The following is a 210,310-nucleotide window of genomic DNA, read 5'->3' as shown; positions in this document are numbered from 1 at the left end:
GGCGGGATGTACGAGACTCGAACTCGCGACCTCCGACGTGACAGGCCGGCGCTCTAACCAACTGAGCTAACACCCCGAATGGTGTGCCCTTGAGAAAAATGGCGGGATGTACGAGACTCGAACTCGCGACCTCCGACGTGACAGGCCGGCGCTCTAACCAACTGAGCTAACACCCCGTCTCAAGCAGCCCGTATAGTATACGCACAACGCCACGGACGCGCAAGCCCCATTTCCGAAAAACTTTGGGCAAATGGCAGAAGGGCCGCTCCTTAGGCCTCGCGCAGGCTGCCCTCGAAGGTGAAACGGCCCATCTTGGTGCCGCCGAGCACGTGGATGTGCAGGTGCCCCACCGTGGCGGCGGAATCGGGGCCGGTGTTCACCACGGTGCGGTAGCCGCTCTCGCCGACGCCCTTCAAGCGCGCCACCTCGGGCACGACGCTCATCATGTGGCCGATGACCTCGGCCGGCACCCTGTCGGCCAAGTTGTCGTAGTGCGCCTTCGGCACGATGAGAGTGTGCACCGGCGCCTCGGGCTCGATGTCGTCGAATGCGTAGCAGATATCGTCCTCGTACACCTTGGCCGACGGGATGTCGCCGGCCACGATCTTGCAGAACAGGCAATCGTCCATGGGAGTTCCTTTCTCTCTGACGGGCCTATGATACCCCTATTCGGCCCGCTGCTCCACGCGCAGGAAGCTCGTCGGGCGCAGACCCTCGGCCCCGTGACCCACGGCCACGGTGGCGGCCACAAGTTCGCGGACGAAGGCGTCGGCCCGCAGGCTGCCCGTGGGCTTCGACACCAGGGTGAAGGTCACGCGGGCGCCCTCCTGAGTCACCGAACCGGCCAGGTAATCGGCCACCATGAGGGTCTTCTCCTTCTTCTTGCGCACCACGGTCACCGTCTCGGGCACCACCAGCGCCCGCGGTGCCTCGGAGAGCTCCACTTCGTAGGTGCTCACGGGGCAGGCTACGGAGGCCGCCGGATCCCTGGGTTCGATATAGCGGGCCGCCGTGGGGTACAGATCGGCGGGGCTCGCTTTCTGAAGGGCCGCCAGGGCCTTGTCGGGGGCCACGTAGTCGGTCAGAAACAGGTCGAAGAACTCGGATGTGCCCCCCACTCCCACGGGCAGCGCCGCGCCGAAGGCGATGCGCATGTGGGGGGAGAAGCCCTGGCTCACGGCGTAGGGCAGCCCCGCGCGACGCACGGACCGCTCCAGGGCCCGGGCCACTTCCAGATGGGACAGCAGGGCGAGACGGCCCGTCTCGCGGAAGGTCACGCGCAGGCGGAACAAACGGGGATCAGCCATTACGCCATCGCCTCCTCTTCAGAAGATCCTTCGCCTTCGCCCCGCGGGCCGCGCTCGGAGTCGCGCGGGGCCCCGACGCCCTCGGCCGCCGCTTCCGAGGCGGAACGCACCTCTGTCGTCACCGAGCCCGCGGCCCTCACGGTTCGGTACGGATTCGCCCCGGCCGGCTCCACGGCCCCCGCGCCCGTCTTTCCCACGCGCTCTTCCATCAGCTCGATATCGGCGCCGAGCGTGGGACAGGCGCCGCAGGCGGAGCAGTTCTCGAAGGTGCAGTCCGGCGTGGTGACGCCCTCCTGGGCCCGCGCCCGCTCGCGAGCAAGGAACTTCGGGCTCACCGCAGCGGTGATATGCGCCCAGGGCAGCACATAGTCGGTGCGGAAATCGGCCTGGGCGATGCGGGCCGGGTCGATTCCCAGCGCCTCAGCAGCACCGGTCCAGGCCTCCTCGTCGAAATGCTCGGTCCAGGCGTCGAAGCGAGCGCCGCGGCGCCACGCCTCCTCTACCCAGGCCGCCGCCTCGCGGCCCCCGCGGCTCATGACCGCCTCCACGAACGAAGTCGCGGGATCGTGGTAGTGCACGTCCACCGCCTTGTACTTCACCGAGCGCTTCAAGAGCCCCACGCGGCGCAGCGTCTCCTCGGGAGAGATCTGCCCGTCCCACTGAAAGGGGGTCTGGGCCTTGGGCACGAACACGGCGCACGACACGCTCATGCGCACGCTGCCCCGCTGCTCGGGGGGCACGGCGGCCTTGGCGCGGTCGTAGGCCCGCTGGGCCAAACTCGCGATGCCCTTGATGTCTTCGTCGGTCTCGGTGGGCAGGCCCACCATGAAGTACAGCTTGCAGCGGCGCCAACCGGCGGCAAAGGCCGCGTCGATGGCGCTGAACAGGTCGTCCTCAGTCACGTTCTTGTTGATGACGTCGCGCAGCCGCTGGGTACCGGCCTCGGGCGCGAAGGTGAGGCCGCCCTTCTTCTGGCCCGCCACCAGCTCGGCCATCTCCACCCCGAAGGCGTCGAGGCGCTGGGAGGGCACGCTCACGCGCACGCCGGTGCCGGCGCAGGCCCCGTTCACCCGGGTGAGGATCTCGGCGATCTGGGAGTGGTCCGTGGAGGACAGCGAGGTGAGGCTCACCTCGTCGTAGCCGGTGTCGGCCAGCCCGCGCACCACGGCGCTCACGATGTTGTCGGCCGACCGCTCGCGCACGGGGCGGTACATCATGCCGGCCTGGCAGAAGCGGCAGCCGCGGGCGCACCCGCGCAGCACCTCCACGTTCAGGCGGTCGTGCACCACCTCGGTGTAGGGCACCACCATGGGCTCGTAGGCGTCAGAGGCGGCGAAGCCCGTAAACACCCGCTTGTCCACCACCGGTGGCACGTCGTCGAACAGGGGCTCCACCCAGCTGCCGGCCGCCTGGGCCTCGGCCTCGCCGCGCCAGCGATACAGGCTCGGTACGTAGGCGCCGCCCACCTCCCGGGCCAGGGCCCGCAAGATGTCAGCCCGCGGGACGCCCTCGCCCCGCAGACGCCGGATGAGGGACAGCGCCTCGGGCAACTGTTCCTCCCCCTCGCCCACCAGAATCACGTCGAAGAAGGGGGCATAGGGCTCGGGGTTGTAGGCGCACGGACCGCCGGCCAGCACGATGGGATCGCCCTCGGCCCGCTCGTCGCTGTGCAGCGGGATGCCAGCCAGATCCAGTGTCTCCAGGATGTTGGTGGCGGCCAGCTCGTGGGGCAGCGTGATGCCCACCGCATCGAACTCGGCCACCGGGGCGCAGCTCTCCAGGGAGAACAGCGGCACGCCCGCATCGCGCATGAGGTCGGCCATGTCCACGGCCGGCAGGAAGGCCCGCTCAGCCCCCATGCCCTCGGTGGCGTTCACCGCGTTCACCAAAATGCGCACGGCCTGGTTCGCCTGGCCCAGCTCGTAGGTGTCCGGATAGATCATGCAGAATTGGAAGGGGGCGTCGCCCTTCACGACGCAGCCCCACTCGTGGTTCAGATAGCGGGCCGGCCGCTCGACGCGAGCGAGCAGCGGCTCCACCCGGGGCCAGAGGTTAGTGCTTGGCATGGACTCCCTTTCCGTTCTTCCCGCGCAGGCCGCGCCACGTAGCGCGCCCCGCCTCTTTGGCGGTATCGACCACCTTGCGACCCGCTGGCGTGGAGGCAGCCTTCCCTGCCGCCTCCACGGCCTCGTCGCGGGCCTTCTGCACTACGTTGGCCACGCCCACGATGTCGCCGCCGGCCTCGAAGTACTCGATGGCGGCCCGGCCCATGGCCTCGGTGCCGGCAAATCCCACGGCCCCCTTGATGGCCCAGCCGAGCACCGGCACCACGCCCACGGCGGTACGCGCGATGTTGCGGAACAGGAAGGCGCCGCCCACCACGGCGGCCAGCTCCTTGATGCGCTCGGCCGACAGGGGCTGGCCGTAGGCCGCGGCGATCTGCAGCAGCATCTTCGCCTGATTCAGGGTCATGATGGGCATGTCGGCCCCGGGGATGAACACCACCACGCCCACACCGGCGTTCTGGATGGCCGTGGCCCGCACCGCATCCAGAGACAACGGCCGGCGCACGAAGGGGAAGGCCAGGGCGAAGGCGAGCTTCTTGTCACGGCAGGCCGCGATGATCCACTCCCCCATGCGACGGTCCAACGTCGCGGCGGCCTCCTCGTCCAGGGCGATGGGCTCCGCGCCCGCCGGGGCTTCCTCCGCGGGCACCGCGTGCTCGAGGGCCTCGAGGGCGGCCGGCGCCTCGGCAGGGCGGCTCTCGGTGCTCCCGGCGGTCAGGCGCCGCGACAGGGTGGCGGCGGCGTCCCCCAAGGGGGTGGGGTCGGTCATATGGGGGGCCACCAGGTCCCCTTCGGGAATGGGGAACCCGGCCGCCTCGGCGGCGCGGGACACCGCGGCCGGGGCCGTGGCCACCACCATGACCGGAATGCCCGCGGAGCGGATATGGGCGGCGGCCGCGCCGATGGAGGGGCTCGCCCCCGCCACGATCACGGCCATGTCGTCGGCTCCGTAGGGCTCGGGGGCGACGCCCTCCTCCAAATAGCCCAGGGTGACCCGGGTGCGGGCGCCGGCGCTCGCGAAGGCGCTGCGCACGTGGCCCACCACATCTCCAGGGGCCGTCTCGTCCAGAAAGACGGACACGGCCAGGGGCGTGTTGCGGGCGGCATCGATGTCGGTGGCGGCGCTGATGAGCGCGGGAATGTCGAGGGGCAGGTTCATTTACGCGGCCTTCCTTCCTTGAATCGAGCGATGGGACCACACCGAGCCGATGAGCCCGATGAGCGCGAAATTGACGACCATGAACGACGAGCCGTAGCTTACGAACGGCAGCGGGATGCCCGTGATGGGCATGAGCCCCACGTCCATGCCGATGTTCTCGAGAATCTGGAACAGCCACATGCCGACCACGCCCATGACGATGAGCATGCCGAAGAGGTCGTCGGCGGCCCGGGCGATGGACAGGCAGATGGCGATGAGGGCGGCGTACAGGGCGATGAGGGCCACCACGCCCACAAAGCCGAGCTCCTCGGCCAGCACGCAGAAGATGAAGTCCGTAGGGGCCTCGGGCAAAAAGCCGTGGGTCGACTGGGTGGCGTTCAAGAGCCCCTTGCCGAACAGCCCCCCGGATCCGATGGCGATCTTGGCCTGGGCCAGGTTGTAGCCGTCTCCGGACAGGTCGGCCTCGGGGTTCAGGAACACGAGCAGGCGCCTGCGCTGGTAGTTCTTCAGCAGGCGGTACTCCCAGGTGCCGTCGGGCAGCTGATACTTCAAAAGCTCGTCCACGGCGAACACAGCCGCGATGGCCGCCACGCCGGCCGCCACGGTGAGGAGCAGATAGCGGGCCTTGGCGCCGCCCATGACGAGTACCACCGCCGAGATGGCCATATACACCAGGCCCGTGCCCAAGTCGGGCTGGGTCATGATGCAGGCGAAGGGCACGAGCAGCAGGCCCAAGACCTTGCAGTACTCGCGCCAATCATCCAGGGTGCCCTGGTAGCGGGCCAGCAGGCTCGCGGCGAACAGCACCACCGTCACCTTGGCGAACTCGCCGGGCTGTACCTGCATGCCGATCTTGATCCAGGAGCGGGCGCCCATGCCGGCCGTGGTGCCGAGGCCCGGCACATGGGGCAGCAGGATGAGCACGATGTTGATGACGAGCAGGGCCGTGGTCATGTTGGCCAGGCGGCGGTAGTCGAAGCGCCACAGCACGGTCATGACGACGAGGCCGGCCCCCACGCCGGCCAGCTGCCGGTTGAAGCTGTAGTCGGCATCGCCCTGCACCGCCGACCAGCACACCAGAAGGCCGTAGCTGACCACAAGGGCGATGACCAGCAGGAAGGGCCAGTTCACGAGCGCGATCAGCGGCGGCCGCTCGGGACGGCCCGGGGAACGGTGGGAGCCGCGGGAGCCCAAGGCCCGCTGGCTCTTGTGCACGGAATGTATCTGGGGAAGCTCTGCCACGAACCCTCCTAGTCCTCGCGGCCGCCGGAGTCCACGGCGATCTCCACGGACTCGCCCGGCGAGCCGGCCACGCGCTCGATGGTCACCGTGGAGGTGCCGGCGGCGTCGGCCATGAGCTCGGCCATGACCTCGGCCACCACCGGGGCGGCCGTGTCCGAGCCGCCGCCGCCCTGCTCCACGACGCAGGCCACCACGTATTTGGGGTCGTCGAAGGGGGCGTAGGCCACGAACCAGGCCGTGTCGTTCTGGTCTTGTTTCTCGCCGGTGCCCGACTTGCCCGCCGCGTCGATGCCCGCCTCCTCGAACAGGGGGGCCACGGAATGGGACTCGCGCACCATGTCGTGGAGGGCGTTGCGCACGTAGGTGAGGTGCGCCTCGGTCACCTCGGGCGTGCGGCTCACTTCCGGCTCGAAGGTGACGACGGTCTCCCCGGCGCTGTTGCGCACCTCCTTCAGCAGGTGCGGGCGCATGATGGTGCCCGTGGCCACACCGGCGTAGGCGCAGGCGATCTGCAGCGGCGTGACGAGCACGTCGCCCTGGCCGATGATCATGTTGGTGTAGTCGCCGCCGCGCCAGACGGCCTCGGAGGGCACGTTGCGCCAGTGCTCGGCCTTCCAGGCCGGCGTCGGGATGAGGCCCACGGCCTCGCCCCCCAGATCGACCCCCGTGCGCTCGCCGAAGCCGAACTGCTCGATGTACTCCTGGAGCGCCGTGTCGGGCAGGTCGCCGGACCCCTCGGGCCCGTGGTCGTAGAAGGCCTTGCCGATCTCATAGAAGACGGTGTCGCAGGAGTTCACAATGCCGCCGTAGAGGTCCAGGGTGCCGTGGCCGGCGTGGTTCCAGCACTTCTGCACCACGCCGGTGTCGAAGCCGTCCCACTCGCCGGTGCAGTTCCAGGAGCTGCTCTCCGAGGCGAACCCGTACTCCAGGCCCGCCAAGGACGTGAAGGCCTTGAAGGTAGAGGCGGCCATGAACTGGCCCGACACCACGTTGTTGTTGAGCGGCGCGTAGGCCTCTTCGCTGTTGTACTTGTCCATGAGGTCCTGGGAGAAGGCCCCGGTGAAGTTCGTGGGATCGAAGGTGGGGAAGCTCGACATCACCACTACCGAGCCGTCGGTCACATCAAGGGCCACCACGGCCCCCTTGCAGCCCTTGCCGGTGCCGATGATGCCCTCGCGCGGGGCGATGAGGTCGGCGAGGGCCCGATCGGCCACGTACTGGGCCCGGGCATCGATGGTGAGGTACACGTCGCTGCCCTTGGAGTCGTCGATGTTGCTCATGACCGAGATGCGCCGGCCGTTGGCGTCCACCATCACCTTGCTCTCGCCGTGCTCTCCGGCCAGATAGGAATCGTAGGTGGCCTCCACGCCGGCCGTGCCCACGGTGTCGATGGAGAGGATCTCGCGGCCCTCGGTCTTGTTCTCCATGATCTCGGGGGTCACGTTGCTCGTGTAGCCGAGCACGTGGGCCGCCAGGGCCCCGTAGGGGTACTCGCGCAGGGAGCGCTCCTCCACGGTGACGCCGGGGAAGGCGTCGGCATGCTCGGCTATGAAGGCCACGTCGCGCAGGCGCACGTCCTGACCGAGCACGCGCAGGCTCTGGGCTCCCCCGCTCGCGTCCTTGATGCGCTGGAACAGCACGTTCACCGGCACCCCGAGCACCGTGGACAGGCGGCGCACCACATCGCGGTTGTCCGCCACCTCCGGATCGGCCAGCACGGCCTGAGCGGGGCGGTTCACGGCCAGGGGCACCCCGTTGGCATCGTAGATGCACCCGCGGGGCGCCGGGGTCTTCACCGTGGTATAGAGGTTCTGCTCGGCGGCGTTGGCGTACTCGGAGTTGCCGAGGATCTGCATGGTCCACAGCTTCGAGGCCAGCACGGCGAAGATGCCCGCCGCCAGGGCCCCTACGGCCGCGAACCGGGTTCCGAGGCCGTCGGAAGGCTTCTTGGCAGCCGTGGGGTCCTCCGAGGAGCCCACGGTCACCTCCCCGTCCCGGGCGGCTCGGGCCGAGGTGCGCCGCTCGAAGGGCGAGGTGCCCACGCCGACGGTGTCCAGCTGGCTGACCCCCTTGGTGGCTCCCACGGAGGGAGTGGAGCGGTTCGCCCTCACGGCGAGGGCGGCGGCGATGACCACAATGGCGATAACGGCCGCGAGCACGGCCACGATAATGGCAAGGAGCACGGACGCCCCCTTTCTAGCGCAGAACCGGCGTCCCCGGTTGACCCAAGGGCTTGCCGACCATCACGCGGATGGCGATCGGGTACAGCAGGAGGCCGATGACGCAATCGTAGAGCATGCAGGGCAGCGTGCGGTACAGGAAGGCCTCGCCGAGGGAGACGCCCCCGCCGCTCGCCACGACGGCGATGCCGTAGAGCACCTCCGCGAGAACCGTGGAGGCCAGAAGAATTGCCACCGGCATGAACAGGGTATCGTTGTCCAGGGCGAGATAGAGCCGGGAAGCGAGAAATGTTACCAGCACGAGCACGAAGGCCATGGCCCCCACCGGGCCGCCGCCCACCAGATCGAAGATGAGGCCGCAGACGAAGGGGATGACGGGGCCCCCGTGGCCGGGAGTGGCCACGGAGCGCACGAGGCAGAAGGCCACGATGAAGTTGGGCACGGCGGCGAACAGGGCGATGGCCGGGGCCACGATGATCTGCAGCAGCACGGCCAGGACGGCGCCGATGAGGGCCGTCACCGTCTCGCGGGTCAGCTCCATCAGGCATCCCCCTCCCCGCCCGCGGCGTCATCGGGGCCGCCGTCGCCGGAGCCGCCCTCGGCGCCGTCGTCGTTGCCGTCGCCGTCGCTCTGGCCGCCCTCGCCCGTGTTGTCGGCACCGGAGGCCGGGGCTTGGTCGCTCGGGGCGGGAATAGAGCGGTCGGAGGCGTCCTCGGCGGCGCTGAACACCACGATGGCCTCCTCCATGAGGGAGACTGAGCCGTTGGGGGCCACGACGATCTTGCGAGTATCCTTGCCGGCGCTGCCCTCCACGCGGGCCACGGTGCCGATGACCAGGCCGCGGGTGTAACTGCCCCCCAAACCGCTCGTCAGCACCACGTCGCCCACCTGGATGTTCACATCGGCACCGATGTTCTCCAGGTACAGCAGGCCGTCCAAAGACCCGCGCACGATGCCCTCGGCACGGCTCGACTGGATCATGGCCGCGGCCCCCGACTGGGGGTCGGTGAGCAGGCGCACGCGGCAGGAGCCCGCCGACACGGAGATGACCTGGCCGACCACGCCGGTCGGCCCCATGACGGTCAGCCCCGTCTCCACGCCCGAGGAGGAGCCCACGTCCAGGGTGATGTCCTGGTTCCAGGCATCGGTGGAACGGCCGATGACGCGCCCGGCCACACCTCGGATGTCGTAGACGTCGCGGAGGTTCAGCAGACCGCGCAAGCGCTCGTTCTCCAGGCGGATCTCCTCGGAGGAGGTCAGCTGGGCCACCAGCTGCTCGTTCTGCTCCCGCAGGGCCGTCAGGGTAGCCTCGGAGGCGGCGTTGTCGCTGCCGGAATCCTCGGCCGCCTCCACCGCCTCGCCCAGGGGCACGCCGGCCATCTGGAGCGGGGCCACGGCCCCCTCCACGAGGGCCTGCACCCGGTGGATCGGGCCGTCCGGGCCCTCGGCGCTGTAGATGCCCACGAGCCCCAAGGCCAGCACGAGGGTGAGAATGAGCGGCACCCGTCCGACGGGCGCGGGACTGTTATTCTGGAAATTGAGAGCCATGAGCGGTGCGCGTCGCCCTTACTTGGAGCGCATAAGCGTCTGCTTGAGGGCCGTCGGCGTCTCGAGCACCTTCAGGCAGCCGGACACCACATTGGTGAGCGCCGTCTCGGACACCCACACGGGAATCTCCAGCTTGTCGGTGAGGTAGCGGTCCAAACCCGACAGAAGGCCGCCGCCGCCCGTGAGCAGGATACCGTTCTGGATGATATCGCTGGCCAGGTCGGGGTTGGTCTTCTTGAAGGTATCCTTGATGTGCAGCACCATCTCCTCGATGGGGGCCTGCAGGGCCGCGCGCACGTCCTCGGACTGAATGGTCACTTCCTTGGGCTGCTCGGTGTAGACGTCCTGGCCGGAGATGATCATATCGCGCTCGCGACCGTCCTCGAAGGGCAGGATGGAGCCGATCTTGATCTTGATGACCTCGGCCGTGCGCTCGCCGATCTTGATACCCAGAAGGTCGCGCAGGTGCATGGCGATGGCCTCGTCGAGGCGATTGCCGGCCAGACGCAGGCTGGAGGAGGTCACGATGCCGCCCAGCGAGATAACAGCCACCTCGGTGGTGCCGCCGCCGATGTCCACCACCATGGAACCGGTGGGCTCGGTCACAGGCAGATCGGCGCCCATTGCAGCGGCCATGGGCTCCTCGATGAGGTAGGCCTGGCGCGCCCCGGCCTGGATGGCGGCCTCGAACACGGCGCGCTTCTCCACGGAGGTGGCGCCGCAGGGAATGCAGATGACGATGCGGGGCTTGGGCTGCCAGGGGTACTTCCGCTCAGAGGCCTTGTTGATGAAGGCCGACAGCATGGCCTCGGTCACGTCGTAGTCGGCGATGACGCCGTCCTTCAGGGGGTGCTCCGCCGAGAAGGCGTCCGGCGTGTGGTTGATCATGTTCTTGGCCTCATGACCGACGGCGAGCACGCGGTGGGTGGACTTCTCTATGGCGACGACGGAGGGCTCGTTGATGACGATGCCCTCCCCGGTAATGGCAACGAGGGTATTGGCAGTCCCCAGGTCGATGGCCATGTCCGCAGACATCTGGCCGGTCAGGCTGGAGAACATATCAAGGAATGACATACAGGCAAACCCTTCGGAAAACGTATAGGTTACAGTCAGCCTCAGATTTTAGCACAGGCCCCCCAGAGGCGCGGAAACTCCACAGGTAGAGGGCAATTTCCGCGCCCCTTAGTGCACGCTGCAGGACAGGCAGGGGTCGTAGGCGCGAACGAGCTTCTCGATCTCCAGGCGAATGAGGGCGCCGTCGTAGCCCTCCCCCACCATCTTCTCGGCCAGCTGGCGCATGTCGGCTTCCAGATTCGCGATGTTCTGGGCCGTGGGGGTGAGGATGGAGGCGCGGCGCACCCGGCCGTCCCCGTCGAGCTCCAGCCGGTGGAAGAGGGCCCCGCGCGGGGCCTCGGTGAAGCCGGTGCCCACGCCGGCCCGCGCCGCGAAGGGCACCGGCGCGCTTGTGCCCGAAAACTCGTCGTCAGCCAGGCGCCGGCAGAGGGCGGCGCAGCGGTCGAGCACGTCCACCAGCTCCACGGCCTGGGCGATGTTGTTGGCGAAGGGGTTGTACTCCGGCGGCCTCAGCCCCGCCTTGGCCGCGACGTAGCGAGCGTCCTTGCAGAGAGCGTCCCAGCTGGCGTTCACCCGGGCCAGCGCCGCGGTCATATAGGGCGCGCCCGTGCGCCGGGCCCGGGCGAGGAAGGCGGCCGAGGAGCCCTGGGGGTATTCCTCGATCTCCTCTTCCACCGCAGCGGCCGCAAACTCATAGCCGGCCCTCACGAAGCGGGCCGTATCGGAGGTGCACACCGGGTAGGCGCCCGGGGCCATCATGGCGAGCATGTCGCCGGCGGTCTCAAGGGCGATGGTATCGAAGTCGCGGAACAGATCGACGCTGGCCAGGGCGAAGGCGCGGGAGGAGTCCATGGCCTCGGCCAGGCGGCGGTACTCGGCCGCCTCGATCTCGTGGGTGAAGCCGCCCACCACCGCCGTGATGGGATGGATGGACCGCCCGCCCACCAGCGTGCAGAGCTCGTTGCCCAGGGCCTTCAGCCCCAGGGCTCGCTCCAGAAGATCCGGGTTCGTGTCGGCCAGGGGAAACACCGACTTGTGGCCCAAAAAGTCTGGGGCGGCGAACACGAACAGGTGCGTGGCGTGGTTCTGAAGATAGGAGCCGTAGACCAACAGCTCCCGCAAGGCCTCGGTGCGGTCGGTCACCGCCACGCCGAAGACGGCCTCGATGGCACGGATATCGGTGACCACGTGGCTCGCCGAGCAGATGCCGCAGACCCGGGAGGCGATGTAGGGCACCTCTTCGAAGGAACGGCCCACCACCATGGACTCGAAGAGCCGGGCCGGCTCCACCACGGCCATCTCGCAAGTGGTCACCTCCCCGTTCTCGATGACAACGCGGATGTCGCCGTGGCCCTCCACGCGGGCCACGTGATCGACGCTGATGCAGGTGGCGGTCATGGCTTACTCCTCCCCTGCCGGGGCCAGGGCCACGGCGTTGAACATCTCCAGGGCCTCGTCGAAGCGCTCGGGCGCGAAGCCGCGGCTAGCCGCGAAGGCGCGGCCCGCGTCCACGTTGGCGTCGGGCGAGAGGCCGGCGCAGCCGTTGCAGGCCCGGCCGAGACCGGGGCACTTCGCCCCGCAGCCGGCGCGGGTCACGAGCCCCAGGCACATCTGGCCGCGCTTATAGAGGCAGCCGCCCTCGCCCTGGGCGCACTGGCCGCAGAGGGTGGCGGTAGCATCCAGCCGGTTGCTGCCGTAGAGGGCTGCGTCCAGTACCCGCACGAACTCGAAGGGGTCGACAGGGCAGCAGTTCACCGTGAAGTCCACATCGATAACGGACGACACGGGCGCCGGGGCCCGCAGAACGCCGCAGGCCGCGGGAAGCCCCTCCCCGTAGACCGCTTCCGCATGGGACGCGAGCGCGCCGGCGGCCATGCCGGGAATGCCGCCGGTGGCCGCGCAGGACCCGATGGCGATGACGCAGGCCGCGCGCTGCCGCAGGGCGCGCACGGTCTCGGCCGCCTCCTCGGTGGTGACGGCGCCCTCGATGACGGCCACGTCGAAGGTCTCGGGCATGGGCTCCGACGTGGTGAGCTGCCAGTAGCCCAGCTCGATCTGGCCGAGCACCGCCAGAAGGTGGCGCTCGATGTTGGTGATGTTGATCTGGCAGCCGAAGCAGCTGGCCAGGCCTACGAGCACGACGCGCGGGGCGCGGGCCTCGCCGGCGGTGGCGGTGTTCTCGCTCATTTACATCGACCCCTGGATGTTCTTGGCTTCCCAATAGTTGAAGACCGGCCCGTCGATACAGCAGTACTGATGCCCCACCTGGCAGTGGCCGCACTTCCCCACGCCGCACTTCATGTGGCGCTCGAAGCTCATGTAGATGCGGTCGTAGGGAATGTTCTTCTTCCGCATCTCGGCCACGACGAAGCGGTACATCACCGGCGGGCCGCACAGGGCCCCGAAAGTGTTGGCCGCGTCGATCTGGAGGTGCTCGAAGGGCTTGGTGACGAGCCCCTCTTCCCCGTCCCAGGTCTCATCAGCGTGGTCGACGGTGAGGTACAGATCGAAGTCCTTGCGGTGGCGCCACATCTCGAACTGGTGGCGGAACATGACTTCTTGCGGGTTGCGCGAGCCGTAGATGATGGTGACCTTCCCGAACTCGCTGCGTTCATCGTGGATGTTGTTGATGAGCGAGCGCAGAGGCGCGATGCCGAGGCCCCCGGCCACCAGCAGCACGTCGTGGCCGCGCATGGCCTCGATGGGAAAGCCGCGGCCGAAGGGGCCGCGGATGCCCACGATCTCGCCGCACTGCATCCGGTGGAGCCGCTCGGTGAAGCGGCCGGCGCGACGCACGGTAAGCTCGATGAAGCCGCGCTTAGTGGGCGACGAGGAGATGGAGATGGGCGCCTCCCCCACCCCGAACAGAGACAGCTCCACGAACTGGCCCGGGGCATGGCAGAACGCCTCGCGGATCTTCTCGTCCACGAGCCGGAACTCGAAGAGCTTCTCGGTGGCCGTGAGCTCGGTGATGGAGGTGATGCGGGCCGGCCAGGGCCGGTAGGGGTTGGCGGCCATGAGCTCGGCGCCGGTCATCTCGGGGCCCTCGTCGCGGTAGGGATGGACGGCCACGGTGGCGCGAGAGGCGCTACTCGCCATCGTCGGCCCCCTTTCTCTCAAAGAACTTCAGCACCTCGATGGGGCTGATGCCCACCTTGCAGGCGGCGGCGCACCGCCCGCAGCCCACGCACAGGCTGCGGTCGTGGGTGGCCAGAAAGCCGTTGAGCTTGTGGTACATGCGATGGCGCACCCGCTCGGCGGCTGTGGGGCGGAAGTTGTGGCCGCCGGCCACCATGGCGAACTGGGGCGAGGTGCACCCGTCCCACACCCGCTCGCGCCGGCCGGTCTCCGCGCCGGGATCAAGCGTGTCGCGGATATCGAAGCAGTAGCAGGTGGGGCACACGCTCGCGCAGGCGTTGCAGGACAGGCAGCGGCCGCCCAACTCGTCCCAGAAACCGTCCTCGTGGAAGGCGTCCATGAGCATGGGGATCTCCTGCACGTCGGGGATGGCCCCGTTGAAGGCCCCCTGGCGGGCGCGGGTGGCGGCGCGGAAGGCGGCGCGGTCGGCATCGGTGGCCTCGCGCACGTCGCAGGCCCCCTCCAGGATGTTCGCCGCCGTGACCGACCCGATGGACACGAGGAACCTCTCGCCGATGGCGTTCAGGAACAAATCGTAGCCGGGCCGGGCCTCTTCGGAATCCATGAGATGGCAGAAGCAGGTGTCGCCCGGCGTGCAGCTGACCCCCACGATGAGGGTGGCGTCCTGGTGGGCCCGGTAGTAGGGATCGGGATAGCGCGGGTCGTTGAACACGCTGTTCAGGTTCATGATGCCGTTGATGTCGCAGGCGTGCACCCCGAACAGCACCCGCGGGCGCACCTCGTCCACGTAATCGGTGACGGCGTTCTCCCGCGCGTCGAACTCGAAGAGGGTCTCGGTCGCCGGCAGGAAGTACTTCTTGGGCGAGGCGATGGTGGTGGGGTAGTCCAGTGCGATCTCGTCGAAGTCGGAAACGGCGGCGAACACGTATTTCTCGCCGCGCCTGACCGGTGCCACCACTTCATAGCGCTCCATGAAGGCCGCCACGAGCGAGGGCACGTCCGCGCGATCGATGACACGGTACAGCATAGGCGATCGAATTCCTTCGGTTCCCTGGGTCTTCTCCTTGGCCCTATGGTAACCGCTCGGGAGCGCTTGTGCGCCGACAGGTCGCCTGGCGGCCGAAAAACCAGATGAAACCTACCGCGCCCAGGATGGGAAGACAGGCCATCCGCGCCCCTCACGCAGAAGAGCCCCCATCGGCAAGGCCGGTCCCGCGTTTTCGTTTCCCAAAGACGAGAATTTGTGCAGCAAGCTCCGCGAAGTAGATGCCCCAGAGCCCACAGACTGCAAAATTCCGCGGTTTTCACGGGAAGAGATCGGTCGGATCGGCCCACCAGTCCCCCTCGCATCTGCTTCGCGGAGTTTGCTGCACAAAAACGGGAAATAAAGAAACAGCGGGAAGCCCGTTCGGGCTTCCCGCTGTCGCACAGGCGCCGGAAGAGTTTCCACTCCGGCGCGAACAGGTCAAAGGACCGCTTTTCCTAGGCGAAGAAAATCGCGATCTCGCGCTCGGCGGACTCGGGAGAGTCGGAGCCGTGGATGACGTTCTCGTCCATGATGAGGCCGAAATCGCCGCGGATGGTGCCCGGGGCCGCCTCGGCCGGATTGGTGGCGCCCATAAGCGAGCGGCACTTGGCCACAGCGCCCTCGCCGGAGATGACCATCTTCACCACGGGGCCGGAGGTGATGTAGGCGATGAGGCCCTCGTAGAAGGGCTTGCCCTCGTGCTCCTTGTAGTTGGCAGCGGCCTGCTCGGGGGTGACCATGCCGAGCTCCATGCGCTCGACGACAAGGCCGGCACGCTCGAAGCGGTTGACAATCTCGCCAATGTGGCCGTTGCGCACGCCGTCGGGCTTGATCATGGAGTAGGTCTTCTGAATAGCCATGGGTATCCTTTCGAAATGGGGTTCAGGTCATGCAAACGGCCCGCACACAGGGCGGCCGATTATGCCATAGGGGGCCAGGGCCTAGCTCTGACTCGGGAAGTACAGCTCGATGTTGGTAACCTTCCAGCCGATGCCGTCGCGGGCGAGCGATACCTGGTAGGTGACCGTTCCGCCCTCGCCGGTGGCAGCGGTGGCATAGACCACCGAGTCGCTCATGGAGCGGTTCATGCCGTCGATGGTCACGTTCGGGTCGGTCACCACCGGATCCAGCATGGCGGCCACCTTGGACTCCTCCACACTGCTGGCGAGCACCGTGCCCGGAGCAGCGGCCGGATCGGCGAACAGCGTCTTCACCACCTCGTCCTGGGTCGGCCAGCCGTAGCCCTGGACGTAGGCGAACACGCCGGCCGCAGCGGCCAGCACGATGACGACCACGAAGAACAGCAGCACCTTCAGGCCGACGTTGCGGCGCTTGCGGTCCTGCTTGGCCAAACCGCGCGACCACTGCTCCAGTTCCGCGTCGGTGGCGGTGAAGAAGCGGTCGTTGTCCACGTTGTCGTAGGCGCCCACGTAGCCGGGGAAGTTGGCCGGATCCACCTCGTAGGGCTCGTCGTAGTAGAAGGGCTCGGCCGCGGCCTCGTCGTAGGCCTCCACATCGTAGACGCTCGAGCCGTCGGCGGCCACGTCGAGGCCGGACATATCGGCCAGCTGGAGCACCTGGGTGGCCTGGTTCTGCTCGGAGGTGCCCTGGGCCACGGCGCCCACGGCCCGCTGGTAGTCCACGCTCGCCGAATCGGACAGGAAGTAGGTCTTGTCGGCGATGGCCTCCTCGAAGGCGTGCACGGCCTTCTCCATCTGGCCGCAGGCCACGTAGGCCTGGCCAAGGGAGGCCTGGAGCTTGTTACGGGTTGCCGGCAGCATGTCGAACTGCATGGCGCTCTCGTAGGAAGCCACGGCATCGGCCGGGCGGTTCAGGGCCATGAAGCACACGCCCAGGTTCAGCAGGGCCTTGGTCGGATCGGGGTTCGCCTCGTCGAGGGCCGCCTCGCGGAAGGCCACGCCGGCCTCGGCGGACTTGCCGAGCTTCATGAGGGCATTGCCCATGCCCATGTAGGACTTGTAGGGCGTGGGGTTGGTGTTGTCGGTGACCGACTTCTCGAAATAGCGGATGGCGTTGTCGTAGTCGCGCAGGGAGGCGTAGGCCATGCCGAGGTTACACTCCACGGTGCCGAGCGCCCCGTAGGCCGGGTCGGCCGTGGCCTGGCTGTAGGCCTGGATGGCCTCCCGCGGGTTCTTCAGCTTCACCAGGCAGTTGCCGATCTGGTGGTAGAGCAGGCCCATCTCGCCGGGGGCCAAGGGGTAGTTCGTGTCCTGCAAGCATTCCGTGAACGTCATCAGCGCACCGCGGAAATCCCGCAGGCGGTAGCGCTCATTCGCTCGATCGAATAACTCGTTGTTCATAGACTTCCTTCGCTCGGTCTTCCTTGCAGGTAGAGGCCCCGGGGCCGCGGGCGGCCGCGCGGGGCCGCCGAGGGAGCGCCCTTAGGCGTTCTCGATGGTGATGGACTCGATGACGTCGCCGGCACGGAGCTGCCCGATGACGTCCTTGCCCTCGATGGTCTGGCCGAACACCGTGTAGCCGGAATCCAGGTTGTGCTGGGGACCCAGGCACAGGTAGAACTGGGAGCCGGCAGAGTTCGGATCCATGGAGCGGGCCATGGCCAGGGCGCCGTCCTCATGGGAGTTGTTGGGATTGGTGGTGTACTCCTCCTTGATGGAGTAGCCGGGGTTGCCGGTGCCGAAGGGGGCGAAACCGGCGGCACGGCCGGCGGCCACCTGCTCGGGCGTGGCCTCGCGGGTGTTGGGGCAGCCGCCCTGGATCACGAAGCCGGGCACGTAGCGGTGGAACTTCAGGCCGTCGTAGAAGCCCTTCTGGGCCAGTTCCACGAAATTGCCCACGTGAATGGGGGCGTCGTTGCCGGCCAGCTGCACGCGCACGGTGCCCTTGGAAGTGCTGATGACGGCGATCTCCTCGCCGGTGGGCTGGTATTCGGGGGTGTACAGAGCCATGGGCCCTCCTTTTCCTCGCTGCGCGCCGCCGCGGGTGGGGGCCGGGGGCGGTGCGGATCGTATCTTTACATACGGGGAATGATTCTAACAGGTTAGCGGTCGGAACGCTCGAAAATGCTAACCACTTCCACATGGTAGGTCTGGGGAAAGAGGTCGACGGGCGTTGCCCGCGCCAAACGGTAGCCCGCGGCCTCGAAGCGGGCGACGTCCCGGGCCCAGGTGGCCGGATCGCAGCTCACATAGGCCACCCGGCGCGGGGCCGCCGCGGCGATGGAGTCCACCACCCCCTCGGCCAGGCCGGCTCGGGGCGGGTCCACCACGAGGGCGTCCAGGTCCCCCAGCTCCGGCAGCTCCCGGGCCGTGTCGCCGCCGATGACCTCGATGTCCACCCCGGCCCGCTCGGCGTTGCGCCGCAGGTCGCGCACTGAGGAGCCGGCCGACTCCACAGCCACCACATCGGCCCCGGCCGCGGCCAGCGGCACCGAGAAGGTGCCCCCGCCGGCGTAGAGATCGGCCACGTAGTCGGCCTCTTCCAGCTCCAGGCCCTCCTGCACGAGGGCCACAAGCCGCTCGGCCTGGGCGGTGTTCACCTGGAAGAACGACGGGGCGCTCGTGAGGAAGCGCGCACCGGCCAGCTCCTCTTCCCAGCAGCCCTTGCCCGCGATGGCCTCCACCTTCTTCACCTTGCGAGCGCGGCCCGGCTCGGCCACCACGCGCACCAGCGAGGTGTTCTTGCAGGCCTGGGCCAATGTCTTGGCCGCCGCGGCCCGGGGGAAGGGGCCCGGCGCTGTCCATAGGGCCACCTCCACGTCCTTGGTGCGCAGGCTGCCGCGCACCCCCACGCGGAAGATGCCCAGGTCCTCGTTGCCCGAGAGGAACCGCAGGGCGCCCCGCAGGGCCTTCGGGGCCTTCTCGATGAGGCGGTTGGCCAAGGGGCACGCCTCGAGGGGAACCACCTCGGCGCTGCCCTCGGGGCGCATGCCGAGCACGAGGCGGCCGGCGCCGTCGGCGCCGCAGGCCAGCTCCAGCTTGTTGCGGTAGCCCCATTCCCGCTTCGAGGGGACGCACGGCGCCACGAGCTCCTCGGCCCGAACCGGGTCCACCCGGCCCGTGCGCACGAGGGCGTCCACGACGTTGGCCCGTTTGGCCGCCAGCTGGGCCGGATAGGCCATGGGGGCCCAGGAACAGCCCCCACAGCCAGCCGCGCAGGGGGGCGCCACGCGGTCGGGAGAGCTCTCCATGAGCCGCGCCACGGTGGCCCGGGCGAAGCGGGGCTTGGCCTCCACCACCTCCACCTCGGCCACATCCCCCGGGACGGCCCCCTCCACGAAGACGGTCTTGCCGTCGGCCAGGCGCCCCACGGCGGCCGATCCGTAGCTCATGCGGTCGATGGAAACGGTCTCGGTCATAGGGGCTCCTTCGGTCGGGCGCCGGGGCGGCGCGGCACAGCGGCGAAAACGAGAAAGGGCGGACCTGCTGGCCCGCCCTGGTCAATCGTGGTGCCCTCGACAGGATTCGAACCTGCGGCACCTTGCTCCGGAGGCAAGTGCTCTATCCCCTGAGCTACGAGGGCGCATAGGGGTGCCCCGCATCGGGGCGCAGGCTATTATAGTGCAAAAGTCGCGCCCGCGCCGCAAAACTCCAAAATCCCCCACGGACGGCCCCGCCCGGCGGCCGCGGCCCCTAGCCGAAGATCACCGTGAGGGCGCCCGGGATGCAATCGATGGCGAAGCGGTCGCCCTCGATCTTCTCGCCGTCGATCTGAGCGGGCGGCTCGCGGTCGAAGGACAGCTCCAGCGCCTCGGCGCGCTCGAAGTGGATGTGGCTGTTCCCAGTGTGGCGCCCGAAGCGGGCGGCCAGCAGCACGGCCAGAGCGCGCCCCGGCGCCAGCTTCGGCACGGCCCAGCACAGGTCGAGCAGGCCGTCATCGAGGGCCGCCTCGGGCGTGATGCGGAAGTGGCCGCCGTAGGTGGGCCCCACCTGCACGGCGAACAGGTAGCAGCTGCCCTTCAGGTGGATGGGGGCGAGCCCCGGCGCCGCCCGCGGGACGTTCAGCGCGAAGTCGTAGGTCTCGAGGTGATGGAACAGCTGGTCCACGGCGCTTTCCAGATACAGCCGCGTGCCGGCCCGGCCCGTGCGCACCCGCCGCTCCATGGTATCCAGGGCAATGGCCGCATCCAGGCCGAAGGAGAGCGTTTCCACGAAGTAGCGGCCGTTCACGCGCCCGATGTCGGCGGGGCCGGTGCGGAAGGCGAGGATCTGGTCGATGGCCCGCGGAATGGAAGAGGCCATGCCGAGGGTGGCCGCGTAGTCGTTGCCGGAGCCGGCCGGGATGACCCCGAGGGCCGGCCGGGCCGCCGCAGGGCGCTCCATGAGCCCGGAGGCCACCTCGTTCACGATGCCGTCGCCGCCCAGGGCGATGACGGCGGCCACCTCCTCCCCCAGCCCCGCCGCCAGGGCCGTGGCGTGGCCGGGCCGCTCGGTGAGCAGAAGGCGGAAGCCGTCGGCGCCCACCCGGGCCCGCAGGTGGCTGGCTGCCTCCACGGCGGCCCAGGAGCCGCGGCCGTTCTGGGCCGCCGGGTTGGCAATGAGCGCGATCTGTCCGATAGCCATCGGCCTCACTCCCCTCGGTTCCGCGCCGGGCTCACAGAAGCTCCAGCGGCTCAATGGCCGCCGTGTCGCCGGCGTCGAGGAATTTCTTGCGCGTGACGAAGTTGTAGACCATCACCACAGCCGTGGCCGCGATCTTGGTGATGAGATAGCTGATGCCCAAAAACGACGTGCCGAGGAACATGAGGGCGTCGTTGATGGCAAGGCCGATGACCGACAGCACGACGAAGATGACGAACTCCCGACGACGGGAGAGCCCCTCTTTGTGGGTAAACACGTAGCGCATGGAGGCCAGGTAGTTGAACACCACTGACGCGGTGAACGAGATGGTGGCCGACAGCAGGTACTCCACGCCGGCAAGCTCGGTGAGGGCCACCATGAGGCCGTAGTCGATGACGAAGGCCGCCGCGCCCACGACGCCGAACTTCATGAACTGCTGGACGAGCTTTCCCATGATCCCTTCCGCTGCGCAGAGCCGTGCCCGATCGCCCGGGCCCCCGGTGCCGACGGCCCCCGCTTGAGGTGCCGGCAATCCGACAAAAAAGGGAGAACCGAAGTTCTCCCTGCTCATTCATGGTGCCCCCAACGGGAATCGAACCCGTGTCTCAGCCTTGAAAGGGCCGCGTCCTGACCTCTAGACTATGGGGACGTGCAAAATAGCTTGAACAGTATGGCAGAGAAGGCCGCCCATTGCAAGGCCCTCGCCGAGAATTTCCCGCAGCGGGCCCTAGCGCCACCGATCGGCCTCCATGACCCGGTAGACGCTCATCTCCCACTGGCGGCGATGGGACTTCGCCACCGTGTCCAGGATGAGACCGGCCGTGAGCGAGAGGGCCGCCGTGAGCATGAAGGCCACGGCCAGCACCGCCGAGGGCAGGCGCGACACGTAGCCGGAGTCCAGGTACTCCCCGATCACCGGCACGCCGGCGGCCAGGCCGCACAGGCCGAGCACCACGGCCAGCCATCCGAAAAAGGCCATGGGCCGGTAGTCGCGGAACAGGCTCGCGATGGCGGCGATGACGAGCATGCCGTCGGTGAAGGTGGACAGCTTGCTCTCGGAGCCCTCGGGACGGTCGCGGTAGACGATGGGCACGTCGGCCACGCGCCAGCGGCGGTCCACGGCCCAGATGGACACCTCGGTCTCGATCTGGAAGCCCTCGCTCATGACGGGCATGGTCTTCACGAAGGCTCGGGAGAAGGCGCGGTAGCCGGTCATGACGTCCTCGAAGGCATAGCCGTAGATGAGGCGGATGAGCCGGCGCACGAGGTTGTTGCCGAAGCCGTGGAAGGGCCGCTCGTTCTCGGCGCCGTAAGAGCCGTTGGAGATGCGATCGCCCACGGTCATATCCGCCTCGTCGGCGGCGATGGGGGCCAGAAGGTCGCCGGCCGCCTCGGCCGGGTAGGTGTCATCGCCGTCCACCATAAGGTAGTAGTCTGCGTCGATGTCGCGGAACATGGAGCGCACTACGTTGCCCTTGCCCTGGCGGCTCTCGCGGCGCACCACCGCGCCGTGGGCCGCGGCGATCTCGGCGGTGCCGTCGGTGGAGTTGTTGTCGTAGACGTACACCGTGGCCCGGGGCAAGACGGCCCGGAAATCGTCCACCACCTTGGCGATGGTGACGGCCTCGTTGTAGCAGGGAACGAGCACGGCCACGCCCTCCCCGCGCCGTACGGCGGCCACGGCCTCGGCCGTGGCCGCGGGATTCGATGTCGTAGCGATGTCGGTCATAAACTCTGGCTCCTCGGGAGTTCGCTGATCGGTCGGATAATCGTATCGCAAATCGCCCGGGAGGGCCACGGGTTCAAAATCTTTGCGGAACCCCCGTTACCTTGGATGGTTGCCCCGGGCGGTCACCGCCCAACCCGTCGCGCAGACACGAGCCCAGCCCCGATTCACATGCCGAGCAGCAGGGTGGCGGTTGCGGAATCGCGGGAAAAGGGATATATTCGGCGTTGGCTTGCCATTAACGAGAGAAGGAGAAGCCATGCCAACGAAGCGAAGGGGTTCGCTTCTGCGTCTCGGTCTGGCCGCGGCACTGGCCTGCGGGATGATGCCCGCGGCAGCGCTCGCCAGCCCGGAGGACCCAAGCACAGAGACCCCCCCCCATCGAGTTTTCTGAACCGGTAGGCGACGCTGCCGCCACGGAGGCGACCCTCGACGACCCCGCTACACCCCACGACGGGAAAGGCGAATCCGCCGAGATGGTGCCACCGTCCTCAGCTGTGGCACTTCTCACCGCCGCAACACGCACCCTCACAGACGTCCCCGCAGGCAAAACGAGCGAGCAGGACTCCCCCTCCACCGACAACCTCACCGACGATCACCCGACGGCACAGTCCGCCGAAGCCGGCGATCTCCGGATAAGCGGCGGCACCGCCGGCACCGACTGGCGCCTCGACGACACGGTGCTCCATATCATGAGCGCAAAGCCGATGACGGTGCAAAACGCCCCCGGTAAAACGGTGTCCACCACCACCATCGAGATTGACGCCGGAGTGCACGCCGACCTCACCTTCAGTGGCGTAAACATCTCCAGTGCCTGGATCCCCCTCAATCTGACTACCAACAAGCAGGCCACCGCCGACGGCAGTGCCGCCACCGAAGGCAATCAGATCCTGCCCGAGAAGCGCACCTCACTCCATCTCACCTTGGCCGACGGCAGCGAGAACCGCCTTGTCACCAGCAGCGGAGAGCACGCGGCCCTCCGCTGCGGCGACGGCTCCGTCCTTACCATCGACGACGGCGTGCGCAATATCGATACTAACGGAAACGAAGTCGTGCCCGAGAAGGGCCTCATCGGACGAGATGTGACCCTCGCCTGCGGGCGCGTCATAGGGAAAGGGGCAGGACTTTCCGCGCTTGACAGCGGCGATCCAGGCTCCCTCACCGTCACCGGCGGCCAACACGGAGCCGGCATAGGCGGCGGCGCGCGCGAAGCGGGTGGCACCATGACCTTCAACGGCGGCGTCATCGTCGTTCAAAACGGAGCATGCTACTCCAGCGCCGGCATCGGTGGCGGCGGCAGGGGAAGCGGCACCGCCACGCTTATAACGTTCAACTCAGGCACCTACAATATCCAAGGCGGAATTCACGGGGCCGGCGTTGGAGCCGGAGGATGGAACGGAGCCTATAGCGGCTCCCCCGCCCTACCAGCCGACCACATCTATGATATGGCGCCCGACACCAACAACCAGACACCCGTTGGCGGCAACATCCTCATCAACGGCGGATACCTCATCTCGAAAGGGGGCAGCGAGCACGGCGCAGGCTTCGGCGGAGGCTGCTCCACCCGCCCCTCAATGAAGGGCTGCACCATTAGAATAACCGGAGGCACCCTCCTTCCCAAGGGTGCCGGCCTTGCTTCGGACGGCATCCTCCTGCCTGATTTGGGCGGCCACGACGGCTACGTGGTGATCGAGGGCGGATCGGTCTACGTATCCGGCCAAAAGAACTTCATCGGCATCGGCGATACCGCCTGGGGAAACACCGATTACAGCGACGATGCCAATAAAGTGTTCATGGTCACCATCGACCTGTCGGAGGAGCTGAGGAAGAACAACGTTGCCGAGGGCATCGACCCCGAGAACCTCGACAGCCTCATCGAGAGCTGGGAGTTCTCGGTCGGCGGCGAGACGTACCCCTATGGCGCCCCAGCCCAGTTCGACAAAGGCAAGCTCTATCTCTGGCTTCCCGAGAGCGCTGCCGAGAAGACCATCTCCGTCACCTTGAAGTACAAGGACGACAACGGCAATATCCGCGAGGTGCTTCCCCTCTTCCGCGAGCCCGATCAGGAGGGAGACCTGCTCAAGCGCTATTTGAACTTCGAGATCGCTGACCCGGCGTATCTGCAATCCCTCACAAAGTACTACGATGGCACGCCACTTCCCGCCTACGACCTCTCCGCGCCGGGCCATGCCATCACAACGCCCCCGCCCGATGACAAGCGGCTCGATAAAGTGACCGATGACGGGGGTCGCCAGTTGATCCAGTACTATTACCAGCCCTACGACAAGACCCCTGACGGCGGAGCCGACCCCACGCCGACGGGGCCGGAAACGAGCGATACGGCTAAGGACGCCGCGGGCAACACCGTCACCGTCATGCCCTCCAACGCCGGCGCCGTGAAGCTCACCATGGTCTCGAAGCAGTACGCCGACGAGAACAGCACCGACCCCGAGATTCAGGAGTTCGCCAAGAGCTACTGGGGGCACCGCGCCTTCATGTGGGGCAAGATCATGCCCATCGCGTCCCGAGTGCGTGACATCGAAGCCGAATGGGAAGATGAGACGGATGCGAGCCAGCGGCCCGGCGACGTTGCCCATCCCTCCGACCAGGTGCTCCGCGTGAGCGCCGTCATCGACAGGGCGGATACCGTGGACGGTGAGCCCGGCAGCGAGAAAACCCGAGACACCTGCCAAGCCGCCCGGGGACGCGTGCAACTCTACGTGGACGGCAAGGCGGTCGGCAGCCCCATCGACCTTATATTCCCCGGAGACATCGACGAGAACGGTAAGGAAATTCCCGCCGACGACCCCCGCGTGAACGCCACCGTGGAGCCCAACGGCAAAGGAGGATCTGCGACGCGCTTCTCCCTAGCCCGGGCCGCGGCCACCTCCGACTTCCTCGTGCCCACCCAGGGCAAGGAGGGGCGTCACGAGATCTCCCTCCAGTTCCTGCCGCCCTCCGAGGCGCAGCGTGAAGCGGGCCAGCCGGCGAACTACCTGGCGAGCCAAGACCCCACGAAAGACCCCTCGGTGCCTCGAGCCGAGGTGGCCATCGAGCCCATCGATCCGAATCCGAAAGTGGAGCTGCCCGCGACTCCCGGCCTCGATCCGGCCGATGCGCCCACCCTGGAGACCGACTACGACCACCCCGCCAGCGACGATCCCGCCAGCAAGTACAGCGACAAGACCTACCAGGGCACCCTGGAGCTGGTCTACCAAAAGCCCGCTGCCGACGGGACGAACCCCGGCCGCATCGAGCTGAAGCTCGACACGCCGTCGTCGGGCGCAATCACCGTGACCACCGCCGACGGTACCGTCGTGAAGGCTGAGGTGGTAACCGACGACGAGGGGAATCCCGTGCGCGACGAGAACGGCAAGATCACCGTGCGCGTGGACCCCGAGGGCGTGGGCAAGACCGAGCTCGTCATCAAGCAGGAGCCCAACGGCGCCTACACGGGCACCACGTTCGATTACGCCGTGACCGTGCGCCCCCAGCCGAAGATAGCCCCCGCTCCCGTCCTGGCCAAGAAGGCCGAGAACCTCACCCATCCAGACGGGCCGACGCAGCCCGGCGACCGCATCCGCTACACCGTGACGGCGTCGAACACGACCGCGGGCTCGCTGTGGACCCAGGTAATCGTGACCGACCCCCTGCCGCTGAGCCTCACGCTCAACGAGAGCACCGTGCGCCTCGACAACCCGCGCGGCGGCATCGCCGCCAAGGAGCTCTCCCGGGCCGATTCCGTGGGGGCGGCCGATGTGGGCTCGTTCGCACTCTCGGCCCCCGACGCGGGCGGGCGCACGACCCTGACCGTTCCCACGGGCGATGTGGCCGGCGGGTCCACGGCCACGGCCACCTTCGAGTGCACCGTGAGGGCCGGCCTCGACTTCTCCGACCCGTTGGTGCTCGACCTGGAGAACATCGCCTCGGCCGAGGGCAAGCGCCCGAATCCCGACAACCCTGACGGCCCCGATACGGGCCCGGTAGCGCCGGCCCCCACCGACCCGGCCGCGCCGTCCGGCGGCGCCACCGTCGCCCCCGCCGATCCGGTCATCGAGATGACCAAGGCCGTCGAGAACCTCACGGCCCCCGACGCTTCCGTCACCCACCTGGGCGACCGACTGCGCTACACCATAGAGCTGAGCAACACGGGCATGGGCGACAGCTGTCTCATGGGCGCCGTCGTCTCCGATCCCCTGCCCGCCGGCATCGAGCCCGCGGCCGGCACCTTCGCCCTGGCAGTGGACGGAGGCGAGGCCATCGCGGTAAACGACGCGGCCTATGATGGGGAAACGCGCACCATCGCCGTCACCTGTGGCGATCTGTGGGGCGGCCACTCCGTCGTGCTCACCTTCGAGGCCGTCGTCGGCGAGGCGGCCCTGGGAACCGACGGGGCCAACATCGCCGAGGCCCACGGCACGGTTCCCTCCAAGGACCCCGACGCGCGGCCCGAAAGCCCCGATGCCGGCCGACCCGCAACGCCCCCGACGGACGCGCCGGCGGCCACGACCCCTCCGGCCGAGCCGCCGACCATCATCCCCAACGACCCGGAGGACGGCGACGTGACCATCGCCAAGAGCGCCGAGAGCCTCGTCCGCGAAGACGGCACCACCCGCGTGGGCGACGTGGTGCGCTACCGCATAACCCTGCGCAACAACGGGCCGGCCACCGGTTGGATGGATGCCGTCATCCGCGACGACGTGCCCGTCGGCATCGAGCCTGTGAGCGAGACCATCCGCCTCACCCTTCCCGACGGGAGCACGGTAGCCGTGGACGACAGGACCTACGACCCGGCAAGCCGCATCCTCGCGGTCGCCTGCGGCCAGCTCTACGGCGGCCAGGAGATCGTCCTCACCTTCGACGGGCTCGTGACCGCGGAGGCCCTGGACGCTGACATCGGCAACGTGGCCATCGGCTACGGCACGTTGCCCTCCGAGTGGGACCCCGCCGACGAGCATCCCGCGCCGGGCGACCCCTTCACCCCGGGCGAGGGCTGGGATGCCTGGGAGAAGAGCCGCCAGAAGGTGGTCACCGATCCCGTCTACCCGCCCGGTGTCTCCGCCGCGGGCGGCGTGCTGCCCGAGGAGACGCCCGGCGATGCCGACCGCAAGGAGGGAGCCACCATCCGCCACAAGCTCGCCCAGACCGGCGACGCCCTGGCCGCAGCCGCGCTGCTGCCCCTGGCCGCCGCCTTGGCCGCCGGCGCGGGACTGCTCTCCAGTCGGCGCCGAATGAGGCGGACCCGATAGGCGCCCGCGCACTCCTGAACCGGCCGCGCGGCGCCCTCGCCCCTGTGCCCGTTCCGTGCTTCATGGCACCACCCTCTGAGGCAAGTGGGGCCGGAAGCTTTTGTTTCCGGCCCCACAATCGGGGGTTCAGCTCACTCGGGCTCCCCGTTTCGCTGCAAGCCCTTCCGCGCCGCCCCCGCCGCCCTCCCCTCGCGGCGAGGGCGGCGGGTTGCCATTTGCGGGTAATGCGTCAAGTCCGGGGCGTGCTCGGGCAAATACGCTATGATGTTCCCATGAACATATCTGATACGAAACCAGCGGGCGCGATCGAGCTGCCCGCATCAATGGAGCCCGGCGCCCTCGCCCCCTCGTCGCCGACGGGGCAGGCCGCCCCCTCCGCCATCGAATCGTCCGAGGCGGCCTGCGGCGAGCTTGCCTCCCCCGATGCCATCACCGCCACCCAGACCACGCTCGCCCGCGCCACCGACGAGGGGGACCCGGTCATCCTCGTCGTCCACGCCTCGGTGGGCAGCGGCCACCGCAGCGCCGCCTACGCCATCGCCGAGGCCATTCAGAACGCCGGCGAGCGCGCCCGCGCCGGCGCGGCTGACCCCGCCCTGCCCGCAGGCCTCGACCCCGCCCTGGCGGCCCGAGCCCGGGTGGAGGTGCTCGACATACTGGACTTCGGCCGCATCGTCTTCGACGGCGATGCCACGGCCTCCATGTTCACGGGATGGACGCGCCCCTTCTACGACATTACCTGGCGCTACGTGCTCACAGGGCGCCTTCTGTGGGGCGGCGGCACCATCTGGGCCCACCTCATGTACCCCCGCTTCGTGGAATTCGCGCGCCAGGTACGCCCGGCGGCCATAGTGGCCACCCATATCACGGCGGCCAACGTGGCCGTGAGCGCCCGCATGCTCACGGGGCAGTCCTTCCCCATTCTGTGCGTGCCCACCGACTACGAGGCCGAGGGGCTGTGGCCCCACCTGCACACCGACCTGTTCTGCGTGGCCAACGAGGCCATGGCCGAGACCCTGCGGCCGCGCCGAGTGCCCGAGGACCGCATCCTCATCACCGGCATCCCCGCCAGCCCCGCCTTCTCCCGCGACTACGACAAAACCGCCGCCCGGGAGAGCTTCGGCCTGCCCGCGGATAAAATCGTGGTGCTGGCTCTGGCCGGAGCGAAGCTGCCGCGGCCCTACGTGCACTTCCGCGAGGCCCTCGACGAGCTGCTCCCCTTCATGCACCGGCTCCCCAATATGGAGCTGGTCATCGTGGCCGGCGCCGACGAGGAGTACGAGCGGCGGGTGCGCCGGGAGGTGGCCGACTTCGGCCTGGACAACGCCCGGGTGCTCGGCTACGTCACCCGCATGGCCGAGCTCATGGAAGCCGCCGACGTGGTCATCTGCAAGCCCGGCGGCCTCACGGTGACCGAGTGCCTGTGCGCCCGGGCCCCCATGATCCTGCTCGGGCGGGCCTACGGCCAGGAGAAGGCGAACGTGCGCATGCTCACCGCCGCCGGCGCCGCCATGGCCGCCACCACGCCCCGCGAGCTTTTGGATACCCTGCGCCACATCAGCGAGCACCCGGCCTCGGCCGACGCCATGCTCATCAACGCGTCGCTTTTGCGCCGGCCCCACGCCGCCGATGCCATCGCGGCGGCCACCTTCGACCTCATCGCGAAGGAGCCGCCCCGGGACGGAAAGCTTCGGAGCCGCCACTTCGCCCACTTCTACTGGGGCCGCAAGCCGGCCCACACCCGCTAGCCCCGCCGTCCCGACCCTCTGAGCGTCTGCGCGGAAGAGCCGCGCTGCCGATACTAAGCCCTTGAAAGGAACCCCATGACCACCTTTGCCGATCTCGGCCTGTCCGATTCCGTCCTGGCCGCTGTGGAGGCGCTCGGCTACACCGAGCCCACCCCCGTGCAGGCCCAATCCATCCCGCTCGCCCTGGAGGGCCGCGATATGATCGCCGCCGCCAAGACCGGCACCGGCAAGACCGCCGCCTTCTCCCTGCCCTCCCTGGACCGTCTCGAGCGCTCCGACCGCAAGAAAGCGCCCACTATGCTCGTCATCACCCCCACCCGCGAGCTGGCCATGCAGATCCAGGAGGTCTGCGGCACCATCGCGAAGGCCCGCGGCCTGCGGGTGGCCAACGTCGTGGGCGGCGTGAAGATCGAGCCCCAGATCAACCGCCTCGCCCGCGGGGTTGACGTGCTCATCGCCACGCCGGGGCGCCTCATCGATCTCATGAACCAGAAGGCCGTGGACCTCTCCCAGGTGCAGATCCTCGTGCTGGACGAGGCCGACCGCATGCTGGACATGGGCTTTCTGCCCTCGGTGCGCCGCATCGTGGAGGCCACGCCGTCCAGCCGCCAGACGCTGTTGTTCTCGGCCACCATCGACAAGGGGGTCCTCTCCCAGGTCGACGCCATGCTGAACGACCCGGCCATCGTGCAGATCGCCGCCAAGGGCGAGACCGCCGATACCGTGGAGCAGTACATCGCCCGCGTGCCCCATACCCTGAAACCCGATCTGCTGGCGGCCCTCTTGCAAGAGCGCGGCGCCGAGCGCGTCATCGTATTCGCCCGCACGCGCCATCGGGCCGATGCGGCCTGCCGCAAGCTGAAGCGGGCCGGCTACCGCGCCGAGGCCATCCACTCGGACCGCTCCCAGAACCAGCGCAAGCGGGCCCTGGACAACTTCGCCTCCGGCGCCACCGACATCCTCGTGGCCACCGACGTGCTGGCCCGCGGCATCGACGTGGACGAGGTGGCCTACGTGGTGAACTACGACGTGCCGGTCCAGGCCGAGGACTACGTGCACCGCATCGGGCGCACGGGCCGCGCCGGAGCCGAGGGCTTCGCCGTCACCTTCGTGGCCCCCGAGAACAAGCCGGAGCTAGCAGCCATCGAGAAGCTCATCAAGCGCCCCATCCCCGAGATCGAGGTTCCGGGCTTCAACCTGGAAGAAGCCGCCGAGGCCGCGGCGGCCCGGGCCACCCGCGCCAACGCCAAGCACGACCCGGAGCTGGCCGCCGCCGCACGGGAGCAGGCCAAGAAGGACAAGCGCAAGGCCCGTGCCCGGGCCCGCGCCGAGGAGGAGGCCGCGACCGCGACGGAGGAGGCGCCTCGCAGCCGCCGCGATCGCAAGCCGGCCGCCAACCGCGGCAACAGCGCCAACCGCCCCCGCAGCGGGAGCGCCCCCAAGAGCGCCAAGGCCAAGGGCGGCGCCTCGGGGAAGGGGGGTGCCCCGGGGAAGAGCGGCGCCGCGGCCCGCAAGGGCGGCTCCGACCTGCGCCCTGGCCGCGCCCAGCGAGCCGCAGCGGCCGCCCGGCGCGGCGGCAAGGCCGGCGGCCGGGCGCGCCGCGGCTAGGGTGCTCGCGCGCCATCGCGCGCCATCGCGCACCACCGCGCACCATCGCGCACCATCGGGGCGGCCTGCGGGCCGCCTTTTTTTCGCGCCCCTTCCCCGCCGCGCCCCGAGAGGGAGCCGTTCCCTCGTCTGGCCAATTCCCTCCGCTTGCCGTACTCCACAGGATGCAGGGCGATCTTCAGGTATCGTAAAGACGTTAAACGGGGAAGGGAATATTGGATGAGAATCGCTGTTGCATGCGATGGTCTGAATGTGGCCGCCCAGGCGAGCGGCTGTGCGAGCTTTACCTGCTACGCGGTGAACCACGGCATCATCTCGGGATGCTGCAATGTGCCCAACATGGGCATCACCATCTTCGAGAGCGTCGAGACGCTCTGCCAGATCGATACCGACGTGCTGATCGCCGGCTCCTTCGATGAGGACATCCGCGCGGCCCTGGCCGCCGCCGGCATCGAGCCCGCCGTCACGGCCCTGGCTGCCCCGAAGGAGGCGGCGGATGCCTACCTGCACGCCACCCTCATGGGCGAGACCGGCCTGGAAGACGCCTGCGCCTCCGCAGAGCCCCTCGACGAGCTGGACGACGCCTTCGCCCGCATCGAGTACAAGCTCGTGGCCCGAAGCGCCTAGGGCGCCTTGGGCCGACAGGGCCCCGCCCCCAACCGATTCAGCCCGCGAAAAAGGGACCCTCTCGGGTCCCTTTTTCGTCACACAATGGAAGGCAACTTAGGCAACGGCCTTCTTGGCAATCTCGGCCAGGGCGGCGAAGGCGGTGGCGTCGTTGACGGCCATGTCGGCGAGCACCTTGCGGTCCAGGGTCACGCCGGCCTTCTTCAAGCCGTTCATGAACACCGAGTAGGACAGGCCGTTGATGCGGGCCGCGGCGTTGATGCGGGTGATCCACAGGCGACGGATCTCGCGCTTCTTGTTGCGGCGGTCGCGGTACATGTACTGCAGCGAATGCTGCACCTGCTCCTTCGCGGCACGGTAGGAACGGGACTTCGCACCATAATAGCCCTTCGCACGGGCGAGGACGGTACGACGCTTCTTGCGGGCATGGACAGAACGCTTTACACGAGGCATATCTTAATCACTCCTAAAGAATCGGAAGAACTAGCGGAGGCCGAGCTGGCGCTTGACGACCTTGGTATCGGCTTCGGCGATCTCCGTCTCGTGACGGAAGTTGCGCTTGCGCTTCTGGCTCTTCTTGGTGAGAATGTGGCTCTTGTAGGCCTTGGCACGCATGAGCTTGCCAGAACCGGTCACGCGGACGCGCTTGGCCATACCGCGATGGGTCTTCATCTTAGGCATTAGTTGTCCTTTCCTTCGTCGTTCTTAGCTTCCTTTTTCTTCTTGGCCGTTGCAGGCAGAGGAGCGATGAGCATGTGCATGTTGCGGCCCTCCATCTTCGGCTGGTTCTCGATGACCGCCACGTCCTTCAGGTCGTCGGCCAGACGCTCCAGAATGGAGAGGCCCTGCTCGGGATGGGCCATCTCGCGGCCGCGGAACATGATGGTGATCTTCACCTTGTTGCCGCCGTCGAGGAAGCGCAGCACGTGCTTCTTCTTGGTGGTGTAGTCCCCCACGTCGATCTTCGGGCGGAACTTCATCTCCTTGATCTCGATCTTGTTCTGGTTCTTACGCGCCTGCTTGGCCTTGATGGCCTGGTCGTACTTGAACTTCCCGTAGTCCATGATGCGACATACGGGCGGATCGGCGTTCGGGGCGATCTCCACCAGATCGAGATTCATGTCGTCAGCGATGCGCTGGGCCTGGGCCGTGGGGTACACGCCCATCTGGTTCCCATCGAAATCGATCAGACGGCATTCGCGCGTGGTGATCTCGTCGTTGAGCCGCGGCTCTTGAGCAGCTATCGCGCTCACCTCCCTTTCGTGTTCTCACACATAAAAACCCGCCGACTCCATCGAGCGCGGCGGGTTCCATTCGCAAAAGTCGTTCTGCGGAAGACCCATCAGCAACCCGAAGGCGCCGAACCAGGTGGAGAGCTTGCGCCCTCGCTTGATTAACAGCTTGTTTATGATAACTCTTATCTTTTGCCAGGGCAAGGACTTTTTTCAGAAGTTCGTCCAAGGAAGCCAGCGAGGGTCCGACAGGTGCCCGCCATTGCCTTGAAGCGCGGCCAAGCGGCCTTCGCGCCGTGAGGGAAAACGCTGAATAGCGAGGGCGGGCGCCTGTCGGAGCCGCAGCGTCGGCCGGCCCGTTCGTCCCGTCAGGGCGAGTGGAACCTAGGCGTTCACGTAAATGAAGATGGTGCGCACGGTGTCGGCGAGATTGCCCGAGGCGTTGGCCATGGAATAGTCGTAGGACAGCACCGCCGACCAGGTGTGGGACGCCCCTTCCACATCGGCCTCGCCGCTGAAGGAGCAGTACTCCTTGGTGACCGTCTTGCCGTCGGAGTCCACGGTGGTGTAGGCGGTGGAATCCTCGGGCAGCTCCACGGCCCCCTCGGGCACCGCCACGCCGGCCTCGGCCAGGGTCTTCTGGATGATGTCCTCATTGCGCACCGCATCGGCGAAGGAAAGCGAGCCGTAGCCGAGGGCCGTGGTTGAGGCGGAGTAGCCGGCCTGGATGATCTTGCCCGCCTCGTCCAGCCCCAGATACACCGTGGGCGTGCCCGTGCGGCTGTCGGCGGGCTCGGCCGTGAGCGCCACGCGGGCCTCGGTCTTGATGGGGTTGCCCTCCTCGTTCACCGCCCGGGTGCTGGACACCTGGGCGCCGTGCTGGAGCACGGTCACGGCCTCCTCCTGGGTAAGCCCCAACAGGCTCACCAGATCGGGCACTGTGGTGACCTTCGCCGTGGAGGTGGAGGCGTCCTGGGCCTCGTCGGGCTTGATCTCGGCAGTCTGCTGCTCGGTGCTGAGGGCCTGCTGGATACCGAGGGAGTTCCCCTCCTTGAACAGCTGCACGCCGAAATAGATGAGCCCCGCCACCACCAGCGCCAGCAAGATGATGGCCACGATGAGGATGCGGCGCATGCGGCGGGACTTGCGCATGTACTCGGGGATATCGTCCTTGGAGGCGGCCGTGTCCAGCTGCTCGCTGGGCCGGGCGTGGCGCCCGACGCCCTTGGCGCCCCGGGAGCGGCCGGACTGCGGGCCGCGGGAGGCGCCCTTGGAGGCTGGGCGCGTGGGAGCGCCAGAGATGACGCCGAGGTTGGCCGGGCGGCCGGCCTCGGCGGGGGGAACGGGGCGCCCGGCGTAGAAGTCCTCGAAGGCGCCCTCGTCGGCGAAGGCCTCGCCCACAGACAGGCCCTCCCCGTCCACCGGCTCGCCGTCGGCCAGATCGATCTCCTCCATCGTAGCGCCCGGACCCACCGTTATCTCCTCGGAAGCGATGGAGGAAGCCGAATCGGCGCCCTTCCCCACCGGCGTCATGGCCGTGGTGAAGCCGTCGGATCCCACGGGATGGAAAGCCTCGGTCAGGCCCATGGCCCCTTCCTCGGCCGGGGCCGGACGGCGGTTGCTCTTGCTGTTCTTCACCATGTTCGCTTCCTTCTTCGTTCGTTGGGGCTGCGTTCAAAGGGGGCGGTTGCGCTAGCGCGCGAAATTGCACCAGAGGACGAAGGCGACGATGGCGAGCACCGCCACGACGATGACCGTCTTCTGGGTCCTCGACATGGACGAGCCCTCGATGTCGGCCAGGGTGGTGGCCCGATAGCCGTCATCGGCCGCCGGCCGGACCGGCTCCGGCGCCGCGGGAGCGGGCTGGGCCCCGTCGGCCGGATCGGAATCGGGCTCGTCGGCCGACTCGGGATCCGTCAAGGCTCCGTCGGTCGGTGCAGGCCCTGTCGCAGGTCCGGCGCTCGTCCCGGGCCGGGGCTTTGGCCCGTCGGTCGGCTCGCACGCCAACCCCGTGGCGTCCTCGACGATGCCGGCCTGGATAACCACGTCGTCATCGTCGTCGGCATTCACCGTGATATGGGAGAAGCCCGCAGGTTCGGCCATGGGTCGCGTCCTTTCTGTGAGAAGGCTCAATTATAACGGATCGCCTCACCGGTTGAGGAGATCGATCACCGTAAGTTCACCGGAGGCGGCCTCGATGATGTCGCGGTTGCCGAAGACGCAGACGCAATCGGCCCCGGCGATGGCGTCCACCGCCGGACCCAAGGCCCGCACCTCCTCGGCCGTGGCCAGGGCCACCTCGCGGCGCACGGCGGCGCGCTCGGCGATGCCGTAGCCGGCGAAGTACATGCCGTCCTGGCGCCGCAGGAGCGCCCGGGCCTTCTCCGGAGCGTCCAGGGAGGCCACGACCGACACCACGTAGCCGTCCATCTCGGCCTCGGTGGGATCGAAGGCGCCGGCGAGCCACGAGCCGGCCTCGGCGAAACGGGCCCGGGTCTCGTCGATGCGCGGGTCGCGGTAGGAGTAGAAGCGGCAGGAGCCGGCGCGATTGCAGCGGAAGCCCACGCCGTAGGCGCCGCCCTTCACGCGCACCTCGCCCCACAGGTAGTCGTAGGTGAGGATGCGCGAGGCCAGAAGCCACGGACCCGTATAGGGCAGCCCCGTCAAGCGGCGATCCCAGCCGCAGGCGGTGTAGGTGACGTCGGTGGGCACGGCGAAGGCCTCGCGGCGGTTGACCGGGGCGGGCACCACGAGGGCCGCCTCGGGCCGGGGCCCGTCCGCGGGAGTGCGGGCCTCCCAGAAGCGATCCAGGTCGGCGTCGCTGCCGGCCAGCGACACCGTGCAGTTGCCGTCCACCACAAGGCGCCTCGCCAGATCGCCCAGCTTCGCGGCCAGATCATCGGCCCGCTCGTCGAAGGAGTCCAGCAGGTCCCTCAAAAAGCGGTAGTAGTCCACCCCGGCCAGCGCCTCGCGCACCACATCCGCCGGCAGGTAGTAGGAGGCGGCCCGGGCCATGGCCGCGGTGTGGCCGTTGGCGGCGAAGGACTGCTCCATGGCAATGCGCCACTGGGCCAGAATGTCACGGATGCGCTCGGTGTCGGAGAAGTCGGTCTCGGTGAGCACCTCGTCCACGAGGGTCGCCATCCAGGCGGCGTTCTCCCCCAAAGCCGAGGCGCCGGCCACGAGCACCGGGCGGATGCGGTCGCGGTCGTCCACGTCCTCGTGGACCTCGCAGGCGAAGCCCATGTTGCCGAGGTGGGCCTGGGAGAGGGTGTCGATCTCGGCGGCGCTGTGGCGGGCAGTGTCCAGCTTGCCGAGCACGCTGGCGAGCACGGCGGCATAGGGCAGCTCCTCGAAGGCGAGGGAGGCCAGATCGTAGTAGCGGTAGGCGTAGGCGAGTCCGTGGGTGGGAACATGGTGGCGCACGAGGTCCACGCCGTCGCGCTGGGCCTCCTCCCACATCTCCTCGGCCGGCGCCGGGCCGATATCGCCGCGGGTGAGCTGCGGAAGCTTCGCCACCGCGGCCGGGTCGTCGGGGGCCTCCTGGGCCGCCCGCAGATCGGCGCAGGCCCGCCGGATGGCCTCGGCCTCCTGGGGGTCGAGGGCCGCGGCGCGGCGCCGGGCGTCGGCCTCGGCGGCCGCCTCCCCGTCGGCGCCCGCGGGCACCACCTCGGCCCGGGCCCAGTGGCCGCTCTCGCAGAACAGCTCGCGCAGCAGCCGCTCGAAGTAGCCTTCCTCCACCCGGGCGGTCAGGGCGGCGAACAGATCGTCGAAGCGCAGGTAGGCCATGGGGTCGTCGTCGGAGTACAGCCAGCCGCCCAGGGCCGCCATGGCCAGCACCACGCCGTCGGCATAGCCGAAGTTGCGCTCCCGCATGACGAACTGCCCGTGGGCCAGGGCCGCCCGCACCAGATCGCGATCGAGGCCGCCGTCGGCCAGGCGCGCCGCCTCGCTGCGCACGATCTCCTCCAAGCGCTCGGCGGCCCCGGGCCGCGCCCCGCGCAGGGACACCACGGCAAAGGGCTGGGCCACGGAGTCCACCACGTAGCCCAGAGCGTCGTCGGCGATGCCGGCATCCAGCAGGGCCCGCTTCAGGGGCGCCTCGTTGGAGCCCATGACAGCGTCGATGAGAATGTCAGCGGCCAGCACGCGCTCCCGCTCGGCGGCGGTGCCGATGACCGAGCCCACGGCGGCGCAGGCGTTCTCCGGCGCCGTGTCCATGGCCACGGCCACGGGCTCGGCCACCACGGGTGCCTGCAACCCAAGGGGGTTCGCCTTCAAGGGCCCGCGCTCCTCGGCGGAAAGCGGCGCCAGGTAGCCCTCGTCGATGAAGGCGAGGAAGCGATCCAGGTCAAGGTTGCCGTACAGGATGATATAGCTGTTGTCGGGACGGTAATGGCGGCGATGGTTCTCCAGGAAGGCCTCGTAGGTCAGCGTGGGGATGGCCGCCGGCGTGCCGCCCGATTCGAAGCGGTAGGTGGTGTCGGGGAACAAGGCCGCCGACAGGCCGTTGAACAGCACCGCGTCCGGCTCGGAGAGGGCCCCGCGCATCTCGTTGTACACCACGCCGTTGTAGACGAGGCGCTCCTCATCCCCCTCCCCTTCCAGCTCCCAGTGCCAGCCCTCCTGCTCGAAGATGGCCGGGCGCTTATATATGTTGGGGCGAAAGACCGCGTCCAGGTACACGTCCATGAGGTTCAACAGGTCGCGCTCGTTGGTGGAGGCCACCGGGTACATGGTCTTGTCCGGGAAGGTCATGGCATTCAGAAAGGTCTGCATGGAGGTCTTCAGCAAGTTGACGAAGGGCTCCTTCACGGGGAACTTCTCCGACCCGCACAGCACCGAGTGCTCCAAGATGTGGAAGACACCCGTGTCATCGGCGGCCGGGGTCTTGAAGCTAATGGAGAAGGCCTTGTTGGCATCGTCGTTGGCCAGGTACATGAGCCGCGCCCCCGAGGCCACGTGGGTCATGAGGTGCGCGGTGCCCTCGATCTCCGGCAGGTCCTCGCTGCGCTCCCAGGCGAACCCGTGGCGCGCCGCGATGGTCTTGGTATCGGTCATAGCCGTGCCCTTTCTCTGCGTTTTCCGCCCGTATTGTACCCAACGGGGCCGCAAGGGACGCCTTCCTTCATGCCGTCGTTATTATTTCTCCGCGAGGAGAAAATATTCGCTATAATCGGCGACAGAAAAACAGCCCGATTCCGAGACGAGAGACGGAGCGATCCATGCTTGAACTGAAGAACCTGGTGTTCGAGGTACCGGCCGACGGCGGCGGCACCAAGCGCATCATCGACGATCTGTCGCTGACCATCCCCGACGGCCGCTTCACGGTCATCACCGGCCCCAACGGCGGCGGCAAGTCCACCCTGGCCAAGCTCATCATGGGCATCGAGGAGCCCACGAGCGGCACCATCCTCTTCGACGGCGCCGATATCACGAAGATGCCCATCACCGACCGTGCCAAGCTGGGCATCGGCTACGGCTTCCAGCAGCCGGCGCGCTTTCGCGGCATGAAGGTGAAGAAGCTCTTGGACATCGCCGCCGGCAAGAAGCTGCCCATGCTCGCCTGCAACGAGTACCTCTCGAAGGTGGGCCTGTGCTCGGCGAGCTATCTCACCCGCGAGGTGGACAAGTCGCTGTCGGGCGGCGAGGTGAAGCGCATCGAGATCGCCACCATTCTGGCCCGCGACCCGAAGCTGGCCATCTACGACGAGCCCGAGGCCGGCATCGATCTGTGGAGCTTCGATCGCCTCACGGAGACCTTCCGCGACATCCACGAGGCCCGCGACGGCCGTTCCATCGTTATCATCTCGCACCAGGAGCGCATCATCTCGCTCGCCGACGAGATCGTGCTTCTGCAGGCCGGCTCCGTGGCCGCCACGGGCACTCCCGCCGAGCTCATGCCGCAGCTGGGATTCGCCGCCCGCAGCCTGGACGACCACGGCTGCCCTCTGTCGGTGCCCACCGAGCTGCACCTCACCGAGATTCCCACCACCTGCTAACCCGCCAGAATCTACCAGCGATCGAGTACCGGCGTAGAGGGAGCGGCGGGTGTTCCGACCGAGCGAGTTCCGCAGCGACTTGAACAGGACTGAACGTCCTGTTCAACCAAGCGAGGACTGTCTGAGCGAATCGGAATACCCGGCGATCCCGACCCCGAGGAGTCGCTGCAACACTAAGGAGAACGAACATGGCCGTTGACCTTTCCCCCATCGACGAGAACCTGCTCGCCGAGATCGCCAACATGCACGGCATGCCGAAGGGCGCCTTCAACGTGCGCAAGGACGGCGAGCTTGTGGAGCGCCATTCTTCCGCCTACATCGACATCGAGACCAAGACCGACAACCCCGGCATCGACATCCGCATCGCGCCGGGCACCAAGGGCGAGACGGTGTACATCCCCGTCATCGTGACGAAGTCGGGCCTGAAGGACGTGGTGTACAACACCTTCTACGTGGGCGACGATTGCGATGTCACCATCATCGCCGGCTGCGGCATCCACAACGACTCCCATGATGCCTCCGAGCACGACGGCATCCACAGCTTCTATATCGGCAAGAACGCCCGCATCCGCTACGTCGAGAAGCACTACGGCGAGGGCGAGGGCTCAGGCGAGCGCATTTTGAACCCCACCACCAACGTGTACATGGAGGAGGGCTCGTCCTGCGAGATGGAGATGGTGCAGCTGCGCGGCGTGACCAGCACCGAGCGCGACACCAACGCCGAGCTGGGTGCGGGCGCGAAGCTGGTGCTCACCGAGAAGCTACTCACCCACGGCAACCAGACCGCCATCTCCAACATGAAAGTGGAATTGAAGGGCGAGGGGTCTTCCGTGCAGGTGATCTCCCGCTCGGTGGCCCAGGACGATTCCGTGCAGGTGTTCAATCCGCTCGTCATCGGCGAGTGCGCCTGCCGCGGGCACGTGCAGTGCGACGCCATCATCATGGGCAACGCCAAGGTGAAGGCCATCCCCGGCATCGAGGCGGCCAGCGAGGACGCCATGCTCGTGCACGAGGCCGCCATCGGCAAGATCGCCGGCGACCAGATCGTGAAGCTCATGACGTTGGGGCTGACCGAGGAAGAGGCCGAGGCCGAGATCTTGGACGACTTCTTGAGCTAAGGCGCACTCCAACCAGCAAAAAGCGGTCCATCAGGACCGCTTTTCGATGTCCTGACGATGGAATAAGGGAAGGGCGGCCGCGCACGATGCGGTCGCCCTTCCCGATACATGTCTTCCCTATGGCTGAGAAGCTTTCGGCTATTCGGTATCCTCGTCACCGGTGTCGCCGCCGGACCCGTCGCCGTCGCCGGACCCGTCGCCGTCGCCGGACGCGCCATCGTCACCGGCACCGTCGCCGTCGCTGCCATCGTCGGCGCCCTCCTCGCCCGAGCCGTCGCTTCCGTCACCGGAACCGTCGTCGGAAGAGGAGACGGGCGTGGTCTCGTCGATGACCGTCAGGTCATCGAGGGCCACCGAGGTGCCGAGCCACTTGCGCTCGATGACGCTGATGGTGCCGTTGCCGGCCAGGTTCGCCAGCACATCGCCGGCGGCGGTCTGCAGATCGGTGTTGGCGCTGGCCACCGCCATGCAGTAGCCGCTCGGTTTCATGAGCATGGCCACGATGGACACATCGAGCCCGTCGTCCACCCCGTGGGCGGCGTACAGGCCGATGATGGCATCGGCGGCCACGTACTGCACCGTACCGGCCTTGAGGGCCTGGAAGGCCTCGCTCAGGCTGTCAGTGGAGGTGAGGGCCCCCTCGCCGAACTCGTTGGTCACGGCCCAGGCGCTCTTCGAGGATACCTGCGCGGCGAAGGTGGCATCGCCGCCGGGCTGGGGAACGCCGGCATCGGGGCTGAGGGAGAACAGGGCAATGCCCGTGGGCAGATAGGACGGGGACATCCAGAAGTCGCCCTCGGCGCTGGCGTTATCGATACCCAGGATGACGTCGGCCTCGTTGTTGGCCAGGGCCGCTGCCGGATCGGAGCCAGTCTCAACGATGGAGAGCTTCAGGCCCAGCTCATCGGCGAGCGCGGCGGCGATATCCACATCGATGCCGATGATCTTGCCGTTGCCCATGCCGGCCAAGGGCGGGTTCTCGGTGTTGACGCCCACGCGCAGGGTGCCCTCCTCGCCGATGACCGGCGTCTGCACCGCAGCCTCCTTCAGCTGGGGGCGATAGTCGTTCGAGCCGTTGCAGCCGGCCAGCATGAAAGTCATGCAGGCAAGCGCCGCCCCGAGGGCGACCATAACGAACTGGCGTCTTCTCACAATGTCCTCCGTCTAGTACGTCGTGTCACAGTGCCTCTTCCGACTGACCTAGTCTTTGACCCCACACTCGCGCACTGGGGCGTTCGCTTGCGCTACTGACCCTCTCGTCCGTCGCAGGATCTTGACTGCGAAACGGGTGCGGACGGTGCGACTTACCTCTAGGATACGCCATGCTCACGCCGGGCGGGCCCAGCCGCTTACGTGGATCCTTTCGACCGCATCTGCCATGGACTTGGGAGCACCCGCAGGCCCTCCCGCAACTACAGACCCGAAAGAAGCACCGATAAGTGTAGCAGAAGCCGACCCCCATGGGGAAAAGCCCAGAGAACCTACGGGTGACAAACGGCAAACGCGGGCCGGCGGACGCGGCAGCGGCCCGACAGCGGGCGGTGCGGGACGCGAGGGCGGCGCGCGGGCGATCAGGGCGGCATGCCGCGAGGGTGCCGAAGGGCCGCCGGGGCGGCGCGCCGGCGATAGGGGCGAGGCGATGCCGGGGCACGAGCGGGTCGGCGAAACGGCGTGGAAACGGCACACCGTAGGTGCGCGGCGGGATCTAGCTGCGGCTCGGCGGCGAACTTTTCGCGATTTGCGCCCGCTACACTGCTCCCATGGAAACCAAGGCCGAACAACTCCCCCTCTTTACTCTTGCCGCCGATCCGCCCGCAGCCCCGGCAATACCGTGCCGCGCTGGGCGCCCCGCACCCCGCGGGCGGCAGGAGCGGACAGGCGCGCTGCAGTCCCCGAGCAAGGAACGCGGGACGCAGCGCCATCGGCGTCGACGGCACGCGGCACCGCAGCGCCAGCGGGAACAGCCGCCATCCGCCACGGCCGGGCACCACCTGCGCCAGCGGGCCTTCGAGGTGTTCGCCGAGACCCTCTTCCCCACCCGCTGCGCCCTCTGCGACGCACCGGGCACCGTCCTGTGCGACCGCTGCGCACGTCGCCTCCCCTACATCGATGCGACCCTCGCCTGCCCCCGTTGCGGCGCCCCCTACGGGCGGGTGCAGTGCACTGAGTGCAACCCCGTGCTCATGGCCCCCTTCGGCTGCAAGGAGCCTCCCTGGGACGGCGCCGTGAGCGCGCTCGTCCTCACCGAGGCGGCCCGGCGCGTCGTCACCGTGTACAAGGATCAGGGGGAACGGGGTCTCGCCCGGCCCATGGCGGCCATCATGGGCCGCTATCTGCCGCCGGCCTGGCTCGCCGACGAGCCGGCCGTGGCCTTCGTGCCCGCCACGCCCGGCGCCCGACGGCGCCGCGGGTTCGACCACGCCGAGCTGCTGGCCCGGGAGCTGTCCTGGATCATCGGAGCCGAGTGGGCGCCGCTTCTGGCCGCCCCGCGCCGCCTCGACCAGCGGCGCCTGTCGCGCACGGCCCGCATCCAGAACATGCGGGCGTCTATGCGGGCGCTCCCCGGAGCCACCATACCCCCGGCGATCATCCTCGTGGACGACGTGTGCACCACCGGCTCCACGCTCATGGCGGCCGTCGAGGCCCTGCGGGAAGGAGGTGCCCACACCGTCTACTGCGCCACCTTCGCCCGGACATAAGAAAAGGCGCGCCCGAGAAGACGCGCCTACGCAAAACGGTTCAGGGGAGCTTGCACCGACCAAGCGACTGCCCTCGGGCCTGCCTTGTGCTACAGCACGGCGAAGGGGGCTGGGAAGGACCCTACTTGGAAGAGAGGCGGACGCCCTCGGCCTCGGAGAACTCGGCCACGTCCACGGAAATGGAGTGCCTGATGGGCTTCCAGGCCGCCTTCTTCACGAGGGCGATAAGCGCGATGGGAATATAGGTGAGCATGAAGATGGGGAACGTGAACATGTAGCGGATCTTCTTCGCCGTCGTGGTGCGAATGGAGTCCCATTCGACGAAGGTGGTCAGCACGCCGAACACGAACATGAACACGAGGTAGTTGCACAGGCAGAAGACGACCGATGTCACCGAGCTGGCGATGGCCACGCCGCCGGACATGACGCCCGTAGCGGCCAGCACGATGATGATGGAGTTGAACAGGATGGAGATGATGGAGAGCAGCATGCCCGGGGCAATGGTCATAAGCATGTCGTAGCAGGCGAAGCGATAGCCGCGGGGGTTGACCACCGCCCCCTTCACCAGACCGCCGGCATAATGGGCGAACACCTGGTAGAAGCCCTTGGCCCAGCGGAAGCGCTGGTTCCAGGAATCGCGGAAGGTGATGGGCTGCTCATCGTAGAGCACCGCCGTGGGGCAGTAGGAGATGCGCACCCCGTCGATGATGGAGGAGGCGGAGAACTCGATGTCCTCGGTGAGCAGGTGCCACTTCCAGCCGCCGGCCTTCTTCAGGATGTCGGCCGCGATGAAGAAACCGGTGCCTGACACCGCGCAGGAGGTGTTCAGCGTGAGCCGCGCCTGGTTGAGGAACTTGGCCTCGCGCAGGAACCACACGCCGTAGCCGGCCGAGATCCAGTTGCTGCCGAAGTTCTTGGAGTTGCGATAGGAGGTGGAGGCCTGGGCGCCCCCGTCGAAGGTGGCGTTCATCTCGCGGAAGTAGTTCACGTCCAGCACGTTGTCGGCGTCGAAGACGAAATAGGCCTCGTAGTCTTTGTCGGCATACTGCTCCCAGATGGCCTTCAGGCCCCAGTCGAGGGCGTAGCCCTTCCCCACCTGCTTGTCGTTGTGGCGCGGAAACACGATGGCGCCGGCCTCGCGGGCCACCTCGGCCGTGCGGTCGGTGCAGTTATCGGCGATGACGAACACATCGATGAGCTCGGCGGGGTAGTTCTGCACCTTGATGGAATGGATGAGATCGGCGATGACCGCCTCCTCGTTGCGGGCAGCCACCATGACAGCGTAGCGGTGGTTGCGCGCAGCCGTGCGCTTGGGGGCACGACGGGTGAGAACGACCAGCACGTAGTAGAGCTGATAGGTGTAGCACAGGGTAAAGGTCAGGAACACGCAGAAGTTGAAGATGTCAACGAAGGACAACGCCGACACTTGCGAAGCTACGGTATCGAACACCAATGTACTCCTTGGACGTGCGCCGTCAGGCGCGTGTGCACAAACGCCTGAATTATAGCCGCCAACACCGCCCTGCGCACGATGTTTGCGTCCGAGAGGGCCATTTGATGCCATTTGCCCACAAAGCGGCCCCGCCTCTCCGCATTTGCCCCACACCCCCTCCATATATGTAAGGGAAGCGTAAGGTTTTTCCGACGACCGGGACACTCCCCCACGCCGCCGCGCCGCTGTGCTACCCTGTTTCGCATGCAATCGCACCCTGGCGATACCGCGTGCCGACGCCCGCGCCGGAACCGCGGCCGCCTTCAGGAAAGGAAGCAATCCGTGAGCAAAGCCTGCGACATCAAGGACATCACCCTGGCCGACGAGGGCCAGGCCCGCATTCTCTGGGCCGACCGCGACATGCCGGTGCTCGCCCGCATCCGCGAGCGCTTCGCCGAAGAGCGCCCGCTTGAGGGCGTGCGCATCGGCGCCTGCATGCACGTGACCACCGAGACGGCGAACCTCATGCGCACGCTGGTGGCCTCCGGCGCCGAGGTGGCGCTGTGCGCCTCGAACCCGCTTTCCACCCAGGACGACACCGCCGCCTCCCTCGTGCGCGACTACGGCGTGTCCGTGTATGCCATCGCCGGCGAGGACGGCGAGACCTACGAGCGCCACATCGCCGAGATCGTGGCCACCAACCCGCAGATCATCATGGACGACGGCGCCGATCTGGATACGGCCCTGCACACCAAGTTCACCGACAAGCTGGCCGACGTCATCGGCGGCACCGAGGAGACCACCACCGGCGTGGTGCGCCTTATGGCCATGGCCGCCGAGGGTGCCCTGCGCTATCCGGTGTTCAACATCAACGACGCCAACACCAAGCACTGCTTCGACAACCACTACGGCACGGGCCAGTCCACCTTGGACGGCATCGTCCGCGCCACGAACCGCCTTCTGTGCGGCCGCACCATGGTGGTATCCGGCTTCGGCTACTGCGGCAGCGGCCTGGCCCAGCGCGCCCGCGGCATGGGCATGGACGTCATCGTCTGCGAGGTGGATCCCCTGAAGGCCCTGGAGGCCCATATGGAGGGCTACCGCGTGATGAAGGCCGCCGAGGCCGCCCGCTTCGCCGACGTGTGGGTCACCGTCACCGGCGACTGCAACGTCATCGACGAGCCGGCTTTCAAGAACATGAAGGACGGCGCCATCATCTGCAACTCGGGACACTTCGACTCCGAGATCAACATGAAGTGGCTGCGCGAGCACGCCGTGAAGGTGGAGGAGCTCAAACCGCTCGTGGAGGAGTACACCCTATCCGACGGCCGTACCGTCACCGTGCTGGCCGAGGGGCGCCTCGTGAACCTGGCCTGCGCCGAGGGGCACCCGGCCAGCGTGATGGACATGAGCTTCGCCAACCAGGCCCTGGCCGCCGAGTACCTGTTCAAGCATGCCGATGAGCTGGAGAACAAGGTGTACGACGTGCCCGCTGCCATCGATGATGACGTGGCCCGCGTGAAGCTGGAGACGTTGGGCATCGAGATCGACACCCTCACCGAGGAGCAGATCGCCTACATGAACAGCTGGAACTTCTAGGCCCGCGGGACAGATCACATGAATCGGGGCGCTCCCTCACGGGGCGCCCTTTATCGTAGGCGCGGGCTGCTAGCGGGGCTTGCGCGCCTCCAGGGCCACGAGGCGGTAGGCCGCGTCATCGCCGGGCACCGTGGGCACCCGATGGTCGAAGACACTTCCCCGATCGGCGGCAACCTCATGCTCTTCGCGCAGCACAGGCGCCATGAAACCCGCTTCGGCGAGCCAGCCCATCAGCTGCGCCCGCGAGGGAGCCGCCTGCACGGCGTTGCCGAGATGCCGGGCCGCCTCGACGACGAGCGCGCGGGCCGCAGCGGACCCCTCGCTGTCGGCTACCGCGCATTCAATGAGGAGCGAGCCGCCCGGCACAAGTACCGCCCGGCATTCCCGCAAAGCCTGAAGAGGATCGGCGAACAGCGCAAACGAGCTGTTCAGATACACGTAATCCGCCGACTCCGGCGCCACTGCGCTCCTGAGCCGCTCGGGGTAGGCCACGGCAAACGTCATGTTGCTGTGCGGCATTCGGCTGCGCTCCAGGGCCGCCGACACCCCGGCGCGGGCCTCGTCGATGAGCGACGGTCGCCAGTCGATGCCTGTGACGCGGCCCGTCGGGCCCACAAGCTCGCTGAGCTTATAGCAGCCCTTGCCGCGGCGACAGCCCACGTTGACAACGCGAGCGCCGGAAAGCGTGCGTCGCGGCAACTCCATATGACAGCGAGCCGGAAAACCCCCTTCCCGGGGAAGCCCGTCGTAATACCGTCGCAGCGTCTCATCCGCCATGCCAGCCTCGCTTTCTCGATTTCGGGTATTATACTCGCACCTGTAAACTTCCAAGAGAGGAGCGCCATGATCGTCACCACCACCCCCACCGTCGAGGGATACCGCATCACCGGCTACTACGGCATCGTGTTCGGCGAGGTCATCACCGGTATCAACTTCCTAAGAGACTTCGGCGCCGGCATTCGCAACCTGGTGGGCGGCCGATCGGCCGGCTATGAGGAGGAGCTCATGCAGGCCCGCAACCAGGCCGTGGCCGAGATGCAGCAGCGGGCGGCGGCCCTAGGCGCCCACGCCATCGTCGGCGTGGATATGGACTACGAGGTCCTGGGCCAGGGTAATATGCTCATGGTGACCGCCTCGGGCACCGCCGTCACCGTGGAAGCGGCGTAGAGGGTCAGCCGCGAGGAGTTCACGTACCCCGCATTCCCCAAAAGGGGTAGGCGCATCGGTATTTCGATTCGCCCGAAAAAGCTCGCTCACTCCAGAGACACGAACTGTGCGGCGAGCGCGGCCGCGATCGGCTCGGACAGGGCGGCCTCCTCGGCGAAGAAGGCCCAGCGGCTCACCGCTTCACTTCTATAAAAGGAACGATGCTGCACACTATGCAGCTTTATAGACTCTATGATGCAAGATAGCTCCAGTTACAGCGTTTAGCCTCTCATGCTTTCCGAGGAAAAGCGGATCAGTGTCGCCCGGCCGGCAAGAAACGGGCGATCAGGATAGCGGCGAAGGCGGCGAGGACGAGCACGCCGTAGGCAGGCAGGTAGGTGTGCGCGCCCACCTGAGCAGCGCCCGCCAAGCCGGGACCGACCATCGAGGCCAACACGAGGTTGGCATTGACGAGGGCGTAGTTCATGGCATAGTGGGCCATGCCGAATCGCTCTCCCGTGAAAGCCGAAGCCGCCGACACCGAGCCGCCATAGGCGGCGCCGAGCAGCATGAATCCCACAACGATGAGGGGGAACAGGGCCAGCTCGACAGCGGCGACGCAGGCCAAGAGCGCACACCCGTAGGTGGCGGAAACGATCGTCATAGTGCGCCGCGCTCCAGCGCGATCCCAGAGCCATCCGGCCCCCAGACGGCCAGCGGCATTGAAGGCCCCGATAGAGCCCATGGCCGCCGAGGCGAGCAAATAGGCCTCCCCTCCTTCGTCTTTAAGCACCTCGAGAGCCGCCGGCACAGCATTGCTGACCAGGGCCATGCCGCCCGTGCTGATGAACACCATCCAGGCGAAGAACATCCAGAAGACAGGGGATGCGACCATAGCTCTCGGCATCATGCCGCCAGACGGCGCCGACGCCCCTTCTGCGCCGACCTCCTGCGGAGCGGCGCGCTCCTCGGAGAGCTCCCCGGGGCGCGGAAGGCGCAGAACCGTAGCGCCGAAACCCAGGAGAACCCCGAAGGCGCCTCCTAGCGCGACAAAGGCGGTTCGCCAACCCCAGGTTGCCAGAACAGCCGCAACGGCCGGGGCGAGCGCGAAGGTTCCCAACCCCACTCCCGCCAGCAGCAGCCCCGAGACGGTGCCTCGACACCCAGAAAACCACGGCAGCACCGTGGCGAGCACACAGTTGGCGCCCAGCCCCACGGACAGGCCGCACACAACTCCGTAGGAGACGCAGACCCATGCCAGGCCATTGGCAGCAGCGGTGGAAACGAAGCCGAGAGCCGCCAGTGCGGCCGAGAGCGCCATAACGAAGCGCGGCGATGTTCGGGCAATGAGCCACCCCGAGACGAGTTGGCCTGCGCACAGCATGACCATGGATACGCTGAACACCATCGAGGTGTCGGTGCGCACCCAGGCAAACTGCGCCTCCAGAGGGCCGACGAAAACCGACCAGCTGTAAACGACACCCAAAAGCATGTTGATGGAAAATCCGGCGATTCCCGCGACCAGCGCGCGTCCCCCAGGCGCCGCCATAGCCCCCTCCTCATCCCTCGGCATTGCGAGCATCATAGCCCGTCTCCCCTCCCCTCACAAGAAAAAGCCCGGAAGCAGGGAGGGAGCGCTTCCGGGCCGTATACGAGAAGCGGCTAGGCGGCCGCCACGCGGGCGCACGCACTGCCCAGCTCATCCTCGAGCTGACGCAGGGCGGCGTCCACAAGGGCCGCATAGCCCCGGTAGAAATCGCAGCGCGCATGACGCTCCACCAACTCGCGCCATTGCGGCACCCACGTCATGGGGTGGCATACGGCGAACGACACCGCATCGGCCACGACACGATCCGCCTCGGCCGCATCCCCGCGCCGAGCCGCCTCAGCGCCCATGTGGCACAGGCGCCCGATGAACAAGAGCTCGGAGGCCAGATGATCGTCGGGCTCGTGGGACAGCGCGTCCACTTCCAGTCCGTAGCGGGCGTAGGCGGCCCGCACCTCGAAAGTCTGGTGCTGGAACACCATGCGATCCTTGTTGAAGTACACCGACTCCCACATGGGAGCGAGCACTCGGCGCGCCCCCACGAACAGACGGGTATAGTCCGCCGACAAGGCATGGAAGTCGTCATCGGAGAAGAGCGAGGCGCACTGGCTCGTCCAGGTCGCGAGTTTTCCCGTGCCGCCTCGGCATCCGCGCCTGTCGCGAAAGGCATCTCGTCGAACAGACCCCCGTCGGCCACCCCCGCGATCAACTCGCGGTCGGGTACCCCGTGGAAAAGACGGCCGAGCAGCGTGAACAGGACCCCGGCCTCTTCCAACACCGCGGCCCGCACATCGTCGGCCGCCATCGTCGTCTCGCCCATGGTCGCTCCCTTTCCTACTGCTCCAGCGACAGCATGCGCACGTCGCCAGCATCCGTCTTTGCGTTGCGATGGGCCACGATGACCACGCTGGGAGCCGTCTCAGCCGAGGCGGGCAGCGGAGCCACATCGGCGCAGTCGCCGAACTCGGCGCGCAACTCGCTCAAATCGCCTACCTTCAGGGCACGCTGCGGGCAGATGGCTACGCAGGCCGGCTCCTCGCCATGGGCCTGCAACTCGGCGCACATGTCGCACTTCTGAGTCACGCCCTTGGCCTCCACGAACTGCGGAGCACTGTAGGGGCAAGCCTCCACGCAGGCACGGCAGCCGATGCACTCCTCCTCGTTGATGGAGACAATGCCGGTATCGGGGTCCTTTGCATGGGCTCCGGTGGGGCAAGCCTCCACGCAAGCGGGGTTCATGCAGTGGCCGCACGAGTAGCTCACCGAGTAGGAGAACACTCCCGAAGGAGCCCAGGCGCCCGAGGCGTCCTGGCTCCAGCCGCCGCCGCACACCTCGCGCACGCGGCGAGCGCGGGGTCCGACATCGAAGCTGTGCACATCCTTGCAGGCCAGCTCGCAGGCCTTGCAGCCGGTGCACTCGGCACTGTTAATGAGAAATCCCATCTGGGCCATGATCTACTCCTCCTTGAAGACTTCGCGCGCATCCCACAGGTAGTCGGGCACAAGCTCCTCGCCGTCCCACTTCTCCACGTTGCAGATGCAGGTATTCCACGACTGGAAGCCGGTGGTGGTCACGTTCGGACCGCACAACACGTTCATGCAGCCGGCCTTGTCGATGCCGGTCTCCTCGTCGATTTCGACCCAGGCGCCCTGGCCCATGCCAAGCACGCCGGGCATCATGGTCTCGGTCACGAGCACCGGGCGCAGGCAACGGCCCCACTTCGACGTGATGAGCACCGTCTCGCCCGTCTGAACGCCCACGCCCTCGGCGTCGAGCGGATTCATGTACAGCGGGTGATCGAAGGCCTCACGCAGGTTCGGCACGTTGGCGAAGGTGGAGTGCGAGTGGCGCAGGATGTGCAGGCTCAGGATCTGGAAGGGGTACTCGCCCTTCTCCTTCGTCTCCCAATCGGCGAAGGTCTCCTCATAGCCCTCGGTGGGCGGCACGTACTTGCAGATGGGATCGAGCTCGGCGAAACCCCAACCGTGCACCTTCTCGGACGCGGCGCGGCAGTAGATCTCCAGCTTGCCCGACTCCGTCTTCAGGGCATTGGCCTCGGGGTCCTCGCGGAAGGCCTGGAAGGGAACGAAGTTGCGGCCGTCATCGGGGGTACGCTCGATGGTGTAGATGCCATCGCGCTTGAAGTCGAGGATCGGCACCCGGCCCTCCTGGGGCGTACCCTCGACGCCGAGCGTCGCCAGGTCGTCCTCGGTGATGGTAACCAGATTGTCCCAAGTCTCGTTGTCCTCGTTGAGCACCTTGGCGGCGGCCACGGTGTTGAACACGGCCTGTGCGTCAGCCTCGGGGCACAGAGCCTCCTTGTCGACGCCCAGACGGTCGGCCAGGGCGAGGGCCACGTCCATATCGCTGCGGCACTCGAACAGCGGTTCAACCACCTGGCTCGTCCAGATGAGCTGCTCGCGATAGGCCTGCTCGAAGATGCCGTAGCGCTCCCACATGCTGGAGATGGGCAGCACGATGTCGGCATACTTGCACGTAGTGGTCATGACCAGGTTCTGCGCGATGACCGTGTCCATCTTGCGGTAGGCTTCGATGCCGAGCATAGTGGCGGGACCTTGGTTCAAGAAGTTCTCGTGACGGTCGTAGATAAGATGGGCCGGGTTCTCGTAGCGGTTGCCGTCGACGCCGATGTACTCCTCCTCGTTCACGATGGAAGTCCACATCTGGTTGACGTTCACCTTCTTATAGGACAGCGGGTTCTCGATGTACTCGGGGCCGGCCACGGTGTCCTTCAGGAAGCAGCCCAGGTAGGTGCCGCCCTCGTGCAGCTGCTTCCAGCCGCCCTGCATCCAGGCATGACCGCAGTCGGAGGCGGCGCAGCAGCCGGGCTTTCCGATGATGCCGGCCATGGCGCCGAAGGAGAGCAGCGCCTGGCAGAGCTGGGCGCCGGAGCCGGTTCGCGCCGGAGCCGGCGACATAATGAGGGCGCAGCGCTCGGTGCGGGCGATCTCCAGGGCCAGCTTCTCGATGGCCTCGGCCGGGGCGCCGCAGATCTCGGAGGCCCAAGCGGGGTCCTTCGGCTGCCCGTCGTAGGTACCGAGCACGTAATCGGCGAAGTTGTCCTTCGGATCGGCGCCGGCGGGCATGTGGTCGGCATCGAAGCCGATGGTGCAGCGGTCGAGGAAATCCCAGTCGATGAGCGGGTTCTTCTCAGGATCGTCCTGGGTGAGCAGCACATGGGCCATGCCCAGCAGCATGGCGGTGTCGGTGCCGGGGCGCACGGCGATGAACTCGTCGGTCAGCGCGCGGGCCGTGGGATTGTAGAACACGTCCACGGAGATGAACTTGGTGCCGGCCGCCTTGCACTGCATGTAATCGTAGGTGGGCAGGCCCGCGCGGCTCCACGCCGGGTTGGAGGCCCACAGCACGATGAGCTCGCTCGTGCGCAGATCCATGCGGTCGTTGGTGTCCTCAGTCAGACCGATGAGCTTGGCCATCTCGGTCCAGGCGCCCGAGGAGACGGCGCCGTTCTGCTCGAGGCAGCCGCCCATGAGGTACATCATGCGGCCGATGTCGAAGTCTCCCAAACGCTGGGGCACACCGCCCGGCAGCAAGATGCCCTCGTTGCCGTAGGTGTCCATGACGCGCTTGATCTCGCCGGCGATGAGGTCGAGGGCCTCGTCCCAACTGATACGCTCCCACTCATCGCGGCCGCGCAGCTCGCCGTGGGCGTTCTCGCCGCCGCCCGGCTGCCAGTTCTTGCGCTTCATGGGGTACTTGATGCGGTCGGCGCCGAAGATCATGCCGCGCAGCGATCGGCCGCGGGCGCAGGCACGCATCTGGGGGCAGTCGGGGGTGTCGGTGTGGGACTGGTCGGTGCCCATGCGCACCACCTCGCCGTTCTTCACAAGGGCCTTGTTGAAGCCCTTCGAGCCGCAGTCGGCCCAGCAGCTGCAGGGAACCCAGGTGCTGGCATCCTCCTTAGTGCCGGTGTCGGCCAAGTCGGTCTCGTTGAACCCGGCGCAGGCCGTGGTCCCGAGGGCCGCAGTGCCCACGGTGGCGAGTCCCGTCCATTTCAGCAGGCTGCGGCGGGTGATGGAGGCAGGGCGCCCCTCCCGCTGCATCGTCTCGTGCTCCATTGGATCCGTCTCCTCTCTCAATGCCTTTTCTCGAGCGGTGCAGATTCTGCCCGCTCCGCTCGCTGGCGCCATTATGGGCAGGCCGTCCGCTAGCCGCCGAGATGTTTTTCGCGGTATTCAACGAGAATGACGCCTGTACAATATGGAGCAGGTTCTTATTTTCAAAATCGAGCGAATCGTTAATATGGACTGCGCAGCCGATAACCCGCGCAACTGATGCGCGCTATGATGGGTCGTCATCGGATGGGATGGGGGGGCATTTCCGTGAAGCTGCAGACATCGTTCAAGAGGGAGGCACTGCCTGCCGACCTCACCCGCCTAGAGCAAGCGCTCTTCCAGCCGGACGGCGGCGAGGACTACAGTCAGTCGGTGGCACCTGTCTACGAGCCCTTCCGACTCATGGACCGCAAGATCATCCTCAGCGACGAGACCCTGGGCGCCATTTCGCGCTTCGAGATGATCGCCTCCCGATGCGACTGTCTCATCGGCACATCGCCCTTCCGAGCGTCGCTCTCCCGCGCGCTCGCCCGTATGGACGGCATGTTCGTCACCCTCCTCAATGGCGGCCGCGCCGACTACCGGCTGTGCTGCTGCCTCGACTTTCTGCAGAACAGCGGAGGCATGGCTGAGGGAAACGTGCCGGAACGGGCGCGCACGGTCGCCCTCGGCATCAACGATGACGACCGCGACGCGATGGCGGCCTCGCTGTGCGCCCACCGCATGGAGACCCTCGCGCTCAAATCGCTGCGCGGCGCCATGCCCGACCCCATCACCCCCGGCCATATTCTCGCCCTGCAGCACGCCATCAGCCTGACCTTCCATCCGGGCGTGCCCGCCGGTCTGCGCAACTGGATGCCCGACCAACGCCGCGACGGAGCGGACGGAGCCTACCTACCGACCGCCCTCCCCCCTGGAGCTGCCGGCCTACCTGCAGGATCTGGTGGCCTTCTTAAACGAGTCGAAGTTGGGGCCGTCGGCCAAGGTGGCGCTCATGTACTATCAGTTGGAAGCCACCAAGATGTTTCCCGTGGACAACGATCAGATCAGCCGCGCGCTCATCGTGGGCATCTGGCGACAAGCCGGACTCATCAAGCATATCATGCCGCCCATTGCCATCACTCCGGCGCTCGCGCGGCGCGCCCATGCCGAAGTGCTGCAACCCTACCGGTTCGGCAACGACATGAGCGAAATGCAGATGGTAGACGACTGGGTGTACCACACCGCGCGCGCCTCCCAGAACGCCTTCGAGGTGGAGCAGCTCGCCTACACGCTGGCCAACCAGATGGTGGAGCGCTGGGAGCAGATTTTGGCCGCAAACGGCTCACGGGCCACCGACACGGTGCATCGCCTGCTCATCGCACTCGTCGGAAGCCCCGTCTTCTCGGTCTCCACTCTCGCTGCGGACATCGGCGCGAGCTTCCCCACTGTAGCCAAAATCACCGGCGCTTTGGAGAAGGCCGGAATCGTAGTCCAGATGAGCCGCGGGCGCCGCAATAAGGTGTACGAGTGCCCCGAGGCCGTAAATCTGTTCCAGCTCATCATCGACGAGCTGACCTAGAGGAGAAGCCGCCGGCAAACGCACCGTCTTCACGGCCCTCCACGAGAAACGGCCCGGGATATCCCGGGCCGCGTCCGCAAAATCAGAGTCTACTCCGCGAGCTTCAAGGCCTGGTCGAGCTTCTGGCTGATGACCTTGGTCACGCCGTCGCCCTGCATTGACACGCCGAACAGGGTGTCGGCCATCTCCATGGTGCGGCGCTGGTGCGTGATCATGATGAGCTGGGTGTCCTCGCGCAGGCTGTTGATGTAGGCGGCCAGGCGGCGCAGGTTCGTGTCGTCGAGGGCCGCCTCCACCTCGTCCAGGATGTAGAACGGGGTCGAGCGCGTGCGGTACACCGCGAACAGGAGCGCCAGCGCCGTGAGCGACTTCTCGCCGCCGGAGAGCAGCATCATCTTCGCGATGCGCTTGCCCTTGGGCTGAGCGTTCACCTCCACGCCGGTGTTCTCCAGATCGTCCGGATCCACGAGCGACAGGTTCGCCTTGCCGCCGGGGAACAGCGTGGCGAAGATTTCCTGGAAGCTCGCGTCCACCGTCTCGTAGGTGCGGATGAAGTCGTCCTTCATGCGCTGGCCGATGACGCGGTTGATCTTCGCGAGGGACTTGCGGGCCTGATCGAGGTCGTCCAGCTGGCCGGCCAGGTAGTCGTAGCGCACCTTCAGCGCATCGTACTCCTCGGCGGCGTCGGGGTTGATGGTGCCCAAGTTGGCGATGCGGCGGTTGATCTTGAACAGCTCGTCCTCCACCTCGGCCCGCCCCTCCAAGGGCGGTAGTGCCAGCGCCGCCTCCAGCGGCGTCTTGCAGTCCTGGGCGATGTGGTTCACCGCCGCCTCAACCTGCAGCTCCAGGCGGCCCTTCTGCACCCGGGCCTCGCTCAAGCGCTCGGTCACGGCGTCGAAAGCCGCGTGGGCCTCGTGGGCGCGCCCTCGCGCCTCGGTCACCGACGCGTGCAGGCCCGTAGAGGAATCCTGGGCTGCGGCGGTCTGCTCCTCCAGGGTGCGCGTCCAGCGCTGCGCGGCGGCCACCAGCTCGTCGAACAAGGCGAGCAGCGGCTCCAGGCGCGCGGCGGACACCGTCTTCACCTGCAGAAGGGAAGCCGCCTCGGCCGAAGCGACGGCAAGCGATTCCAGGTCGCGGGCGCGGGCATCGCGCACGCGCTCGGCGTAGGTCACCCGCTCCACGAGCGTGGCGGCGGCGAGTTTCGCCTCGGAAAGAGCGTCGGAGGTGCGATGGGCCTCGCGCCGCAGAGGCGCAAGCTCCTCCTGAAGCGCCGCTGTGCGCTCCTTGGCCGCAGCCATCTTCCCCTCCAGCTCGGCAATCTGGGCCTCGAATGATTCCACGTTGGGGCGGGCCTTGGAGATGACCGCCTCGGCCTCGGCGCGCTGGCGCTCCACGCCTTCCAGCTCGCGCCGGCAGGCCGTCAGCTTCTCGGCCGCCGCATCGGCAGCGGCGCGGGCGGCCTCGGCGCGGCCGCGCAGGGCCGCGAGCGACTGAGAGAGCTCCAAGCTGGTAGCCTGGGCATGGCGCAGGGCCTCCTCGGCCAGACGGTGGGCCTCCTCGGCCTTGGCCACGGCCTCCTCGGCGGTCTTAAGCTGGACGCGCAGGCTCTCCAGGCGGCGGTGCCGGGCCAAAGCGCCCGTGCCCTCGTCCACCACCGAGCCGCCCACCGACACCTTGCCGGAGGGCCAGACCACCGATCCGTCGCCGGTCACGAAGCGCAGGGCCAGCGTGTCGGAGGTGTGGGCCGCAAGCGCCGTATCCAGGCTCGGGCACACCACCACATCGCCCAGAAGCGCCTCCACCGCCGCCCGGTCTGCCTCGGGAAAGGAGAGCTTGGTGACAAGCGGGGTGCCCTCGGTGCCAGCCGGGGCGCGCCAGCCCTCGGCCCGGGCACCCGGACGCTGGGCATCGTCGCGCAGCAGGAAGGCCACCTCGCCCTCGGCGCCGGCCTCGGCCAACCGGGCCGCCACGGCCTCCACCACGGCCGCGTCCTCAACGAGCAGCGTGGTCACATCGGCGCCGAGCAGCGTCTCCACAAGCCCCTCGAAGCCCGGTGCTGCCTGGACGACGTGGGAGAGCGGCTCGCCGATACCCGCCACCTCGTGGCCGTGCTCCACAAGCCACGCCCGAGCCTCGCCGGCCGAGGCGGCACTCGTGCGCTCCACCTCCTCGAGCGTGGAGATCTCCACCGTGAGCGCGCGGTGGGTGTCCCGCGCCTCGTCGAGGGCGGCCCGGGCCGCGTCGCGCGACTGCACGGCGGCGCCGACAGCCTGACGAGCCGCCGATTCGTCGGCCACGAGTGCGGAGAGCGCCCCGTCGGCCTCGGTTGCGACGGCAGCGGCCTCCTCGGCCTCGGCCTGCACGCGGGAGAGCTCCAGGGAAAGTTCGGCGGCGTGGCTCTCGATCACCTGCACGTGGGCCAAACCGTGGGTGAGGGCCTCGGTGTTCTCGGCGTGCTTGCGCCGGGCCACCTCGATGGCCCCGGACATCTTCTCGTTGTCCTTCGCGATGGCCGACAGCTCCCGCTCGAGCGTCCCGCGGCGGCTGCCCAGATCGCGGTAGACGCAGTCCAGGTCCGACACCTTCTTCTCGGCCGCCTCGCGCTCGCCGGCGGCCTCGTCGAACAGCGCCGTGGCGCGGGCCAGCTCGGCGGCGGCCTCGTCGGCCTTCACGCGGTTCGCCTCCTGGGAAAGCTCCAGCTCGGCGGCGCGGGCCAGCGCCGCGCGCCGCCGTTCGCGCAGCATCATGGTGGTGGAATCGAAGCGCTCCACAGCCGCAGCCGCCGCCCGGTGGCGCCGCGACAGATCGCCGGCGTCCAAGGTCTCCTGGCGCATGCGCTCCTGCAGGGCCTCCACCTCAGCCTCAGCCGCCTCGATGGCTCCTCGGCGCTCTTCCATCTGCGCCGCCAGCTCCGCCTCGCGAGCCTGGGCGGCATCCCACTGGCCCTGGAGCTGCCGCAGGTCGTCCACGGCGATGCGCAGCGACAGATCGGCCTGCTGCACCGCCAGCTCCTGGTAGGTGCGGGCCTTCTTCGCCTTGCGCTCCAAAGGTCCCAGCTGCCGGGCCACCTCCCCCACCACGTCGCGGGCCCGCAGGAGGTGCTGGTCCATATTGGCCAGCTTGCGCTCGCTCTTGGCCTTGCGCTGCTTGTGCTTGAGCACGCCTGCGGCCTCCTCGATGAGCGCGCGGCGGTCCTCCGGCTTGCTCTGGAGGATGGAATCGAGCGACCCCTGGGAGATAATGGAATGGGTGCCGGTGCCCAGGCCCGAGTCGTGCAGGATGTCCAGCACATCCATGCGCCGGGCCACGGTGCCGTTGATGAGGTACTCGCTCTCGCCGTTGCGGTACATGCGCCGGGTGATGGCCACCTCGTCGTAGTCCACCGGCAGCGTGCCGTCGGAGTTGTCCAGCACGAGATCCACCTCGGCCAGGCCCGCCCCGCCGCGCCCCGAGGAGCCGGCGAAGATAACGTCTTCCATAGCCTGGCCGCGCAGGTTCTTGGCGTTGCGCTCGCCGAGTACCCACAGAACGGCATCGGAGATGTTCGACTTGCCGGAGCCGTTGGGGCCCACGATGGCCGTGATGCCCGGCTCCATGGACAGCACGCTGCGGTCGGCGAAGGACTTGAAGCCCTTCAGAACGAGTGATTTCAGATACATGGGCGCCTAGTCCTGCTTCCTCTTGGCGGCGCGGCTCGCGGCCTTCTCCTCGGCCCGGGCGGCCTTCTCGGCGGCGCGGGCGGCCACCTTGGCCGCCTTCTCCTCGGCCCGGGCCGCCTTCTCGGCGGCGGCCTTCTCGGCGCGCTCGGCCTGCTGCTCGCCCGTCAGCCCAATGCCGAAGAACTCCGAGAGCCGGGCCAAGGTGGATTTGGCCGCCTGGCTCTCGGCTTCCTTCTTCGTGCGGCCCACGCCCTGGGCAAGGCCCTTGTCACCGGCGTACACCTGGGCGACGAAGGTGCGGTCGTGGGGCGGCCCTTGGGTCTCCACGAGCCTGTAGGTGGGGGTGATGCCGCCCTCCTGGAGCTTCTCCTGCAGGGCGCTCTTGGGGTTCTCCGGCTCGCGGGCCAGGGACAGCGACATCTTCGGAATGAGCGTACGCTCCACAAAGGCGCCGGCCACATCCACGCCGCCGTCGAGGTACAGGGCGGCCACCACGGCCTCGTAGACGTTCTCCAGCGCCGAGTGCAGGCCGCGCCGGCCGGTGCCGGTCTCCGAGGAGCCGAACACGATGATGTCAGCGAAGCCGAGCTTCTCGGCCACCCCGGACAGGCTCGCCCCGGACACGAGGGCCACCTTGATGCGCGTGAGGCCCCCCTCGTCCAGATCGGGGAAACGGTGGAAGGCCTCGTTGGCCACGAGCGCCCCCAGAATGGAATCGCCGAGGAACTCGAGGCGCTCGTAGGAGAACTTCACCGAGCGCCCCTCGGTGGCGGAAGGATGGGTGATGGCGGACAGGAGGTACTGGGTGTTGTCGAACTCGTACCCCAGGATCTCCTGGGCCCGGGCCAACTTGGTCTGCTGCTCGTCGGTCAGGCTCATCGCGCATCCGAGGCCGCAGCCTCCCCTTCCCCGCCCGCAGGCGTCCCAGCAGCGGCAGCGGCGTCGGCAGCGGCAGTGTCGCCAACGGCCGGGGCAGTGCCATCGGCCGCGGCAGCGCCTTCGACTGCAACGGCTGCCTCTGCCGCCTTCTCCGCGCGACCCACGGTGGCAGCGATGACGCCGGCCACATCGGCCCGCACCGCAGCGGCGGCCACAGCGATGCCGTTCTTAATGGCGGTGGCGTTGGAGGATCCGTGGCCCACGATGACGGCCCCCTTCACGCCGAGCAGGGGCGCACCGCCGTAGGTGTCCGGCGAGAGCTTGACCTTGAGCGCGGAGAGGTTCCCCTTCACGAGCAGGGCCCCCAGCTTCGAGGGCAGCGAGCCCATAAGGGCGTCCTTCACGTACTTGAACAGGGTCTTTGCCGTGCCCTCGATGGTCTTCAGGCACACGTTGCCGGTAAATCCGTCGCAAACCACCACGTCGAAGGCACCGGCCATAAGATCGCCCCCCTCGCAATTGCCTGCGAACTGGGGCACCGAGGCGGCCAGCAGCCCGTGGGCCTTCTGGGCGAACTCGTTGCCCTTGGTGTCCTCCGAGCCGATGTTCAAAAGCCCCACCCGCGGGCTTTCCACCCCCATGATGGCCTCCATGTACACGGCGCCCATCTGGGCGAACTGCACGAGATACTCCGGCTTGCAGTCGGCGTTGGCCCCCACGTCGATGAGCAGGCAGGGGCGCTGGTAGGCCGGCAGCACCTGGCCCAGGGCCGGGCGCTTCACGCCCTTCACGCGGCCCACCACCAAGGTGGCGGCGGCCAGGCAGGCCCCGGTGGAGCCGGCGGAGAAGAAGCCGGCGGCCGCGCCCTCTTTCACGAGACGGCAGCCCACCACGATGGACGAGTCCTTCTTGGCGCGCACGGCATTGGCCGGGTGCTCGGCCATGGCGATGACCTCGGTGGCGACCACGGCGCTCACGCGATCGTGGGCGGCGGCGAAGGGTTCCACCTCCCCGGCGGGGCCCACGAGCACGAGGTGCAGGTCGGGATCGGCCTGGAGCGCCTGGGACGCGCCAGCGAGCACCACAGAGGGCCCGAGATCGCCCCCCATGACGTCCACGGCGATGGTTACAGATTCAGCCACGAATATACTCCTTGCTAAACGCGGACGTTGCGTCCCCGATCCTACCCGCGCAAGCCGTGGGCACGATCGGAGGCGCGGCGACCTATAGTCAAAAAGCCCCCTGGCAAACCAGGCTCTTTCAGCTTGGCATGCGAGGAGGCTTTGCCGACATCACGGAAGGGCGCAGGCACCTTCCGTGACCGTCAACAGCGTGAGAACTAATCGACTTCGATGACCTCGCGGTCGCGATAGAAGCCGCAGTTGCCGCACACGCGGTGGGGAAGCTTCACTTCGCCGCACTGCGGGCACACGGAACGGGCGGGCATCGAAATCTTGTCGTTGGTGCTGCGACGGGCATGGGTGCGGGCACGGCCCATTTTGCGCTTAGGTACTGCCATCTCGATTACTCCTTCTATAGCTGGAACGACAGGTGCCGTTCACAACCTCTTGTGTAAACGCACGATCTGGTATGTTATCAAACCCGCACCGCCGTCGCAAGGGGGAATATATCCCGATTTCGCCAACGGCACGGGTTTTCCAAATTCCCTAGATCACCAGCGTCGCAATGCGCAGCAGGAACAGGGCGGCGGCGATCCACATGACCCAGTGGACGTCCTTGGCGCGGCCCTGGCAGATGCGCACGACGACGAAGGCCAGAATGCCGAACATGATGCCGTTGGCGATGGAGTAGGTAAAGGGCATCATGATGATGGCCAAAAAGCCGCCGACGGCCCCGGCCGCATCCTCGGAGAAGTCCATCTTGGTGACCGAGGACATCATGAGCAGGCCCACCCACACGAGCGCCGGCATGGTGGCGAAGCTGGGGATGGCCAGAAAGATCGGCGAGAGCACCAGCGCCGCGATGAACAGCAGGCCGGTCACGAGGGCCGTGAGGCCCGTGCGGCCGCCCGCGGCCACGCCGGCGCTGCTCTCCACGTAGCTCGTCGTGGTGGAGGTGCCCACGCAGGCGCCCACCACGGTACCCACCGCATCAGCCATGAGGGCCTCCTTGGCCCGGGGCAGGCGCCCCTCCTTGTCGAGCAGCCCGCCCTTGCTGGCCACGCCGATGAGGGTGCCGGCCGTGTCGAACAGGTCGACGAACAGGAATGCGAACACGATGACCGCGAAGTCGACGATGTGGCTCAGGGCGAAGTCGAAGTCGAAGGCGAACAGATAGGGAGCCTGGAGGTTGATGCCCTCGGCGAAGCTCGGAATGAGCGAGTACGCGCCTGCGGCCGGATCCACCTCGTACCAGCCGATGAGCTGGGCGACGATGCCGAGCAGCCAAGTGCCGAGAATGCCCCACAGGATGTAGCCGGGCACCCGGTAGCTGTACATGACGGCCACGGCCACCAGGCCGATGACCGACAGGGCCACCTGAGGCGTGGCGAAGGAGCCCAAGTCGATCAGCGTAGAGGGGTTGTCCACCACGACCCCGGCATTGGCCAAGCCCACCAGGGCAATGAACAGGCCGATGCCGGCGGCGATGCCCATCTTCAGGTTCTCGGGCACATCATTCACGAGGGCCTCGCGGAACTTGCAGAGGGTGAGCAGAATGAAGATGATGCCCTCCACGAGCACGGCCGTCAGCGCGATGGTCCAGGGATCCTGGATGCCCTGCTCGGCCATGGGCACGCAGACCGAGTAGGCGAAGTAGGCATTCAGGCCCATGCCGCTGGCCAGGGCGATGGGGTAGTTCGCGTAGAAGGCCATGAACAGGGTGGCGAAGGCCGCCGAGATGGCTGTGGCCGTGAACACCGCCCCCGGCTCCATGCCCGATGCGGACAGGATGGAGGGGTTGACGGCCAGGATGTACACCATGGACAAGAAGGTGATGGTGCCGGCCATCGCTTCCGTTTTCACCGTGGTGCCGTGCTCCCTCAACTTGAAGGTGCGCTCGAAGAACTGCTCCATGGGCTCTCTTTCTCGCGGAAAAACACTACGGCGCTATTATGACGCAACGACGCGAAACGGCAAGGTAACAGCTTGCCTAAGCGTCGAACTTGAAGTCCTTCAAGGCCGCGAAGGGGTTGTCCTCCCCCACGGGGCCGTCGTCGCACTGGCAGGGCCCCTCGTTCAGATTCGCGCCGCAGCGGGGACACAGGCCCCGGCAGTCGTCGTCGCACAGGGGCACGAGGGGCAGCTCCAGCAGCAGCGCCTGCTCTACAAGAGGCACCAGGTCGATGGCATGGCTCTCGGAGAGCACCTCGAACTCGTCGCCCTCCAGATCCTCGGGAGCCTCGATGCGGTCGCCCGCAGCGAGGAAGTAGCCCTCGATATCGCCTTCCAGATCGTAGGGCACGTCCTCCAGGCAACGGGCGCAGCCCGTGAGCGCCCGGGCGCTGGCCTGCCCCATGACGAGCAGGGCCTCGCCGGTGTTGGTGACGTCCACGGCCCAGGACACCGGGCCGTCGAAGCGGTAGGTATCGGGGCCGGCGGCCAGCTCGGCCAGGGACAGCTCCCCCTCGAAGTGACGGCTCTCGGCAGTCTCGAACAGCTCATCGGGAATATGAATGATCGCGGGATTCTCGGTTCTCGCCATAGGGGCACCTTCCTTCCAAACAAAAGGGCGCACCTTCCCGGTGCGCCCCCGAAACTTCTGTGGACCTGCGGCTACCGCGCGTTGAGCGAGGTGGCGTTCAGGCGGTCGCGGCAGCGGCGCGTGTTGTTCAGCAGCGTATCGAGGCTCTGCTCGATATGGCCGAACACCTCATCGGCATAGTCCTCGGCGCCGGCGCGGGTCTGGCGCTCCAGCTCGCGGGCATCGGCCAGGATGGTATCGGCCTGCTGCTGGGAGATGCGCACGATCTCCTGCTCGCTGGCGATGGTGATGGCCTGGCTGCGGGCGTCCTCGATCATGCGATTGGCCTCCACCTCGGCATCGTCCAGAAGGCTCTGGCGCTCGCGCACGATCTGACGGGCCTGGGAGAACTCAGCGGGGAACAAATCGCGGATCTCGTCCATGATGTCGAAGGCAGCGGCAATGTCCACCTGGCGCAGGTTGCTCTTGCCGAAAACGGGCTTGGCGTCCTCGAGCAGAATCGAGAGCTCCTCGAGCAGCCCCAACACTCCGGTTTCGTCCATTGATGTTCCTTCCTGACTATGCCACGGCTCCGGCCAGCGCTTGCGCTCACGGCCTCTGCACGCAATCCATCCATGATGAGTTTTTCTATTCTAACATGATGGAGAAGCTATGTAATACAACGGTCACCCCGTGCACAAACGCTCCATGATGTGCTCCGACGGCCTTTTAGGCGTCCGCCGCCGCAATAGACTCCATGAGGTCGATGGCCGTGTCGCCGAAGCGGCGATGGGAGAAGACGCGCCAGCTCCGCTCGGCGGCCAGGGCCTCCACGGTATCGTCGTCGGCGCCGTCGTGCTCGTAGCTGACGATGGCGGCCGGGGCCAGAAGGCCCGCTTCCCGCAAACGGCCCATGAACCCGAGCACCTCAGAGGGAGCCAGGGCGTAGGGCGGATCCAGGAACACCAGGTCGAAGGGGCCGTCGGCCATCGGCATCGGCAGCCGCTTGAGCACGTCGCCGCGCACGAGGCGCGCCCGTTCGCGGCCGAGCCCCAAGGTGCGCAGGTTGCGCTCGATGACCGAGGCGGCCTCGCGGCCCTGCTCGCAGAAGACGGCCGCCGCGGCCCCGCGGGAGAGCGACTCCATTCCCAGGCCCCCCGAGCCGGCGAAGGCATCAAGCACCACCGCATCCTCGAAGCCGCCCCGGGCCGAGTTCAGGGCGCTCATGAGCGATTCCCGCACCCGGTCCGTCGTCGGACGCGTGCCCTGGCCCTTGGGCGCCTCCAGCCGCCGCCCCCGAAATTCCCCCGCAATAATGCGCATGTTCAGCCTCCTGCCACCACTTCCCCGGAAAACGCGATGCGCACTTCCCGGGCGAGGGCCCGGTGGTCGGGCTCCTCCAAGTTGGGATCGATATCCAGCAGGGCCGCCGCGTCGGCGTGGGCCGCCTCGATGATGGCGCCGTCCCGCATGATGTTCACGAGCTTGAGCCCGCTGGCTCCGTGCTGGCGGTTGCCGAGGATGTCGCCCTCGCGGCGCAGGGACAGGTCGAAGGCGGCCAGCTCGAAGCCGTCATCGGTGGTCTCCATGGCCGCCAGGCGCGCGAGGGACTCCTCCCGGGTGGAGGCGGAGACGAGGAACACCTCGGCCGCCTTGGTGCCGCGGCCCACGCGGCCCCGCAGCTGGTGGAGCTGGGCCAGGCCGAAGCGATCGGCATCCTGTACGATCATCACCGTGGCGTTGGGCACGTCCACGCCCACCTCGATGACCGTGGTGGCCACGAGCACGTCCACCGCCCCGTCGCGGAACCGCTCCATCACCTCCCGCTTCGCCTCGGTGCCCATGGCGCCGTGGAGCAGGGCCACGGTGAAATCGGGGAAGGTGGTCTTCTGGAGCACCTCGGCCTCCCGGGTGGCGGCGGTCACATCGTCGTCGGCGAAGTCGGCCTCCCCCTCGATGGCCACGGCCGGATGGTACTCCTCCCCCGCCGCATCGGCGTCGGGCCTTTTGCCGGCGGCCTTCCCGTCGCGCTCCTCGGTGCCCTTGCCCACGAGCGGGCACACCACGTAGACCTGCTCGCCCCGCTCCAGGGCCGCCCGGGCCGCGTCCAGCGCCTCGCCCTGGAGCTCCCGCGGCAGCACGCGGGTGGTGCGCAAGACGGCGTCGTGGGGCCGGTGCTTGATGTAGGACAGGGTGAGATTGCCGTAGAGGGCCAGGGCCAACGTGCGCGGGATGGGGGTGGCCGTGAGGTAGAGGGCATCGGGGGCCTCCCCCTTGGCCAACAGTTTCGCCCTCTGGTCCACGCCGAAGCGCTGCTGCTCGTCGATGACGGCCAGGGACAGCCGGGCCGGCCGCACGTCGTCGGACAGCAGGGCGTGGGTGCCGATGAGCACATCAAGCTCGCCGGCGGCGAAGCGCTCGGTGATGGAGGCGCGTTCCGGGGCCGCAGTCGAGCCCGTGAGCAGGGCGCAACCCACGCCCGCTGCCTCGAGGAGGGCGCCGAGCCCCTCGGCATGCTGGCGGGCCAGCACCTCGGTGGGAGCCAGGAGCATGGCCTGGCAGCCGCTGTCGGCGGCTGCGGCCAGGGCGAAGCCGGCCACGACGGTCTTGCCCGTGCCCACGTCGCCCAGAAGCATATGGTTGGCCGCCGTCGGCGCGGCGAGCACCCCCAAGATATCGTCCCGCGCCCGTTCCTGCTCGCCGGTGAGGACGAAGGGCAGCGCCCCGGCAAAGGCCGCCACACGGGGACCGTCCACGATATGGGCCACGGCCTCGCGGTCCCGGGCTCGCTCGGCCCCCTCCTGCATGAGGAAGAGCTCCAGATACAGCAGCTCCTCGTAGACGAGCCGGCGCCGGGCCTCGTCGGCCTCGGCCGGCGTGGCCGGGAAATGGATGGCGGCCAGGGCGGCCTGCCGCCCCATGAGGCGATAGCGCAGGCGCAGCCCCAGAGGCAGCGGGTCGAAGACGCCCCGGATCTCCTCCAGGCCGTTGGCCACGATGCGGCGCACCCACGCGGCCGAAAGCTTCTCGGTGGCCGGGTGCACCGGCACCACGGTGCCGGTCAGGGCCGGCCCCTCCCCTCCCCCGATCACCTCGATGAAGGGGTTGGTCATGCGCTTGTAGCCGTAGTCGAAGGTCACCTTGCCCGATACGGCCACCGCATCCCCGGCCTTGATCTGGTCCATGAGCCACGGCTGGCGAAAAGCAGTCACCACAATGATACCCGTGCCGTCCACCAGGGCAATCTCCACGAGCTTCAGGTTGTAACGGGGCTTCTTCAGCTTGATCTCGTGCACGGTGCCGCGAATGGTGCACGTCTCGCCGATACGGGCGCTCGCGCAGCTCTCCACGCTCGACAAGTCGATATAGGATCGGGGGAAGTGGGTCACCAGATCGCGCACCGTGCGAATACCTAGCTTCTCTAAGGCCTTCGCCCGGGCAGGACTGACCAAACGGACCCGATTGACGGGCCCGTCCAACGCCAGCGTTGCTTTTTCACGGTCGATGGGCAAATCCATTCCCCTTTTTTCGTTTTGCCGAAGGGACGCGCCCGAGAAAATCAGCGAGGTTTCGACAGGTGCCTGGCATTGCGTTGAAAAGCGGCTGAGCGCACTTCGTTGCGCGAGGGCAAGCCTTGAAGCGCAAGGCCGGGTACCTGTCGGAACCGCAGCGTCAAGGTCGAATAAAACGAGAGCTCTATTCGACAGAAAAGACAATCGGGTACAAAGGCTGCTCGCCGCGCTGGGCGTCCACCTCCAGATCTTCGTAGGCCTCTTCCACGGATTCGACCAGGGCCTCCAGATCCTCGTCGGAATAGCCCTCGCCGGCCAGGATGGTGCAGGTGTCGGCCTCATCGGCCTCCATCTTTTCCAGCAGGGTGAGCACCGCTCCCTCGATGGTGGAGTCCACGGCCTCGATGGAGCCGTCGGCAATGCCGATGACGTCGCCCTCGGCAATGGGGTTGCCCGCGGCATCCTTGGAGTCGCGGGTGGCCCAGGTGACCTCGCCGGTCTTCACCGCGGCGGCCGCTGCGGCCATCTCTTCCACGTTGGTCTCGAGGGAGGCGTCCTGGTCGACGCAGAACAGGGCCGAGAAGGCCTGGGGCACCGACTTGGTGGGCACCACGGCGCAGGGGGTATCGGACAGCTCGGCGGCGGAGTTCGCGGCCATGATGATGTTGGAGTTGTTCGGCAAGATGATGACGGCCTCGGCGTTCACGGCGCCGACGGCGTCCAGCAGGTCCTTGGTGGAGGGGTTCATGGTCTGACCGCCCGAGACGACCACATCGACCCCGAGGCTCCTCAGAATAGCGGCGTTGCCCTCGCCGGCGGCCACGGCCACAAAGCCCACGGGCCTGCGCTCGGCCTCCTCCTCGGCGGCCAGCTTCTCGGTACGCTCGGCGGACTGCATCTGCATGTTGTGGATGAACACCTCGGAGATCTGGCCGTGGTTCAGGAAGTAGGCCAGCACCTTGTCCGGGTGGTCGGAGTGCACGTGCACCTTGAACTTCGGCACGTCGCCCACGCACAGCTCGCAGTCGCCCATGGTGCCGAGGAATTCCAAGGCCGCCTCGCGATCGAGGCTGTCGGAGTCCACGAGGAACTCGTTGCAGTAGCGGTACTGGGAGCCCTCCCAATCGTTCACCTGCTCGATCTCCACCTTCGGGTGGGCCCCGCGGGCGAAGGACAGCTCGTCGACCATGGTGCCCGCCCGCCCCAACAGAGCGGCGGCGAAGGCGTCGAAGAGGATGGCCAGGCCGAAGCCGCCGGCATCCACCACGCCGTGCTCCTTGAGCACGGGCAGCAGGTCGGGAGTGCGCTGCACCGAGGCATAGGCCTCGGCCACAATGGCATCGAGGGCGGCATCGGTCTCCAGCTCCTCCTCGGCGGCGTTCTTGGCCGCGGCGGCCGCATCGCGCAGCACCGTGAGGATGGTGCCCTCCACCGGCTTGCGCACGGCCTGGAAGGCCACCTCCACAGCCTTGGCGAAGGCGGCGGCCACGGTAGCGGCGTTGAAGGCCTCGGCTCCTTGGGCGCCCTCGCACAGGCCGCGCAGGATCTGAGAGGTGATGACGCCGGAATTGCCGCGGGCCCCCATGAGGGCGCCGGTGGTGATGGCCTTGCGGATCTCGGCGCCCGTGGCGCCGATGGGCAGGCTGGCGGCATTGGACACGACGCTCTGGATGGTGAGCGACATGTTGGTGCCGGTGTCGCCGTCGGGCACGGGGAACACGTTGAGGCGGTTGACCTCTTCCTTGCGCTCCTCGAGGGACTTGGCGGCGGCGGCCACGGCGTTCAAGATGTTATTGGAAGAATAGGTAGTAGACATGAGAGGTTGTTTCTCCTTCATGAGGGCGGCGCGGTGGAACGGACGGTTCCCGGCACCCAGCTCGACGGGGCCTAGCGGCGCACCTTGACATCCATGACGTGCACGTCCACGCCAGCCAGCGGCACCCGTGCGTACTCCTTGAGCGCGAAGCTGACCTGGTCGATCAGGTTGCGCGACACCGTGGCGATGTTGGTGCCGTACTCCACGATGATGTAGAGGTCCACGTGCACGCCCTCGTCGAGGCTGTTCACCACCACCCCGCGGCGCAGGCGGCTGGCGGGCAGAATCTTGGCGATGCCGTCGGCGGCGTTGGGGGCGCACACGCCCACTACGCCGTAGCACTCCATGGCGGCATTGCCGACCAGATCGGCGAGCACATCGTTGGCGACGTGCAGATTGCCGGAAATCGCAGAACTCATGGGAGGCGTCCTTTCCTCTGAGTTATTCCTGAGCTTAACGGGAAAAGTATAGCGCATGGAAGATGGCGCGAAGGTTACCCGCGGTTGACCGTCGGGCATAATCCACAAACCTGGGGCCCAAACGGAAAAAGCCCGCAAGACGGGCTTTGCACGGGATCTTCGCAGGCAAGACGCGAAAAGCCCGCGAGGCGGGCTTTCGAGCTTCGAGCACTTCGGGAAGAGAGCTTAAGCGCGCTCGACCTTTCCGGCCTTCATGCAGGAGGTGCACACGTTGGCGCGGCGGACATGGCCCTTCGCGTCGCGGATGGTGATCTTCTGGATGTTCGGACGGAACATGCGGTTGCTCACACGATGGGAGTGGCTGATGCTACGACCAGCGACGGGGTGCTTACCGCAAACTTCGCAAACCTTCGACATTGCTATCAACTCCGTTAAACCAAATTACTTGTTTAAGACACAGCCTTGTTAATATACCACAGCCCTACCGGCTGTTACAAGAGAAATTTACGCGATCACCAAAAGGCGCTTGCACGCAGGGCAGATGCCGAGCGGCGCCTGGCTGCGCAGGTCGATGAGGCGGCCGCTCTCGATGGGCATGCGGCACACACCGCAGCGGCTGTCATCGAGCACGCCGATGGCCACGCCGCCGGAACGGGCAACGATGCGATCGTAAGCGCGGGCCAGATCGTCGTCCACCTTGGCCTCCACCGGGCCGCGGGCCGCCTCCAGCTTGGCGATGGCCAGCTTCAGCTCGCCCCCCTGCTTCTGGAAGGAGTCGATGGCCTGCTGCTCCTTGGCGCTTATCTCCTCGACGGCCAAGGCGATCTGGGCCTCCATGGCGCCGATCTTGTCGAGCTCGGCCTGGATGGCAGCGCGATCCTCGGCAATGGTGCCGCGCCGGCGCACGATGCCGGCCAGCTCCTTGGTACGGGCCTCCACGTTGCGGAAGTCGCCGTGGGCCGCGTCGATGGCCGCCTGGACGCCGGCCTCCTTCTTGGCCAGGGAGGCATCCTCGTCGTCGATGCGGGTGACCCTCTTCATGGTGGCCCGCTTCAGCTCGGCCACCTTCTCGCCCTTGGCCTGGATCTCGGCCTTCTTGTCGCGGGCGGCCATGATGATGGCCCGCTGGGGAAGCTCGTCGAGTTCCTTGGTGAGGCGCATGATCTCCAGATCGATGCGCTGCAACTCGAACAGGCCCTCGATATCTTCCCGTGTGGCGTCCATGGCACGTCTCCTTCGTCGTCCGGTGAATGTACCCATGATAGGCGAAAACCCCCTCCGTGGGAGGGGGCGACGGAAAAATTCTATGGAGTTCGGCGAGCTGCTAGACGCGCACGGCCTCGGGATACCACCAATTCTCGGACTGGTCGATGAGAACGATGGCGTGATCAGGCACGCCGGCCCGGTCAAGGGCCTCGGCGAGCACCGCCACGAGGGGCAGCTCGCTGGCATCGTGGCCCAGCTCGATGACGGCGAGCCCCGCTTGAGAGAGCTCCAGAGCGGCGTGGTACTTCATCTCGCCGCAGACGATGGCGTCGGCGCCGGCCGCCAGGGCCGCAGCCCCCGTGTCGCCCGCCGAGCCGGTGCAGGTGACCGCCCGGCGCACCGGCGCGGCGCCGTCGCCCCACACCCGTGGGGCGCGGCCGAACACCGCCGTGCAGCGGGCCGCAAGGCGCCCCAGAGTCTCCGGAGCCTCCCCGTTGGCGGGCACCTCGCAGATCTGGCCGTAGCCGGCCCGGCGCGACGCGCCCGCAGGCTCGGCTACCTTCCCCGTGAACTTCAGGCCCAGCATGCCCGGCAGCACCCGGGCGGCCTGGGGGCTCACGTCCAAGGCCGTATGGAAGTCCATGAGGGCCACCTGGTGGCGGATGGCCGCCCACACCCCGGCCCCGGGGCTTGCCGCCACGGAAGGCTCGGGAGCGAAGGCGTCGGGGGCGGCGAGGAAGGCCGGGTGATGGGTGACGAGCACGTTGGCCCCCGCCGCAGCCGCCTCCTCGATGGCCCGCACCGTGGGATCGAGGGCCACGGCCACCCGGGCCACGGGCAGGGCCCGCTCCCCCACGAGCAGCCCCGTGCGGTCCCAGCCCTCGGCGTCCTCGGCGGGAAACTCCTTCAGGAGCGCCTTCTCCAGGGCGCCCACGGTCATTGAGAACGACTTGCGCGCCAGCTCGGCCGAGCCGCGGCGGGACAGGGCGTCCCGCTTCATCGGAGCGCTGCCGCGCTCCCCCTTGTTGAACAGACCCATAGCGATCAGCTTCCTTCGTCGTCGTCACCGGCGCCCACAGCGCCGATTTCCTCATTCGATGGTAATACTTCGGCGGTCCCCCGTGGCTGTCGGGACGGTAACGCTTCTATAGCCCGCCTCGTACATGAGGTCGTAGGCACGGCGGATGTCGCGGGCCACGTTGGCCGGATCGTGGGAGTCGCAGCCCACGGTACAGGGCACGCCGGCCCGGCGAAACGCCGCCAGCAGGGCCGGGGCCGGGAACATCTCGGCGCAGGCGTAATAGGCCCCCGACGTGTTCACCTCCACCATGCGCTCGCCGGCCCGGGCCGCCTCGGCCATGGCCTCGTAGAAGGGCCCCAGATCGAAGGTCGGGTAGAAGCCGAACTTCTTCGCCAGATCGGGATGGCTCATGGCGTCGTAGGGGTTCGTTCGATTCGCGGCAGCCTCGCACCACAGCTCGCCGTAGCGCCGCCAGATGGCATCGGGGGCGCCGGGCTCTTCCCAGCGGGAGCGCTGGGCCGGGTCGTCGAAGGCCCAGCCGTCGATGAAGTGCACGCTGCCGAGTTTGAAGACGAAGGGAGCCAGGGCCGCCTCGTCCAAGGCGCGGTCCTCCAAATCCCCCAGGTAATCCATCTCGGTGCCCACGATGAACTCCACCGAGGGATGGGCGGCGCGGGCGGCCTCGATCTCGGCCAAGTAGCGCGGCAGGTTCTCCTCGGTCATGGAGAGGTAGCGGTCGGGATCGAAGACGCCCGACAGCGGGAAGTGCTCGGTGAAGGCAAGCGTGGTCAGGCCGGCGGCAGCTGCGGCGTCGGCATATTCCGCCACAGAACCGGCACCGTGGCCGGAGTACACGCAGTGGCAGTGGGTGTTGACGAGTTCCATAGGGCTCCTTACCAGTTCAGAACTTTTTGGGCAGCCTTCGCAAAGGCGTCGATGTCCGCCTCGGTGGTGTAGCGGCCCATGGAGATGCGCAGGGCGTTGTAGACCTCGTCCCCGCCGATGCCCATGGCCTTGAGCACGTGGCTCGGCTCCAGGGAATGGGACGAGCAGGCGCTGCCGCCGGCCACGCAGAAGCCGAGCTGATCGAAGCGCAGCACCATGGTCTCGCTCTCCCACTCGTCGGCCAGCACGTGCACGATGTTGGGGAGGAAGTCGCGGCTGCCCGGGTCCACCTCCACCGTGGCCTGGAAGCCGCCCAAGCCCCCGAGGGCCCCGTACAGCTTGTCGCGCAGAGCCCGCAGGCGCGCCGATTCGTCCTCCTCGCGGGCCGCGGCCGCCTCGCAGGCCGCCGCGAAGCCGACGATGCCGGCCACATTCTGAGTGCCGCTGCGCCGGCCGCCCTCCTGACCGCCGCCGAGGAGGAACGGGGCAAAGGGGGTGCGGGCCTTCAAGTACAGGGCGCCCACCCCCTTCGGGCCGCCGATCTTGTGGGCCGAGAATGAGGCGGCGTCCACGGCCAGGGCCTCCAGGTCGAGCGGCATCTTCCCCAGGGCCTGCACGGCGTCGGTGTGGAAGAGGGCGCCGGCCCCGTGGGCCAGGGCTGCCAGCTCGGCGATGGGTTGGATGGAGCCCACCTCCGAGTTGGCCGCCTGCACCGACACGAGCACCGTGTCGGGAGTGAGGGCCTCTTCCAGGACGCGGGCTTCGATGAAGCCCTGGCGGTTGGGGCGCAGGTAGGTGACGCGCACGCCCTCGGACTCTAGACGGCGGCAGGGGGCGAGCACTGCGTCGTGCTCGATGGCCGAGGTTATCACATGAACCGGACGACCGCCCTGGCCGGCCAGGCACCGCTGGTCGCGGGCGGCGGCCACGAGCCCCGCGATGGCCGCGTCGTCGGCCTCGGTGGCCCCGGAGGTGAAGACGATCTCATCGGGGCGGCGGGCGCCGAGGGCGCGGGCCAGACGGCGCCGGGCCCCTTCCATGGCATCGAAGGCCGCCCGGCCCGCGCCGTAGAGGGCGTTGGCATTGGCCCCGGCTGGCAGGTTTGCCGGCCCCGGCATCCAGAAGGGCTCCATGGCCCGGGCCGCCTCCTCGCCGAGAGGAGCCGTGGCGGCGTAGTCGAGGTAGACGGGGAACTCGGTGGCGTTGTCCATGGCCCTACGCCTCCGCGCCGCCGGCCAGGGCGGTCAGGCGCGCAACATCGGCCGCCGCCTGCACCGTTTGCAGGGCGGCGGCCGGGTCGGCGGCCTTGAACACGGCGTTGCCGCACACGAGCACGTCGGCGCCGGCCGCGGCCACAAGTGGGGCGGTAACCTCGCCGATGCCGCCGTCCACCTGGATGAGCATGGCCTCGTTGCCCGCCGCCCGCGCGAGCGCGGCCGCCTCGGCCACCCTCCGGTCGCTGCCGGCGATATAGCTCTGGCCCGAGAAGCCCGGCTCCACGGACATGACGAGCGCCATATCCAAGTCGGCGATGACCGGCGCCAAGGCAGACACCGGGGTCTTGGGCTTAAGGGCCACGGCGGCCTTGCATCCGGCCTCGTGGATCATGGCCACGGCACGCACGAGCTCCTCTTCGGTGAGCACTTCGGCGTGCACGTTCACCAGATCGGCCCCGGCCTCGATGAACCAGGGGATCTCGGTCAGGGGGTTGTCGATCATGAGGTGCACGTCGCAGACGAGCGAGGTGGCGGCCTTGAGCTGCTTCAGCAGCGGCACCCCCATGGTCAGGTTGGGAACGAAGTGGCCGTCCATGACGTCGATATGGACGAAGGCCGCGCCGGCCTGCTCGATCATGGCGATGTCGTCGGCCAAGTGCATGAAGTCGGCCGACAAGATGGACGGGGCGATTTTCACCGGTTGGTACATGATGCGCATCCTCATCTCGCGAAGTTCCAGTGACGCTATTTTAGCGCACGGGGCCCCGCGCGGCAGCGTATAATGACCTCCAGCGGCAAACCTGCACCCCAAGAGCGAGGAGCACCCTTGGCCTGCGATGAGCGCACCTTCTTCACCTACCCTACCGCCTTCGGCCCGGTGACCATCGGCGCCGATGGGCAGGCCGTCACCGCTGTCGTTCTCGGCGAGGTGGCACTGCCCGGCACGGGCCGTGCCACCGCGATCACCACCGAGGCGGCCAACCAGGTCATGGAGTACCTCGCCGGCAAGCGCACCGCCTTCACCGCAGCCTGCGCGCCCGAGGGAACCGATTTCCAGCTCCGGGTATGGCAAGCGGTGGCGAACATCCCCTACGGCCAGACGCGCACCGCCCGCGAGATCGCCGCGACCATCGACGCGGCAGAGGCCTACCGCGCCGTGGGCGCCGCCGTGAGGAAGAGCCCGCTGGCCATCCTCATTCCCGCCCATCGCGTCGTCAGCGCCACGGGCAAGCCCACCGGCCCCGTGGAGAGCGCCCTGCTGAACCTGGAACAGCAAAATTCACGGTAGCGCCCTACTTCCCCATCGCCTCGTCCTGCAGCGCGTCCAGCTTCGCCATGCACTCGTCCACCGAGGCACCGGCCAGAAGGTCGCGCACGATAAGGCACACGTTGCCCCACTGCTCTACGTCCATGCCGGCGTTGGAGGCCAGCACGTAGGTGTCGGCCTGCACCAGATCGTTCAGGGGCCGCAGCGGCTCCACGCAATCTACGGCCACGTTCTTCGACGGCGAGATGACGCGGTTGGTCTCGGCGTACAGCTGCAGCGCCTCATCGGACAAGATCACATCCATCACCGCCAGCGCATCATCGCGATGCTCGGCCTCCGCGCTCACCCCGTAACCGGTCATGGACAGCACGGGCATCGGCCCGCGCTCGCTCGGAAAGCCGACCACCTCCATGGTGAAGGAGGGATTGCCGTAGGCGGTGTCGGTGTTCGCCGCGCCCCAGTAGGCCACGACCATGGGGCACTCCCCCGCCATGAAGTCGTCGCCCTCGCCGACCCCCTCGAAGGCCTCGCTCTTAAGCGCGTTCTCCGCATCGATATAGCCGCGATCTATCAACGCCTTCAAGAACTCGAAGCCCGGGCGCATGTAGTCGCTGTAGCGCGCCTCGCCGGCGTTCAGGGCCGCCACCTCGGCCTCGATGTCGCCCCCGTTGTACAAATCGGCGTAGGCCTGGGCGAACACGAAGGTCTCCAGCCACCAGCGGTTGGCGCCCACCGGCGTGTCGTAGCCCTTCTCCTTCAGCACGCGGCATGCCTCAAGGAATTCCTCGGGGGTGCTCGGCACGGCGAGGCCGCACTCCTTGAAGATGTCCTTGTTCACGAACAGGCCGTAGGCCACCACCTCCTGAGGAATGGCCACCAACTTGCCGTCCACGGTGTTGGCGACGCGCACCTCCTCGCGCAGGTTCTGGGCGCAGGCGAGCCCCGACAGATCGGCCAGCTTGCCCTCTGCCCCCAAGGCCACGATGACGTCGGCATTCAGCAGGTACAGATCGTCCTTGGCGCTGCGCACCCGCTCCAAGCAGACCTCGTCGTAGGTCTTATCCTGGTAGTCCTCGGCCGTGTAGGTGCGGTAGGCCATGGTCAAGCCCAGCTGCTCCTCGGCCATGGCCATGGTCAGATCACTGGCAGTGCGGGCCGTGTTGTCGGCATCGGGGCTGGCCTTCTCCATGGGGCTGAAGAAATTGACCACGGCCGCGGCCGCGTCGCTGTCCTGCACGGCCAAGTTCCGAGCCCCCTCGCCGGAGGCGCAGGCCGTCAGGGCCGCGCACAGCAGGGCCACGGCGGCCAGAGCAGCCGTGCGACGGAGGCGAACAGGGAAACGCGCGCTCATGGGCGTCCTTTCTCGACAAGGCGATCGACGGCCCGCTTCAGGTCGGCGATCTCCAGGGGTTTCGCCACATGGGCGTTCATGCCGGCGGCAAGGGCCGCCTTCTCGTCTTCCACAAAGGCATCGGCGGTCATGGCGATGATGGGGATGGTACGGGCATCGGGGCGCTCAAGGGCGCGGATGGCGCGGGTCGCGGCATGGCCGTTCATCACCGGCATCTGCACATCCATGAGGATGGCGTCGAACTCCCCGGGCTCGCAGGCCTCGAAGCGCTCTACGGCGAGCTGTCCGTTCTCCACGATCTCCACCGTGGCGCCTTCCAGCTCCAGCAGCTCAGTTAGGATGCCGGCGTTCAGGAAGTTATCCTCGGCGGCCAGGAAGCGCTTGCCCTGCAGCACCGCATCGTAGGCCGCGGCCTCGGCCGCCTCCCCGACCCCGGCGATGTCCTCGATCTTGCGCTTCAAGGTGGACAGGAAGAAGGGCCGCGCCAGCACGCCGGTACGCGCCGGCAGCACCACGTCCTCCTCGATATCGAAGTGGTGGTCCACCACGAATACCACCGGAAGCGGCACCTCCGCGCCGGGGGCTGCCGCCGCCCGCAGGGTCTCGGCCGTGGCCGCAGCGCCCTCGTCCAGTCGATCGCAGCAGAGCAGCAGCACCTGGTAGCCGCCCGTCCCCGCCGCGGTCTCGGCGAGAGCGAAGGCTTCCCGCACCCCTGCCGTAACATCCACGCGCACGCCCGTGCCCTCCATCTGGGCCTGGGCGATCTCGCGGCCGGCCGCCGTGGGATCCACTACGAGCATGGACTGAATGTCTTGCTGCCGCCAGAAGAAGCCCTGGGCCTGCTCATCGGGAATGCGCAGCTCAAGATCGACCCGGAACAGCGAGCCGACCCCCTCCGTGCTCTCGGCCTCGATGGTGCCGCCCATGAGCTCCACGAGGCTCTTGGTGATGGACATGCCCAGACCCGTTCCCTGCACCTTGTTGGTGGTGCTGTTCTCGGCACGGGTAAAGGAATCGAAGATGGTGGCCAGAAACTCGGGAGTCATGCCGTAGCCGTCGTCCTCCACCTCGATGCGAATGCGCTCGAACTGGCTCGAATGCTGCGGCAAGCCAATGAAGCGCAGCCAGATATGGCCGCCCTCCGGCGTGTACTTCACGGCGTTGGACAAGAGGTTGATGAGTATCTGATTCAGATGGGTCTCGTCCCCGATCACGTGCTCGTGGTTCACGCCCCTGATCTCGGTGCGGAAGACCTGGTGCTTCTGGCGAGCCATGGGGGCGATGATGGACTCGACGGCCACGAGCGAATCGCCCAGGTCGAACTCCTCCAGCGTCATGGTGGCCTTACCGCTCTCGATCTTCGAGATATCCAGCACGTCGTTGATAAGATCGAGCAGGTGGCGTCCCGAGGCCATGATCTTGCCGGCGCAGTCGCGCACCTTGGCCGGATCGTCGGCCTCTTTCGCGATGATGGCCGTGAAGCCGAGCACGGCGTTCATGGGCGTGCGGATGTCGTGGGACATGTTGGCCAGGAAGGCCGACTTCGACTCGTTGGCCACCTCGGCCGCCCGCAGCGCCTGGGCCAGCTGCTCGTTGTGCTGGGCGCGCTCGGCCTCCCGCGCGCGCTGGATCTGCAGCTGCTTGCGGCGGTTGTAGGCGTAGATGGCCACGCACAGGATGAAGGCCGCCGCCGCGATGGCGATGACCAGCGCGATGGCAACATTGACCGCCTGGGCCTCCTGCTGGATGGCGGTCATGGGCACGTATCCCACCAGATAGGTGGTGCCCCCGTTGATGGACCACAGGTAGCACAGCGATTCGCGCCCCTTCACCTGGTGGGCGAACATTACCGAGGCCTTATCGGCGATGCCCCGGCCCACCATGGCCAGCGTCTCATCGTCCACCACGTTGTTGGCGCGATAGAAGTCCTCCAGGTTCAGATGGCCCGCATCGCGCTCGCCCATGCCCTCGGGCTTCAGCACGAAGCGCTCGCTCGCGGCATCCATCAGGTACAGCACGGCCTGCTTGTCGTAGAACCCCTCGGGCATGGACTGGTCGATGGCGTCGTAGACGTACTCGGCGTACAACGTACCGATAGCGCTGCCGTCGCGCTCGATAGGACACGCGATGGTGTAGGCCCAGGTGCCCATGTAGTTCACGTAGGACTGCGAAATGGGCAGCCCCATGACCGTGCCCCCGGCGGTGAAGTCCAGATCGGCGGGGCTGAAGGGCGCCCCGTCGTTGGAGATGCCCTCGCTTTGTCCTTCCAGCACCACCGACAGCTTGGCCGTGGTGTCGTTATTGCGCAAGTTGAGGATATAGGCCTCTGGATCGGGTGCCGCGGCAATCTCCTCGGCGATGAGCTCTTGGAACTCCGCCTCGCTGCGCATGATGGCCTCGACGGTGTTCTCGATGAGGTTCAGATTCTCGTTGAGGTTCTGGATGGCGGCATCGGACATATCGTCATAAGTTTGCCGCGCGACCCCGTAGATGGAGGCGCCCATGACCGCGAAGATCACGAGGACGACGATGACCCAGCGGCCATAGGCCCTCTTCCCGCCGCTCTTCGCTTCGCGTTCCGCCACAGTCTCCTCCTTATTCGACCATTTGATAACGGTACGGTATCAGAGGGAAAACTGCAAGGGCAAAACCGCCGCTCCCCTGGTGACAGGCAATTTTTCCCACAAAAAAGCGGCCCTCCGGCAGGGGAACCGAAGGGCCGCATCTCAGTACGCACGGAGGAGAAGGGGAAACGTGCGCATGGACTTGGTTTCCGCCGCGAGGGTTTTGAGAGAGAGGAGAGAGGAGGGTTCACGCAGGAGACGGTGCGACGGAAGCTCTGGAAATGTTGTCAAGGTCCGCGCGGATCGGGCTCGCTTTCGCGCCTTCCCCACTCGGCTGATGACAACAATAAGGCCTTCTCGCTCTCACGACAGCGAGAAGTCCCGTCGGTTGCGCCTCCGTATGCGCATCGTTTACCAGGTGAAACCTGATAATGCAGGTGAACAATTCGGCGTTGGCAAAGCAGGCTCTGGGTTCGGGGTGGGGGTCCGCGCGCAGATTCCGCAGCGACGAGAACAGGACTAAATGTCCTGTTCTCCCAAGCGAGGACTGCCCGAGCACGGCGCCCCTACCCCGAACCCAGAGTCGGACGGCCCGAACGACCTAGTAGAACTCAGACTTGAGGGGCCGGTCGATGAGGACGGCGGCGGCCTCGCGGGGATTCACGCCCTCCCACACCACGCTGCGCACCGTATCGGTCAGGGGCAGCTCCACCCCGTAGCGCTCCTCTAAGGTGCGCAGGGTCTTGCAGGCGATGGCCCCTTCCACCACCATGTGGGTCTGGGCCGTGAAGTCGTCCAGGGTAAGGCCCCGGGCCACGTACTGCTCGCCGAAGCGGCGGTTGCGCGAGTGCTGGGACATGCAGGTGACCACCATGTCGCCGGCACCCCCCAAACCCATGCAGGTGAGGGCCTCGCCGCCGGCGGCCACCACCATGCGGCTCATCTCGGCCAGGCCGCGGGTGATGAGCAGGGCCGCCGTGTTGTCGCCAAAACCCATGCCGTAGCTGATGCCCACGGCAATGGCGATGACGTTCTTGAAGGCGGCGCACAGCTCCACGCCCACGGGATCGTCGGAGGTGTAGGTGCGGAAGAAACGGGTGGCGAACAAGTCGCGGAAGAACAGCGCCGTGGTCTCCGAAGACGAAGCCACGACAGCGGCCGAGGGCTTGCGGCAAATGACCTCCTCGGCATGGGTGGGGCCCGACAGCACCGCCAGCCGGTCAGCGTTTCCCAACTCGGCGGCGAAGGTGTCGATGGGCAACAAGCCCGTCTGCTCCTCCACGCCCTTCGAGCAGATGACCACGGGCGTATAGGGCGCGATCAGCGCAGCCAGATCGCGGGCCACGGAGCGCAGGGCCGCCGACGGGGTCACGATGACCACGGCCTCGGCACCGTCTGCGGCCTCGGCGTAGTCGGCTGTAGCGCAGATGGCCGAGGGCAGGCGGTAGTCGGACAGATAGCGCGGGTTGCGATGCTCGGCGTTGATGGCCCGGGCCACCTCGGCCGTGCGGGCCCAGAGCATCACCTCGTGCCCGGCCTCGGCCAAAACGAGCGCCAGCGCCGTTCCCCAACTACCAGCTCCGATAACGGCTACGCGCATGGACGCTCCTTCTTCTTGCTGCCGATCTTGTTCTCGGTACCGGCGCGCAAGCGCTGGATATTGGTGCGATGGGCCCAGATGACCACGAGCGCCGTAGCGGCGATGATGACCCACGACACCCAATGGCCCCAGTAGAAGTAGAGGCCCAAAAGCGGGCACATCACCGCCGCGGCGATGGAGCCCACCGACACGCAGCGGGTGATGAGAATGCCGAGGGCGAACACCGCGATCTCGATGAAGAAGCCCGCGGGGCCGTAGACGAACAGCAGGCAGGCGGCGGCCACGGCAATGCCCTTGCCGCCCTTGAACTTGAGCCACGGGCTGAAGATGTGCCCGAGCGTGCAGCCGGCGAAGGCCAGGGCCAGGCACAGCGAGACGGGGTTCACGCCCGTTGGGCCGAAGGCGGCAAGCAGGGCCTGACCCTCAGCCGCGGTGCCATCGACCGCCACGCCGGCAATAGCCGGGGCGAACACCCAAGCCGCGAGCCAACCCGACAGCACGCCCTTGCCGAAGTCCAGCAGGAACACGACCGCACCGCCCGCTTTCCCCATGGCGCGGAAGGCGTTGGTGGTGCCGATGTTGCCGCTTCCCTCTTCCCGGATGTCCTTGTGGAAGGCCAGCTTCGAGACGATGACGCCCCAGGGGATAGACCCCAGCAGGAACGAGACGATGAACGACAGGGTCAAGTAGGTGATGACAGTGTCCACGGCCTAGTCCTTCTTCTTGAACTTGAAGCGGATGGGGGTGCCGGTGAGGTCGAAGGCCTCGCGCATGCGGTTCTCCAGGTAGCGCTCGTAGTTATCGTCCACCACGTCGGGGCGGTTCACGAAGAAGGTGAAATACGGCGGGCAGGCACCGGTCTGGGTGAGGTACTTCATGCGCAGCACGGCCTTGCCCTTCGACACGGTGTGGCCCGTCTCGCGGATGCCGGCGAGCCAGCTGTTCAGCTGGTTGGTGGGAATGGTGCGGCTGAAGTTCGCGTACACGGTGTCGATGGCGTCCCAGATACGGTCGACGCGCTTGCCCGTGAGCGCCGAGATGGCCACCACGGGCGCGTAGCCGACAAAGGTCATGCGGTCCTCGATGCGCTCGCGAATCTTCTCCTTGGCCTCGGGGCCCTCTACGATATCCCACTTGTTCAGCACGATCACCATGGCGCAGCCGCGCTCGGCGGCATAGCCCGCCACGCGCTGGTCCTCATTGGTAAGCCCCAGAGTGCCGTCGATGACGAGCAGGGCCACGTCGGCCCGGTCGATGGCGCGCATGGCGCGGACGAAGCCGTAGTACTCCACGTCCTCGTCGATCTGGCTCTTGCGGCGCAGGCCGGCCGTGTCCACGATACGGTACATCTGGCCGTCGTGCTCCACCAGGGTGTCGATGGCGTCGCGGGTGGTGCCGGCCACGTCGCTCACGATGGAGCGATCGTTGTTGGTGAGCTTGTTGGTCAGCGAGCTCTTCCCCGCGTTCGGGCGCCCGATGATGGCCACATTGATGGCCTCCACCTCTTCCTCGGGAGTGAGGTTGCATTTGCGCAGCTCGGCCACCACCTCGTCGAGCAAGTCGCCGGTGCCGTTGCCGTGCTGGGCGCTCACGGGCCACGGGTCGCCCAGGCCGAGCGCGTAGAACTCCCACACCTCGTCCATGCGGGCCGGGTTGTCCATCTTGTTCACGGCAAGGAAGGTGGGCTTGTTGGTGCGCTGCAGGATGCGGGCCACTTCCTCGTCGTCGGCGTTGATGCCGGTCTTGCCGTCTACGAGGAAGATGATGACATCGGCCTCGCGGGTAGCCTCGAAAGCCTGGGCGCGGATGGAGCCTTGGAAGGCGTCGTCGCCGCCCATCTCGATGCCGCCGGTGTCGATGAGCATGAACTCCACGCCGTTCCAGTCGGCCTTGTGGTAGCTGCGGTCGCGGGTGACGCCGCGCATCTCGTGGACGATGGCCTCGCTCGTTTGGGCGATGCGGTTGACCAGCGTCGACTTGCCCACGTTGGGGCGGCCGACGATGGCGACGATGGGAAGTGCCATGATGTTCCTCTTCTATTACGCGCGGCGGGGCAGCCGCGCTCGCGGGCCCTTGCGGGCTATGAAACGTTTTCGCGCTCGGCTAGGGCGATGATCTCGGGCAGGTAGTCGAGCGGATTACAGGATACCACGCAAACGGCCGCCCCCGCCGCGTTTTCGATATCCTGCACGGTCATGTCATCAAGCGTGACGCCGTCGTCGTTCAAGATGACGCTCGGAATGAGGAACAGCTCGCCTGCGGGGACTTGTCCGGGGACAGGTTCGGGGTACCCCGATTCGCTCAGACAGTCCTCGCTTGGTGAAACAGCCCACTGGGCTGTTTCAGTCGCTGCGGAACTCGCTCGGTCGGAGCACCCCGAACCTGTCCCCTGCTCAACCTCGGGCAAGTTGTCCTCTTCCTCGCTGGGGGCGGGCTCTTTCCCTATCTCGGCCTTGATTGCGGCAGCTATGTCGCAGCCGCAGAGGAGGCCGGTTACGTTCACGTTGCCGCCGAAATAGTCGTTTCCCACGGTGAGGGGAACGAGACGGTCGGCGAGGGGGCTGCGCTCGATCATCGCGTCGAGGAAGGGCTGCATGGCCTCGCCGACGATGAAGCGGGCGGTAAGGCCGGCGTCCTCCAAGACCCGGGCGGCGCGGGCCGCCAGGTCGCTTTCGCAGGCGGTGGCGAACTCGTCCACGTAGGAGCGGACGATGCCGATGCCGTCCTCGAACATCTCGTAGTCGCCGTAATCGCTGGCGGGAGGAATATGGGCGGGGGTTTCCGCACCGAAGGCGTTCACGTAGAACTCGTCGGCGGCAAACACCCACGGGCCGCCCCGCTCGGTGCGGGCGCGGGCCTGGAAGGGCTCGATGGTGCGGATGACGCCCAGAGCCGCCTCGGGGCCCGTGAAACTCTCGTGCAGGGCCGTCTGGTGCTTCGTGAAGCCCAAAGGCACGATGCCCACGTTCTGGATGTTCGGCCGCGCCCAGGCCCATTCCAAGGTCTCGCGCAGGGCATCGCCATCGTTCACCCCCGGCATGAGCACGATCTGCGCGTGAGCCTTAATGCCGGCGGCGAGCAGACGATCGAGGGCGTCAAGCCCGTGCTGGGCGTGCCGGCCGATCATGGAGCGGCGCAGCTCGGGGTTGCTCGCGTGCAGGCTCACCCGCAAGGGGCTGATGTGCTGCTCGATGATGCGGGCCTCGTCTTCGGGCCTCAGGTTCGTGAGCGTGACGAAGGTGCCCGACAAAAAGCTCAGGCGGAAGTCGTCGTCGCGCAGCACGAGCGAGGGGCGCACGCCCTCGGGCAGCTGGCGCATGAAGCAGAACACGCAGGCGTTGCGGCAGAGCTTCACCTTGTCGAAGAGCACGCCGTCGAACTCGAAGCCCCAGCGCTCCCCCGCCTCGCGCTCCAGTTCCACTTCGCCCGCTTCGCCATCGAGATCGATGTAGCCGACCGCTATGGCATCCTCGGCCGCGAGCCACCGCCAATCGATGATGTCGCGCACAGGCTGGCCGTCCACGGTCGTGAGGTAGCAGCCGGCCGTAAAGCCCGCGTCGTCGGCGGGGCTCTCCGGCTCCACGGCGGCGATGGGCGCCACGGGACCGTCCCAGGCTGCGGCCGCCGCCTGGGCAGGTGTCAAGGCGGCAGCGCCGCAACCGGCGCAGGGCGCGCTGGGACCGAAGGCGCCGGCACCTGGGTCGGGAGCGCAGTCGGGGGCGGCCGCGTCGGGGACGCTCGCACCGGGTGCGCCCGCGTCGGAGGCAGAGCCGCAAGCAGCCTGCGCTGCCCGCTCGATGTCCTTGCCGGGATAGGTGGCCATTGGCTGCCTACAGAGTCTTCAAGAAGGCCTCCACGGAGGCGATCTGGTTCTCGGGCGTGGAGGCGCCGGCCGTGACGCCGATGCGGCGGCAGCCGGCGAAGGCCGTCGCGTTCAGCTCGTCGACCGACTCGATATGGAAGGTGCGCGGACAGGTAAGGGCGCAGACCTCGGCCAGGCGCGTGGTATTCGACGAGTTGCGGCCGCCGATGACCACCATGGCGTCCACCGCCGAGGCCAGATCGGCGGCGGCCTCCTGGCGCTGGCGCGTGGCCGAGCAGATGGTGTTCTTCACGATGGGGTCGAGCCCCTGCTCGCACAGGGCGGCCACCACCGCTTCCAGGTTCTCCTTGCGCTGGGTGGTCTGGGCCACCACGCCCACCGGATCGTAGAGCCCCGCGGGAATCTCGCCGGGGCCGGCCACCACATCCACCTTGCCGCCGGCCTGACGGGCCCAGGCGGTGAGCCCCTCCACCTCGGGGTGCCCTGCCTCGCCGAGCACCACCACGCGGCAGCCCTCCCGGGCCAGCTCGGCCGCGGCGGCCTGGGCGCGGGACACATGGGGGCAGGTGGCGTCCACCACGGAAAAGCCGCGTTCCACCACGGCCCCCAGCACCTCGGGCGTCACCCCGTGGGAGCGAATGACCACCGCGGGCGTCTCGTCAGCGGACGCGGCATCGGTTCTGGCTGCGTCGGGGATGTCCTCCACCGACGCCACGGCCGCGGCGCCCCGGGCCGCCAACTCGTCCACCACCTGGGGGTTGTGGATGAGCGGCCCCAAGGTGTAGGCGCGCCCGCCCGCCTCGATCACCTCGGCGGCCATGTCCAGGGCCCGTTGCACGCCGTAGCAGGCCCCAGCCCGTTTCGCGCGAATCACTTCCATGGCTACTCCCCCTCGCCTTCCTCGGCACCCTCAGCCTTGACAGCCCCCGCGGCCTTGGCAGCGGCTTTGGCCTCTTTCTCGGCGCGGGCAGCGCGGGCGGCGCAGGCCAGCTCGTCGCTTGTGTGGCGCGGGATGGGGTGCTCGGCGAATACCGGGGCGTAGTCGCGGGTCTCGGGGAACAGGGCCACCATGTCCACGTCTTCGGCAGGCACGCGGTAGAACAGAGCGAAGCTCTCGCGCATGGCGTACCAGGTGCAGGCCTCCACGCGCTCCTCCTTGGGCAGGAAGTCGAAGTCCGACACCAGGATGGGATCGCCGTAGTCCACGGTCACCTTCGGGAAGCGCACGCGCTCGCCCTTGTTCTTGATCTTCTCCACGCCGCGCACGGTCATGGGCAGGATGGGCACCTTCGCCATGCGGGCGATAACCGAGACCCCAGCGTGGATGGAGGCCACCCGATCGGTCTTGCCGCGACGGGTGCCCTCGGGCAGAATGCCCACGAGCTCGTCGTTCTTCAGCATGCGCACGGCCCGCTTGATGGAAGTCATGTCGGCCGTGTCGCGCTTCACGGGGAAGGCGCCCACCCGCGAGAGAATCTGGCCGAGCAGGCCGCCGGCGTTGCCGAACAGCGTATCGCGGCCCATGAGGCGCACCCACTGCTTCGGCCGCGCGGCCAGGTACATGAACACCACATCGAAAAACGACGTGTGGTTGCAGACGACCAGCGCTCCGGAGGCCCCTTGGAACGCCCGCAGCCTTTGGCGATTGTCCACGCGGTAGCGGAACAGCAGCTTGCACAGCCCACCGATGACGATCCAGGCCAGGTTGCCGAACCAGTGGGGAATCTCATGGGAGCGGTCGCGGCCGCCCAGGTCCATGTCCCACATCTCGGAGTATTTCAGAAAGAGACTCATAGGGTTCCATTCCGTCGGTTTCCAAAAGAGCGACTCCCCCAAAGTCGGGCTTGCGGGGCAATGCTCAGTCGCTCAGACAGTCCTCGCTTTGGAGAACAGGACGTTAAGTCCTGTTCTCGTCGCTGCGGAACTCGCTTGGTGAGCACAGCCCCGCATCCCTCTACGCACTTCCTTTGTCGAGCCGCTCCTACATCTTCTCCCGCGCCAGCGTGCAGATCTGGTCGATGACTTCCTCGATGTAGTGGCTCGTGGAGTCGATCTGCACGGCATCTTCAGCAGGGCGCAGAGGCGCGGTGGCCCGGGAGGAGTCGGCCGCATCACGGCGGCGCAGGTCGGCCAGCACCTCCTCGTAGTCGATGGAACCGATGCCGCGGTCCACGTTCTGGCGCACGCGGCGATGGGCCCGCTCCTCGTCCGATGCGGTGAGGAACACCTTCACGGCTGCATCGGGGAACACCACGGTGCCGATGTCGCGGCCCTCCACCACATAGTCGCCGCCGTTGCCGATGCGGCGCTGCTGGTCGAGCAGGGCGGCGCGCACCGAGGGCGCAGCCGAGGTGGGGCTCACAGCGCGGTCGATCTCGGCCGTGCGGATGGCGTCGGTCACTTCCGCATCGCCGATGAACACGCGCTTGGGCACCGGGTCGCCCTCCACGTGGCCGAAGGCGATATCGTAGGTGCGGGCGATCTCGCCCAGGGCCGCCTCGTCGTCGAGGGAGACGCCGTTTTGCAGCGCCTGCCAGGCGATGGCGCGGTACATCGCGCCCGTATCCAGACACGAGAAGCCGAGCTCTTTGGCCACGGCCTTGGCCACGGTGGACTTGCCGGCCCCGGAGGGCCCATCGATGGCGACGATCATTAACGCACCAGCTCCTTCAGGTCGGCGAGGAAATCGGGGTAGCTTACGGCCACGCAGGTGAAATCGGTCACATTCACGGGCACCGACCCGCAGGCGCCCACAAGCGCCCAGGTCATGGCCAGGCGGTGGTCGCCGTGGGAGTTGAACACGAGGCCCTCGGGCACGGTGAGGTCGGGGTTGCCCTCGATCAGCAGGTCGTCCCCCTCCTCCCAGGCGTCCACGCCCAGCTGGGCCAGGCCCTCGATGATGGCGGCCAGACGGTCTGATTCCTTCACGCGCAGCTCGTCCACCTCGTGGAACACCGTGATACCCCGGGCGTGAGCCGCCACCAGGGCCAGCACGGGAATCTCGTCGATAACCGAGGCGATATGCTGGGAGGGCACCTCGCAGCCGCGCAGGGTCGGGGTAAATCGCACGCGCAGGGTGCCGCGGGGCTCCTTGCCCTCGGCGCCGCCGTAGGTCTCCTCGATGTCGGCGCCCATGCGCTCCAAGGTGCGGACGAACCCGATGCGGGCCGGGTTCAGCGACACGTTCTCGACGGCGACGGAGCTGCCGGGCGTGAGCAGGGCCGCGGCGGCGATGAAGGCGGCCGAGGAGGGATCGCCGGGCACCACCACGTCGGAGGCGAGCATCTCGGCGGGGCCCTCCACGCCGGCCACGCGGGTGCCGGCCGTGGTGGGTACGTTGAACTCGGGCAGCATGAGCTCGGTGTGGTTGCGCGAGGGCGCGGGCTCGGTCACCGTGGTGGCACCCTCGGCGAAGGTGCCGGCCAGAAGCACGGCGGTCTTCAGCTGGGCCGAGGCCATGGGGCTCGCGTACTCGATGGCCCGCAGACGGCGCGTGCCGTGCACCGTGATGGGCAGGTGCTCGGGGGATTCCGGCTCGAAGGTGGCGCCCATCTTCGCGAGCGGGGCCACGATGCGGCGCATGGGGCGCTTCTGCAGGCTGGCGTCACCGGTGATGGCAACGGCGATGTCCCACGGCGCCACGATGCCCATGAGCAGGCGCGCGGTGGTGCCGGAGTTGCCGCAGTCGATGGGGGCATCGGGCTGCTGCGGTCCTTCCGCGCCCCAGCCGGTCACCGTGCCGGCCAGCGTCCCGTCGGCCTGGGCGCGCAGATCCACCGTGGCGCCCAGGGCCTCCACGGCGCGGATGGAGGCGCGCACGTCCTCGGAATCCAGCACGCCCTCAAGATGCGAGGTGCCCTCGGCCATGGCCGAGAAGAGCACCGCGCGGTGCGAGATGGACTTGTCGCCGGGCACTCGGCAGGCGCCTGAGAGCGCGCCGCCCAGAGGCTCGATGGTGGTATAGGGAGGCAGGTTCTCAGTCGACATGAGCGTACTCCTTCGGCATAATCGGACTGAACGATACGGAGAAACCGGCGTTGATCAGCTGCAGCGACAGCGCGCCCACGTCGCCCTCGTCGGTAAGGATGAGGGAGAGCACGGCGTTGCCCTCGCTGATGTGGTCGATGTCAATGGATTGTATATTGCAGCCCACCGACGAGGCAATGGTGCACACCTCGGCCACCACGCCCGTGCGGTTCACCATGGGGATGCGCACCTCCAGAAGCTTCTCGGTGGAGGGCACCCAGGCGGCCGGCAGTGCCCGGCGGGCCTCGGCGGCCTCGGCGAGCAGCCGCGTGAAGGTGTCGCGGTCGCCCGCGGCCAGGGCGTCGGCGAACGAGCCGATGATGGCGACCATCTCGGCCAGGCCGTCGCGCAGCGCCTCGGCGTTGTCGAAGGCGATGCCGCACCACAGCTTCGGGGACCCGGCGGCGATGCGCGTGGTGTCCTTGAAGCCGCCGGCCGCCAGGCGCATGATGGAGCCGGTGTCGTCGGCGTGCGCGCTCGCCAGCTGCATGAGCGAGGAGGCCACCATGTGGGGCACGTGGCTCACGATGGCCACGGCGGCATCGTGCTCCTCGCGGTGCAGCGACACCACGCGGGCCTCAAGGCCGCACACGAACTCGTGAAGGTGCTGGAAGTCCTCGGGGGCCGTGCGCTCGTCGGGGCAGAGGATCCAGTTCGCGCCCTCGAACAGATCGGCCCGGGCCCCGGCGATGCCGTTCTGCTCGGAGCCAGCCATGGGATGCCCGGGCACGTAACGCTCAGGCGCCGGCAGCAGAGCTTCGGCCGCAGCCAGGATGTGGCCCTTGGTGGAGATGGTGTCGGTCACCAGCCCCGTGTAGCCCCAGTCGCGCAGGCGGGTGAGGTAGTCGTCCACCGCCGCCACGGGCGTGGCGATGACCACGAGCTCGCAGTCGCCCTCGATGAAGGCGCGGAAGGCCGCGTCATTAGGGCCGGCCGCCTCGGCGCACCAGCCGCGCTCCACTGCCGTGGCGCAGGTGGCCGCATCGGTGTCCACGCCGAAGACGCGCACCTCCGGCATCTTGGCCGCCAACGTGGCCGCCAGCGAGGCCCCGATGAGCCCGAGGCCGATAACGGCCACGGAGGCGAAGGGAGCCGAGGCGGCCGCAGGGGCATCGCCCGCGCACGCCGCCTCGGGTGCGGTGTCGTTCAATTCGGAAGATTCAGTCATGAAAATGAGAGTCCTACTCGATCAGGTACCAGTCGCCTCCCATTGTATACGAACGAGGCCACCCCCACCCCGCGATTCGCCCAATCCCCGCGAACGACGGAGGACGAGCGGGACCCGCGCCCGGGCCGCGCCCCGCTCCCCTACTCGTGCAGGCGGCTTTGGGCCCAGCCCTCGTCGATGGCGGCGTTGCAGCGCTCATCGAGGGCGGCGGCGCACTCTTCGGGCGTTACCTTGCCCATGAGCAAATCGCGGATGCAGAGGTGGAAGGCCTCGCGCACGGCCAGGGTGTCGGGGGTGTCACCGGTGAAGTCCACCACGTTGCCGATGTTGCCGACGAACAGATCGTAGGCGGGAATGGCGTCGCCGTAGCGCTCGGCCACGCGGTTCGATGCCGGCAGGGCCCCGGCGGCGAAGTCGAGCCAGCGATCGCTGCCGTAGACGAAGGAGATGAAGTCCTTCGCCACCTGCACGGACGTCTCATCGCCGTTGTCGAACACCTGAAAGCCCGAGACGAAGGTGGTGGCGCAGCCGTCCTCGTCGGGCCCGGGGAAGTTCACGAGCCCCACTGTGTCGCCATAGCGGGTGATGGAGGCGTTGTTCACCATGTAGATGGCCAGCTGGCCGGCGCGAAACAGGCTGGAGCAGTCCTCGATCTCCAGGTTCTCGGCGTGGGGCGGGAACCACCCGCGGCCCACCCCCTCCTGAATCCAGCGCAGAGCCGCCACGCCCTCGGGCCGCGAGAGGGCGAAATGCCCCGTCTCGTCGTAGAAGGACGAGCCCGCCGAGCGCAGCAGCGTCATGATATGGGTGTCGCCCTGGGGCGAGGCGGCGTACATCATCAGCGGGAAGGTGCCCCGGGGCAGCTCGGCGGCCAAGGTATCCAGGATATGGGTCCACTCATCCAGCGACCAAGCGGCGATGCTCCCCTCGGCGATGAAGCGGTCCAGACCCGCCCGGCGAAACAGCTCCTTGCTGTAGCCGAGCACGTTCTGCCGCGCCAGATAGGGCATCAGGTACACGCGGCCTTCCACGGTGCTGGCGTCCCACAGGTAATCGGACACATCGGCGCGCAGGTCGGGCGCGATGATGTCGTCCAGCGGCACCACGCGCCCGGTATGAACATAGGTGGACGTGTTGAAGTAGTCGCCGTAGAGCACGTCGGGTGCCTTGTCGGTATCGAAGGAGTCGGTCACAGCCTCGTCGTACTGGTTCTGCTCGAATACGATGACCTCCACCTCCACGGGCCGGGCCTCGTAGGTGGCGGCGAAGTCGTCGGCCATGGCCTGAATGACGGTCTCCACCTGGGTGATGCTCTCGTCGAAGACGACGCTGTGACCGGTGCGCGGCACCTTCACCACGAGGTGCACGGGCTCTTCCCTCGATGGTGCGCAGGCATGCAGCCCCGCCGCGGCGCAGGCCCCCAGCGCCGTTGCGGCCACGAAACCGCGCCGGGTCAGGAAACGATCCGTCCAGTAAACTCGGCGGCCCGTCTCGCTCATGACATCCCCTTTCGCACGGCTTCCAACTTCTGCAGCATGAGTCCAACGTTCAGGGGCTTGGGCAGGAAATCATCCATGCCCGCATCTAAGGCCCGGCGGCGGTCCTCCTCGAACGTGGAGGCGGTACAGGCGAAGATGAGCACCGTGCCCGCATCGTCGCGGGGCAGATCGCGGATGGCCCGGGCCGCCGCGTAGCCGTCCATAACCGGCATCTGGGCATCCATGAAGATGGCGGCGAAGTGTCCCGCCGCCGACGCCTCGAAGGCGGCCACGGCTTCGGCGCCGTTGCAGGCCACCGTGACCGCGAAGCCCTCCTCGGTGAGGATGCTCGCGATGATGTCGGCGTTCAGCTCGTTGTCCTCGGCCACGAGGATCTCCACCGGCGCGCTCGCGATCGACTCAGACGCCTCGGCGGCCGCCAGCTCACCTGTCGTTGCATTCGCACCCTCGGCTGCGGCAGCTCTCACGTTCGCAGAATCGGCATCCGCTCCCCCAGCGGTAGCTTTCCCAACCGCAACCGCCGTGCCCGCCGCCTCCGCGCGGGCCGCTTCTTCCGCAGAAGGCTCCTCGGCCGCCTGCCCCGCAGCCCCCTCAGCCGCCGTGTCGTCGCAGCGGGCCGGATCCAGGGGCAGGGGCAGCTTCACCGTGAAGCAGGATCCCTCGCCCAGCGTGCTCTCCACCGTCAGGGTGCCGCCCATCTGCTGCACCAGCAGGTAGCTGATGGACATGCCGAGCCCGGTGCCCTTCTGGGACTCGCTGTTGCTGTTGCGCTCCTGGGTGAACACGTCGAAGATCTGCCGCTGGAATTCCGGCGTCATGCCGCAGCCGGTGTCGGCAACGGCAATGGTCAGCTGGGCCTCGCGCCCCGACGCGGCCACGAACTCGCTCGCCGTCAGCGTGATGGTGCCGCCCTCGGGGGTGAACTTCACGGCGTTGGACAGGATGTTCATGAGCACCTGGCTGATGCGCACCTCGTCGCCCACCAGATGAGGGCGGCTCACCCCGTCGCAATTCCGCTCGAAGCGAATGCCGCGCACCTCCACGGGCTCGCGCTGCATGGCGCACACGTTCTCGATCATCCCGATCGCGTCGAAGGGCTCGTGGACGAGCGTCACCTTCCCCGCCTGCAGCTTCGACACGTCCAAGATGTCGTTCACGAGCGAGAGCAGGTACTGGGCCGCCTTGCCGAGCCGGCTCACGTAGCCGGCCATGGCCTCCCTGTCGTCGATATGGCGTTCCATCAGGTGGTTCAGGCCGATGATGCCGTTTAAGGGCGTGCGGATCTCGTGGCTCATGTTGGAGAGGAACTCGGTGCGGGCGGCCACTTCGGCCCGGGCGCGCGCCGATTGGCGCACGAAGCGCAGGATGAGGGCCATCATGATGCCCACCACCACGAGGGTGGCCGTGATCATGCCCACCGTAAGGGCCATGAACGGGGCGAAGCGCTGGGCGAACACCTCGGTGGGCACGGCCATGATGAACGACCAGGCAGTGCCCTCCACCGACGCGAAGGACATGACGAGCCGCTCCCCTTCCCCGGTCGTGCAGTTGATGACGAAGCTGGCCCCCTCGGCGATGTTGCGGCGCACGTCCTCGATGGTGACGCCGCCCTCGATGGAGCCGGATTCCAGCATGGCATAGAAGTTGTCGCGACCGGCCAGGTCGGTGGCGGGGCTGGCGCTGACGATGTAGTACCCCTCGGCGTCCACCACGCTGGAAACGCCCTGGTCGCCGAAGCTCTCGATGACGAGCTGGTTGGAGATGGCCGACAGGTCGCTGCGGCCGAGCAGTCCCACGAAGGTGTGCTCGCCGATGCGCAGGTTGTCCAGATCGACGCCGAAGATGAGCGACTCCTTGGTGGTTTCCAAGCGCCCCATCTCGTCGTCGTACAGCGTGGCGAAATGGCCGCGCTCTCCCCTGAGCAGCTCATCGTAGCTGTGCTCGTCGGCATCCAGCACGAGATAGGAGCTGCTGTAGAGAACGCCCTGATCGTCGATGAGGTACAGGGCGTTGAACAAATTAGACGAGGCAGCTTCCAAATTCAGCTGCTCCTGGGCCTCGTGCACGTCGCGCACCTCGTAGACCCCCATGCGCTTGACCACCGCGTCCAACCGCCCGTAGGCGTCATCCAAGGCGCCCTCGATGGTCTCCACGTCATGGCGGGAAATCTCGTCCACCGAGGTCATGAGGTTGTTGCTCACCGTGGCCGACAGCTGCGCCAGATACACGCAGGCGGCCCCCGTGATCAGCAGCACCGTTACGGCCACGATGGCGATGTACTTTCCTCGGTTCACGGGCATCCTCTTGTCCGGCTGATGACGTTTTCCCAACGACAGTGTAACACTGAACGGCCGCAGGCTCAAAGGACGGCCAGGTGAGAGAGGAAGGCAACGGGGCCGTCCCTCGGCGGAGCGGCCCCACTGAGAAGATGCGGACGCTTCTCTACCAGCTCGCTTCCAGCGCCTTGATGGCAGCGTAGAAGCGCTCGTTCACCGGCGTGGGAATGCCGTGGGCGGCGCCGAGGCGGTTGATGGTGCCGCTGAACAGCTCCACCTCAGTGGGCCGGCGGGCCAGCACATCCTGGCGCAGGGAGGGCATGCCCGCAGGGTTCAGGTGGTCGATGATGTCGAGCCAATAGGCCACGTCCGCATCGGTGAGGTCCACGCCCTCGGCCCGGCCCACCGCGGCCACCTCCCCCATGGCCCCGATCATGGCCTCGCGGGCCTCGCCGGGGGCGTGGATGCCGTCAAAGCAGCAGTCGTACACCGCGCAGGCCTGGTTCACCCCCACGTTGCAGATGAGCTTGCCCCACAGCTGGTGGCGGATATCCTTAGGGCAGATGAACGGCTGGTCGATGGCGGAGAGCCAGGCGGTCACCCGCGCGAGGTTCGCCCGCTGCACCGGGCTTTCGCCGTCGCGCACGCCCAGGGCGAGCACCCCCACGCAGCCGGCGGTGACCACCGGGCCCACCTTGCGGGAGTCCATCTGCTGGGCCACGCACAGAAGCACCCGGTCCCACCCGAAGCGCTCGGCGAGCACCTCCTCGCTCGTCACCCCATTGAGCACCGAGATGATGGCGGTGTCGGGCCCCACGAGCGGCACCGACTGCTCCATGGCCTCGGCCAGGGCGCCGTACTTCACCGCGTAGAGCACCACGTCGAAGGGAGTCTCGGCGACCTGGGCGGCGGCCTCGGCATAGGTGAGGTAGGTGGCGGCGATGGGCTCGCCGTTGAACACGGTGGGCTCGGCCCGGTAGCGCTCAGTGCGCGCTTCATCGGCCACGACGAACACGCCGCCTGCGCCCATGGCCCGGCCGAAGCAGCCGGCGTACATGGCCCCGAGCGACCCGAACCCCACAATGGCAACGCGCTTGACCGCGCCCATGGCCTATTTCCCCTCCTCGTACAGGAAGTTGTCGATGAGGCGCGTGGAGCCGATGTAGACGGCCATGGCGATCAGGGCCGAGGCACTGATGCGGTCGGTCGGCTGCATGGTGGCGCCGTCCACCACCTCGATGTAGTCGATGCGGGCGAGCGGTTCGGCTTCCACAATGGCCGCCATAAGGGCGCGCAGGGCCGCCCCGTCGCGCTCGCCGGCGGCCACGGCCGCCTCGCCGGCGCGGATGGCGCGGGACAGCACGAGGGCCGCCTGGCGCTCCTCGGGCGACAGGTAGGCGTTGCGCGAGCTTTTGGCCAGACCGTCCTCTTCGCGCACGATGGGACAACCCACCACGGCCACGTTCATATTCAGATCGGCCACCATGCGCTTGATGATGGCCAGCTGCTGGGCGTCCTTCTGACCGAAGAAGGCCCGGTCGGGCTGGACGATGTTGAACAGCTTCGTCACCACGGTGCACACGCCCCGGAAGTGCCCCGGGCGCGAGGCGCCGCACAGGGCGTCGGTCAGCGTTTCCATGACCACGTAGGTGTTGTGGGCCGGCAGATACATCTCCTCGGCTGTGGGATGGAACACCGCGTCCACCCCATGGGCATCGCAGATGGCGCCGTCGCGATCGATGTCGCGGGGATAGGCGTCGAAGTCCTCGTCGGGCCCGAACTGCAGCGGGTTCACGAACACCGACACCACCACGCGGTCGCAGGCAGCGCGGGCCGCGTCCATCAGGCTCTCGTGGCCGGCGTGGAGCGACCCCATGGTGGGAACGAGCCCCACGGTGAGCCCCGCGGCCTTCCAAGCGGCGATTCGGGCCTTCATGGACCCAACGGTTTCGATGATCTCCATGGTGGCCTCCTACAGGTTCTCGAGCACGCCGGCCGGAGCGGCGTAGCAGTGCTCGGGGGCAGGGAACGTGCCGTCCTTCACGCAGCGGTCGTACTCGATGTAGGCGCCCCTCATGACCTCGCCCACCTCGGCGAAGCGACGCACGAACTTCGGCGTGAAGTCGGTGAAGGTGCCCAACATGTCCTGGTTCACGAGCACCTGGCCGTCGCAGCCGGCCCCGGCCCCGATGCCGATGGTGGGGATGGTCAGCTCAGCCGACACGCGCGCGGCCAGCTCGGCGGGAATGGCCTCCAGCACCACGGCGAAGGCGCCGGCCTCTTCCACGGCACGGGCGTCTTCCAGCAGCTTGCGGGCCGAATCGGCGGTCTTGCCCTGCACTTTGAAGCCGCCGAGCGCATTGATGCCCTGGGGCGTGAGCCCGATGTGGGCGCAGACGGGAATCTGGGCGGCCACGATGGCGCGGATGCGGTCGGCCACCTCCACGCCGCCCTCCAGCTTCACGGCATTGCCGCGGCCCTCCTTCATAAGGCGGCCGGCGTTCACCACCGCGTCGTACACGCTCGCCTGATAGGACATGAACGGCATGTCCACGACGACGAGCGCCCTCTTCGTGCCGCGGGCCACCGCCGCGCCGTGGTGGATCATGTCCTCCATGGTCACCGACACCGTGTCGCCCAAACCCAGCATCACGTTGCCGAGGGAGTCGCCGACGAGGATGGAGTCGATGCCTGCCTCGTCCACCAGGCGCGCCGTGGTGTAGTCGTAGGCCGTAATCATCGAGATCTTCTCGCCTTTTTGCTTCATGGTTTGGAATGTGGAAACCGTAACGCTCATGAGCGCCTCCTTTGCGATCCTGCCGCCCGAGACCCTGTTCCCGGTGCAGCGGTATCCTTCACTGGCGCGTATTATAGCCGCCGCAGGGGGCGGCACAAGGGGAAATAACGAGCGTTTCGATCAGATTTGCCGATACCGTCATGAATGCCGCCTATGGAGCGAAGCCTCCTCAGCATGGGTGCGCGTGGGCGAACGCCGCAGCACGGACGGACGGTCGCGAACAGCCGGGCCCGGGGCGCCCTGAACAGGAAGCGACCGGCCGAATCGGCATCGAGGGCCAATCCGGCGAAAGCACGTCTGCTAGGAAGCGAGTTCCTTCAAGGCCGCCACCTCGGCATCGGTCAGCTGGCGCGCCTCGCCTCGGGGCACGTCTCCCAACTCGAGCGGGCCGAACGCCTCGCGGTGCAGCGCGATGACCGGATGCCCCACCGCCTCCAGCATACGGCGCACCTGGCGTTTGCGGCCCTCGCGCAGACGCACCTCCACATAAGAGCCCTTCCCCGCCAGAGCGGCGCGGCTGCGCTTGCCGCCATGGCGTTGGCGCCGACCGCTCGCGGCCGCATCCGACCCGATGAGCCGCTCGGCCCGCCGCGCCTCGTCGCCGACGAGCGAACGGGCCCCAGCCGGCAGCGTGGGCCCGTCGTCCAGCATGAGGCCCTCGCGCAGACGACGCAAATCGTAGTCGTTCAGACGGCCCTCCACAAGCGCCAAATAGGTCTTGTCCACATGGCGACGTGGATGCAGAAGCCCATGGCCCAGCTCGCCGTCGGTGGTGAACAGGAGCAGTCCCGTGGTGTCGGCGTCGAGCCTTCCCACCGGAAAGAGCGCCGGGTACGCAGCCAGCGGGTCGGCCATGAGCGCGGCCACCGTGGGCCGACCTTGGGGATCGCTCATAGTGGTCACGAAGCCGGCCGGTTTGTGCAGCATAAAGGTGGCCCCTTCCTCGGGAAGCGCCACCGGCGCACCATCCACGGCCACCGCATCGGCGGAGGGATCCACCGTGGTGCCCATCTCGGTTACCACCGCACCGTTGACCGTCACATGCCCCGCGGCGATCAGGGCCTCGGCATGACGGCGCGAGGCCACCCCGGCCCGTGCCAGAAACTTCTGCAGGCGCATCTCAGCCATTCCAACGCCTTCCCGATTCTCGTTTTCCGGTCGTATTCAAAATCTGCTGGAGTATTCGCCTTTTGCGGGAAGCACCCCGCTCTTGTATCTGGAACGGCCTTTTTTGCGCAGCAAACTCCGCGAGATAGACACCGCCGCGATCTTCTCGCGCCGCGAAGCCCAAAAGAGAGCTCCGAAGAGGATTATTTCCCCAGATGGCGGTTAACCGTTTGCTACTTATTAGAGACAACACCGTTGCACCCTATCTACTTCGCGGAGTTTGCTGCACAATTTCGCGGGCAAGAGGAGCAAAACTCCCTACTCATCGTCGGTCTCGAAGGTGAGGGAATCGAAATCGATCTTATCCACCACCCCGAGGGTCGAGGCGATGGCTTCGGCGAACATCGCCTCGGCGGACTTCTCACCGGGACGGGCGGCCCGCAATTCGCCAGCTGCTTCCCCGGCGCGAACAGCCCGCGATTCGCCGGCGGCTTCCTCGGCGCGAACAACTCGCGACTCGCCAGCGGTCCCTCCGACGGTCGCGGCCACCGTCCCAGGGCCTTCGCCGCCCGCGACATCCGCAGCCGCCCCGAACGCGCTCTCGCCTTCAGGCCCCTCCTCGCCAGCCCCCGCGCGCTCGGCCGTCCCGGCGCACTCGGCATCCAGCGCCTCGGTCAGCGACGCGGCGGCGGCATCCAGGCCGGCGTACATCTCCTCATCGAGGAGCAGCGCCTCGCCGTCGCCCTCGGCCGTGTCCTCCCCCATGAGGGCCCGGGCCATGCCGCGAGCCTGCTCATCGCTTACGGCCACATCCTCGCGGGTAGCGCTCAGACGCTCGGTGATGAGCCGGCGCGTCTCCTCGTCGGGGGCGAAATCAGCCAGATCGGGCAAATCGGCCGGGCTGCGCAGGCCGAACTTCTCCAGGAAGCCGCGGGTGGTGCCGTACAGGGTGGGGTTGCCCGGGGTGTCGGCCGTGCCCACCTCGCGCACGAGCCCCTTCTCCACCAGGGAGTTGATGGGACTGTCGGAGTTCACGCCGCGCACGCTGGCCACCCCGGCGCGGGTCACTGGCTGGGTGTAGGCCACGATGGCCAAGGTCTCCATGGCCGCCGCCGACAGCTTGCGGGTATCCCAGGACAGCACGTACTTCTCGATGAGCTCGTGGTAGGCTGGATGGGTGAACAGCCGCCAGCCGCCGGCCACCTCGCGCAGCTGGATGCCAGAGCCATCGCGCTCCAGCTTCTCGCGCAGGGCCACGAGGGCCGCCTCCACCGAACCGGGCGCGCACTCCAGCATCTCGGCCAGGGCGATGGTACCCACCGGCTCGTCGGTCACGAACAGCATGGCCTCCAGGGCCCCCGTCAGCTGGTGCTCCTGCAATCCCTGAAACATCGTCTATCCCTTCGTTGCTCTTCTCAGCGTCAGCGCGGCCCGCCAGGCAGCGGCGCGCTCCGCCGCCTCCGGGCAGCTCGCGCCGCGGGCGGATGCGCCCCTCAGGCCTCGCCCACCGAAGTCAGTGCGTCGTCGCCTTCCAAATGTAGCTCGCCGGAGCCCTCGATGTAGTCGATGGCAATGTCGCCGAAGGCCTCGTCCTGCACGAGATTCACCATCACCCGCTTGTACAGCTCGAGAATGGCCAGAAACGTGACGACCAGCACCTCCTTAGGCGTCTCGGGCCCCACCAGCTCCGAGAACCGCATCTTCTTGCGGTTGCGGATGCGCTGGTGAATGGCCCGCACGTGTACCTCCACGGGGATGGGCTTGGCGGCGATATGCTCGCTTTCCAGCAGGAACACCTCGCGCCGGGCCAGCGCCGTGGCCGCCTGGTAGGCCAGCGCGTCCACGGTGACGCCGGCCAGAAAGTCGGGCATGAGGCCCAGGAAGCACGCGTCGGGCCCGAAGGGGCGCGTATGCATGCGGCCCTCGGCGATGAAGCGGTTGTACAGCACGGCGGCGGCGTTCTTGTACTTCTTGTACTCCATGAGCCGCTCGACCAGGATGTCGCGGGCCTCGGAAGGAGCCAGCTCGGCGAACTCCTCGTCCAGCTCGGTGCGCTCGCGGGGGATGAGGCTTTGGGCCTTGATCTCCAGCAGCGTGGAGGCCACGAGGAGAAAGTCGCTCGCCACGTCCAGATCGAGGCTGTCCATGCGGGACACCTCTTCGAGGTACTGGTCAGCGATCTCGGTGATGGAAATAGCCCCGATATCCACCTTCTGGCGGCTGACCAGGTACAGCAAGAGATCGAAGGGGCCCTCGAAACTGTCGATGCGAACCTTGTAGGACATGATCGGTCGCGCGCCTTTAGGAGAAGAACGGCGGGAACATCAGATCGAACAGGTTGCCGGCCGTCGCCCCCAGATACCACGAGAACGGGTTGAAGTGGAACACGTAGGGCACTACCACCATGGCGATCATGAAGATCGGGAAGGCATACTGCTGGATCTGGTAGTACTTCGGCAGGTACTTCGCCGGCAAAAGGATGGCGAAGATGGAAGAGCCGTCCAGCGGCGGGATGGGCAGCAAGTTGAAGAACATGAGGTACAGGTTGATAAGCGCGAACGTGGGTAAGAACATCACGTAGAAATAGGCGAACAGCTCGCTGTTGGCGAAGGCGGGGTTGGCCACAAGCCCCGAGCAGCCCCAGGCCACCGCCGCCGCGATGGCCGCCATAGCCAGATTGGCCGCCGGCCCGGCAAGGCCCACGATGACGTCGTCGCGGCGCGGATCTTTGAAGTAGCGCGGGTTGTAGGGCACGGGCTTGGCGTAGCCGAACACCGGCCAGCCCATGAGCATGAGCATAGCGGGCAGGATGACCGTGCCGAAGGGGTCGATGTGCTTCAGCGGGTTCAGAGACAGGCGGCCCGACGCCTTGGCCGTGGGGTCTCCCAGCTTGTAGGCGGCGAAGCCGTGGGCCACCTCGTGCAGCACGAGGGCGGGCACAAAGCTTAAAACCGAGCAGATGATGTACGCGATGTTAACCATAGCCCGACAGTGTAGCGCACCGCGCCCGCCGCCGCCCCGCTGCCATGGCGAACCCACAGAAACCGCCGACGAGCGAGCGTAGCTGGGCAGTCCGATGCCAGCCCGGAAACCTCGCGGAGCGCTAGTCGAGCGTCAGCTGCTGGATGTACACGTCGTTGCGGAGCTCCTTGGCGTGGGCCGCGTCGATCACGCCCGCCTCGCGCATCTGCTTGATGAGCTGCAGCTCGCGAGCAAGAGCCTGGGACTGCACGTCCTCCACGGCCTCGTAGGTAGCGCGCAGGGCCTGGAAGTAGCCCGTAAGGCCGCCGGCGGCATCGGCGTCGGACGGTCCCGCTCCAACCGGGCCCTCCCCTGCCTCGTCGTCCTCGGTCTCGCCATCCCACTGGGCGGCAGCCCGACTGAGAGCGTCCATGCGGTCGTACAAATCCCCCACCCGGGCGATCTCGGCGCGGGCGCGGGCGGCTGCGGCGGCCGATGCCGCGGGAGCGAGATCCTCCAATATCTCGGCGTAGCGGTGCATGACGATGACCGTGGCCGGCTCGTCGATGGTCGCAGGCGCACCCGCGGAAGCCTCTTCGCCCGCGCGCACGGCACCTGTGAAAGGAGCGTCGGCCCGAATGGAGGCGATCACCTCCAAGATCAGGACGACCTCGGCATCCACTCGATCGCGCGAGCGGGCCGCCGAGCGCTTCGAAGGAACGAGGGCGGGTACAGCGAAGTCGGCCAGAACGAGCGTGAGCACGATCATGCCCGAGGCCACGGAGACGAGCATCGAGCGGTCGGCAGCGGAAAGCGCGCCAGCGGCCGTAAGCGTCAGCATGAGCGAGAGGGTGATGCCGCCCTTGGCGCCCGCAAAGGCCACGGCGAGCGTGCCTCGCAGGGCTTGCGCCGTCAGGCAGGACGCCGCAGCGCGCCCGGCCCTCGCCGCGGCCAGAGCGTCCATGGCGAGCAGCCACAGAAAGCGCACGCCCTCCAGCACTACCGTGAGCACTGCCACCACACCGAGCAGCGCCGCTGGATTCCCCAGGCTCCCCTCGGCCGCCGGCGCGAGCAGGCGCGGCAGCTGCATGCCGAGGATGACGAAGATGATGCCGTTGAGCACGAACTCCAAGGTCTGCCACACGCCAGCGGCCTGAAGCTTCGTGCGCGCGGTGGCCACGGTGTGGCGCTGCGGCAAAAGCGATATGACGAGCCCCGCGGCCACCACGGCAATGACCGCTCCGATATGCAGCGATTTCGCCGTCAGATAGATGACGAAGGGCAGGAGCAGCTCCAGCATCACGTGAAGCGTGGGGGTATCGAGCCCAGTGCGGCGGATGAGCTCCAGAAGCCCCCAGGCGAGCACGCCCATGACCAGGCCGCCCGTAAAGCCGCCGAACAGATCAAGCGCGAACTCCTCGCCCGCGTGCACAAGCGAGAACGCGCCGGTGGCCAGAAGCGTCACGCAGCACTGGAAGATCACCGTGCCGGTCACATCGTTGAACAGGGCCTCGCCCTTGAGCAACGCCTCGTGGCGGCTCCCGAAGCGGCGGTCGTGGGTGAGCGCCGTCACCGCCACGGCATCGGTGGAGCCCATGGCCGCGCCGAGCGCGCAGGCTGCCGCAAGCGGAATCGCCGGCACCAGGGCGTGCAGCGTCGCCCCGCAGGCGATGACGATGGCGAAGACGAGCCCCACCGACAGCGACGCGATACCCCAGCGGTTCTTCCACAGCGCTCCGGAATCCACATGGCGCGTCTCGTTGAAGTGCAGCGGCGCGATGAACAGGATGAGCAGAAGCTCCGGGTCGATCCCCCATTCCAGCGGCGTGGCCACAGCCGCCGCGATAACGGCGCCCAGGGCCACCTGCACGAGCGGCAGCGACACCCGCGGCAGGAACTTGTCCAGGATGCTGGAGGCGATGACCGCCGCCAACAGAAACAAAATCAGCTCGAAGGTCTGCAACGCGTACCAGCTCCTTATGCGACGGAAAAGTTTCGGAATACCTTAGCGAATAAGCTCGGAAGCCGCCGGGGCGCTTCTGCGAGCGCACCTTGTCGCTCGGGAGCGGGGCATCTCAGGAAAGGCCGGGGAAATCCTGCTGGCGCAGGGCCTCGTAGGCGGCGATGGCCACCGCGTTCGAAACGTTGAGCGAGTCGAGCCCGGCGCCCATGGGAATGCGCACGCACTCATCGGCGAAGCGCTCGATGAGGTCGGCATCCAGCCCGCGGCTCTCGCGTCCGAACAGCAGAAACGCATCAGGTCCATAGGCCACTTCCGCATAGGTGCGCGACGCGGCGCCGGTGAACAGGTGCAGCTCGTCTTCCCCGTGGGCCTCCAGAAACGCCCCGAGATAGGGCCATCGCACGATGTCCACGTCGTTCCAGTAGTTGCACCCGGCCCGCTTCAGGTTCTTCTCGGTAGGGCGGAACCCCATGGGCTCGATGAGGTGCAGCCGGCTCCCCGTGCACGCGCACGTACGAGCGATATTCCCCGCATTCTGGGGAATCTCCGGCTCAACCAATACGATGTTCAGCATCTCTCTACCTCAACCTAGTCAACGTGTAGAGGGATACGGGGTGGTGCTCACCAAGCGAGTTCCGCAGCGAACGAAACAGTCCAGTGGACTGTTTCGCCGAGCGAGGACTGTCTGAGCGACTGAGCATTACCCCGTAGCCCGACCTCGAGGAGCTGCAAATTACGCTTGCTCCTGCTGACGCGCCATTTCCGCTTCCAGCTCCTCGGTGAGCGTGAACCACTCCTCCTCGGCGGCGGCCAAGCGTGCCTTAAGCTTGGCGTGCTCGGCGATGGCGTCGGAGGAGGCGTCCTCGTTCACGTAGAAGTCGGGGTCGGCCATGAGGGCCAAAAGCTCCTCCATGCGGGCGTTGTCCCGTTCCATTTGCTCGTCGAGCTGGGCGATGCGCTTGCGGTGGTTCTTCAGGGCGGCGTAGGCGCGGTTGCGGGCCTCGGCCTCGCGGCGCTTCTGCTCCTTGGTCTTGGGAGCGCTGCCCTTCGGGGCCGTGAGCTGCACCTCGCCCCCGCCCGCCGTACCGGCCGCCGCTGCGGCCGACGCAGCCCCGCCGCGGGCCGACGCGGCACTAGGAGCAGCCCCGTTGCCCCCGTCGCGGTCGCGGCGGCGGTTCACGGTGATCTTCGTGGGCGCAGCGCCGCCGGGCGCGCGCTTCTCGGGGGCAGCGGCGCTCCCCTTCCCGTGGATGCCCCCGTCGGAGAGGGCCTCGTCCACCAGCGTGCGGTCGGCGCTCGCGTCGCCTTCCAGCTGCCCCGACTTGTACAGGTAGTAGTCGTAGTCGCCGTCGTAGTTGGTGATGCGGCCGTCCTTCACCTCCACGATGCGGTTGGCCACCCCGCGGATGAGGTGCCGGTCGTGGGTGATGAACAGGATGGTGCCCTCAAAGTGGCGCAGGGCCTGCTCCAGGATATCGGCTGACGAGATGTCCAGGTGGTTCGTCGGCTCATCGAGGCAGAGCAGGGGCTTCGGCGCCACGAGCATCTTCGCCAGGGCGAGCCGGCCCTTCTCGCCGCCCGAGAGCACGCCCACCTTCTTCTCCACGGCGTCCCCCGTGAACAGGAAGGCGCCGAGCAGGCTGCGCACCTGGGAGATGGACCAGCCGGGAGCAGCGTGGTCCAGCTCCTCGAAGACGGTGTTGCCCGCGTGCAGCTCTTCCAGCTGGTGCTGGGCGTAGTAAGTCAGATCCACATTCACGCCGTAATCGATGGTGCCCCCGTCGGGCTTCTCCACCCCCGCGATCATCTTCAAAAGCGTGGACTTGCCCGCGCCGTTGGGCCCCACGAGCGCCACCTTGTCGCCGCGGTACATCGTGAAGTCCACCCCGTCGTAGACCGTATGATCGCCGTAGCGCTTCACGAGGCCGCGGGCCCGCACCACCTCGTCGCCGGTGCGCGGCGGCTGCACGAAGTTGAAGTGCACGGTCTTCTTCTCCTCGGGGATAACGGGCAGCGTCTCCTTGATCTTCTCGATGCGCCGCTCGCGCTCCTGAGCCTGCTTGGCCTTGGTGGCCTTGTAGCGGAAGCGATCGACGAAGGCCTGGAGGTGCGCGATCTCCTCTAGCTGCTTGGCCCGCTCGACCCGCAGGCGCTCCAGGCGCTCCTCGCGCATGACGAGGTACTTCGAGTAGTTGCCCTTGTACAGGTTCACCTGGCCGTTGTCGATCTCGGCCACGCGGTCCACCATATTGTCCATGAAGGCGCGGTCGTGGGATACCACGATGACGGTGCCGGCGTAGCCGCGCAGAAAGCCCTCGAGCCACTTCACCGACTCCAAGTCCAGATGGTTGGTGGGCTCGTCGAGCAGCAGCACCTCGGGGTTGCGGATGAGCAGCTTCGCGAGCGCGATGCGCATCTGCCAGCCGCCGGAGAATTCCGTGGTAGAGCGCGCCATGTCCCCCTCGGTGAACCCGAGGCCGAACAGCACGCTGCGCACCTTCGATTCCAGGGAGTAGCCGCCAAGCATCTCGTAGGCGTCCCGCGCCCGCCCCACCGCCGCCAGCTGCGCCTCGGTGGGCGCAGGTCCCAGCTCGGCCTCCAGCTTGTGCAGGCGACGCTCGGCCTCGAGCACCTCGGTCTGGGACGAGATGACCTCCTCGAAGACGGGCAAGTCCCCCATCTCGATGGCCTCCTGCTCCAGGTAGCCCACCCGGGCCCCCTTGGCGAAGAGCACGCGGCCCTCGTCCGGGTCGTCCTCGCCGGAGATGATGTTCAGAAGCGTCGTCTTGCCCGCACCGTTAGGCCCCACGAGCGCCAGCCGGTCGAACTCCTCCAACCGGAAAGTGACGTCGTGGAACAGCACGCGGCCGCCGTAGGCCTTGGAAAGATGTTCAGTTTGCAGGATCATGATGGGAATCTTCCTTGGAAATATCGTTGGATACCGATACCTTTTCTTTGATTTGCAGGGCCGCCTCTACCTCGTCCGACACTATCCAACGACCGCTGCGCTTACCGCCGTCGCGCCTCAGCAGGCCCTTCTCTTGAAGCCGGACGGTGCGCGTCTTCACGGTGCGCTCCGAAATGCCGAGTTGGGACGCCAGAGCTTTCTGCGTGAGCGAGCCGTCGGCCGCAAGCAGCCTCAATACAGCCAGCTCGTCCAAAGTGCAATCTAAAGTGCAACCAGCCCCCCAAGTATTGCACTTTGGGACCGCCGCCGATGCACTTTGAGACTCCTCTCCATTCGCCATCTGCCGGTAATCAACATGGAGATAGCGATTCTTCAACTCGTGTTTCGCCCCTAAAAGGAGATTCTCGAAGAACCGGTCCAGATACCGGAACGTCGCATGAACGCCTTTCTGAAAGTCAGTATAGTTCGCCCTCATCAGCGCGTTGCGGAAATACCAGGAATGCTCCTTGAATTCGTCGTTGGTTACGACAAGCCCTTTGGAACTCAGGTACTTGATAACGAACACCGCCGTCGTTCTCGTGTTGCCCTCGCGAAAGGGATGAATCTGCCAGATGCCAGACGCGAACTTGGCAATATGGGCCACCGCTTCAGCAAGGGACACATCGGCATAAGAGAACGAAGCCTCCTGCTCGAAATCGTACTTCAGGCTCTCCCACACCAATTCGCATGGAGCGTAGAGCACGGTTTCACCGGCCAAAACCCATTCCTTCTTCGTGATGTTATAGGACCGCACCTCGCCAGCGCCTTTGATAATACCCGTAAAGAGCCTCTTATGAATCGCCATGAGAGCCGCTGGGGAAAACTGGAAGGTATCCTCGCCAAGTATCTCGGCAATACGCTGGGAAACCTTATCGGCCTCCTCGATGTCCTCCTCAGCAATTCCGCGCGAGCGCCGTTGCTCGTAATAGCCGTCGATGCGCCGACGAGCATCGAGGGAGTCGATCTTGCCCTCGATGTGCTCTTTGGCCGTATCGATAAGATACTCGGACACCTCGAGCCCATCCACTGCCTGCAGACCGATGGCGGTCTGCCATACCTCGGCTTTGCGAGCACGGTCGGGCTCGCCTTCGCGGATGTAGGCCTCCAGCTCGAAGGCCCAGGGCTTCATGTCGGTCATGGCGGCAGCCCCTTCCTTCGACGCCCGGACATGAAAAAGGCCCCTCCGTAGAGGGGCCTGTGAGTTATGGTGGTCGCTACAGGATTTGAACCTGTGACCCCCGCCGTGTGAAGGCGATGCTCTCCCGCTGAGCCAAGCGACCGGATCATGCGCAACTCACTGAGTGACTTGCGACGGCTAAATATAATACACAGGTTTCAGCCAATGCGCAAGGGGTAATCTTGTATACTGTCTCAACATATTCACAATTCCATCGCAAAGGAGAAGAAAGCACCGATGGCGAGCGATATGACCAGCGAGACCTTCCTCGCTTCTAAGAAGATCAGCGACGAGATCAACGCCGATTTGCCCCTGCATCCCGAGAAATACACCATGCTGTCGGGCGACCGTCCCACGGGCCGGTTGCACATGGGCCACTACTTCGGCACCATCAAGGAGCGCGTGGCCCACCAGAACATGGGCATTCGCACGAACATCATCATCGCCGACTACCAGGTCATCACCGACCGCGACACCACGGCCAACATCGCCGACAACGTGCACAACATGGTCATCGATTACCTGGCCTGCGGCGTCGATCCGGAGAAGACCGTCATCTTCACCCATTCGGCCGTGCCTGCCCTCAACCAGCTCATGCTCCCCTTCCTGTCGCTGGTGACCGAGGCCGAGCTAATGCGCAACCCCACGGTGAAGGCCGAGCAGGAGGCCTCGGGCCACGCGCTCACCGGCCTTCTGCTCAGCTACCCGGTGCACCAGGCCTGCGACATCCTGTTCTGCAAGGGCAACATCGTGCCCGTGGGCAAAGACCAGCTGCCCCACATCGAGCAGACGCGCCTCATCGCCCGCCGCTTCAACGAGCGCTACGGCCGCATCTTCCCCGAGCCCCACGGTCTTCTGACCGAGGCCGTGGAGATTCCCGGCCTCGACGGCCGCAAGATGTCGAAGAGCTACGGCAATGCCATCGCTCTGTCGGCCACCGAGGAGGAGACGGCCAAGCTCATCAAGAAGAGCCAGACCGACTCCGAGCGCATGATCACCTTCGACAAGGAGAACCGTCCCGGCGTGTCGGCCCTGCTTACCACTGCCGCGCTCACCACGGGCCGCACCGAGGAGGATATCGCCGCTGAGATCGCGGGCGACGGCGCAGGGGCGCTGAAGCGCTACGTGACCGAGTCGGTGAACAGCTACCTGGCCCCCATCCGCGAGCGCCGCCGTGAGCTGGAGGGCAAGCCGGAGCTGGTGCGCGAGATCCTGCACGAGGGCAACCGCCGCGCCAACGAGATGGCCAACGCCACCCTGGATGAGGTGCGCGAGGCCATGGGCATGGTGTACTAGCGCCCACCCCCCTGAACGACGAGGGCCCGCGAGATGTCTCGCGGGCCTTTTTGCATGCGGAGGAGGGGCGGGGCGAAGAGCGGCAGCCGGAAACGAGGCTCCGGGTCGACCGCAGGGCTCCGCGCCCGAACGCCTTAGACCGTGTCCTCAAAATCCATCTGCATGAGTTGCACGCTCTCGCGCATACGCTGGGCATGGGCGCGGGAGAGACGGTCATCCTCGTAGGCGTCTTGGATCTGCTCCAGCTCGAAGGCGTAGGCGCGGCGCTTGATGCCGTCGGCCAGATCGTCCACCTTGATGACAGAGGTCACCGATGGCCGGGCGCTGTGGAGGGCCGCCACCGAGCGCTGGTACTCCACGAGCAGCGTGGCCGCGTCCTCGGTGGGCACCTGGCTGGAGGCCACGGCCTCTTCCAAATGCTCAATGGCGTAGGTGCGCGTGGCCGTCTGCAGCCAGCGCATGTCCTCGGTGCGCTCGGCTAGGGCGGTGTTGCCCGGCAGCTCCCGGAGCACCGCCCGCAGGCCCCGGTGCCACAAGGCCCGGAAGCGGCCGTTCCAGCGCCGCAGCCGCCCGCGGCCGCGACCATGCTCCAGAAGATCCATCACCTGTTCGAGGCGCCCCATATAGCGATAGGCCACCACACCGGAGACCACACCGCGCTCCATGAGCTCCATGGCCCGATCGTACTCCCAGCCGAGGGCCTTCAAGCGCAGGGCCACGTTGGGCTCGTCCTCGATGCCGTTGTTGGCCTTGATGCGGGACAGGCGGTCGTTGTAAGAGCGAATGACAGCCTGGGTCTCGGCGCTGTTCTCCGCGTTCTGCTGAGCCGTGAGCATCTCGATGACCTGGCGCATAATATCCATGGTGGTGGCGGCATCCTGGTCAGCCCGGCGCTGCTCGTCTTCCCCCTCGTCGCGGGCCGGGGCCAAGAGCGGCACGACGAACGTGGCCAGCAGCAGCGTGCACACGATCACGCCGCAGGCGAGGAAGATGAGCAGCTCGCGCTGGGGGAAGGGCACGTTGGGCGGCCCGATGACCGCGTAGGTGGGCAGGGAGAACATGATGGACAGCGTGATGGTGCCCTTGGCGCCCGAGAAGGTCGTGATGAGGGCGCTGCGCACGTCGCGGCCCGTGAAGCGACGATGCTGGACGCGGCGCACGTGGACGAGATCCATGACGAGCACCCAGAGAAAGCGGGTTGCCAGAAGGACGAAGGTGAGTCCGAGCACGAGCAGCACCAGGGTGGAGTTCGTGATGCGCACGTTCTCCCACGTCTCCTGCATAGCCAGGGGCAGCTGGGTGCCCAGCAGCACGAACACGATGCCGTTCAGGGCGTAGGTGAGCACGTGCCACACGCTGCCGGAGACGATGTTCATGCGCGAGACCGACGGCCCGATGACCCCCTTCGGCGACGTGACGTTAATGAGGCCCGCTACCACCACGGCAATGACGCCGGACACGTGGCAGACGTTGGCCACCAGGTAGATGAGGAAGGGAATGAGCACCTCGAACAGGACGTGGAAGTTCGTGTTCTCCACGCCGATGGAGCGGGCGCGGCGCACCACCCCGTTGCCGATGAGGCCGAGGACCACGCCGAGTAGCAGGCCGCCGACGAATTCCACGAGAAAGTCCACGCTGGCGTTCACGAGGGAGAACGAGCCGGTGAGCACGGCGGCGATGGCGAACTGGAAGGACACAATGCCCGAGGCATCGTTGAGCAGCAGCTCTCCCTTGAGCATGGATGCCTGGCGCTTGGGGATGTCCACCGACTTGGACAGGGACGACACGGCCACGGCATCGGTGGGGCCGAGGGCCGCGCCCAGGGCGAAGGCCGCCGCCAGGGGGATGGAGGGCACAAAGGCGTGGAGCAAAAAGCCGATGACGAGGGTGGTGGCCACCACGAGCCCGATGGCCAAAGACAGCACCGGCTGGCGCTCGCGCCAGAGGGCCTGCTTGTCGGCGTGCTTCGCCTCGTCGTAGAGCAGAGGCGCGATGAACATGACCAAGAAGAGCTCGGGATCGAGGGTAACCTTCACATCGCCGCCAGCCACAAGCGCGATAACGAGCCCGATGGCGATCTGGATGAGAGGCAGCGATATGCGGGGGATGATCTGATCGATGAGGGAGGATGCCAGCACGGCGGCAAGCAAGAGCAGGCCGAGGGTCAGGGCTTCCACAGATGCATCTCCTTTGGAACGCAGGTTGACGGGAGTACGCTATTGTAAAACATGGACGGGCGCCCTTTCCAGCGAAAGGGCGCCCGCACTCGGCAAAATTAACAAGACCCGAGGCTCTCCGCGCCGCCTACTTCGCGAGACGGATGCGGAGGTTGCGACCGCTCTGCTCGAGGTCGTAATCCCCGACGGCGGCCATGTACTGGCGCATCTGGGCATACCCGAGGTCGCGCACCTTGAAGTCCTTGAAGCGGGCCCGCAAACGGTCGGTGATAGTGGAGAGCATGATGCCCCCCTCCCCGGCTTCGGCCACCATCTGGCGGATATAGCTCTCCGGCGTATCGGCCGCCGGCTGGGGCGCCCCCTTCTTCGCCGGCGATTTCCGCGCGCGCTTCTTCGGCCGGGCGGCCTCATGCGCCTCTGAAGAAGCCTCGGCCTCGGCGCCCTTGGGGATCTCCGCGGCCGCCGGGGCCTCCGTGGACGCGGGAGCCGCAGCGGCCGTCTTCCGGGGACGGCGCGGCTTCGCGGGGGCAGCTTGCGTAGGAGCCGTGGCCGGCTCGGCATCCCCCGCCGCAACCTCTGCGGGCACCGGGGTACGGGCGGCGTCGGCGCGGGCCTTGCGCTCGGCGCGGGCCCGGCGGCCCGGCTTCGTGTCGCGCAGGGGCTCCGGCGCGACCTCTTCCCCAGTGGCCGCCGGGACCTCCTCGGCCGGCGCGGCGGCCTTCGCGGCCTCCTCGGGAGCAGCCCCGGCGGCGCCCTCGGCCGGGCGGGCGGCTGCCGTGCGGCGAGAGCGGCGCTTCGGCTGAGGCTCGGCGGCCTCGGCCGGAGTGGCCTGCGGACCCTCAATGCCCTCGAGGGCAACCTCGGCGACATCGTCGACCGAGGCCGGGGCCGGCTCTTCCGTCGCGGGCTCCGCGGCGGGGACGCTGCCCTCGGCCGCGGCACCGGCCTTGACGGCCACCCGGCGCGTGCCGCGGTGATTGCGGCCGCGGGCCGGCTTGTCGTCCTTGTCTGCCTTGTCGACCTTGTCTGCCGACTCCGCCCCCTCAGCCTTCCCCTCGCCGCCGGCCTCCGACCCCTCGGCAGTCACCCTTCTGCGCGAGGAGGCCCTCTCCTCGCTCGCAGCGCCCTTCTCCCGAGCGGCGCCCTTGTCCCTGGACGGGCGGGCGGGCTTCTCGTCGCCGCCCTCAGCCAGCTCCACGGTGACCGAGCTGTGGTCCTTGGTGATGTTCACGCGCGTGAACTCCTCCAACAGCTTCGAGAGCAGGTTGGTGCCGTAGCTGCGCACATCGAAGTCGGGGTAGCGCTTCTGCAGGCGGCTGCCGATCTCACCGAGGCCCGTGGCCTTCCCGTTGTTTTGGTTGTCGGTAATGATGTCCACCACGGCCTGCTCCACGGCATCCTTAGGCACGGCGCTGCCGTTGCCCCCGCCCGAGCCGCCGGAGCGCTCGCGCTTGTTCTGTATGAGCAGCTCCAAGGTGGTGAACACATCGCAGGCACGGCGGAAGGGCACCGGGGTCTTCTTCTCCCCCATGCCGATGACGGTGCGCCCGCTCTCGCGCAGGCGGCTGGCCAGGCGCGTGAAGTCGGAGTCGCTCGACACGAGGCAGAAGCCGTCCACGTTGTCGGTGTACAAGAGGTCCATGGCGTCGATGATCATGGCCGAGTCGGTGGCGTTCTTGCCCTGGGTGTAGCCGAACTGCTGGATGGGGGTGATGGAGTTCTCCAGCAGGGCGTCCTTCCACTTGGAGTGGAGGGTGAGCGTCCAGTCGCCGTAGATGCGCTTGATGGTGACGGTGCCGTACTTCGACAGCTCGTTCAGGATGGGCTTGATGTAGCGGGCCGACACGTTGTCGGCATCGATGAGCAGCGCGAAGCGCTTGTCGGAAGTCTCGCTGAGTGGTTTGGTTTCCATAATGGGAGCCTTACATGAAAAGAACTCCCGATCGGGAGTTCGATGTTTCAAAATGGTGCTCCGTGAAGGACTCGAACCTTCGACCTTGGGATTAAGAGTCCCCTGCTCTACCAACTAAGCTAACGGAGCACATCGTGCCTGCGCAAAGCGCTTGGATATTTTAGATCATTGCGAAGCTTTACGCAAGACCCAATTTTCAAGCGCGCTGGGGTGGATGATGGGACTCGAACCCACGATCTCCAGAGCCACAATCTGGCGCCTTAGCCAACTAGGCCACACCCACCATTTCGCGCAAGGCTGAATTATAGGCGTATCCATCTGTTTGCGCAAGACCTATTTTTTCTCGACCGCTCCCGCCAGATCTCGCACCACTTCCCCACCGAGGATGAGGCCGGCCACGGAGGGCACGAAGGCCACAGAGCCGGGGGCCGGACGGCTGCCGTCCTTGACGGCTTCGGGGGTGGCGGCGGGCGGACGGGGCGACTCGGTGGAGTAGACCACCTTCAGGCCGTCTATGCCCCGGCGGCGCAGTTCCCGGCGCATGACCCGGGCCAGGGGATCCACCGAGGTCTCGAAGATGTCAGCCACGCGGAAGGCCGTCGGGTCCAGCTTGTTGCCGGCGCCCATGGACGATATGATGGGGATGCCCGCGGCCCGGGCCGCCTCCACCAGGGCGATCTTGGCGCTCACTGTGTCCGCGGCATCGATCACGTAATCGTAGGCGGCGAAGTCGAAGATGCCGGTCGTCTCGGGCAGGAAGAAACAGCGATGGGCCCGCACGGTGCAGGCGGGGTTGATAGAGGCCACGCGCTCGGCGGCCACCTCCACCTTGGGGCGACCCACGGCTGGCAGCGTGGCGATGATCTGGCGGTTGAGGTTCGTTGAGTCCACCGTGTCGCTGTCCACCAGATCGAGAGCCCCCACCCCGCTGCGGGCCAGGGCCTCGACGGCAAAGCCCCCCACGCCCCCCACGCCGAACACGGCCACGCGGGACGCGGCCAGGCGCGCCAGGCCCTCGTCGCCGAGCAGCAGGCGGGTGCGGGCAAAGATATCTTCCATAGGTTCTCCCATCGACAGTCGTTCCGAGCGGCCAATCCGACAGGCGAGACAACGCGACCCGAAAGCCACCGGAACCTTGATCAAGCGGGCCGGGCTCGGGGCCGCTTAGGCGACCCCTAGTGGAGCAGATGCTCTCTTTTTGGACAAAATCGCCTCGAGTGAGCTCGATCCCTGTTTTTTCGGGCCCCATTATGCCCAATATGCCTCTTCTCAAGCCGAAAAGGCTGATTTTTTCACGTTCAAAGACCACTTATTTCCCGACAAAGAGCTCACTCGAGGCGATTTTGTCCATTTTCTCGCGCCCAAACTGCAATGCTCGCGATAAGGTGGGTCTCAACTTATTTCTTGTACCTAAGGAGCCCAGTCGTGAAACCCTTGCCGCCTTCCCTCCCCCGCTTCGCGGCTCTACTTGCAGCCATCGCCCTGACCTGCACCGTTGCCGGTTGCAGCACGAGCGCCGAAATCACAACCCCGACGGCGGCAGGTCCCGAATCGCCAGCAGTCGAGCACTCGGCCTCCGAGGAACCGGAGTCGAGCGCGACCGATGCCGCCGCCCTCCCCGAGACAGCCGTCAAGCCCCCCTCCGCTGAGGATCCCGGCGCATCCGGCACCCCCGCCTACCACGACCTGCCCGCCTACGACGGCAGTCCCTATGTCTATGTGAACGACGGGGAACCCGCCTTCACCGACGATGAGCGCGCGGCGGCCACGGGCACCGAGCTCTACGGCGAGCTGGACGCCCTCGGGCGCTGCACCGCCACCTTCGCCGTGGTGGGCACCGAGACCATGCCCACCGAGGAGCGGGGCTCCATCGGCGAGGTAAGGCCCACGGGCTGGAAGATGGGCAAGTACGACTTCGTGGACGGAAAGTACCTCTACAACCGCTGTCATCTGCTCGGCTTCCAGCTGACTGGCGAAAACGCCAACGTGAGCAATCTCATCACCGGTACCCGGTATATGAACGTAGAGGGCATGCTGCCCTTCGAGAACGCCGTGGCCGACTATGTGCACGCCACGGGCAACCATGTGCTCATGCGCGCGACCCCCGTCTTCGACGGCGACGATCTGGTGGCCCGCGGCGTGCACATGATGGCCGAATCCGTAGAGGATGGCGGCGACGGCGTGGCCTTCAACGTCTTTGTCTACAACGTGCAGCCCGGCGTGGTCATCGACTACCGCACCGGAGAGAACATGGCCGCCGAGGACGCCACGCCCCTGCCCGACGTCTCCGGCGACGGGGGCGACGCCTCGTCTGATGGCGACGGCACCGGCACCAAGGGCTCCGCCGACGGTGGCACAGCCCTCTCCGATAGCGGCGCTGCCACCGAAAAGGGCACGACCGAGTACGTGCTGAACACCAACTCGAAGAAGTTCCATGTTCCCAGCTGCTCTTCGGTGGATCAGATGAGCGCCAAGAACCGCCAGGATGTGACCGACACTCGCGAGAACATCATCGGCCGCGGCTTCGACCCCTGCAAGCGCTGCAACCCCTAGAGGCACGGCGCGGGCCCGGCCGCTGGGCGCAATGCCGCCGGCAACACCATCAGGGTACCGCTTCCGCCGCAGTGCGACTAAGCCGACTGGGCCGGCCGCAGCCAGCCGCGCCACCGCCACTCGGCCGCCGCCGGCTGCGCCTGGCAACCGGCACCGTCGCCCCCCTCCCCACCCCCGAGCACCAAAAAGGCCCCCGCCATTGCTGACGGGGGCCTTCTCATAGGCTGGTAGGGCCGCCCGGACTCGAACCGAGAACCAAGGGATTATGAGTCCCCTGCTCCACCATTGAGCTACAGCCCCGAATGCGTTGGCTATTCTAACGCAACTCTCCCGCGCTCGCCAAACCTACATCTTCTGGGGAGCGGAAACGCCCAGCAGCGTGAGCGTGAGGGCCAACACGATGCGGGTGGCGTCGCACAGGGCCAAGCGCGCGGTCTGCACGGCCGCGTCCTCAGTGAGCACATGGCAGTTGGTGTAGAACTGGTGGAACAGGGCCGCCAGATCCTGGGCGTAATGGGTCAGGCGGAAGGGAGCGCGATCGCGGGCCGCCAGGGCGATGAGGTTGCCGAAGTCGGCCATCTTGCGCATGAGGGCCAGCTCGGAGGGATGGGTGAGCGACGAGAGGTCGCAGCCCTCGGGGGCCACCTTCGCGGCCAGCTCGGCCATGGTCAGCTGTCCGGCCTCCACGGCTGCCACGTCGGCCTCATCGGCCGCCTTGCGCAGGATGGAGCAGATGCGGGCGTGGGCGTACTGCACGTAGTACACCGGGTTGGAGGCGTCCTTCTTCTTGGCCACCTCGATATCGAAGTCGATGGGCTGGTCGGCCGAGCGGGACAGCATGAGGTAGCGGGTGGCGTCCACGCCCACCTCGTCGATGAGCTCCTCGAAGGTGACCATCTCGCCGGTACGCTTTGACATGCGCACGGCCTTGCCGTCGCGGAACAAGTTCACCAGCTGGCCGAGCTGCACCTCCAGCGCCCCGGGCCAGCCCCAGGCCTCCAGCATGCACTCGCAGCGCTTGATATAGCCGTGGTGATCGGCGCCCCACAAATCGATGAGGTGGTCGAAGCCGCGCATCATCTTGTCGTAGTGGTAGGCCACGTCGCTCATGAAGTAGGTGGCCTCGCCGTCGCCCTTGATGAGCACGCGGTCCTTGTCGTCGCCCAAATCGGTGGAGCGGAACCACAGGGCGCCGTCCTTCTCGTAGAGGTAGCCTTTCTCGCGCATGGCGTCCAGCGAGCGGGACACGGGGCTTTGGCCGTTCTCGTCCTCCACGTACAGGGAGCGCTCGGAGAACCATTTGTCGAAGGTGGTGCCGAAGCCAGCCAGAACGGCCTTCTGGTTGGCCAGGGTCTGCTCGTAGGCCATCTCGCGGAAGGCCTCCAGGCGCTCCTCATCGGACACGGCGAGCCACTTGTCGCCGTCGCGGTCGATGATCTCCTGGGCGATATCCTTCACATAGGCGCCGCCGTAGCAAGCCTCGGGCATCTCCACATCGCGGCCGAGCAGCTGCTGGTAGCGCACGCTCACGGAGTTGCCGAACACGTCCATCTGGTTGCCGTGGTCGTTAATGTAGTACTCCTCGTACACGTCGTAGCCGCCGTGGCGCATGACGCGCGCCATGGCGTCGCCGAGCGAGGCCCAACGGCCGTGGCCCACGTGGAAGGGGCCCGTGGGGTTGGCCGACACGTATTCCAAGTTCACGTAACGCTCGCCCTCGGGGACGATTCCGCGGCCGAAGTTCTCGGCCTTATCGCGCACCTCGCGCACGACGCTCTGGAGCACGGCGTCGGACAGGCGGATATTGATGAAGCCGGGGCCCGCGATCTCAACGGCGGCAATCATATCGTTGGCGGGAATGTGGTCCGCGATGACCTGCGCCACCTCGCGGGGGTTCTTGCGAGCGAGCTTGGCGCAGCGCAAAGCGACGGTGCTCGCCCAGTCGCCGTTGGCCTCGTCGCGGGGTCGCTCCAAGGCGGCTTCGGGGGCTTCCGTCAGCTCCAGGGAGCCGTCGGCACGGGCCGCCTCGATGGCGGCGTCGATGATCGCTTCGAGAGATTCGCGAATTTCCATTGATCTTCTTCCTCTTCTGTGAGTCAGCCTTCTTCTCGCTGACAGGCTGTGCCGTACCTGCCCGCGTCTATAAGCTGCCATAATACCACGAAAGCGCAGGAAAACACAGAAGCACCCGAGCGCGATGCCCGGGTGCTTCTGCGAGCGGAAGCGCCGTCAAAACTGCGCGTCCGCACAAAATGTTGGTTGGCGAGCCCTAGGACAAGACCACCATGGCCACGGTCAGGATAGCCATGCAGACCACGCCCAAGACGATGAACAGCTTCGCGCCGAACTTCAGCCAGGTGGAGTACTCCACCTTCGCGAGAGCCAGGCCGCCCATGATGGCGCCGGAGGTGGGCGTGAACAGGTTCACGAGGCCGTTACCGGCGGAGTAGATCATGACCATGGCCTCAACCGAGAAGTTCAGCTGGTGGGCCAGGCCGCCGAGAATGGGGATGGACACCGTGGCCATGCCCGACGACGACGGGATGAGGAAGGACAGCACGATGTAAAGCAGGAACGACAGGGGCGCGAACACCACCGCCGACATGCCCGTGAGCGCCGCGGCGGCATTGTTCAGAATCCACATGTCCAGGCCCGTCTTGGCCATGAGCACGGTGATGGAACGGGCCAGCGCGATGATGAGCACGACCGACATCATGTCGGCGGCGCCGTTGATGAAGGCCTTCACGAAGCGGCTCTCGGACACGCCGCCGATGACGCCGATGATGAGCGCCATCAAGAGGAACCAAGTGGAGGCCTCGTCGAAGTACCAGCTGCCCAGGGGCACGCCCGTGAGGAAGCTCGACCAGGCCGGGGTGACCTCTTCCTCGGAGACGGAGGTAGCCTCAACAGGCTCAGAGAGCGTGGTCACCGTGGCGCCGTCGTTGGCGTCGTCGATGAAGGCGGTGATCTCGTCGCCGGTCATCGTGGTGGTGATCTCCTCGGTGGTGGCGCCGGCGTCGAAGATGGTGACACCGAGGTCGGCCCAGGGGATGAAGGACACGATCATGATGACGAAGGTCAGCGCGAACACCACGAGAGAAGCCTTCTGGCGGCCGGTCATCTTCGGGGTCGCAAGGGCGTCGCCGTCTGCGGCCTCTTCATCGGACTCCTTCATGCCCCACTCGTCCATCATGGCCTGCTGCTCCTGCAGCGACAGGAACGTGGAGCCCTTGTCCTCCTTCACCTTCTTGGCGTAGCGCATGACGAAGACGATGGAGATGGCCAGGGTCACGAGCCAGAGGATGAGGCCGAGCACAATGATGATGCCCTGGTTCACGGCGATGCCGATGCCGGAGAGCGCGTCGACGGCCACGCCCACGGCGAACGGGTTCACCGTGGAGCCGAGCACGCCGCAGCCGGCGCCGAGGAGCACCACGGCCGCGCCGGTGAGCGAGTCGAAGCCCGCAGCCACCATGGTGGCGGCCAAGAGCAGGTAGAAGGGCACCGTCTCCTCGCACATGCCGTAGGTGGTGCCGCCGATGGAGAAGATGAACATCAGAATGGGAATGAGCACGAGCTCGTTGCCCTTGAGCTTGTGCACCAGCGCCGCGATGCCGGCGTCGAGCGCCCCGGTCTCGGTAATGATGCCCAAAAAGCCGCCGAGGATCATGACGAACAGGCACACGCCGATGGCGTCCTGGAAGCCGAACACGGGCGCGGTGAGCACCTGGGACAGAGTCGCCCCCTGGACGCCCTCCACGCCGCTGGCGGCCATGATGACGGTGATAACAGCCAGCACCACCAAGATAATGAGCAGGATCGTGAACGAGGACAGCGGTGCCCTCTTCTTCTTGCCTTTCTCAGCCGTTGCCATGGTTATCCCTCCTTAATCTAAATGGGTAGAAAGCCCAGGGGCCGCGCGGTTATCCCTCCCGATTCCGCACGGCCCCGAGGTATCGAATATGTGCCAGCTACAGTAGAGCTACAGCAAAGCTACAGGGTTACTGCAGGGTGGCGTACATGACGGCCTTGATGGTGTGCATGCGGTTCTCGGCCTCGTCGAAGACCTTGGACTGCTTCGACTCGAACACCGCATCCTCCACTTCCATCTCGGTGACGCCGAAGCGCTTGGCGATGTCCTCGCCGGTGGTGGTGTTGGTGTCGTGGAAGGCCGGCAGGCAGTGCAGGAAGATGGCGGTCGGCTTGGCCATATCCATAATTTGGGTGGTCACGCGGTAGGGCTGGAGCTGCTCGATGCGCTGGGCCCACACCTCGTCGGGCTCGCCCATGGACACCCACACGTCGGTGTAGATGACATCGGCGTCGGTGGCCGCCTCCTTCACGTCCTCGGTGCACTTCACGGTGCAGCCGTTCTCGGCGGCGATGGCCTCGCAGGTCTTGATGAGCTCATCGTCCATCCAGCAGTCCTTCGGGCCGCAGCCAACGAAGTTCATGCCCAGCTTGGCGCACATCACCATGAGCGAGCGGCCCATGTTGTTCTTCAAGTCGCCGAAGAACACGAACTTCAGGCCCTTGATGTCGTAGTTGAAGTTCTCCTGCACAGTCAGCGCGTCGGCGAGCATCTGGGTGGGATGCCACATGTCGGTAAGCCCGTTCCACACCGGCACGCCGGCCTTGGCGGCGAGTTCTTCCACGTCGGACTGGGCGAAGCCGCGGAACTCGATGCCGTCGTAGAAGCGGCCGAGCACGCGGGCGGTGTCCTCGATGGACTCCTTCTTGCCCATCTGGGAGGAGCCGGGATCCAGGTAGGTCACGCCCATGCCGAGGTCCATGGCGCCCACCTCGAAGGCGCAGCGGGTGCGCGTGGAGGTCTTCTGGAACAGGAGAACGATGTTCTTGCCCTCCAGGTAGCGGTGCGGGGTGCCGGTGCGCTTGAGGTCCTTGAAGTTCTTGGAGAGCTTCAACAGGTACTCGATCTGATCGGTGGAGAAGTCCAGGAGGCGCAGATAGGACTGGCCGGAAAGATTCACAGGCATAGTGTTTCCTTTCAAGAGGGCGGATGCCGCGCAAGCGGTGCCGCCGGGAGTGGGCGGCCGCTTAGGGCAGCCGCCCGACTAACGATTCAATGGGGCGCGGCGATCATGCCGCGCAAAGTGCGCCGTCGCCGGGGCGTCGGCGCGGGACGCCGGTGCGCGTGGGGCCTACAGGGCCTCGCGCCAGGCCGGCATGGACATGCAGCGCGGGCCGCCGCGGCCGCGGGAGAGCTCCGCGGACGGCATGACCAGGCAGTTGATGCCGTTCTTGTACAGCACGTCGTTGGTGACGTTGTTGCGCTGGTACACGACCACGGTGCCGGGGCGGACGCACAGCGTGTTGCTTCCGTCGTTCCACTGCTCGCGCTCCGCGGCGATGCGGTCGCCGCCGCCGCAGGGGATGAGCGTGACCTTCTGGCCCACGTACTCCGACAGCACGCTTTCCAGATCCTCGTTGCGCTCGCGGATCTTGGTGCCGCCGTTGCCGTCGGGGGTGATCTCGAAGACGGTCAAAGGTCCCATGATGCCGGGGTGGATGGTGAACTTGTCGCGATCGATCTGGGTGAACACGGTGTCCAGGTGCATGAAGGCGCGGGACACCGGGATGTTGAAGGCCAGGATGGTGTCGATGGGGCTCGTCTCATCGTTGAAGATGTTGTGGGCGATGTGGTCGATGGCGTCGGGCTCGGTGCGCTGGGAGATGCCGATGGCCAGCACGTGCTCGTTGATGTTCAGGATGTCGCCGCCCTCGATGTGGAAGGTGTCGTTGCGGCTGTAGTACTCGGGGGTGCCCACGAAGTCGGGATGGTTCTTGAAGATGTAGTCGCCGTAGATGGTCTCGCGGTTGCGGGTCTGGCTGTACATGCGGTTGATGGACACGCCGTTGCCGATCATCGCGAACGGATCGCGGGTGAAGTACAGGTTCGGCATGGGGGCGCACACGAGCTTGCAGCGATCGGACACCATGTCGACCAACAGGTGCGTATCGCGCTGCGGCAGCTCCTGGAGATTGATGCCCGCCATGGTCTTCATGACCATGGCCTTGGTGTCGGCGTAGTTGCTCTCAATGTAATCGGTGATAATGTCGTGGTACATCTCGGTGCGGATGCCGGCCTCGTAGATCCACTGATCAAGGAACTGACGGCGCAGCTCGGGTTTCGCATCGAGCACCTCGGCCATGAGGTCCTCGAGGTAGACGACCTCCACACCCTCTTCCCGCAAGATCTTCGCGAACGCGTCGTGCTCTTCCTGGGCCACAGGCAAAAACGGGATGTCGTCGAACAGCAGCTCCTCCAGGGTGTTCGGAGTGAGGTTGAGCAGCTCGTCGCCGGGACGGTGCAAGATGACCTTCTTGAGGTTGCCGATCTCGCTCTTGACGTTTACTCCTTGCATAGAAGCTCTCCTATCTTGGAAACGGACCGATAGAAAACGTGCCAGCCACACAAGATCCCGCGCGCCCCAGAAACGCATTCCCGGGCCGTCTCGGTAGGTCGGTTGTGTTGTGACAGGCTCTACCTTCCCACATTTTGCGGTTCGGCCCCTCCCAACCGCCGTTTGTTTGCCAGAGCGCAAGCAAGCTGACACCAGACTGTCAACTAATGTTGAGGCGAAAGGTCCGTATTCCTGCCCAGTGGCTCGTCTGCGAAGTAAGGCCGCCCGAAGAAACCTCTCCGCGCAGACCTTCGGCAATGCTATAATCATCGGCACCGCAAGCGAAACCACTCGCTTCGGCTTACGAGCGTCGGGATGTGGCGCAGTCTGGTAGCGCGCCTGCTTTGGGAGCAGGATGTCGCAGGTTCGAATCCTGTCATCCCGACCATTTTTGCTTCGTCGTCGCTGACGCAACGACGAACGAGGCCGATGCTGCGGTTCCGACATGCACCTGGCCTTGCACTTCACCGTTTTCCTTCACGGGCCGAAGGCTGCTCGGCCGCGGTTCAGCACAATTCCAGGCACCTGTGGGATCCTCGCTGACTTCCTTGGGCGAACCTGTTCTACAAAATGTTTACTCTATTTATCTTCTTTGGTTCTGCTTGCCTAATTTCGGCATAATGCAGCTATGAGGAAAACGGAGACATACCGGCTGAAAAGGCTGTGGCTGCTGGCGCCCGGCATCGCGGCGCTGCTGCTGACGTGGGCGGCATCGGCGAATCCGGGGCTCACCGAGATGTGGTTCTCGCGGGGCGTGTACCCATGGCTATCCTCGGCCTGGGGCTTTCTGCCCTCGCTTGCGCCCTGGTCGGTGGCGCAGTGGGTCGTGGTGGCGTTTCTCGCGTTCTGCATCGGATGGCTCGTCTTCTACACCGTTGCCCTGGTGCGGGACGCGGGAGGGCGGCGGTTCGTGCTGTGGCGGGCGGCGGCCACGATGTTGGCGGTGGTGTCCGTGGGTTACTGCCTCTTCGCGCTCATGTGCGGCCTCAACTACCACCGGCTCACCTTCGCCGAGGACGCCGGATTCGACCTGGCCCCGTCGAGCACGACCGAGCTTGCGGCCCTCTGCGAGCACCTGGCCGACGAGATGAACGACGCCCGGGCGGCCATCGAAGACAGTCCCGACGACTACGCCGCGGCCCGCGGCGGCTTCGAGGCCTACGCCCGCGAGGCCGTGGAAGACATGCGATCTCTGGCCGAGACCTACCCGGCGCTTTCCCGTCCGCTCTACTCCCCTCCCAAGCCCGTGCTGTTCTCCGAGCTCATGAGCTATGCCGACATCGCCGGGATGTACTTCCCCCTCACCGTGGAATCGAACATCAACGTGGACGGCCCGTTCTTCACTATTCCCGCTACCATGGGCCACGAGCTGGCGCACCAGTGCGGATTCATGCGGGAGGACGAGGCGAACTTCATCGGCTACCTCTCCTGCAAGCAATCCGACGATCCGCTCACGCGCTACAGCGGCTATACGCTTGCCTACGACTATGCGCTGTCGGCCCTCATCCGCGCCGACCGCGAGGCGGCCGTGGCCGTAAACGATGGCCTGTCCGATGCCGTGCGCGCCGACCGCACCGCCCGGGCCGAGTACCTGAAACAGTTCGAGGGCCCCGTGGCCGAGGCCTCGAACGCCGCCAACAACGCCTACCTCAAGGCCAACAAGCAGGAAGACGGCACCAAGAGCTACGGTCGCATGGTGGACCTGCTTCTGGCCGAGGCGAGGCAGGAGCAGAACACGGCCCCGGCCGCCTAGCCGAATAGCCGTCAGAACAAACTATCGCAAGAGCCGGTGCACGTGAGCACCAACCGAAAAGAGCAATGCAGAGTACGGGTCATGCAACTTTTCAGGATGTCCGCAAGAGAAACATGCGGCTTTTCCCGCTGCAGGCTGCTCTAGGCGCGGGCGCGAGCGAGGAAGAGACCGTACTCGAGGGAATCTACGAGGGCGTTCCACGAGGCCTCGATGACGTTCTCGGACACGCCCACCGTGCCCCAGGTATCCACCCCGTCGGTAGCGGTGATGGTCACGCGGGTGATGGCGTCGGTGCCCTGGCTCTCGTCGAGCAGGCGCACCTTGTAGTCGATGAGCTCCATGGCCGCCACCTGCGGATACGACTCCACGATGGCGAGGCGCAGGGCGGCGTCAAGGGCGCCCACCGGTCCGGTGCTCTCGCCGGTGGCCACGAAGCGCGCGTCCCCCACGTGGATCTTCACCGTGGCCTCGGACAGCGCGTCTTTGGCAAGCGCGCCGGTGTCCTCGCGATCGTCCACGATGACGCGGAAACTCTCCAGCGTGAACGCGGGCGCATACAGCCCCAGATGGCGCATGAGCAGAAGCCCCAGCGAGCCGTCGGCCACCTCGTAGGTGAAGCCCGCCGCCTCCCGGTCCTTGATGTCGTCGAGCACGTCCTGGGTGCTCACACCGGCCTCCTCCAGGTTGAACCCGAGGGCGGCCGCCTTCGACAGCAGCGATGCCTTGCCCGCCAGCTCGCTCACCACCGTGCGGCTCGCGTTGCCCACGGCCGCCGGGCTCACGTGCTCGTAGGCCTCGGGAAAGCGCGCGATGGCGCTCGCGTGCAGGCCGCCCTTGTGGGCGAAGGCGCTCGTGCCGGTGTAGGGGTGGTGGGCCGGCTTCGACACGTTGCAGAGCTCCGCCACGTACTGCGCCACGCCCGTGAGCTGCGCGAGGCTGTGCTTTCCCACGCAGGTGGCGCCCATCTTCAGCTCCAGGTCGGCAATGGCCGTGAGCAGATCGGTGTTGCCCACCCGCTCCCCGATGCCGTTCACCGTGCCCTGCACGCTCGTGGCGCCGGCGCGCACGGCCGCCAGCGTGTTGGCCACCGCGCACCCCGAGTCGTTATGGCAGTGGATGCCGAAGGCGGCGTTCGGGAAGGCGCCCGCCGTGGCGGCTACGACGGCCTCCACCTCGAAGGGCAGCGCGCCGCCGTTGGTCTCGCAGAGGTCCACCGAGTCAGCCCCCGCTTCCACGGCGGCCCCCACGCAGGCCAGCGCGTAGTCGGCGTTGGCCTTGTAGCCGTCGAAGTAGTGCTCGGCATCGAACACCACGCGCCGCCCGGCCGCCTTCAGATAGGCCACCGAGTCGGCAATCATGCGCAGGTTCTCCTCAAGGGTGGTCTGCAAAGCGCGCTCCACCTGGGCATCCCAGGTCTTGCCCACAATGGTGACCACCGGCGCGCCGCACGCCAGAAGATCGGCCAGGCCCGCGTCGTCGTCGGCGGCCACGCCCTTCTTGCACGTGGAGCCGAACGCCGCGATCTGGGCGTGACGCAGCTCCATGGCGGCCACCTCGCGAAAGAACGCCACGTCCTTGGGGTTCGACGCCGGAAAGCCGCCCTCGATGTAGTCGATGCCGAACTCGTCGAGGCGCCGCACGATGGCGAGCTTGTCGGCGAGCGAGAGCGTGATGCCCTCGCACTGCTCCCCGTCGCGCAGGGTCGAGTCGTAGGTGTAAATGCGCGTCGCTTCCATAAGACCTCGTTCCCGCTCCGCCTCATCACTTTCTGCGATCATTATAGCGTTCGCGAAGCCGATCTTTTCCGTTCCTTGCAATCTGAGCCGCCGCCAGTGACAAGTTTGAAGCGCTTCCCATCAGTCGAAGGGCGGCAGCGGAGCATCCAACCATCCCCTTTGAAAATGTCATCAGTTTTGAACTGGTATTTCTCTCTCAGTGTATGAAGTAGTCCGCACTCGCGCGGCCTTCATGTTGGGAACTGCCCCAAACTTGCCACAATACGCCAAAAAGAGGAAGGAGCCCCGAGAGGCTCCTTCGCATCCGATCTGCGCGCGCCAGGCCCGCTTGGCCTTCGCGCGACTGTACTTGGCGTCGCCGTGGGCGCCGTGGCCGCAGGCGTAGCCGTTGTAGCGCGGCTTCGCCGCCAGCGTGGCCTCCTCGGCCGTCTGGCGCCACAGAACGCCATCGCGCCCCGCGGCCCGGGCCTGCCGCGTCACCGCCCGGCGCGCCCGCTCGGCCGCACAGCGCCCCGTGCGCTTTCGCTTCTTGGACATATCGCCTCACCTCCTTCAAACCCTCGGTTGCATCAGCCGCCATCATAGCACGACCCGCCAAGCGCCCGGGCGCTCGACGCACGATGTCGCCGACCTGCCGGCCGCTATCGGAGACGCCTTTACCCCAGTACTTTCTCGAAGGCGATGCGCGGGGCGCCGGCCTCGACGCCTTCCGTGAGCACGATGGGGCCGCAGTAGGTGAAGCCGGCCTTCTCGGTGGCGCGGCGCATAGGGGCGTTGTCGGCATGGGTGTCCACACGCACCGAGGCCATGCCGTCGGCGGCGGCCCTTTCGCAGGCGAAAGTGAAGAGCGCGCCCATGACGCCCCGGCCGCGACAGACCGGATCCACGGCGCAGCGGTGCACGGTGGCGTAGGGGCCGCTCGCGAGCCAGGAGCCCTCGAGGGTGTCGTAGGCCGCCTCGGGCTCGGTGCCGTAGCGGAACACACCCACCACCCGGCCCTCGTCCAGGGCAACGTAAGCCGCACCTTCGGCCACATCAGCATCCCAGGTGGCGCGGCACGGGTACCCGCACTGCCACTGGTCGAGCCCGCGAGCGGCCATGTCGGTCACCGCGGCATCGGTGATAGCGGTCATAGCGTCAATGTGCCCGGGCGTCGCGACGACGATCTCCATGGAAGCCTCCCTGCTCTCGAGCGCGTAGCTGCTGCACCAGATGCACGTGCTTAAGCTTCTTGCTAATACCCGCCTTACGATACAAGTTCTTGCAAAGGGATCGCACGGTGACGACGGAAACGCACAAGGTGTCCGCGATCCAGGGCATAGCGGAGCCGTCCGTCGAGCATGGGGATCCTCGCGGCTCTTCGGGAGCTTGACGACTGCCGTTCCGGCTACGCCATGCCGCTGCCGCGCGGCGGCTACCTCCAAAGAATTCCCGGGGCCGGCGCGCACCGCAAGCCGCCCCCCTCCTGGAAGAGCTCCAAAGGGACAGCTTTGCCCTTGCGCTGCGCTTACAAAAATGCAAGCCGCCCGTAAGGCACTTCGATGGCGACTCGCGGGCCATAGGCATAGCATCGAAGGCGCCTTGGGAAATCGCATCCGATCCACGGGAAGGAGATTCCAACATGCGCACAAAGGTAGCAGTAGCAGTGGGCTTTTCCATAGCAGCGGTGGCGGTAGCCGCGGTAATCGCCGGATGGTGGGTGCTCTCCGGCAACATGAACGCCGCGTACTACACGCAAGTGGACAACGCGCGAACCGAAGAGCTGGAATCGCGGGGCGGGGTCATCGACCCTACCGGGGGTATGAGCCTTCTCTACCGCCTGCCGGCCTACGATGAGCAGGGCAACGGGCGGGAGGTCTCGTTCGGTACCGAGCGCCAACTGAGAGAGGGGGCGTATCTGAAGCTGGAGGTAGAGCCCATTCGTGGCGTGGTCGGGTGGGAGGAAGTCTCCTTCGATGAGCTTCCGCAAGAGGCGCAGGCGCACCTGAACGACCCCGACCGCCCGTAACAGCGGCACCGGGTCTTGGCACCCGCGCAAAAGCGGAGCATCGCCGCAACGGCGGAATGGAGGCCCACTTCTGTTTTCTCGTTGCAGGGCGGCCGGATTGCGCTATACTATGCAAGTTGCATCGTGCGGGCGTAGTTCATTGGTAGAACCTCAGCCTTCCAAGCTGATGAGGCGGGTTCGATTCCCGTCGCCCGCTCCAGAAAACGTCTCGGCCCCGGTTTCCGGGGCCGTTTTGCTATTCTACCTCGTCCTCTATTTCCGCCAGCTGAGTTGCCACGGTCTGCCGCAGCTGCTCCATCAGGGGCACGTACTCGGCTGCAATCAATCCGCAATAATGCTCGTGATCGGTGCTCATGTAGTCATGGGTGCTGAGATTGCGGTTCCTCAGCATCGAAAGCCACAGCTCCTGGCTCTCGATCAGCCCCACCTGTCCCGCCTGCTTGATGATGTCGCGCGGCGAGGGCTTCACATCGCTCAACCCGTAGAAGTCCGACAGAGAGTCCTTCATCAGCTTCCATGATATATCGAACAGGCTGTTGAACGCGTAAATCACCGCGGCGCCATCGCGTTTGCTGTAGCGAGGCATCTGATCGAGGAACTCGCACGTATCTGCCAGAAGCCTCAAAAAGGACTCGAAGCGCTCACGCAATGTTAATCCAGGCATCTTCAATCCCTTTCTTGTAGGTCAGCGAGAGATCGACCAGATCGATGGGGAAAACCGTATCGAGGGACTCCACCCGCTCCTCCACCTCGGAAAAATCGTCGCTGAGAACGGCAATGTCGATATCGCTCGTCAAGCGAGCCCGTCCCCGTGCTTGGGAGCCGAACAACCAGGCCTTCGAGTCCAACTCGCGGCAGATGGACGCAACGGCGCCCACGGTCTCGTCCACCGAGGTAAGCACGCACGAAGGCTTTTTGGCTATGTCCAGATACTCGTACAAGGCACTCCTAGCAAAAGAGCCGGACCTATGCCCGGCTCTGCATATTTCTGGCGCGCCCAGTAGGAATCGAACCTACAACCTACGGATTAGAAGTCCGTTGCTCTATCCGTTGAGCCATGGGCGCAAAAACGCCGAGCCACCTCGGCAGGTTGCCTATTATAGCGCAACCGGCCCGCTATGCCCATCGCTCGCGCATATAGGCCCAGCGCTCGTCGCGGGCGGCCTCGATGGCGGCCAAGTCGGCCTCGTCATCGGCGCGGAAGCGGCCCTGGCGGCGCAGGTAGGGCTCGATGGGCTTGAACGCGCGCGGGTTGCGGTTCAAACGGAACGCGCCCCCGGGCACTCCCGACAGCGCCGGACCCTTGTACTCGGCGAGGTACCACAGGCCCGTGTCCACGATTTCCTTGGCCACGTCCACCATGTCCTCCGAGGGAAAGCCCCAACCCACCGGGCAAGGCGCCATCACGTGGATGAAGCGCGTGCCGCGCACATCGCGGGCCCGTTCCACCTTCTTCAAAAAGTCGCTCAGATAGCCCACCGAAGCCGTGGCGGCATAGGGAATGCCATGGGCCGCCACAATGTCGAACAGGCTCTTCTTGCCCGTGAGACAGCCATGCTCGCGCGCGCCGGCGGGCGTGGTCGTCGTGGAGGCGCCGAAGGGCGTGAGCCCCGACTTCTGAATGCCCGTGTTCATGTAGGCCTCGTTGTCGTAGCAGATGTAGAGCACATCGTCGTTGCGGTCGATGGCCCCCGACAGAGCCTGCAGGCCGATATCGGCCGTGCCGCCGTCGCCGGCAAAGCCCACCACCGTGCAGTCGTCGGGCGCCGTCCCCTGGGCCGCAAGCCCGGCCCGAATGCCCGAGAGCACCGCGGCCGTGGCGGCGAAGGGGGTGATCATGGCGTTGTTGCCGAAGGCCAGCTGGGGGAAGTTGAAGCCCACGGCGCTCATGCATCCGGCGGGCAGGGCGCTCACCGCATGGGGCCCGAGCACCTTCAGCACCTGGCGCACCACAAGGGCGCCGCCGCAGCCAGGGCAGGCCTTGTGGCCGTAGAAGAACTCCTCATCGGTGATGTTGCGCGCGTTCACGGTCATCGCAGACCCCCTTCCTCGTCGTCAATGCCCAAGAACACGACCCGGCCGGCCTCGCCCTGGCCGGCTGCCAAGCGCTCCAGATCGGCGAAGCAGGCCCGCACCTGGTCGCGGGAAATATCGGCGCCGCCCAGGCCCCCGATGAAATTCAGGGCCGGCCGGGCCACGCCGCGGCGGGCACAGGCGGCCAGCACGGTAGAGAACACCGCGCCGCCGTCGCCGCCGAAGGAGATGTCCTTCTCCAGCACGCCCACGGCCGCCACCCCGGCCAGGGCCTCGGCAAGCTGGCGGCCGGGCACCGGGCGCAGGTAGCGGATGCGCAGCACGCCGGCTCGCGTGCCCGCCGCCCGCAGCTCGTCGGCCACATCGCGGGCGATGCCGGCTGCCGAGCCCAAGGTGACCAGCACTAAATCGGCGTCCTCGCAGCGGTAGGCGTCCACAAGGCCCGGGTACCGGCGCCCGCAGGTGGCGGCGAAGCGGGCCTCCACCTCTTCCACCACCGTCTCGGCGGCCAGCATGTCGCGGTGGTGCCAGTACTGGTAGTGGCCGTTGAACTCGGGGCCGGCAGAATAGCCGATGCTCACCGGGCGCTCGAAATCGAAGCGGTTGGCCGTAGCATAGGGCGGCAGGAAGGCGTCGGCAGCCTGGGCCTCAGGCACCTCCACCGACTCGTAGGTGTGGGTGAGGGCGAAGCCGTCCACGTTCACCATCACCGGCAGGCTCACGCGCTCGTCCTCGGCCACGGCGTAGGCCATGAGCGCCAGATCGAGCGCCTCCTGGTTGTTCTCGGCATACACCTGGATCCAGCCGTGATCCAGAAGCGAAAGGGAGTCGCGCTGATCGCCGTAGATGTTCCACGGCAGGGCCAGGGCGCGGTTCGCGTTCATCATCACAATGGGAAACCGCCCGCCCGAGACGTAGGTGAGGCACTCGGCCATGTACAGCAGGCCCTGGGACGAGGTGGCCGTGAACGTGCGCGCGCCCGTAGCCGACGCCCCCATGGCCGCTGCCAGCGCGGTATGCTCGCTTTCCACGTGCAGGTACTCGCAGGCAAGGCTACCCTCTTCCACCATGGAGGCCAAGGCCTCCACCACCGTGGTCTGGGGCGTGATGGGATAGGCCGATATCACCTGGGGCCGCGCCAGGCGCACGCCCTCGGCGAAGGCCTCGTTGCCCGAGAGGAACTTCCTCATGCCGCACCTCCTTCTGCATCTTTCCGAACGGGGGTCTCGGACATCTCGATTCGCTCAGACAGCCCTCGCTTTGGGGAACAGGACATGAGGTCCTGCTCCCGTCGCTGCAAAACTCGCTCGGTCGAGACGCCCGAGATCCCCGCCGCCACTTCCCCGTCGCCGCGTTCGTCCACCATGGCGATGCAGGGCACGGGGCACACCTTCGCACACACGCCGCAGCCCTTGCAGAAATCGTAGTCGATGGCAAGCGCCGTGCAGACGCCCTCGCCGTCGCGCACCTTGAATATGGTGCCGTCGGGGCAGTACATATAGCAGTTGAGGCACAGCGTGCACTGCACCGGGTCGATCAAGGGCCGCAGGCTGCGCCAGCCGGCGTTCACCGAGGTGAGGTAACCGCCCTCAAAGCAGGTGGAGCGGGCAAACTCCTCGGGCCGCGCCCCCAGGCCCTCCCGCAGATGGGGCGTGAACTTCCGATCGGTCATGCCTCGCTCCCCTCTCCCTCAAGCAGCACCGCGGCCGCCAAATCGAACAGGCCCGTGCCCGAATCACCCCCGCGCTGACCGAGGCCGCCCAGGTGGGGCAAATCGGGCCGGGATGCCAGCGCCTCGAAGGCGGCATCCACGATGCGCACGTTCTTCTCATGCAGCCGCGCGGGCATGGTGGCGCGAATGCCCTCGTGCACGTCGTGCAGGCTCACCGCGCCGCACACCGCCGGAATGGCGCCCAAAAACACCGTGTTGGGAATGGGTCGTCCCAGCACGGCCGCCGAGATGCCGTCGGCGTCAATGGCCACCACGCGCGGGTCGTCCACTGCGCGGCGCGTGTTCAGCAGCATGAGGCCGCCGTCGGCCAGCTCGGCATCCCAGCTGTCATCCAGCAGCGTCTCGTCCAGGTACACCACGATGCCCGCCCGGGCCACGACGCTGCGGTCGCCGATAGGCGCCCCATCGATCTTCGTGAACGCGCGCATGGGAGCGCCCCTTCGTTCCGGGCCGAAGGTCGGAAAGGCCAGAGCGCACGCCCCAGCCGACAGGGCCGCCGCGGCGCCCAGGCACCGGGCCGCCGTAAAGGCCCCCTGCCCGCCCCGCGCGTGCCAAATGACTTCCAGCATGGGCATCCCTCTCTCAATACCGAAGGGCGACCGTAACGGCCGCCCTTGCATCTCTCTCGTTATCCCTCGCGACTATTTATTCGCATAGTAGTCCAGACTGCGGGCGAGGTGGGTGACGAAGCGCTCCCCCATGACCGACAGGTCGCGATTGTCGGCAGACACATAGCCCAGATGCAGCACCACATCGGTCTCCAGCGGAATGGTCGTGAGCGCGCTGCCGTCGGTGATGCCCACCAAAATGCCGCTCGTCACCGTATAGCCGTTGATGGCCATGATGAGCTCGGTGAGCGACGCGCGGTCGGTGCAGGCCACCTTCTTGGCCCGGGGCACGTCGGACAGGGCCTCCTCGTAAAAGGCGATGGGAGCGCCCTCGCCCTGGTCGAAATACACATAGGGGTAATCGGCCAGCTGCTCCAAGCTGAGCTTTTTGGCGTTCACGAGCGGATGGCTCGACGGCAGGGCCACCAGCGGCGCCGAGGCAGCCAGCTCGTGGAAGGTGAGCCCGGCCTCGGTGAAGGCCTCGGTGAGCGCCGCCTCGGTGGCCGAGGTCAGCATGACCACGCCCAGCTCGGAGGTGCCCGAGGCCACGTCATCGATGACCCCCTGGGTGGTGCGGTCGCGCAGGGCGTAGGAATAGCTATCGCCGCCGGCGGCCAAGATGGTGTGGGCGAAGGACTGCACGTCGAACAGGTAGTGCTGCCCGGAGATGGAGAAGTCGAAAGCGGTCATAGGGTTCCCTTCTATCGGTTATCCGCATTATAGCGGGCCGCACACGGCCGGAGGGCAGCGCGCGGCCATCAAGTGCAACGAGGAACTTCGGGCCCTAGGCGCCCTTGCGCTCGTCGATGAAGCGGCTGGCCTTGTGCTCGGAGGAGGTGCCCAGCTTGCCGGCGTCGTAGACGAGCACCTTGGCCGGCTTCACGCCGGTATGGGCCTTCAGCGCCGCCGACACGCGGGCGGCCACGGCGTCGAAGGGCTCGTCGGACCCCTGGGCGCGCTCCACGCTCACCTCGTAGCGGGTGGAGAAGTTCTCGTCGTAGACGCGGATGAGGTACTCGCCCGTCAGCCCCGCCTCGGCGCGCACCACGTACTCCACATCGGAGGGGAACACGTTCACGGCGCCCACGATGAACATCTCGTCCTTGCGGCCGGTGATGTGGATGCGGGCCAGGGTGCGCCCGCAGGTGCACTGCTCGTTGGACACGTATCCGATGTCTCCGGTGCGGAAGCGGATCATGGGGCGGGCCTTCTTCATGAGGGTGGTGTACACCAGCTCGCCCACCTCACCGGGTTCAAGCACCTCGCCGGTGGCCGGGTCCACGGTCTCCACGAGGATCTGGTCCTCCACGATATGCAGGCCGTCGTGGGCCTCGCAGGCCGCCGCGCAGGCGCCGTAGATGTCGGACAGCCCGAAGAAGTCCACCACCTTCGCGTCCCACAGGTTCTCGATGGCCTCGCGGGTGCTTTTGATGGAGCCGCCCGGCTCGCCGGCCACGATGATGGTGTGGATGGAGAAGTCGCGGCGCGGGTCGAGCCCCTTCTCCTTGATCTTCTCGCCCAGCGTCCAGGCGTAGGACGGGCTCGTCCAGATCACCGTGGGCTGGTACTGCTGCAGCACGAAGATGAGGCGGTCGGAGGGAACCGCGCCCACCCAGATGGCCAGAGCCCCCAGACGCTGGGCGCCGATGACGTCGGGGCCGCCCACGTAGAGGGCGAAGTTCAGGCCGTGCACATAACGGTCGGTGGGGCGCATGCCAGCCTGCCAGAACAGGCGCGCCTCGGTGTCCTGCCACAGGTCGAAGTCCTCCTGGGTAAAGGGGCTCACCGTGGGCACGCCCGTGGAGCCGGACGAGGTGGCCATGAAGATGACCTCCTCTTCGGGCACCGAGCACATCTCGCCGAAGAACGAGCCCACGTGCTGGGTCTCGCGCTCGGTCTTCTTATCCACGAAGGGGAACTTCTCCAGGTCCTTCAGGGTCTTGATGTCGGCAGGCGCGACGCCGGCCTCGTCGAAAGAGCGCTTGTACCAGACGGTGTTCTCGTAGGCGTAGGCCACCATCTCCTGCAAACGCTCCAGCTGCATGGCCTCCAGCTCGGGCCGCGGCATGCACTCGATCTCAGGATCGTAGTACTTCTGATCGTAGGGGATGTTCTTCTTCGCCATCACTGCTCCTTGTTCCGGTCTCCTGGAATGCGGGAGACCCAGCGTCTCCTCGCCTCTTTCGCGTGGGTCAGTATGATGCCCGAAGCCAGGACGCCGAGCAAGGGCAAAACGCATACAGAATAGGGAAAGCCCGCCATCGCGAAGGTCGATGGCAGGCTTTCATCAGGGAAAACGAAGCTCTCCTCTAGCCGAGTGTGCCCTGGGCGGCCAAAACGGCCTGGGACATCTGGTAGGACACCACGACGAGGCCCAGGATCGCAATGGTGACGATCACCTTCACGGCGACGTGCCAGGTGCAAGCGCCGCGCCACATCATCACCAGTCCCACGGGCCACAGCACAATCAGGAAGAACACGATCCAGAAGGTCTGGTCGTACCACTTCTTCTCGTCGCCCGTCGTGACGATATCGTTGGCGTGCTCGCTCGTGCGGCCCTGGCCGCGACGCGTCCAGTCGCCGTAGCTGCGGCCGTTCTCGTCCTTGAAGATGCCCATGGGAAATCCCTTCGTCAATGTTGACCTTACAACTTTTGGTTGGGATTCTACCATTGCCTCCGCGCAGGGGCGCCCGAGCGCCACCCCTGTCACGAACCCGTCACAGCCAAACACCGAAACCGGCAATCGATCGTTGCCGGTCGCGGACGCGGCGCCCAACTTTTGCCGGATCGATCGCCAACTCCCGAGCCGCACATTGAGGTCGACACGTTTGCAGCTGGCCGCATCTTTACGACAGAAGGCGCAAGCTATGGCGCCGACTGCATCGCCTTCGGCCCGTCGACGACAGGCACATCGCCGCTAACGAGCAGCCTAACCCGATCTCTCCCCGCAAGGCCGCGCTCCCCGCGGGATGCGGATTTTCTTGCAGATAGAACCCTACAATCCGTATTCTCGAAGAAGATTCTCAACCGCCACAGGGTCAGCCATAACGGAAAGGACGTCTTCAGCGCGGCCATCTTCTGCCAACTTGGCCGCAAGAGCAGCCATCCTGGCAACACCCTCGGCGCGGCCCTCGGCCAGGCCTTCCTCGCGGCCCTCGGCAATACCCTCGGCACGGCCTTCTGCCAGGCCTTCGGCGATGGCATCAGCGCGGGCCTCTTCCAGCAAATCTCTTACGGTCATCACGGAGCCCACCCACTCTCTGTCCTCATTGGCCGTGGAGACTTCGGCATCCATGGCGCTCACGAGCTTGTCATCTGGCGCTACGGAGCCTCTTTGAATATATTCTAGCAGATTACGCAGCCCCTTACTGGGCGCGGCAGCGGCGGCCCGTGCGTTCAGCACCACCCACGTGGAGCCAGTTTGGGCCGCAAGGGCCGGATTCTCCCGGCAGAGACGGTCGAAGGTGTACACGGGAAGGCCTGCGCCGGGCCAGTCGAAATCACAGGCAAAGATGATGTAGCTGTCGCGCAAATCCCTCCACGACGAGCCCTGGTCGAGCAACCCCGAATCGATGCTCGCTTGATAGTAGCGCAGACGGCGCCCCAAATCGGCATGGGGATTGGCCTGCATCTCCACATCGATGACGCCCAAGGCCGTCTCAGCGTACACATCGAGCCGCACCCCGCGGGATGCCACGGCGGGCTGGAGCACCTGCTCCCGGTTGAGATAGGAGATGGAACCCACTTCGGTACCGAGGACGCGCTCTAAAAAGCCCCGGCAAATATCCTCGCGACAGAGCACGCGCCCGAACATGAAGTTGTTGGATATGGTAATACGGCTGGTCATGGCAGCCCCCTTTCCTCTCGGCGGCTGTCCCCGTCTCCGGGTTAGGGGCTCCCCAGCCTCAGTTTCACCTCTGGTGAAATTGTAAGAACATTTGTTCCATTATAAGATCGTGAGATAGCGAATGCAAGAGGAAAAAGTACTACTTTGAAAGGAGAGGCCCCCTTCTAAACGAAGGGCCGCCCCTTTCAGGACGGCCCTTCGCGGCGCAAGGCAAAATTGACGACTTCGCTTCCCTACCCCAGCTTCTTCGCCAGAAGCTCGTTGATGATCTTGGGGTTGCCCTGGCCGCGCATGGCCTTCATGCACTGGCCTACGAAAAACCCGATGAGCTTGTCGTTGCCGTCGCGGTAACGGGCCACTTCGTCGGGGTTGGCGGCGATCACCTCGTCCACCACCGCTTCGATGGCGCCGGTATCGGACACTTGCTTCATACCGCGGGCCTCTACAATGGCCTCGGGGTCGGCGTCCTCGTCCATGATGGCGGCGAACACCTCCTTGGCCTGCTTGGAGGAGATGGCATCGGCGACCGTCAGCTTCACGAGGGACACCGCACGGGCGGCCGAGAGCGGCGTGGCGACCAGCGCCTCGCCCTCGTGGGCATTGAGCCACGCCGTCACATCGTTGATGATGAGGTTCGCAAGCGGCTTGGCGAACGCGCCGCCATCGGCCTCAGCGGCAGCCAGCGCCATGCACTCGTCGAAGAAGTCTGCGGTAGCGCGGTGTTCCACCAAGTGGCGAGCATCGTAGGAGGTGAGCCCGAAGTCGGCGGCGTAGCGGGCCGCCTTCTGGTCGGGCAGCTCGGGCAGCTTGGCCCGCACCCCTTCGATAAACTCGTCGGTGAGATCATAGGGCGCCAAGTCGGGCTCGGGGAACAGGCGGTAGTCGTCGGCGGTCTCCTTCACGCGCATGACGATGGTGCGCTTGGCGGACGGGTCCCAGTGACGCGTCTCCTGGTAGATGACGCCCCCCTCTTCCAGCACCTCGGCCTGACGGCAGATCTCATAGGCCAAGCCGTCGTGGAGATTCTTGAAGGAGTTCATGTTCTTCAGCTCGGTCTTGGTGCCGAAAGCAGTGGTGCCGCGACGGCGCAGGGACACGTTGCCGTCGCAGCGGAGGCTGCCCTCCTCCATGGAGCAGTCGGAGATACGTAAGGCCAGGTAAATCTGGCGCAGCTTCTGCATGAACAGGCGCGCCTCCTCGGGCGTGCGCAGGTCGGGCTCGGTCACCAACTCGATCAAGGGCGTGCCGGCGCGGTTGTAGTCTACCAGCGAGTGCGTGGCCCCGGCGATGCGGCCCTCCCCGCCGCCGAGGTGCACCATCTTGCCGGCGTCCTCCTCCATGTGGATGCGGGTGATGCCCACATGGGCCACGTACCCGTCCTCGGTGCGCGTGATGTTGCCGTCGCGCTCACCGGGCGCAAGGGCGTCCAGGCGATAGCGCTCGGCAGCCCCGCGGCCGTCCACATCCAGATCCAAGTGACCGCGCATGCAGAAGGCGATGGGGCCCTGAGTAGTTTGGAAGTTCTTCGCCATATCAGGATACATGTAGTTCTTGCGGTAGAACATCGAGTGCTTCTCGATATCGCAGTTGGTGGCCAAACCCGCCAGTACGATGGACTCGATGGCCGCGCGGTTGGGCACGGGAAGCGCCCCGGGCAGCCCCAGGCACACCGGGCAGGTGTGGGTGTTGGGGGCCGCGCCGAACTCCAGCTTGCAGCCGCAGAACATCTTCGTCTCCAGAGTGGTCAGCTCGGCGTGGATCTCCAGGCCGATGACGGCCTCCCAGGTCTCGAATACCTCTTCCAACGTCTTCATTTACGCACCCACCTTTCCGTCGGCGTAGTCGGGGGCCACCGGTGCCGGACCGTAGACGGTCTCCAGGGCCGCTGCGGCGCGGAACATGTTCGCGTCCTTGAAGGGCGGCGCGATGAGCTGCACGCCCACGGGCAGGCCCGTGTCGGCGCCTAGGCCCACGGGCACGGACATGCCGCCGTTGCCGGCGATGTTGATGGAGATGGTGAACATGTCGCCCAAATACATCTCGGTGGGATCGCCGATCTCGCCGAGCTTGAAGGCCGTGCGCGGGGCCACCGGCGCGAGGATGCAGTCCACCGACTCGTAGGCGACGGCAAAGTCGCGGGTGATGAGGGTGCGCACCTGCTGAGCCGGGTAGTAGTACGTGTCGTACACGCCAGCCGACAGAAGGTAGCTACCGAGCATGATGCGGCGGCGCGCCTCGGGCCCGAAGCCGCGGGCGCGGCTGGCCTCGTACTGGCTGCCCAGGTCCTTGTGGCCCGGATCGCAGTAGCCGTAGCGCACCGAGTCGAAGCGGGCCAGGTTGCTGAAGGCCTCGCAGGGACCCAACACGTAGTAGGCGCTCATGGCCGCTTGAGCATGGGGCAGCTCCACTTCCACAAGCTCGGCGCCCATCTTCTCCAGGGCGAGGGCGGCCTCTTGGGTCTTGGCCCTCACCTCGGGGGCCAAGCCGGCGGCTTCCAAGAACGCGGGCACGACACCAATCTTCATGCCGCGCACCCCCTCGGCGAGGTTCGCCGTGAAGTCCACCTCGCTCGGCTGGCTCGTGCAGTCCAACGCGTCGCGGCCGGCGATGGCGTTCAGAACGAGCGCCGCGTCTTCCACTGAGCGGGCGAAGGGGCCCACCTGGTCCAGCGAGCTGCCGAAGGCCACCACGCCGTAGCGCGAGACCACGCCGTAGGTGGGCTTCACGGCCACCAGGCCGCAGAAGGAGCCGGGCTGGCGGATGGAGCCGCCGGTATCGGAGCCGAGGGACACGGGCACGAGGCCTGCCGCCACAGCCGCGGCGCTGCCGCCCGAGGAGCCGCCGGGCACGCGCTCGGTATCCCACGGGTTACGCGTGGGCCCGAAGGCGGAGGTCTCGGTGGAGCCGCCGAAGGCGAACTCGTCCATGTTCAGCTTGCCGATGGGCAGCGCCCCGGCCCGCAGGGTGCGCTCCACACAGGTGGCGGTGTAGGGCGACACGTAGTCGCGCAGCATGTTCGAGGCACAGGTGGTGTGAGTGCCCGTCAGGTTCAGGTTGTCCTTGTAGCCCACAGGCACGCCGGCCAGAGGGCCCATCTCGGCCAGGCGCCCCTCGGCGATGGCCCCGTCGATGCGGGCAGCGGCATCCAGGGCCAGCGCCTCGGTGGTCTCCAGGAAGGAATGCACTACCCCGTCGGCGGCCTCGATGCGCTCGAAGGTGCCGCGGGCCACTTCAGCAGCGGAGAACTCCTTGGCGGCGAGCCCCGCCTGGAGCTCGCCGATGGACATGCTTCCGAACGGCGTTGCCATTAGCGGTCACCCCCCTCACCCAGAATGGACGGGATGAGGAAGCTGCCGCTCTCCTGCTTCGGGGCGTTCTCAAGGGCCACGGCCTGGGTGAAACTGCCACGCACCGCGTCGTCGCGCATGACGTTCGACAGATCGCCGATGGGATGGAACGTGGGCTCCACGCCATCCAAGTCGAACTCGGTGATGGGCGCGAGGCTGTCGATGATGGCGTTCAGGTCGGCCGTCATGGCGACGACCTCCTCCGCCGTAAGACCGATGCGGGTGTACTCGGCAATGCCCCGCACATCAGCCTCGGAAAGATGCTGCGTCATGGCTGAGCGCTCCTTCTCGATTTCCGTAAGTTAACTGCCCTATGATAGCAAAAAGCGTGACTGCAAAACGCGCCGCCCCAGCGAGTGCGAAGATTTAGCAATTGAGCAGGGCAGTTTTTGCGTCGAGTCGAGAGTTATGAGCGTCTCGCTTCCCCTCACCGCACGGCAGTTTGGAAGGCAGTCGGCAAAACGCCCGATCAGAGCATTGCAGAAAGCGATAAACCTTTCGAACGCGGGACGAGCGAACCCCCGAGACGCTCATAACTCGAAATTCGACGCATTTTCCGACCCCTTCGTCGACCGAGACTCCTAGGCGCAAAGCCGCTCCCCTCAAGCTACGGCCTTCGCAGAGGGAAGGAGTCCCAGGCGCCCTACAGCCCCCGGGCCCGAGCCGCCTCGGCCAAGGACGCCTCGGTAATGGGCTCCCCCTCGGACACGTACACCGCCAGGCACGGAAAGCTCGGCTTGGCGGACATGAGGGCGCCCGCCTCCAAGCCGAACGACCTCTCCAAGTGCGCGAGTACCGCGCGCACGTTGGCCTTGGTCATGCCCGCGCGGCGCAAGGGCGACACTACCCCGGCCTCAGCGAGCGCCTTGAAGCCGGGGCGACGCGCAGGGTCATCGGAGGCATTGGTGCCGTCGACGATGACCGTGAAGCCGTCGGCGGCAGCCGCCTCGCGCACCTTCTGGAAGATGAAGCGCTTGCAGCGGTAGCAGCGGTCGGGCGGGTTCTCGCAGATTTCGGCCTGCGCGAGCACGTCGGTCTCCATCACCGTGAGCGGCACGCCCAGCGCCTCGGCCACACGCCGGGCGTCATCCAGTTCGAAGTCCGGTTGGAAGGCAGTCTTCACCAGGTAGGCACGCACTTCGCAGCCAGCGAGCTTCGCCGCCGCCAGCAGAAGCGACGAATCGCAGCCGCCGGAGAAGGCCACGGCCAGCCTCGGCTCCCGAAGCAAGTACATCTCCAACGGCTCGCCGAACAGATGCTGGCCGGGCCCCACATCCTCGGTGTCCTCGGCGATATGCGCCTCGTAATCGGCGGCCGTGCGGCTGTCCTCCAGCGAGCCAGCCTTCCTCACATCCATGGGAACACCCACCGCAATCTCTCCTTCCATGCACGCGGGCGGCCCGAAGGCCGCCCGCCCGGCCTGCCCGGCCCATAACCGCCGCAGGCAATCATTCGATTTCTTTTAGCGCAGCGTGATGCCCTCGGGCAGCTCGACGGCACGCCAGTCGTCGTCGGCTTCCTCGTCGCGCTCGACGACCTCCTCGACCGCCGCCGGCTTCTCCTCCTCGACGCTGCCGAAGGCGACACGGAAGGCATCCACGTGCATGCGGGGCACGGCGAACACCACCCGGGGCACCGCGCCGGGATGCTCGCCGATCCACGTGCGAATCAACTCGATCACCTGCGCAGAGGGGTATCCGTTACTCCCGCAGCCGAAGGCGCCCATGATGAGCGTCTGCACGTTGTTGGCCGCGGCAATGCGGAAGATGGTCTCGATGCGATCGGCAAGCGCCTTGTCGCACTCGCGCTCGGAACGGTGGTTATCCAGTGCGTAGGCGCGAATGGGCTCGGCGATGACCAGCACGTCGGCGCGGCGCGTGTCCCCCTCGCGGGAGAACAGCACCTCGGGCACGTACAGGGCACGGTCGGTGAACAGCGAGCCACGACGGTAATCGCGGTTCTTGTCGTAGAAGTCGCGTTTGTGGGCACAAAGCACCGGGTACAGGTTGCTCTCGGAACACAGGATCTGCTCGGGGCCGAAGGCGCCGTCCTCGTAGGCGCCGCCGGGACGCGTGAAGGCGCCGGGATCCACGATCATCGTCTTGCCCTCGCCGTCGCGGTACAGCGCCTCGGGAGCGAACGACGTCACCACCTTCGTCACCGTCTCGGTCGCCACCGGCACAGCAGCTGGGCCGTCATCGACAGGCGCATCCGCCGCTTCCACAGCGGCCGCCTCGGCCATCTCCTCAGCCGCGACGGCCTCTTCGCGCGCTTCCTCGTTGCCCACCTGGGCACCGTCGGCGTCGGCCTCGGCCATCGCCGCGGCCTCCTTCGCTGCGGCGGCCGCCTCGGCGCCCCACAGCAACCTGCGGCCCTCGCCCTCCTCATAGATACGGGCAGCCTCAATGGCCACGTCGGTTTCCTTTCCGAAGGCCGCCTTCATCAGCCCTGTGTGCCGCACCGCCTCTCGCCGGCGCTCCTCACGCTGCGCTTCCCTATCGGGTCTCGCGCCCCTGCGCTCACGCCCGTTATCTCGATCGCTGAAACCCGCCATCCAGCACTCCTTTCCGCCAAAGCGACACAGCAGGGGGATGCCCGCCCCCGCTCTTATACGTTAAATTTGAAATGCATGACGTCGCCGTCCTGGACGACGTAGTCCTTGCCCTCTTGGCGCAGCTTGCCGGCGTCGCGGCAGCCCTTCTCGCCGCCCAAGGCCACATAGTCCCCGAAGCTGGCCGTCTCGGCCTTGATGAAGCCGCGCTCGAAATCGGTGTGGATGACGCCGGCCGCCTGGGGGGCCTTCGCGCCTATAGGGATGGTCCAGGCGCGGGTCTCGGTCTCGCCGCTCGTAAAGTAGCTCTGCAGACCCAGAAGATGGTAGGCCTCGCGGATGAGGCGGGCCAGGCCGCTCTCGTTAAGCCCCAGGGCCTCCATGTACTCCTTCGCCTCGGCCGGGTCCATCTCGGCCAGCTCGGCGATGTCGGCCTCAACCTTCGCGGAGATGGGCACGGGCACACAGCCGTCGATCTCGGGCAGCTCGGCATCTACCGCATCCTCGTCGACGTTGGCGATGTAGAGCATCGGCTTCATGGTGAGCAGGTGCAACTCGTAAATGGCCGCCACCTCGTCGTCGGTCAGCCCCAACGTACGGGCGCGATGACCCTCGTTCAGGCCCTCGAGCACCTTTTTGGCGACCTCCAGCTTTGCCACGCCGGCCTTGTCGCGCTTGGCCTCCTTCTCCAGACGCGGGATAGCCTTCTCCACCGTGGCGATGTCGGCCAAAATAAGCTCGGTCTTGATGGTGTCCACATCGGAGAGCGGATCCACCTTGCCTGCCACATGGGTCACATCCGGGTCGCCGAAGAAGCGCACCACCTCGGCGATAGCGTCGGTCTCGCGGATGTTCGCGAGGAACTGGTTGCCCAGGCCCTCGCCCTGGGAGGCGCCAGCCACAAGCCCGGCGATGTCCACGAACTCCACCGTGGCGGGCACGATCTTCGCCGGATGGTCGATCTCGGCCAGCGCATCCAAGCGCTCGTCGGGTACCGGCACGATGCCGACGTTGGGCTCGATGGTGGCGAACGGGTAGTTGGCGGCCAGGCCGCCCTTGTTGGTCATCGCCGTGAACAGCGTGGACTTGCCCACATTGGGCAGCCCCACGATACCGATTGAGAGAGCCATGGAAATCCTTCGATCCGATTGGTTTCAGTGATTGACTATCCTACCGCAAAACAACGAAGAGCGCCCACGGGGGCGCCCTTCGCCATGGAATTCTAACGGGCCTGCGACGCTACATCGCAAAGAGCCCGAATTGCGCGGCCACGTAGGCCACCAGGATGATGACAACGAGCACCGGGGCGATGTACTTGATCATGATCGTCCAGGCACCGGCGGCGGTGAACTTGCTGGAGATGCGCACCTCGTCGATGATGGCCTTGGGCTTGATGATCCAGCCGACGAACACGCAGGTGAGCAGCGCCACGATAGGCATGAGCACCGAGTTGGAGATGAAGTCGGCGAAGTCGAGCATGGAACTGCCGGCCCCAAGTGGCTCGATGAAGGAGGCTACGTTGTAGCCGGCATTGATGATGCCGCCGGCGATGACCACGAACGCGATCACGATGCCGAGGGCCTTCCCGCGGGAGCACTGCAGGCCGTCGTGCACGATGGAGACGAGGGTCTCCACGAGGGAGATGGCACTCGTGAGAGCAGCGAACAGCACCAGCAGGAAGAACAGAAAGCCGATGATGGTGGCCATGCCGCCCATGTCGACGAACACCGTGGGCAGCGTCACGAACATGAGGGAGGGGCCGGCCTTGGCGGCCACGGCGTCACCGGAGCCCATGGCCACGAAGGCCGCGGACACGATGAGCAGACCGGCGATGAAGGACACGCCCAAATCGAAGCCGCCGATGCGCAGCACCGAAGAGGTGAGGCTGTCCTGCTTGCGCATGTAGGAGCCGTAGGTGATCATGATGCCCATGGCCAGCGACAGGCTGTAGAACATCTGGCCCAAAGCGCCGATGACCAGCTCCGGCGAGAACTTGCTGAAGTCCGGCGTGAGGTAGTACAGCGCGCCCTCCACGGCACCGGGCATGGTGAGCGTGTAGATGGCAATGCCGATGGCCATGATGATGAGCGCCGGCATCATGAACAGGTTCGCTTTCTCGATACCGCCCTTCACGCCCAGGCCTACGACTACGAACACGATGGCCATGAACAGGAGCATCCAGATGTAGCTCTCCGCGCTCGAGGTGATGAAGCCGGTGAAGAAGTCGCCGCCGTCAGCGAGGGCAGCCGGCCCGTTCACCAGGTAGGCGGCCGTGTACTTCGTCACCCAGCCGCCGATGATGCAGTAGTACGGCGTGATGATGAAGGGCACCGCCGAGGCCAGAATGCCGATGAAGGCGTACTTCTTGCCGAAGCTCTTGAAGGCGCCGATGGCGGACTGGCCGGTCTTGCGGCCCAGCGCCGTCTCCAGCAGCAGCAGCGACACACCGAAGGTGAACACGAGCACCAGGTACGTGATAAGGAAGGTGCCGCCGCCGTACTTCGCCGCCAGATAGGGGAAGCGCCACATGTTCCCCAGGCCCACCGCCGATGCAGCCGCAGCCAGAATAAAGGCCCACTTCCCCGACCAGGAAGCGCGCTGCTTCTTCATTTCTCCTGCCATGGTTGTCCTTTCCCATTTCCAGGCACTCCCCCGTGCCTTTCCCAACAAGCGGAACGGGCGGCTGCATCGCGCTCGCGGTGCAGCCGCCCGTCGAAACCGTGTGATTATAGCGTGAAACCGCTGAGAGACGCCCGCTTTTCCGGGGAAAGGGGCGGCTCGCCGGGGGCGAGGGTGCGGGATACTCCGATTCGCTCAGTCGGCGGCTCCGACCCCCGGACCCCTACTCGAAGAGCCCTGCGGCGCGCTCAAGCTCACTTACGATGGCGATGTGCTGGGGGCACACGCTCTCGCAGGCGCCGCACTGGATGCACGCGCTCGCCTTGCCGGCGCCGGTGTTCCAGTTGTAGTTCTCCTGGGCGCGGTAGGCGTCGCCCATCTGGTCGTAGATGTTGAGCGACTGCATAATGGTGTTGATGTGCACCCCTTCCGGACAGCCCTTCATGCAGTAGCGGCAGTCGGTGCAGGGGACGCCAGGCAGGGCTACCAGAGCCGCGCGGGCCTCGTCGATCACCCCGTGTTCTTCGGCCGTAAGCGGCACGCCGTCCCTCATAATGGCCACGTTCTCGGCCACCATCTCCGGCGTGTTCATGCCCGAGAGCACCGCGATCACGCCCGGCAGCGAGCCGGCGAAGCGCAGGGCCCAGGACGCGAGCGGGGCGCCCGGCTCGGCCGCGCGGAGAATATCGGCCACCGGATCGGGCAGCTTCACGAGGGTGCCGCCCTTTACCGGCTCCATGATGACCACGGGCAGGCCGCGTTCCCGGCATACCTCGAAGCAGCGACGCGACTGGATGACGTCGCTCTCCCAATCCACGTAGTTCACCTGGATCTGCACGAAGTCAACCTCGGGGTGCGCATCCAGCACCTTCTCCAGTTCCTCGACGTTGTCGTGGATGGAGAAGCCGAACCGTTTGATCTTCCCCTCGGCCTTCTTCTCGGCGCAGAACTCCCACAGGCCGTACTCCTCGAAGCCGGCCGTGAGGGACTCGCCCAGGTTGTGCAGCAGGTAGTAGTCGAAGTAGTCCACGCCGCACTCCGCCAGGGAGGTGTCGAACATGGAGCGGGCCTCCTCGGCGTTCTTGGCAAGCCAGGCCGGCAGCTTCGTGGCGATGGTGAACGATTCGCGCGGGTAGCGCTCCACAAGGGCCTTGCGAAGGGCCCATTCAGACTTGCAGCCGTGGTAGCCGCGGGCGGAATCGAAGTAGGTGAACCCCGCGTCCATGAAGATATCCACGAGCTCACAAACTTTGTCGATGTCGATGGACGCGGGATCGTCCGCATCCCTGAGCGGCAGGCGCATGAACCCGAATCCGAGCGGCGCCAGCTTGTCGACCTTCTCCATGGGAACCCCCTTCTTTTATGCGCACGCGCAAAATATAAGTGAGGCCATCATAGCAGGTTAGTACGCCACACTCCAGAAAACGAGGCCCTTTGCCGGAGCGTTCTCGCCAGCGGCTTGGCGGCTCCGGGCGGCGAGCACCTCGGCCACCCAGCCGGGGTCGCGCTGGCCGCGGCCCACCATGGCGAGCGTCCCCACGATGGTGCGCACCATGGAGTGGAGGAAGGCATTGCCCCGCACGGTGATGACCCGGTGCGGCTCGCCTAAGATCTCCTCGGCGGCGATGGAGATCTCGCTCACGTGACGGCAGGTGGGCTTGCCTACCGCCGAGGCGGCCATGCAGAAACTCTTGAAGTCGTGTTCGCCGATAAGGTACGCCGCCCCGCGCTCCATGGCGGCGATATCCAGGTTCGGCCCCACGTACCAGGCAGTGCGCTCGGTGAACACCGGCGGGGTGTCGCCCGTGGCGAGGAAGTACCGGTACTCGCGCCACTGGGCATCGAAGCGAGCCGAGAAGCCGCGGGGCCGCTCATCCACCGAGCGCACCACGATGCCCTCGCCGGTAAGCGCATTCAGCGACCGGCGCAGGTTGTGCAGGCTGCGACCGCGCAGCTCGTCGCTGTCCACCTCGAAGGAGACCACCTGCCCGCGCGCGTGCACCCCCGCATCGGTGCGGCCGGCGCACACCATGTCCACCGGGCGGCGGAACAGCAGGGCCAGGGCCTCTTCCAGCTCCCCCTGCACCGTGCGCTGCCCTGGCTGCTTCGCGAACCCCGCGAAGGGAGCCCCATCGTAGGCCACCGTGCACGACAGCGTCTGCTCCCGCTCGCATTCAGCAGCCCGCTCTTCCAAGGTGGGACGATGTATCTCCGCGATCCTACGCAATCAAGGCCTCCGGGCCGAACAGGTCGCGGATCTCGGCCTTCATGATGGGCGAGCGGGCGTCTACCGAGACCGGCAGCTCGGCGCGGAACTTGCGGCCGTCGGCCTGCTCCACAAGCAGCACCACCCCGTCACGGCCAGGGAACTGGCGCAGGATGCGGCTCAGGTTGGCCGAGCGGCTCTGGTCGAAGGAGCGCGAGGGCACCTGCAGCTGCAGGTGGCTCGGCCGCGCATCTTCCTCGCGCAGCTCAAGGGCCTCCAGCTCGAAGGCCATGATCTGGCTGCCGCGGTCGTTTACCTCGAATTTGCCCTTCACCTTCACGATGGCGTCGTCACGAATGGCCTCAGCGTTCTCATCGTACTTGAAGCAGATGCATTCCACATGGCCGGTGGTGTCCTCCAGGGTGAACGTGGCCATCTTCGTCTGGCGCTTGGTCAGCTTCACCACCACATTGGACACCATGCCCACGAAGATGGCGTTGCGGATCTCGGCGGTGCGCTCGGCCAGATCGCCCAGGGAGAACTTCGTCATACGGGACAGCGCCCCCTCGTAGGGCGCCAAGGGATGCTCGGACACGTAGATGCCCATGATCTCCTTCTCGTAGGCGAGCTTCGTGCGCTTGTCCCACTCCACGCCGTCCGGCTCGGGCACGTCCTCCTGGAAGCCCGAATCGGCGTCGTCGGCGAATAAGTCGAACATGGACACCTGGCCTCGGTCGCGGTCTTTCTGGCGCTTCGCCGCGCCCTCGAGCATCGGCGTCTCCTCGATGAAGTGCATCATCTGCTTGCGCGTGTAACCGGTGGAGTCGAAGGCGCCGCCCTTCACGAGGGCTTCCAGGGTCTTGCGGTTGTAGGCCTTCGCGTCCACACGGTTCACGAAATCGTGCAGCGACGAGAACGGGCCATTCTCCTCGCGCTCCTCGATGATGGCGTCGGCCACGTTCTTGCCCACGCCGCGCACGCCTACCAGGCCGAAGCGGATACCCTCGGCCACCGGCGTGAACTCCGCGCGGGACGAGTTGATGTCCGGCGGCAGCACCGGCGTGCCGTTGTGGTTGCAGCTGGCGATGTAGCGGATGAGCCGGTCGGTGTTGCCCATGTAGCTGGTGAGCACAGCGGCCATGAAGTCATTCGGATAGTGCGCCTTCAGGTAGGCCGTGCGCATCACGAGGATGGCGTAGGCGGCCGAGTGCGACTTGTTGAAGGCGTACTTGGCGAACTTCTCGGCATCTTCCCAGATCTTCTCGGCGATCTCCAGGGCATAGCCGTTCTCCACGGCGCCAGAATTCCAGTCGGCCTGGAGTTGGCGCATGACATCGAGCTTCTTCTTGCCCATGGCCTTGCGCAGCTTGTCGGCCTTACCGGCAGAGAAGCCCGACATGGCCATGGACACCTGCATGATCTGCTCTTGGTAGACCATGGTGCCGAAGGTCTCCTCCAAGATGGGCCGCAGGCGCTCGTCGTAGTAGTGGGCCGGGGTCTTGCCGCTGGCCACCTTGATGTAGTCCTCCACCATGCCGGACTCCAGCGGGCCCGGGCGGTTCAGGGCGATAGAGGCCACAACATCAGAGAAGCGCGTGGGGGGCAGGCGCTTGAACAGGCTCACGTACAAGCTGCCCTCCACCTGGAACAGGCCGTCCATGTTGCCCGACTGCATGAGCTTGAAGGCGAGCGGATCGTCGGTGGGAATCTCCTCGGGAATGATCTTCTCGCCGGTGCGCTCCAGGATGTTCTTGCAGGCAATGGACAGCACGTCCAAGGTGCGCAGACCCAGGAAGTCCATCTTCAACAGGCCCAGGTCGGGCGTGTAATGGCCGTCGTACTGGGTGATGATGCCGCCGCCCTTGGTGTCGCGCTTCATGGGCACGTGATCGCTCATAGGGTCGCGGCAGATGATGGTGGCGCAGGCATGCACGCCCTCGCCGCGCACGTGGCCCTCGATGGAGCGGGCCGCGTCGATGATGGTCTTAACGTCCTCGTCGGTGTCGTAGGCCTTCTTCAGGTCGGGATTGGTGTCCAGGGCCTTGTCGATGGTGATGCCCAGCTCGTCGCCGATCATCTTGCAGATGCGGTCGCCCAAGCCGTAGGCCGCCTTGCGGGCCATGTCGGCATCGAGCCCCTGGCCCAGCTTCAGCGTGCCCGACAGAACGCGGGCCGTGTCGCGCACGGCATTTTTCGCCTGCAAGGTGCCGAAGGTGATGACCTGGGACACGTGATCCTCGCCGTAGACCTCCTTGATGTGGTTGATGACCTCTTCGCGGCGGCCCTGCTCGAAGTCGACGTCGATATCGGGCATCTCCACGCGCTCGGGCGAGAGAAAACGCTCGAACAGCAGGCCGTTGGTCAGCGGGTCCAAATCGGTGATGCCCATGGCATAGGCCACGATGGCGCCGGCAGCCGAGCCGCGACCCGGACCCACGCCGATGCCCTGGGAGCGGGCCCACTCGATGTACTCCTGCACGATGAGGAAGTAGGCCGGGAAGCCCTGTTGGATGATGATGCCCATCTCGTAGTCGGCACGCTCCTGGGCATCAGCGGGCACCGGCGTGCCATAGCGCTTCTCCAGCCCCTCCTGCACGCGCGTGCGGAACCACGACTCCTCGGTCTCTCCCTCGGGGAGGGGGAAGCGCGGCAGGATGGAGTCGCGCTCAAGCACCACGTTACACTTCTCGGCCACTTCCACCGTGTTGTCGCAGGCTTCGGGAAAATCGGCCAGAGCCTCGCGCATCTCGGCCTCGGTCTTCATGTAGAACTGATCGTTCTCGAACTTCATGCGCTTCTCTTCGTTCACCATGGCTCCGGTGCCGATGCACAGCATGATGTCCTGGGCGCGAGCGTCCTCCTTCAGCAGGTAGTGGAAGTCGTTGGTGGCGATGGTCTTTAAGCCCGCCTCCTTGGCCACGGCCGTCAGCTGGTGGTTCAACTCGGTCTGGGTGAAGCCGGCGTCGGTGCGCACGCCCTGGTTCTGCAGCTCGATGTAGAAGTCGCCCTCATCAAAGCAGCTGGCGAACTTCTTCGCCCACTCCACGGCGTCCTCGAAGCGGCGGTCGTCCAAAAGCTTCGGGATGATGCCGCCAATGCAGGCCGAGGTGCCGATGATGCCGCGACCGTACTTCTGCAGCATGGAGAAGGTGGTACGGGGCTTGTAGTAGAAGTTGTCCACATGAGACTCGCTGACCAGCTTCAGCAGATTGTGGTAGCCCTCGTTGGTCTTGGCCAACAGCAGCAGGTGATACAGCTTCGGCTTCACATCCTTGCGCAGCGACTCGTCGGCGGTGAAATACACCTCGCAGCCGAAGATGGGCTTCACGCGAACGCCGGTCTCCTTTTCCACGGCATCGCAGGCGTCGGAGAGCTCCACCACGCCGGACATGACGCCGTGGTCGGAGATGGCCACAGCCGGCATGCCCAGCTCTGCGGCGCGGCGCACCATGTCCTTCACATGGGTCAGGCCATCGAGCAACGAGTACTCGGTATGGTTGTGCAGGTGTACGAATGCCATAGGGTGTCCGCCCCTTCAGTCGGGTCTCGGCGCACGGAGTTCGGTTGTGGTGTGGCTATGCGCGCGTATCGTGTCATGCTGGGCCGGAAGGATGCTCGCCCCAAGCGCCGAGGCGCTCGCGCGACCCTGTCCGACTGCTCTCAAGTTCCGTCGGTTTTCTCGGGTGTCATGATACCAGCCCCACGCTCCAAGCGTGCGAACAAATGGTGGGTTTTGCATGGATTGCGCGTCTCACGGAGGATGCCGACGGAGGTCTAGCTGCAAAAGTGGCAGGACCGTTGCTCGCTCTCCATTCCGTTGACGTGCTCACCCACGAACATGGAGACGGATATCAGAACACACCGCAGCGTGGCCTCCAGCCCATCGGAGCACGCCGTCCACGTCATAGCTCTATCGTAAAGGGTCTTGCATTGCCCCCGCATTTGCGAAAACTACAAACCTCCGTGATATCATGCCAGCAAAGCGCGGTAAGAAACGAGGTGCACTATGCCTGAAATTTCTCTCTTCAGGGGTATTCGCGTAACCATGTACTACAACGACCATAATCCACCGCACTTCCATGCGGAATATGGCGGATACAAGTGTCTCGTGGACATCATGTCAGGTTGCGTGCTCAACGGATCCCTTCCCGCAAGACAGCTGAAGCTCATACTTGCCTGGAACGAACTTCATCGCGATGAGCTCATGCAAAACTGGGAGCTCGCGAAGGAGAATTGCGAGCTCAACCAAATTACGCCGCTCTAGGAGGCTCCATGCAATCTGACTACTTCCCCACCGTTGTACAAGCCGTTGCGGGGCCGGACAAGACGGTGTATGCCTATTTTTCCGATGGCCGCATCACACAGCTTGACATGAAAAAGAGCATCGCCGGCGGCGGAGTTTTCGAGCGCTTGGCAGACGATTCGTTCTTTGAGGAGGCGCTTACCGTTCTCAACGATACCGTCGCATGGGATGTAAGCGGACACTACGATCCCACAACCTGCATCGACATAGACCCTTTTGTTGCCTATGAGGCCAAAAGAGTCTCCGACCCGCTTGAGGATGCCGCATAAGAGCATGAACGCGCCGGGGCTCACTCGCCTATCCGTTGCAGAACTTGTATATCTTGGCCGCCGCGAATACGTTCATAAAGCACCGCTCGAGAGCTATCTCGTCAAACAGGTAACCAGCACTTCCAGAACAAACCATCGAGCCAGTTGCCCTTCGAGTATAATTACTGACGTATTGCGGTGCCCAAGCTGACAGCATACGGCAAAAAGACGGAAGGAGGCGCCAGCACTATGATTCTCTACCATGGGAGCAATGTCGAAGTGCGCCGCCCTCGTGTTCTCACCACAAACCGATCCCTTGATTTTGGCGCCGGTTTCTACACGACGTCAAACCTCGATCAGGCGAAACGCTGGGCCCAGCTGCAAGCGCAACGCCGAAGATGCGGCAGCCCCCTCGTCTCTGTTTATGAAATAAACGAGACCGTCTTTGAGTCGCTGTCACTCCTTCGGTTTGAGAGGGCCAATGCGGCGTGGCTCGATTTCGTCGTGGAAAATCGCAAAGGTTTGTATCAAGGCGCACTCTACGACATCGTCATAGGGCCCGTCGCCAACGATCGCACTATGAGCGTCATCAACGATTACATGAATGATCAAATCGATCGTGAGACGGCCCTCATCCTTCTGAAACCGCAGGGCCTCTCCGATCAGTACCGATTCGGAACCGAGAAGGCGCTTCGCCATCTCTCCTGCGAGGAAGTGATGCTCCTTGACTGAGACGACGCCTTCCATCATGCAGAACTTCGATTCCGAGGTATCTCGGCTCATCGCCGAGAGTCGGGGGCTTGACGCCCTTGAGGCGCTCAGGCTCTTCCTTCCATCGGAAACCCGCCTGATGCTCCTCGATAACGACTTGAAGATGTGGCACTTCAGCCCGTTGGCAGTCTTCGATATGTGGGAGAACGAGCAAGCCACCGGAGATCCACGCAACTCGCTGTACCTGCGAGGTGATGAGATTGCCTAAGGAATTCGTGTTCTTCACTTATCTGCTGGAAAGCTACGCGCAGAGCCGCCATACGAGAGCGGCGGATGTGCTCGCAGCCCTCGATGCCCAGGGTCGTACCGAGTTCGTCTACGACATGTACGAGATGTACCACAGCGAGGCTATCGAGAACGCGTTCCGCGATATCGACAGTCTCATCGCCACCGGCGAGCCGGCCTGGTAGGCATCGCCGCCCGATCCTTCACTCGGTATATGGCATTCCCCATCTGCACGCCATCATCACCCAGGCATAATAAAACCGCCGTTCTTTAGCGCGGTACCCAAACTAAGAGGGGCGCCCCGGATGGGACGCCCCTCTCAAAACAGGCTCAAATGCTGCGGGCTGCTTCAGGGCTCCGCACGACCTTGCGGGTCGCGGGCCTCCCTAGGCGGCGGCTCCGCTCACGTACTTCAGCTGCGCCTCGCACCACTCCAGCTTCTTCTGGTTGGTGACGAGGGTGGCCTGATCCTGCGCATCGTCGACCTTCTCCAGCTCGGCGATGATCGCGCGGCACTCATCGGCCTCGGCCTTCACGGCTTCGGCGTCGATGTCCTCCACGGCACATCCGAACCGGGCGAGCACTGTCACCTTGTCGTCGAGAACCGACGTCGCACCGCCCATGACCAGGAACTCCTTCTTCTCCTGCTCGTTCTCGCCGATGGTCAGCGTCACCAGACCGCCCTCGCGGTTGAGCGAGACGGACAGCTCGTGACCGGGCAGAACGCCGAAGTAGCCGTCGCACCCGGGGATGCTGGCGTAGGAGATCTCACCCTGGTACAGGGCGCGATCGGGAAGGGCCACCGTGCAGCGCATAACGGCCATTAGTTGCCGTCCTTCTGCATGGCGTCAAAAGCCTCGTAGACCTGCTCGATGGCGCCCTTGTTCACGAAGCACTGCTCCGGGATGTGGTCGCACTTGCCGTCGAGGATCTCCTTGAAGGAGCGCACCGTGTCCTCCACCTTCACGTACACGCCGGGCAGGCCCGTGAAGACCTCGGCCACGTGGAAGGGCTGGCCCAGGAACTTCTGCACCTTACGGGCGCGGTTCACGGTCAGCTTCTGGTCCTCGGACAGCTCGTCCATACCCAGGATGGCGATGATGTCCTGCAGGTCCTTGTACTGCTGCAGGATCTGCTGCACGCCCATGGCCACGTCATAGTGCTCCTGGCCGACGATCTCGGGATCCAGCGCGCGAGAGGTGGACTCCAGCGGGTCCACGGCCGGGTAGATGCCCAGCTCAGCGATGGAGCGGGACAGAACGGTCTTCGCGTCCAGGTGGGTGAACGTGGTGGCCGGAGCCGGGTCGGTCAGGTCGTCGGCGGGCACGTACACGGCCTGCACCGAGGTGATGGAGCCGGTCTGCGTGGAGCAGATGCGCTCCTGCAAGTCACCCATCTCGGTGGCCAGCGTGGGCTGGTAACCCACGGCGGAGGGCATGCGTCCCAGCAGAGCGGACACCTCGGAGCCGGCCTGGGTGAAGCGGAAGATGTTGTCGATGAACAACAGCACGTCCTGACCCTGATCGCGGAAGTACTCCGCCTCGGTCAGGCCCGCCAGACCCACGCGCAGACGGGCTCCCGGAGGCTCGTTCATCTGGCCGTACACCAGGCAGGTCTTCTCGATAACGCCGGAATCGGTCATCTCGAGGTAGAGGTCGGTACCCTCGCGGGTACGCTCGCCCACGCCGGTGAACACGGAGGTGCCGCCGTGCTCCTGGGCCAGGTTGTTGATGAGCTCCTGGATGCACACCGTCTTGCCCACGCCGGCGCCGCCGAACAGACCCGTCTTGCCGCCCTTGACGTAGGGCTCAATCAGATCGACGACCTTAATGCCGGTCTCGAAGGTCTCGGTGGTGGTCACCAGGGTGTCGAACGGGGGCGCGGGATGGTGAATCGGGCGCCACTCCACGTCCTCGGGCATGGGCTTGCCGTCCACGGGCTCGCCCAGCACGTTCCAGATGCGGCCGAGGGTCGCCTTGCCCACGGGCATCATGATGGGGGCGCCAGTGTCCTGGGCCTCCAGGCCGCGCACCATGCCGTCGGTGGACGTCATGGCGACGGTGCGGACGATGTCGCCGGGGAGGTGCGTCTGCACCTCGAGCACGGTGGAAACCTCGCCCGAAGGGGTCGTTGCCTTCACGGTCAGGGCGTTGTAGATGGCCGGCATGGCGTCTGCCGGGAACTCCACATCCACAACGGCGCCGACGATACGGACGATGCGTCCGATAGCGCCTCCCTTGGCCGCTTCAGTAGAAGTAGTTTCAGCCATTTAATCCTCCAAAGCTGCGGCACCGCCCACGATCTCGGTGATCTCCGTGGTAATGGCGCCCTGGCGCACGGTGTTGTACACGCGCTCCAGGGTGGAGACCATCTCGTTCGCGTTGTCGGTGGCCGACTTCATCGCGTTGCGGCGGGCACCTTGTTCGCCCGCTGCGGAATCGAGCATCGCGTAGTAAAACGCGTTGTTCAGGTAGGCGTTCATCATGTAGGACATGACCGACTCCGTGCTCGGCTCGAAGTCGATGTCGCCCGGGATGGCGGAATCGTCCCGCTCGCGGAAGGACTTGAACACGTCCTCCTCCTTGGCCTTCAGACCCAGAAGATCCGCGTAGGACTCCTCCTTCACCGGCAGCACCTGCTGCTCCACCAAGGACTGCTCGGCGGCGTTCTTCGCGTGGTTGTACACGATGAACACCTCGTCGAGCTTGCCCTCGGCATAGGCCTGCATCACGTAGCCGGACAGCTCGGCGGCCTGGGCGAACTCAGGATCGGCCGAGTATCCCGCGAAGGAGAACACCGGCTCGATGCCGCGGTAGGTGAAGTACCCGATGGCCTTTTTGCCACAGGCAGCCACCTCCACCTCGGCACCCTCGCGCTGCTTTTCCTTCGTGAGCTTCTCCACATAGCGAAGCACGTTGGTGTTGAAGCCGCCGGCAAGACCGCGGTCGGAGGTGACGGCTACGATGAGCACCCGCTTCACCTCGTCGTGGACCTGCAGCAGCGGCTCCGTATCCAGATGAGCGTACTTTGCCGTGCTGATGAGCATGTCTGAGATGGCGACCGCCCAAGGGAGCGCGTTGTCCACGCGCTCGGAAGCGCGGCGAATCTTGGCAGCGGCGACCATTTCCATGGTGCGCGTGATCTGCTTCGTCGAGGTGACGGATTTGATTCGCCGTTCGATGTCGTGTAGGTTGGGCATGGTCTACCTACCTTACGCTGTGGCGTCGAAGGACTGCTTGAAGGCGGCGATGGCCTCCTTCAGAGCGGCCTTGGTCTCGTCGGAGAGCTTCTTCTCCTTGTTGATCGTCTCGATGATCTCCGGCTTGGAGGCGCGGATCGAGGAGAGCAACTCGGTACGGAAGCGGACAACGGCATCCAGCGGCAGATCGTCGAGGAAGCCCTCGTTGCCGGCAAAGATGGCGATGACCTGCTCGGCGACGGGCATCGGGCTGTAGCGGCCCTGCTTCAGCAGCTCGGTCATGTGCGAGCCGCGGGTCAGCTGATCCTGCGTGGCCTTGTCCAGGTCGGAGCCGAACTGGGTGAAGGCCTGCAGCTCGCGGTAGGACGCGAGGTCCAGACGCAGGGAGCCGGCCACCTGCTTCATGGCCTTGATCTGCGCGGAGCCGCCGACTCGGGACACGGAGATGCCCACGTCGACTGCCGGGCGCTGGCCCTGGAAGAACAGGTCGGTCTGCAGGAAGATCTGGCCGTCGGTGATGGAGATCACGTTGGTCGGGATGTAGGCGGACACGTCGCCTGCCTGGGTCTCGATGATCGGCAGGGCCGTCATGGAGCCGGCGCCGTTCTCGTCGGACATCTTGACCGCGCGCTCCAGCAGGCGGGAGTGCAGGTAGAACACGTCGCCCGGGTAGGCCTCGCGTCCCGGAGGACGGCGCAGGGTCAGCGACATCTGGCGATAGGCGACAGCCTGCTTGGACAGGTCATCGTAGATGATGAGCACCGCACGGCCCGGGTTCTCGGGACCGGCGGGCTCGCCGTTCTCGCCGTTGTAGACGAAGTACTCACCCATGGCAGCACCAGCCATGGGGGCGATGTACTGCAGCGGGGCCGAGTCAGACGCGTTGGCGGAGACGATGATGGTCTTCTCCATGACGCCGTGGCGCTCGAGGGTCTCGACGACGCCGGCAACCGTGGAGGCCTTCTGGCCGATAGCGACGTAGATGCAGATCATGTCGGTATCTTTTTGGTTGATGATGGCGTCGATGGCGATAGCGGTCTTGCCGGTCTGGCGGTCGCCGATGATGAGCTCGCGCTGGCCGCGGCCAATCGGGATCATCGAGTCGATGGCCAGGATGCCGGTCTGCATGGGCTCGTGCACCGGCTTGCGCGAGGTCACGCCAGGAGCCTTGAACTCCACGGGGCGGTAGCCTTCGGGAGTGATGGGGCCCTTGCCGTCCACGGGCATGCCGAGCGGGTTCACGACGCGGCCGAGCAGGCTCTTGCCCGCCGGAACCTCGACGATGCGACCGGTCGTGCGGACCTGGTCGTTTTCACGAATTGCGGTGACGTCACCGAGGAGCACGGCGCCGACCTCGTCTTCCTCGAGGTTCTGGGCCAGGCCGTAGACGGTCTTGCCCTCCTTGCTGACGAACTCGAGCAGCTCGCCCGCCATGGCGTCGCGCAGGCCGTCGACGCGCGCGATGCCGTCGCCGACCTGGATGACCGTGCCGACCTCGCGAGACTCGACGCTGACGTTCAGCGCCTCGAGCTGCTTGCGCAGGGCATCGTCAATGGACTTAGCGGTGATTTCAGTCACTAGCATTCACCTCCATCTGAAGTATCTTTGAGCACCTGGCGCGCGTTGGTGAGCTGGGAGACCATGCTCGCGTCGATGCGCTTGCCGTTGGCGCTCATGATGATGCCGCCCAAAATAGACTTGTCGATGCGCTCGCGCAGAACGATCTTCTTGCCCAAATCGGCTTCGGCTTTGCGGGTAATAAGGGTGCGCAGGTTGTCGTCGAGGGCGACGGCCGTCGTGACGTCCACCACGCAGAGGTCGAGCTTGGAGCTAAGCTCCTCGCCGTAGGCCTCGTAGACGCGGGGAAGCAGACTCGCGTTGCCGCGCTCGGCCATAACGGCCACGACCTCGGTGAACACCGGGTTGCAGTCGGCGAAGACGGCCTTGGCTAGGTCGTGGCGCTGCTGCGGGGTGTAGTCGAGGTTGGAGAGCGCCTGGGAGAGATCCATGTCGGCGTTCATGACGCGCAGGACCTCCTCCATCTGGTCGCGAACCTCCATCACGGCGTCCTGGCCGCCGGCCCCGTTGGCGCTGTCAAACATGACGGCGGCGTAGGTGGCGACTTCCTCTTTGACGACGAGGCGATTAGTTGGCATTGAAACTACCTGCCTCGCTCACGTAGCGCTCGATGATCTTGCGGTGCTCGCCCTCGGTGAGGTCCTCGCCGATGAGCTTGGCCGCCACGTCGACGGAGATGTCGACGACCGAGCCCTGAAGGTCGGCCACGGCCTGCTTCTTCTCGGCCTCGATGGCGACCCTCGCCTTGGCGATCATGTCCTCAGCCTCGGACTGGGCCTTGGCGCTGATGTCCGCCTTCACCGCCTCGCCCGTGGCACGGGCGTCGGAGATGATCTGGGCGGCCTGGGCCTTGGCGTCAGCGAGCTGCTGCTTGTACTCCTGGAGCACGCGTTCGCTCTCGATCTGAGCTTCCTCAGACTTCTTCAGTGCTTCTCTGATGGTGTTCTCGCGCTTCTCAAGCATGGCGTTGAACATCGGCCAGCCGAACTTGGCGAGAACGACCCACAGAAGGATGAAGGCGACGAGCATCGGTACGAACTCGATGGGGTCAGGAAGGATGGCGGCGATGCCACCCCCCTCTTCCCCTTCGCTTGCGAACGCGAGCGCAGGGAAAGCGGTGCTGACGAACAGCGTGCTCACGCCGATGCCCGCCACCGCCTTATTCGCTCTTGCTTTCACGTACCTACCTCCTTCTAGCCTCAATGGCCTGGATAAAACCGGACAGACCAGAAACTAGACGATGAAGCAGGTGACGAAGCCGATGAGGGCGAGGGCCTCAGCCAGAGCGGCGCCGATGATGAAGTTGGTGAACAGACGACCCTGCACCTCGGGCTGACGGGCGGAGCCGACGCAGCAGCCGTAGCAGGCCAGGCCGATGCCCAGGCCGGGGCCGAGGGTGCCGAGGCCGTAGCCGATGACCTTCAGAGCAGAGAGTACGAGTTCGATTTCCACAATGTCCTCCTTTTACCGTTTTTGAGCCTGTTTCTCAAAAACAACAACAGTATGGTCAACCGGATCCGTGGATAGAGCCGGGAAAACCCTTGCGGGGAGCGGCCGGGCGGCCGCGAAACGGCGCCGAGGCGCCAGGCCTCCTAGTGGGAGGAGGTAGCGCCCTGGATGTACACGGCGGAGAGCACCGTGAACACGTAGGCCTGGATGAAGGCCACGAGGCACTCGAGCGCGTACATGACGAGCAGCAGCGCGAACCACGCGACCGACGTGGCCGCCAGGGGCATGGCCGCGGGGATGCCGCAGGAGATGAAGATGGACGTGGCCAGGGCGAAGATGCCGAGCACCATGTGGCCGGCGAACATGTTGCCGTAGAGTCGCACGGCCAGGGTCAGCCAGCGCAGCACGAGCGAGATGAACTCGAAGAACCAGATGACCGGCACCATGGGGGCGGGCAGGCCGGACGGGGCGATGGCCTTGATGTAGCCGAGCCCGCCGTGCGCCTTGATGCCGCACCAGTTGAAGTAGACAAACGAGATGGTGGCCAGCGCCCAGGTAACCGAGATGGTGCCCGTGGGGGTCATGCAGCCGGGGATGAGGCCCACGAAGTTGGAGATGAGGATGAAGAAGAAGAGCGTCGCGAGGAAGGGCACGTGCTTCTTGTAGCCGTGGCCGATGATGCCCTCACCCATGTCATTGCTCACGAACTGGTAGCCGTACTCGACCGTGTTCACGAACTTGCTCTTGGGAACAAGCGTCAGCTTGCGCGCCACGGTGAGCACCACCGTCGCGGTGATGATCCAGCAGATCACCATCCAGAACATGTACTGGGTCATGCCAATCCCGCCACCGCCGAACACGATGGAAGGATCGAAAGAATCCTTCAGTTCCGCCGCATGGTGCGACAGTTGCTCAAGAGCGTCCACGTATCAACCCTTTCCTCTTACTTTCTCACGACGGTGCGCACGCCGTAGGCGATGGCCACCGTGCTCAGGGCAATGACCTCGGCTCCCACGAAGGGGAGCGCAAGCCCGCGGTCAAAGGCAATGCAGACGACAGCCGTCATGACCAAGATGACGAAGGACGCGAGCAGCGCCACGAACAGCACCATCATGGAGCCGGCGACGCCCGCGGAGACCGTCTTCCTCGTCATGCGCAGCCCGAACAGCAGCGGGAGGAACCCCACCAGCCCGGCCAGCGCCCCGAGGATACCTGCGACTAATGCCATAACCCGTCCTCATCCGAGCGCCTTATCGCGCACTTTGCCCTTTAAACCGCTACGTATGATAACGTCAGCGGGAATGAGGATAGGTGAGAGATTGTGAAAATAGGCGAGCGGCGCGCCTGGGCGCGCGGGGCGCCTGGGCGCAGCACGGCCCGGCCGAGGGCCGGGCCGTACGAGGCGATGCAGAGGGGGGCAGCGCGGGGGGGTGACGCACGGCCCGCAGGGAGCGGCGCGCGGCGGCGCCCCGGCTCGGCTAGCGCGCGGCAGGGTCTTGCGGCTCGAAGACGCGCACCTTGATGCCCGACTCCGCGAGCAGGGACATGGCCAGCTCGTCAGGGTAGGGATTCTGGTAGACGATCTCGGTGATGCCCGAGTTGATGAGCATCTTTGCGCACACCACGCAGGGCTGGGTGTTCACGTAGATGGTGGCGCCGTCGATGTCGGTGCCGAAGCGCGCCGCCTGGATGATGGCGTTCTGCTCGGCGTGGAGGCCCCGGCAGATCTCGTGGCGCTGGCCCGAGGGGATGCCGAGCTCCTGGCGCAAGCAGCCCGTCTCAGCGCAGTGGGCGAGCCCCGTGGGCACGCCGTTGTAGCCCGTGGCCAGGATGCGGCGATCCTTGACGATGATGGCCCCCACCCCGCGACGCAGGCACGTGGTGCGCTCGGCCACCTCGTTGGCCAGCTTCATGAAGTACTCGTCCCAGCTGGGGCGGCTGTCCTTGAACCCCTCGGACATGGCGTCCTCCTTCCCCGCCGGCGCGCGCGGCGCCTGCGGCTACTTCGTTCCGAAGATGCGGTCGCCCGCGTCGCCCAGGCCCGGCACGATGTAGGCGTTCTCGTTGAGCCCCTCGTCGACGGAGCACGTGTAGATACGCACGTCGGGATCGGCCTCAAGCACCGCCTCGATGCCCTCGGGCGCGGCCACGAGCACCATGAGCTTGATGTTCTTCACGCCTTGCTTGCGCAGGTACTGGATGGCCGCCACGGCCGAGCCGCCGGTGGCGAGCATCGGGTCCACCACGAGCACGTCGCGCTGATCGATGCTGTCGGGCAGCTTCGCGTAGTACTCGTGGGGCTCGTGGGTCTCGGGATCGCGGTACATGCCCACGTGTCCCACGAAGGTGGAGGGCATAAGCTCCTGCAGGCCGTCCACCATGCCCAGCCCGGCGCGCAGGATGGGCACGATCACCATCTTCTTGCCCGCCACCTGCTTGCAGTCGGCCGTGCAGATGGGGGTCTCCACCTTCACGTCCTCCAGGGCCAGATCGCGGGTGGCCTCGTAGCCCTCGAACAGGGCCAACTCGCGCACGAGCTGACGGAAATCCTTGGAGGAGGTGTTCTTGTTGCGCAGCTTCGACAGCTTGTGCTGCACCATGGGATGATCGATGACGACGACGCGGTCGTTGTGCTCCATAACGCGCTTCCTTTCGTGTGGATCGAGAAGGCAGTCCCGCCGGGGAAGGGCCCAGCGGCGGCTCGTGCTCGGGCAGGTCCTCTCTTTCGGAAATATTGGTGTGGGGATTTTACCCCAATATTTCCGAGTCTGCGGAATCTGCGCGCGAACCGTCGCCGGGCCCTTCCCCTGCCCTCACTTTATTGTCTAGTACTCCAGTCCCGGATACAGCGGGTGGGCGTCCAGCAGGGCGTTCACGCGGCGGCGCACATCGGCGAGCTTGGCCTCATCGGCGGCGTTGAACACCGTGGTGGCGATGAGCTGGCCCACCTCGTAGAAGTCCTCGGCGGTAAATCCGCGGGTGGTGGCCGCGGCGCTTCCCACGCGGATGCCGCTCGTCACGAAGGGCGAGCGCTGCTCGTTGGGGATGGAGTTCTTGTTCACCGTGAGCCCCACGCTCTCCAGCAGCTTCTCGGCGTCCTTGCCGGTGATGTCGGAGGCGGTGAGGTCCACCAGGCACAGGTGGTTGTCGGTGCCGCCGGACACCAGGCGCAGGCCGCCGTCGATCATGCCCTGACCGAGGGTGCGGCAGTTCTCCACCACATGCTCCATATAGGTGCGGTACGCAGGGCGCAGGGCCTCGCCGAAGGCCACGGCCTTGCCGGCGATGACGTGCATGAGCGGGCCGCCCTGGGCGCCGGGGAAGATGGCCTTGTTGATCTTGGCCCCCAGCTCGTCGGAGTTGGTGAGGATGAAGCCGCCGCGCGGGCCACGCAGGGTCTTGTGGCTCGTGGAGGTGACGATATCGGCATGGGGCACCGGGCTCGGGTGCAGGCCCGCGGCCACGAGACCGGCGATGTGGGCCATGTCCACCATGAGGTAGGCGCCCACGGAATGGGCGATCTCGGCCATGCGCTCGAAGTCGATGAAGCGCGGGTAGGCCGAGGCGCCGGCCACGACCACCTTCGGACGGCACTCCTTGGCGATGCGCTCCACCTCGTCGTAGTCGATGACCTCGGTTTCCGGGTCCACGCCGTAGGAGACGATGTGGTACAGCAGCCCCGAGAAGTTCACCGGGCTGCCGTGGGTGAGGTGGCCGCCGTGATCGAGGCTCATGCCGAGTACCGTGTCACCGGGCTCGATGATGGAAAGATAGGCGCCGAAGTTCGCGCTGGCGCCGGAGTGGGGCTGCACGTTGGCGTACTTCGCGCCGTACAGCTCGCAGGCACGATCGCGGGCCAGATCCTCCACCATGTCCACCTTCTCGCAGCCGCCGTAATAGCGACGGCCCGGGTAGCCCTCGGCGTACTTGTTGGTGAGCACGCTGCCCACGGCCTCCATCACGGCGCGGGAGGTGAAGTTCTCCGACGCGATGAGCTCCACGCTGCCGCGCTGGCGCGCCAACTCGGCCCGCAGGCACTCGGTTACCTGAGGGTCTTCCCCGGCGAGAAATTCCAAAGCCATAACATCGTTCCTTCCCTTTATAGGTATATCCACGCATCAAACTTGTATCTCAATATTCCAGCATCACGCGTTCTCCCGGGTTCGCCCCAGGAAGTCAACGGAGCTTGTTACTCCTCAAGAGCCATGATCTTTTCCACCCGCCCCGCATGGCGACCCTCGCCGAAGGGGGTGGCGAAGAACGCGTCCAGAATGCGCTCGTTCTCCTCCAGCGGCACGAAGCGGCCGGAAAGCGTGATGACGTTCGCGTCGTTGTGCTCGCGGCACAGGGCGGCGAACTCGGGGTTGATGATGTTGGCGGCGCGCACACCGGGCACCTTGTCGGCGGCCATGGCCATGCCGATGCCGGTGCCGCACACGAGCACGCCGAAGTCGGCGGCGCCGGCGGCCACGTCACGGGCCACGGGCGCGGCGTAGTCGGGGTAATCCACCCGATCGTCGTTGGCAGGACCGCGGTCGACGACCTCGACGCCCTTCCCCTTCAGGTAATCCACGAGGGCCTGTTTCTGCTCGAAGCCGGCGTGGTCGCTTCCGATGCTCACGCGCATGGGCGTCCGTCCTTTCCAACGCTGGGGCACAACGCTCCTATTGTATGCGCTTGGGCCCCGCGGCGACGGGCGGAATTCCCCAACCGAGAAAAGAATCGGAAATCGGACACGCAACGCCCTATCCCTCCTCCCCCAATTCCGCCGGATCGAAGGAGCCGACGAGATCCAGGAGCTCCTGCTTCTTGTGGATGCCGAGCTTGGCGTAGAGCCGCCGGCAGTGGGTACGGATGGTGTTCTCGGACACCACGAGATCCTCGGCGATGCGGGCGACGGTGTTGCCCCGGGCGATCAGCTCCATGACCTCGGTCTCCCGGGCGCTCAGGCGGTAGTGGCGCTGCACGAGGGCCGCCTGCTTCGACATGCGGTCCTGGTAGACCGGGGGCGCCTGGCCCGGTCGGGCCTTCGGGGCCCGGGGCTGGAGGGCCACCAGCTCGATGTCCGTGGATCGGGCGCTGCAGCCGGCCGGCTCCTCGACGGCGCGGCGCGAGAACAGGCGCCGGAAGCCGCCCTGGCCCACAAAGTACATGAGCCCGAGCAGGTACACCGCCGCCAAAGCGATGCCCGCCAAGGGGGCGATGCCGGCATAGCGGATGCCCTCGGCGAAGGTGCCTCCGAGGAAACCCACGTCATGGAGCATGTAGACGATGCAGCCGAAGAAGCCGTAGATGAAGACGGGGTTGATGCCGCGGTTGCGCGAGGCCTGGGCGCACTGGATCATCATGAGCACGGTAAACACGCTGTACACCGCGTAGAGCACCGCCGCGAGCCACCGCTCGTACTCGGGCGCGAGAAAGGGCAACAGCAGAAACGACGTGATGACGAAGGGGAAGAACGCCTGGTAGGCCCCGACCACATCCATGTGGAGGTCCTGGTGGCGCCAGGCGATGAGCAGGGCGAGGGCCGCCACGAGGGTCGCGGCCATGGACAGCACGTTGACGAGCGAGCCCACGGAGGGGTTGCCCACGGCCAGGGAGCGCATGATGCCCGTGCAGAACCCGAGCGCCCCCACGCACAGGGCGCTGCGCCAGTAGTCGCCGATGACGCGGCGGTACACCTGGGGATGCTCCCGGGGCACATCCTCGAACATCGGCTAGTCCCGGTTGATGTCGCGGCTCTCAAGAACGATGGCCAGGGCGAACAGGGGCAAGAACACGAGCGGGATGAGGAAGGCGGTCACTGCCACGGGAATGAGATAGAGGGCGAAGTAGAACACCGTGCCCCACACCGTGCCGCCGATGAGGTTGCGATCCCCTTCCTCCGAGGCCATGGAGGCGAAGAGCCGCTGCCAGAGCATGTAGAACCCCGCCGACCCGAGGCCCAGAAGGGCGCCGCCCGCGGCCACGAGCCGAAGGGCCCAGCCGTCGAAGTAGATGGCCCCGATGAGGCAGCACCATCCGAGGAAGTAGGGGGCGATGGTGAACTGCACGAGGAAGCTCCGCGTGGCCCGGGGCAGGAAGTAGGATCCCAGCAGACTGGCGAGGTAGCTCAGGGAGAACACGAGGGACTGGCACAGGAAGAACCAGAAGATGATGCCGCGGGTCTGAAACTCCAGGGGCAGGAAGGGAAACACGCCGCCCCAGACGCTGGCCGCGTTGATGGCGAGGAAGAGCCCGTAGCCCAGGGAGGCCGCATTGGGCTTGAGCAATCGATAGAGCAGGCTGCCGGTGATCGGCCCTCCCGCGCTGCCGTTCCCGCGTTCCATGACTTCCTCCCCACCCCGGTGCCGACTTGCTCATTGTAAGGCATGTGCCCGAGGAAATGGGACCGACCAACCCCTTTCTGACCAGGTTTTTTCTGGAATTCACATACATTATGCGACAAGCGGGAAGCCTTTGTGGACTAGGATTTCGCCATTCCCGGCACCGCGCGGTCGCCCCGAGCGGGCGTGCGGGCGGGAAGGTTCTCACGGCCGCGGGAGAGCGCGGCCGCCGTACCCACGAGGAAGAGAAAGAGGAGGGACGCAATGTCTAAGGAACTGAGTCGCCGCACCTTCGTCCAGGGTTCCGCCCTGGCCGGCCTCGGTGCCGCCGCCCTTGGCGGCAGCGCTCTGTTCGGCTGCTCGTCCGAGCTCGCCGAGACGGGAGCCGATGGGAAGGCCGAGCCGGCGCCGGTAGAGGAGAAGATCGTCTGGAACCACTGCGCCATCAACTGCCCGGGCCGCTGCGCGCTCAAGCTCCACGTCGTCGACGACGAGATCGTGCGCGTGGAGACCTATGCCGCCGACAGCGACGACATGGACGACATCCAGCCCCGTGCCTGCCTGCGCGGCCGGGCCTATCGCGCCTGGGTGAACCACCCCGACCGCATCAACTACCCCATGAAGCGGGCCGAGGGCTCTAAGCGCGGCGAGGGAAAGTACGAGCAGATCACCTGGGACGAGGCCATCGAGATCATCGCCCGCAACTACCAGGAGGTCATCGACAACTACGGGCCCGAGGCCGTGTACATGAACTACTGCACCGGCAACTACGGCGTGACCGCCCGCCCGTGGTTCCGCCTGCTGAACTCCCTCGGCAACGGCTATCTGGCCTTCTACGGCAACTACTCCTTAGCCCAGCTCATGTGGATCACCCCCTACATCTTCGGCGCCAGCGTGGGCGCGGGCTCGTCCCTGTCGGCCGCCCGCGATTCCGACCTGGTGCTCATGTTCGGCACGAGTCCCGTGGAGACGCGCCAGGGCGGCGCGGTGTCCCACCACGACTACGTGGCCATGCGCGAGATGACCAAGGGAAAGATCTACGTGATCGACCCCCGCTTCAACGACTCTCTGGCCGGCCGCTCCGACGAGTGGCTGCCCATCAACCCCGGCACCGACGCGGCGCTCGTGGCGGCCATCGCCCATGAGCTCATTGCGAACAACCAGGTGGACAAGGAGTTCCTGGACACCTACTGCGTCGGCTTCGACGAGGCCACCCTGCCCGCCTCGGCCCAGGGCCAGAACAAGTCCTACCAGGACTACATCATGGGCACCGGCTACGACAAAGTGGAGAAGACGCCGGAATGGGCCGCCCCCATCACCGGTATCGCCGCCGACAAGATCCGCGCCCTGGCCGGCGAGATCGCCGCGGCCAAGGCCCTGTTCGTCGACCAGGGCTGGGGTCCGCAGCGCCGCAGCAACGGCGAGATGACCGGTTGGTCCATCTGCATGCTGCCCATCCTCACGGGCAACATCGGCCTGCCGGGCACGAGCAACGGCCTGCGCGAGGGCTCCTACAGCGTCAACCTCACCAGCATGCCCGACGGCGAGAACCCCGTGAAGGCGAAGATCTCGGTGTTCTCCATGGTGGACGCCATCGACCGCGGCCACGAGATGACCGAGAAGGCCGACGGCGTAACCGGCGTGGAGCAGCTGCCCTGCGACATCAAGTTCGTCATCAACTACGCCGGCAACTGCATCACGAACCAGAACTCCGACATCAACTGGGTCCACGACGTGATGTCCGATGAGAGCAAGTGCCAGTTCGTGCTCGGCTCCGACATCCTCATGACCGACTCGCTCAAGTACTCCGACGTCATCCTCCCCGACCTGTTCCGCTTGGAGCAGCCCTCCATGATCGGCACCGGCGGCGACGGCGGCTACATGCTCGCCGGCTCCGAGCCCTACGCGCCGAAGTTCGAGCGCAAGAGCGCCTATGACGCCGCAGCCCTCATCGCTGCGGCGCTCGGAAAGGAGGAGGCCTTCACCGAGGGCAAGACCCAGGAGGACTGGCTCCGCGAATGCTACGAGACCTCCCGCGAGAAGGATCCCGAGCTGCCCACCTATGAAGAGGCCATGGAAATGGGCGTATACACCCGCAAGAACCCGGCCGGCGCCGTCATCGCCATGGCCGAGTTCCGCGCCGATCCCGTGGCCAACCCGCTTGACACCCCCTCGGGCAAGATCGAGATCTACTCCGAGGCCCTGGCCGACTACATCGCGGCCCACGAGTTCGCCGACGACGACTTCGTGGCCCCCATCCCGGTCTACGCCCCCGAGTGGTACGGCGCCGAGACCGTCACCGACGAGTTCCCCCTCCAGCTGTCCGGCTTCCACTACCGGGGCCGTCTGCACTCGTCCTGGGGCGGCGTGGAGATCCTGAAGGAGCTGAACCCCCAGGAGGCCTGGATCAACCCGTCCGACGCCGCCGAGCGCGGCATCGAGCAGGGCGACACCGTCCGCGTGGAGAACCAGTTCGGCACCATGGAGCTGCTGGCCAAGGTGACGCCGCGCGTCATCCCCGGCACCGTGGCCTGCGCCCAGGGCGCCTGGCACGACGCCGACATGAACGGCGACCGCGTGGACAAGGGCGGCTGCATCAACACCCTGACCACCCATCGTCCCTCGCCCTTCGCCAAGGGCAACCCCCAGCACACCAATATCTGCCAGGTCACCAAGGCCTAGGGCCGCGCGCACGGAAAGGATGAGACATCATGGCACAACTTGCTTTCTACTTCGACGGCACGCGCTGCACCGGCTGCAAGACCTGCGTGTTCGCCTGCAAGGATAAGAACAACCTGGATGTTGGCATGGCCTACCGCCGCGTCTGGGAGTACACCGGCGGCACCACCGAGAAGGGCGCCGACGGCACCTGCACCACCTCCTGCTTCAGCTATTACACCTCGGTCAGCTGCAACCACTGCGACAAGCCCATCTGCATGGCCAACTGTCCCCAGGGCGCCATCAGCAAGGACGACGAGACCGGGCTCATGGCCGTGGACGCCGATTCCTGCATCGGCTGCGGCACCTGCGCGAACGCGTGCCCCTACGCCGCCCCGAAGGTGGATCCCGAGACGGTGAAGGCCGTGCGCTGCGACGGCTGCGCCGACCTGGTGGCCGCCGGAGAGCTGCCCGCATGCGTCATGGCCTGCCCGGCCCGGGCCCTGAAGTTCGGCGACGCCGGGGCCATGGCGGCCCTCGGCGAGCGCGGAGCCACGGCCCCGCTGCCCGATCCGGCCGAGACCGAGCCGAATTACTTCATGACCCCGACGGCCGATGCCCGCGCGGCGGGCTCCAGCGAGGGCTTCATCGGCAATCCCCTCGAAGTGGCCTAAGGGCTCGCGGCGCCCGGCCGAGGGAAACGAACGGCCGGGCGCCGCAGCGGCGTCCTTTGGGCGCTTTTCGGGCGGGGGTGCGCTACCATGGGCGCCCCTGCCCTGTTTTTTCGCCGCGCGACACCAAGGCGCGCGGCTTCGCGAGAGGAGGTGCGCGCCATGGCCCAACTCGGGTTCTTCTTCGACGGCTCCCGCTGCACTGGCTGCAAGACCTGCGTCGTCGCCTGCAAGGACGGCTTCGATCTGGGAGTCGGCGTGGCATTTCGCCGCGTCTACGAGTGCGTGGAGGGCTGCACCGAGAAGGACGGCGCGGGCATCTGCTCCACCACCTGCCGCGTTTTCTACCTCTCCCTCGGCTGCAACCACTGCTCCCGGCCCGTCTGCATCGAGGTGTGCCCCACCCAGGCCATGGCCAAGAACGAGGCCACGGGACTCGTGGCCGTGAACACCAGGAAGTGCATCGGCTGCGGCTACTGCCACCTCGCCTGCCCTTACAACGCCCCTCAGGTAGATAAGAGCCGGGGCCACTCGGTGAAGTGCGAGGGCTGCCCCGACCGCCTCGCCGCCGGCGAGGCGCCCCTCTGTGTGCTGGCCTGTCCCGCCCGGGCCCTCGGCTTCGGCACCGCCGAGGCCATGGCCGCTCGGGGCGAGCGGGCCAGCGCCCCTCCCCTGCCCCCGGCCGAGGAGACCTGCCCGAACCTCTATATCAAGCCCAGCCGCGACAGCCGGGCAGCCGGCGGCGGCGTGGCCATCGGCAACGTTGCCGAAACCCGTTAGGACGCCCCGTGATCGGACTCGACACCGCCCTCGGCGAGATAACCCTCGTCCTGTTCACCACCCTCGCGCCAGCCGGGGCCATGGCCCTGCTGCTCATGGGGCTGCCCATTCTGAGCGGCCGGGCTTCCTGGGCCGAGGTGCGGCGCATCAGCACCTACCTGTGCCTGCCGCTCATCGTGGCCATGGTGGGGCTCGTGGCCTCGGCCACCCATCTGGGCAGCCCCGCCAACGCCCTCTACGTCTTCGCGGCCGTGGGCTCCTCCCCGCTGTCCAACGAGGTGCTCTGCGCCGTCGTCTTTCTCATGCTCGGCGGCCTCTACTGGCTCTACTCGTTTCGCCGCGCCCCCAGCCCGCGCTTGCTGCGCCTGTGGATCGGCGCCATCGACCTGGCGGCCCTGGCGTTCATCGCCTCCGTGGGATTGGCCTACTCCGCCCGCACCATCATCTCCTGGAACCTGTGGGAAGTGCCTGCGGCCATTGCGGCCAATGCCCTGATGGGCGGCCCGCTGGTGGCCCTTGCCGGCTACGCCGCGGGCCGCTGCGCCTCCCTCACGAACCGCCGGGCGCGGCACCTCATCGCGCTCGCAGCCATAGCCCTGACCGCGAACGTCGCGGTCTACGGGCTCCAGGGGGTCGATCTTGGGAACATGGGCAACGCCGTGGCCTCCGCGACCGACCTCGTGCCCGCCTACGGGGCAGCCGTCGCGGCCTTCGCCCTACTGGGCGCCGCCGGCATCGTCGTTGCCTGGCGGACGACGCGGAACCTTCCGACCGACGGCACCCCGCCCGCGGACGCGGGCCGCTTCCGCCTCGTGGGGCGCCTCTGCGCGGCGGCGGCTCTCAGCCTGGCGGCCATCTTCGTCATGCGGTTCTGCTTCTACTTGGCCCACCTGACCGTGGGCCTGGGGGTGTAGGGCACGGCTGCGCACATCAACGCCCGCCGCCCTCGCTGCGCACCCGCCCTAGCTGCGCACCCGGGCCACGGCATCGCGCCAGCGGGCAAGGCGGCTGGCGCGGGCAGCCTCGTCGAAGGTGGGCAGGAAGCGCTCCTCCCCTTCCCGCAAAGCTGCGAGCGCCGCCGTGTCGGGCCAGAAACCCGTGGCCAGGCCGGCCAAAAACGCCGCTCCCAGGGCCGTGGTCTCGGCGTTGGCCGGGCGGCGCAGGGACACCCCCAGCATGTCGGCCTGGAACTGCATGAGGAAATCGTTGGCCGCCGCGCCCCCGTCAACGTTCAGCACCGACAGCGGCACGCCAGCGTCCTCGGTCATGGCCTGCGCCAGGTCGCACACCTGGTAGGCGAGGGCCTCCAAGGCTGCCCGCACAATGTGGGCGCGACCGGCCCCGCGGGTGAGCCCCAGGATGGCACCGCGGGCATCGGCGTCCCACCAGGGCGCCCCCAGGCCCGTGAAGGCCGGCACCACGACCACGCCCTCGGTGCTCGGCACGCTGCGGGCAATGGCATCGGCGTCGGCCACGCTGTCGATGATGCCGAGCTCATCGCGCAGCCACTGGATGAGGGCCCCGGCCATGAACACGCTGCCCTCTAAGGCGTACTCGGTGCCCTTCGTGCCCGGGGCCGAGGCTGCCACGGTGGTGAGGAGGCCACTTCGGCTCGCGCAGGCCTCATGACCCGTGTGCATGAGCAGAAAGCAGCCGGTGCCGTAGGTGTTCTTCGCCTGACCGGCGGAAAAGCAGCACTGGCCGAACAGGGCCGCCTGCTGGTCGCCGGCCACGCCGCAGATGGGAATACCCTGCACAAGCCCCGGGTTCGCCGTCACGCCGAAGTCGCCGGCCGAGGGACGCACCTCGGGCATGAGGGAGGCGGGGATGCCGAAGAGCTCCAGCAGGTAGGGATCCCAGCACCCCTCGTGGATGTTGTAGAGCATGGTGCGACTCGCGTTGGTCACGTCGGTGGCGTGCACGGCCCCGTAGGTGAGCTTCCAGATGAGCCAGCTGTCGACGGTGCCGAAGGCGAGCCCGCCGGCCTCGGCGCGGGCCCGGGCACCGGGCACCTCCCCCAAAATCCAGGCGATCTTGCTCGCCGAGAAGTAGGCGTCGGGAACCAGGCCCGTGCGGGCCGTGATCTCGGCCGCTACCGCCGGGTCGCCCGTCAGGGCCTCCACCATGGGAGCCGTGCGGCGGCACTGCCACACGATGGCGTTCGCGATGGGCTCGCCGGTAGCGCGGTCCCACACCACGGTGGTCTCGCGCTGGTTGGTAATGCCGATCGAATCGATCTCGGCCGGGCTCACGCTGTAGGTGAGCAAGAGCTCGGTCAAGGCGCCCAGCTGGGACGACAGGATGTCGTGGGGATCGTGCTCCACCCAACCCGGCTGAGGGTACAGCTGCGGAAAGGGCCGCTGCACGCTGCCCACAGCCCGGCCGCCGCGATCGATGAGCATGGCCCGAGACGACGTAGTGCCCTGATCGAGCGCGATGACGTACTTCTTCATGAGCGTTCCTCGATCCACTCCAAGACAAAGTCGTACACTTCCTCCTTGCCGATCTCATTCAAGATCTCATGGCGCATGGCGGGGAAGAGCTTCAGCGTCACGTCCTCGGCGCCGGCGGCTTCCATGGCCCCGGCGGCCCGGGCCACGCCGCAGCCGCAGTTCCCTACCGGGTCGGCATCGCCGGCCACGAAGAGCAGGGGCACCTCGTGAGGCGTGGCCCGGTAGGCCGCGGGGCTGTTGGCGCGAGCGGCCAGCTCGGTCAAGGTGGCGTAGGCGCCGGCCGAGAACATGAAGCCCGCGCGCTCGTCGGCGATGAAGGCGTCCACGACCGCCGGGTCACGGGAGAGCCAGTCGAAGGGCGTGCGCGCGTCCTTCACCTGATGGCTGTAGGCGCCGTCGGCCAGGCTGTGCAGAAGCTTGCTTTTGTAGTCGGCCCCGCGCACCTTGACGATGGCGCGGGCAAGCACGTTGCCCGCCGCGGCCACGACCTCGGGCTGGTTGGCCGTGCCGCAGAGGACGGCACCGGCAAGCCCCTTCCCGAAGCGCGGCAGGTAGTTGCGCAACACGAGGGAGCCCATGGAGTGGCCGAACATGAAATAGGGCACCTCGGCCGCCACCTGCTGGCTCACGAGCAGGCGCAGCGACTGCACATCGGCCACGAGCGCGTCACCGCCGTGCACCGGGTGCATGCGGCCACGATGGGCCGCAGTGGGAGCCGTGTCGCCATGGCCCACGTGGTCGTGACCGCACACCAGGTAGCCGGCGCGGGCGAGGCAGCGGGCGAAGTCGTCGTAGCGGCCGATATGCTCGGCCATGCCGTGGATGAGCTGCACTACGCCCCGGGGACGGAAGGTGCCGAGGCTCTTCCCCGCTCCCTGGGCGCGATCCTCCCGCAAGGAGGCGGGCAGCCACAGCACAGCGTGCACCGCGCTCTCCCCATCGGCGGAGTCGAACGTGAAGTCGATGGGGTCGAGAGAGGTCGCGGCGCTATCAGCCGGAGCACCGGCCGCAACGACAGCGGGCCCGGTTACGGCAGCTGCCGGCTCGCCGGCCTCGCTGATCGGTGAGAGGTCGGTTAGGGAATCAGTCATGGGAGCACTCCTCTATATCGCGGGAACTGACGGGGCCGCATCGCAGCACGCTCGGCTTGACGGCCGTGCAATCGATCACCGTCGAGGCCAATCCGCCGCCACTGGCGCCGCACGGGCCCTCGAGGACGCCGGCTGTGCGGGAAACCAGATCGCCGTCGAGCAGCTCAGGCACGGCGGCCGCGGGAGCACCCGACAGGTTCGCCGAGGTGACGGCCAAAGGGCAGCCCACGGCGCGGATGAGGGCGAGCACCTCGGGAGAGGCCGGCATGCGCAGGCCGATGGTGCCTTCCGGCGAGCGAAACGCAGGAGGCACCGCCTCGGAGGCCCGCACCACCAGGGTGAGGCCGCCGGGCCAGAAGCGCCGGGCCAACCGATGCACCCAGGGGTGGACTTCGGCACCGTAGCGGTCGAGGGCCGCCGGGCCTTCCACGAGCCACGCCACGGCCTTGCCGGCAGGGCGCCCCTTCAGTCGAAAGAGCACGCCGGGGTCGTCCACGGCATCCACGGCCACCCCCACCCCGTACACGGTGTCGGTGGGCATGACCACCGCCTCGCCGGCGGCAAGGGCGTCCGCAGCCTCATCCACGGTCAGGAACTTCACGATGGGATCACCTCGCATTCTGAGACGATGGCCTCGGCCACGCGCAGGCCGTCCACAGCGGCGCTCATGATGCCGCCGGCATAGCCGGCCCCCTCCCCGCAGGGATAGAGCCCGGCGATGTTCGATTGGAAGCCCCCGTCGCGCTCGACGCGCACCGGGCTCGAGCTGCGGGCCTCCACGGCGGTCATGACCGCCTCGGGACTTGCGAAGCCATGGAGCTTGCGATCGAGGGCCGGCAGGGCCTCGACCAGGGCGTCGGCCACAAAGGACGGAAGGCAGTCGCGCAGGTCGCGCCAGGCCGCGCCCCGCGGGTAGGTGGGGCGCACCGCGGCAGACGGCGCTGTCGGGGCCGTGCTGCCCAGAAAGCCGCCGACAGTCTGGGCCGGCGCGGTGTAGGGCGCGTTGCCGCCCGCGCACCCCAGATCATAGGCGGCCCGCTCCAACGCGCGCTGGAAGGCGACGCCCGCCAGGGGGTCGTCGCCGGGCAGGTCGTCGGGGCGCACCTCCACGAGCAGGGCGGCATTGGCGTTGGCGCCAGCGCGGGCATGGCGGCTCATGCCGTTCACGCACAGGCCGCCCTCCTCGCTGGCGGCGGCCACCACCTCCCCGCCCGGGCACATGCAGAAGCTGTACACGCCGCGCCCGTCGCCGGTCTTCACGGCCAGCTTGTAGTCGGCCGCCCCGAGGGCCGGATGAGATGTGGCCGTGCCGTACTGAGCCTCGTTCACGAGGGCCTGGGGGTGCTCGATGCGCACGCCCACGGCGAAGGGCTTGCGGGCGAGGCTCGCGCCGAGGCGGCCGAGCAGATCGAAGGTATCCCGGGCCGAATGGCCGCAAGCCACCACGATGCGGTCGGCTGGAACCGCCTCGACAGATCCCGTGCGCTCGTCGACGAGGACGGCGCCGGTCACACGGCCGTCTTCCACTGCCACGTCGGCCAGGCGCGTGAGGAAGCGCACCTCGCCGCCCGCCTCTTCGATGGCGCGGCGCAGATTGCGCACCACGTCCACCAGAAGATCGGTGCCGATATGGGGCTTCGCGTCCACGAGGATGTCCCCAGGCGCCCCGGCCTGAACGAAGGCCTCCAGCACATGGCGGATGTGCGGGCTCTTGATGCCCGTGTTCAGCTTGCCGTCGGAAAACGTGCCGGCGCCCCCTTCGCCGAACTGGATGTTCGTGCGCTTGTCGAGGGGCGCGCCGGCGTTGAAGGCTTCCACGATGGCCACGCGCCCGTCCACATCGGCCCCGCGCTCCACTACCAGCGGCGCCAGGCCGGCCCGGGCCAGGTACAGAGCGCAGAACAGCCCCGCCGGCCCCGTGCCCACGACGATGGGGCGCATCTCGCCGCCGACAACGGCGGGCACCGTCAAGGGCGGCGTCGGCTCGAAGGGGCGCACGGTCACGCCCTTCGCCGGCGAGGGCACTGCCCCGTCGGCCAGGGCCGTGGCCACGGTCACCACCCCGTGCACGTTCGCCTTCTTGCGGGCGTCGATGGAGCGCTTCAGCAGCCGCACCTCGCCGAGGGCCGTCGCCTTCATCCCGAGGGCCCGGGCCACCTCCTTGCGGAAGAGCCCCTTATTTCCAGGGAGCAGCGCGTCAAGGGAGACGGGAATGTTCGATGCCTGGATCATCGCCGCCCCCGCTTCCTCGAACCAACAGGCTCCGAGCGGGACGAGGGGGTCTGCGCGCAGTTCCGCAGCGACTGCGACAGTCCTGCGGACTGTCGCACCAAGCGAGGACTGTCTGAGCACGGCGCTCCCTCGCCCCGCTCGGAGCCGGAGGAGGGTGCCAGCCCCTCCACCGCACTCTTCCCCGCGAGCAGCCCCGAGGCCCAGGCCCAGTGCAGGTTGTAGCCGCCGCAGGGGGCGTCCACGTCCAAGGCCTCACCGACCACGTAGAGGCCTGGCACGCCGCGCACCTCGCAGGTACGCGCGTCAACGGCAGTTACCTTAACGCCCCCACGATGAACCTGGCACTGGCGCACATCGCCTGTCCCCGTTACCGGCAGGCGCAGCCCCTTGAGCACCGGGGACAGGCGCGCAAGCCCAGTCTCGTCCACCGCAGCATCTCCCCTCAGTCCGCACGCCTTCAGCAGCACATCGGCCACCGGCGCAAGCACCATGCCACGCATCAGATCTTCCCAGGTAATCGACCGCCTGAGAGCGCCTTGCAGCCGCGTCTGCCGGGCGCGCAAGAACGCTTCCGCGTCCTCCCCGGGCACGGCAGCCACGAAATCGACAGCCAGCTGGTCGCCCGGCTCCATGAGCCGGCTGAGATTGAACGCGGCGATGCCCGACACGCCGTACTTTCTAAACATCACCTCGCCCACCTCGCGAGCGACCAGACGCCCCCCGCGCCAGAGCTCCAGCGCCCCGCGCACGCGAATGTTGTCCAGCTGGCGCGGCCAGCGCGGGTCGGTGGCGATGGGGCCGAGCGTCGGCGCAGTCGCGCAGAAGGGCACGCCCACAGGCAGCAAGCGTTCCCCCACCGCGCCTCCGACGGCCACGATCACTGCATCGGCCCGCTCCAGCCGGCGGTCGACCAGGCGCAGCGTGAAGCGGTCGCCCTCGCCGCGCGGCGCCTCCACGGCAGCCACTTCGCTTTCCACGAGCTCCCGTACCCCAGCCGCCGTGCACGCTGCGCGCAGGCAGTCGAGCACGCTCGTGGCCTTGTTGGCCAAAGGATACAGCCGCCCCTCCCCCTCTTCGCGCCATACGAGCCCGCGCTCAGCGAAGAAGCGCAGCACCGCATTGGCCCGCACGTCCACTGGAGGCGGCGAGTCGTCGCCAGACGACGCACCGCCTTCGAACGTCGCCTCGCAGGCGCCCAGCGCCTCTTCCACAAACGAGGCGTTGCGGTACCGCCCCGCGTCGATCACTGCGTTGGAAAAGTTGCAGCGGCCGTTGCCCGTGGCCAAAATCGAGCGCCCCACGCGATCGGACGCCTCGTACACGGTCACGCGCACCTCGGCGAGCGCACCAGCGCCGCGAGCCGCCTCGGCCGCGGCCACCGCCGCCGCAAGCCCCGCCGCCCCGGCGCCTATGATTGCAATCGTCTTCATGGGCCCAGTATAAAAGAAAGGCGACCCTCCGCAGAGGATCGCCTTCGTTCTGAATCAAACCCACAGCTTCGCGCTAGGCAGCGAGGCGTCCGCGGATCGGGGAAACCGCCCCCGACAACCTTATTTGCTGTCCAGCTGCGGGATGGGGGCCTCGTCGCGCTCCTCGAGGTTGCCCTCGTACACGTAGTGGCGCGTCTCGCGGGCGATGAGGCCCGAGAGCAGCAGTACCATGATGATGTTGGGGATGGCCATGAGCGCATTGGTGATATCGGAGACCGTCCAGACCACATCGCCCACGCCGATGGCGCCGAGGAAGGCCACCAGCACGTAGAGCATCTGGTAGGGGCGGATGGCGCGCTTGCCGAACAGGTAGGTGACGCAGCGGTTGCCGTAGTAGGACCAGCCGAGAATGGTGGAGTAGGCGAACAGGATCATGCCGAAGATGAGGATGGGCGTGCCGATGTAGGGGATCTCGGCGAAGGCCGCCGAGGACAGGGCCGCACCGGCGGTAATGTTGCCGGCCATGATCTCAGCCTGCAGGTCGGCGTTGCCGAGCATAGTGGACACGAGCACGAGGCCGGTGAGCAGGCAGATGACCACGGTGTCCCAGAAGGTGCCGGTCATGGAGACGAGCGCCTGGCGCGCCGGGTTGCGCGTAGCGGCCGCCGAGGCCACGATGGGCGCCGAGCCGAGGCCCGACTCATTGGAGAACAGGCCGCGGGCGCAGCCGAACTGCAGCGCCAGCATAAGGCCGGAACCGAGCGCGCCGCCGAAGGCCGCCTTGGCCGTGAAGGCGCTCTCCACGATGAGACAGAGCGCCGGCCAGACAAGCTCCCAGTTCATACCGAGGATGACCACACAACCCCAGATGTAGGCGAGCGCCATGAAGGGCACGAGCTTCTCGCAGACGTTGGAGATGACCTTCACGCCGCCGAAGATGACCACGGACACCATGATGACGATGGCCAGGCCGATACCCCAAGCCGGCACGCCGGGCAGGTTCGTGGAGATAACCTCGGTCATGGCCGAGGACTGCACGGCCGAGCCAATGCCGAACGACGCGATGGCCGCGAACAGGGCGAAGGCGCCGGCGCCGAGCATGGCCCACCAGGGAGTGTTGCCAGCCTTGTCGACAAAGCCGCGCTTCCAGGCGTACATGGCGCCGCCGAGCATGTTGCCGTTGTGGTCCTTCACGCGGTACTTCACCGCGGCGAAGGTCTCGGAGTACTTGGTGGCGATACCGAAGACGCCGGTAATCCACATCCAGAACACCGCGCCCGGGCCGCCGGCGATGATGGCCGTGCCCACGCCGACGATGTTGCCGGTGCCGATGGTGGCCGACAGGGCCGTGCACAAGGCGCCGAACTGGCTGATGTCTCCGGGGGCGTCGGGGTCCTTGGTTACCGATAGCTTGATGGCCGTCGGCAGCTTCCGCTGGATGAACCCGGTGCGGAAGGTCAAAAAGATGTGGCTGCCCAGCAGCAGCACGAGCATCGGCGGTCCCCATACGAAGCCGTCGATGGCGTTGATGGCGTTCACGATCATATCCATGAATCGCACTCCTCTCCTACGGGCGCGTCGGCACAGGGCCCGCGAGCGTAAGGCCCCCAAACCCCATCGCGGTCCGAGCCGCCGCCAGAGCGACCCGGGCACTTTAACGCGCTAAAGTACCCGCATTATAGGCAGAGAAGCTGAGCGGCAATGTTAACAATGAGAGAATTACCAGCGAACGGCAGCCGCACGCCCCGCGCGCCGTGGGGCATGCGCGGGCGCGGGGCGCGGTTTCGCCCGTCGGCGGCCCCGGTGCTACAGCTGGGCCTTGTCCACCACGGGCACGGGCTCGGCGTACTCCTCGTCCAGATGCCCCTCGTAGACGAAATGCCGGGTCTCCCGCGCGATCATGCCCGACAGCAACAGCACCACGATGATGTTGGGGATGGCCATGAGCGCGTTGCCGATATCCGAGATGGTCCACACCACGTCCCCCACCCCGATGGCCCCGAAGAAGGCCACGGCCACGTACACGATCTGATAGGGCTTGATGCCCTTGGGCCCGAACAGGTAGGCCACGCAGCGGTTGCCGTAGTAGCTCCAGCCCAAAATGGTGGAGTAGGCGAACGAGCACATACCGAGCACCAGGATGGGCGTGCCGAACACGGGAATCTCGGCGAAGGCGGCGCTGGCCAGCGCCGCACCGGTGGCGATGGAGGGATCGGCGAGGATCTCCTGGCCGATCTCGGGATGGGCGATCATCGTGGACACGAGCACGAGACCGGTGAGCAGACAGATGACGCCGGTGGACCAGAAGGCGCCGGTCATGGAGATGAGCGCCTGGTCGGCCGGGTTGCGGGTCTTGGCAGCGGCCGCCACGATGGGGGCGGTGCCCAGACCGCTCTCGTTGGAGAACAGCCCGCGGGCGCAGCCGAATTGCAGGGCCATGATCATGCCGGAGCCCACGGCCCCGCCGAAGGCGGCCTTCGCCGTGAAAGCGCATTCCAGGATGAGCCCCACGGCCTGGCCCAGCACCGGGGCGTTCATGGCCATGATGACGAGGCAGCCGAGGGCGTAGGCGCCGGCCATGACGGGCACGAGCCATTCGCACACCCGGGCGATGGAGTTCACGCCGCCGAAGATGACCGCCGCCACGGCCACCACGACGACCAGACCCACGGCCACGGCCGGAATGGCGGGAATGGACGAGGTGACGATACCCGAGATGGCCGCCGCCTGCACCGCCGAGCCGGTGCCGATGGTGGCGATGATAGCGAAGGCGGCGAAGGCCACGGCCCCTAGCGTCGCCCACCAGGGCACCGTGCCATCGGGCCGGGCGAAGGCCCGCTTCCACACGAACATGGCGCCGCCCATCATCTGGCCGCGCCGGTCACGCACGCGGTACTTCACCGCCGCATAGGTCTCCACGTATTTAGTGGCAATGCCGAACAGGCCGGCGATCCACATCCAGAAGATGGCACCCGGGCCTCCTGCCAGAAGCGCCGTGGCCACGCCCACGATGGAGCCGGTGCCGATGGTGGCCGCCAACGCCGTGGCCAGGGCCCCGAAGCTGGAGATATCGCCTTTGCCGTCGGGGTCGCGGCGCACCGACCTGCGGATGGCCGCCGGCAGCTTGCGCTGGATGAAGCCGGTGCGGAAGGTGAGGTAGACGTGGGTGCCCAGAAGGAGCGCGATCATCGCGGGGCCCCACACGATGGAGTCGATAGTGGTGAGGATGTCAGTCATAGGTGAGAGAGGCCTCCCGTAGTTCGTCCGCCGACGAGGGGCGGGAGGACCCCGTGCTCAAACAAGTCCTCGCTTTCGGAAATAATGGTGTATGAATTTTACACCATTATTTCCGAGACTGCGGAATCTGCGCGCGGGCCCCTCCCGCCCCTCGTCGACTTCCCCGCTCCCCTTGTGCCGACCTCTCTCACGCCCCCAATCCTCACCTCGGAAAAGAGCAGTGCGGCCGCAGATGGGCCGCACAGGGAACAACTTCGTTACAGCCGATGGCGGCTACAACTGCACCGGGTTCCAGCTGCCGTCGATGTCGCAGATCCAGGCCTCGGCGTCCTCGATGGTGAAGAAGGTCAGACGCTCGTCGTCGGCGCTCGCCCAATCTTCCCCGAGGGCCACCATGTGCTTGAAGCCCTCTTCGCGGGTACGGGCGTCGGCGGTGTCGGTCAGGTTCGCCTTGCCGCGCAGGATCACCCATCCGGCGCCCGACTTCCAGGCGGTCAGCTCCACGGAGGGGTTCGCGGCCATCTCGCGGTAGCAGTCCTTCGTGGTGGCGGTGCAGAACTGGATGTCGCCGTCCTGCATCATGGCGAAGCTGAAGGGGCGCACGTGGGGCCGTGGCCCTTCCGGAGTCTCCTCCACAGTGGACAGGTACCACGCGGGAACGCTGGTCAGGTAGCTGACGATGGTCTCTTTTCCTTGGGACATGGGAAATTCCTTTCTAAATGAAGTTCACGGCGATGACGGCGGCCAGCATAAGCAGAATGGCACCCGTACCCACGCCGTCGCGCCAGGTGAGAGCAAGGGGGTTCAGGCGCGTTATGCCCACGCCGCCATGGTAGCAGCGCGCCTCCATGGCGCCCGAGAGCGTCTCGGCGTGCCGAAAGGCGCTCGCGAACAGCGGCACCATAAGGGCCGTGAGCGTGCGCACGCCCCCCTTGAAGGGGTTCACGTTGAAATGGGCCCCGCGGCTGACCTGGGCCCGGTAGATGACACCGAGCTCGGTCATGAACTGAGGCAGGAAACGCAGGGCGATGCCGAGGATCATGCCGAGCTCGTGAGCGGGTACGCCGATGCGGGCCAGCGGCGCCATGAGACGCTCGAAGGCCGCAGTGATATCCAGAGTCGTGGTGGTCAGCGTGAGCAGGCTCATACCCATAAGCAGCAAAAGCAGACGACAGCCGATGAAGACGGCCGATTGCAGGCCCTTCTCGCTGATGCAGATAACGCCCCACTGGAAGTACACCTGGCCGCCTTGGACGAACAACACGTTCAGAAGCGCCGTCAGCACCACGAGCACGAGCAAGGGCGCCAAAGCGCGCACTACCTGGATAAGCGGGATGCGCGACGCCGCGTAGAAGCCGGCGACGAACAACGCCGCCACCGCCAGGGAAAGCGGGGTGGCGGCGCAGAACACCGCCGCCATGAGCACAAGGGACAGCACGAACTTCACCCGCGGATCCATGGCGTGCACCGCTGATTCCTCGGGCCAGTACTGGCCGATGATGGCGCGCTCAGCCATGATCGACACCGCCCTCGGCGCACAGGTCGCCGCAGGCAGCCCCCGGAGCGGCATTGCCGGCATCGGCAGCCACCTCGCCCGTGCCGTTCGCGATGCCATCCAGCTGCGCGGCAATATCGGCCGCAAGCGCCTCCTCGTCGTAGAGCGCGCGGTTAAGCGCGAACCCCGCCTCACGCAGGGCGTTCGCGAAGGCCTGGGGCGCCGGGGCGGCCAGCCCCACCGCCTTCAAGGCCGCCGGGTCGGCGAATACCTCGGCGGGCGTGCCGAGGGAGAACATGCGGCCCTCGGACAGCACGAGGATGCGGTCGGCCAACACCGCCAGATCCTCCATAGAGTGCGACACCATCACAACCGTCATCCCCGAAGCGTGAAACGATGCGATGAGCGCCAGGAAATCGGCGCGGGAAAGCGGGTCCAGGCCGGCCACCGGCTCGTCGAGCACGAGTACCTCGGGCTCCATGGCGAGCACGCCGGCGAAGGCAACGCGGCGCTGCTGACCGCCGGACAGGTCGAAGGGGCTGCGCTCGCCGATCTCGTCGACCGACAGGCCCACGAGGGCGAGGGCCTCTTCTACCCGGCGCGCCACCTCCTCCTCGGGCAGCTTCATATTGCGCGGGCCGAAGGCCACGTCATCGTAGACCGTGGTGGCGAACAGCTGGTTCTCGGGGTACTGGAACACAAGGCCCACCCGGCCGCGCACCGTGGCGGCAACGCCCTTGGCGGCCAAGTCCTCGCCGTCGGCGGTGACCCTGCCGCAGGTGGGATGCACGAGCCCGTTCATATGCTGGATGAGCGTGGACTTGCCGCTGCCGGTATGCCCCGCCACACCGAGGAATTCCCCCGGTTCCACGGCAAACGTCACCTCGCGCAAAGCCCAGCGCGCATCGGGGGCGTTGCCCCAGTCGGCGCGGCGCTCCTGCTTCTCGGCGGCCCGCTTCCCGCGGCGGCGCTTCGCCTGGCCGCCGTCATAGGAGTAGCTCACATCTTCGAACGCAAGGCGCATAGCTCCTCCTTCAGCTCGTCGTCGGCAATGCAGGTGCGCACAGGCACGCCGGCGGCCTGCAGCCTGAGGGAGAGCCGGCAGGCGAACGGCACCTCCAAGGACAGCGCCCGCAGCTCGTCGGCCCGGGTGAGCACCTCGGCGGGCGCGCCGTCGAGCACCACCGCGCCGCCGTCGAGCACCACCACCCGCTCGGCCGCGGCGGCCTCCTCCATGTAGTGGGTGATCATCACCACGGTCATGCCCGCGGCGTGCAGCTCGCGCACCACCCGCATGAGCCCGGCGCGCCCGCGCGGATCGAGCATGGCCGTGGCCTCGTCCAGGATGAGGATGGCCGGGTCCATGGCCAGCACGCCGGCAATGGCCACGCGCTGCTTCTGGCCGCCGGACAGCGCGTGAGTCTCGTGCTCCTCGAAGCCCATGAGGCCCACCTCGGCGAGCGCCCGGGTCACCCGCTCGCGCAGCTCCGGATTGGGAACGCCCAGGTTCTCGGGCCCGAAGGCCACGTCGTTCTCGATGAGGCTCGCCACGATCTGGTCGTCCGGGTTCTGGAACACGAGCCCGGCGTTGGAGCGGATGAAGTAGGTCTGCTCGTCGTCGCGCGTGTCGCATCCGAACACGCGCACCTCTCCCTCGTCGGGCAGAAGCAAGGCGTTTACGTGCTTGGCGAGCGTGGACTTGCCCGAGCCGTTGCCGCCGAGCAGGCAGAGGAACTGCCCTTGGGGCACCGTGAGGTCCAGATGGCGGAAGACGAAGCGCTCGCCGTCGTAGGTGAAGCCCGCGTCGCGGAAATCGACGAACACCTCCTCGGCGGAGCCGTCCGTACGGGCGCCCGCCCCAGCGCCGCCCTGCAGCGAGCCGGCCGGGGAGGCATGGCCGTCGGGCGCGGTTGCGCCCGCAGCGGCGATTCGGTCGGGAGAGGGGACAGATTGCGTCACTTAGAAGCCCTTCACTTGGTCTTTCTTCGGTGTGATGAGATTTGAGATGGCCTTGTACACGATAAGCGTGAGCACCGAGTTCAGGATGCCCTTCGCCAAGTTGAACGGAATGAGGATGGGCACGATCATGGCCACCACGGCGTCCACCGGCACCCCGAGCCAGGCGGGCGTGACCACCAGGTTGCCGAGCACGGCCATGACCACGGCCACCACAATGCCGAGCACAAGCCCGATGACGGCGCCCTTGAAGTTATGGATGCGCTGGTAGACGATGGCGGCCGGCAGCACGTAGCCGATGACCACGAGGAAGTTCATGAGCGCGCCGGTGAAGTCGGCGAACAGGATGCCATGGGCCACTACGGAAATGACGCCACAGGCAAGGCCGGCGGCGGGCCCGTAGGCGAAGCCGCATACCATGGCGGGCATGAACGAGGCATCGTAGGACAGCCACGCCACACCGGGCAGCAGCGGGAACTCCACGAACGTGAGCAGCACCGAGATGGCGCAGAGCAGCGCGATGGTCACGAGCACGCGGGTGGACCAGCGGTTCGTGTTGGCCAGGGCACGCTGGGCCGTGGGAGTCTTCGCGGGGCGCACGGGGCTTGCAGCAGCAGGGTGGTTGGTGGGCTTGTCGGCCATGGGAATCACCTTCTTCCGGCGAGGCATCTTGTCTGCGCGGATTCGCCTTCCCCTCGCCAGAAAGAAAACGAGCCCGTATGAATTCGGTTCATACAGGCCTCGTCGGTTCGCGCGCCCCTTGCCGGGTGCCGGCCCTGCAGGGCCGGTGCGCGAACATCTGCCTCTTCCATCCGGACTGTAACCGTTGGCCCCGGATTTTCACCGGGTCAGCCTGGAAGCCGCACGGGCTTCGCAGGGTCGCGGGCTTGCCGGAAGCGCTCGGATGCGCCGCCATGCTTACCGCCAGTGAGGATTTTCACCTCGCCCTGAAACAGAATTCACGGGATGCATTGTAGGGCAGGCGGGCCGAACACGCAAGCCCCCGGGCTATCGGCGCGGCCCTGGGGCCATAGGCCCCGGCGATAGACGCACGCCCCCGCCGTTTCCGTTCTTCGCGGAATGCGAACCGGGGCCCAGCGCCTCGCGTTCCTTCGCGCCCATCCCGCGCGCCACGCCCCTAGAAGCGCGGATACAGCACATAGCCCCTATCGGCGGCGCCATCGGACCGATGGCGCTCGTGGGGGCAGATGTCCATGGAGAAGGCGCGCTCGATGGCGCCGGCGGCAAGCACCTCCTCGGCCGACCCCTCGGCCGTGACGCGTCCGCGCTCCATGACCACGAGACGGTCGGAGTAGCGCAGGGCCAGGTCCAGGTCGTGAATGACCATGGCCACGGTCTTGCCGTCGCGCCGGTTCAGATCGCGCACGAGGGCCATGAGGTCGTGGCAGGCGTTAATGTCCAGATAGGTGGTGGGCTCGTCCAGCACGATGAGGTCGGTGTCCTGGGCCAGCGTCATGGCCACGAAGGCCCGCTGCCGCTCGCCGCCGGAGAGCTTGCGCACATCGTGATCGCGAAAGCGCGCCACACCGGCCCGCTCGAGAGCCGCCTCCACCCGCTCGCGATCGCACGGCCCGAGCCGTCCGCCCATGCCCGTGTGGGGGTGGCGCCCCAAGGCCACGAGCGCCTCCACGCTCACAGGCGGGACGCGGGAGGACTGCGCGAGCACGGCCAGCTCGCGGGCGCGCTCGCGGGCCGAGAGAGAACCGGTGTCGCGGCCCTTCACCTCCACGCGCCCCGACGCCGGGCGCAGCAAACCACTGGCAAGCTTCACGAGCGTGGACTTGCCGCAACCGTTAGGGCCGATGATGCTCGTCACCGATCCGGATTCGATGCGGGCGGAAAGCCCCTCGATGAAGGGGGCGCCCGGCTTGTAGGAGAATGCCACGTTGTCGTAGCGGATAGCGCATAGCTGCGCCTGCGCAGAGGTGCAGGCGGCGGCCTCGGTTTTCGCAGCGTGCTCAATCAAGGCCGCCTCCTTTGTTCTTCAAGATGAGGTAGATGAAGAAAGGACCTCCGATGAACGCCATCAGAATGCCGACGGGCAGCTCGTAGGGGGCGAACAGCACGCGGGCGAGCAGATCGCACCCCACGACGAAGGCAGCTCCGGCCAGAGCGGACACCGGCACCACCCACCGGTTGTCGCAGCCGACGAAGAAGCGCACCAGGTGCGGCACCACAAGCCCCACAAAGCCGAGCAGTCCCGCGAAGGAGACGGCGGCGCCGGCGAGCACCGCGGCCACAGCGAGCATGGAGAGGCGCAACCGGCTCACATTGAGCCCGAGCCCGTGGGCCGCCTCGTCGCCGAGCGCCAGGATGTTCAGCTTCGATGCACCGGCGAGCGCCGCCGCAAGCCCCACAGCGATATAGACGGCCGGCCAGCCCAGATCGCGCATGAGCACGCCGGAAAGGCCGCCCACGAGGAAGGTGGACGAGCCGACGTAGGCATCGGGGTCCACGATGAGGATGGTGTTCATGCCGGCGCCGAACACGGTGGTGATGGCAATGCCGGCGAGCACTACGGTCAGTCGGCTGACCCCCGCGCCGAGTGACAGCGCGAAGATGATGAGCGCCGTTGCCAAGGCGCCGGCGAAAGCCGCGAGGGGCGTGAGCCACAGCGCTCCGGGCGCAAGGGAGGCGGCCAGCAGCACGAACAGTCCCGCGCCGGAATTCACACCGATGACGTTGGGGCTCGCAAGCGGGTTGTCGAGCGATGCCTGGATAAGCGCACCGGAGGTGGCGAGGGCCGCGCCGGCCAGCAGCGCCGCCAAAACGCGCGGGACGCGGACGTTCTCCAGAATGCTGCGGGCCGTATCGGGCACATCGGTGCCTGCCGCCCATGCCGCCAGCTCCGGCAGGCTCACCGAGGAGGCGCCGAGCATCAGGCCCGCGGCCGCGGCCACCGCCAGCAGGACGGCGGTCGAAGCCAGGACGACGATGTTCTTCGGAATGTTGCTCATAGGGCTGCCATCCTCGTCATCTTACGGGAAGGGGCCGCTCTAACCGCGCGCGGGCTGCCCGTAGAGGCTGTCGAAGAGCCCCTGGTAGGCATCGGACCAGTGCGCGTTGGGCTTGGAGAGGTACAGGGTCGGGTCCAAGGTGATGTAGCGCCCGTTCTGCACCGCCGACAGGCTGGACCAGGCCGGGTTGGCCGCCGTGGCCTCCTCCAAGTTGCGCATGGCCGCCTCGGCATCGTCGCCCATGGGGATAACGAAGATGAAGTCGGGATCCATCTCGATAACCGCTTCCAGGCTGAAGTCCTTCAAGAGGCTGCGATTCTCGCCGGCCAGGTTGTTCACGCCGAGGTCGGCCAGCATGGCGCCGGTCTGGGTCTCGGGGGCCTGCACGCGGGTGCCGCCGGAGAACGTGGTGAGCACGAGCGCCGTCGGCGGGTTCTCGGCCGGCACCTGAGCCACGATGTCATCGATGGCCTGCTCCACTGCAGCCGCGTTCTGCTCGTAGAGATCCTCGCGGCCGGTGATGTCGGTGAAGGTGCGCATGAGGCGCAGGTAGTCGTCGAACGTGGTCACCTGGAAGTACGCCACGGGAATCCCGGAGCCCACGAGCGCGTCGCGCAGGTCGGCCTGGCTGGAATCGCCGCCGCGGCCGCCGGTGCCGCTCGTCATGATGACGAAGTCGGGGTCAAGCGCGATGATGGCCTCCAGGTTCACGCTGGCGAAATCGCCCACCGTGGCCACATCGGGGCTCGCGATGGTCCAGCCCGCCGCCTGAAGGGCGTCGTCGGACACGCCCACGAGCGTGCCGCCGGCCAGCTCCCAGGCATTCGCGAAGCTGCCCATGCAGGCCACCACGCGCTGAGGGTTGTCCACGGTCACCTCGTTGCCCAAATCATCGGTGAAGGTGACCGGTCCGGGCGCGGCATCATCGGCGCCGGCCGCATCGGATGCGGGAGCCTGCTGCTCCGGGGCGGCGGTGTTGTCGGCAGCCGGAGCGGCGGCCTCCTGCTGGCCGCATCCAACCAGGGCCAGGGCGAGCACCGCCGCGATGGCACATAGGACGATTCTCTTCATGCTAGTTCTCCTCTTCTTCCAGCTTCTGCCCGTGGGCGCAGTAGTCGTCCTGGGCCAGGATGTCGCCGTCGTGGTAGTAGGCGGCGCGGGCGCGACAGCCGCCGCAGCCGTCCTTGTAATCGCACGTGCCGCAGGCGCCGGAATAGGCCTGGGTGCGCAGGCGCTCGAAGACGGGGCTCGTTTTCCAGATCTCGTCGAAGGGCTGCATCCGCACGTCGCCGGCTTCCTCGGTCATGTAGGCGCAGGGGCGCACGATTCCCTCGCTGCCCACGACGCAGTAGGTCAGCCCCGCCAGGCAGCCGCGGGTAAAGCGCGTGTCGATGCCGAGCTGCTTGGCCACGCGGGTGAACTGCGGGGCGCAGGTAGGCTTCACGTCGATGGACACTTCCGCCGACTTCCGCATGATGTCGCGCAAAAGCGCCTCGTTCTCGAGCACCTCCAGGCTCGTCTCCTGGATATACTCGCCCCGGCCCACGGGGATCAGGAAGAAGATGTAGTGGGCGATGGCGCCGATCTCTTCGGCGAAGTCGGTGATGGCACACACCTCGTCGCGGTTCCAGTCCACCACGGTAGTGTGCAGCTGGAAGGGCAGGCCCGCGCGCTTGCAGGCCTCGATGCCGGCACGGGTGAGCTCGTAGGCGTTGGCCAGGCCGCGGAACTTGTCGTGCTTCTCGGGCACGAGACTGTCCACGGAGATGCCCATGGCGCAGGCGCCAGCCTCCTTCAGCTTCTGGGCCACTTCATCGGTGATGAGCGTGCCGTTGGTGCCGAACACCGGACGCAGCCCGCAGGAAGCCGCGTGGGCCACCAGCTCGTAGATGTCGGGGCGCAGAAGCGGCTCGCCGCCGGAGAAGATCATGATCTTGAAACCGGCCTTGGCGATCTCGTCGATCATCTTCTTCGCCTCGTCGGTGGAAAGCTCGCGATCCGTGGCCTCCTCGGCATCTTGGTAGCAGTGCACGCACTTCAGGTTGCACTGGTTCGTGGTCATCCACGATACGATCATGGGATTCTCCCCTTTCCTATGGTCTCACTGCATGCTTCTCGAGCATAGGAAGAGCATAGCCGCGAAGGCGCCGGCCGGGCATCACCTGAACGGCCTAGGTTGGACGCAACAAAAGTAGGTTCAGGCTAACTGGTAGGAGAAATCGCGAACCGCCTCGGCCACGGCGGCCCGACGCTGGGCAGTACGGCCGGCTTGGGACCAGGGTGCGTCCTGGGTGAGCCGGACCAGGTCATCGCGGGTGTAGAGGAACGCGTCGTCGATGGATGCCGCGCGGCTATCGATGGCCGCATGCCCCGCCGACACGTCGACGAGCAGCATCGCACGGCCGCGGCGGCTGCGCATGGCCGCTCTCACGGCGCGCTTGTCGAGCAGGGGCACCGCGCCTGGTGCGGCCACGACGATGTCGGCGTTGCCGAGGGCCACGGGCAGCGCCTCGGCGGAAACGACCGGCGAGGCCTGCGCGGCCCCGTGCGGGGCGGGAGCTGCGCCGACGAAGGAGAAGCGCCCGAGGCCGGCCTGGGCAAGAGCGGCCACCGCGGCGGCCACAAGCCCGTCATCGCCCACGGCGAGCACCTGCCGCCGGTCAAGGTGGTCGAACACGCGCCGCGCCAGCTCGGCCACGGTCGCGCCGAGCGCATCGGCCGTTTCCGCGCCGTCTGCCGCGGCCAATCGGGCCGCAAGGGCGCGGGCCGCATCGCCGAGCGCCTCGAGCCGCGGCCCGAAGGAGCCCCGCGCCCGAGCCGGGGCAACCCCAGCACACCAGGCCGCGGCCATATCCTCATCAGCGGCCGCAAACTCGTCGATGGCGGCCACCGCGGCGAACAGGTGGGCCGCCGCATCGGCGCCCTCGGCAAAGTAGCCGTGGGCGGCCAGATCCGCCCCCGCATTCGTCGCACTGCCGAGCAGCCCCAGGACAAGATCGTAGGAATCCATGCCGTCCTCCACGACGGCGTACACCTCGAAGCGCTCCCCCGTCGCCAGCACGAGCGCCTCAGCCACGCTCCGGTGCCCGGCAAGCGCCGTCAGCACGGCGCCCAGGGCGCCCTCCCCGGCAAGGGATGCGGACAAGGGAAGGAAGGGCGCCCTGCGCGGGTTGGCACCGACCATGACGAGCGTCATGGCGTCACCCGGCCGAAACGGCGATCAGCGCGAGCATAGCCGCGAAGCCGCCGATGGAGAGGAGGGCTCGGGTGCGGGTGCCCACCGCGCAGGGCGCGAGGAAGGAGAAGACGGCATAGAGGCTCCACACCGCCGACACGAGAAGAGACAAGACAATACGCGGCCAGAGGTAGCCCACACTTCCCTGGCAGTGGAAGTGGGTCATGGCCGCCGAGAGCGCCACCATATGGGTGAATCCGATGAGCATGGCCCCAACGAATACCACGAGCCCCGCGAGGGCCGCAGCGCGGGCGATGGTGGCCAGAGTGTCGAGGGCCGGCGTATCAAGCGAGAACAACTTGGCGGATCGACGCGCCATAAGGCGGCGTTGGTACAGCAGAAGCCCCGAGGCCGCCGCGCTCACTGCGAAGCAGGCGCAGGCCGCGAACACGAGCACGATATGGGGCACGAGCAGGGGCCATTGGTAGAGGGCCATGTTGTCGGCACTCACCGGATCGAGGATCTTCAGCCACTGGGAGGCCACGATGAGCAGCGCCGCCACCGGCCCCACAATGAGCGCAAAGCCGAGGCCGCGTCTTGTGACGACCAGTCCCACCGCCGTCACCACGGCGAGAACCCAGGCAGCCAGCATGATGATGTTCGGCCCCGACAACAGCGTGCCGGAGGTGGTGGTGGACTCGATGCCGATCACGGCGGAGTGCAATGCCACGGCCGCGAAGAAGAGCGCCCTGGCCGCCCGTGCGCTGCCCTCCCGCTCGCGCAGGATGCCGTGGGCCGCCAGGGCGCTCGCCGCGCCGTAGGCCAGTACGCAGACTATTTCCAAATAGAACAGGAGCATGGGGCTTGCGGACTCGTCCTCTCTCGTAACATCCCCATCATAGCGAAAGGGGCACCGCCCGGTATCGCCCAAACGGGCTACATGGCGCCGTTTGGGCGCGCGGTACAGCCGATGAGCCACCCGACGCGACGGCTGCACAGGCGCTGCGGGCAGCGGGCGCGAACAGCCGCGCCGCGCTCCCTCCTAGCAGCGCCGCAAGATGCCGGTCTCGAAGCCGTAGGTCACGAGCGCCGCGCGGTTGGCGCGGCCCGATTTGGCCGTCATGTGGGACAGATGGGCCTTCACCGTCTGCTCGGACAGCGTCAGGCGCCCGGCGATCTCCTTGTTCGAGAGACCGCCGGCGATGTAGTAGAGGATCTGCTGCTCGCGCAGGGTCAGCCCGTGATCGGGATCGGTGACGAGAATCATGGGGAGCGGGGCGCTGAAGGCCGGGGCCTAGGCGAAGTCGTAGAGGTCCTTCGCGGCCTCCTGGAAGTCGGCGTAGGCCTCGGCGGCGATGACCTCGTCGTCCACCAGTTCGAAGGAGGCCGGCTGGCCCTCGCCGTCCACCTCGGTCACCTCCAGCACCACGACCTCGCCCGAAGAGGTGGCCGGATGCTCGTCGTCAACGGGGAAGAAGAACCCGAACGAGCTCTCCCCCTTCAGCACCAGGCCGAGGAACTCCAGCTCGACCTGCTCGCCCTTCTCGTCCACCAGAGTGATGGTGACGCCCTCCTCGGTCGGCGGGCAGAAATTGGGGGCGGAACCTTCGCGTACCATGAAAACCTCTTTCGTCTCAACTACGGAAAAGCCCAGAGGGGACACGGGGTGTTCTGACCGAGCGAGTTCCGCAGCGACGGGAACAGGACTAAATGTCCTGTTCCCCAAAGCGAGGACTGTAGAGCGAATCAGAATACCCCGTGGCCCCGACCGGCACAGGCCGCTATTGGGCCCGTCCGTGACGGTGCTTTTTCTTCTTGTTGCTCCCCTGCTTCGGCTTGGCCGGGGCGGCGTGCTTGCCTGTCGGCGTCGTCTCGCCGGCAGCCTCGGCCACGGGAGCCTCGGCGCGCTGGGCCTCCAGGCGGGCCAGGGGCACCTGGGCGATGCCCGTGGAGGCCGAGTGATCGAACTCGAAGCGGCCGATCTCGGTGCCGTACTTCTTCTGCAGCTTCGCGAACTTCGGCTCGCGGGTCTTCCACATACAATACAGCGGGCAGGCGATGGCGATGGACGAGTAGGAGCCGGCGATGAGGCCGATGGCCATGGCGAAGGCGAAGTCCTTCAGGGTCTCGCCGCCGAACAAGAGCATGGCGAACACGGGGATGAACGAAGTGAGCGTCGTGTTGATGGTGCGGATGAACACCTGGTTCATGGAGTGGTTGGCCATGGTCATGAAGGTGCAGCGGATGTCCTCGCCCTTCATGTTGTCGTTGATGCGATGGAACACGACCACGGTGTCGTAGAGCGAGTAGCCCAGGATGGTCAGCAGGGCGGCGATAGTGTTCGGATTCACTTCCCGGCCCACCAAGGCGTAGATGCCCACCACCAGGATGAGGTCGTGCAGCAGCGCCACAATGGCCATGACGCCCATCTTGTACTCGAAGCGGATGGCAATGTAGACGATGATGAGCAGGATGGACACGAGAAACGCGATGACCGAGCTCTGGATGACGCTGGCGCCCCAGTCCGGGCCGATGGTGGTCACCTCGAAGTCGCTGGACTCAAGGCCGAGCTTGTCGGCCACCTGATTGGCACGAGTGGTGGCATCCTCGGCCGAGGTGGTGGTAGTGCGCACGAGGAAGCCGGGCTCGCCACCCGTTTCGGTAGTCTGAATGACCGCGTCGGGCTCGCCAGCCTCGTTGAAGGCGTCGCGCATCTGCTCGATGGTCACGTCGCCGGTGCCATGGAAGGCCACCGAGGTGCCGCCCACGAACTCGATGCCGAAGTTCAGGCCGCGCACGCCCACCACGACGAAGCACAGGGCCATGGCGATGGCGGCGGCGGTCAGGAAGATCTTGCGGTAGCCGAGGAAGTTGATGTCGTGCTTGATAAAGCGGCCGCGGATCTTGCGCACGGCCCTCACCGTCTGGGAGGCATCGGCCGGGTCGTCCTCTTCCACAATGGCACGGGTCTCGGCGGCGTTCATCTGGCTTCCGATCTCGGCCTCGCGCTCAGAGGTGCCCTCGGCCGCGGCCAGCTCAGCGTAGCCCTTGGAGGCATCGATGGAGTCCTTGATGCCCCAGAAGCCGGGGTGGCGGGCGATGACCTTCGGGGCCAGCAGGCGGATGAGCGGCGCCTTGAAAATGACCATCATCACGATGTCGCAGATGATGCCGAGCGCCAGCGTCATGCCGAAGCCCTTGACCGACGAGGCGGCCAGGAAGAACAGGCACAGCGCCGAGACCATGGTCACCAGATCGGCGTCGATGGAGGTGAGGATGGCATGCTTCACACCGGTGAGCGAGGCAGCCTTCACCGAACGGCCCATGCGAATCTCCTCGCGGAAACGCTCCACCGTGAGGATGGAGGAGTCGGCGGCCATGCCGATAGTGAGCACGATGCCGGCGATGCCGGCCAGCGACAGGCTGAACAGGCCGAAGGCGGACAGAGCGGCCAGAATGCCCAGGTAGAGCACGGCGAACACGGCCATGGCCGCGGCGGTGATGAGGCCGAGGCCCTTGTAGAAGAACAGCAGGTACAGCATGACCAGCGCCAGGCCGATCAGGGCCACGACGACACCGGAGACCAGCGCATCTTGGCCGAGGGTGGGGCCGACCACCTGGGACTGGGCGTACTCGAAGGACACGGGCAGCGAGCCGGATTCCAGGATGGTCTGGAGGTTCTTGGCCTCGTCCAGGGTGTAGTTGCCGGTGATGGACACCTCGCCGTTGGGAATCTCGGACTGCACGGCCGGGGCCGACTGCACCTCGCCGTCCAGGATGATGACGATGAGGCCGTGGTCGGCCACCAACTCGCGGGAGGCCTCGGCGAAGGCCTTGGTGCCCTGGCTGTTCAAGGTGATGTTCACGGCGTAGTCGCTCGAGGTCTCCGAGGCGCGGCCTACGGTCACGTTGGTGATGTCGGCGCCGGTGACAATGGGGGTGTAGGTGCCCGGCTCCACCTTCAGGTGCTCGGTCTTGCCCGAGGGGAAGGCGTTGCCGAACCCGTCGGTCACAGTGCCCTCGCCGGCGTACTGGCCGTTCTCGATGGCCTCCTTCACTTCCTCGTCGGTGAAGGAATCCAGGCGGGCGAACTCCAGCGAGCCCGTGCGGCCGATGGTGGCTAGGGCCTGCTCGGTGTCGGACAGACCCGGAATCTGCACGAGGATCTGGTCGGTGCCCTGCTCCTGCACCGTGGCCTCCGAGGCACCGAGCGCGTTCACGCGGCTCTCGATGATGGCGCGGGACTTCTCCATGTCCTCGGGCGTGACCGGCTCGCCGTCGGTGGACTTCGCCGTCAGCACCACGGACAGGCCGCCCTGGATATCGAGGCCCTGGTTGATCTTCTCGTTGGGCGGCGTGAACAGCACCGCCGACACGACGATGAGCAGAGTGGTGAGGATGAGCAGCCACACATTGCGGCGATCCGCCGTGCGGGCCGGCTTCTTCTTGACGTTGCGTTCCAATGCCATGGGATGCGACCTTCTTCTTTCGCGTTCCGTTCTCCTGCGCGCCCTGGTTCTCTTAGCGCGCTTCCGTCCTTTTCTCGCGCGGTGGCTCTTCTTGCGCGATAAGCGCCCCAGCCTCCCCCGACGCGGCGCTTTTGCGTTAACTTGCCTATTGTGCCATAAATGAACCGAAGGTCAAAGCCCAATTCTGACATCACGACAACTAATGCGGCATAATCGGGAGCGCCTCGAGAGCCAGTCAATTTGCGAGGTTAGCCGAACGGCCCCTTCCAGAGCGAGGATTCCTCCGCACTCAGCTGAACAGTTCAGCTGAGTATGAGAATGGCCCTTGCAGGACCGACGCTGCGGCATGGGGATGCGGTGCGGATCCAACCTGCGGGAAGGGGCCATCGTGGATGGCGATAACAGGGCTTACTGCCGCATCGACAAGGCCGACCGGGAAGCGATCCAGAACGGGTTGGGCAAGCGGAAGGGCTGCCGCGAGATAGCGAGGTCGATCGGGCGCTCGCCCGCGGCCGTGACCGAAGAGGTGAGGCGCCACCGCACCTGGAAGGACGGAGAGCGCCGCGGCGAGATCGTGCCGTCGGATCCGGAGGACGTCTCCTGCTCTCACCTGTTGCGTTGGCCCTGGACCTGCAACGGCTGCACGGCCTATACCAGGAAGTGCGGGCGCAGGCAGCGCATGGAGTACAAGGCGGCCCTGGCGCAGGCCGCCTCCGAGAAGACGCGATCGGAGTCCAGGCGCGGCATCAACCGCCGCGAGGAGGACTTCGAGAGGATCGCCTTCGAGATCCGCTCGGCCATCCTGGACGGCAAGTCCCCCGAGCAGATCTGCCTGGCCAAGCCGCATCTGACGGCGGGTCGGCTACAGACCGCGCAAAGGGCAGAGCGAGCGCAGGCCGACCTCGCACGGAGAAGAGCGCTCCTACGCGGCGTTCTGCGCTCTGCCCGAAGAGCAGCGCGCCCGGGCGTGCGAGATGGACACCGTGCTCGGCAAGGCGCGCGACGAGCAGTGCCTGCTCACCCTGTTCCTGCGACCGTGCAAGGTACAGCCCGTCCTGCTGCTGCCCAAGAAGGCGTCGGGCGCGGTGGCATCCGCGCTCGACTCGCTCGAACGCGCGATGGGAAAGCATCCGTTCAAGCGCCTGTTCGGCATCATCCTGACCGACAACGGGGTCGAGTTCGCCGACACGGCGGCGATCGAGGCGTCGGCGTTCGGAGGCGATGCCCGCTGCAAAGTCTACTACTGCGACGTGCGCGCATCCCAGCAGAAGGGCGCATGCGAGCGCAACCACGTGGAGCTTCGCAAGATGCTGCCCAAGCGTCGCGGGATCTCCTTCGACGATCTCACCGAGAGGGATTACGCCTTCGTGATGTCGCACGTCAACTCCCAGCCCCGTCCGTCCCTCATGGGCATGTCCCCTTTGGGGATGCTGCGAGCCGCCGACGAAGAAGCCCGCGATGCTCTCTGCGTCGCCCTGGGGATGGAAGAGATTCCCTTCGATGCGCTCGCGCTGACGCTCGACGCCGTGAACGCCCAACGGGCAGAAAGGGGGCTCGGGCCTTTGGCTTAAGGACGAGGCAGGCAACCGAATACGCGCCGACCACAGGCGTTCAGCTGGGTCTGGAGCCGATTCGCGGACCCTTGCTCGTGTACGCTCTCCAGACTCAGCCGAACGCTCGAAACGCATCCTTTTTCGCCGTGAAGGCGTTGGGCTGAGTCCGAGAATGCATCCGAAGCTCCCGAGCAAAGTGGGCCGTTCGGCTAACTTCGCGAATCAACCCGCCTCGAGAGCCTCAGGGGCGCGCCCCAACGTCACAACGCTCCTCCGCTCGGCGGCGAACCCGTGAAACGAGCGTGCTCCAACGCCAGAAGACCCCTCCACCCGGCGACGAGAGCGCCAAACGAATACACCCGCCTTCGCCTCAAGGCCGCAAGCTATCAATCTGGCTTGAGAGTTGGCTTGGAAATCACGAAACATCGGAATACAGAGGGAAACGAACCCTACGATCGTCCAAAATGGCTTGGAAATCACGAAACATCGGCGATTGGCGCCTCTCGGCAGGCTATTTCCTTCATTTTTCTGAAGTTTCCCCAGGTGACGTATTACAACGAAACGCCTTTTTCGCTTTTAGCGCCGATGTTTCGTGATTTCCAAGCCATCCGAGGGCCGGCAGGTTGCGGCGATGACGCCCTATCACGCACCCAACAGCGCCACGAGCTCGCGGCGGTTCGCGACGCCGCACTTCTCGTAGATGTGGCTCATATGAGCCTTGAAGGTGCCCTCGGCGATGAACAGCTCCTGCATGATGGCCGGGCCGTTCTTGCCCTGAGCCACCAGCGTCAGGATCTCGGTCTCCCGCGGGGTGAGGCGGGCGTGCTCGGCCAGCTCAGCCGCCCGCTCGTCGCGCCGCAACTCTTCCGGGGTCTTCTCCACGAGACCGCCCGCGTCCAGGATGCGCACGCCCCAGCGGCTCGCCAGCTCCTTCTCGGACAGCAGGATGAGCGTGGCCGCCAGCATCATGGCCACCACCGCAACCGCGATGACCGCGTCCTGGGCGCCGGCGTTCATGCCCGCGGCAGCCATGGCCTCGGCGACCCCCTTGCCCCAGATGACGAACACCTGCTCGGCACCTTTGATGGCGGCGAAGATGACGACCGTGACCCCGAGGCGCTTGGCGATGTCGTACAGAAGCAGCGCCACGATGATGCCCACGAGCGAGTAGCTCATGGAGATGAGGTAGCTGGACACCGCCGTGCCGAAGACGCCCTCGACGGGCACGAGCAGAAAGCCGCACACGATGAGCACGAGCGGCGAGCGGTACAGCGTGCCGATGTTGAAGCGGTTCGAGAAGAAGTAGGCGCTCGCGAACAGCACCGCCATGACGATGGCCGTCGAGACCGATGAGTGCATGCAGGCGCCGGCCGCCAGCTGGTGCTGGCGCAGCCCGTAGGCGAAGGAGTACAGGGCCAGAAGCACGAAGATCTTCCACGGGTAGGTGAACTTCGGAATGACCGGCGAGGGGCGATCGGCGACGGGCAGCGCCGAGAAGGCACGGCGCAGGCAGAGCAGCGCCACCGGCGGCAGGATCACCAAAGCGCAGGCCACGCGCAAATCGTCCAGGCCGTCGCAGAAGAACACGCAGACGACGGCCACCAGCTGGGAGGCCGTCGTGTACAGGAAAATGCGGATGAGCGAGATGCAGCTTAAGACCTCGGCCCACAAAAGCAGGAAGAGGCCGAAGCCCGCGCCTCCCGCCGCCGCGCCCGCGGCCACCAGCGCAATGGCCGCCGGCCCTGCGACCAGGCCGGTGCCGACCGCGATGAGGCACAGCGACGCCGCGACCATCAGCGCCGCCGACGCCGCGACCATCAGCGCCGTGGCGTTCAGGGGCAGAAGGCGGCGCGCGGCGAGCGCCACCGCGATGGAGACCAGGCAGAAGGCGTAATCGAAGACGTCGTGCAGATCGAAGGCGGCCGGCAGCGCGAGGGCCGGCGCCGCCACGGCCAGCGTCACCCAAGCGCGGGCGCAGCCGAGCGCAAACAGGTAGGGCAGAATGCCCCGCAGGTACAGGGAGCGGTCTTCCCTCCCCTTCCGTATGTCCTTCAACAGGTTCCCCATGGCGGCCATTATAGCAGGTGACGGGGCCGGCCGGCGGCCGGGTCGGCGCTTTCCCGAGGCCTTTGCGGCATCGGGGCCACTAGGGCCGCAAGGGGCCGCAAGAGCCGCCAAGGGCCGCACGCAGAAGGCCCGGCCGACGGGGAGGGAGCGTCGGCCGGGCACGGGAGGGCGAAACGACAGGTGGCCTACAGGCTCGCCACCAAACGGCCGGTGTAGTAGCCCGAGGTGATGGCGCGGCCGATGGAGAGGCCCTCGATGTCCATGGGATAATCCACGCCGCCGAAGAACTGGCCCGAGGCGTTGCCCACGGCGTACAGGCCGCTGATGGGTTCGAACTCCCCGTTCAGGCACTGGTGGTTGCTATCGACCACGAGGCCTCCCAGGATGGCCGGCAGCTTGTTGGAGCCGCGGGGGATGGCGTAGTAGGGGCCGCCCTCGATGGGCACGAGGTACTTGGCGGCCTTGCCGAAGTCCTCGTCGCGGCCGGCGGCGCACAGCTCGTTGTAGCGGGCCACGGTGTCGGCCAGCACGGCGGCGTCGATGTTCGTGAGCTTCCAATCGTTCTCGGCGGCGTAGGCGTTCATGGCCTCGGCCAAACCCTCGATGGTATCGGCGGTGATCCACTTCTCGGGGTTCACCTTGTTGTCGCCGTTGTACTGGGAGATGTCGTAGGGGCTGGCGGCCTTCCACTCCTCGTAGAAACTCTCCCAGTTCGCGGGCACCAGGCTGAAGAACTTCGCTGCCGTGGAGTCGGTGAAGCCAGCCTTCGCCAAATACGGGCGGGCGAAGTTGTTCATGTAGCCCATGCGGCAGCAGGTCTCGTCCATGAAGCGGTTGCCCTCCTGGTCGACGAAGAGGAAGGGCATCTCCAGGCGCACGGCCGCCGGCTCGTCGTGGATCATCTTGGTGTGGGTGTGCGGCGTCATGATGGCCCCGGCGTTCATGCCGGCCACAAGCGCGCTGCCGTCGCGGAAGTCGGTGAACAGCGAGAAGCCCTTGGTATCCGGCGCGTAGTAATCGAGCATCTCCTGGTTGGAGGAGTAGTCGCCGCAGGCCAGAATAACGCCCTTGGTCGCCGTGAACAGGTGGTGCGCCCCGTCGGCATCCTCGCAGATGGCGCCCGTGACCGCGCCAGACTCGTCAGTGGCCAGCTGCTTGCAGGGCATGTTGTAGAAGAACTCGGCGCCGGCGGCGGCCAGGTTCTCGGCGATCACCGTGGCGGCGGCGTTGTGGTTGCCCTCCACGTGGAAGTAGGTGTTGGCGTGCAGGTGGATGTCGTAGCCGTTGTAGGAGAGCACCGCGTCGTGGGGCTTGCTTTCCACGCCGCCCTTCGCCGCCTCCTCGGCCCACCAGGCGAGAGCCTCCTGGGAGTTGTGAGCCCAGATGTTCACGAGGCCGCGGTTGGAGCGGTAGTCGCTCTTCCAATTGATGAAGCTCACGCAGGCCTGGACGGCGGCCTCGTCGGTCTGGGTGAGGTCGATGGAGGCGGCCATGTTACCGGTGGTCTGGGCGGCGTTGATGTTCTGCACGCAGGCCACGCGCGCGCCGGCCTCGAGCGCGGTGTGCACGGCGGACAGGCCCGACTCGCCGGCGCCGACCACGACGACGTCGTACTCGTGGGTCTCGGCGAATTCGGTGATGGGCTCCTGCGGCGCGAGGAACGCGGGGCCAGCAGAGGCGCCCGTGTCGGCCAGGCCCTTCTCGGCAGCGGCCTCGGCGACGGTCTTGGGCTGGCCGCAGCCGGCGAGCGTGCTGGCGCCGGCCACGCCGAGCGCGGCCAGGCCGCCGAACTTGAACAGATCGCGACGAGTAACGGTGGTGGTCATGGTGAACTCCCTCTCTTTCCGTTGCGCGGGACGCCTCTCATGCGCCCTCGTGCCTCTCCTTGCGCCGGGCGCTCCTTCGCGCCCTGCGCTTTGTCGGGCGCCGCGCGCCCTCCTTGACAGATGCCGTCCGGGGAACCACGACCGCGGCCTTCACCGCCGCTCTCGCACTCGGGCAGCCTTCCAGCTGCCGCCCGAGTACGGCACCCCGCGACAACCTTCAACTGGTGTGCGGGCTCGGCGCCCCGTGACGATCCCCACTATGGACGCCGCCGCGCCATCGCGCATCGGAAAGCGAGCGAGAAAAAGATTATTCTCGTAATCTTTTCCCTAATCCTTTACTCTGAACTGGGAAAACTATTTTCTTGAAAAGCACCTAGCGAGGCTGCTCTTTGAGACAGTAATCCTCCAACGACCAGCCCATGCGGAACAGGAGAGCTTGCTGATTTGTGAATTCCTTGCTTTGGGGGGCGAAATCTTTTGCCCCGCCGGCGATAGCACTGCTCGGCAACACGCCGCATCTCGCCCGAGCTGCCAATCTGCCCCGCCTCCAGCGCCAGGCGCTTCTGGGCGTCTCTCGTCAACTGTGAAGAGCTGGTGTGCTCGGCCGTTGAGTCGTACTCGATCGCAAGGCGAGCATCAGCAAAGAGGATATCAGGGACGAGCGTGGTGCGGCGTGCTATCTGCTGAGCCTTGTGGCTCGACCGCAACCGCCGGTTTACCGCAAGGTCTGAGAGCTGAAAGCCGCCATAGCGGTAAGGCAGCCCAAACACCATGGCGAGAAACGCCTCTGGGGGAGAGGCCGCACCTTCCGTAACCCACGGGAGCGCCCGACGAGCCTCCTTCACGCCCTTGATTCCGGGGTTGGCGCGAAGGAACGCTTCAATGCGCCGCTTCGAGGCAAGGGGCTCGCGTTGCCCAAGCTCGCCGCCCTTCCCGGCGTCGAGGTAGAAACGCCCACAAAGCACATTGCCCGCCCGAACGAGTTCGTGAAAGGAGAGCGACTGCGCAAGCTGCACGAAGCACAGCTCGGGACAGGAGACGAACACGCCGCTTTCCACGCGGCAGAAGTCCTTTCCCTTCGGCATGCGAACCATGAGATGGCAGATCGCTTCCGACAACGGCCTTTTGGTATGAGACGTCGTAGAGACATGATGCGGCCGGGGCAGGAACGGGAAGATTCCTTCCAAATGGCGCAGTGCTTCAAGGACGGGCTCGCAATTCTTCAGAATTTTCGCCGACACCTTGCACGAGGCATCGGGCGCCGACGGCGCGCAAAGCCAGTAGGAGAAAGCCGATATGCCAAAGAGGATCAACCGCATTCGCGGCATTCTAAGACCTCTGCTCGCCACGTGTTCTCGGAATAACGCGATACATGAAATATCCTCTGCTGAAAGCAAATGTATCATCTTTTGCCGAGCGAGTGCCCTGCTGCCGGCACAGAGCCCCCGCGTCGCCCATACGCCACCTTCTCCGCGCAAAGCTGGCATGATGGCTTGAAAATGACGAAAGATCGGAATGCAGAAGAAAATCAGCGCTTCAATCGCCTGAAATGGCTTGAAAAACACGAAAGATCAGCAGTCGACGCCCATAAAAGGACGATTACGCCTCGATTCGCGAAGTTTTCCCAGGTAGCGTATTACAACGAAACGCGTTTTTCGCCTCCGACGCCGATGTTTCGTGATTTTCAAGCCATTTCAGCAAGCAGCGTCCGCAGTTTTGCGCGCCAACGCAAGCAAGAGGTCGAGATGCCCCGCGCGGTGGGGGAAGGGACCCGCGGATTTGCACACAACGCGACATCGCCGAAGGAGGGCGGTCGCCTCGCCGAAGGACGGCCGTCCCTAAAATCGCATTTTGCAAGCCAGACAAAGGGAAACAGGGAACCGCTCGACATGAACAGGCGAGCTGCAAACGCGTTTAATGCAAGAACATGGCGTCGCCGAAGGAGAGGAGGCGGTAGCGCTCGTCGATGGCGTGCTGGTAGGCGGCCAGGATGTTCTCGCGGGTGCTGAAGGCGGAGACGAGCATCATGAGCGTGGAGCGCGGCACGTGGAAGTTGGTGATGAGGGCGTCCACCACGTGGAACTCGTAGCCCGGCAGGATGTAGAGGCTCGTGGCCTCACGATCGCGGGCGGCAAGAGCGCCCCGGCCGTCGTCGGCCTCGGGATCCCAAGCGCTTTCCAAGCTGCGGACGCTCGTCGTGCCCACGGCGATGACGCGGCCGCCCGCGGCGTGGGTCGCGTTCACGGCATCCACGGTGGCCTGGGGCACCGTGTAGAACTCGGTGTGAATGTGGTGCTTCTCCGGATCGTCCTCGTCCACCACGCGGAAAGTGTCCAGACCCACCTCCAGCTCCACCGTGGCCCAGCCGATGCCGCGCTCGCGCAAACGCTCGATGAGCTCGGGCGTGAAGTGCAGTCCGGCTGTGGGAGCGGCCGCCGAGCTTTCCCGGCGCGAGTACACCGTCTGGTACAGCTCCTCGTCGCCGGCGTAGTCGCGTATGTAGGGAGGCAGCGGCGTGTGCCCCACAGCATGCAGGGCCTCGTCAAGCGACGGCAGCGTCGTGGAAAGCCGCGCGACGCGTTCGCCGCGCTGGCCGTCCCGGGCCCAATCGATGATCTCGGCGGAGAGCGCCACCTCACCTGCAGCATCGGTGAAATCCACCACGGCCCCGGCGCCCGGCTTCAGGCGCTTGCCCGGCCGCACGAGCACCTCCCAGAAGGCCACGCGGTTCGTCCGCGGCTCGGGGCCTCCGCACTCGCGCAGCAGAAACACCTCGGCCGCCCCGCCCGTGCCCCGCTTGGCGCCGAGCAGGCGCGCCGGCATGACCCGCGTCTCGTTGGCCACGAGCAGGTCGCCCGGCCGCAGGTACTCGATGATGTCCTTGAAGATGCGATCTTCCACTTCCCCGCTTTTGCGGTCCATCACGAGCAGCCGGCACTCGTCGCGCACGGCCGCCGGCTCCTGAGCGATAAGCTCTTCGGGCAAGTTGTAGTCGAAATCATCGGTTCTCATGAAAAGCGCTCCTTTGAATGCATGCAGGCGCTATACTACCATGACCCAACTCAACTCGCGGGGGCCGGAGGCCGAGGGGGTGCTCGCAGCCCGCTGATCGCTTTATCCCCCTCCGAACGCGATAAAAGAATCAGCGAAGATGACGCACATAGGCGGGTACCATCCCGGCATCGCTGCTGCTGAAGTGGAAGCTGATTCTTGACGATCGCGTTCTCCGGGGGGCGATCAGAGGTCTGTGAGCACCCCCTCGGCCTCCGGCTCTACCGGTATTTCACGGATAGAAGGAACGATTTTGGCACTATTCGATTGCACATGCGACGCTACCAGCGGGCACGCCCGCGCGCTCACCTACACCACCGCCCACGGCGATTTCCACACCCCGATGTTCATGCCCGTGGGCACCTCCGCCACGGTAAAGGGGGTCACCACCGACCAGCTGCGCGAGCTCGGCAGCCAGGTGGTGCTCGCGAACACCTATCACTTGGCCATGCGCCCCGGCGCGGAGCTGGTGGCCGAGGCCGGGGGCATCCACCGCTTCATGAACTACGACGGCCCCATGCTCACCGACTCCGGCGGCTTCCAAGTATTCAGCCTCGCCGACACCGTGAAGCTCTCCGACGACGGGGTCACGTTCCAGTCCATCTACGACGGCAGCAAGATCCACTGGACGCCCGAGGAGAACATGCGCATCCAGGAGCTCATCGGTGCCGACATCGCCATGCAGCTGGACCAGTGCGCTCCCTACCCCGCCACCCGCGAGTTCGTGGCGCGCGCCGTGGACTACTCCAGCGCTTGGGCGCGTCGCTGCCTGGCGGCCCATACGCGCCCCGACCAGACGCTCTTCGGCATCGTGCAGGGCGGCATGCACCTGGATTTGCGCTTGGAAAGCGTGCGGCGGCTGCGCGAGATTGAAGAGGAGTCGCTGACTGCGGGCGGTCGGCGCTTCGGCGGCTACGGCATCGGCGGCTACTCCGTGGGCGAGGACCACGAGGTGATGTTCGAGACCCTGGGAGAGGTGGCCCGCGCCTGCCCGGACGACCGGCCGCGCTACCTCATGGGTGTGGGCAACCCCACCACGCTCGTGCGCGCGGTGCGCGAGGGCGTCGACATGTTCGACTGCGTGCTGCCCACCCGCACGGCCCGCATGGGCACGGCGTTCTCCAGCGCCGGCCGCATGAATATGCGCAACGCCAAGTACGCCCGCGACTTCACGCCGCTCGACCCCGCCTGCGACTGCCCCACCTGTCGCAACCACACGCGCGCCTACATCCGGCACCTCGTAAAGCAGAACGAGATGCTCGGCGCCATCCTGCTGTCGGTGCACAACCTGCACTTCCTGCTGGATCTCATGCGCCGCGCGCGGGAAGCCGTGCTCGCCGACGCCTACGAGGAGTTCTTCGAGCAGTGGATGGAAAGCGACGCGGCGGCGGACTACTAGGAAGCGACGCAAGTTTTCTGCATCTGACTTCGGCAAACGTTATTGACCGGCGTCAATATCACATCTGGGCTCGGTAGTGGTGACGATTCGTCAAAATTCAGATTACAGCTTGTTGACAAGTGGCTACGAAACGTAAACGGCTAGGCCCGTGCGCTGACAGCTTCGTGACGTGGGACTACACTGTGCAGCAGAATTACCAACGCGACTGCCGTCCGAAGAAGAGGAGAGAGGGGCGCGGGCGCCGGAATATGCACGGGAAAGGAGCGATCATGACCGATCAGATCGCAGACAAGCTTCGTCCCTTCGGCATCGATTACGTGGACGCCATGGATCGCTTCGGCGACAATGCCGAGCTGTACGAACGCCTGGCGCTGAAGTATTTGGACGACGGTCATCTGGTGGCGCTTCAGGCCGCCATGGAGGCCAAGGATTACTCGGAGGGCTACAGCCAGGCCCACGCGCTGAAGGGCGTGGCGGGGAACCTCTCGTTCAAGGATCTCTACGAGTGCGCGGCGCTCGTCTCCGATGCGCTGTACGCCGGCGAGTACGAGGCGGCCGCCAAGCACCTCCCCGAAGTGGAGCGCGCCCACAAGCTGGTTATCGAGGGTTTGGAAGACTGGCGCGACGGCACGCTGTAGGCGCCCGACGCAACCTCCTGCGAGCTAAACCCCGGCGATGGAAGTCGCCGGGGTTTTTCTAGTTTGGAGCATGAAGCGAGTGCGGCACCCTCCGTAGGGGGCGACCTTGGTCGCCCCTCACCGCAAGTGAGACTCCCCCGCTTGGGAGGGCCGACCAAGGTCGGCCCCTACAGATACGGCGCGGCCAATCCGTCCTTAGTTGTCCTTGAAGCCGGCTTGGTCGACGTGGCCGGAATAGTCGCGCGGGGAGCAGGCGTTGGTGGCGGCGCCAAGATCCTCGTCGCTGGCCTGGGGCTCGGGGATTTCCACAGACTCGTCGGCGGGGTCGAGCCCCGCGTCTACCCGCTGCATCATGGCGCGCCACTCGTCGTACATCGTGCCGACGTAGCTGATGCCGCCCTCGCCGAAGGAGTAGCTGGGGCAGGCGGCCGAGTACACCGTGGCGCCCGTGTCTTTCAGGACGAGGGCCGTATCGACCAGCTCGGCCACGGTATAGTCGGTGGTCACGCAGGAGGCGAGCGAGCCCACCAGGGAGGGCAGCCCCGTCGGCGGGGAGGCGAGAACCTCATCGGCGATGGCGGAGATGATGGCCCGCTGGGCGGCGGCGCGGCTGAAGTCGCCGGAGGAGACGGCGTAACGCTCGCGAGCAAAGGCGAGGGCCTCTTCCCCGGAGAGCGTCTGGGTGCCGGCCGCCAGCGTGATGCCGCTCGTGTCAGAAGTGAAGCCCTCGGGGACGTCCACGGTGACGCCGCCGAGACGATCCACCAGCTCCACCAACTGCTCGAAGCGCAGCTCGACGTAATGGGTGATGGGGACGCCGGCGAAGGCCGACAGCGCCCGCACGGCGCCGGCCGGGCCGCCGAAGGCCAGAGCGGCATTGATCTTCTGGGTGCCGTGGCCCTCGATTTCCACCATCATGTCGCGGGGCACCGAAACGAGGTGAACTACGCCCGTCTCGGTGTCGACGCGCGCGAGCATGGTGACATCCGAGCGGGCGATAGTCTCGTTCGGACGCGCATCGCAGCCGAGAATGGCCACGTAGTAGGCGGAAGAGGCTGGCTCGTCGGCTTCCGCAGCCGCCGCCTCGGATGCGGCAACTTTGGGCTTCGGCGGCTGCAGCGCCTCGGCGAGGTCGTCCTTTTGGGCGGCGTCCATGCCGCCGCTGAGGGCCAAGTCGAGGGTGTGCAGGTACAGCGCCGCTGCGCAGCCGATGGAGAGCGCCGCCACAACAACGCCGATCGCCGCGGCCAGCGCGATCTTCTTCCGCGTCCATCGAACCGGGACGTACTCCTCGGGGCCGTCCTCCTCTTCGATCGGTCTCCCCCGCTCCCCCACCGCCAACGTCTCGTCCATAGAGTCTCCTTGAGCACGCTCAGCCTAATTGACACATCGACGAACAATTATAGCGCGCAGGGAGAGACTCGAGCCTCAACGAACGGAGATCAAGCCGTCAGGCCTCGGAAGCCTCCGTAGGGGGCGACCTTGGTCGCCCCTCACCGCAAGCGAGACTCCCCCACTCGGGAGGGCCGACCGAGATCGACCCCTACGGTGGGCTTATAGACTCGCTGCAGATCCACGCAAGGAAGATGAGCGGCGCCTTCTACAGCTCCACGCGCTCGAACATCTCGCGGGGGGCGCCGCAGATGGGGCACATGTAGCCCTCGGGCAGGCCGTCCGGGTAGCCCTCCTCGATGTAGCCGCAGATGGTGCAGCGCCAGGCGATCTTCTTGCCGGCCTCGGGCGCGCCGGCGGCCGTCTCGGTGACGCCGGGGACCGCCGCCTCGTCGCCGTTGTTGTAGGTGGCGGCCTTGGGCGGGGTCTTGCCGCCCTTCACGGCGTGGTAGTAGGCGTAGGTGAGCGGGTCGCCGGCAGCGAGCACCTCGGCCTCTTCCACGACGCCCACGAACAGGTAGTGGCTGCCCACATCGATGGTCTCGGTGACGGAGACGGAGAAGCGCGCCAGGCCGTGCTCGGTCACGTAGGGCACCTCCGTACCGTCGACGGCGTGCTCGCAGGCGGCGAACTTGTCAGTGTCAGCGGAGGTGTGGAAGCCGAAGGTGCCGATGAGCTCCATGGGCGTGTCCTCGGCGAGCACCGTGGCGGCGAAACGGCCCGACTCCAAGATGGCGGCGGTGGTGGCGTTCTCCTTGTTCAGCGACACCGACAGCGTGGCCGGATCGCTCGCTACCTGCACGAGCGTGTTCACCACGCAGCCACAGCGCGCATCGCCCGCCTTGGCCGTGATGAGGTAGAGCCCCGAAGACAGGGAGCGGAATGCCTTGCGATCGATCATGAAACGTCCTTTCTGCAAGCCCGAGGACTGAACCCGAAGGCCATCCCGAGGGCATTGGATACGATGACTCGCTCGATTATACTTCGTCACGCCGGCAAAACCGCCCAAGGAGACCTATGCGTAACTCAAATATCGAACTTCTGCGCATCGTGAGCATGGTACTCATCGCCATGTTCCATTTCAGCGTGCACGGCGCGTGGCCGGAAGGTGGCCCACTTGCCTCCGACACCGCCGTAGAGATGCTGAGCTTCGGAGGAAAGATCGGCGTGAACTGCTTCGTGCTCATCACGGGGTATTTCATGGCGCACGGGCGTCTGAAGGTGCAGTCGCTGCTGCGCGTGGTGCTGCAGACGCGGTTCTACTCATTCGCAATTCTTGCGATATTCGCCATCGCCCAGCCCGACCTCATCACGCCCGAGCGGCTGCGCAAGGCCGTGACACCCGTCACCTCGGGAGAATACTGGTTCATCACGTGCTATCTGGCGCTCATGGCGGCGAGCCCGTTCCTCAACGTTCTGTACCGGAATCTGGGCGACAGCGGACGCAGAAGCCTCATGGCCATCGGCTTCGTAGTGCTATCCGCCATCCCGACGATCACCACCTACAATCCCATCGGCAGCGATCTGGCGTGGTTCTTCTACCTGTACCTCATGGGCGGCTGGCTGCGCGACCGCCCGCTGTGGACGCGTCGCGGCAATGCCTGCGCTCTCGCGGGCGGCGTGCTGTTCGTATGGGCTTCGATGGCCGCGATCGGCTGGGCGCAGCGCGCCTTCGGGTTCGACTACGTGCTGCCCGACTACTTCATCTGGCAGTTCATGGTGCCAACCTTCGCCGCGTCGCTGGGCCTCTTTGGCCTGTTTGCCGAATGGAAAATGCCGTCTATCCGCTGGGTAAACACCGCGGCGAAAGGAGCACTCGGCGTCTACCTCATCCACGACAACCCCATCATGCGCGCGTGGCTGTGGCCGCATCTGGCATGGGCGTACGCCATGGATGCGGCCATCGACCTCGCGAGGATTCGCGTGCTGGAACGGCCCGTGATGAGGTGGGTTGAGCAGCGCTGGGGCGAGCAACTGAGCATCTCGAGCGGGTGACTCCCACAGATTGAGAAACCGCTCGTTCGGAATGCAGCCGAGGAAGCCAAGACAGAATAGAAAGCCCCCGCTTTCCCTATCCGCAATTTTTGCAGACGCGCTTCTTTCCCGATTGCGCTACCGTGCCGCTCTTGATGTTCGTGGAGCGTTTAAGCGAGACACAGTCCTTCGTCGTGTGGTAGACCTCTCCGTCGGCGACCCAGTACACCACAGCTTTTGAGCCCGTAACGCTTTGCGCCACGGTACCATCAGTCTTATAGGTTACTGGATCGAAGTAATAGCGCTTACCGCCAATGGTCTGCCAGCCGGTAAGGGCCTTGCCGTTGGCGTCGAAGTAGCTACGCTTCTTGTCGGTGCTCCAAATGAGCCAACCGGTGTGCATCTGCGAGGCGGCGTTGAAGTAGTAGAACGAGCCGCCGATCCTTTGCTCCCACCGCAGGGAGCGGGCGGTGGCCGGGTCGAAGTAGTACCGCTTGCCCCACAGGGTGTGCCAGCCGGTGCGGGCCTTGCCGTCGTCGTTGAAGTAGCTCTTGGTGCCGAGCTTGGACCAGGTCACCCAGCCGGTCTGCATGACACCCGAGCCGTTGAAGTAGTACCAGTGGCCCCCGATCTTCTGCTCCCACTTCACCGGCCGCCCGTCGGCGCCGTAGTAGTAGGTCTTGCCGCCGACAGTTCTCCACACATTGCGAGGAGTTACGATATCGAAAGAGACGGTTCTGCTCCCGGAGTAATTTTTACCCGCTCCTCGAATGGTCACCGTCGCCTTTCCGACCTGAGTGTTCTCGCCATAAGATACCTGGTAGTCCGTCCCCACTTTCAACGTGCGGCCATTATGCGTTACCGTCACATTAGGGCGAATGGGAGAACCCGTATGCTCGTAAGAGGCCTTGACACCCGACACGGAAACCGCGCCTGAAGCAATTGAGGCGGGTGCAATCGTCCACTGGTAGCTCCGCGCTGTTTTATCCCCCAACTTGTCCCATGCGTAACCAGCACCAGGAGCAACCGTCGCCGTGTACGTCCCCGCATCGACGGCCTTCGTTGTTCCAGAAAGGGCATAGGACCCCACAGAGGGAACCGCCAGACCGACTTGGCTGGCGCCGTTGTAGGTCAGGTTCCGAACCACAGTCGGCGCAGATGCAAGCACCGTAAACGTATTCACAGCAAACTTGTTGTCGGCGTAATCGATACGCACGATAGCATCGGCTTGCTGGTTATCCGTCGTCCATTCAGCTTGGTTCAGCTCGTAAGCCACCAAGTTGTTGACGACATTCCGGTAGCTGTCCTGGGCCCAACCCGCGTTCGTCGGGGTTAAGGTGAAGGAGGTCTCCTTCTGATTAAGCTTCCCCAAAATCTGAGTCACAACAGGATCAGACCACTCGGCGATATCGCCTGTTTTGATAAAGTAGTTGTTCTCGAGCGAATCCGCCTCAAAACCGGCCGTCGGCCCATGATAGCCGGCGTTCGCTAACTCCATAGTTGCGTCATCGAGGCCAAACAGGAGATGTGCCTGCTGCTCCTTCGAGAGGAAGCCCGGGATATCGGCGCCCGTGAGGCTGTCTTTCACATCGTCGTGGGTCGTGTCGACGTGATATCACTTCCCGTCCATCTTCACAGCCGTCCACACATGACCGCCCCCTTCGATGCGGCCCGTTTCCATGCCTGCCGCCTCAAGGAGCTTAACGTAGGCGGCGTGATAGCCCTCGCAAGTGACCGCCATGCCCGAGAGCGCCCGATCGACGCTCATGTTCCTGAATGTGTGGTCATAGCTGACGTTGTCGATGATCCAATCATGCAGCACAAGCGCCGTCTCATAGTCGTCCACGTTTCCGTCAGGCAAGCACTCGGCAACGATTTCTCTGGCTTTTTCATTCGCATCGATGAAGCCATCGCCGGCGACTTCGACCTCGAAGGAGAACCGCATGTAGCGCGCCGTCTCCGTGTCGCGCACCACAAACTGGTATTGATAACGCCCGGCACCGACGAACTGATAGCTCAGCACATTGGAATCACGGAAAGTCTCTGCAGGAGGGAAAGTGGGGTCGTATATCCAGATATAGGGATCGTACTTGTAGATAAAGCCCTGCTGGTACTGGTAGCTGCCGGAACCCTTCGGGCCGCCATCGGCAGAAATCGTGAACTCCGTCGGCACTCCCGCCTGCGGCTTCTCGTAGGTCACCGTCGCGCTCCATCCGTCAGGATCGACGCTATGGGCACGGGCCGTCACCGTTACGACGTCATCACCGGCCAAAGAAGCAGCCTCGGCAACAGAGCCCTCCTGCTCGGTGTCGCGCATATCGCCATCAGCATCTGCCCCTATCACCTGCACCACCCGTGGGGCAGACTCTTCACCAAACGAAGTAACAGGTAGCGAGAGTTGCATCAGCAGAACGGCCATCACGCCTGCGACGATCTTTCGAAACGTTCCCTTCATCGCTCTCCTCCTCGAATTAGCGCGTTTTGTAGGTCAAAGGATCGAAATAATAGTTCTTGCCGCCGATTTTATGCCAACCGACATAGGCCTTCCCGGTCTTCGGATCGAAGTAGCTGCGCTTCTTGTCGGCGCTCCACGTGAGCCATCCGGTGTGCATCTGCGAGGCGCTGTTGAAATAGTAGAACGACCCGCCGATCCTGTTCTCCCATCTCACCGAGCGGCCGGTGGCGGGGTCGAAGTAGTAGGTCTTGCCGCCGAGGGTGTGCCAGCCGGTGCGGGCCTTGCCGTCAGCGTTGAAGTAGCTCTTGGTGCCGAGCTTTGCCCAGGTGGCCCAGCCTTCCTGCATCTCGGAGGCGGCGTTGAAGTAGTACCAGCTGCCGCCGATCCTTTGCTCCCACCTCACCGAGCGGGCGGTGGCGGGGTCGAAGTAGTAGGTCTTGCCGCCGAGGGTGTGCCAGCCAGTCCGGGCGCGGCCGTCCGCGTCGAAGTAACTCTTGGTGGCGAGCTTGGACCAGGTCACCCAGCCGGTCTGCATGACGCCGGAGCCGTCGAAGTAGTACCACGATCCGTCAATCATCTGTTCCCACTTCACCGGCTGTCCGTCGGCGCCGTAGTAGTAGGTCTTGCCTCCAGCCGTCTTCCAAATATTTCGGTCGACTTTGAAATTGACCGACTTCGTCCCCGTGAAGTTGCCCTTTCCGGAAATGGTCATCTTGGCAGTGCCGGCGTTCACGTTGTTGGCGTAGCTCACCGAGTAGTCAGTTCCCGCCACCAGCGTCGTGCCCTGCCACGTTACCTTGGGCTGAGGCGTTACCGCCTTACCTGTATAGTTCTGACTGCCGATAGCTTGAATTTGCGCCGATGAGATGTCGGCGGCATTCACCTTGAAGGACCCTTTGAGCGTGCCCCGGTAGGCCCCCACGCCCTCCACTGTCACGCTGTAGGTGCCGACCGCTTTTACCGTCGCCGGAGAGATCGTCGCACGATAGTCGCGCCCTTGTACCAGCGTGGCTCCACCGAGCGTCACGGAAACGGCCGGCGTCTGCACCTTGCCGGTATAGGCCAGAGAGGGAACCGCCAGCTTCGCATTCGCTAAACTCGCAGGCGGCTCCTCTTCGGGAACATCAGGCTCCACGCCCGGCCCCTCCGGCTGAGAGGAAGGCAATGCGGCCTCCACCGCCGCCTCGGCGTTCACCAGGCCCCAACCCGATTCGCCGTCCCTGCCTGCCGTATGCATGTCCGTGGCGGTGTCGCACAGAATGCCCTTCACCTCGGCCGACGACAAATCGGGGTCGGCAGCCTGCACCAACGCCGCCGCCGCAGCCACCACCGGAGACGCCATCGAGGTACCGCTCATGGACAGATAGCCGTTCTTCAACGTGCCCTCAAACACACCCGTGCTGAAGATGTTCTCACCGGGCGCCGCAATGTCGCACCAGTCTCCGTAGTTCGAGAACCACGAGCGCATGTAACCATCGGCCGATTCCCACGTCTTCATCGAATAGGTACTGGAGTTGCTGGGAATAGCGCCGCGCTTCGAAAGGCTGATGACGCTCAGCGTCGCATCGCAGGCGGCCGGGTACGACTTCGCCGCCGTATGATCGTTGCCCGCCGCGCAGACTTGGACAACGCCCTGTTCGTCCAGCTCGGACGTCTTCTCGTTGAGCGCCGCGATGCACGTCTCGTCGTCGGTGTAAAAACCCAGGCTCATGTTCACGACGCTGCAGCCCATATCGCGTGCCTTCGCCAGCCCGTAAAGGATATCGAGCACCGTCGCGGAGGAGAATTTGGTGCCGTCGTTGTTTTCACCAATGCAGGAGAAGATATCAATCGCCGCAATGGAGACGATCTTATTGGCGAGCGCTGTGCTTCCCCCACTCGCCACACCGAGCACGCCGCCATTACCGGCCTTGGCGCCTATGATGCCCACCACATGGGTGCCATGAGTGCTGTAGAAGGGCATTTCGTTAGTGCCGTTCAAATAGCCGTCGCCTCGGAGCGGCTTGAAGGACACCTTGCCCGCCTGCATATCGACCCAAACGACCTCGCCGCTTCGGCTCATATCGATGGAGTCCTGCAGATCGGAATGGCTGATAGACGCGCCCGTATCGAGCACGGCCACTTTCACGGGCTCAATGCTGCGCCCCGGAGCCGCCAGCAGACTCCACGCTTCCGGGGCTTTTACGGCGCTCAGATACCATTGCTGGCTAGCCAGCTCATCGCCAGTTGCCAGTGGCGATGCCGCCGACGATTGGGCGGAAGCCACCGGCTCGTCGAAGCTTTTGGCCACGTAATTGGGGAAGGCGTACTTCACGGCATCTTCGGCAGCGGCCGCTTCCACGGCGGTGTCCACCGTGATCTCGTCGGCGATGTCGACCACCGCAGCATCGCCGCTATCGAAGGGCGCCGGTTCAGGCTCTCCCTCGGCGCCGATAGCCGCGGCAACATCGGCCTGCTCTGAAACCGAGGCGTCTTCCTCGTAGATGACGACAATTTCGCCCGGAACGTAGCCAAGTTCATCGACGTCCGCCGCCCGCTCTTCGGCGGCGCGCTGAGCCTCGTCGGCGTCGGCCTGAGCCAGCACGGCCTCTGCGTCAGACGCAGGTTCCGCAGAAGGCCCTTCAGTCTCGGCCTCTCCTCCTTCAGCGCCAGTGGCAACTTGCTCGAAAGCGTGCCCATCCGGCACGCCCGAGGCCTCCAGCCCATCTGCCGCATCCAAAACCGTCTCACCAGCAGCTTGCTCATCCCCCGACGCAGCCCCATCGCTCATGGGCACCGCATCAGCGGTGACAACCCCCAAGGCGGCCGCCTGGCTGAACCCACCGCCCATCGGAGACGCCCAGGCAAGAGTAAACGCAAGCAAGACGGAAAGCGTCGCCCCGAGGGCCTTCTGCCACTTGCGGAAATCGGCGTTTTTCATAAGATCCCGCTCTCTATACACGCCCCAGAAGAACAACGGGGCGACTTCTCTCGTCGCCCCGCATTTTACTTTATTTACGCCTGATTGAGAATCGTCAACGACCAGGAAGCAGCGCCCCCTCCTTCGCCAATCGCCTAGCGGCTAGTAAATCACCACCCGCGTACCAGCGTTGATATGCTGGTATATCCATTTCGCCGACGAGTAAGACATTCTGATGCACCCGTGGGACAGGCTCTTTCCAAGCTCGTTGTTCGAGGCGAGAATCGTATGGAAGAAGTAGCCTCCCGTTATCTGCGTGCAATACTTTGCACGGCTATCGGTGCTCAGCGAAGAGCGCTTGCCTCCGGTGGTCTTGAACGAACCCGTTATAGTAGGAGTACTCGGTGCGCCCGTCACGCAATCCCAATAGGCAGTCATTTCCCAGCGGCCCGAACGCTTATAGAAGACGCCGACCTTATGAGTGCTTCTATTTACCATAATGAGATAGTTCGTAGAACTCGAGTAGCTCTGAGCCTTCTTTTCCATCACGTACTCATCGTAAGGCCGAGTAATTGGCGCCGTGGTCGTGCGACCGTTCTTATCGAACGTGTACTTATAGCCGCCGATGGTCTGCGTACCACTTAAGCGCACACCGTCGCCGTCATAGTAGGACCACTGCTGCTTGCCGTTCCACTTCAGCCATCCGATATGCATCTGGGAAGCGCCATTGAAGTAGTACCAGCGATTCGCGATTTTCTGCTCCCAGCGGACGGACTTGCCGTCGGAGGGCTTGAAGTAGTACCACTTCCCAGAGATCTTCTGCCAGCCAGTCAGCTGCTTGCCGTTGCTGCCGTAGTAGCTCTTCAGGCCGTCGGCCCTCCAGGTGAGCAGCCCCGTGTGCATCTGCGAGGCGCTGTTGAAGTAGTAGTTCGCGCCGCCGATCCTCTGCTCCCAGCGGACGGACTTGCCCGTGGAGGGGCTGAAGTAGTAGGTCTTGCCGCCCACCGTGCGCCAACCGGTCAGCCGCTTGCCGTCGCTGCCGTAGTAGCTCTTCAGGCCGTCGGCCCTCCAGGTGAGCAGCCCCGTGTGCATCTGCGAGGCGCTGTTGAAGT

General features: G+C 66.3%; 180 protein-coding genes, 11 tRNA genes, 1 pseudogene and 1 riboswitch. Of the genes and pseudogenes, 31 read left to right on the top strand and 161 right to left on the bottom strand.

Annotation, left to right across the window (positions count from 1 at the left end):
• Positions 1 to 2: 2 nt before the first annotated feature.
• From AAK988_RS07600 to AAK988_RS07485, 24 genes are all read right to left on the bottom strand, one after another.
• A tRNA-Asp gene (locus AAK988_RS07600) sits at positions 3 to 76 on the bottom strand.
• A gap of 23 nt (positions 77 to 99) precedes the next feature.
• Positions 100 to 176 (bottom strand) — tRNA-Asp (locus AAK988_RS07595).
• A gap of 93 nt (positions 177 to 269) precedes the next feature.
• Positions 270 to 629, bottom strand: coding sequence for a histidine triad nucleotide-binding protein (locus AAK988_RS07590; protein ID WP_369872501.1), 360 nt, complete (start codon positions 627 to 629; stop codon positions 270 to 272).
• Positions 630 to 665: 36 nt separating this feature from the next.
• Positions 666 to 1,307: a TIGR03936 family radical SAM-associated protein gene (locus tag AAK988_RS07585; RefSeq protein WP_151431387.1), complete on the bottom strand. Its 642-nt coding sequence runs from the start codon at positions 1,305 to 1,307 to the stop codon at positions 666 to 668.
• Entirely contained in the window at positions 1,307 to 3,373 is a 2,067-nt protein-coding gene (locus tag AAK988_RS07580; RefSeq protein ID WP_369872502.1) for a TIGR03960 family B12-binding radical SAM protein, read from the bottom strand. Before AAK988_RS07580 ends, AAK988_RS07585 begins: the two co-directional genes overlap by 1 nt.
• On the bottom strand, positions 3,360 to 4,532 hold the full coding sequence (locus tag AAK988_RS07575; protein ID WP_151431391.1) for a YcjF family protein: 1,173 nt from the start codon (positions 4,530 to 4,532) through the stop codon (positions 3,360 to 3,362). The genes AAK988_RS07580 and AAK988_RS07575 overlap by 14 nt, the downstream gene beginning before the upstream one ends.
• Complete coding sequence (rodA, locus tag AAK988_RS07570) at positions 4,533 to 5,774, bottom strand: rod shape-determining protein RodA (protein ID WP_369872503.1); 1,242 nt, start codon at positions 5,772 to 5,774, stop codon at positions 4,533 to 4,535.
• Between the two features lie 8 nt (positions 5,775 to 5,782).
• Entirely contained in the window at positions 5,783 to 7,957 is a 2,175-nt protein-coding gene (gene mrdA, locus AAK988_RS07565; protein WP_369872504.1) for a penicillin-binding protein 2, read from the bottom strand.
• A gap of 13 nt (positions 7,958 to 7,970) precedes the next feature.
• Complete coding sequence (mreD, locus tag AAK988_RS07560) at positions 7,971 to 8,495, bottom strand: rod shape-determining protein MreD (RefSeq protein WP_160324390.1); 525 nt, start codon at positions 8,493 to 8,495, stop codon at positions 7,971 to 7,973.
• Positions 8,495 to 9,502, bottom strand: a complete 1,008-nt coding sequence (mreC, locus tag AAK988_RS07555; protein WP_201757680.1) for a rod shape-determining protein MreC — start codon at positions 9,500 to 9,502, stop codon at positions 8,495 to 8,497. Before mreC ends, mreD begins: the two co-directional genes overlap by 1 nt.
• Before the next feature lie 18 nt (positions 9,503 to 9,520).
• Entirely contained in the window at positions 9,521 to 10,576 is a 1,056-nt protein-coding gene (locus tag AAK988_RS07550; RefSeq protein WP_016308611.1) for a rod shape-determining protein, read from the bottom strand.
• A 108-nt stretch (positions 10,577 to 10,684) separates the two neighbouring features.
• Entirely contained in the window at positions 10,685 to 11,974 is a 1,290-nt protein-coding gene (locus AAK988_RS07545) for a Ni/Fe hydrogenase subunit alpha (RefSeq protein WP_369872505.1), read from the bottom strand.
• 3 nt (positions 11,975 to 11,977) lie between these two features.
• Positions 11,978 to 12,763 carry an NADH-quinone oxidoreductase subunit B family protein gene (locus AAK988_RS07540; RefSeq protein ID WP_369872506.1) on the bottom strand — a complete coding sequence of 262 codons (786 nt, stop codon included), beginning with the start codon at positions 12,761 to 12,763 and terminating at the stop codon, positions 11,978 to 11,980.
• Positions 12,764 to 13,675, bottom strand: a complete 912-nt coding sequence (locus AAK988_RS07535) for an FAD/NAD(P)-binding protein (protein ID WP_242370320.1) — start codon at positions 13,673 to 13,675, stop codon at positions 12,764 to 12,766.
• Entirely contained in the window at positions 13,665 to 14,702 is a 1,038-nt protein-coding gene (locus AAK988_RS07530) for a 4Fe-4S dicluster domain-containing protein (RefSeq protein WP_135970831.1), read from the bottom strand. Before AAK988_RS07530 ends, AAK988_RS07535 begins: the two co-directional genes overlap by 11 nt.
• Before the next feature lie 455 nt (positions 14,703 to 15,157).
• Positions 15,158 to 15,562 carry a nucleoside-diphosphate kinase gene (gene ndk / locus AAK988_RS07525; RefSeq protein ID WP_135970830.1) on the bottom strand — a complete coding sequence of 135 codons (405 nt, stop codon included), beginning with the start codon at positions 15,560 to 15,562 and terminating at the stop codon, positions 15,158 to 15,160.
• 81 nt (positions 15,563 to 15,643) lie between these two features.
• On the bottom strand, positions 15,644 to 17,023 hold the full coding sequence (locus tag AAK988_RS07520) for a tetratricopeptide repeat protein (protein WP_135970829.1): 1,380 nt from the start codon (positions 17,021 to 17,023) through the stop codon (positions 15,644 to 15,646).
• Positions 17,024 to 17,104: 81 nt separating this feature from the next.
• On the bottom strand, positions 17,105 to 17,632 hold the full coding sequence (locus AAK988_RS07515) for a peptidylprolyl isomerase (protein WP_135970828.1): 528 nt from the start codon (positions 17,630 to 17,632) through the stop codon (positions 17,105 to 17,107).
• A 92-nt stretch (positions 17,633 to 17,724) separates the two neighbouring features.
• On the bottom strand, positions 17,725 to 19,041 hold the full coding sequence (gene rlmD, locus AAK988_RS07510) for a 23S rRNA (uracil(1939)-C(5))-methyltransferase RlmD (RefSeq protein WP_369880577.1): 1,317 nt from the start codon (positions 19,039 to 19,041) through the stop codon (positions 17,725 to 17,727).
• An 88-nt stretch (positions 19,042 to 19,129) separates the two neighbouring features.
• A tRNA-Arg gene (locus tag AAK988_RS07505) sits at positions 19,130 to 19,205 on the bottom strand.
• Between the two features lie 110 nt (positions 19,206 to 19,315).
• Positions 19,316 to 20,245, bottom strand: coding sequence for a diacylglycerol/lipid kinase family protein (locus AAK988_RS07500; RefSeq protein ID WP_369872509.1), 930 nt, complete (start codon positions 20,243 to 20,245; stop codon positions 19,316 to 19,318).
• A gap of 31 nt (positions 20,246 to 20,276) precedes the next feature.
• Entirely contained in the window at positions 20,277 to 20,696 is a 420-nt protein-coding gene (locus AAK988_RS07495; protein ID WP_262999073.1) for a GtrA family protein, read from the bottom strand.
• Between the two features lie 120 nt (positions 20,697 to 20,816).
• A tRNA-Glu gene (locus tag AAK988_RS07490) sits at positions 20,817 to 20,891 on the bottom strand.
• Positions 20,892 to 20,969: 78 nt separating this feature from the next.
• Positions 20,970 to 21,971 (bottom strand): glycosyltransferase family 2 protein, encoded by a 1,002-nt coding sequence (locus AAK988_RS07485; RefSeq protein WP_369872510.1) that lies wholly within the window; start codon positions 21,969 to 21,971, stop codon positions 20,970 to 20,972.
• 494 nt (positions 21,972 to 22,465) lie between these two features.
• Here AAK988_RS07485 and AAK988_RS07480 point away from each other — a divergent pair, with 494 nt between their 5' ends.
• From AAK988_RS07480 to AAK988_RS07465, 4 genes are all read left to right on the top strand, one after another.
• A complete protein-coding gene (locus AAK988_RS07480; RefSeq protein WP_369872511.1) occupies positions 22,466 to 27,217 on the top strand; it encodes a hypothetical protein in 4,752 nt (1,583 codons plus the stop codon).
• A 272-nt stretch (positions 27,218 to 27,489) separates the two neighbouring features.
• Positions 27,490 to 28,965, top strand: coding sequence for a glycosyltransferase (locus AAK988_RS07475; RefSeq protein WP_276519104.1), 1,476 nt, complete (start codon positions 27,490 to 27,492; stop codon positions 28,963 to 28,965).
• A 75-nt stretch (positions 28,966 to 29,040) separates the two neighbouring features.
• The gene (locus AAK988_RS07470; RefSeq protein WP_369872512.1) at positions 29,041 to 30,573 is read left to right on the top strand and encodes a DEAD/DEAH box helicase; all 1,533 of its coding nucleotides are present in this window, start codon (positions 29,041 to 29,043) and stop codon (positions 30,571 to 30,573) included.
• 219 nt (positions 30,574 to 30,792) lie between these two features.
• Positions 30,793 to 31,200: a NifB/NifX family molybdenum-iron cluster-binding protein gene (locus tag AAK988_RS07465; RefSeq protein ID WP_151431926.1), complete on the top strand. Its 408-nt coding sequence runs from the start codon at positions 30,793 to 30,795 to the stop codon at positions 31,198 to 31,200.
• A gap of 96 nt (positions 31,201 to 31,296) precedes the next feature.
• Here AAK988_RS07465 and rplT read toward each other — a convergent pair whose 3' ends face one another.
• From rplT to AAK988_RS07435, 6 genes are all read right to left on the bottom strand, one after another.
• Complete coding sequence (rplT, locus tag AAK988_RS07460; RefSeq protein WP_135971087.1) at positions 31,297 to 31,653, bottom strand: 50S ribosomal protein L20; 357 nt, start codon at positions 31,651 to 31,653, stop codon at positions 31,297 to 31,299.
• Between the two features lie 30 nt (positions 31,654 to 31,683).
• The gene (gene rpmI, locus AAK988_RS07455) at positions 31,684 to 31,881 is read right to left on the bottom strand and encodes a 50S ribosomal protein L35 (protein ID WP_135971086.1); all 198 of its coding nucleotides are present in this window, start codon (positions 31,879 to 31,881) and stop codon (positions 31,684 to 31,686) included.
• Positions 31,881 to 32,453, bottom strand: a complete 573-nt coding sequence (gene infC, locus AAK988_RS07450; RefSeq protein ID WP_135971085.1) for a translation initiation factor IF-3 — start codon at positions 32,451 to 32,453, stop codon at positions 31,881 to 31,883. The genes rpmI and infC overlap by 1 nt, the downstream gene beginning before the upstream one ends.
• A gap of 363 nt (positions 32,454 to 32,816) precedes the next feature.
• On the bottom strand, positions 32,817 to 34,073 hold the full coding sequence (locus AAK988_RS07445; protein WP_369880576.1) for a histone-lysine N-methyltransferase: 1,257 nt from the start codon (positions 34,071 to 34,073) through the stop codon (positions 32,817 to 32,819).
• 51 nt (positions 34,074 to 34,124) lie between these two features.
• The gene (locus tag AAK988_RS07440) at positions 34,125 to 34,535 is read right to left on the bottom strand and encodes an SURF2 Surfeit locus protein 2 (RefSeq protein ID WP_135971083.1); all 411 of its coding nucleotides are present in this window, start codon (positions 34,533 to 34,535) and stop codon (positions 34,125 to 34,127) included.
• Positions 34,536 to 34,580: 45 nt separating this feature from the next.
• Positions 34,581 to 37,493 carry an insulinase family protein gene (locus tag AAK988_RS07435; RefSeq protein WP_369880575.1) on the bottom strand — a complete coding sequence of 971 codons (2,913 nt, stop codon included), beginning with the start codon at positions 37,491 to 37,493 and terminating at the stop codon, positions 34,581 to 34,583.
• A 164-nt stretch (positions 37,494 to 37,657) separates the two neighbouring features.
• Here AAK988_RS07435 and AAK988_RS07430 point away from each other — a divergent pair, with 164 nt between their 5' ends.
• Both AAK988_RS07430 and AAK988_RS07425 read left to right on the top strand, forming a co-directional pair.
• A complete protein-coding gene (locus tag AAK988_RS07430; RefSeq protein ID WP_135971081.1) occupies positions 37,658 to 38,434 on the top strand; it encodes an ABC transporter ATP-binding protein in 777 nt (258 codons plus the stop codon).
• A gap of 188 nt (positions 38,435 to 38,622) precedes the next feature.
• Positions 38,623 to 39,552: a SufB/SufD family protein gene (locus AAK988_RS07425; RefSeq protein ID WP_016308589.1), complete on the top strand. Its 930-nt coding sequence runs from the start codon at positions 38,623 to 38,625 to the stop codon at positions 39,550 to 39,552.
• Between the two features lie 138 nt (positions 39,553 to 39,690).
• Here the strand turns inward: AAK988_RS07425 and AAK988_RS07420 are convergent, their stop codons facing one another.
• A complete protein-coding gene (locus tag AAK988_RS07420) occupies positions 39,691 to 40,704 on the bottom strand; it encodes a substrate-binding periplasmic protein (RefSeq protein ID WP_242369544.1) in 1,014 nt (337 codons plus the stop codon).
• Between the two features lie 860 nt (positions 40,705 to 41,564).
• Here AAK988_RS07420 and AAK988_RS07415 point away from each other — a divergent pair.
• Positions 41,565 to 42,251: a ComF family protein gene (locus AAK988_RS07415; RefSeq protein ID WP_170272805.1), complete on the top strand. Its 687-nt coding sequence runs from the start codon at positions 41,565 to 41,567 to the stop codon at positions 42,249 to 42,251.
• A gap of 121 nt (positions 42,252 to 42,372) precedes the next feature.
• Here AAK988_RS07415 and AAK988_RS07410 read toward each other — a convergent pair whose 3' ends face one another.
• Positions 42,373 to 43,701, bottom strand: coding sequence for a glycosyltransferase family 2 protein (locus tag AAK988_RS07410; RefSeq protein WP_369872516.1), 1,329 nt, complete (start codon positions 43,699 to 43,701; stop codon positions 42,373 to 42,375).
• A gap of 324 nt (positions 43,702 to 44,025) precedes the next feature.
• On the opposite strand from AAK988_RS07410, the gene ahcY reads away from it, so the two are divergent.
• The gene (ahcY, locus tag AAK988_RS07405; RefSeq protein WP_369880574.1) at positions 44,026 to 45,282 is read left to right on the top strand and encodes an adenosylhomocysteinase; all 1,257 of its coding nucleotides are present in this window, start codon (positions 44,026 to 44,028) and stop codon (positions 45,280 to 45,282) included.
• 69 nt (positions 45,283 to 45,351) lie between these two features.
• On the opposite strand, the gene AAK988_RS07400 is transcribed toward ahcY, so the two are convergent.
• Positions 45,352 to 46,059 carry a class I SAM-dependent methyltransferase gene (locus tag AAK988_RS07400; RefSeq protein ID WP_136435184.1) on the bottom strand — a complete coding sequence of 236 codons (708 nt, stop codon included), beginning with the start codon at positions 46,057 to 46,059 and terminating at the stop codon, positions 45,352 to 45,354.
• 66 nt (positions 46,060 to 46,125) lie between these two features.
• Here AAK988_RS07400 and AAK988_RS07395 point away from each other — a divergent pair, with 66 nt between their 5' ends.
• Positions 46,126 to 46,449: a heavy metal-binding domain-containing protein gene (locus AAK988_RS07395; protein WP_369880573.1), complete on the top strand. Its 324-nt coding sequence runs from the start codon at positions 46,126 to 46,128 to the stop codon at positions 46,447 to 46,449.
• A gap of 86 nt (positions 46,450 to 46,535) precedes the next feature.
• Here the strand turns inward: AAK988_RS07395 and AAK988_RS07390 are convergent, their stop codons facing one another.
• The 6 genes from AAK988_RS07390 to AAK988_RS07365 form a co-directional block, all read right to left on the bottom strand.
• A complete protein-coding gene (locus AAK988_RS07390; RefSeq protein WP_369872518.1) occupies positions 46,536 to 46,658 on the bottom strand; it encodes a hypothetical protein in 123 nt (40 codons plus the stop codon).
• Between the two features lie 83 nt (positions 46,659 to 46,741).
• Positions 46,742 to 47,977 (bottom strand): MFS transporter, encoded by a 1,236-nt coding sequence (locus AAK988_RS07385; protein ID WP_369872519.1) that lies wholly within the window; start codon positions 47,975 to 47,977, stop codon positions 46,742 to 46,744.
• A 113-nt stretch (positions 47,978 to 48,090) separates the two neighbouring features.
• Positions 48,091 to 48,846 (bottom strand): TorD/DmsD family molecular chaperone, encoded by a 756-nt coding sequence (locus tag AAK988_RS07380; RefSeq protein WP_369880571.1) that lies wholly within the window; start codon positions 48,844 to 48,846, stop codon positions 48,091 to 48,093.
• Positions 48,809 to 49,426 (bottom strand): 4Fe-4S dicluster domain-containing protein, encoded by a 618-nt coding sequence (locus AAK988_RS07375; protein WP_160347107.1) that lies wholly within the window; start codon positions 49,424 to 49,426, stop codon positions 48,809 to 48,811. Before AAK988_RS07375 ends, AAK988_RS07380 begins: the two co-directional genes overlap by 38 nt.
• A gap of 3 nt (positions 49,427 to 49,429) precedes the next feature.
• Positions 49,430 to 52,075, bottom strand: a complete 2,646-nt coding sequence (locus AAK988_RS07370) for a molybdopterin-dependent oxidoreductase (protein WP_160347109.1) — start codon at positions 52,073 to 52,075, stop codon at positions 49,430 to 49,432.
• Positions 52,076 to 52,393: 318 nt separating this feature from the next.
• Positions 52,394 to 52,897 (bottom strand): hypothetical protein, encoded by a 504-nt coding sequence (locus AAK988_RS07365; RefSeq protein ID WP_369880570.1) that lies wholly within the window; start codon positions 52,895 to 52,897, stop codon positions 52,394 to 52,396.
• Between the two features lie 118 nt (positions 52,898 to 53,015).
• On the opposite strand from AAK988_RS07365, the gene AAK988_RS07360 reads away from it, so the two are divergent.
• Entirely contained in the window at positions 53,016 to 53,633 is a 618-nt protein-coding gene (locus AAK988_RS07360; protein WP_369880569.1) for a hypothetical protein, read from the top strand.
• Between the two features lie 89 nt (positions 53,634 to 53,722).
• Here AAK988_RS07360 and smc read toward each other — a convergent pair whose 3' ends face one another.
• From smc to rpe, 17 genes are all read right to left on the bottom strand, one after another.
• On the bottom strand, positions 53,723 to 57,292 hold the full coding sequence (gene smc / locus AAK988_RS07355; protein WP_369880568.1) for a chromosome segregation protein SMC: 3,570 nt from the start codon (positions 57,290 to 57,292) through the stop codon (positions 53,723 to 53,725).
• A 6-nt stretch (positions 57,293 to 57,298) separates the two neighbouring features.
• Positions 57,299 to 58,171: a ribonuclease III gene (gene rnc, locus AAK988_RS07350; RefSeq protein WP_135971453.1), complete on the bottom strand. Its 873-nt coding sequence runs from the start codon at positions 58,169 to 58,171 to the stop codon at positions 57,299 to 57,301.
• The gene (gene plsX, locus AAK988_RS07345; protein ID WP_369880566.1) at positions 58,168 to 59,313 is read right to left on the bottom strand and encodes a phosphate acyltransferase PlsX; all 1,146 of its coding nucleotides are present in this window, start codon (positions 59,311 to 59,313) and stop codon (positions 58,168 to 58,170) included. The genes rnc and plsX overlap by 4 nt, the downstream gene beginning before the upstream one ends.
• Before the next feature lie 197 nt (positions 59,314 to 59,510).
• Positions 59,511 to 59,690 (bottom strand): 50S ribosomal protein L32, encoded by a 180-nt coding sequence (gene rpmF / locus AAK988_RS07340; protein WP_135971493.1) that lies wholly within the window; start codon positions 59,688 to 59,690, stop codon positions 59,511 to 59,513.
• Between the two features lie 148 nt (positions 59,691 to 59,838).
• Positions 59,839 to 61,206: an NCS2 family permease gene (locus tag AAK988_RS07335; protein ID WP_369880565.1), complete on the bottom strand. Its 1,368-nt coding sequence runs from the start codon at positions 61,204 to 61,206 to the stop codon at positions 59,839 to 59,841.
• A 76-nt stretch (positions 61,207 to 61,282) separates the two neighbouring features.
• On the bottom strand, positions 61,283 to 61,834 hold the full coding sequence (locus tag AAK988_RS07330) for a YceD family protein (RefSeq protein ID WP_135971491.1): 552 nt from the start codon (positions 61,832 to 61,834) through the stop codon (positions 61,283 to 61,285).
• Between the two features lie 71 nt (positions 61,835 to 61,905).
• Complete coding sequence (locus AAK988_RS07325) at positions 61,906 to 62,376, bottom strand: ATP synthase subunit B family protein (RefSeq protein ID WP_135971490.1); 471 nt, start codon at positions 62,374 to 62,376, stop codon at positions 61,906 to 61,908.
• Between the two features lie 166 nt (positions 62,377 to 62,542).
• Complete coding sequence (gene rsmD, locus AAK988_RS07320; RefSeq protein WP_135971489.1) at positions 62,543 to 63,136, bottom strand: 16S rRNA (guanine(966)-N(2))-methyltransferase RsmD; 594 nt, start codon at positions 63,134 to 63,136, stop codon at positions 62,543 to 62,545.
• A 2-nt stretch (positions 63,137 to 63,138) separates the two neighbouring features.
• The gene (locus AAK988_RS07315; protein WP_135971488.1) at positions 63,139 to 65,331 is read right to left on the bottom strand and encodes an ATP-dependent DNA helicase RecG; all 2,193 of its coding nucleotides are present in this window, start codon (positions 65,329 to 65,331) and stop codon (positions 63,139 to 63,141) included.
• Between the two features lie 178 nt (positions 65,332 to 65,509).
• On the bottom strand, positions 65,510 to 67,141 hold the full coding sequence (locus AAK988_RS07310) for a DAK2 domain-containing protein (RefSeq protein WP_369872525.1): 1,632 nt from the start codon (positions 67,139 to 67,141) through the stop codon (positions 65,510 to 65,512).
• A 71-nt stretch (positions 67,142 to 67,212) separates the two neighbouring features.
• Complete coding sequence (locus tag AAK988_RS07305; RefSeq protein WP_016308563.1) at positions 67,213 to 67,560, bottom strand: Asp23/Gls24 family envelope stress response protein; 348 nt, start codon at positions 67,558 to 67,560, stop codon at positions 67,213 to 67,215.
• A gap of 225 nt (positions 67,561 to 67,785) precedes the next feature.
• On the bottom strand, positions 67,786 to 67,977 hold the full coding sequence (gene rpmB / locus AAK988_RS07300) for a 50S ribosomal protein L28 (RefSeq protein WP_016308562.1): 192 nt from the start codon (positions 67,975 to 67,977) through the stop codon (positions 67,786 to 67,788).
• Positions 67,978 to 68,064: 87 nt separating this feature from the next.
• Positions 68,065 to 68,784, bottom strand: coding sequence for a zinc ribbon domain-containing protein (locus tag AAK988_RS07295; protein ID WP_135971589.1), 720 nt, complete (start codon positions 68,782 to 68,784; stop codon positions 68,065 to 68,067).
• 100 nt (positions 68,785 to 68,884) lie between these two features.
• Positions 68,885 to 69,805 (bottom strand): Nif3-like dinuclear metal center hexameric protein, encoded by a 921-nt coding sequence (locus AAK988_RS07290; protein WP_321194246.1) that lies wholly within the window; start codon positions 69,803 to 69,805, stop codon positions 68,885 to 68,887.
• Positions 69,806 to 69,856: 51 nt separating this feature from the next.
• A complete protein-coding gene (locus AAK988_RS07285) occupies positions 69,857 to 70,672 on the bottom strand; it encodes a histidinol-phosphatase HisJ family protein (RefSeq protein ID WP_135971590.1) in 816 nt (271 codons plus the stop codon).
• An 8-nt stretch (positions 70,673 to 70,680) separates the two neighbouring features.
• Positions 70,681 to 71,883 carry a cysteine desulfurase family protein gene (locus tag AAK988_RS07280; RefSeq protein ID WP_135971591.1) on the bottom strand — a complete coding sequence of 401 codons (1,203 nt, stop codon included), beginning with the start codon at positions 71,881 to 71,883 and terminating at the stop codon, positions 70,681 to 70,683.
• Between the two features lie 4 nt (positions 71,884 to 71,887).
• Positions 71,888 to 72,598, bottom strand: a complete 711-nt coding sequence (gene rpe / locus AAK988_RS07275) for a ribulose-phosphate 3-epimerase (protein ID WP_242369532.1) — start codon at positions 72,596 to 72,598, stop codon at positions 71,888 to 71,890.
• 117 nt (positions 72,599 to 72,715) lie between these two features.
• Here rpe and AAK988_RS07270 point away from each other — a divergent pair, with 117 nt between their 5' ends.
• Positions 72,716 to 73,177, top strand: coding sequence for a methylated-DNA--[protein]-cysteine S-methyltransferase (locus AAK988_RS07270; protein ID WP_321194224.1), 462 nt, complete (start codon positions 72,716 to 72,718; stop codon positions 73,175 to 73,177).
• Between the two features lie 4 nt (positions 73,178 to 73,181).
• On the opposite strand, the gene AAK988_RS07265 is transcribed toward AAK988_RS07270, so the two are convergent.
• The 25 genes from AAK988_RS07265 to AAK988_RS07145 all read right to left on the bottom strand — a co-directional run bounded on the left by AAK988_RS07265 (position 73,182) and on the right by AAK988_RS07145 (position 104,518).
• A complete protein-coding gene (locus tag AAK988_RS07265) occupies positions 73,182 to 74,507 on the bottom strand; it encodes an ABC transporter substrate-binding protein (RefSeq protein ID WP_369880564.1) in 1,326 nt (441 codons plus the stop codon).
• Entirely contained in the window at positions 74,504 to 77,092 is a 2,589-nt protein-coding gene (locus AAK988_RS07260; RefSeq protein ID WP_369872527.1) for an ATP-binding response regulator, read from the bottom strand. The genes AAK988_RS07265 and AAK988_RS07260 overlap by 4 nt, the downstream gene beginning before the upstream one ends.
• A gap of 580 nt (positions 77,093 to 77,672) precedes the next feature.
• A complete protein-coding gene (locus AAK988_RS07255; protein ID WP_369872528.1) occupies positions 77,673 to 78,671 on the bottom strand; it encodes an NAD(P)H-dependent glycerol-3-phosphate dehydrogenase in 999 nt (332 codons plus the stop codon).
• The gene (gene plsY, locus AAK988_RS07250) at positions 78,662 to 79,378 is read right to left on the bottom strand and encodes a glycerol-3-phosphate 1-O-acyltransferase PlsY (RefSeq protein WP_289637340.1); all 717 of its coding nucleotides are present in this window, start codon (positions 79,376 to 79,378) and stop codon (positions 78,662 to 78,664) included. The genes AAK988_RS07255 and plsY overlap by 10 nt, the downstream gene beginning before the upstream one ends.
• A gap of 3 nt (positions 79,379 to 79,381) precedes the next feature.
• Entirely contained in the window at positions 79,382 to 80,695 is a 1,314-nt protein-coding gene (gene der / locus AAK988_RS07245; RefSeq protein WP_369872530.1) for a ribosome biogenesis GTPase Der, read from the bottom strand.
• Between the two features lie 56 nt (positions 80,696 to 80,751).
• Positions 80,752 to 82,494, bottom strand: a complete 1,743-nt coding sequence (locus AAK988_RS07240; protein WP_369872531.1) for a DUF512 domain-containing protein — start codon at positions 82,492 to 82,494, stop codon at positions 80,752 to 80,754.
• A 7-nt stretch (positions 82,495 to 82,501) separates the two neighbouring features.
• Positions 82,502 to 83,374: a 4-hydroxy-3-methylbut-2-enyl diphosphate reductase gene (gene ispH, locus AAK988_RS07235; protein ID WP_369872532.1), complete on the bottom strand. Its 873-nt coding sequence runs from the start codon at positions 83,372 to 83,374 to the stop codon at positions 82,502 to 82,504.
• Positions 83,375 to 83,376: 2 nt separating this feature from the next.
• A complete protein-coding gene (locus AAK988_RS07230; RefSeq protein ID WP_135970464.1) occupies positions 83,377 to 84,288 on the bottom strand; it encodes a lysophospholipid acyltransferase family protein in 912 nt (303 codons plus the stop codon).
• A gap of 187 nt (positions 84,289 to 84,475) precedes the next feature.
• Positions 84,476 to 85,147, bottom strand: coding sequence for a (d)CMP kinase (gene cmk, locus AAK988_RS07225; RefSeq protein ID WP_135970463.1), 672 nt, complete (start codon positions 85,145 to 85,147; stop codon positions 84,476 to 84,478).
• Complete coding sequence (aroA, locus tag AAK988_RS07220; RefSeq protein ID WP_135970462.1) at positions 85,147 to 86,481, bottom strand: 3-phosphoshikimate 1-carboxyvinyltransferase; 1,335 nt, start codon at positions 86,479 to 86,481, stop codon at positions 85,147 to 85,149. Before aroA ends, cmk begins: the two co-directional genes overlap by 1 nt.
• Positions 86,471 to 87,688, bottom strand: a complete 1,218-nt coding sequence (locus AAK988_RS07215; protein ID WP_369872533.1) for a prephenate dehydrogenase — start codon at positions 87,686 to 87,688, stop codon at positions 86,471 to 86,473. The genes aroA and AAK988_RS07215 overlap by 11 nt, the downstream gene beginning before the upstream one ends.
• Positions 87,689 to 87,828: 140 nt before the next feature.
• The gene (locus AAK988_RS07210) at positions 87,829 to 89,187 is read right to left on the bottom strand and encodes an ABC transporter substrate-binding protein (protein WP_369872534.1); all 1,359 of its coding nucleotides are present in this window, start codon (positions 89,185 to 89,187) and stop codon (positions 87,829 to 87,831) included.
• Positions 89,184 to 91,481 (bottom strand): hybrid sensor histidine kinase/response regulator, encoded by a 2,298-nt coding sequence (locus tag AAK988_RS07205; protein ID WP_369880563.1) that lies wholly within the window; start codon positions 91,479 to 91,481, stop codon positions 89,184 to 89,186. The genes AAK988_RS07210 and AAK988_RS07205 overlap by 4 nt, the downstream gene beginning before the upstream one ends.
• Positions 91,482 to 91,629: 148 nt before the next feature.
• Positions 91,630 to 92,571 (bottom strand): ketopantoate reductase family protein, encoded by a 942-nt coding sequence (locus AAK988_RS07200; protein WP_369872536.1) that lies wholly within the window; start codon positions 92,569 to 92,571, stop codon positions 91,630 to 91,632.
• Positions 92,572 to 92,574: 3 nt separating this feature from the next.
• Positions 92,575 to 93,426 (bottom strand): pantoate--beta-alanine ligase, encoded by an 852-nt coding sequence (panC, locus tag AAK988_RS07195; protein WP_151431158.1) that lies wholly within the window; start codon positions 93,424 to 93,426, stop codon positions 92,575 to 92,577.
• A 9-nt stretch (positions 93,427 to 93,435) separates the two neighbouring features.
• Positions 93,436 to 94,260 carry a 3-methyl-2-oxobutanoate hydroxymethyltransferase gene (panB, locus tag AAK988_RS07190; protein ID WP_369880562.1) on the bottom strand — a complete coding sequence of 275 codons (825 nt, stop codon included), beginning with the start codon at positions 94,258 to 94,260 and terminating at the stop codon, positions 93,436 to 93,438.
• Between the two features lie 300 nt (positions 94,261 to 94,560).
• Positions 94,561 to 95,388, bottom strand: coding sequence for a pseudouridine synthase (locus tag AAK988_RS07185; protein ID WP_369880561.1), 828 nt, complete (start codon positions 95,386 to 95,388; stop codon positions 94,561 to 94,563).
• Positions 95,389 to 95,685: 297 nt separating this feature from the next.
• Entirely contained in the window at positions 95,686 to 96,759 is a 1,074-nt protein-coding gene (gene scpB, locus AAK988_RS07180; RefSeq protein WP_369880560.1) for an SMC-Scp complex subunit ScpB, read from the bottom strand.
• A 101-nt stretch (positions 96,760 to 96,860) separates the two neighbouring features.
• Positions 96,861 to 97,652 (bottom strand): segregation and condensation protein A, encoded by a 792-nt coding sequence (locus AAK988_RS07175; RefSeq protein WP_289637006.1) that lies wholly within the window; start codon positions 97,650 to 97,652, stop codon positions 96,861 to 96,863.
• A 16-nt stretch (positions 97,653 to 97,668) separates the two neighbouring features.
• Entirely contained in the window at positions 97,669 to 98,349 is a 681-nt protein-coding gene (locus AAK988_RS07170) for a site-2 protease family protein (RefSeq protein ID WP_135970453.1), read from the bottom strand.
• Between the two features lie 121 nt (positions 98,350 to 98,470).
• A complete protein-coding gene (locus AAK988_RS07165; RefSeq protein WP_369880559.1) occupies positions 98,471 to 100,291 on the bottom strand; it encodes a cation:proton antiporter in 1,821 nt (606 codons plus the stop codon).
• Between the two features lie 112 nt (positions 100,292 to 100,403).
• Positions 100,404 to 100,865 carry a tRNA (cytidine(34)-2'-O)-methyltransferase gene (locus tag AAK988_RS07160; RefSeq protein WP_016308533.1) on the bottom strand — a complete coding sequence of 154 codons (462 nt, stop codon included), beginning with the start codon at positions 100,863 to 100,865 and terminating at the stop codon, positions 100,404 to 100,406.
• A gap of 159 nt (positions 100,866 to 101,024) precedes the next feature.
• Positions 101,025 to 103,199: an ABC-F family ATP-binding cassette domain-containing protein gene (locus AAK988_RS07155; RefSeq protein ID WP_369880558.1), complete on the bottom strand. Its 2,175-nt coding sequence runs from the start codon at positions 103,197 to 103,199 to the stop codon at positions 101,025 to 101,027.
• A complete protein-coding gene (locus AAK988_RS07150; RefSeq protein ID WP_369880556.1) occupies positions 103,183 to 104,376 on the bottom strand; it encodes a Fic family protein in 1,194 nt (397 codons plus the stop codon). Before AAK988_RS07150 ends, AAK988_RS07155 begins: the two co-directional genes overlap by 17 nt.
• 67 nt (positions 104,377 to 104,443) lie before the next feature.
• A tRNA-Val gene (locus tag AAK988_RS07145) sits at positions 104,444 to 104,518 on the bottom strand.
• Positions 104,519 to 104,652: 134 nt separating this feature from the next.
• Between AAK988_RS07145 and trpS the strand changes: the two genes are divergently transcribed.
• Positions 104,653 to 105,711, top strand: a complete 1,059-nt coding sequence (trpS, locus tag AAK988_RS07140; protein WP_016308530.1) for a tryptophan--tRNA ligase — start codon at positions 104,653 to 104,655, stop codon at positions 105,709 to 105,711.
• Between the two features lie 134 nt (positions 105,712 to 105,845).
• Here the strand turns inward: trpS and AAK988_RS07135 are convergent, their stop codons facing one another.
• The 5 genes from AAK988_RS07135 to AAK988_RS07115 all read right to left on the bottom strand — a co-directional run bounded on the left by AAK988_RS07135 (position 105,846) and on the right by AAK988_RS07115 (position 110,859).
• Complete coding sequence (locus AAK988_RS07135) at positions 105,846 to 107,888, bottom strand: Na+/H+ antiporter (RefSeq protein WP_369880555.1); 2,043 nt, start codon at positions 107,886 to 107,888, stop codon at positions 105,846 to 105,848.
• Between the two features lie 127 nt (positions 107,889 to 108,015).
• The gene (locus tag AAK988_RS07130) at positions 108,016 to 109,800 is read right to left on the bottom strand and encodes an NYN domain-containing protein (RefSeq protein ID WP_369880554.1); all 1,785 of its coding nucleotides are present in this window, start codon (positions 109,798 to 109,800) and stop codon (positions 108,016 to 108,018) included.
• A 53-nt stretch (positions 109,801 to 109,853) separates the two neighbouring features.
• A tRNA-Lys gene (locus tag AAK988_RS07125) sits at positions 109,854 to 109,929 on the bottom strand.
• A gap of 77 nt (positions 109,930 to 110,006) precedes the next feature.
• Positions 110,007 to 110,083: transfer RNA gene (locus AAK988_RS07120), tRNA-His, on the bottom strand.
• A 50-nt stretch (positions 110,084 to 110,133) separates the two neighbouring features.
• Positions 110,134 to 110,859: a tRNA threonylcarbamoyladenosine dehydratase gene (locus AAK988_RS07115; protein WP_369872545.1), complete on the bottom strand. Its 726-nt coding sequence runs from the start codon at positions 110,857 to 110,859 to the stop codon at positions 110,134 to 110,136.
• Positions 110,860 to 111,225: 366 nt separating this feature from the next.
• Here AAK988_RS07115 and AAK988_RS07110 point away from each other — a divergent pair, with 366 nt between their 5' ends.
• Positions 111,226 to 112,353 carry a DNA/RNA non-specific endonuclease gene (locus AAK988_RS07110; RefSeq protein ID WP_369872546.1) on the top strand — a complete coding sequence of 376 codons (1,128 nt, stop codon included), beginning with the start codon at positions 111,226 to 111,228 and terminating at the stop codon, positions 112,351 to 112,353.
• A gap of 225 nt (positions 112,354 to 112,578) precedes the next feature.
• On the opposite strand, the gene AAK988_RS07105 is transcribed toward AAK988_RS07110, so the two are convergent.
• From AAK988_RS07105 to arcA, 5 genes are all read right to left on the bottom strand, one after another.
• Positions 112,579 to 112,653 (bottom strand) — tRNA-Ile (locus AAK988_RS07105).
• Between the two features lie 45 nt (positions 112,654 to 112,698).
• Complete coding sequence (gene argS, locus AAK988_RS07100; protein ID WP_151429852.1) at positions 112,699 to 114,426, bottom strand: arginine--tRNA ligase; 1,728 nt, start codon at positions 114,424 to 114,426, stop codon at positions 112,699 to 112,701.
• A gap of 196 nt (positions 114,427 to 114,622) precedes the next feature.
• Complete coding sequence (locus AAK988_RS07095) at positions 114,623 to 116,227, bottom strand: YfcC family protein (RefSeq protein ID WP_369872547.1); 1,605 nt, start codon at positions 116,225 to 116,227, stop codon at positions 114,623 to 114,625.
• A gap of 127 nt (positions 116,228 to 116,354) precedes the next feature.
• Positions 116,355 to 117,350 (bottom strand): ornithine carbamoyltransferase, encoded by a 996-nt coding sequence (gene argF / locus AAK988_RS07090; RefSeq protein WP_151429850.1) that lies wholly within the window; start codon positions 117,348 to 117,350, stop codon positions 116,355 to 116,357.
• Positions 117,351 to 117,515: 165 nt separating this feature from the next.
• Positions 117,516 to 118,739: an arginine deiminase gene (arcA, locus tag AAK988_RS07085; RefSeq protein WP_160325331.1), complete on the bottom strand. Its 1,224-nt coding sequence runs from the start codon at positions 118,737 to 118,739 to the stop codon at positions 117,516 to 117,518.
• 350 nt (positions 118,740 to 119,089) lie between these two features.
• Between arcA and AAK988_RS07080 the strand changes: the two genes are divergently transcribed.
• Positions 119,090 to 119,166 (top strand) — tRNA-Pro (locus AAK988_RS07080).
• A gap of 240 nt (positions 119,167 to 119,406) precedes the next feature.
• Entirely contained in the window at positions 119,407 to 120,531 is a 1,125-nt protein-coding gene (locus AAK988_RS07075) for a DUF3810 domain-containing protein (protein WP_369872548.1), read from the top strand.
• A gap of 140 nt (positions 120,532 to 120,671) precedes the next feature.
• Here the strand turns inward: AAK988_RS07075 and cimA are convergent, their stop codons facing one another.
• The 3 genes from cimA to AAK988_RS07060 all read right to left on the bottom strand — a co-directional run bounded on the left by cimA (position 120,672) and on the right by AAK988_RS07060 (position 123,439).
• Complete coding sequence (gene cimA, locus AAK988_RS07070) at positions 120,672 to 122,267, bottom strand: citramalate synthase (protein ID WP_369872549.1); 1,596 nt, start codon at positions 122,265 to 122,267, stop codon at positions 120,672 to 120,674.
• Between the two features lie 171 nt (positions 122,268 to 122,438).
• Positions 122,439 to 122,804 carry a hypothetical protein gene (locus AAK988_RS07065; RefSeq protein ID WP_369872550.1) on the bottom strand — a complete coding sequence of 122 codons (366 nt, stop codon included), beginning with the start codon at positions 122,802 to 122,804 and terminating at the stop codon, positions 122,439 to 122,441.
• A gap of 119 nt (positions 122,805 to 122,923) precedes the next feature.
• Positions 122,924 to 123,439, bottom strand: a complete 516-nt coding sequence (locus AAK988_RS07060) for a GNAT family N-acetyltransferase (protein WP_369872551.1) — start codon at positions 123,437 to 123,439, stop codon at positions 122,924 to 122,926.
• Between the two features lie 449 nt (positions 123,440 to 123,888).
• Between AAK988_RS07060 and AAK988_RS07055 the strand changes: the two genes are divergently transcribed.
• Both AAK988_RS07055 and AAK988_RS07050 read left to right on the top strand, forming a co-directional pair.
• Positions 123,889 to 124,275, top strand: a complete 387-nt coding sequence (locus tag AAK988_RS07055; protein ID WP_160325335.1) for a YxeA family protein — start codon at positions 123,889 to 123,891, stop codon at positions 124,273 to 124,275.
• A 125-nt stretch (positions 124,276 to 124,400) separates the two neighbouring features.
• Positions 124,401 to 124,474, top strand: a tRNA-Gly gene (locus AAK988_RS07050).
• A 36-nt stretch (positions 124,475 to 124,510) separates the two neighbouring features.
• Here the strand turns inward: AAK988_RS07050 and AAK988_RS07045 are convergent.
• From AAK988_RS07045 to dnaE, 21 genes are all read right to left on the bottom strand, one after another.
• Positions 124,511 to 124,939 carry an HI0074 family nucleotidyltransferase substrate-binding subunit gene (locus tag AAK988_RS07045; protein ID WP_369872552.1) on the bottom strand — a complete coding sequence of 143 codons (429 nt, stop codon included), beginning with the start codon at positions 124,937 to 124,939 and terminating at the stop codon, positions 124,511 to 124,513.
• Positions 124,917 to 125,216, bottom strand: coding sequence for a nucleotidyltransferase domain-containing protein (locus AAK988_RS07040; RefSeq protein WP_369872553.1), 300 nt, complete (start codon positions 125,214 to 125,216; stop codon positions 124,917 to 124,919). Before AAK988_RS07040 ends, AAK988_RS07045 begins: the two co-directional genes overlap by 23 nt.
• A 48-nt stretch (positions 125,217 to 125,264) precedes the next feature.
• A tRNA-Arg gene (locus AAK988_RS07035) sits at positions 125,265 to 125,340 on the bottom strand.
• 51 nt (positions 125,341 to 125,391) lie between these two features.
• On the bottom strand, positions 125,392 to 126,309 hold the full coding sequence (locus AAK988_RS07030; RefSeq protein WP_369872554.1) for a thiamine pyrophosphate-dependent enzyme: 918 nt from the start codon (positions 126,307 to 126,309) through the stop codon (positions 125,392 to 125,394).
• Positions 126,306 to 127,499 carry a transketolase C-terminal domain-containing protein gene (locus tag AAK988_RS07025; protein WP_369872555.1) on the bottom strand — a complete coding sequence of 398 codons (1,194 nt, stop codon included), beginning with the start codon at positions 127,497 to 127,499 and terminating at the stop codon, positions 126,306 to 126,308. The genes AAK988_RS07030 and AAK988_RS07025 overlap by 4 nt, the downstream gene beginning before the upstream one ends.
• On the bottom strand, positions 127,496 to 127,981 hold the full coding sequence (locus AAK988_RS07020) for a 4Fe-4S binding protein (RefSeq protein WP_369872556.1): 486 nt from the start codon (positions 127,979 to 127,981) through the stop codon (positions 127,496 to 127,498). Before AAK988_RS07020 ends, AAK988_RS07025 begins: the two co-directional genes overlap by 4 nt.
• The gene (locus AAK988_RS07015) at positions 127,978 to 128,610 is read right to left on the bottom strand and encodes a 2-oxoacid:acceptor oxidoreductase family protein (protein ID WP_369880553.1); all 633 of its coding nucleotides are present in this window, start codon (positions 128,608 to 128,610) and stop codon (positions 127,978 to 127,980) included. The genes AAK988_RS07020 and AAK988_RS07015 overlap by 4 nt, the downstream gene beginning before the upstream one ends.
• A 72-nt stretch (positions 128,611 to 128,682) precedes the next feature.
• Positions 128,683 to 129,339, bottom strand: a complete 657-nt coding sequence (locus AAK988_RS07010; protein ID WP_282190787.1) for a LysR substrate-binding domain-containing protein — start codon at positions 129,337 to 129,339, stop codon at positions 128,683 to 128,685.
• Positions 129,340 to 129,433: 94 nt separating this feature from the next.
• Positions 129,434 to 130,774, bottom strand: a complete 1,341-nt coding sequence (locus AAK988_RS07005; RefSeq protein ID WP_161471752.1) for a phenylacetate--CoA ligase family protein — start codon at positions 130,772 to 130,774, stop codon at positions 129,434 to 129,436.
• 184 nt (positions 130,775 to 130,958) lie between these two features.
• The gene (locus AAK988_RS07000) at positions 130,959 to 131,267 is read right to left on the bottom strand and encodes a holotricin-3 (protein WP_240806188.1); all 309 of its coding nucleotides are present in this window, start codon (positions 131,265 to 131,267) and stop codon (positions 130,959 to 130,961) included.
• A 378-nt stretch (positions 131,268 to 131,645) separates the two neighbouring features.
• Complete coding sequence (locus AAK988_RS06995; protein ID WP_369872558.1) at positions 131,646 to 132,497, bottom strand: Rpn family recombination-promoting nuclease/putative transposase; 852 nt, start codon at positions 132,495 to 132,497, stop codon at positions 131,646 to 131,648.
• A 233-nt stretch (positions 132,498 to 132,730) separates the two neighbouring features.
• Positions 132,731 to 134,311: an Asp-tRNA(Asn)/Glu-tRNA(Gln) amidotransferase subunit GatB gene (gatB, locus tag AAK988_RS06990; protein WP_369880552.1), complete on the bottom strand. Its 1,581-nt coding sequence runs from the start codon at positions 134,309 to 134,311 to the stop codon at positions 132,731 to 132,733.
• Positions 134,312 to 135,805, bottom strand: coding sequence for an Asp-tRNA(Asn)/Glu-tRNA(Gln) amidotransferase subunit GatA (gatA, locus tag AAK988_RS06985; protein ID WP_369872559.1), 1,494 nt, complete (start codon positions 135,803 to 135,805; stop codon positions 134,312 to 134,314).
• Entirely contained in the window at positions 135,805 to 136,116 is a 312-nt protein-coding gene (gene gatC / locus AAK988_RS06980; protein ID WP_028027217.1) for an Asp-tRNA(Asn)/Glu-tRNA(Gln) amidotransferase subunit GatC, read from the bottom strand. Before gatC ends, gatA begins: the two co-directional genes overlap by 1 nt.
• Before the next feature lie 371 nt (positions 136,117 to 136,487).
• Positions 136,488 to 137,213: an ATP-dependent sacrificial sulfur transferase LarE gene (larE, locus tag AAK988_RS06975; RefSeq protein WP_369872560.1), complete on the bottom strand. Its 726-nt coding sequence runs from the start codon at positions 137,211 to 137,213 to the stop codon at positions 136,488 to 136,490.
• Between the two features lie 93 nt (positions 137,214 to 137,306).
• A complete protein-coding gene (locus AAK988_RS06970; RefSeq protein ID WP_369872561.1) occupies positions 137,307 to 138,257 on the bottom strand; it encodes a TIGR02452 family protein in 951 nt (316 codons plus the stop codon).
• A gap of 194 nt (positions 138,258 to 138,451) precedes the next feature.
• Positions 138,452 to 139,525: a redox-regulated ATPase YchF gene (gene ychF, locus AAK988_RS06965; protein WP_369880551.1), complete on the bottom strand. Its 1,074-nt coding sequence runs from the start codon at positions 139,523 to 139,525 to the stop codon at positions 138,452 to 138,454.
• A gap of 109 nt (positions 139,526 to 139,634) precedes the next feature.
• Positions 139,635 to 141,017, bottom strand: a complete 1,383-nt coding sequence (locus tag AAK988_RS06960; RefSeq protein WP_288072728.1) for a sodium-dependent transporter — start codon at positions 141,015 to 141,017, stop codon at positions 139,635 to 139,637.
• A gap of 220 nt (positions 141,018 to 141,237) precedes the next feature.
• A complete protein-coding gene (locus AAK988_RS06955; RefSeq protein ID WP_369872563.1) occupies positions 141,238 to 142,359 on the bottom strand; it encodes an aldo/keto reductase in 1,122 nt (373 codons plus the stop codon).
• A gap of 57 nt (positions 142,360 to 142,416) precedes the next feature.
• Complete coding sequence (truA, locus tag AAK988_RS06950) at positions 142,417 to 143,241, bottom strand: tRNA pseudouridine(38-40) synthase TruA (RefSeq protein WP_369872564.1); 825 nt, start codon at positions 143,239 to 143,241, stop codon at positions 142,417 to 142,419.
• Positions 143,234 to 146,740: a DNA polymerase III subunit alpha gene (gene dnaE, locus AAK988_RS06945; protein ID WP_151429833.1), complete on the bottom strand. Its 3,507-nt coding sequence runs from the start codon at positions 146,738 to 146,740 to the stop codon at positions 143,234 to 143,236. Before dnaE ends, truA begins: the two co-directional genes overlap by 8 nt.
• Before the next feature lie 486 nt (positions 146,741 to 147,226).
• Here dnaE and AAK988_RS06940 point away from each other — a divergent pair, with 486 nt between their 5' ends.
• From AAK988_RS06940 to AAK988_RS06920, 5 genes are all read left to right on the top strand, one after another.
• The gene (locus AAK988_RS06940; protein ID WP_369880550.1) at positions 147,227 to 147,484 is read left to right on the top strand and encodes a DUF4160 domain-containing protein; all 258 of its coding nucleotides are present in this window, start codon (positions 147,227 to 147,229) and stop codon (positions 147,482 to 147,484) included.
• An 8-nt stretch (positions 147,485 to 147,492) separates the two neighbouring features.
• Positions 147,493 to 147,792 carry a DUF2442 domain-containing protein gene (locus AAK988_RS06935; protein WP_369880549.1) on the top strand — a complete coding sequence of 100 codons (300 nt, stop codon included), beginning with the start codon at positions 147,493 to 147,495 and terminating at the stop codon, positions 147,790 to 147,792.
• Between the two features lie 228 nt (positions 147,793 to 148,020).
• The gene (locus tag AAK988_RS06930) at positions 148,021 to 148,503 is read left to right on the top strand and encodes a DUF3990 domain-containing protein (RefSeq protein ID WP_369880548.1); all 483 of its coding nucleotides are present in this window, start codon (positions 148,021 to 148,023) and stop codon (positions 148,501 to 148,503) included.
• Entirely contained in the window at positions 148,496 to 148,750 is a 255-nt protein-coding gene (locus AAK988_RS06925; protein ID WP_369880546.1) for a hypothetical protein, read from the top strand. The genes AAK988_RS06930 and AAK988_RS06925 overlap by 8 nt, the downstream gene beginning before the upstream one ends.
• On the top strand, positions 148,743 to 148,952 hold the full coding sequence (locus AAK988_RS06920; RefSeq protein WP_136434487.1) for a DUF3791 domain-containing protein: 210 nt from the start codon (positions 148,743 to 148,745) through the stop codon (positions 148,950 to 148,952). The genes AAK988_RS06925 and AAK988_RS06920 overlap by 8 nt, the downstream gene beginning before the upstream one ends.
• A gap of 201 nt (positions 148,953 to 149,153) precedes the next feature.
• Here the strand turns inward: AAK988_RS06920 and AAK988_RS06915 are convergent, their stop codons facing one another.
• The 15 genes from AAK988_RS06915 to AAK988_RS06845 form a co-directional block, all read right to left on the bottom strand.
• Positions 149,154 to 149,591, bottom strand: coding sequence for a F0F1 ATP synthase subunit delta/epsilon (locus tag AAK988_RS06915; RefSeq protein WP_135970897.1), 438 nt, complete (start codon positions 149,589 to 149,591; stop codon positions 149,154 to 149,156).
• Positions 149,591 to 151,036, bottom strand: a complete 1,446-nt coding sequence (atpD, locus tag AAK988_RS06910) for a F0F1 ATP synthase subunit beta (RefSeq protein WP_151429831.1) — start codon at positions 151,034 to 151,036, stop codon at positions 149,591 to 149,593. Before atpD ends, AAK988_RS06915 begins: the two co-directional genes overlap by 1 nt.
• Entirely contained in the window at positions 151,037 to 151,966 is a 930-nt protein-coding gene (gene atpG / locus AAK988_RS06905; RefSeq protein WP_160324197.1) for an ATP synthase F1 subunit gamma, read from the bottom strand.
• Positions 151,967 to 151,978: 12 nt separating this feature from the next.
• Positions 151,979 to 153,550, bottom strand: coding sequence for a F0F1 ATP synthase subunit alpha (atpA, locus tag AAK988_RS06900; RefSeq protein ID WP_440132289.1), 1,572 nt, complete (start codon positions 153,548 to 153,550; stop codon positions 151,979 to 151,981).
• Entirely contained in the window at positions 153,544 to 154,122 is a 579-nt protein-coding gene (atpH, locus tag AAK988_RS06895; RefSeq protein WP_369880544.1) for an ATP synthase F1 subunit delta, read from the bottom strand. The genes atpA and atpH overlap by 7 nt, the downstream gene beginning before the upstream one ends.
• Entirely contained in the window at positions 154,112 to 154,723 is a 612-nt protein-coding gene (gene atpF / locus AAK988_RS06890; protein WP_369880543.1) for a F0F1 ATP synthase subunit B, read from the bottom strand. The genes atpH and atpF overlap by 11 nt, the downstream gene beginning before the upstream one ends.
• Before the next feature lie 54 nt (positions 154,724 to 154,777).
• Positions 154,778 to 154,996, bottom strand: a complete 219-nt coding sequence (locus AAK988_RS06885) for an ATP synthase subunit C-like protein (protein ID WP_369880542.1) — start codon at positions 154,994 to 154,996, stop codon at positions 154,778 to 154,780.
• Between the two features lie 140 nt (positions 154,997 to 155,136).
• Complete coding sequence (gene atpB / locus AAK988_RS06880) at positions 155,137 to 155,919, bottom strand: F0F1 ATP synthase subunit A (protein ID WP_369880541.1); 783 nt, start codon at positions 155,917 to 155,919, stop codon at positions 155,137 to 155,139.
• A gap of 17 nt (positions 155,920 to 155,936) precedes the next feature.
• Positions 155,937 to 156,221 carry a hypothetical protein gene (locus AAK988_RS06875; protein ID WP_369880540.1) on the bottom strand — a complete coding sequence of 95 codons (285 nt, stop codon included), beginning with the start codon at positions 156,219 to 156,221 and terminating at the stop codon, positions 155,937 to 155,939.
• A gap of 250 nt (positions 156,222 to 156,471) precedes the next feature.
• Positions 156,472 to 156,954 carry a deoxycytidylate deaminase gene (locus AAK988_RS06870; RefSeq protein ID WP_369880539.1) on the bottom strand — a complete coding sequence of 161 codons (483 nt, stop codon included), beginning with the start codon at positions 156,952 to 156,954 and terminating at the stop codon, positions 156,472 to 156,474.
• A gap of 39 nt (positions 156,955 to 156,993) precedes the next feature.
• The gene (upp, locus tag AAK988_RS06865; protein ID WP_369880538.1) at positions 156,994 to 157,632 is read right to left on the bottom strand and encodes a uracil phosphoribosyltransferase; all 639 of its coding nucleotides are present in this window, start codon (positions 157,630 to 157,632) and stop codon (positions 156,994 to 156,996) included.
• A 186-nt stretch (positions 157,633 to 157,818) separates the two neighbouring features.
• On the bottom strand, positions 157,819 to 159,075 hold the full coding sequence (glyA, locus tag AAK988_RS06860) for a serine hydroxymethyltransferase (RefSeq protein ID WP_282190810.1): 1,257 nt from the start codon (positions 159,073 to 159,075) through the stop codon (positions 157,819 to 157,821).
• A 107-nt stretch (positions 159,076 to 159,182) separates the two neighbouring features.
• Positions 159,183 to 159,620 carry a ribose 5-phosphate isomerase B gene (rpiB, locus tag AAK988_RS06855; RefSeq protein ID WP_135971567.1) on the bottom strand — a complete coding sequence of 146 codons (438 nt, stop codon included), beginning with the start codon at positions 159,618 to 159,620 and terminating at the stop codon, positions 159,183 to 159,185.
• A gap of 118 nt (positions 159,621 to 159,738) precedes the next feature.
• Positions 159,739 to 160,707 (bottom strand): helix-turn-helix transcriptional regulator, encoded by a 969-nt coding sequence (locus AAK988_RS06850; RefSeq protein WP_369872569.1) that lies wholly within the window; start codon positions 160,705 to 160,707, stop codon positions 159,739 to 159,741.
• Between the two features lie 3 nt (positions 160,708 to 160,710).
• Positions 160,711 to 161,322: a hypothetical protein gene (locus AAK988_RS06845; RefSeq protein ID WP_369872570.1), complete on the bottom strand. Its 612-nt coding sequence runs from the start codon at positions 161,320 to 161,322 to the stop codon at positions 160,711 to 160,713.
• A 261-nt stretch (positions 161,323 to 161,583) separates the two neighbouring features.
• Here AAK988_RS06845 and AAK988_RS06840 point away from each other — a divergent pair, with 261 nt between their 5' ends.
• The 4 genes from AAK988_RS06840 (at position 161,584) to AAK988_RS06825 (ending at position 166,342) form a co-directional block, all read left to right on the top strand.
• Positions 161,584 to 164,001 carry a DMSO/selenate family reductase complex A subunit gene (locus AAK988_RS06840; RefSeq protein WP_369872571.1) on the top strand — a complete coding sequence of 806 codons (2,418 nt, stop codon included), beginning with the start codon at positions 161,584 to 161,586 and terminating at the stop codon, positions 163,999 to 164,001.
• Positions 164,002 to 164,030: 29 nt separating this feature from the next.
• Complete coding sequence (locus AAK988_RS06835) at positions 164,031 to 164,651, top strand: 4Fe-4S dicluster domain-containing protein (protein ID WP_369872572.1); 621 nt, start codon at positions 164,031 to 164,033, stop codon at positions 164,649 to 164,651.
• Positions 164,652 to 164,810: 159 nt separating this feature from the next.
• Positions 164,811 to 165,428 carry a 4Fe-4S dicluster domain-containing protein gene (locus tag AAK988_RS06830; protein ID WP_369872573.1) on the top strand — a complete coding sequence of 206 codons (618 nt, stop codon included), beginning with the start codon at positions 164,811 to 164,813 and terminating at the stop codon, positions 165,426 to 165,428.
• An 8-nt stretch (positions 165,429 to 165,436) separates the two neighbouring features.
• Complete coding sequence (locus AAK988_RS06825) at positions 165,437 to 166,342, top strand: dimethyl sulfoxide reductase anchor subunit family protein (protein WP_369872574.1); 906 nt, start codon at positions 165,437 to 165,439, stop codon at positions 166,340 to 166,342.
• Between the two features lie 48 nt (positions 166,343 to 166,390).
• On the opposite strand, the gene glpK is transcribed toward AAK988_RS06825, so the two are convergent.
• From glpK to secD, 21 genes are all read right to left on the bottom strand, one after another.
• Positions 166,391 to 167,881 (bottom strand): glycerol kinase GlpK, encoded by a 1,491-nt coding sequence (gene glpK, locus AAK988_RS06820; RefSeq protein ID WP_369872575.1) that lies wholly within the window; start codon positions 167,879 to 167,881, stop codon positions 166,391 to 166,393.
• Positions 167,878 to 168,972 carry an alpha/beta fold hydrolase gene (locus AAK988_RS06815; protein WP_369872576.1) on the bottom strand — a complete coding sequence of 365 codons (1,095 nt, stop codon included), beginning with the start codon at positions 168,970 to 168,972 and terminating at the stop codon, positions 167,878 to 167,880. The genes glpK and AAK988_RS06815 overlap by 4 nt, the downstream gene beginning before the upstream one ends.
• The gene (locus tag AAK988_RS06810; RefSeq protein WP_369880537.1) at positions 168,965 to 169,573 is read right to left on the bottom strand and encodes an L-threonylcarbamoyladenylate synthase; all 609 of its coding nucleotides are present in this window, start codon (positions 169,571 to 169,573) and stop codon (positions 168,965 to 168,967) included. The genes AAK988_RS06815 and AAK988_RS06810 overlap by 8 nt, the downstream gene beginning before the upstream one ends.
• Positions 169,570 to 171,204, bottom strand: coding sequence for an NAD(P)/FAD-dependent oxidoreductase (locus AAK988_RS06805; protein ID WP_369880536.1), 1,635 nt, complete (start codon positions 171,202 to 171,204; stop codon positions 169,570 to 169,572). Before AAK988_RS06805 ends, AAK988_RS06810 begins: the two co-directional genes overlap by 4 nt.
• On the bottom strand, positions 171,201 to 172,634 hold the full coding sequence (locus AAK988_RS06800; protein ID WP_369880535.1) for an NAD(P)/FAD-dependent oxidoreductase: 1,434 nt from the start codon (positions 172,632 to 172,634) through the stop codon (positions 171,201 to 171,203). Before AAK988_RS06800 ends, AAK988_RS06805 begins: the two co-directional genes overlap by 4 nt.
• A gap of 120 nt (positions 172,635 to 172,754) precedes the next feature.
• The gene (locus AAK988_RS06795) at positions 172,755 to 174,185 is read right to left on the bottom strand and encodes an alanine/glycine:cation symporter family protein (protein ID WP_242369387.1); all 1,431 of its coding nucleotides are present in this window, start codon (positions 174,183 to 174,185) and stop codon (positions 172,755 to 172,757) included.
• A gap of 255 nt (positions 174,186 to 174,440) precedes the next feature.
• Positions 174,441 to 175,871, bottom strand: a complete 1,431-nt coding sequence (locus AAK988_RS06790; protein ID WP_161471545.1) for an alanine/glycine:cation symporter family protein — start codon at positions 175,869 to 175,871, stop codon at positions 174,441 to 174,443.
• A gap of 273 nt (positions 175,872 to 176,144) precedes the next feature.
• Complete coding sequence (locus AAK988_RS06785; RefSeq protein WP_135970173.1) at positions 176,145 to 176,573, bottom strand: pyridoxamine 5'-phosphate oxidase family protein; 429 nt, start codon at positions 176,571 to 176,573, stop codon at positions 176,145 to 176,147.
• Between the two features lie 13 nt (positions 176,574 to 176,586).
• A complete protein-coding gene (locus AAK988_RS06780; RefSeq protein WP_242369389.1) occupies positions 176,587 to 177,387 on the bottom strand; it encodes an energy-coupling factor transporter transmembrane component T family protein in 801 nt (266 codons plus the stop codon).
• The gene (locus AAK988_RS06775) at positions 177,380 to 178,390 is read right to left on the bottom strand and encodes an ATP-binding cassette domain-containing protein (RefSeq protein WP_369880534.1); all 1,011 of its coding nucleotides are present in this window, start codon (positions 178,388 to 178,390) and stop codon (positions 177,380 to 177,382) included. The genes AAK988_RS06780 and AAK988_RS06775 overlap by 8 nt, the downstream gene beginning before the upstream one ends.
• Positions 178,366 to 179,325: an energy-coupling factor transporter ATPase gene (locus tag AAK988_RS06770; RefSeq protein ID WP_369880533.1), complete on the bottom strand. Its 960-nt coding sequence runs from the start codon at positions 179,323 to 179,325 to the stop codon at positions 178,366 to 178,368. The genes AAK988_RS06775 and AAK988_RS06770 overlap by 25 nt, the downstream gene beginning before the upstream one ends.
• Positions 179,326 to 179,964 carry an ECF transporter S component gene (locus AAK988_RS06765; RefSeq protein ID WP_016308463.1) on the bottom strand — a complete coding sequence of 213 codons (639 nt, stop codon included), beginning with the start codon at positions 179,962 to 179,964 and terminating at the stop codon, positions 179,326 to 179,328. It lies immediately after the preceding gene.
• A 154-nt stretch (positions 179,965 to 180,118) separates the two neighbouring features.
• Positions 180,119 to 180,281, bottom strand: a riboswitch (FMN riboswitch).
• A gap of 179 nt (positions 180,282 to 180,460) precedes the next feature.
• Positions 180,461 to 181,309: an ABC transporter ATP-binding protein gene (locus AAK988_RS06760; RefSeq protein WP_369872581.1), complete on the bottom strand. Its 849-nt coding sequence runs from the start codon at positions 181,307 to 181,309 to the stop codon at positions 180,461 to 180,463.
• Positions 181,302 to 182,300 (bottom strand): FecCD family ABC transporter permease, encoded by a 999-nt coding sequence (locus tag AAK988_RS06755; RefSeq protein WP_369872582.1) that lies wholly within the window; start codon positions 182,298 to 182,300, stop codon positions 181,302 to 181,304. The genes AAK988_RS06760 and AAK988_RS06755 overlap by 8 nt, the downstream gene beginning before the upstream one ends.
• A 39-nt stretch (positions 182,301 to 182,339) precedes the next feature.
• A complete protein-coding gene (locus tag AAK988_RS06750) occupies positions 182,340 to 183,371 on the bottom strand; it encodes an ABC transporter substrate-binding protein (RefSeq protein ID WP_369872583.1) in 1,032 nt (343 codons plus the stop codon).
• A gap of 1 nt (position 183,372) precedes the next feature.
• Positions 183,373 to 184,377, bottom strand: a complete 1,005-nt coding sequence (gene nirJ2 / locus AAK988_RS06745) for a putative heme d1 biosynthesis radical SAM protein NirJ2 (RefSeq protein ID WP_151429806.1) — start codon at positions 184,375 to 184,377, stop codon at positions 183,373 to 183,375.
• Between the two features lie 120 nt (positions 184,378 to 184,497).
• Positions 184,498 to 185,496, bottom strand: coding sequence for a hypothetical protein (locus AAK988_RS06740; RefSeq protein WP_369872584.1), 999 nt, complete (start codon positions 185,494 to 185,496; stop codon positions 184,498 to 184,500).
• Between the two features lie 4 nt (positions 185,497 to 185,500).
• Positions 185,501 to 186,334 (bottom strand): hypothetical protein, encoded by an 834-nt coding sequence (locus tag AAK988_RS06735; RefSeq protein ID WP_369872585.1) that lies wholly within the window; start codon positions 186,332 to 186,334, stop codon positions 185,501 to 185,503.
• 183 nt (positions 186,335 to 186,517) lie between these two features.
• Positions 186,518 to 186,742: a response regulator transcription factor gene (locus tag AAK988_RS06730; RefSeq protein ID WP_016308454.1), complete on the bottom strand. Its 225-nt coding sequence runs from the start codon at positions 186,740 to 186,742 to the stop codon at positions 186,518 to 186,520.
• Between the two features lie 27 nt (positions 186,743 to 186,769).
• Positions 186,770 to 187,093 carry a DUF1292 domain-containing protein gene (locus AAK988_RS06725; protein ID WP_369872586.1) on the bottom strand — a complete coding sequence of 108 codons (324 nt, stop codon included), beginning with the start codon at positions 187,091 to 187,093 and terminating at the stop codon, positions 186,770 to 186,772.
• Positions 187,094 to 187,256: 163 nt separating this feature from the next.
• Positions 187,257 to 189,944: a protein translocase subunit SecD gene (gene secD / locus AAK988_RS06720; RefSeq protein ID WP_369872587.1), complete on the bottom strand. Its 2,688-nt coding sequence runs from the start codon at positions 189,942 to 189,944 to the stop codon at positions 187,257 to 187,259.
• A gap of 346 nt (positions 189,945 to 190,290) precedes the next feature.
• On the opposite strand from secD, the pseudogene AAK988_RS06715 reads away from it, so the two are divergent.
• Together AAK988_RS06715 and AAK988_RS06710 are read left to right on the top strand one after the other, a co-directional pair.
• A pseudogene (locus AAK988_RS06715) lies at positions 190,291 to 190,431 on the top strand (hypothetical protein); the annotation flags it as partial.
• Positions 190,432 to 190,918: 487 nt separating this feature from the next.
• A complete protein-coding gene (locus tag AAK988_RS06710) occupies positions 190,919 to 191,515 on the top strand; it encodes a transposase (protein WP_369872588.1) in 597 nt (198 codons plus the stop codon).
• A gap of 624 nt (positions 191,516 to 192,139) precedes the next feature.
• Here AAK988_RS06710 and AAK988_RS06705 read toward each other — a convergent pair.
• From AAK988_RS06705 to queA, 4 genes are all read right to left on the bottom strand, one after another.
• On the bottom strand, positions 192,140 to 193,564 hold the full coding sequence (locus AAK988_RS06705) for a helix-turn-helix domain-containing protein (RefSeq protein ID WP_369872589.1): 1,425 nt from the start codon (positions 193,562 to 193,564) through the stop codon (positions 192,140 to 192,142).
• A 185-nt stretch (positions 193,565 to 193,749) separates the two neighbouring features.
• Complete coding sequence (locus AAK988_RS06700; RefSeq protein ID WP_369872590.1) at positions 193,750 to 195,390, bottom strand: FAD-dependent oxidoreductase; 1,641 nt, start codon at positions 195,388 to 195,390, stop codon at positions 193,750 to 193,752.
• A 335-nt stretch (positions 195,391 to 195,725) separates the two neighbouring features.
• Entirely contained in the window at positions 195,726 to 196,955 is a 1,230-nt protein-coding gene (locus AAK988_RS06695) for a hypothetical protein (RefSeq protein WP_369872591.1), read from the bottom strand.
• A 349-nt stretch (positions 196,956 to 197,304) separates the two neighbouring features.
• Positions 197,305 to 198,402: a tRNA preQ1(34) S-adenosylmethionine ribosyltransferase-isomerase QueA gene (gene queA / locus AAK988_RS06690; RefSeq protein ID WP_369872592.1), complete on the bottom strand. Its 1,098-nt coding sequence runs from the start codon at positions 198,400 to 198,402 to the stop codon at positions 197,305 to 197,307.
• 292 nt (positions 198,403 to 198,694) lie between these two features.
• Here queA and tgt point away from each other — a divergent pair, with 292 nt between their 5' ends.
• Together tgt and AAK988_RS06680 are read left to right on the top strand one after the other, a co-directional pair.
• Positions 198,695 to 199,840 carry a tRNA guanosine(34) transglycosylase Tgt gene (gene tgt, locus AAK988_RS06685; RefSeq protein WP_369872593.1) on the top strand — a complete coding sequence of 382 codons (1,146 nt, stop codon included), beginning with the start codon at positions 198,695 to 198,697 and terminating at the stop codon, positions 199,838 to 199,840.
• A 269-nt stretch (positions 199,841 to 200,109) separates the two neighbouring features.
• The gene (locus AAK988_RS06680) at positions 200,110 to 200,478 is read left to right on the top strand and encodes an Hpt domain-containing protein (protein ID WP_369872594.1); all 369 of its coding nucleotides are present in this window, start codon (positions 200,110 to 200,112) and stop codon (positions 200,476 to 200,478) included.
• A gap of 195 nt (positions 200,479 to 200,673) precedes the next feature.
• Here the strand turns inward: AAK988_RS06680 and AAK988_RS06675 are convergent, their stop codons facing one another.
• Complete coding sequence (locus tag AAK988_RS06675) at positions 200,674 to 201,831, bottom strand: LCP family protein (protein WP_369880532.1); 1,158 nt, start codon at positions 201,829 to 201,831, stop codon at positions 200,674 to 200,676.
• A gap of 247 nt (positions 201,832 to 202,078) precedes the next feature.
• Positions 202,079 to 202,771: a flavin reductase gene (locus tag AAK988_RS06670; RefSeq protein WP_369872596.1), complete on the bottom strand. Its 693-nt coding sequence runs from the start codon at positions 202,769 to 202,771 to the stop codon at positions 202,079 to 202,081.
• A 116-nt stretch (positions 202,772 to 202,887) separates the two neighbouring features.
• Between AAK988_RS06670 and AAK988_RS06665 the strand changes: the two genes are divergently transcribed.
• Positions 202,888 to 203,865 carry an acyltransferase gene (locus AAK988_RS06665; RefSeq protein WP_369872597.1) on the top strand — a complete coding sequence of 326 codons (978 nt, stop codon included), beginning with the start codon at positions 202,888 to 202,890 and terminating at the stop codon, positions 203,863 to 203,865.
• A 76-nt stretch (positions 203,866 to 203,941) separates the two neighbouring features.
• Here AAK988_RS06665 and AAK988_RS06660 read toward each other — a convergent pair whose 3' ends face one another.
• The 4 genes from AAK988_RS06660 to AAK988_RS06645 all read right to left on the bottom strand — a co-directional run.
• A complete protein-coding gene (locus tag AAK988_RS06660; RefSeq protein ID WP_369872598.1) occupies positions 203,942 to 205,432 on the bottom strand; it encodes an N-acetylmuramoyl-L-alanine amidase family protein in 1,491 nt (496 codons plus the stop codon).
• A 27-nt stretch (positions 205,433 to 205,459) separates the two neighbouring features.
• Positions 205,460 to 206,299, bottom strand: coding sequence for a transglutaminase domain-containing protein (locus tag AAK988_RS06655; RefSeq protein ID WP_369872599.1), 840 nt, complete (start codon positions 206,297 to 206,299; stop codon positions 205,460 to 205,462).
• A gap of 16 nt (positions 206,300 to 206,315) precedes the next feature.
• Positions 206,316 to 209,219: a S8 family serine peptidase gene (locus AAK988_RS06650; protein WP_369872600.1), complete on the bottom strand. Its 2,904-nt coding sequence runs from the start codon at positions 209,217 to 209,219 to the stop codon at positions 206,316 to 206,318.
• A 141-nt stretch (positions 209,220 to 209,360) separates the two neighbouring features.
• The coding region (locus AAK988_RS06645; RefSeq protein WP_369880531.1) for a L,D-transpeptidase family protein at positions 209,361 to 210,310 on the bottom strand (950 nt) is incomplete at its 5' end.

Source organism: Adlercreutzia muris, from assembly GCF_041223505.1.
In the GTDB taxonomy this organism is placed as follows: Bacteria; Actinomycetota; Coriobacteriia; order Coriobacteriales; family Eggerthellaceae; genus Adlercreutzia; species Adlercreutzia muris.
This window is presented reverse-complemented; position numbering and strand designations above follow the sequence as displayed.

Excerpts from the sequence above, each read along its gene's own strand:
- AAK988_RS07380 (WP_369880571.1), bottom strand. The coding sequence starts at position 48,846 with ATGCTGGCGACGTGCGCATGCTGTCGCTGGAGCAGTAGGAAAGGGAGC.
- AAK988_RS06935 (WP_369880549.1), top strand. The coding sequence starts at position 147,493 with ATGCAATCTGACTACTTCCCCACCGTTGTACAAGCCGTTGCGGGGCCG.
- gatC (WP_028027217.1), bottom strand. The coding sequence starts at position 136,116 with ATGACGCAGCATCTTTCCGAGGCTGATGTGCGGGGCATTGCCGAGTAC.
- queA (WP_369872592.1), bottom strand. The coding sequence starts at position 198,402 with ATGAGAACCGATGATTTCGACTACAACTTGCCCGAAGAGCTTATCGCT.
- AAK988_RS06740 (WP_369872584.1), bottom strand. The coding sequence starts at position 185,496 with ATGACGCTCGTCATGGTCGGTGCCAACCCGCGCAGGGCGCCCTTCCTT.
- AAK988_RS07005 (WP_161471752.1), bottom strand. The coding sequence starts at position 130,774 with ATGGCGAAGAAGAACATCCCCTACGATCAGAAGTACTACGATCCTGAG.
- ispH (WP_369872532.1), bottom strand. The coding sequence starts at position 83,374 with ATGGAAGTGATTCGCGCGAAACGGGCTGGGGCCTGCTACGGCGTGCAA.
- AAK988_RS07495 (WP_262999073.1), bottom strand. The coding sequence starts at position 20,696 with ATGGGAAAGCTCGTCCAGCAGTTCATGAAGTTCGGCGTCGTGGGCGCG.
- AAK988_RS07215 (WP_369872533.1), bottom strand. The coding sequence starts at position 87,688 with ATGACTGAATCTTCCGAATTGAACGACACCGCACCCGAGGCGGCGTGC.
- AAK988_RS07175 (WP_289637006.1), bottom strand. The coding sequence starts at position 97,652 with ATGTCCTACAAGGTTCGCATCGACAGTTTCGAGGGCCCCTTCGATCTC.
- AAK988_RS07150 (WP_369880556.1), bottom strand. The coding sequence starts at position 104,376 with ATGACCGACATGAAGCCCTGGGCCTTCGAGCTGGAGGCCTACATCCGC.
- AAK988_RS06960 (WP_288072728.1), bottom strand. The coding sequence starts at position 141,017 with ATGGCAGGAGAAATGAAGAAGCAGCGCGCTTCCTGGTCGGGGAAGTGG.
- AAK988_RS06955 (WP_369872563.1), bottom strand. The coding sequence starts at position 142,359 with ATGGAGAAGGTCGACAAGCTGGCGCCGCTCGGATTCGGGTTCATGCGC.
- cmk (WP_135970463.1), bottom strand. The coding sequence starts at position 85,147 with ATGATCGTCGCCATCGATGGGCCCTCCGGGGCCGGCAAGTCCACCGTG.
- AAK988_RS06655 (WP_369872599.1), bottom strand. The coding sequence starts at position 206,299 with ATGAAGGGAACGTTTCGAAAGATCGTCGCAGGCGTGATGGCCGTTCTG.
- gatB (WP_369880552.1), bottom strand. The coding sequence starts at position 134,311 with ATGAAGACGTTGGAAGAGGTATTCGAGACCTGGGAGGCCGTCATCGGC.
- AAK988_RS07065 (WP_369872550.1), bottom strand. The coding sequence starts at position 122,804 with ATGTCCAAGAAGCGAAAGCGCACGGGGCGCTGTGCGGCCGAGCGGGCG.
- rpe (WP_242369532.1), bottom strand. The coding sequence starts at position 72,598 with ATGTACCAACCGGTGAAAATCGCCCCGTCCATCTTGTCGGCCGACTTC.
- AAK988_RS07130 (WP_369880554.1), bottom strand. The coding sequence starts at position 109,800 with ATGGAAACCAAACCACTCAGCGAGACTTCCGACAAGCGCTTCGCGCTG.
- AAK988_RS07485 (WP_369872510.1), bottom strand. The coding sequence starts at position 21,971 with ATGACCGACATCGCTACGACATCGAATCCCGCGGCCACGGCCGAGGCC.
- der (WP_369872530.1), bottom strand. The coding sequence starts at position 80,695 with ATGGCACTTCCCATCGTCGCCATCGTCGGCCGCCCCAACGTGGGCAAG.
- rplT (WP_135971087.1), bottom strand. The coding sequence starts at position 31,653 with ATGCCTCGTGTAAAGCGTTCTGTCCATGCCCGCAAGAAGCGTCGTACC.
- AAK988_RS06835 (WP_369872572.1), top strand. The coding sequence starts at position 164,031 with ATGGCACAACTTGCTTTCTACTTCGACGGCACGCGCTGCACCGGCTGC.
- secD (WP_369872587.1), bottom strand. The coding sequence starts at position 189,944 with ATGGCATTGGAACGCAACGTCAAGAAGAAGCCGGCCCGCACGGCGGAT.
- panC (WP_151431158.1), bottom strand. The coding sequence starts at position 93,426 with ATGGAGATCATCGAAACCGTTGGGTCCATGAAGGCCCGAATCGCCGCT.
- AAK988_RS07585 (WP_151431387.1), bottom strand. The coding sequence starts at position 1,307 with ATGGCTGATCCCCGTTTGTTCCGCCTGCGCGTGACCTTCCGCGAGACG.
- AAK988_RS07515 (WP_135970828.1), bottom strand. The coding sequence starts at position 17,632 with ATGGCTCTGTACACCCCCGAATACCAGCCCACCGGCGAGGAGATCGCC.
- AAK988_RS07290 (WP_321194246.1), bottom strand. The coding sequence starts at position 69,805 with ATGGGTCTGTTCAACAAGGGGGAGCGCGGCAGCGCTCCGATGAAGCGG.
- AAK988_RS07590 (WP_369872501.1), bottom strand. The coding sequence starts at position 629 with ATGGACGATTGCCTGTTCTGCAAGATCGTGGCCGGCGACATCCCGTCG.
- AAK988_RS07030 (WP_369872554.1), bottom strand. The coding sequence starts at position 126,309 with ATGACCGTGAACGCGCGCAACATCACCGATGAGGAGTTCTTCTACGGC.
- AAK988_RS06780 (WP_242369389.1), bottom strand. The coding sequence starts at position 177,387 with ATGGCTGAGCGCGCCATCATCGGCCAGTACTGGCCCGAGGAATCAGCG.
- AAK988_RS07020 (WP_369872556.1), bottom strand. The coding sequence starts at position 127,981 with ATGACCGATCGGAAGTTCACGCCCCATCTGCGGGAGGGCCTGGGGGCG.
- AAK988_RS07540 (WP_369872506.1), bottom strand. The coding sequence starts at position 12,763 with ATGAGCGAGAACACCGCCACCGCCGGCGAGGCCCGCGCCCCGCGCGTC.
- AAK988_RS06675 (WP_369880532.1), bottom strand. The coding sequence starts at position 201,831 with ATGGACGAGACGTTGGCGGTGGGGGAGCGGGGGAGACCGATCGAAGAG.
- AAK988_RS07095 (WP_369872547.1), bottom strand. The coding sequence starts at position 116,227 with ATGGCAACGGCTGAGAAAGGCAAGAAGAAGAGGGCACCGCTGTCCTCG.
- trpS (WP_016308530.1), top strand. The coding sequence starts at position 104,653 with ATGGCGAGCGATATGACCAGCGAGACCTTCCTCGCTTCTAAGAAGATC.
- AAK988_RS06735 (WP_369872585.1), bottom strand. The coding sequence starts at position 186,334 with ATGCTCCTGTTCTATTTGGAAATAGTCTGCGTACTGGCCTACGGCGCG.
- rpmI (WP_135971086.1), bottom strand. The coding sequence starts at position 31,881 with ATGCCTAAGATGAAGACCCATCGCGGTATGGCCAAGCGCGTCCGCGTG.
- AAK988_RS06670 (WP_369872596.1), bottom strand. The coding sequence starts at position 202,771 with ATGATCGATCGCAAGGCATTCCGCTCCCTGTCTTCGGGGCTCTACCTC.
- atpH (WP_369880544.1), bottom strand. The coding sequence starts at position 154,122 with ATGCCAACTAATCGCCTCGTCGTCAAAGAGGAAGTCGCCACCTACGCC.
- AAK988_RS06850 (WP_369872569.1), bottom strand. The coding sequence starts at position 160,707 with ATGTTCGAGGATGTGCCCCGGGAGCATCCCCAGGTGTACCGCCGCGTC.
- AAK988_RS07370 (WP_160347109.1), bottom strand. The coding sequence starts at position 52,075 with ATGGAGCACGAGACGATGCAGCGGGAGGGGCGCCCTGCCTCCATCACC.
- AAK988_RS07280 (WP_135971591.1), bottom strand. The coding sequence starts at position 71,883 with ATGGACAACGCCACCGAGTTCCCCGTCTACCTCGACTACGCCGCCACG.
- argS (WP_151429852.1), bottom strand. The coding sequence starts at position 114,426 with ATGGAAATTCGCGAATCTCTCGAAGCGATCATCGACGCCGCCATCGAG.
- AAK988_RS06845 (WP_369872570.1), bottom strand. The coding sequence starts at position 161,322 with ATGGAACGCGGGAACGGCAGCGCGGGAGGGCCGATCACCGGCAGCCTG.
- AAK988_RS06795 (WP_242369387.1), bottom strand. The coding sequence starts at position 174,185 with ATGGATATGATCGTGAACGCCATCAACGCCATCGACGGCTTCGTATGG.
- AAK988_RS06650 (WP_369872600.1), bottom strand. The coding sequence starts at position 209,219 with ATGAAAAACGCCGATTTCCGCAAGTGGCAGAAGGCCCTCGGGGCGACG.
- AAK988_RS07475 (WP_276519104.1), top strand. The coding sequence starts at position 27,490 with ATGAACATATCTGATACGAAACCAGCGGGCGCGATCGAGCTGCCCGCA.
- ychF (WP_369880551.1), bottom strand. The coding sequence starts at position 139,525 with ATGGCTCTCTCAATCGGTATCGTGGGGCTGCCCAATGTGGGCAAGTCC.
- AAK988_RS06775 (WP_369880534.1), bottom strand. The coding sequence starts at position 178,390 with ATGCGCCTTGCGTTCGAAGATGTGAGCTACTCCTATGACGGCGGCCAG.
- gatA (WP_369872559.1), bottom strand. The coding sequence starts at position 135,805 with ATGGCAACGCCGTTCGGAAGCATGTCCATCGGCGAGCTCCAGGCGGGG.
- AAK988_RS07230 (WP_135970464.1), bottom strand. The coding sequence starts at position 84,288 with ATGAGTCTCTTTCTGAAATACTCCGAGATGTGGGACATGGACCTGGGC.
- AAK988_RS07060 (WP_369872551.1), bottom strand. The coding sequence starts at position 123,439 with ATGGAGATCGTCGTCGCGACGCCCGGGCACATTGACGCTATGACCGCT.
- AAK988_RS07325 (WP_135971490.1), bottom strand. The coding sequence starts at position 62,376 with ATGGACGAAACCGGAGTGTTGGGGCTGCTCGAGGAGCTCTCGATTCTG.
- AAK988_RS07310 (WP_369872525.1), bottom strand. The coding sequence starts at position 67,141 with ATGTCTACTACCTATTCTTCCAATAACATCTTGAACGCCGTGGCCGCC.
- AAK988_RS06915 (WP_135970897.1), bottom strand. The coding sequence starts at position 149,591 with ATGGCCGTTATGCGCTGCACGGTGGCCCTTCCCGATCGCGCCCTGTAC.
- AAK988_RS06800 (WP_369880535.1), bottom strand. The coding sequence starts at position 172,634 with ATGAAGACGATTGCAATCATAGGCGCCGGGGCGGCGGGGCTTGCGGCG.
- atpG (WP_160324197.1), bottom strand. The coding sequence starts at position 151,966 with ATGCCCAACCTACACGACATCGAACGGCGAATCAAATCCGTCACCTCG.
- AAK988_RS07305 (WP_016308563.1), bottom strand. The coding sequence starts at position 67,560 with ATGAGTTCTGCGATTTCCGGCAATCTGCACGTCGCCAACGATGTGCTC.
- glyA (WP_282190810.1), bottom strand. The coding sequence starts at position 159,075 with ATGGCTTTGGAATTTCTCGCCGGGGAAGACCCTCAGGTAACCGAGTGC.
- AAK988_RS07550 (WP_016308611.1), bottom strand. The coding sequence starts at position 10,576 with ATGTCATTCCTTGATATGTTCTCCAGCCTGACCGGCCAGATGTCTGCG.
- AAK988_RS06790 (WP_161471545.1), bottom strand. The coding sequence starts at position 175,871 with ATGACTGACATCCTCACCACTATCGACTCCATCGTGTGGGGCCCCGCG.
- AAK988_RS07170 (WP_135970453.1), bottom strand. The coding sequence starts at position 98,349 with ATGGTTAACATCGCGTACATCATCTGCTCGGTTTTAAGCTTTGTGCCC.
- smc (WP_369880568.1), bottom strand. The coding sequence starts at position 57,292 with ATGTATCTGAAATCACTCGTTCTGAAGGGCTTCAAGTCCTTCGCCGAC.
- AAK988_RS06940 (WP_369880550.1), top strand. The coding sequence starts at position 147,227 with ATGCCTGAAATTTCTCTCTTCAGGGGTATTCGCGTAACCATGTACTAC.
- AAK988_RS07530 (WP_135970831.1), bottom strand. The coding sequence starts at position 14,702 with ATGCTGTACCGTGTCATCGATCGCGCGGACGTGCCCTCGCTCGTGGCG.
- AAK988_RS07335 (WP_369880565.1), bottom strand. The coding sequence starts at position 61,206 with ATGGAGCAGTTCTTCGAGCGCACCTTCAAGTTGAGGGAGCACGGCACC.
- rnc (WP_135971453.1), bottom strand. The coding sequence starts at position 58,171 with ATGAGCCTGACCGACGAGCAGCAGACCAAGTTGGCCCGGGCCCAGGAG.
- cimA (WP_369872549.1), bottom strand. The coding sequence starts at position 122,267 with ATGGAAGCGACGCGCATTTACACCTACGACTCGACCCTGCGCGACGGG.
- arcA (WP_160325331.1), bottom strand. The coding sequence starts at position 118,739 with ATGCAAGGAGTAAACGTCAAGAGCGAGATCGGCAACCTCAAGAAGGTC.
- atpD (WP_151429831.1), bottom strand. The coding sequence starts at position 151,036 with ATGGCTGAAACTACTTCTACTGAAGCGGCCAAGGGAGGCGCTATCGGA.
- AAK988_RS07055 (WP_160325335.1), top strand. The coding sequence starts at position 123,889 with ATGCGCACAAAGGTAGCAGTAGCAGTGGGCTTTTCCATAGCAGCGGTG.
- AAK988_RS07285 (WP_135971590.1), bottom strand. The coding sequence starts at position 70,672 with ATGGAACTCGTCAACACCCACTGCCACTGCGTGTACTCCGGCCACGGT.
- AAK988_RS06755 (WP_369872582.1), bottom strand. The coding sequence starts at position 182,300 with ATGAGCAACATTCCGAAGAACATCGTCGTCCTGGCTTCGACCGCCGTC.
- AAK988_RS07045 (WP_369872552.1), bottom strand. The coding sequence starts at position 124,939 with ATGCCTGGATTAACATTGCGTGAGCGCTTCGAGTCCTTTTTGAGGCTT.
- AAK988_RS07375 (WP_160347107.1), bottom strand. The coding sequence starts at position 49,426 with ATGGCCCAGATGGGATTTCTCATTAACAGTGCCGAGTGCACCGGCTGC.
- AAK988_RS07000 (WP_240806188.1), bottom strand. The coding sequence starts at position 131,267 with ATGGGCATCTTCAAGGACGAGAACGGCCGCAGCTACGGCGACTGGACG.
- AAK988_RS06785 (WP_135970173.1), bottom strand. The coding sequence starts at position 176,573 with ATGTCCCAAGGAAAAGAGACCATCGTCAGCTACCTGACCAGCGTTCCC.
- AAK988_RS07395 (WP_369880573.1), top strand. The coding sequence starts at position 46,126 with ATGATCGTCACCACCACCCCCACCGTCGAGGGATACCGCATCACCGGC.
- scpB (WP_369880560.1), bottom strand. The coding sequence starts at position 96,759 with ATGTTTCAGGGATTGCAGGAGCACCAGCTGACGGGGGCCCTGGAGGCC.
- AAK988_RS06815 (WP_369872576.1), bottom strand. The coding sequence starts at position 168,972 with ATGACTGATTCCCTAACCGACCTCTCACCGATCAGCGAGGCCGGCGAG.
- AAK988_RS07155 (WP_369880558.1), bottom strand. The coding sequence starts at position 103,199 with ATGATCCTGCAAACTGAACATCTTTCCAAGGCCTACGGCGGCCGCGTG.
- ndk (WP_135970830.1), bottom strand. The coding sequence starts at position 15,562 with ATGGCTATTCAGAAGACCTACTCCATGATCAAGCCCGACGGCGTGCGC.
- AAK988_RS07025 (WP_369872555.1), bottom strand. The coding sequence starts at position 127,499 with ATGAGGAAGTTCCTCTCGGGCAACGAGGCCTTCGCCGAGGGCGTGCGC.
- AAK988_RS07430 (WP_135971081.1), top strand. The coding sequence starts at position 37,658 with ATGCTTGAACTGAAGAACCTGGTGTTCGAGGTACCGGCCGACGGCGGC.
- AAK988_RS07010 (WP_282190787.1), bottom strand. The coding sequence starts at position 129,339 with ATGACCGCTTTCGACTTCTCCATCTCCGGGCAGCACTACCTGTTCGAC.
- AAK988_RS07535 (WP_242370320.1), bottom strand. The coding sequence starts at position 13,675 with ATGGCGAGTAGCGCCTCTCGCGCCACCGTGGCCGTCCATCCCTACCGC.
- dnaE (WP_151429833.1), bottom strand. The coding sequence starts at position 146,740 with ATGGCATTCGTACACCTGCACAACCATACCGAGTACTCGTTGCTCGAT.
- rsmD (WP_135971489.1), bottom strand. The coding sequence starts at position 63,136 with ATGCGCATTATTGCGGGGGAATTTCGGGGGCGGCGGCTGGAGGCGCCC.
- AAK988_RS06805 (WP_369880536.1), bottom strand. The coding sequence starts at position 171,204 with ATGATCCAGGCATCGAACATTCCCGTCTCCCTTGACGCGCTGCTCCCT.
- nirJ2 (WP_151429806.1), bottom strand. The coding sequence starts at position 184,377 with ATGATCGTATCGTGGATGACCACGAACCAGTGCAACCTGAAGTGCGTG.
- rlmD (WP_369880577.1), bottom strand. The coding sequence starts at position 19,041 with ATGACCGAGACCGTTTCCATCGACCGCATGAGCTACGGATCGGCCGCC.
- AAK988_RS06700 (WP_369872590.1), bottom strand. The coding sequence starts at position 195,390 with ATGACCACCACCGTTACTCGTCGCGATCTGTTCAAGTTCGGCGGCCTG.
- mreD (WP_160324390.1), bottom strand. The coding sequence starts at position 8,495 with ATGGAGCTGACCCGCGAGACGGTGACGGCCCTCATCGGCGCCGTCCTG.
- AAK988_RS06995 (WP_369872558.1), bottom strand. The coding sequence starts at position 132,497 with ATGACCAGCCGTATTACCATATCCAACAACTTCATGTTCGGGCGCGTG.
- AAK988_RS07580 (WP_369872502.1), bottom strand. The coding sequence starts at position 3,373 with ATGCCAAGCACTAACCTCTGGCCCCGGGTGGAGCCGCTGCTCGCTCGC.
- AAK988_RS07255 (WP_369872528.1), bottom strand. The coding sequence starts at position 78,671 with ATGCGCGTAGCCGTTATCGGAGCTGGTAGTTGGGGAACGGCGCTGGCG.
- panB (WP_369880562.1), bottom strand. The coding sequence starts at position 94,260 with ATGAGCGTTACGGTTTCCACATTCCAAACCATGAAGCAAAAAGGCGAG.
- AAK988_RS06730 (WP_016308454.1), bottom strand. The coding sequence starts at position 186,742 with ATGATTCTCGTCACCGATCCCGATCACGGGCTGACCCTGCGCGAGCAG.
- AAK988_RS07115 (WP_369872545.1), bottom strand. The coding sequence starts at position 110,859 with ATGGAAGATATCTTTGCCCGCACCCGCCTGCTGCTCGGCGACGAGGGC.
- AAK988_RS07385 (WP_369872519.1), bottom strand. The coding sequence starts at position 47,977 with ATGGCGGCGCCTGGGGGACGCGCGCTGGTCGCGGGAATCGCCGGATTT.
- AAK988_RS06930 (WP_369880548.1), top strand. The coding sequence starts at position 148,021 with ATGATTCTCTACCATGGGAGCAATGTCGAAGTGCGCCGCCCTCGTGTT.
- AAK988_RS06870 (WP_369880539.1), bottom strand. The coding sequence starts at position 156,954 with ATGTCCGAGGGGTTCAAGGACAGCCGCCCCAGCTGGGACGAGTACTTC.
- AAK988_RS06665 (WP_369872597.1), top strand. The coding sequence starts at position 202,888 with ATGCGTAACTCAAATATCGAACTTCTGCGCATCGTGAGCATGGTACTC.
- AAK988_RS07200 (WP_369872536.1), bottom strand. The coding sequence starts at position 92,571 with ATGGGCGCGGTCAAGCGCGTTGCCATTGTGGGGTTCGGGTCGCTCGGG.
- atpA (WP_440132289.1), bottom strand. The coding sequence starts at position 153,550 with ATGCTAGTGACTGAAATCACCGCTAAGTCCATTGACGATGCCCTGCGC.
- AAK988_RS06710 (WP_369872588.1), top strand. The coding sequence starts at position 190,919 with ATGGACACCGTGCTCGGCAAGGCGCGCGACGAGCAGTGCCTGCTCACC.
- AAK988_RS06875 (WP_369880540.1), bottom strand. The coding sequence starts at position 156,221 with ATGGCATTAGTCGCAGGTATCCTCGGGGCGCTGGCCGGGCTGGTGGGG.
- AAK988_RS07295 (WP_135971589.1), bottom strand. The coding sequence starts at position 68,784 with ATGGACGCCACACGGGAAGATATCGAGGGCCTGTTCGAGTTGCAGCGC.
- AAK988_RS07315 (WP_135971488.1), bottom strand. The coding sequence starts at position 65,331 with ATGGATTTGCCCATCGACCGTGAAAAAGCAACGCTGGCGTTGGACGGG.
- AAK988_RS07210 (WP_369872534.1), bottom strand. The coding sequence starts at position 89,187 with ATGAGCGAGACGGGCCGCCGAGTTTACTGGACGGATCGTTTCCTGACC.
- aroA (WP_135970462.1), bottom strand. The coding sequence starts at position 86,481 with ATGTCGACTGAGAACCTGCCTCCCTATACCACCATCGAGCCTCTGGGC.
- AAK988_RS07240 (WP_369872531.1), bottom strand. The coding sequence starts at position 82,494 with ATGGCCACCTATCCCGGCAAGGACATCGAGCGGGCAGCGCAGGCTGCT.
- AAK988_RS07440 (WP_135971083.1), bottom strand. The coding sequence starts at position 34,535 with ATGGCCGAACCTGCGGGCTTCTCCCATATCACGGTGAATGCCGACGAC.
- AAK988_RS07470 (WP_369872512.1), top strand. The coding sequence starts at position 29,041 with ATGACCACCTTTGCCGATCTCGGCCTGTCCGATTCCGTCCTGGCCGCT.
- rpmF (WP_135971493.1), bottom strand. The coding sequence starts at position 59,690 with ATGGCAGTACCTAAGCGCAAAATGGGCCGTGCCCGCACCCATGCCCGT.
- glpK (WP_369872575.1), bottom strand. The coding sequence starts at position 167,881 with ATGAAGAAGTACGTCATCGCGCTCGATCAGGGCACTACGTCGTCTCGG.
- argF (WP_151429850.1), bottom strand. The coding sequence starts at position 117,350 with ATGCCTGTGAATCTTTCCGGCCAGTCCTATCTGCGCCTCCTGGACTTC.
- rpiB (WP_135971567.1), bottom strand. The coding sequence starts at position 159,620 with ATGCGCGTGAGCATCGGAAGCGACCACGCCGGCTTCGAGCAGAAACAG.
- AAK988_RS07500 (WP_369872509.1), bottom strand. The coding sequence starts at position 20,245 with ATGGCTATCGGACAGATCGCGCTCATTGCCAACCCGGCGGCCCAGAAC.
- upp (WP_369880538.1), bottom strand. The coding sequence starts at position 157,632 with ATGGAGCACAACGACCGCGTCGTCGTCATCGATCATCCCATGGTGCAG.
- AAK988_RS07445 (WP_369880576.1), bottom strand. The coding sequence starts at position 34,073 with ATGGTGAAGAACAGCAAGAGCAACCGCCGTCCGGCCCCGGCCGAGGAA.
- mreC (WP_201757680.1), bottom strand. The coding sequence starts at position 9,502 with ATGGCTCTCAATTTCCAGAATAACAGTCCCGCGCCCGTCGGACGGGTG.
- AAK988_RS07265 (WP_369880564.1), bottom strand. The coding sequence starts at position 74,507 with ATGAGCGCGCGTTTCCCTGTTCGCCTCCGTCGCACGGCTGCTCTGGCC.
- AAK988_RS07425 (WP_016308589.1), top strand. The coding sequence starts at position 38,623 with ATGGCCGTTGACCTTTCCCCCATCGACGAGAACCTGCTCGCCGAGATC.
- AAK988_RS07400 (WP_136435184.1), bottom strand. The coding sequence starts at position 46,059 with ATGGCGGATGAGACGCTGCGACGGTATTACGACGGGCTTCCCCGGGAA.
- AAK988_RS06830 (WP_369872573.1), top strand. The coding sequence starts at position 164,811 with ATGGCCCAACTCGGGTTCTTCTTCGACGGCTCCCGCTGCACTGGCTGC.
- AAK988_RS07545 (WP_369872505.1), bottom strand. The coding sequence starts at position 11,974 with ATGACCGCCACCTGCATCAGCGTCGATCACGTGGCCCGCGTGGAGGGC.
- AAK988_RS07185 (WP_369880561.1), bottom strand. The coding sequence starts at position 95,388 with ATGGCTGAGATGCGCCTGCAGAAGTTTCTGGCACGGGCCGGGGTGGCC.
- AAK988_RS07075 (WP_369872548.1), top strand. The coding sequence starts at position 119,407 with ATGAGGAAAACGGAGACATACCGGCTGAAAAGGCTGTGGCTGCTGGCG.
- AAK988_RS06750 (WP_369872583.1), bottom strand. The coding sequence starts at position 183,371 with ATGAAGAGAATCGTCCTATGTGCCATCGCGGCGGTGCTCGCCCTGGCC.
- AAK988_RS07365 (WP_369880570.1), bottom strand. The coding sequence starts at position 52,897 with ATGGAAGGTCAGGCTGATGGCGTGCTGCAGGGCGAGAATATGGCCGGG.
- AAK988_RS07160 (WP_016308533.1), bottom strand. The coding sequence starts at position 100,865 with ATGCTGAACATCGTATTGGTTGAGCCGGAGATTCCCCAGAATGCGGGG.
- AAK988_RS07575 (WP_151431391.1), bottom strand. The coding sequence starts at position 4,532 with ATGAACCTGCCCCTCGACATTCCCGCGCTCATCAGCGCCGCCACCGAC.
- AAK988_RS07015 (WP_369880553.1), bottom strand. The coding sequence starts at position 128,610 with ATGCTGGAAGTCATTTGGCACGCGCGGGGCGGGCAGGGGGCCTTTACG.
- AAK988_RS07435 (WP_369880575.1), bottom strand. The coding sequence starts at position 37,493 with ATGACCGATACCAAGACCATCGCGGCGCGCCACGGGTTCGCCTGGGAG.
- AAK988_RS07330 (WP_135971491.1), bottom strand. The coding sequence starts at position 61,834 with ATGGCGAGAACCGAGAATCCCGCGATCATTCATATTCCCGATGAGCTG.
- rpmB (WP_016308562.1), bottom strand. The coding sequence starts at position 67,977 with ATGTCGAAGGTTTGCGAAGTTTGCGGTAAGCACCCCGTCGCTGGTCGT.
- AAK988_RS06765 (WP_016308463.1), bottom strand. The coding sequence starts at position 179,964 with ATGGCCGACAAGCCCACCAACCACCCTGCTGCTGCAAGCCCCGTGCGC.
- AAK988_RS06680 (WP_369872594.1), top strand. The coding sequence starts at position 200,110 with ATGACCGATCAGATCGCAGACAAGCTTCGTCCCTTCGGCATCGATTAC.
- AAK988_RS06725 (WP_369872586.1), bottom strand. The coding sequence starts at position 187,093 with ATGGTACGCGAAGGTTCCGCCCCCAATTTCTGCCCGCCGACCGAGGAG.
- AAK988_RS07520 (WP_135970829.1), bottom strand. The coding sequence starts at position 17,023 with ATGAACAACGAGTTATTCGATCGAGCGAATGAGCGCTACCGCCTGCGG.
- AAK988_RS06840 (WP_369872571.1), top strand. The coding sequence starts at position 161,584 with ATGTCTAAGGAACTGAGTCGCCGCACCTTCGTCCAGGGTTCCGCCCTG.
- AAK988_RS06705 (WP_369872589.1), bottom strand. The coding sequence starts at position 193,564 with ATGGGGAACCTGTTGAAGGACATACGGAAGGGGAGGGAAGACCGCTCC.
- AAK988_RS07465 (WP_151431926.1), top strand. The coding sequence starts at position 30,793 with ATGAGAATCGCTGTTGCATGCGATGGTCTGAATGTGGCCGCCCAGGCG.